Genomic DNA, 230686 nt, shown 5'->3' with positions numbered 1-230686 from the left:
CTAAGGCTTTTTTATATTGCTTTTTTTGATAAAACATAACAGACATAAACTCGTATCCTTTAGGTAAATTAGGAATTAATTCGGTACTCTTTTTATAACAAGCCAATGCTTTGTCATATTCATTATTATAATAATACGCCATTCCTAAAGACCAAATAGCCGCAGCGCTATCAGGATACATATCTACTACTTTTTTAAAGTACTTTTGAGCCTTAGGGTAATCTTCCTCTACCAAAAGAGCATATTCGGCCTGCATAATGTCTCTTTCAGATTTTAATGTAGTTTTTTTAGATAAATTATAGGCTTTAGTAACCAGTTTTTTATATTCCTCTGGATCTTGTACATAAAATCCACTCATTAAAATACCACTTGGATAATTAGGATCTAATTCAATAATTTTTTCAACTTTTTTTTCAAACTCTTTTTTATCTCCATAAAAATAAAAGTTGGCAGATACATCATTAAAAAGTTGATGCACTTCCGCTACTTTAGAGTCTACAGCTAAGGTAAAACCATGTGTTTTTAAATTTACTGGTGCATACTTTTTTACAAATTCATCTTCTAAGGCACGTTCTGATTTTTGAGCTTGACAAGTTAAAGCTACTAAGTGAATTACTATCATTAAAAGAATACTTAAACATTTTAACATAATTACTTTTTTAAGGTTATTTATGCTAAAAATAAACTCAATAGAAGCACCTTTTTAAAAAAGTATACCATGCCAAAGTTATCAATGCCAAAAAGGGCAAAAGTGTATAGGTTCTAATCTGAGTTCTATTAATATCTTATTGATAATTAGTTTCTTTTAAAACTAAAATGTCACTTCCGAGTGAAATTATTTGTAATGAAATGGAAAATAATTTTATATCGAGAAGTTTTCATTTTCGGAATTGTTTTCGATACATTTTTTATTCCGTTATCACTTCATAAAAAACACTCAAACTGACATTCACAGGAGTTTAAAAGCTCAATTTTTAGTAGTGGTAATAATCCAATTCAGGTGAAAATGAATATCACTTTGAGTGAAATTATTTGTAATACTATGAAAACTCATTTTTTATCGAGAAGTTTATGCTTGTAGAATAGTTCTCGATACGTCTTCCTTTGATTAACACTCGAACTGACGATTGGGATATAATTAACTGCCTAGATATAAGTATGCGGAGTATCGGGTCGAAAATAGTTTAACAAAACTATTAGAAGTAAGATATCTGGGGAATTAACCCCTAGGATATCAATTTTGCAATTAAATAAAAGTTACATTTATAATAATTGAACTCAGTTTCTATGAATTTGATAGTAAGGAAGTCACTTTGGTTAAATAACTTGAGCCAATAGGTATTTCAATAGTACCAATTTCTACATCTTTTTGGGTATAAGCAGTTATTTTATCTAGCGCTATAATATAAGAGCGATGCGTACGTAAAAACAGGTTTGAAGGAAGCAACCCTTCTATTTTACCAATATTACTTTTTACCACAATTTTTTTATCAGAAGTATGAATTCTAACATAATCCTTTAAACTTTCAATATATAGAATCTCCTTAAAAATTACCTTAATTTGCTTCTTATTTACATTTACATAGAAAAAAGTAGTAATACTATCATCATCCTTTGAAAAAGAAACATGCGTTCGTTCATAATACCGGTCAATAGCTTTAACAAATCGATTAAAAGAAATTGGTTTTAACAAATAATCTACAATATCTAAATCATAACCTTCTATGGCATATTCTCTATAAGCAGTTGTAATAATTACTTTTGGTGGTTTTTGTAATGCTTTTAAAAAATCTAAACCTTTTAAAACAGGCATTTCAATATCTAAAAAAAGCAAATCTATTTTTTCTTTTTTCAAAATTTCAAAAGCTTCTACAGCACTATAACAACTAGCAACAATTTCTAAGTTAGTTACTAATTGTATGTGGTTCTTTAATAAATCTATTGCAGGAGATTCATCATCAACAAGTAAACATCGTACCATTTTAATTTATTTTAAGCGTCAGTTTTAAATTAAAAGACAAATCAGATTCTTCAATATCTAATGTGTGTTTTTCAGGATAAATCAAATCTAATTGTCGTTGGATATTTATAAGACCAATACCATTTTTATACATATTCTCTTTAGTGTTGTATGTGTCCGTTATTTTTGTATTCCAAACAGTAAACGTTATATGCGTATCAAACTGCGTTAATACAATTTTAATTTTGGGTTTAACAACACTATCTCTAACCCCATGTTTAAAAGCATTTTCTACTATAGATAAAAGGAGTAGTGGAGCTATAGAAACGCCTTTTTTTAAAAGCTTTTTTTCAAACACTATTTGCAAACGATCTCCATATTTAATCTGCTCTAAAGCTATGTAATTTTCTATAGTATGTATTTCTTCTGTTAAAGGAACGGAGTTTTGCTGACTTCTATATAAAATATAATCTAATATTTCAGAAAGTTGCAATACCATATCTGGTGCCTTTGGAGATTTAGTAATTACATAAGAATATAAATTATTCAAGGTATTAAATAAAAAATGAGGATTTAATTGCCCTTTCAAGTATTTTAGCTCTGTTGCTATTTTTTCTTTTTCTAATTGAAGCACCTTTTCACGTTCCTTTTCTCGCTCTTTATTCGTATTAAAAAAATACATGATTAAAGCAGGAAAATGAAAAGAAAACATGTAAAAAGGAAAATCACCCAAACTAATGAGTGGATAAGGGCCTTCCGCACAATATTTATCTAAGTAATAATAGCCTACTAAACGAAATAAAAATACCAAAACCCCAATCATAAAAATCATGGAAACCCCAAAAGCTATATACTTTTTAGGTTTTAAATAAGAAGGCACTTGCCAGTTATTAAAAGCATACGTAGCTATTATTATTAAAGGGAATTTAAATAATGTATTTTCTAAGGATTGTTGAAACAGTTCAGAACTAGTGGAAGCAAAAACATAAAAAAGAAAAATTACAATCCAAAAGACAAGATGTTCTACAATTATTTTTTTATCAAAATTCATAACAGGAAATATAATGAAATTATAAGCTTATTACAGGTTTAATCGATATTTGATGTGTGTAGGTATACAAAGAATGAAAAAGAGTATAAAAACTTAAAAGTAGATGGTTACTTTTTATACGTATACAAGTACTGCTTATTTATCTATTAAAGGAGTTTAAGCATTAGTTATTATTTAGATTCGTGATTTTAATCGCAAGGGAAATAATTCCCGATGCTTTATATCGGGGCAGTTTAATATATAAATCACTCATATATGTTTTCAATACAAAAAACCATAATCATTACAATTTTAGTAGCCGTATTAGTTAATTGTTCTTCTATAAAAAGGTTACATAAAACACCTATAGGTTTAATAAATAATGTTTCATATAAAGATGCTAAGTTTAATAATTCTAATGTCTCAAATGGATTTTTAGTACGCTATAAAAAAAGAATGTATGCAATTACTGCAAAACACATTTTAATTATGACAAAAACAGATAAAATGAAGTTTGTTGATTTTGAGGGCGAATTAAAACAATGGAAAATGCATCCTAAAAACGATAGTACACAGTATGTTATTCTTGATAAACTTTTAAATACAAATAAAAAAGATTCACTTACTTGGAGCTATATGGGCACTAACTGGGAAACTTATAATGATTGGTTGGTATTTTCAATAAAAGAGCATAAAGCAAAGCATAAACCTTTACAATTTAGAGAAAAACCTCTTAAAAAAGGAGAAAAACTATACGTTTTAGGTTGGTCCTATAAAGATACCATGGGCTCGCAACGTATGTATGAATACATATTTGATGAAATAGACGGAAACTATTACAACCTAAAGCAACTTAAAGGCCCCAAAAGTTTAGGCGGATTAAGCGGAGCTCCTGTAGTTGATAAAAGAGGACAGGTGGTAGGCTTAGTTAGTTCTGGTTGGCAAGACGAAAAAACAAAAGAAGTATTTATACAAGCTACCAGTATGAAAAACGTATTGACGTTTCTTTCTAAACTAAATTAGCTTTATTTAATAATAACCTGAATTTGATTATTATTAAAGCCAATATCTAAACTCTTTATTGTCAGTTCGAGTGATTTTTAAGAAGTGACAACGGAGTAAAAATTGTATCGAGAACTATTCTACTAACGAAAACTTCTCGATACAAAATGAGTTTCCATTTCATTACAAATAATTTCACTCGAAGTGACGTGACATTTTAGTTTTAAAGAGGCATTATCAACTCGACGTTACTTTATCTTGAGAACCTTTGTAAATTAAGGATGTCATTGAGAAAAAAATGGAATTTAATGGAATTTTTTGTGGCAATCTGCTAATACCATTTTAACCTAAAAATAAATTTCCCCGATGCAAAACATCGGGGAATTAAAATCTTGGTTATTGTGTCCTTGTAATTAAAAATAGTATTGTTATTATTTATAGAGATATTTAGAAAGCTTATTATTCTAAATAATCTAACGGGTTTAGGTGTTTCCCATGTTGCTTTACTTCATAATGTAAATGTGGTCCAGTAGAAAAACCTGTATTTCCCACATAACCAATAACCTCTCCTTTTTTTACTTTTTGATTTTCACTTACATTAAAACCATCCAAATGCGCATACCAAGTTTCATAACCATCTGTATGCGTCATAACAATTAAATTTCCCCATTTATTTTCTAAAGAAACTTTTGAAATTACACCATCGGCTGTTGCAAATACAGGCGTTCCTATTTTTGCTTTAATATCAATACCCTGGTGTGTTTTCTCTTTTTTTATTTTTGGATGCCTTGCTTTTTTTCCAAAATGTGAGGTAATATCATTTTTGGTCGCATTTTTAACTGGAAATAGAAACGAAGGTGTACTAAAAGACTCTGAAGTAACTTCGCCGTTTAGGTAGCCATCATCTTCAATAGCTGGTGAGGTAAATGCAAAAATTAATAAAACACAAACAGGTAGTAATGCTATGTATGTAAGCTTATTAAGACTATTAGATTTGGGTTTTGTCATCATGGTAACTCGTTTTTTAAGAATAGATTGGTTAAAATAGTTATATAAATTATTGGGTTTTGAAATTTCAAGATTTTGCAACAGTACTTGCAGATAATCAGAAGTTTTAACTCCATTATTTAGCACGCCCTTATCAGCTTGAAACTCATGTACAGATTTTAAAGACTTTCTATAAAGGTAGAGTAGTGGGTTAAACCAAAAGAAAGCAATATAGATTTCGGTAAAAATAACATCCCAAGAATGTTTTAACTTAATATGCACTTTTTCATGGGCTATAATTTGATCGTCTAATTGCTCAATATTCCTTTTAGGAATAAAAATCCAGTTAAAGTAAGAAAAAGTTTCTGGCACATTAGCTATAACCAGTTTATAAGTACTCTTTTTAATGGTTTTAGCGTTACTTTTTAACATATATAGTTGTATGATTGCTCCTAAAATTCGTATCAATAAAATGGATAACACCAATACATATAGAAATAGTAAAGCTGAAGAATAATCAAGAAAAGAGGAAGTTATAGGCTGTTTAACAACTTGTAATTGTTCTGTAATGTTATTTAATTGAATATATTCAAATACAGGAACTTCAATAGCTTTAGAGGCAATTGATGGAAAAAAATTGTTTGAATAAGGAATTAATATAGAAACAGGAAGTATTAATACCAATACAATTCTGTTTAGATTATGAAATGTTAACCTTTCTAAAAATACCTTATATAAAACGTAGAGTACCGAAAAAGTTAAAGTAACTTGTAGTAGATACACTAAACTATTCATTAGTTGCTTTTAATTTTTCAATTTTACTTTCAAGCATTAGCTTCATATTTTCAAGTTCCGTAAGGTTTAAATCTTCATTATTAGTAAAAAATAAAGCAAACTTACTAGGAGAGCCACTAAAGAAGTTTTTAATTACTTCCTTCATATGTCTTTTAAAATAATTGTCTTTTGAAATGGTTGCTGAGTACTGACGGATTTTACCATAAGTATCATATTTCAAAAACTCTTTTTTAACTAAAACCCTTACTACTGTTGATATTGTAGTGTATGCAGGTTTAGGTTCTGGAAACTGCTCTACAATATCTTTAAGAAAGGCTTTTTCAAGTTTCCATACGTATTGCATTACTTGTTCTTCGGCTTTTGTTAATTCATTCATAGGGCAAATATATAATTTTTTCACAACTATAACTATAATTATAGTCATAAAACTATATTTATAGTTATATAGGTGCTGATTAATAAAAATTGGATTAAAAAATTAAGCGAAAAAATCTATATGTCATTACATATTTTGCAGTGATAGCAAGATTTTATATGGCACAAAATTATAGTCGAACTTATTTTTATATTTAACAGATAAAGAGTTTCTTTTAAAATTAAAATATCACTTGAAACTCATTTTGTATGGAGAAGTTTTCGTTTGTAGAATAGTTCTCGATACATCTTCCTTTGGTCAACACTCGAACTGACATTAAAGACAAAAATTAAAAATTGACCAACGTCATTGCGAGGTGTTAAAGCAATCTTTCCTTCAGACAAACAGATTATTATCTTAAAAAGTCTTCTTGAAAACTAGTAATAAAATCATGAATATAATTTTTATTCTTATTGGTTGTTTTTACTACTAAATAATGGTTACGTTTCAGTCCATTTTTACCAATTCTTTTAAAAACAAGATCTTCAGATAGCTTAAAAGGAGCTAGTTGCCATTTTGGAGCACACATAATTCCCATATTAGCTTCAATCATAGATAAGGTTATTTCTGTATAAGGAATCGCCGTTATTTTTTTAGGAGTAATTTTATTGGGTTTTAAAAATTGATCATAAACAGCTACGCTTTCTATTGGAAAACTATTAATAAGTAAATGGGCATCCAAAAAATGACTAGCCTCTAAATAGTTATATTGATTATAAAGACTTTCTTTATGTATTACTGCAAAAATTTCATCATCATATATTTTTATACTTGTTAATTCTTCAGATACAGGTTTAGAAACTACAATAGCTATGTCTATTTCATTAGATATTACTTGTGATATGGTTTGTTGTGTAGCTCCTAAAGTTAAATCTACCTCAATTTCTGGATAAAGCATTCCCATTTTTTGTATAAACCCAGGAATGGTATGAAAAAAAGATTGGCATTCTGCAGATAATTTAATAGTACCTCTTGCGCCTTCTTTTATATTTTTAATTTTACTAAAGCCATCATCAATAGCATTAAATAATGTATTGGCTAAATTATATAACTCAACACCTTCATTAGTAAGCTTCCATTTATTTCTGCTTCTATGAAATACTTTAAAACCTAAACGTTCTTCTAAATCTTTTAGCTGATGGCTTAATGCAGATTGTGTTAAAAATAACCGCTCAGAAGAATTAGCAATACTTCCTTCATCGGCTATTGTTTTAATAAGTCTAAAATATTTTAACTCCATATTTCAAAGATACAATTCAATAGAAAATAATGTAGTTGAATTTTTTTCAATGAATACTATTTAAATATTCAATTAACTTTCTATCATACTTGTGTTTACTGCTCTAATTTTGAGTCAAGAAAGATGTAGTTGTACATCGTACAGACCATCATTCAACTTTATTTGATACTGTATCAATAAACTCACTTAAAAAATTAGATATAAAAAATGAAAACGATAGGCTTAATAGGAGGAATGGGTTGGGAGTCTTCCAAACTTTATTATGAACAAATTAATAAAAGGACCAATATTATGTTAGGAGGTTCACACTCGGCAAAAATAATTATGGTGTCTGTTGATTTTGCTGAAATAGAAAAACTAACCTTTAATAACAATTGGGATGCCATTGGAACTATAGTAAGCAATAGCGCTAAGCAATTAGAAAGGGCAGGAGCAGACATGGTGGTATTATGTACCAACCTAATTCATATAGTAAGTGAACAAATAAAAAAAAGTATCTCCATTCCGTTTATACATATTGCTGATGCTACAGGAGAAGCAATTAAAAATAATAACCTTCAAAAAGTATTGCTTTTAGGAACTAAATATACTATGGAGAAAAATTTTTACACTAAAGTTTTACATGAATCGTATGGTTTAGAGGTTAGCATTCCTAATAAGGACGATAGAAATACCATTCATACTATTATTTATACCGAATTATTAAAAGGACTATTTACTGAGCAATCAAAAAACGTTCTTTTAAAAATTATAGAAAAAGCCCAGCACAATGGTACAGAAGGGGTAATATTAGGCTGTACTGAATTGCCAATACTTATGAATAATAGTAATGTGGCTATACCAACTTTTAATACTGGAAGTATTCACGTTAATAAAGCGGTTCATTTATCATTAAACTAAACTACTGTACTTAATCTTTAATCAAAATATAATGAAAACCATCAAAGTCCTAACGCTAGTATTATTAGCCAACATATTCTGTTCATTTTCACAAGAAAACCAATTAAAAAAGCACTTATTATTTTATAGTTCTTTTGACGGAACATCATCAGCAGATATATTTAAAGGAGACAAAAAAATTTATACTGCTAAAAATTATAAAGAAGCTGCCAATGCTAAAGCAGGTTTAAACGATGTTAATGTGGTTTTAGCTAAAGGAAAAGGAGTTGTTGGAGACGCTATTCACTTTAAAAAAGCAAAAACATCGGCTATTTTTTATAAGGCATATAAAAATGTAGGATACAATAGTACTTCATGGAGTGGTACTATATCTTTTTGGTTACGTTTAGATCCCAACAAAGAATTGGCGCCTCATTACTGTGATCCCATTTGCATAACAGATTCTAAATGGAGTGATGCTGGTTTATGGGTAGATTTTACCAACCATACACCAAGGAAGTTTAGGTTTGGAGCCATGGGAGATATTGCAGTTTGGGATCCTAAGGGCAATAGTAATGAAACAGCTTGGAATAAACGTACGGTTACTGTAAATCCATCTCCATTTCAGTCAAAAACTTGGACACATGTTGCCATGGTTTTCTCCAATGTAAATACAAATCAGCCTGTATTTAAACTGTATCTTAATGGTACCTATAAAGGCATCATAAAAAATATAAACGATCCGTTTACTTGGAAAGCAGAAAAAGGAAAAATTATGTTAGGACTTGGGTATATTGGTTTTATGGATGAGCTAGCTATTTTTAACAAGTCCTTAAACTCAAAAGAAATAGAAGCTGTTTTTAAGTTAAAAAATGGTATAAAATCTTTATAATAAGTTGCACCCATGTAAGCATACGGGATATTTAATCGAAAATATAAAAAAACAGGTTATTAGTAAAACAAAAAAAGCTGCATCAAGGGGATACAGCATATTTAAGGGAAATAATCAAATCTTATAGGATTCAATTACACGGCAAAACTATAAAGGATTAAAATACTGTATATTAAGTAAAAGTTAAACAATTATTAATAAATAGTTTTTAAGTGTAACTTTTTAACTAACTATTTTATAACCACTATACAATTAAAAGTAAAAGGGTATTGATGCTTTTTCTTATAATATAACTGTACAAACTTTTTTTTCTGAAAAATTTTCTTGTACAAAGGTGTACCAATCTGTCTTGTACAAACTTTTTTTTTGCATTTTTTTTCTTGTACAAAGCTGTACAAACTTTTTTTTCTGAAAAATTTTCTTGTACAAGGGTGTACCAATCTGTCTTGTACAAACTTTTTTTTTGTTTTTTTTTCTTGTACAAAGCTGTACAAACTTTTTTCTCTCAAAAAAAATCTTGTACAAATCTTTTCTATCTCAAAAGTACTCAAACTGACAATAAGAAGTTTAAATGTTATTTTTTATAATAATCGAACTTAGGTTAATAAGTAAGTGTAAATATGCATTAAATTGAATCTATACACGTAATTTTTGCTTTACCTGTTCTATGTACTTGTCAAGTAAGTATGTTGTAGTATCAAGTTCTTTTGCTTTTTTATAGTATTGTAAAGCTTTTTTATAGTCACCATTATCATAATGATAAATACCAAAATTAAGATGACAATATGAATTAGCATCATCTAATGTCATTGACTTTTCAAGGTCTTTAAAACCTTCTTCTTTTTTACCAAGTTTAATCTTTGCAAAACCTCTATTATTTAATGCATAAGCAAAATTTTCTTCTAGTGCTATTGCTTCTTCAAAATCCTTTAATGCATTTTCATAATCTTCTATTATATTATAAGTATAACCTCTATTATTAAGTGCAATACTATTTTTAGGATTAAGTTCAATAGCTTTTTGGTAGTCAGTCAATGCCTCATTATATGCACCAAAAAAAGATTTTATGAGTCCTGAGTTACTGTAATCATTTGAATCAAGTTTATTTTTAAATTCATTACAGTATATATTATTAACTCTTAACGCATTATCATAATCTTTAATCTGTAAATAAGCACTAATTAATAATTGGTAAATAACTCTTTCACGATAACCTTTTTCATAAATTTTTTCAAATTCTACAGCAGCAAGATCATATTCTTGGTTGTTATAATGTTCAACTCCAAGATTATATTCAATAGGTGTTTTTTTAAACTTCAATAAATTTAATATTTGTTTTCCATCATTAAAAACGGTAGTTCCATCATAAAGTTCTATAGCATTTTTACTAGGAACAATATTAATGAAGAAATCGTAATAAGTTGAAACATTGAAAAAAAACAAAATATACTTAACATAGTCATTTAACTCAGTAAAAAAAACTAAATAACTTAAAAATATAGATAGACCTAATGAAGCTATAGGTCCCATTAAATTAATGACTATTTGTTTATTAACAGAAAGTATTTCTTGCTCTAACACACAAAGCCCAATATTCCAGTTAAACGGTTTTTTATTAAAAAAAAGTTCTAATCTTCCAATAACTACTTTTACACTTTCTTTTGGATCTCCATAAGAACCTAAATATAATGTTACTTTCTTATTTGTTAGTAATAATGCAGGAATACCATGTCCTAATTCATGAATTAAAGTAGAAAAAGGTCTTAATATTATCGTAAAAAGAAATAAGAAAACTAAGTAGTAAAAAAATAGCATAGCATATATTTTATTTTTCTCAGATGCAAATATCAAAAAAAATCCTGTAATAAATGTTTTTGCATTACTTGATTATTTTTAACTGATAAGTAAAAAATAAAAGGGTTGTCTTATTTTTGCATTTTATTTTTATAAACCCTGAAACTTGTTAGAAAAAAGACAACAATTACCCCAAGAACAATTTACAAATACAGATTATTTTATATTCTGTTTAGAAGCTGTTCATGACATAGAAGTAGACAAGGTTACGCCAACACAAGAAAAACTAGAGGCCTTAACCATGCAATATGGAATTGCCAGTATTCATAAAACCTGCGATACTATTGAAGGTTTAGAAGCTAGTTTAAATACCTTGGTTTTAGATGATCATAATTTTAAAAACTATGAAATCATTTATTTGGTAATGACAGGAGAAGCCAATAGTATTTGTTTAAATGATTACTATTATAGTTTACAGGAAATTGCTGAGATTTTTGAAGGGAGATTAAATGATAAAGTATTACATTTTTCAAATGCGAAAGTGCTTGATTTAGACGAAGAGGAGGCACAGTATTTTTTAGATATTACAGGTGCTAAAGCCATTTCTGGCTATGGGAATGAATTTAATGGAATAACGAGTTCTAATTTAGATAAAGTGTTCTTTAATCTATTTAAAGAGGATGATAATATGTTTGAGGTGGTAGAACAACTTTACCAAAAACATTATAAACTGTGCAAACTACTGGATTTTAGGTTGTATTATTAAATTTAAGTTTTAAAAAGTAAAAGTAATACAAAGGTTACAATATCCCGAAGTAGTTTATTGTATAGATAAAACTGTAAATAGTTTTTATTAAGATAATTGACTTTTTTAACTTAAAGTACTAGACATTTTATATATTTTTTCCCTCATTACTTTTTCATTAACAGAAGAATAACCTAAAACAAGTCCATGTTTTTTTCTTTTAGTTATATAATAGTTACTTAAGGGATAAGCAACAACATTTTGAGCTAATAACTTTTTATGAACTAAATTATCATTTAGATCTTCTTTTTTTATTTTTCCTATTAAATGCAATCCATCAAAAGAAGAATTGATATCTAAAAAGTTTTTTGTCAATTCAGAAAACATCCTTTTTCGATTTTTAGAGGTAACAATAACATTTCTAATATGTTTATTTAAATAATCTCTAATTATAAACTCATTTAGGTTCTCTTGTAAATGAACCGAAATAAACCTACAAGACTGTTCGTAAATACTTTTAATTGGCGTAACTAAATATTTAGGAACTAACATATAGCCAATTCTTAAAGAGGGGTGAAGTAGTTTGTTAAAGGTACCAATATAAATTACTCTTTTTTCTGAATCTAAACTAAATAAAGATGATATTGGATTGTCCCAATTACTAAATTCATGGTCATAATCATCTTCAATAATTAGTGAATTATTTGTTGAAACCCAATTGAGTAATTCTTCTCTTCTATTTTTACTCATTTTAACTCCCAAAGGGTACTGGTTAGAAGGTGTGGTATACACAAATTTTACATTATTCTGTTTAATAGAATCAATGTTAATGCCTTCAGAATCTATTTCACAAGGAATAATGTTTGCTTTTAAACTTTTGAATAAATTATAGGCCCTTGGGAAAGTAGGATTTTCCATAACAATGGAATTCCCTTTGTTTAGTATACTATTACCAATTAAATATAAAGAATGTAAAGAACCAGAGGTGATAATAATTTGCTGATAATCACAATCTATATTTCTATAGATTCGAAGATAATTCATAATACTTATTCTTAAGGTATCCAGACCTTCAGCTGGAGCATATGATAAATTTGTAGGAGTAGCTTCTCTCCAATACTTGTTAGATATTTTTTTCCATTTATTAATTGGAAAAATATCAAGTGGAGGTAAACCAGGTCTGAATGCAATATTGTTTTTGGAAAAAGTATCAGTATTTAAATAAGTATTTTTTAAAAAGAGATTCGCTTTTTTAGAAATTTTAGGATAATCAAGAAAATCGTTATCTTTATTAGGCAAACTTTTTTTAGTCAAATTATAATTAACAAAAAAACCAGCTCCTTTTTTAGGTATTATGAATCTTTCAAAACTTAATAAATCAAAAGCTTTAACTACTGTACTTCTCGAAATTTCTAAATCTTTAGCTAATACTCTCGTGGGTGGTAATTGAGTATTATTTGGTATAACCTCATTTAAAATTAAATTTTTAAAAGAATTGTATATTCTCTTGTAGATAGGGGTTTCTAGATGGTTCCATTCTTTTGTTCCTTGTAATAAGTTTTTAAAATTAAAATACAAATTGGTATGTGTTAAAATAAAAAATTGGTATGCACAATATACATGTTTAACCTTATAATTTTATACTCGATATAGAAAAATTTTATATGAGATTCAGTTTTACCTTTAAAAATTTAGTTGTTCTACTTTTACTTTTTGTAGGATGTAATTCAGTAAAAGTTGTTAAATTTAAAAATCCAGTAGATACTACCAGCAAAGAAATTTATAAGCAAAAACACCAAGTATATTCTATTAAAGATATGCAAGTCTTTGCAACCAATAATTTTGATGCAGCGCGGTTAAATGGTTTTGAAAAAGTAAACGATAGTATTGTAAAAGCGGTAATTAAACCAGAAAATACTCCAATAAATAATAGTGCTTATTACTCTTTTAAAATATGGTCAAAAAAATCAAAATCAATTTATATTCAATTTGAGTATCCTAAAGAATTTAAACATCGATATGTTCCAAAAATAAAAACGAAGAGTTCAAGTTGGCGTGCTATTGATTCTTCTAAGGTATTTAAAAATAACGAATACTTTTATCTAAAATTAAACATTTCAAAAGATACAACATGGGTATCTGCACAAGAGATCGTTACTTCAAAAGATACAGAACGTTGGTATAAAAGTGTAATAAAAAATAAACCCTATGTACGTTTAAAAAGTGTAGGTAAAACTACTTTAAAACGAAATTTACCTGTATTAGACATTTACAAAGGAACAAAAAACAATAAGCCTATTGTTGTTTTATTAACAAGACAACATCCACCAGAAGTAACAGGTTTTTTTGCTTATCAAGAGTTTTTAAAAACTATTTTACATGATAATAGTTTAACTAATGAGTTTCTTAATAAATATAGAGTTTTAGCCTTTCCAATTGTAAATCCTGATGGAGTAGATTTAGGACACTGGCGTCATAATGCTGGAGGGGTAGATACCAATAGAGATTGGTCTAAATATCATCAACCAGAAATTAATCAGATTGTAAAATTCATAACACAACAAAGTAAAAAACATAATGGAAGAATTGTTTTAGGACTTGATTTTCATTCAACTTATGAAGATGTTTTTTATACAAATAAGATAAGGAAAACCACTGCACTTCCCAATTTTATTAATGAGTGGTTTTTAGCTTTAGAAAAAAATATCCCAAACTATAAAGTAAATGAAAAATCAGGAAACAGTACAAAACCTGTTTCTAAAGGTTGGTTTTTATATGGACATAATGCAGTAGGAATTACTTATGAAATTGGAGATGCTACGCCAAGAGATAAAATTAAAGTAGTAGGAAAAGTAACTGCAGAAGAGATGATGAAAATTTTAAATAAATCAAATATTAACTAAATCAATATATATGAATAAAAAACTCTATTTAAGTTTTTTAACATTACTAATTACATCAGTTGGTATGTTTGCACAAAAAACGGTAACAGGTATTGTTAAAGATTCTACAGGCCCTTTGCCAGGAGTATCAGTTGTAGAAAAAGGGACAACGAATGGTGTTGAAACAGATTTTGAAGGAAATTACAAATTAAAAGTAAAAGACAATAATTCAATTTTAGTATTTTCTTTTATAGGAATGAAAAACCAAGAAATTCTTGTTTCAGGAAAATCAAAAATAGATGTTCTGTTAAAAGAAGATAGTCAGCAATTAGATGAAATAGTAGTAAATGCATTAGGAATAAGAGTAGATAAAAGAACTTTAGGAGCAACAGTTTCTAAAGTTAAAGCGGAAGCTTTAGAAACTTCAGGTGAAACAAGTGTTATTAATTCATTACAAGCAAAAGCATCAGGAGTTAGAATTGCTCGCTCTAATGGTGACCCTGGTGCGGGTTCTAGTATTCAAATACGTGGAGCTAACACAATTTTTGGAAATACACAGCCTCTAATTATTATTGATGGCGTACCTGTTAGTAATGATTATATTAATGGAAGTAATGCTAGTGCTGGAGGTACTGTACAGCAATCTCGTTTAAACGATATAAATGATGATGATATAGAAAGCATCAATATTTTAAAAGGAGCGTCTGCTGCTGCTATATGGGGATCTGCTGCTGCAAATGGTGTATTGGTTATTACCACAAAAAGAGGTCGAGATACTGGAAAAGTTAATGTAGAATATAAAACAAGTTTATCAATAGATCAATTAGCAACATTTCATCCTTTACAAAGCGTGTATGGCCAAGGGTCTGGTGGTAACTGGAGAATTAACAATTCAAGGTCTTGGGGAGATAAAATAGATGACAGATCTGGAGCGGCTGATGAATTTTATACCAAAGTAGAAAGAGGGTATTTCGTTGGTGCTCAATCTGGAAATGAATATTTATTAATAAAAACTAAAAACTCGAAGGAAACTTTTAGGGATAAGAATAAAGAAGCTATTTTTCAAGATGCGTTTTCTACCAAACATAATTTGAGTATAAGTGGTGCAGGAGGAAAAGGAAATTATAGATTTAGTATTGGATATGTAGATCAAGAAGGGATTATAAGGACTAGTGACTATAAAAAACTTAATGTAGGATTTACTGGTAAATATGAATTTAATGATAAGTTTGATGTTACTACCTCTACTCAATATGCGAATACAACATCTAATAGAATTCAACAAAGTTCTAATACAGCAGGTGTCCTTTTAGGGCTATTAAGAGGTGCTCCAGATTTTGATAATACGGATTATATAGGTGATTATTATGATAGCAATGGAGTCTTAACCCCATTAGCACACAGAGCGTATAGATCGCATATTGGAGCAGGTATCCCGGCTTATAATAATCCATTGTGGACACTACACAGACAAAAAAGCCCCACTGAAGTGGATAGAATTATTTTGAGCACAGATTTTAATTATAAAACTAATGATTGGTTAAATTTAAAATTAAGATCAAGTTATGATACGTACTCAGATGAAAGAAGGTATTTCTTTCCTGTTTTTTCAGCAGGAACAGGCAGAACAACTGGGCAATTTAGATTGGATAATATTAATAACAGTATTTTTAATTTAGATTTAATAGCTACCACAAATAGTATAAAGTTATCAGAAAACATTAATTCAAGTTATATTTTAGGTTATAATTTTAATGATCAAAATAGAAAGAGTGTATATAACAGAGGTGAGAATTTTATTACCAATACTACTTTACAAAGCTTTTCTATTACAACAGAAATTTTACCATCAAGAAACTTAATTAGAAAATTAAGAAGCTTTAGATTTTTTGGAGCAGCTAATTTTGATTATAAAAATCAATTATACTTAAATTTATCTGCTGCTTTTGAAAAAGCATCTAGTATAAAAGGTGGATTCTTTTATCCTTCGGTTGATGCTTCTTGGCAATTTACACAATTACCAAGTTTGAAGGATAATAATGTTTTAACCAAAGGTAAATTGCGTTTTGGAGTAGGTCAAGTAGGAGTTAGACCTAGACCTCATTTAGCTCAGACTGTTTATGTGAATCCTAGTTTTTCAGATTATAGTGATCCATTAGATATTGAAGATTTTGGTGGAGGATTAGGTTTTAGTAATACATTAGGGAATCCTAATTTAAAGCCAGAAATAAAAACGGAATATGAAGTTGGATTTGATCTTGGTTTATTTAATAAACTTGATCTTGGTTTTACTTATTACTATAACAAAGTAAATGATGTTATATTACCAGTACCTATATCTCCAAGCTTTGGTGCTAGTAGACGTTGGGATAATGGAGCTTCTCTTCAAAATAAAGGAATTGAATTAGATGTTAATTATAATTTCTTAAAATCTCAAGATTTAAATATGAGCTTCTATGGTAATTTTAATAACAATAAAAATAAAGTTTTAAGTCTTAAAGGTGCAGAGTCTATAGCCTTAACAGACGGTTCGGTAAGTTCAAGAGCTGTTGTGGGACACGCTATGGGAGCATTATGGGGAACAAGAGCAAAAAGAAACCCAGACGGTTCTTTTGATTTAGATGCTAATGGATTTCCACAACAAGCTGTTTCACAAGGAGTAATTGGAGACCCTAATCCAGATTGGAGAGGAGGATTTGGATTGCGAGGAAATTATAAAAAATTCAACTTTAATATACTTTTTGAACACTCTCAAGGAGGCGATTTTTCTGAAAGAACTCGTTTTATCTTAGGAAATTTCGGTACACATGCCGATGTAGGTAATGAAGTAACTCCTAGTGTAGATGTAAAAGATGTGAACGGTAATGTATACCCAGCTGGTATGCCAGTAAGAGGAAATATTAGAGATTTTGGAGCAGGACCTGTTCTTTTGAATCAAGCCTGGTATACTACGAGAGGAGGAGGATTTGGATCTTCGCCAATTAATGAGTTTACGCTTTATAATAAGGCTACATGGACACGCTTAAGCGAAGTCACAGTTGGTTATACCTTAAACTCTGAATGGTTTAGAAAGAAAACAAAACTAGCTTCAGTAGATTTTACGTTAACAGGAAGAAACTTGGCTTTATGGACAGATATTTTAGGTGTAGATCCTCAAACCAATCAAACAGGAGTAGGTAACGGATTTGGAATAGACTATTTTACCAATCCAGCATCTAAAACCTATTTACTTACAATTAAAATAAAATATTAAATATCATGAGAACTAAAATTTCTTTTTTTATAATTTCAGTAATGTTGTTTCTTTCTTGTGATAGTTCATTTGAAGAAATCAACTTTAATAAAAATAATTTAACAACAGATGTAAATTTACCAGCAAACTTGTTGATAAAAGGAACAATGTTAGCTGATATTGCAATTAACGTTAGTCATTTACAGCGTATATCTGCAATGTGGTCAGGACAATATAAAGGAGAAATACTATTGTACGATGCACTTCACAATTATAGTATTTCAACGGAAGAATGCGATAGTGCTTGGGGGTACTTATACAACGGTATTTTAAAACAAAACGCATTAATAAATAGGTCACTTCCTACAGAACCAATATCTAGACAACTATTAATAGGTGGTATTAGTAAAATAATAGAGGCTCATGCTGTAGGAACTGCTGCTGCCATTTGGGGAGATATTCCTTATAGTGATGCGATCACAAATCAAGATAACCCACAATATGATCCAAAATTTGATAAACAGAGTGAAGTGTATGTTAGATTGCAATTAGTATTAGATAATGCCATTACCGAACTAACTACATCTGGTGTTGGTACAAGTCTTCCTGAAGACATATTTTTTCAAGGAGATCCAACAAAATGGGCGCAAGTTGCTTATACTTTAAAAGCAAGGTATTATTTACAAACTAAACAATACTCCCTTGCTTATAATGCAGCTTTAAATGGAATTTCTTCTAATGCTAATACAATGAAGTTTGTACCACCTTCTGGAGACACTGGTGCTGAGAATTTACTATATAGATTTATGCTAGGAAGAGCTGGTTATATGACAACTAATACAGATAACTATAGTGCTGGTTTGTTAGGTACTACAGCTAGTTATAATAGAAACAATGCAAAAACCAATGAGCAAGCAAGAAATAAATATTATACAGATACTAGACATAGAAGTAGTACTACAAAAAGAATAACAGGAGAATTAACCCATATGTATCTAGTTTCGTATCAAGAAAATTTATTAATTCTTGCAGAAACAGGCGCTAGAACTGTAGATTTTAATACAGGATTGAATAATTTAAATCAGGTAAGACAACTTACAGCTTCTGGAGTTTTATTTGATAAAGTTAACGCTTCAGATGTATTGCAGTATGATGATTATGTTGCTACTGATTTTGATAATGGTGGCATTGAGAATGCAGATAATATAAACTCAACCAGAGCTTTATTAAGAGAAATAATAGAAGAAAGGTATGTAACAGGTTTTGGTACATTTATTCCATTTAATGATGCTAGAAGGCTTCGTAAATCTGACTCAGATATAGCGGTTCCTTTTCCATTAAATAATAACTCAGTAACAAAATATCCAGAAAGGTTTCCTTATTCTCAGAATGCTATAAATGCAAATTCTAACACACCAAAAAACATTGATATTTATTCAACTACTGAAGTAAATCAATAAAATAAACTTTGTTTCAATAAAAAAGAGGTTGTTCAGTGTTTTTAATCAGCCTCTTTTTAAAGAATAATTAAAAAATATGATAACTATTTTACAAATAGGTTACGGACCATTAGGAGTACAAATAGGCAAATACATCGCTCAAAAAAGCACCGTTAAAACTATTGCTGCTGTAGATATAAACCCATTATTAAAAGGAAAATCATTATCTGAATTAGATAAAGAGTTACCAACTAATGTAATTATTTTTTCCTCTGTAGAGGAAGCGTTGAATAATTTAAAAACAAAACCAGATGTAGCTATTATTACTACCGTTTCAAGTTTAGAAAAATTAATTCCTCAAGTAAAAGAAGTTGCTAAATTTGGTATTCCAGTAATTTCTACATGTGAAGAATTATCATATCCATGGAAATTACAACCTAAATTAAGTAAACAACTAGATACTATTTGTAAAGAAAACAATATTACTTGTTTAGGTACAGGAGTAAACCCTGGGTTTTTAATGGATTACCTTCCTTCTGTATTTACCTCAATATCTAAGGATGTTTCACATATTTTAGTAGAAAGAGTACAAGATGCTACCTCAAGACGTATACCTTTTCAACAAAAAATAGGCGCAGGGCTTACTATTGATACTTTTAGAGAAAAAGAAGCTACAGGAAAATTACGTCATGTAGGCTTACAAGAATCTGTATATTTATTGGCCAATACTATAGGGATAGAATTAGACAAGGTTACGGAAAGTTTAGATCCTGTAATTGCTGAAGCTGATGTTGCCTCTAAAGCAATTAAAGTAAAAAAAGGAGAGGCTAGAGGTGTAGAGCAAATTGCTCACGGATATAAAAATGGAGAGTGTAAAATAAAAATGCATTTCAAAGCTGCTATTGGTGAACCTCGATCTTTTGACAAGGTTACTATCAAAGGGATTCCTAATTTTTCTTCAGAAATTGAAGGCGGAATTAATGGTGATATTGCCACTTGCGCAATTACTATTAATTGCATTAATAGTATTTTAAAAGCACCAGTAGGTTTACAAACAATGGCAACAGTTGCCGTACCTGGTTTTATAAATTAATTAGAAGTTATGAACTGTAAAACTTATATCTCAACACTTATTATTATCATGTTTTTTTCTTCGTGTTCAAAGAAGAAAATAGAAGCAGATATACTCATTAAAAATGGTACAGTTTATAATGGAATTGATACCAGTCCAAATCAAAATGATATCGCTATAAAAAATGATAGAATCATTTTTTTAGGAAATCCTAAAGATGCTAATATCAATGCAAAAAAAACAATAGATGCTAAAGGATTAATTGTTTGCCCTGGATTTATAGATCCGCATACACATGCAGATCGAGACCTTACGGTTGCCAAAAATTCACATAATAAGCCTTTTCTATTTCAAGGAATTACTACAGTTGTAGTTGGTAATGATGGAGATAGTTTTTACCCAACTTCAAAATATATTGATTTGTATGCTACTCAAGGAATTGGTACAAATGTGGTTCCTTTGGTAGGACATGGAACCATTAGAAACCAAGTAATGGGAAAAAGCGATAGAAAAGCTACTGCAAAAGAAATTACCAAAATGCAACAACTAGTAGCGGAAGAAATGAAAGCTGGCGCCTTTGGTATCTCAACAGGATTATTTTATTCTCCGGGAAGCTATTCAAATACAGATGAAGTTATTGCTTTGGCAAAAACGGTAGCGAAACACAACGGAATTTATGATACCCATTTACGTGATGAAAGCTCATATACTGTAGGTTTAATTCCTGCAATTGAAGAAGCCATAGAAATTGGTCGTAAAGCCCAATTACCTATCCATATTTCACATATAAAATGTTTAGGAGTAGATGTATGGCATCAAAGTAAAGAAATAGTAAAAGCTATTGAAAATGCACAAAAAGAAGGAATTGAGGTTACTGCAAATCAATACCCTTATGATGCTTCTGCAACAGGATTAAAATCAGCAGTAGCACCACGTTGGGCAGAAAGTGGAGGGAAAGATTCGTTAATGATTCGCTATAATAACCCTGTATTGCAACCAAAAATATTGGCTGATACAAAAAAGAACATTACACGTAGAGGAGGACCGGACAAACTATTAATAGTAAAATCAGAAGCTCCAAAATTTGATGGAAAAAATTTATTAGAAATTTCTAATTTATTAAACCAAACACCAGAAGAAGCCGTTTTCTCTATTTTAAAAACAGGATATGTACGTGTAGCTTCTTTTAATATGAACCCTCAAGATATTCACTATTTTATGCAGCAAAATTGGGTAGTTACAGGCTCAGATGGTAATACGGGGCATCCTAGAAAATATGGTTCATTTCCTAGAAAATACAACAAATATGTACTACAAGATAAGATTATAGATTTACCCACATTTATTAACAACAGTACAGCAAAAACCGCAGCTATTTTTAAAATTAAAAATAGGGGAAGTTTACAAACAGGAAATTTTGCAGACATTATTATTTTCAATCCAAAAACCTTTAAAGACCATGCTAATTTTACCGATGCTTTTCAACTATCAGAAGGATTAAAGTATAGTATTATCAATGGAAAATTAGCCATAGACGAAGGGCAGTTTACCAACTTACTAAGAGGGAGCGTCTTAACCAAATAAGCAGATTAACATATAGGTAGTTAGAACTATAATTTCTTATAGTTCAGGAAAACTACATCTAAAATACAGCTTGCAAATAATTTTTTGAATGTCAGTACAAGTGTTTTTTATGAAGTGCAAACGCAATAAAAAAAGTATCGAGAACAGTTAAAATTATACAAAACCATTATTCATTAATAATATAAGAATTAAGATAAAATGAAGAAAAAATATCTCTTAATCATTGCATTTTTAATAGTTACTTTTTCAAGTTGTAAAAAGAAAACAACTAAAAAAGCAGTTGTTAAAAATGACAATATAGTTAATACAATAATCAATGATAAAAGCAATTTTTATCATATTAATAAGGCCAATTATTTAAATGTAGATAAATCGTTACCAATAGGTGTATTTGATTCTGGAACAGGTGGTTTAACAGTATTAAAAGCCATTGTAAACTATGATAAAAATAAAAACGATTCTCATGAAAAAGGAAGTGACGGAAATTTTGATTTTGAAAAAGAGTCCTTTATTTATTTAGGAGATCAAGCAAATATGCCTTACGGGAATTATTCTAAAGAAAACAAGGTAGCATTACTTAAAGAACATATTATTAAAGACGCTCAGTTTTTAATGAATAATAAATACTATTTAGATGCTAATGATAAAACTCCTAAAACAGATAAAAAACCAGTTAAAGCTATTGTAATAGCCTGTAATACAGCCACAGCGTATGGTAAAGAATATATTGAAGCTTTCCTAAAGCAAGCCAATGCTAAGCTAAAAGTTATTGGAGTAATTGATGCAGGAGTTAGAGGAACTTTAGCTAGTATAAAAAAAGACGAAGATGCTGTTATAGGTGTATTAGCAACTGTAGGTACCATAGCATCAAAAGGCTATAAAAACACCATTTTAAAAATGAAAGAGGAGTTAGGTTATAAAGGAAAAATAGAAGTATTTTCTCAAGGAGGACTTGGAATTGCAGAAGCTGTTGATGAAGACCCAAATTACTTCAATAAAAACCTTAAAAAACCGCGAAAAGATTATAAAGGGCCTAGCTTAAATGGAGAGGTAAAAATTGATAAAACTCTTTTTGATGTCTATAATTTTGATTTTACTGATAGCAGAATATTATGTGATCGTGAAAAAACAGACGATTGCTCAGTTCTTCAAATTAATGATGCCAAAAATTATGTACGTTATCATTTGGTAACACTATTAGAGAAAATAAGACTATCTAAAACTAAAAATAAGTTAAAATCAATTATTTTGGGATGTACGCATTATCCATATATGACAAATGAGATTAACGAAATTTTAAAAGAACTGTATAATTACAAAGATAAAAGAGGAGAATATTTGTATCGAAATTTTATGGTAGATAAGATACAATTAATTGATCCGGCTGTAGATACTGCCAAAGAATTACACGATTATTTAAAACAAGAAAAATTATTCAATCCTAAAGGAACTATTAAAAATAGCGAGTTTTATATAAGTGTAGTTAATAAAGATAATCCTGATAACTTAATTGATATTGATGGGCGTTTTCCGTATGAATACAAATATGGTAGAAATGCCAATGAAATTCAAGAATACGTAAAAATTGTTCCGTTTAGTAGAAAAAATATTTCCTATGATATTTTAACACGTTTTCAAAAGCAAATACCATACGTATATCAATTAATGCATACGTTTAATCAACAAAGTAATAAAACAAAACATTTAACCGATACAGAAAAAATATAATTATACTATTGAACATAAATAGTTAATTTTCTTCTACAAATAACATTAGTACACTTTTTCTAATTGGCATTGTACAGTTTTCAATAATACGTAACTGTTGCTTCGAGCGAAATTATTTGCAATGTAATGGAAAATGATTTTTTATCGAGGAGTAACATCTTAATTGTAAAATAGTTTTCGACACACTTTTTCGTACCTAAAAAGCATTCAAAATGACATGTTTGTTGTTTTTCTAAGAAGTATAATCAAATATTTACCACATGTTAAAAATACTGAAACTATTGTACCTATAAATGAAATAAAGGATGAAAAATATATTAGGAAAAAAGAACCAATCAAGTAACTAATCCAGTCTTAAAAGCTCGATATGCTGGACTAGTATGGGATTTTACTTCTAAAGTTATATCTACAGAACCGTTACATCTTAATTGCAATTTTTTGTTCTTTAGATAGTCTTACATTCATAACGTAAATATACAAACATAGCGGTTATAATTGTGTTGCTAAATTAGAATATTAAAATTGATTATACATAACTCATTACGCATTTAGAAACTTTAATAAATATGTCAGTTATGAAAAATTATACCGTTTTTTAATTAAATAAGGTTCCCAATTATATAGAAAGGATAATATCCAAACGTTTAACTCCCCGATGTTTTGCATCGGGGTAGTTCATTATCAATTTATTAGTTTTCTGATGTTACTTTACTAATAGTAGTAGTAAAACCATTTTGGTTGAATGTTAAACGATCATTAGTTCCTTCAATTTTAGTTAAAGTGGCTCCAACTGAAGTATCATAAAGGGTTGTTTTATTTTTTTGAATTAATTCACTTTTTATTCCTTGAGCTTTGGCTATTAAAAATAACTTGTCTTTTTCTTGTGTAATTTCAAAAATTAAGTTTGCTTCTTTCAATAAATATTTACCCGTTATATCTTTAAAGTCAGCTATATTAATGCTATTAAATTTTTCAATAGCTTCATTGTTTAAATAGGAGAACAAATCATTTTTTAATGATTTTCCTAAAGGCATTCTATGAGAGTTTGTAAATGATAAAAATAAATTCTTAGTTTTTGGGTTGTATGCATTTATAAAAGAGTAGCCTATATTGTTTCCGCCATGTTCATATATTTTTTCTCCTTTGTAATTTTCTTTAAATATCCCTAAACCGTATATTTTATTACCAGATTCTAACATTAATTTTAGAGTCTCTTTTTTTAGAAGTATTTCCGTTTCAAAAAGAGAGCTAAAAAATACTTCCATATCAGCCAATGTAGAAGCAATACTACCTGCTGCATAAGCAATGTTTGCAAAGTAACGATAGTCTAAATAAGCTGTTACATCTTTATTATTATCATAAGGCGTCGCTAAGTTTGGTAAATTTCTATGCACATAAGGGTAAGTATTATTCATTTTTAAAGGAATGATAATGCGTTCTCTAAGCAAGTCAAAATAACTTTGATCGGTAACTTTTTCAATAATTTTACCTAACAGAAAATAATTAGTATTACAATAATCAAATTTACCAATCATATCTGGATTATTTTTTTCAATCTGATTTAATAAATTATCAGTGTATAAAGAATCCTTTTTCCCGTAAAAAATTTCTTGTAAATTTTTACCAATAACTTCATCTAAACCACTTTCATGCGTTAATAAGGCTTCAATAGTTATTGAGCTATCTACATTAGTAATAGGAGGTAGGTAGGCTCCTATACTATCGGTAAGTTTTAAATTTCCTTTTTCTAGTTCTTGAAGAAACAGAATAGCGGTAAAGGTTTTGGTGGCGCTACCAATATTAAAAACGTGATTTTCATTTAAATTAAAATTACCTAGACTTACTGTTTTTATTTGGTTATTTTTTTTAACAAGAACAGCAATCCCTTTATTTTGTTCTTTTAACAAAGGATCAAATTTTTGTTTAATAATATCTAGTTTGTTTTCTTGAGCAAATGACACACTTTGAATAAGTAATAAAATTGCGATTGCTAAATGTTGTATGGTTTTCATATTATATTGTTTTAAAGTTTAATTCAAAACTCTTACAATTATTCACCGCTTAAAAAAAAGAATGATAAACGTATGCTATAAAATGATAAAGGAAAAAGTGTCTTGTTATCATTAAAAAATAGCTGTTTATGTATTCATTAATACCTTTTATCATAAAAAAGGAAAGAATTTAGAGTATTTGAAATTAGCAAAATCAAAATATATTTTGATTGAAGGTAGCTAGCGAAGCTACAAAAAGCGTATCGAGAACTAATTCAGAACTAAAATTCTTATTCTCGATACAATTTTTCTCCATTTTATTTCGAAAAATTACTCGAATTGACATAATTTTACTCCAAGTGCACAACAGGTAATTTATTAACAAGCTTATACTGCTATAATAACCACAAGTATTATGAAACTACAAGCCTTTAAAAAAAGAAAATTCTGGTTACGATTTATAGCTTGTGTAATACTTTTACCATTATTTTTTCTCAGTGCTACAGTGTTATATATCAACACCAAACAAAACAGTATTATTAAAGATCAAATAGCTGAGCTTAATAAAAAACACAAAGGTTTTATTGATATAGGAGAGACTCATTTATCACTCTTCAGTAATTTTCCTAATATTTCTTTTAAAGTAGACGATCTAAAAATAAATGAAACTAAAAAGGATAATTCACCAGTTATTCTGGACGTTAAAGATATCTACGTAGGATTTAATTTGTGGGATATTTTAGAAGGAAATTACACCATTAAATCCTTAATTGTAGAAGAAGGTTTTTTTGATATTGTAATTCATGAAGATAAAAGTCTAAATCTTTTAAATGCATTAAAGCCATTTGATGAAACAGAAAGTGAAGAACCCATAGATTTTAAACTTCAAAAAATTAAATTACACAATTTAGATATTCATAAAAAAGATGAAGGTCAAAATACAGACTTAGAAACATTTATTTATGAGGCAGATGGTGGTTTCAATATTGATAATGAAGTAATTTCAGGACATATAGATACTAAGTTTGAAATGAATTTAATTAGTAATGGCGATACTACGTATGTAAAACACAAACACTTTGATGTTCATACGGATGTTAGTTTGAATAAAGATACTGGATTGCTTACTATTGAACCTTCTGGAGTTACTATGGAGCATGGTGATTTTGAGTTAGAAGGAAAAATAGATACCAAAAATGATTTTGATCTTGATCTTATAATAAAAGGAGCGAAGCCAAATTTTGATATGCTAATAGCCTTTGCTCCAGAGGATCTCATTCCTGTTTTAGAACGTTATAAAAATGCAGGGAAAATTTATTTTAATGCAGTAGTTCAAGGCCCTACATTGAATCAACAAGTACCTTTTTTTGATGTAAATTTTGGTGTAAGTGAAGCTTTTTTAGAAAATACCAACAAAGGTAAGCGAGTCAAAAATATTGGTTTTAAAGGGCATTTTACAAATGGTAAGGAACGAAGTTCTCGTACCACAACATTTTCGCTGGAAGATATGACTGCCAAACTTGGGAAAGGAAAAATTCTAGGAAATGTCGTGATCAATAATTTTGATCAACCAGAAATAGATATGCGATTAAATGCAGATTTTAATCTTGAATTTGTAACTGATTTTTTAAATTTAAGTGAAGTAGATATTGCATCAGGAAATGTTTCCTTAAAAATGAATTTTCATGATATTGTAGATATTGATAATCCAGAACAAGCACTCAGCAAATTGAATCAGGCGTATTATAGTGAGTTAAAAATTGATAGCCTCAGTTTATCTTCCAAAGATCTTCCTGCGCCATTAAAAAAACTGAATGCACATATAGAAATGAATGGGAAAAAAGCGACAATTAATCAATTTGATATGCTTTTAGGAAATTCTGATATTTCAATAACAGGGTATTTGTCAGATCTACCTGCTATTGTACATCATACAGATACACTCGTCGTTACGCATTTAGATATCAAATCGAACCTATTAGATATTGCCGAACTTACACAATTTTCTACGACTGATAGTATAAAAACAGGTATAGATGAGCAAATTAAAGATTTAACTGCTGGATTTTCATTTAAATCCTCAGCAAAGGCCTTTACCGAAAATAAATATTTGCCGAAAGGAGAGTTTTTTGTAGACAGTCTTAACGCGAAATTAAAGCATTATCCACATAAATTACACGATTTTCATGTAGATGTATTAATCGATGATGAAGATCTTAAAATCAAAGATTTTACAGGTTTTATTGATGATTCTGATTTTCATTTTAACGGATTGGTGCATAATTATGGTTTTTGGATGCAAAAAGAATTGAATGGTGATGTAGATTTAGATATTACCTTAACTTCAGACTTATTGCGTTTGGAAGACATTTTCTCGTATCAAGGTGAAAATTATGTTCCTGAAGAATATAGACATGAAGAATTTGAAAAACTGGAATTGCATGTGAATTCTAGTATGCATTATAAAGCATCAGCATTACACTCTATAGATTTAGAATTGGACAAGCTGAATACCAAAATGCATGTACATCCATTACGATTTGAACACTTTACAGGTGATTTTCATTATGAAGATGATCATCTTGTAGTGAAAGATTTTATAGGTAAAATAGGAAGAACTTCTTTTAATATTGGCTTGAACTATTATTTAGGAGATGATGAAGCGATTAAAAAACGAGACAATCACCTCAGTTTCAGAGCAAATTATATTGATTATGACCAACTATTTCCTCCTGATAAACCAACTGAAAAGGCAACCATAACGGTAAAATCAAAAACTGCGGATGTTCCAGCACACGCAGATGCTTTTAACTTGTATGAGCTACCATTTACGGATATGAAATTTGATGTAGATGTAGATTATTTTATGTATCAACGAATTCATTTACAAGATATAAAAGCAAAATTACGGACAACTCAGAATCATTATATTCATGTAGATACCTTACATATGAATGCCGCTGGTGGTAATTTTAATATGTCTGGTTATTTTAACGGTAGTAATCCGAAGAAAATTTACCTGAAACCTAATATAAAAACCACTAAAATTGATTTGGATAAGTTCTTATTTAAGTTTGAAAATTTTGGACAAGATCATTTGGTTTCTGATAATTTAAAAGGACATGTTTCTTCTAACATAACTGGAAAAATTAGAATTTATCCTGATTTAGTCCCAGATCTAGATCAATCAGAAGTTCACATGGATGTAAAAGTTTTTAACGGTAAATTACAGAATTATGAACCTATGAAATTGTTGTCTAGTTATATGGGAGATAAAAACTTGAACAATATCAAGTTTGATACCATTCAAAATCATATTGATATACATAACGGACGCATAACGATTCCTAATATGACGATTGAATCTACATTAGGACATATGGAATTATCTGGGACACAAGATTTGAATAATAATATTGAATATTACTTAAGAATTCCATGGAAAACCGTTAGAAAAGCTGTTTGGTATAAATTATTTAGTAGTAAAAAAAATAGTGGAAATAAAGAAGAAGAGGATGAAATTATAGAACTCGATCCTAATAAGAAAGTAAAATACTTAAATTTAAAATTACATGGAACTGTGGATGATTTTAAAGTTTCCATGAAGAAAGCAAAAAAGAAGAAAAAGGAATAAGTTTTTTACATGATTGATTTTTTTAAATTTCAAACGATGGATAATTGTGTTATAAATAAATTGCAATATGGCAAATTATAGCTACATTATAGCTACAAATGACTTTCCTTATAAATCTAAAATCTTAATCCGTGAGAATCGCGTATTTGAAAAATTATGAATCCTAGTACAGAATATTCAATTTAAACGAAAGCCAAAAACACTTAACATAATAGAGAATTATAGTTATCAAATAAACAAAGTAGTTAATGAGGCGTAATTTAGTTCACGCTATTCTAATTGTTTTTTAAAGGAATTCATGAATCTCCCTAAAGTCGATTTCTTTTAACATAATATCTGCCGATATAAGTCTAAAGACGTTATATCTGATATTATGCTAAATAGCCTGAAAAACGGTTATACAGAAATCACTGTATAATTGTACTATAATTAATATTATGTTAAATAGAGGAGATGTGATATATCATACTATCGTTAATTTTTTTTCTAGTTTACTATACTCAAGTGCCTCTTTAGGTTTAAATACTTATTCTCTTTACCATATAAGTTAATAGTTTAGCTCAATAAAAAGCTAAACTATTTGTTTTTTCGACTATTATTTCTACAAAGATTTTCTAATATTTTTTCGCATTATAGTTAACTTAAGTATTTATTAATTAACAACTATTACATTATCCACCTTATCTTTTTCCGGTCGATATCCATACGGATCTATGACTATGAATTTTGGCTTTTTAGATGTCTTTAGAATAATCTCAGTTTCATTCGAATTTATATGATGACTTTGTAGATATAATATCTCTTTTTTATTAGCCGATTGCACCTGTTTATCAAAAAATCCAATAGAAATAGGCTCATTTATCGTAGTTTCTTCCTCACTACTATCCGAAAATATTTCAAAACGTTTGACGCTAACATTTAACGTAGTTTGATAGGAAGTATCTGCTAGTTTTTCTGTTTTAGAAGAGCTAATCTTTAAATCATAACGGATGATTTTTTGAAACCAATCATCTATTAAATGATGGTACTCTTTCGGTGTGATTTGATAAAATTCATTTAACAAATCAATAGATAAGACTTGAGGCTCATCTAGATCTTTAAACCTATCTACTACATTTTTAATGGCTTGATTCATTTTTTCTTCTCCAACCAAGTCTTTTAAGGCCAATAAAGAAATCAACGATTTTCCATATAACAAATGCGATTGTCCTTGCTCTATATACAAGGGATTCTCAACTTGAGTAGCATAGGATCTTCCAGAGAAATAACGTTGATTGGCTGTTTTACTCAATTGCCATAAGGCTTTTTTACCATACATTTTTTCTAACACCACGGCTTCGGTATACTTGGCCAATCCTTCAGTAATCAATCCACCACCGTCTACATTTTTAGGCGTTAGTAAATGTCCCCAATATTGATGTGCTACTTCATGAATGGTTCGTTTGGCTACCAAATTAAAATCAGGATTTTCACTTACATCAATCAAATGCAAGTTATCTGCTACCATAGCAATGGTTCCGGGTAAGGCAATGCCTCCAAATCTCCAATGTCCTGGTACCTCAGCAATTCGAACATGATTGTACGGAAACTTTCCAAAGTATTGCTGACAATAGTCTATGGTTTGTCGTGTGCTCTCTGAAATCAGTTCTACATTATAATCATGGTTTTGATGATAATATTGTTCAATATCAATCCCTTTGTACTCTTCTTGAGTAGTTGTATAAGCTGCTGAGAAATACGCCAAAAACGGAATCGCATTACCTGCTATTTTATATTGATAATAGTTGCGTTCTCCTTCTTCCCATTGCTTTACCAAATCTCCCGGAGCAATGGCCGTTTGTTCTTTGGATGTTGAAATCACCGTTTCAATAGGTATTTTTATATAACCTTCATCTTCACTATGAAAATGATTATCGCTCTCTAATGCAGTTGCTCTTTTTGGTAAATTTCTTTGAGAACGCTCATAAGCACTTTGAACCTCATAAGAAGTGCTATAGCCTAAAATCGGATCGAAGTTATTTCGCATTAAAAAGGTTCCGTTTTTTACGAAATTGTTGTTTTGTTCAAATCCTTTTTTAGTGTATTGAATCTCATAACTATAGTTGATACGTTCCTTTGGTTGAATTGGTGTTTCAAATTCAAAAAGCTTTACTTCGTGTATAGTATCGTCCTTTTTCAACCTTCCTTTTTCTAGTTGCATATTTAAGGTAGGAATAACTTCCGTAATCAATAAATTTTCAACAGCTACCCCTCCTCTATTTTCTAATACATAGTTTACTTTTACTGTATACGCCTCTTCTTTTGGAAACAAATGAATCTCTGTTTTCATGTCTACCGGAATTAATTGTCTCGGTGTATCGTATTGTTTATACATACGCTCATAAGCTTCACGCTTGTCTAAGATAACTTCACTAGTTTCAAAATTGCCAATCACCTGTGAGTTATAATACACTGCCGAAGCACTTGATAAAAAAAGAATTCCTAAAAGACTTAAAGCAATCAATTGCCACTTTTTCCATGGTTTCTGTAAATTAATCCATTGATTTTTAAAGGAAAAAGAACTGTTTCGTTGCCATAATTTATAGGCTACTAAGGTGAGTATCACAGCCAAGCTTAACCAAGTAATGGCATAATAATGAAATTCTTTTACCGTATCGCTAAATCCGTTCATTAGTGTATGTTCTACTTTAGGCAATACTCCTATTCTAAATAAAGGATTTTCGATTCCTAAAATAGAAGTGTTAAAAAGTAAAATAAAGACGCCAACAGCTGTCATTCCGAAGTATTTATTCGGAAAAACACTTTGCATAAATACACTAAGTAAAATATAAAAAAGGATACCTACTCCACTAAAATAAAAAAGGGAAGCATAGGTGGTGAAATCTAAGAATTCGTATCCTAACTGTATTTGAAATCCTATAGCTATTAAAATACTAATACATATTAATAAGCATGGTAATAAGATCAATGCAACGGTTTTTGCCAAGAAAAATACTGAGGTTGGTGCGGGTGTACCATACAATATCCCGTCGAATTTTGTTTCTTTTTCTCTCCAAATAAGTTCTCCCCCATAAAAAACTACCGCTAGAATACTTATATATGGCAAAGGGTCTTTAATTAGCCATACCAACAAACTTGTAGTTGGATACAGACTTTCATTATAAGTTCCTCCTTGATTGATACGTGAATAAATTTCAATAAATACAATTACAATCCACATGCCTATAATGGCTAAAAAGGGAAGGTTCTTGCGTACCGCATTCAATTCCATTTTTAATTGAGATACAAAACTATTCCAACTATGTTTAAAAGAATATTGTGGTGCTTTTATGATTCGATATGGTACTAAGGCTGTTTCCTTTTCCGTTTTGATAGCTCTGCTTTTCTTTTTTCTTTCTGAAATTTTATAGGAAAAGAAACTATAAGAAACGAACAAAAGGATACTTGTAAAACCCAACCAAAAAAGTCGATTAGCTAAGAAGTATCCAGATAGCGCTAATTGTTGGGTATTCTTCTCGGCGGGTGTCCAAAATTGCGTTTGTTCTAGAAAGGCTGATAATCCAAAGGGATCTCCTATTGCTGCCATTTGCATGGTCTCTGCGGAAGCATTCACTTCTCCTGCCAATAAAGGTGAATTAAAAAATAAAGCTGTTAAAAAATAGAGTCCGTAAATACCTATAGCGCTTGCATAGGTTGCGATATTATTTTGAGTTAACAAAGCTACTGAACTTACAATAGCAGTTACGATAAAAAGATTAGGTGCCGCAAATAACAACCATGTATTTAGATAGGAAAACACATTGAAATCTAACAATCTACTGGCATCTAAAGCTGGATTTTGAGTTCCTAAATACCAGCCTATAAAACAGGCACTAAATGTGAGTAATGAAAATAGATATACGCCTAAAAATCGACTCACAAAAAACTGTATTTTCCTTAAAGAACTGGTAAATACCAATGCATCGGTTTTATGGTGTTTGTCTCTTAAAAATCCGCTAATAGCAAAAAACATCACAATAAACACACTTCCTAAGCTTAGTAAGCCTACGTCATAGTTGATTTCATAATTAGAATTAAAAGCTACTTTGTTAGAAAATCCTTGAGATCCTAGTGTATATCCTAAAAATGCAAACAGGATACTAAAAGCAATGAGTGCTCTTTGTTTTAATTGATATTGTATTTCAAATTTTAATAAGTGGAATAGCATATGAAGAGTTTTAAGAGGAAACTTGTTGTAATTTTTTAAAGTAAACACTTTCTAAATCTGGTGTATACAGTTTGAATTTACCATTTAAAGGTGTTTCTGAATACACTTGAATTTGTGTTTTTCCGGAGACCAATCGAGTACTAAGTACCTGAAATGAATCTTGGTATACTGCTAGTTCTTCTTTAGCAATGGTTTTAATCCATGTTTTTCCTTTTAAACTATAGGTTAGTTCCATTGGATTTCCTTGCGTTATAATTTTTCCTTGCTGAAGTATGGCCATGTTTTGACATAAATCGCGTACATCTTCTACAATATGAGTAGATAGAATCACAATCACGTTCTCCCCTATTTCACTTAACAAGTTTAAAAATCGATTGCGTTCTTCAGGATCTAATCCAGCTGTAGGCTCGTCAACAATAATCAACTGTGGATTTCCTAACAAAGCTTGTGCAATTCCAAAACGTTGTCGCATTCCTCCAGAAAAGGTATGTACCGATTTTTTTCTATGTTGATACAAGTTGGTTTGTTGCAACAAAGCGGTTACCTGCTCTTTTCTTTCTTGGGTATTCGTGATTCCTTTTAAAACAGCCAAGTGATTCAATAAATCTTGGGCGCTTATTTTTGGATACACTCCAAATTCTTGTGGTAAATAGCCTAATTGACTTCGTAAAAACTGCGGACTCTTCACAATGTCTACGTCATTAAAAAAAATACTTCCTGAAGTAGGTTCTTGTAAAGTAGCAATGGTTCGCATTAAAGATGATTTTCCAGCTCCATTAGGTCCTAGTAATCCGAATAATCCGTTTGTAATTGTTAAAGCTACTTGGTTCAACGCCTTTACCCCATTAGGATATTCTTTGCTGATATCTTGAATTTTTAAGGTGTTCATGTTCTATGTTTTCTAATTTTTCAACGAACTTAGAACCTATTTTAAAAGAGGGACGAATTTATTTGACCAACAGGAACATTCTTCATTTCAATACGGCTTTTAAAACCATAAATCTTACTCGGCATAAAAAAGTATTTGTTTGTACAGAAAAACATCCTATTCATCAAAATTGTTACATTACCTTTACACTTCTCTTTATTTTTGAACTTCTATTTAAGTACATATAAAACGTGCCACAATTCAACAAAATATTAAAAGCATTCAGTATAGGACTCGTTATTGTAGTTCCTTTGATATATATATTAGAACATATCGGGTTTATTATTCTACCTAAAGACCGTCCTATAGAAACTACCATTTTTGGAGGTGTTTGGTGGGGCATTATTTCTGTAATGGTCTATCATATTTCCTTTTTAAAGAAACATAAAATTATACTTTTAAAGCTTTTGGCTTTATTAATAAGTTTTATTGTTCTATTGATTATAGACGAAAGAATCAATTATCCAGATAATCCGTTAAGCTTAGTGATACTTTTATTCATTTGGTTGGGTATTGCGCATCTTTTATTACCAAAGTTTGTGCAGAAATACGGAAAAACCATTGTTGCATATTATATTTCTCTACTCTTATTATTTAGTTACTTTAGATTCTTTCAACACGAGACTGAACTTTATTCAAAACTAAAACATGAGTTATTTATTCCTTTACTAATTATTCCTATACCTATTTTGATTGGACTATGGTTGTATGAACAATACAAATGGATTAAAAGCTTGCAAAATGAAAAATCGAAAGCTGAATTAGCTTTATTAAAAGCACAAGTAAATCCACATTTCTTTTTTAACACACTTAACAACTTATATTCATTAACCGTTCAAAATTCTCATCAGGCTCCAGAGGTTATTTTAAAACTTTCTGACATGATGCGGTATACTATTTATGAAGGGAAGAAAGAATTGGTTTCTTTAAAAGAGGAAGTTGCTTATTTGCAAAACTATATTGATTTGCATAAAATAAGACATCATAAAAATGTGGTTATTAATTTTGCACACACCATAGAAAGTGATGTAAAAGTGGCTCCTTTGTTGTTTATTATTCTCTTAGAAAATGCCTTTAAGCACGGTGTAGAAACCTTAACAGAAGATGCTTATATACAGATTGATCTTCAAGGTAAAGACAAAGAAGTGTTGTTTAGTATTGATAATAATTTTGATGATACTGACAATAACACTAGCAAAGGTATTGGTTTAGAAAACCTACAGCATCGATTGGATTTATTATATCCAAACAAGCACCTGTTAACCATTCATAAAACAAATGCTACTTTTAAGGCTGTATTACAATTAAACTAACACTATGCGATATATTATTATTGATGACGAGCCGTTGGCACACCAACTTATTGAGGAGTTTTGCAGTATGCTACCTCATTTATCACTTCAAAAAAACTGTTATAATGCTATTGAAGCCATGCAGTTTTTAAATAATAATACGGTTGATTTTATGTTTTTAGACTTGAACATGCCCAAATTAAAAGGCTTTGATTTTTTAAGAACATTGCAGAATCCGCCTAAAGTAATTGTTACTACAGCTTATAAAGAACACGCCTTAGAGGGTTTTGAATTAAGTGTAGTTGATTATTTATTAAAGCCTTTTAGTTTTGAACGTATGCTTACGGCTATTAATAAAGTACTTTCTACAACTTCGGAAAGTGCTACTCCAGTTACAGCTACAAACACAACACAAACTTCCAGTAATTTCTTCGTAAAAGGAGATAAAAAATACCATCAAGTAGCTACAGAAAATATTATTTGTATTGAAGCCTATGGTAATTATTGTAAGCTACATTTAAAAGATGATACGGTAATTATTAGTCATGAAAAAATATCTCATTTCGAATCCTTCTTGGCACCACACAACTTTATACGCGTTCATAAATCCTACATTGTAAGTATTCCTAAAATATCTGTAATTGAAGGAAATCGAATTTTTATTAGAGACAAAATAATTCCGATAGGTCAAACCTATAAAACAAGTGTTACGAATTTACTTTAACAACCGCTATTTTTTAGATTTGATTTTCTTTTATTCTTTTAACTTAGATAATTCATTCTGATATTCTTTCAATTTGGAAGGATGGTATTTTGACACCAATTGTATTGTTCTCTCAACAGTTTCTATACTCTCTTTTTTATATCCTGCCTTTCTATAGACCTTTGCCAGTTTCATATGTAAATTTGCAGAATTAGGATAATATTGAAGTCCAAGCTTGATAAACGCTATAATTTTTTCATTATCCCACATCTTCCATTTGATCATATTTTCAGCTTGTGATACTATACCGTATTTTCCATGCGTATCTTCTAAAGGATATATGTCGAATCCATATTTTTTACTTAAACTATCATAATAGTCTTTTATTTGTTTTACAGGATCTTTCATTTTTTGTAACCTCTGAAATTTCCATTCTTCATTTGGATACATAAACTTAAAAGCATTTCTTAAACCTACTAAAGCCATTGAATAATGTTCTTCATTTTCTAAAAGTTCAACTTTGTATTTAACCTGACTCTTTGATTTTTGAAATTCATCTAATTTTTTTCTTGAAGTCAAGTATTCTTCGCCACTATATACCATATCATCATCTGCTGTTCCAATATAAATACTCGATTTAGGATAAGAGTGATTAGAAATTATTTTAATTATGTGATCTACCATTGTTACCTCATTATTTTCTGGATTCCAATCCCAATGCATTGTTAATGCTATATATGCATTAAAAACATCTGGTTGATTAAAAAAGGCTTCAAATAAAAAACCGTTTGTAGGAGACATTGCAATGATTGTTCTATGGGAATCCGCTCTATAATTACTTTCAATGAATGGAATTAATTCTTTTCTGAAAAAATTAAGGTATTCTTCTGGTTTTCCTTTCCATTTTTTAAATCCTAGTTCGTGTCTTTGCTCATGGAAATCATTCGGAATTCCAACTATGATTGCCTCAGGCATCTTACTTCTGGCAGCTAAAAACGAAGAAATCGCTTTTGTAGGCTCAAATAAAAACTCTGCCTCTAAAACAAAAACCACTGGATAGCATTGGATATGTTCCTCATACTTATGAGGCAATGATAGATATATTTCCTTTTCTTGATTTAATATTTTCGAATTAACTTTAATTTTTTTTCCAATAATAATCGATTCTTCAATCTGCTTTGTTTCTTTTTTTATCATTAAATGACGCTCTTGTGCTTTTCCGCATGAAATATTAAAAAGTACAGTACATATAAGTAATGTTCTAAGTTTAAATACTCTCATTTTAATTGTTTTATGAATTAGATATACTACAAAGAAGCTTAAAATAACAACCGTTTTTTCATTAAATAGAAGAATCATGATTTAAGAGATCTATTCTCTTTTTAAAAGTCTAAATATGGTTTTTTATACAGATAAACACTATTTAGCTATTTTTAAGAGCTATTTAACGATTAATTCGTGAACTAATTTTATATTTTTCTAATTTTAATGCAATGATTTTAACAGAAATCTTGAAAAAAAATAAGGTAATACAGCACCTACTATTTTGGATAGCTTTGTTAGCTATTTATGCGCTTTCTTTTAATGGAAATGGAGAATACTATCACTACTACTTAAAAAACACCTTACTGAAATTTCCTTTTTATATCATAGCTGTATACACCTTTAACTATTGGCAGGTGCCATTATACTTAAACAAAGGAAGGATAGCCGTATTTAGTCTAAGTGTTTTTTTTACTTCTTTTATAATCTATGTTCTTTTCAAATATTCTATTTACGTCAAGGATAATTACCCAATGTACTTATTTAATATTCCAGCTTATTTATCTAAGACATTAATGTTTTATACTCCTGCATTAATCGTATATGCCTATAAAGTATACATCAATCAGCAAGAAGAAACAAACCGTTTAATAAGAATTCAGCAGGAAAAATTAGATACCGAATTACAATTTTTAAAAGCACAATTGAATCCGCATTTTTTGTTCAATACTTTAAATAATTTGTATTCGTTTGTAATGACAAATTCTCCTAAAGCTGGCGATATGATTTTACAACTTTCTGAAATATTAGATTATTCCCTTTATAAAAGTCAGGCTCGTTTTATAGATATAAAAGAGGAATTAAAATGTATTGATAATTATATCAACTTAGAAAAAATACGATATGGTGAACGTTTACATGTAGAATTTGAAAGAAAAACCCCTTCATTAAAAGCGCAAATCTCTCCTTTATTACTATTGTCTATAGTTGAAAATGCGTTTAAACATGGAGCAAGTGGGAACTTAGAAAACCCTATTATTAGAATTTCAATAAAACAAATAGAAAACAAACTCTATTTTAGTGTTTGGAACACCAAAAACCACTATGTAAATGGTGCTATTGGAGATGCTTATAAAGAAGGAATTGGATTAAAAAATATTCAACGACAATTAAACTTGCTATACCCTAATAAACATGAACTAAATATAATCGACAAACTAGATCATTTTAGTTTACACTTACAAATCACAATAGACTAACTATGCCTATAAAATGTATACTTATTGATGATGAACCGCCTGCAATAACTTTATTAGAAAAGTATATTAGTGCTTTTTCTGATATAGAAATAATAGCGACTTGTAATAGTGCTATTTCGGCTTCAGAAATTTTAAAAAAAGAATCAGTAGATTTAATATTCTTAGATATCCAAATGCCAGTATTAACTGGACTCGACTTTTTAAAATCGAAAAGTAATTTACCTAAAGTTATACTTACAACAGCGCATAGAAAATATGCTCTAGAAAGTTATGACTTGGATGTTGTAGATTACCTTCTAAAGCCTATTTCCTTTGATCGTTTCTTTAAAGCCATTGAACGCTTTTATAGACAAATTCCGCAACACAAACATCAATTCATTTCCAAACTTCAAGTACAATCAGATTATATGTTTGTGAATATTAATAAAAAGCATCACAAAATAAATTTTGATAGCATTTTATATATCGAAAGTTTAAAAGATTACATACGTATACATTTATCTGATACTTCATATGTTGTAAAAAACAATATTGGTACTATTGAAAAAGAATTACCCAAAAATCAATTTATACGAGTGCATCGTTCTTATATCGTTGCACTTGATAAAATTACAGCATACACCTCTATGGATATCGAAATAAATCAAATAGAGATTCCTATAGGTCAAACATACAAACATGAAGTTATTAAGTTTATTAAGTAATGACCAAATTAAAAACTTTTATCATATTCATATTGTTTATATAAAAAGATAATTTTTACCTTTGATGTTCCAACAACCATTAAGAAATACCCTTTGCTATCTGTTGAAGTATCCTTCATAGAAATCATTTCTTTACTTGCTATTATACATTATTTTGTATTTAGCTTGATTATTCTATTTTCCAGGTTTTTTAAAAGTCTTACTAACAATTATTTAGGATGTACTTTATTTATCATTGCTTTGGTAGGTATGAACAATTGGTTTTGGGATCGTGAGAGTTATCCTATATTACTTCAATGGTTCGATTTAGCTCTTTGGCAATTCTTGTACCCAACCACCTTACTTATCTTTTTTTATAAATCTACTCAAAAGAAACTCAAAAAAACTTTAAATATTCAACTATTCTACCTTCCTTTTATCTTATTAAGTAGTTGCAATGTATATATTTCTTTAGCTACCGTTTTTAACTGGTATACACTTCCAGAACTTATTCAAAACAACGTTGCGTTATTTTATAGAGGAATCAGTTTACTTTCTATCTTATTTCCCATTTTTACCATAATCTTATCCTATCAATTTGTAAAAAGTTCAAAAGACATTCCAAGTAAAAATGGTTATTATATCTATGGTTATTTTTATCTATCTTGGAACTATTTGGTATCGTTTTAGAAGGGCATCGTTTTCTCTTTTCAGAAAAACTACCGCTTACTTATTTGTGGACCATCGGTTCGTTGTTTTTATATTGGTTTGTATACCAAGGCATGTATCAGTTTAAACTTTCCAATGATCGCTATGCCATTAAAACCATGGAAAGAAAAGTAGCTATTAAATCTGAAAAATCCATAGCTAATCAACATTCCTATTTTTCTAAATTGTTGTACTTACTGGAAGAAGAAAAAATTCACCACGATGCTAGCTTAAGTAGAGATCGTGTTGCCGAACAATCGGGTATTAGTAGTGGATATCTTTTGCAAGTAATTAAAGAAAATGCAGGTTTGAGTTTTTCTGAATTGATCAATTCCTATCGTATTAAAGATGTAAAGACCTTGTTAAAAGATCCAGATTTTGACAAGTATAGTTTGCTTTCTATTGGTTTGGAATGTGGATTCAATTCGAAAACTTCTTTTTATACCAACTTTAAAAAAGAAACAGGACTTACTCCAAAGGAATTTAAGCACAAATAAGTTCTATTTTAGGTTCTATTTCGTATTCCGAACTCCTGAACCCCTTATATAGTCTAGGTTTGCCAAAAATTAAAATCAAACATCATGCAAACACGAACAGGCTTTTTATGCTTCTTATTTTTATGTATCAGTAGCTTTGGATTTACCCAAACCAAGATCATTGCTTTTGAAAATGTGCATATTATTCCAATGGACAAAGACACTATTCTTCCCAACAAAAGAGTGATTATTCAAAATGGAAGAATACACACCATTGAATCGGCTTCCAAACCTGCAAGTATCCCTATAGATGAAATCATCCCAGCCTCAGGAAAATATTTAATGCCAGGATTGGCAGAAACACATTATCATTTACAAAACAACATTCAAAATGAATTCAAATTATTAATTGCAAACGGAATTACTTCCGCCAGAAATATGGCAGAATATCCAGGGCAAGATCAAATTACCATTCGAAATCAGGTGCAAAAAAATGCCTACTTAGCTCCTCATTATTATACTGCTGGTCCTTACTTAATGCGAAAGGATTTTCGAAATACCCATTCCTTAGATTCTATAATTAAACTTCATCTTGCCAAAGGATACGATTATTTAAAGTTAGCAGATAACCTTCCGAAGGAAACTTATTTAAAACTCTTAGCAGAAACTCAGAAAAACCATATTGATGTTATTGGACATGGTCAACGCAATTTACCATTAGAGTTTTCCTTGCGTATGAAATCTATAGCACATGTAGAGGAGTTTATGAATATTTTACCAAAAAAGGTATTGCTTTCGGACGCATTGTTAAATCAGGCGGCTCAACAGGTTAAAACTAGTGGAGTTTATGTATCTCCTACCCTTGGAATCTTTGAAATGATTGGTAAATATGCCAGTAAAGAGGGGGCAGAAGTTTTACATAAAAATCCGAATTTAAAATACCTCCCAAAATACTATGTGAATTATTGGACTTCAGACAAAATTAACTACAGAACCCACTCTTGGTTTACGACACCCGAATCTTTAGAACGATTAGCGAGAGAATTGAAATGGCAACAAAAATTCACCTTGATCTTGCATCAAAATGGTGTGCCTTTAATGGCCGGTAGTGATACCTATGGATTGTTTCTCCCAGGATTTTCATTACATCACGAACTTGAGCTAATTCATAGCGCTGGCCTTTCAACTTATGAAACTTTGAAAACGGCTACTGTTGTACCAGCAAGGTATTTTAATACATACTCTCAAAGTGGAACCATTACCGAAGGAAAGCTTGCCGATGTTGTGTTGTTAGAAAAGAATCCCTTAGAAAACATACAACATACTCGAAGTGTTTTAGGAGTAATGCTCAAAGGAAAGTGGATGAATAGAAAAAAGTTAGATGCTTATTTATTGGAAGTAGCACAATCGTATCAAACCAAAAAATAGGTTCATTAGAAAGTATCCTTGGTTTATCTGAAAATATCCTTGGCTTAAAAGTTTCCCATTTCTGAGACTCTTCTTCCATCCTACTTTTGATACCAGAAACAACAAATAAACAAGTATATATCATGAAAAATCAACAAAGAGAAATCGTATTTTTAAGAACCTTTGCAGTAACTGTAGCCTTAGGGTTATTTGCCTTTTTATCTTATTCTTTTAAAAACGGAAATCCGTTTAACCAAAAATTTGGAACCATTGATGTAGAGCGTATCAATGTGGTTGAAAAAGACGGAACTGTTAAAATGGTAATTACCAATGCAGCTCATTTTCCTACCAAAGGAGATGCTATCAACGGAAGAATATATCACAAACGTAAAAAAAGAGCAGGAATGTTATTCTTTACTGAGGACGGAAAAGAATGCGGTGGATTTATTTATGACGGTGAAAAAACAGAAGATGGACACGCTGCAGGCTTATCGTTAACCTATGATCAATATGATGGAGATCAAGTAATGCAATTATTATCTACGGATGTGAAGAAAAACGGAGTAAGAAAAAAGTATAACTATCTACTATTCAATGATCGAAACGATGATGAAAACAAAGAAAAAATGCTGCAAATGGCAGACGAGCTTCAAGCTATTAAAGACCCTAAAGAACGTTCATTAAAACGTAAAGAATACATAAAAAAGGGGTATTTAAGAGGTACACGAAGAGTTGCTTTAGGTCAGGTACCTGGAAAACAAAACGGATTGTTTTTATTTGACGATCAAGGAAAACCAAGAGCTAAATTCTGCATAGATCGTAACAATGAAGTGAAACTCGTTGCATACGATGACAAAGGAAATATTATGGGGTCTTGGCCTAGCAAATAATCATAATTTGCAATTGTAATATGCCTAAAAACATCATGCAATTGCTTATTTTTACTCATCTAAGAAAACTATGATAGCTTACGTTAATAAACACCGACATTTCTTTTTATTTTTATTTGCTTTTTGTTGGCTTTTAAGTCTTAAAAACAAAATAGCCATCGCTTTAGGATCTTGGGAAGATTTTTATTTTCACTTCGACGCCCCCTTTTGGATGTTCTTTGGAAGTGTAATTATTTTTTTCTTTGTCGACTTTATTAAAAGAAAAGTAGAAAAGAGAAATCCACATCAAACACCTCGTCTTAAAAACTATATAGGTTACTTCGGTATAGGTTTTATTGCTTATATGCTATATCAAAACATCTCTGGAATATTGATATCCTATGCATTTAACAACTTAGAAAGAAATTATGGTTCTTCTTACCTCATTATAAGCAATAATGTTGGTAGAGCACTAAACTTTTTAATGTTTGGCGGACTTTCTTTAGCATACTTGTATTTTCAGGATACTAAAAACTATAAAAAACAAATCAGTGAATTTCAAATTAGTAATGCCAAGAGTAAAATTCAACAGCTACAGAATCAATTAAATCCTCATTTTTTATTTAACAATCTAAATATCTTAGACCAATTGATTTTTGAAGATTCTGTAAAAGCATCTACTTTTTTAAGTCGATTTTCTGAAGTATATCGTTTTTCATTAGCGAATTCTTCCAAAGAATTGATTCTTTTACAAGAAGAGTTATCTTTTACAGAGAATTATTTTAAGCTCATGGAAGAAAAATACCAAGACTATTACCAATTGGTTATTGATGATCAAGTTAAAAAGAAACATGTCATTGTTCCTCCTTTTTGTTTACAAGTACTCGTAGAAAATGTAATTATGCACAACTTAGGTACTCAAAGTAATCCTGTCACCATTAGAATTTCATTTGATAATGGTATCGTCATTAGTAATAATAAAATTGCTCTGAACAGAAAGAAAAAAGGGAATGGCGTTGCCTTAAAAAATTTAAACGAACAATTTTTATTGATGAGTCAACAACCCATAGAAATTCTTGAAACCTCAGAAACCTTTACTGTACATCTACCGTTAATTAAAACCGTTGCCTAATGCTTAGAATTGTTATTATTGAAGATGAAGCTCCCGCGAGAAAAAAGTTAATTAGTTATTTAAACAACTTAAATATAGCCTATACACTTCTTGCCGAAATTGAAACAGTAGATGAGACTTTAGCCTTTTTAAAATCGAATACTGAGATTGATCTTATTTTTTCTGATATAGAACTTAGAGATGGAAACGTATTTGATGTATATAGTAGTTTAACCGTTACCACGCCCATTATATTCACTACCGCTTATAACAACTTTTGGATGAACGCCTTTGAAACTAATGGAATTGAATACCTTTTAAAACCGTATTCATTAGATCGTTTTGAAAAAGCATGGAATAAGTTTAATAATTTAAAAGGAAATATTCCGCAAAATCAATTGGCTATCTTTAAACAGCTAGATAATTATTTTCAGCAAAAAGCAATTCATACTGATACTTATAAAGAGTTTATTTCAGTAAAGTCAGCAAGTGGAATTTACTTTTTAAAAACAGCAGATATTAAATATATCAAAGCAGATCAAGGTGTATTGTTTGCCTTTGACAGTAAAAATAAAAAACATTTACTCAACCAAAATTCACTGGTTTCAATTCAAGAAATACTCAACCCAGCGTTGTTTTTTAAAATTAACCGAGGAGAATTGGTAAATAAACAGTATGTTGAGCGTATTAATCGCTATAATAAAAATACAGTAGCAATTCAGTTAAAGGAACAAGAAAACATATTAAAAACAAGTCAAACTACAACGGCTGCTTTTAATAACTGGATGGGAATTTAAATTATTGAACGATAAAAATGTCAAAACTAACTACATATAGAGAACAACAGCATTTAACACAAGAAGAATTGGCTAAAAAAGCTAATATTTCGGTAAGAACCATACAACGTATAGAAGCGGGTTCTACTCCTAAAGGCTATACCTTAAAAGCACTAGCTAAAGCTTTAGATATAGAAGAAAAAGAACTGTTAGAAGTTCCTGAAATCTCTAAAAATCATATCTCATCACTTATAACTATCATTAACCTTTCTCCTTTACTATTTGTATTTCTTCCACCTTTAAATGTTATAGTTCCTTTAATTATCCGATTGATAAAAAAAGAACATTCTCTCTTAAGTAAGCATATTACCACTATACAAACATTCTTTGCAATTGGAATGATTTTATTTTTCATTGTTAGTAGTATGATAAATTTCTTATTTGATATGGATTTTTGGTGGATTCAATTTTCTCAAGTTTTTATGCTTCTCATTATACTTAGTAATCTATTTATTATTCTAAGAAACACCGTTTCTCTTAATAAAAACCAACAATTATTCTTTAAGTTTAATTTCTATCTCTTTTAATTAAAACACCAATGTTTACGGGTAATTGTCGGCTTTTTGGCGTGTTCTGTCGTCCTTTTTTCTCTATAGATTATCAGAGTTTTGTCTCTGAAATTAATTAGAAAAAAAATGAGCAAAAATTTATTCTTAACAGTATTCTTATTTATAATCACAACAGTCCTTTTCGGACAAATAAGTAATCAACAACTATATAAAATTGATAGTTTATTTAATCAATGGAATGCTAAAAACCATCCTGGAGGAAGTATTGCTATTTCACAAAATAACAAACTTATTTTTTCAAAAGCTTACGGACTTGCTAGTATAGAATACAATCAACCTAATACTACACAAACTATTTTTAATGCTGGTTCTATTGCAAAACAATTTACCGCCATGGCAATAGTATTACTTCAAGAACAAAACAAACTTTCTGTAAAAGACAATATCAAAAAATATATTCCGGAACTTTCTAATTTTCCACATAATATTACCATAGAACAACTACTTCATCACACCAGTGGATTACGTGATATACATGGATTTTTAGCTTTAGCTGGTTGGAGAAATGATATTATAACAAATAAAGATCTAAACAATTTGTTACCAAAATTAAGAGATCTAAACTTTCCTCCAAATACGGAATTTTCATATTCTAATACGGGATATATGCTTTTGGTTAATATTATTGAAAATGTTACAAATGAACCTTTTGAAAATTGGATGCAACAACAGATTTTTAAGAGATTTAATATGAAACATTCTTATGTAAGTAAATCTTTAGATAGTATTATTTTTAACAAAGCTACTTCTTACAAAGGAGGAAGTACCATTAAAAAAGCACTTCCATATTGGGGATACTTAGGCTCTGGAAATTTATATACCACTGCTGAAGATTTGGTCGTTTGGTTACAAAACTTTAGTCGTTCAAAAAATACTTTTCAAAAACTATTAACCACTTCCCTATTAGAACCTTTATATGCATATGGATTAAGTGTTGAAACACATTTAAATAAAAAAATAATTCAACATGGTGGAGCTATCGGTGGATTTAGAAGTATCATTCGATCATACCCTAATGATTATTTACAAATAGTAATACTATCTAACTTTACCAAAGGTGATATTTTAAATAAAATAAATCAAATTGGCGAAATAGTTTTCAATAAAAAAGAAAAGGAAACATTACAAAAAACAGCATTAACTAAGACTACTAATAATGTTAATGTTCCAAATAATTTCCTACTGAGTTATGAAGATGTATATTGGAATGATATTGAAAAATATGGTAGAGTAATTAATTTAGATAACAATACATTACAATATGTGAGAACCAATTCACAAAAAAGTAATTTAACACCTATTAATAGGAACACTTTCAAAATGCAAGATGTAGTTGCCGATGTAATAGTTTCTTTTAAAGAAGATAAAATGTTTGTGAAGGTAAACGATGAACCTGCACAAGTTTTCCAGAAACACCTTTCCTCAAGAATTAAAAATATTAATCCAAAAATTTATGCTGGAATCTACTATAGTTCTGAAATAGAGACTAATTTTCAAATTAGTGTAGAAAAACAAATGCTATATCTGTATCACAAAAAACATGGTAAAATAAAACTAAATAAACTATACAACGATATTTATGAAGCGCATTGGCCATTTAGTTGTATTGAATTTAAAAGAAACAAAAATCAACTAATAAAAGGATTAAAAATTAGTAATGGTCGTGTAAGAAATATGAGTTTTAAAAAAATTAATTAGCTTACTATTCCTTGCTGAATGGCATATTTTACTAAGCCCACCATATTCTTTGTCCCTATTTTTCTCATTAAGTTTTTTCGGTGGGTTTCTACAGTATTTATTGAGATAAAAAGTGCTTTAGATATTTCTTGAGTACTTTTTTCTTTTGATATTAATGTTAACACTTCTGTTTCTCGCTTACTTAATTTTACTGCTTCTTCTTTCTTTTTTTTAGGATCAAACAAGCTATTACTTAAAGTTTCTTTTACCTCTAAAGGAAAATAATTTTCCCCCTTAAAAACAAGTTCTATGGTTTTAAACAGTTCTTTCTTTCCTGTATTTTTAAAAATATAACTATTAGCTCCTGCATTAATTGCATCGGTAATTGTTTTACTGTTCGCATGAGAGCTAACTACAATTACCTTAATTTCTTTATGTAATTTCTTAATCTTTTTTGTCAGATTTATGCCAGTCATTTCTGGCATTTCTATATCTGTTATCACAATATCTGGTTGATTTATTCCAATCAACTTTAAAGCATCTGATCCTGTTTTAGCTATTCCAGTAATAGAAACAACATTTAATTCTTTTAATATAGATTGTACTCCATCTAAAAACATTGCATGGTCGTCAACTAATAATACTTTTATCTTTGATTCTTTCATCAAACTAGTTTTAATTGGCGCTTGATAAAGCTGAGTTTACTTCTACACAATTCAACCATGATTCATGGCTTTGTACAACCACCCATTTATCCTTTATTTTTTGCAATACTCCTGACCAAACAAGCTGACCATTATACTCTGGAATTCCTTTTAATTTTATTTTTAAACGCACAGGTAATGTGAACAATACTACATCTTCAGATAACACCTTTGTATTCCAAGAATCAATTGAGTTTTCTAAAACTTCAACAGAAGGTGCAATATTTTCGTATGATTTTTTTAAATCACTTAGATTCAAAACCGTTCCATTATTTACATAATAGGCTTCTGTGTCATTTGCATAATAGTCTAACCCTTCAACAAACTTATGATTATTTGATAATTCAAAAATCTTTTGTACAATTGCTTTTGCCGAATCAACTATTTCTTGTTTATTTTCCAATACCATAGAACTATTACCTTTCTGCTGACATGAATTCATAAAAACGATTATCAAAATTAAATTTAAATACTTTATCATCTTTTCTTCTTTCTTTAAAATTACAAACTAACAGGGATATTAATGTTTATTGTTGTTCCTTTGTTTAAAACAGTATCTACTTCAATGGCTCCTTTTAATTTGAGTACCCTTGAATTAACATTCTCTAAACCAATACCCTTTTTATCTTTAGAAACATCAAAACCAACTCCTTCATCTTCAACTAGTACATTTAAATACGCATCATGCATGGTTAAACTTACAGAACATGAATTGGTTCTAGCATGCTTTCTTATATTTGTTACCAACTCTTGTACTATCATACTTATCTCCTTAGTTATATCCTTTGATATTTCATTAAGTCGTTCCTCTGGGTAAAATTCAATTTCTATTGAAAAATCTTTAGTTTGATATAGGCTTAATAGATTTTTAAAATACTTCGTAAACAATTGCTCTGAAAAGGCCTGTTTTATTAAATTATGCGATATGGTTCTTACTTCTCCATAGGTAATATCTAAATTATTTATAATAGCCTTCATCTCTTTTGAATGATTTTCACTAAGGCTTGTTAATTGCATTTTAATTGCTGCAATATTTCCGCTTACACTGTCATGTAAATCTTTAGCAATCCGATTGCGTTCTTGATGTTGTCCTTGAACTTGAGCTACAAAGGTTTTAAATTTTTGTTCTTCTATTAATTTTGCCATTTCTGCTTTATTCAAAGCATCTTTGTTGTTAATTGCTTCTTTCTGAGCTTTTATTTTTTGAAAGTAAAAGACACTTGCGCTTATCAATAATATTGTCAATACAATTAAACCTGAAACAAGGTATTCTTTTTGTTTTGATTGATTTTCAATCAATTCAACCTGACTTTCTATTTTTTGATCTTTTAATCTTGTCTCAAATGCAACCCTTAATTTTTCAGTTTCTTTTAAAGTTTTACTACTTAAAAGACTATCCTTGTATATTTCATAAAGTTTACTGTAATGCAATGCTTTTTTATAATTAAACAAATCTTCATAATTGTCTCTTAAACTCTTGTAAACTCCCTTTTTAAGTTCTAAAGATTCTGCATCGGGGAATAGAGATTCCGCTTTTTTCATATAGATTTCAGCTTTTTTGTGGTTCTTAAGACCAACAAAAGAAGTACTAATATTTATTAAACTCTCTGCCAATTGCTTAGTTGTTGCATTGGTCTTTACCTTTAAATCATACGACTTTAAACTATACTCTAATGAAGTTTTAGCCTCTCCCATATAATGATAAACAGCAGCTAAATTATTATAGTTATTTAATAATGATTTATAGTCGTCTTTTTTAAGAAGATCTCGTGCTTCAATTAAGTTCTTCTTTGCTTCTTTATATGCTTTTAAATGCACATTGATGTTTGCCAGATTGTTTAATATTTTATATTCCTTTTTTTTACTTTTAGCATATTTCTTTGCTTTAATTAAGTAATTTCTTGCTTCTTTTAAGTTTTTCTGCATTAAAAAAATTCTCGCCAAACCATTATAATTTCCAAAAATATAACTTGTTAAAATTCTACTCTTTGCCAACTCTAAAGACCTGTAGTAATAATCGGTTGCCACTATTAAATCTCCTTTATCTCTGCTCAATTTGGCAATAGCGTAATAATTCTCTACAATGATTTCATCTTTTATTAATGATGACTTGTAAGTATCGATTACAGCTGATTCTTCTTTTAAAAACTCAATTGCTTTATTATAATCTCCTTGTTTTTCATACCATAATGCCCATAGTTTTTTTGCTCTATATTGGTACAAAGTATCTTTTAATTGTATACTTCTTAAATACAGCTCATCTGATTTTATTTGTATTTCTTCCTTAGAAAAACTGTTAATCTGACTGGTTATGGAATCATAGACCTTTTTTAATTGATTGTCTTGAGCAATAGTTCTAGTTACACTAACTAATAACAGTAATAATATTGCTTTCTTCATGAGTATATTTATTAAGAAGGTAAAGATTCTTTAATTACTGCAAATAAAACTATTTATACTCAAACCTACATCACGGAATACCGTTAGTTTTAAAATCACTACAAACCGTTAAACATTCTAATTGAGAAAACTTCATTTTTGATAATCGTAAGAAAACCCTACTATCCATGAAAAAATTCTTCTGTAATATCATTTATTGTTTTGTCATAACTGTAACAGCACAAAACTCTTTAAAAAACAAAATAGATAGTATTGCCCTTAAAGAAATAAAGCAAACAGGAATACCATCAATACAAATTGCTATTGGTTATGATGATAAAATTATTTATTCAAATTCTTTTGGGTTTGCAAATATTGAAAATAATGTAAAAGCCAGCATTCAAAGTAAATATAGAACTGCTTCTGTTTCAAAATGGTTTACCGCCACTTTAGCAATGAAATTGGCAATTGAAAAAAAAATAGATCTTGATACTCCCATACAAAATTACTGTCCGCATTTTCCAACTAAACAATGGAATATTACAACCAGACATCTACTTACACATGTTTCTGGAATACGACATTATAAAAATTTTGAAAGAGAATTTCAAAAAGCTAAAACTGCTAAAGACTCTAATGCTATTGAATTCAATCGAATTAAAAGCCAATTAGGAAAATATACGCGATATACAAATAGCACCGAACCCTTAGAAAATTTTAAAAACGATTCTTTGCTTTATAAACCCAATACTAATTGGAATTACTCCTCTTTTGGTTATCGCTTGTTAGGTTGCATTCTGAGTGATGTTATGAATACATCCTACAAAAGTTTGTTGAAGTATTACATCTTTGATCCAGCGAAGATGAAACATACAACAAGTGACGATTCTTATTCAATCATTAATCATCGTGTTTCTGGATATAGGCTTTTAAAAAATGAAAAAATAAGAAGAGCTAATATGAGAGATGTTAGTGAAAACTTACCTGCGGGAGGGCATTTAAGTACAGCGGAAGACTTGATAAAATTTGCACAGGCTTTTCAGCAAGAAAAGTTCTTTTCAAATAAAGTAATAAATCAAATGCAAACTCCTTACCTCAATGATGATAAAACATATACTCCAAGTTGGCGTGATGCCATTCCTACAAAAGAAAAATATGGTTATGGTTTAATGATTTTTCATGATAAAAACGAAAAAAGATACGGACATACTGGAAGACAAGCCGGAGCATCCTCTATTGTAATAACAATTCCAAGTAAAAAAATCTATATAGCTGTTCTTACAAACATAAAAGGTTGGCGAGGATATATAAGTTTTACCAAAAAAATAGAAAAAATTTTATATGAACATTACCATTTTTAAAACAATTTTAAAATCACTGTAAACCGTTAGATTTTCCATCTATAAAAAACTCAATTTTGATTATATAAAATACGTTTATAAACAATGATAAAGACATTCTTACTATTCGCACTATTGACATCGTTCATTACAATTTCTCAAAATGAAAAATGTAAAGAAAAAGAAGTTTTCTCAATCCTTTCTAATTACAAAATTGATGAATGTTATTATCAACCTTATGATGTTTTGAAAATATACGTTGACGAAAATGCTGTTTCAAAAGCAGCTAAAAAAGGAGAATATACGAAAACAGTATATCGTTGGAAAGACAAAGGGGCTCATCCATCAAAAGTATTCGTTTTAGATAACTTCAAAGCTATCTTTAAAAAAGAAGACATCAAAATACTTTATGAAGGTCTCTCTAGTCTTTCTTTCTCATTTAAAAAGACTAATCAAATGTATTGGGGACATGTTGAATATTATCATGATACTTACACAGTACAAATTCTTAAGGAGAAAAAGCTCTCACTAAGTATAAAATTCAATGAAAAGCACTTAAAAAAAGAGCTAATCGAATATGGAAGATCAGAATTGAAAGGTGTGTTTTTTGATACCGATAAAAGTACTCTTAAACCTACTTCTACCAAAAGTTTGACCACTATAGCTAACTATTTAAATGCAAATCCTAACACCAAAGTTTTTATTGTTGGGCATACTGATAATGCAGGTGATTTTACACACAATCAACAACTTTCTAAGGCTAGAGCTAATGCTGTAGTCTCTGAACTTGTAGAGAAGCATCAGGTAAATGCATCGCAACTACGGGCTTTTGGTATTGCTAACCTTTCTCCTAAATCAATCGATAAAAATAAAAACCGTAGGGTGGAAATGGTTTTAGCAAACTAATGCAATCAAAATAAAAGGATTATAATAACTATATAACTAAAGAAATGAAATACATTAATTTAATACTTACAATTTGCCTAACTATTTCAATGGTTTCATGTAATGATAACAATCCTAACGAAATTCAACCACCTGCTTCTATTAATCAAATTTCCAAAAATGTAGTACTCCCTGGAGAAGAAATAACGATTACTGGTACCCAATTAGACAGTGATATAATAATTGAATTTAATAACATTATTATAGAACCAGTTTCTGTTGGTAAAACAGAAATTACAATAAAACTTCCTCTAGATGCTTACAGTGGAGATTTAAAAATATCATACAATGAAAACTCTTGCAAGAAATTCATAAAAATACTTGATAAGGGTTGGAATAAAATCGAAACTAACAAATCATTTTCTAAAATTTATTTTCTAGAAAACAACATCGCTTACGCTTCTATTGAAAGTGATAATGGTTGTCATTTATACAAATCAACTGATGAAGGAAATAATTGGGTTGAAATTTTAAAAAGTAATGAAATAAAATCACATTTTCTATTTACTATAGCTAGTAATGATGTCATATATGCACAAGAATCCAATCGCCTATTTAAAAAAAGTATAGATGGAGGAAATACATGGAGTAATTTAAATATTCTAAGTACTGGTTATCAATTTTTTGATATTTATTTTGTTAATGAAAACGAAGGATATCTTACTGCTTCTAAATATAATTCTATTACAAGCAATGTAGAATATTTCATTATGAAGACTCTAGACGGAGGTCATTCATGGAATATTTCTATTGTATATGATTCGCAAGAAAAACTTTTTAATTCAAAATTTATATATAATAAAGGAAATCACATTTATCTTTATAATAAGAGAACTGAGCTTATAACATTTACTGACAATGGTGGAGGTACATGGATTCAGAAAAAGCTAGAAATGAACATGCCTTTACTTGGAAAAACCCTTTCAATCCAAGATAAAAATAATATTTGGTTAGGAGGTAATGGCACTCAATCATTTAACATATTTAAAATAGATGATCAAAAAGAAAATTTTATTTATATAAATAAAATACCTCTTATTAATAATGAGAACATTGTTAGTTTTAAGATTATTGATGAACAAAAAATCTACGCCACTTCAAATAAAGGTGCTAATTATTACACAACAAACGGAGGTGATACATGGAAAACATTTTATTTGGATAAAGAAGTACAAATGAATAACGTTTTTTTTAACAAAAACATGGTTTTAGTATTTTCTAACGGTTATTTATACAAAAAAGAATTATCATTTTAACTCTAGTAACTAATGAAAAATCTAATTCTTCTTTGTTTCTTATTAGTAAATGGGGTATTATGCGCCCAAAAAGATGTTAGCTTGTATAACTATCAACAACATAAAATAAACTCAAAAGTTTTAAAAGAACAGGTTTTAGTTAACATATCTCTTCCTAAAGACTATAAATTATATAGTAAAGAAAAAGTATATCCTGTAATAGTAGTATTAGAGCCAGAGTTTTTTTCGCAAATAGTGAGCACAACAAGTCATTTAAGTACTCTAAGTGGTATTCCCGAATGTATTGTTATTAGTTTTCCTAATAGGTTTTCTAAAAGTTATGGCCCTCAATTATATACTAACGGAAGTAAATTTTGGCCTATAGAATGGAAGCAAATGCCATTTGATGGAGATCCAAACGAATTCAATACTTTCTTTAAAAACGAATTATTTCCTTATTTAGCCTCAAACTTACGTGTCGCTCCATATAATATTATTTTAGGCACATCTTCAACAACTCCACAAGTATTTCATACTTTTTTAAATGAACCCAAACTATTTCAAGGATATATAGCAATAGCAGCGGGTGATTTTTTAAGTATGGGATACTCTTCAAATTCTAATTTAATTTCAGCTATTGAAAACTCTATTAAAAAAAATCCTAGAACTCTAAATTTATATGTAGCTTCTGCTGATTCTGATATTCAAAACACACCACAAATTGGTATGAATTTAAATCAATTTCAAAATAAAGTTACCCCTTATTTATCGAATAGTATTAAAGTTAGTTCAGAAATTATTTCTAATGAAACACATTATGGTATTGTATTACCCGCATATATAAATGCTATGAAAATGATTTTCCCATTGAAAAAATGGGATGTCGATTATAGAGTTTTTTCAATACCAAACGAAAATACTCTCATGAATATCAATCAATATTACGAAGAATTATCTAAGGAATATGGCTACAAAATACTTCCTACAATATCAAGATGGAATAGTGGAAATAGTTTAGAACGTGTAGGGGAAAAACTTATTCGTAAAAAACAATATAACCAAGCTATTGAAATATTTAAACAAATTATTCAATATCAACCAAAATCACACAAAGCATTCTTTAATTTGGCTAAAACTCATAAAAGTTTTAGTGATCATAATAAAGCGGAACTTGCTATTGAACAAGCCATTATGCTTTTGGATGAGGGCAACATGATGTATTTAAAAAAATATCAAACCATTTTAAAAGAATTACAAAAAAACTAATAACAAATAAATCATATTGAAAACCTCCTCGATTATGAGAATCTTTTATAACTATTTACTTTTTTATATAATGCTCTTTTGTAATACTTCTTGGGCCTTTATTCAACAAAACACAATTACCATAACTGATCTAGAGGGAGTTACAACTACCAACTACCCTATTCAAATTGGTAGACCATTTATTAAAGGCGAAATTAAAAACTTCCCTCAAGTTTTAGTAAATGGAACTGCAATTTCAACTCAAGCTAATATTAAAAACAGGTACGAAGATGGTAGTGTAAAATTTGCTATCATTTCATTTTTAATACCAACATTAGAAGCTTATGGTACTAAAATTATAACATTTCAAAATCAGTTGAATGGCAACACTACCCCTCTTACTTCTTCTGAAATGCTACATAAAAACTATAACTTTGATGCTAATATTAAATTAACAAAAGCAAGCACAATTAATGCTTCAGCCCGTTCGATGCTCATCAATAACGATTATACCATTTGGAATTCAGGACAAATAGCCAATACCATTATTCTAGCAAACCATGAAAACTTATTAACCTCTGGGGGACATTCCATAAGCAAATATGATATCGGTTTTGACGAACACAAATCATTCAGACCCATTTTTCATGCTACCTTCTGGCCGACTATAAATAAGGTCTCTATTAGATTCATCGGTGAAATTGCAAATACAGAATCACTACAGGATATTGTTGTTGACAATGTTACTATGAGGATTGGGTTAACTGACCCCAAAATTGTGTATCAACTTCCACAAGACAAAGCTCCTTTAAAAATGTATGTTGCTTCCCGATTTTCACGTAAATATTGGGCTGAAACACCTTCCAAAATAAAAATTGATCATAATACTGCTTATTTAATAGCAACTCGATATGTTTCAAATTATGATTTAACCAAAACAATAGATCCAAACAACATTGATTCTACTTATAATGAATGGAAAAATAATAATGAACTCTATGAATATGGTTTATGGGCTCCATATATGCCACAAAGTGGTCAAAGACAAGACATAGGACCATACCCTAGAACAACTACAAATTGGTTATACACTTGGAATGACAAAGCTTCAGAAGTAGCTTTAAACCAAGCTGAATTGGCTGCTTCTTGGCCAATGCATTTTAGGGAGGGAAGTTCTCAAAGAAATGGAACAACACGATTTTATGACCGAAACAATATAATTGAAGCTATTGGAAAACCTATATCTGTAATAGGTAGGGAAACTTTAATGACTCATATGCCTTACATAAACAGTTCTACAGCAGCAACTTTAGATACTGACAAGGTTAATATTGTAGGGCCTTGGGCTACGAATCAATGGTCTTCTGCACCGCCAGATGAATACTTACCTTGGTACCCTGATGCTGCACATTGTCCTGACCCTTTTTCTTTACAATACATTGTTACTGGAGATTATTTTTACTTAGAAGAAATGCAATTTTGGGCTTCCTATCATAGTTTATATTACAATCCCGTTCAAGGTAGAGGTCCAGGTAAGTATGGAGGTATATACGGAGCTAGTGCTCAAATTAGAGGCTATGCTTGGGTATTTAGAAATAGAGTTAGAACCACTTTTTTATGTCCTGACGACACTCCTGAAAAACAACATTTTACAAACTTAACAAATGATGCTATAGCACTTTGGGAAGGACAAAGAAGCATTAGGGGAACTGTACATGAGAACACATTTTTATATAATTGGGGAAACGACAATAGCATATTTACTCCTTCTCCATTAAAACATTGGAATGTTGGATCTTTAGGACATTTACAAGATCCAATTAATCCAGAAACTACAAGTAGAGCACATTCACCTTGGGAATACAACTTTTTACATTTTGCATTAGGAACCGCCAAAGAACTAGGTTTTAAAGTAGATGGAATTCGTTCTTGGTTTGCTTCAAACCTAATTGAGCAAATTAATGACGTTGATTACAATCCTTACTTGATTACTACTCCGAGAATTCCAATTAAAAATAAAGAAGGAGCATACTTTGAAACTTGGAAAGAAACATTAATAGGATATAAGGAAAATTACAATGCTGAACTAGATTTTAATCAAAAACTAACATGGGGGCCAGGAAATTCATATCCTCATTTTGCTTTAGGTGCTATGTCATATTTAACAGATCAACCAAATTCAGAAACAGCATGGAACTGGGTTGAAGAAAAAGTATTACCCTCTACAAATGGTAATCCTAAATGGGCACTTTTACCAAGAGAATACAACTCTTTAGGAGTAGATAACATATCTTTATTAGAAAATGAAATATTCATATACCCAAATCCAACTACAAATTATATAAAAGTTTTATCTAAAAGACAACAGAATAATCTTAAATTAGAAATTAGTGATTTAAATGGTAAAATAATTATCTCAAGAACTCTAAATATTGATAGATTAAAAGCTGAGACAACACCCTTACAAGGTCTTAGGCCAGGAGTTTATGTTTTGAAATTAACCTCTGAATTAGGTATTTATACAAAAAAAATTATTATGCATTAAAAAATAAATTCAAATGAATAAAATATGCGTAAACTTTTTGAGTTACTTTTTAAACAAATAACAGTATGTATATGTTAAATATAAGGATGATGTTCTAAATAAAACATACCGAACTTAACTTGTAAACCTAAAAAAAATGATAGTTTAAACCTCTCTCCAAATAGAATATTCAGAGATTTATCTATTAAAATAAAAGGAATTTATTTCTAAAAAATAATTATAACAAAATAGTCCAAATTCGTACAAATACATATACGCTATGAATACTTTTTTTTTAGTTTTCACCAAGCCTTCAGCTTTATTTAGTTTTTTGAAGTTTATAAACAAATTACATTCAGCACTTGTTAAATAGAGTTTGTTAAATAAAATTGTGATACCTCAATTTTCTAATATCAGTATCACAATTCGATTTTTACTATTTATAAATTATACATTAAATCTAAAATGCATAACATCACCATCTAAAACAATGTATTCTTTTCCTTCAACACGCATTTTACCAGCTTCTTTAACTTTAGTTTCTGATCCATACGTTACATAATCATCATAACCAATAACTTCAGCTCTAATAAAACCTTTTTCAAAATCGGTATGAATAACTCCAGCAGCTTGTGGTGCTGTTGAACCTACATGAATGGTCCAAGCTCTAACTTCCTTAACACCAGCAGTAAAATACGTTTGTAAGTTTAATAATTGATACGCAGATCTAATTAAACGAGAAACGCCAGGTTCTTCTAAACCAATATCTGCTAAAAACATTTGACGCTCTTCATAATCCTCTAATTCAGTAATATCAGCTTCTGTAGCTACCGCTAAAATAATAATTTCAGCATCTTCATCTTTCACAGCTTCTCTTACTTTTTCTACATAAGCATTACCATCTTTGGCAGAAGATTCATCTACATTACATACATATAACACAGGTTTAGCGGTAATAAACTGCATAGTTTTTACCAATTCTTCCTCTTTTTCAGTAAATTCTATTGCTCTAACAGATTTTCCTGCTAATAAAGCTTCTTGAATTTTTTCTAAAACTTCTTGCTCTTTTTGCGCCTCTTTATTTCCAGTTTTAGCTGCACGTTTTACTTTATCCATGCGCTTTTCAACAGCCTCTAAATCCTTTAACTGAAGCTCAATGTCAATCGTTTCTTTATCTCTAATAGGATCTACAGAACCATCTACATGCACAATGTTGTCGTTATCAAAACAACGTAACACATGTAAAATAGCATCAGTTTCTCTAATGTTAGCTAAAAACTGGTTTCCTAAACCTTCTCCTTTACTAGCTCCTCTTACTAAACCAGCAATATCTACAATCTCAACTGTGGCAGGAATTACTTTTTCAGGATCAACTAACTCTTCTAATTTTTCCAATCTTGGATCAGGAACATTTACAACTCCTAAGTTTGGTTCAATTGTACAAAAAGGAAAATTTGCACTTTGTGCTTTGGCATTAGATAAACAGTTAAATAATGTTGATTTTCCAACGTTTGGTAATCCTACAATTCCAGCTTTCATTATAATATATTATTGAAAATTTTTGCAAGTGCAAATATAGCATTTTACTTGGTTTATTTTAACAGTTTTAGACCAGTGTTTTTTAACGAAATCAACCAACTATTTTAACAGTTTTTTAGGACTTTGATTTTTTTTTACTACATTTATGAAGCAATTACTACTATTTTAATGGGAAATTTATCTGACGAAATTTTATGGAAATCACTGAAAGAAGGCGATGTTAAAGCGTTTTCTGTACTGTTTAAAAAGTTTTATTCACCTTTATTCAGTTATGGTTTAAAAATTTCAAAAGATGTTGAATTTACAGAAGATAGCTTGCAAGATTTCTTTGTATACATTTATGAGCATAAAGAAAATTTAAGTGATTTAGATAAGATTGCCCCTTACCTATTCTCTTCTTTTAGAAGATTTATCATTAAAAGAATTAATAGAAGTAATAAATATGCAGTTGTAAGAGATATAGACCATAATATAGTAGATATTAATTTTACACCTGAAGAGTTTATTACAAACCAAGAAGCCACTACCTTTAGAAATAAAAACTTAGCCAATCTTATTAATAAACTGCCCAAAAGACAAAAAGAAGTTATTTATTTAAAATTTCATTGCAATTTAAAACCAAGAGAGATTGCAGAAACTATGAATATTAATTATCAAAGCGTAGTAAATACGCTACATAAGGCAGTAAAAAATTTAAGAGAAGAAATTGCTGTTTCACAATTATTAAATTTATAAATTTGTCCAGTTAAAAAGAGTATATTAAAAGTTTTTAGTACTTTATATTTATATATGCTCAATTGACTCAGATTAATGGCTAAAAAGACATACAATACTATAGAAGACTTTTTAAATGATGCTTCATTTAAAAACTGGGCTACCAATGGTCAGTTGTCCGATGTTTCTTTTTGGGATTTTTGGTTAAAAAACAATCCCGCAAAAAAACAGCTGGCTTATGAGGCGCGTGATATAGTATTGGGTATTGGTTTTAAGAAAACACCAGTTTCTGAGGAAAAAATAAATAGGGAATGGAATAAATTGGAATCCAAATTAAAAACCATTCAAAATTTAGAAGAAGAAAAAAAATCTAATAAAGTTTCTTTTTTTAAAAAAACACGTGTAAAATTTGCAATAGCTGCAGGTATTTTATTAGCCATTTCTTTTTCTGTTTATACTTATTTAACTCCTTCACTAATAACTCATAAAACGGGATATGGAGAAGTTTTAGAGTTAAAGTTAAAAGATGGAACTTCAGTTACCTTAAATGCCAACTCAAAAATTTCATACTACAAAAATGAGGTAAGAAAAGTATGGTTAGAAGGCGAGGCTTATTTTAAAGTACATAAAAAGAAAACTACAAATGCTAAATTTTGGGTGAATACCAATGATTTGGTAGTAGAAGTTTATGGAACTGAATTTAATGTAAACACTACGCCATTAAAAACAAATGTATACTTAGAAGAAGGTGATATTTGGTTAAATTTAAATAATGGAACTTCCAAAAAGATGGTTCCTGGAAATTATATAGAATACTCCTCTAAAAAAAATAAAATTATTGTTGAAAAAACAATCGTTTCAAAGGAAGATAAAACTTCATGGAAAAGTGGAAAGTTAATATTTAAAAATAATACCTTAGAAGAGGTTTTAAATAAAATAACAAAAACCTACGGAGTTAAGTTTACATATAATTCTGAAGATACTAAAGAGATTGTAATTACAGGTACTGTTCCAACTTCCAACCTTAATATTTGTTTAAAAGCTGTAAAAAAGTCTGCAAATATTACTATTAAAAAAGAAAATGCTAAATTAGTGGTGTACAAAAACGACTAATTAATTTTATGATTTTAAAAACTTCGACAACAAGATGCTTGTGGTTCCTGTGTTTCGTGTTTTTTCATCTTAAAATAATTGCTCAGCAAAAAAAAGAAATCCCTCTAGCCAAAGTTTTAGATATTGTAAGCTCTAAACACCAAATTTACTTTACGTACAATCCATTAATCCTTAAAAATAAAGTAACCAACCCTACTCCATTTTATAGCTTAAAATTAAAAGAAACACTTACATTACTTCAAAAAGTGACTAATTTTAAAATAGAATACTTAGGGAATAAGTATTATGTAATATATAGCAGTTTAAACAGAAATGGCAATACTTCTAAAAATAATAAACTAACGAATAGTTTAAAAGATAGCATTTATAACATACAATCAACTACTATATTAAAAGGAATTGTAGTAAATGAAAAGAATGAACCCATTAACAAAGCCAATATTATTGAAAGTTTAACTCTAAACGGAACTATTTCTAAAAATGATGGTACTTTTGAGTTCCCTTTAATAAAAAACAATCCAGTAACAATTACCCATATTGGTTACCAAAGCCAAACTGTTTTACCTTCTGCACAATTTGTAAAAGTCATACTCAAATCTGGTGTTAAATTGGATGAAGTTTTAATTGTTGGATCCAGAAATCAAAAAAGACAAAAAATAGATTCACCCGTAGCTACAGATGTTATAGAACTAAAAAACTTTTCTCAAAAAAGCCAATTGTTAGAAGTAAATCAGTTTATGCAAGCACAAGTTCCTTCATTTAATGCCACAAAACAATCTGGCTCAGATGGTGCAGATCATATAACTCCAGCTACTTATAGAGGTTTAGGTCCTGACCAAACACTTGTACTCATTAATGGAAAAAGGAGGCATCAAGCATCTTTAATTAATTTATATGGTACAAGAGGAAGAGGAAACTCTGGAACCGATTTAAATACCATACCTACAGCAGCTATTAAAAGAATAGAAATTTTAAAAGATGGTGCTTCTGCTCAATATGGATCAGATGCTATTGCTGGTGTAATTAATGTGGTTTTAAAAGATACTACTAATATATCTGGCATCACTTCTTCTGTAGGTTTTTATAATGCAAATAATAATACCAATGCCAAAAGAAAAGGTATTGATGGAGCTAACTATAAAGTAGGACTTAATTATGGTGCAAAGGTTTTAAAAAAAGGATTTGTAAATATCTCGGCTGAATTTCTTTCTAAAGACCATACATTTAGACAAGGAACCATGATTAGACAAAATTATGGTGATGCTGCTTTAACAAGTAGTAGTGTTTTTTTAAATACAGAAGTTCCTATTGATTACAAAACGAAGTTTTATGCTAACGGTGGTTTTAATTATAGAAATACTAGCGCATATGCTTTTACAAGAAAAAAAGAGAGTGAACGTAATATAACTAGCATATATCCAGAAGGATTCAATCCTTTAATCACTTCTAATATTGTAGATAAATCTGTTTCTATAGGTGTAAAAAGTGCTTATAGAGGTTGGAATATAGATGTAAGTAATACTTATGGTAAAAATTACTTTCATTATTTCATAAAACAAACATTAAATGCCACTTTATTAGATAAATCTCCTAAAGATTTTGATGCAGGAGGACATAGCTTACGTCAAAACACAACAAATATAGACATGTCTAAACACTTTTCTGACGTATTTAAAGGTGTAAATATTGCTTTTGGTTTGGAAAATAGAATAGAAAATTATGCAATATTTTCAGGAGAAGAAGCTTCATATGCATCCTATGATAGTAATGGTTTTCCTGTAACCAAAGATACGCCTTTAAGTGAAATACCGAATTTAAATGGTGTAATTAGACCAGGAGGTTCTCAAGGTTTTCCGGGTTATTCACCAGAAAATGAAGTAAACAGAAATAGAAGTAGTATTAGTATTTATTTTGATAGTGAATTTGATTTTACCAAAGAATGGTTATTAGCTACAGCCTTACGTTTTGAAAATTACAGTGATTTTGGAAGTACACTAAATACAAAATTAGCTTCTAGGTTAAAACTTACACCAAAAACAACCTTACGTACCTCGTTTAGTACTGGATTTAGAGCTCCTTCTCTAGCCCAAATCTATTATAATTTAAAGTTCACTAATTATATTGATAATAAAGCTACAGAGTCTTTTTTAATCGCTAATAACAACCCCATAACACAACAGTTTGGAATAAGTCAATTAAAAGAAGAAAAAGCTATAAATTATAGTTTTGGCTTCTTACATAAATGCAATAAAGCATTAAGTTTTGGAATTGATACTTACTATATTTTTATTAAAGATAGAATTATTTTAAGCGGAAACTTTGATGCTTCACCCATTAACACAAACGTACAGAATGTACAATTCTTTGCCAATGGTGTAAATACTGATACTTATGGATTTGATGTTAAACTAAATTGGTTAAAAAAGCTTAATAAGTCTCAAATCAATTTGAATTTTACAGGTAATTTTAATACAATGAAAATTTCAAAGATTAACAACAAAGGTTTAGATATTGAAACATTCTTTGGAAATAGAGAACAATACTTTTTATTGGCTTCAGCACCAAAACACAAATTAATCTTAAATGCTAATTACGCTACAGAAAAATTCTTGGTTAGTGGTACTTTAACTAGATTTAGTGCTTTACAACTAATTGATTGGCAGGTATACAAACCACTTGACTTATTTAATAATTCACCTGAAGAACGTCTTAATGCGGCTAAAGATTATTATTTGGCTAAATACACTTTAGATGTTCATACATCTTATAAATTATCTGAAAAAGTTACTTTTCAATTAGGAGCTAATAACCTATTCAACACCTATCCTACTCAACAAGGTATAAATACTGATAGTGGCGGTTTATGGGATGCGGTTCAAATGGGAACCAATGGAACTCAATATTATAGCAAAATTCAAGTTTTTTTCTAAAAAAAGATTTTAAAAAGAGTATAAAAAAATAAAATAAAGCTTGTTAATAACGTAAGGTATTCGTTAACAAAACAAAATACCTTCAAAGTATTAACTAATTTTTTATTTTATGAAAAAACTCACAATGCTACTATGTACCTTATTGTTTAGCACCATTATATGGTCACAAACACAAATAAGAGGTACGGTAAAAGACAACAATAATGAAGTCTTGCCAGGTGCCAATGTTCTTGAAAAAGGCACTAAAAATGGAACAAATACAGATTTTGATGGGAAATTTACATTAAATGTACAAGAAGGCGCTACTTTAGTAGTAAGCTTTTCAGGGTTTGAAACACAGGAAGTTGCTGTTAATGGAAGAACTAATATTACAATCACATTAAAAGAAGGACTTCAATTAGATGAAGTAGTTGTAACAGGTAGTAGAACACCAGCAAGAAGTAATACTTCAAGTCCACTACCAGTAGATATTGTAGGGGTTAAAGAATTACAAGCTACTGGACAAACAACTTTTGATAAAGCATTACAATATAAAATACCATCATTCAATACAGTAAATACACCTGTTAATGATGCTACTTCATTATTAGATCCTTATGAAATTAGAAACATGGGACCTAGTAGAACTTTAATTCTTATTAATGGAAAGCGTAAAAATTTAAGTGCGCTATTATATACACAAACATCACCTGGTAGAGGTGAAACTGGTGCTGATATTTCTGGAATTCCTACAGATGCGATTAAAACTATACAGATTCTTCGTGATGGAGCTTCAGCACAATATGGTTCTGATGCAATTGCTGGGGTTATGAATATTATTTTAAAAGATGATTATAAGAATGGTTCTGCAACCTTTAGAGCAGGTATTACAGGAGAAGGAGATGGAGAAATGTTAGGCGTAAGTGTTAATAATGGAACTAAAATAGGTGATGATAATGGTTTTATAAATTATACGGTAGATTTTTCTAAAACTGCTTTGGCAAATAGACCAGGTATAGTAGATGCTGAAGGTGAAGCTGATCCAGTAATAGGATTTGACGCTGACATTAATGAAGTAAGAGAATTTTTATCAAGAAGACCAGATGCAGGAAATGTAAATGGTTCTCCAGAAACTACAGCTTCAAAGTTTTTGATTAATGGAGAATATAAACTAACAGATAAAAGTAATCTATACTTTAATGCTGCCTATGTTTATAAGAAAGTAAACAGTTTTGCTAATTATAGAACTCCATACTGGAGAACACTTTCTAGCTTTCCTTATTTAGCAAACTTTTTCCCTGGTAATCACCCTACTAATGCTGGAGGTTATGATGGATATGTTCCTACTTTTGAAGGAGATTTAAATGATTATAACGGTACTTTGGGAGTTAGATCTAAATTAAATGAATGGAATGTTGATACTAGTGTAACTTTTGGAGGTAATAAGCAAACATATAATGTAAGTAATTCTCACAATGGTAATTATGTATATAGACCTGAATTAAATGATATAAATAATAATGGGATAGCTGATCCAGGTGAAGAATTTATTCCTGTAAATCAATATAGAGGTAATAGTCCTATTAGTTTTGATCCAGGAGGTACTGCTTTTAATCATATTGTAGGGAATATAGATATTTCACGCATTCTGTCTGACCAAATATCTGTAGCATTTGGTGCTGAGTTTAGAACTGAAAATTTTGAAGTAATAGAAGGAGATTTAGCTTCTTACGATGGTGGTGGTGCTGATTCATTTGCTGGTAATAGACCAGAAAATTCAGGGACATTTAATCGTTATAATTTAGGTGGTTATGCTAGTTTAGATTGGGATATTAATGAAGATTTTTTATTAAGTGGAACGGTAAGAGCTGAAAATTTCTCTGATTTTGGAAGTACTTTTGTTTGGAAAGCTAGTTCTCGTTACAAATTTGCCGATGATAAATATACACTAAGAGCATCTGTTTCTACTGGATTTAGAGCACCTACGCTTCATCAAATTTATACACAAAAAGCACAGTACAGTTTTGTACCGGGTTCAGGTATTCAAGTTGGTGGATTGGTAAATAATGTATCTCCACAAGCTCGTTTATTAGGTATTCCTAAGTTAAAAGCTGAAGAGTCAACAAACTTTACTGTTGGTATTGGAGGTAAACCTTTTAAGAATTTCTCATTCACAATTGATTATTACAATATTGCAGTAGACGATAGAATTATATTAAGTACAGAAATAGGAAGAACAACAGCTGGAAATACTGCTTTAGATCAGGTTTTAAATAGTAATAATTTAAATGACTTAAGTTTCTTTGTAAATGGTATTGATACCAAAACCTCAGGTTTAGATTTTGTTTTTGGTTATAAAAATATAGAGTTAGGCACAGGTAAATTAGGGTTTAACTTATCTGGAAACTATACCATTCAAAATGAGAGAGACGGAGCGGTTAAGAATCCAAAAATTGTAGCAGATGCAGGTCAATCTGTGGTAAATGCAACACAAGAAGCATTATTCTTTACGTCTAGACCAAGAACTAAATGGATTTTAGGAGCTACTTATGATATTGGTAAGTTTAATTTTTCTTTAAACAATACCTACTTTGGTAAAACTACTTTTAAACAACAAGGTATGGATACCAATCTAAGAACCGAATTCATTCCAAAAATTGTAACCGATTTAGGGATAAATTATAATGTAGATGATAATTGGACAATAGGTTTAAATGCTAATAACTTGTTAAACGTGTTACCAGAATGGGAATTTGTAGCTGAAAATGCAGCTGGACAAGCAATTTTAAATGATCCTGCTCAAGTAAAAACACAATCTAACTTAATTACATTTAACCAACGTTATTCACAAATGACGTATGATGGTTATCACTTTAGTCAATTAGGAAGTTTATTTAACCTTTCTGTTAACTACAAATTTTAATTTAATTGTTTTCATTATATCTGAGTTTATAGATGTTCAAAAACCTCGAGACTATTCCCCTTGTCTTGGGGTTTTTATATACTACTTCCCTCCTATTTCTTTTAACTTAAAAGTTAATCTCATTTAACTTTTAGTTAATACTCTTCAAGTTATTTTTAGATAATCAAACTTTAAATTATCTAGAATCAATGAAAAAACTAACTTTCAAAACGTTATTTTACCTTTTAATTATTATAAGTACGGGGTGTACTAATGAAGACCTTATTACTAATGAGCAAATTACTAATTCAAAAAGTGTTTCTTCTCAAAATTCAGAGGAAGAAAGCTTTAAAAATGATGTTTTTGTAAATGGTATAAATCAAACTTACCTTAAAGAAACAGGAATGACTGAATCTGAACTATTAACCCTCTTAGGTAAAGAGAATAGTTTAGAAGAGTTCAAAACAGATTTGAATGAAAAATCTGATAAAAAAGAAATATTAGGTAAACCTTCACCTATAAATAAGGCTCATCTTGCAGGTGCTATTGCACATCTTGTTATTGAAATTGCTAAAAATCCTTGCAGGTATTTTGAAGCAATCGCTTTTAGAAATGGATCAGGAAATTTTTTAAAAATAGGTTTAAGTCATCAAGTAATACAATTAGCTGTTGCTAACTTACCAAACTTTGATAAAGAAATAAAAACAGGAAAAAAAGGAGGTTTTAAACATATTGTAAACCTTTCCGGCTATAACTTTATTAAAACAGAAACAACTAATAATACAATAAAAGTTAAAATAAATACAGAAATTAGATATAGATTATATAGACGAGTTTTTGGTAAATACCGTAAAGTGATTGATAGATTAGGTTCTTTAGATTTACAAATACCATTTTTGTTTAATACTAAAAATAATAAAATTGAAATAAATTCAATTACTACGGATAATATAAAAATACAGCTTCCTCAAGCTTTTTTATTAGCTGGAGGACCTGTTAATAAATTATTGTACGAATACCTAATCTATAAATTCGTTTCGATAACGGTGGAAGATGACTTTGGAAAGGTTTCTTTTGATAAATTTTTACCTAAACAATATGTAGAATTTATAGGAGTATCTTCAGGAGGAAGTTATTCTACTAATTTTAATTTTAAAATAAATAACACCAATTTTTATGATTTCTTGTATGGATATCTTGACGATGAAGGTTGTTAATACAATAAAGTAAATACAGAAAAGCCTCAAGAAATTATTTTCTTGAGGCTTCATTTTTGGTATTTATACCAATTAGTTTCCAAATGGTATTATATTTTTAAAGCTTTTGTATAGTAGATTTCCCTATTACAATTCCTTTATTTACTTGTGGGTTTCCTTTATACATAACAGTAGCTTCACCATAAGAATTAACTTTTAATCTATTATTGGCGTAAACCTGAAAAACACCTTCTCCATAAGCGGTAATTCTAGTTTGATTGGTTTTTAAATTGGTAGCCATTACTTTACTTTCTCCATAAGCAGTAACTTTATGATCAGATACATTACCTTGGTTTAGCTCTAAATAACCATTGCCAAATAAGGTGGTTTTTAATTTTTTTACTTTTACTGAATTAATAGTAACATGAGATTTTCCATAAATTCTTAATACACATTTATCTTGTTGTATTTGACTGTTAAAGTTTATTTTTTCTTCCCCTCTTAAGGAAAAAACAGCTACATCTTTATAAGTTAAGATTACTTTTGCTACAGTATTTTTATATAAAGGAATTTTTCTTTTGTGTCCATTATACACTACTTTTTTATTTTTGGTAACAGTTTTAGCACCTTCTAAATATACCTGTAAAGTTTTATTTACTATTTCATATTTCAATTTTTCAGGAAATACGTTAATACTCTCAACTTCAATTTTAGGTTCAGTTCCTTGTTTAAGAACTACTTCTATATGTGGACTAATAATAACTTTATTAAAGTCTTTCTGAATTTGAATTACTTTTTGTTGAGAGAATAAACTACTACTAGTTAGCACTAATGATAGATAAATTAGTTTTAATATGTTCATTTTATTCAAATTTTAAATATTTTATTAAATCAATTTTAGCAGCTTTATAAGCTTTTATACCTACTACTCCAATAACTAAAACAATTAATACAATGGGAGCTATTATATATGGAGATATAGGCATATTTATGCGGTAAGCAAAGTTGTTTAACCATTGTTGCATGATGAAATAAGAAATTGGAATTAAAAATATAGATGCAACGATTACAATTTTCACAAAATTCTTAATTAAATCAGTTATAATTTCTTTAATAGAAGCTCCTAAAGCTTTTTTTATAGCTACTTCTTTTAATTTTTGCTGTATAGTAAGGGTCGCTAATGCAAATAAGCCTAGTAAAGCCACCATAATAACCACAATGGTAAGTATAAAAAACAAGGTTTGTTGCTGTTCATATTTTTCAATAGTTTTTTTAAATTGTTTATCTACAAAATGGTAAACAAAAGGGTATTTAGGTTCTAATTGTGTTTTCCAAAAACGTTCTATTTTTGCCAATGTGTTGGCTTCAGTTCCTTTTCTAAGTTTAAATTGTACTGAATTCATATTGTTTTTTAACCATCGTATACTTTTATAATGTAAATAAAAGATAGGTCTGATTTCTTTGTCAAAACCGTTTACATGATAATCTTTAACCACGCCAATAATGGTAAATTCCTTGCTGAAAACATGAACTTTTTTGTGTATTGGATTTGATATATTTAAACGTTTTACAGCAGTTTCATTTAAAATAATAGCATTGGTACTATCTGAAGCAAATTTTTTAGAAAAAGCTCTTCCTTCTTGCATTTTTGTTTTTAATATTTTAAAATAACCATAATCAACAGGAATAAACTTAGTATCAATAGAATTGTTTTTGTATTTAACTTCATTAGAGAAATCATTGTCATTTCCAGGTGTTTCTAATCCTGTAGAAATTTCTAATATGTCTGGTTCATTCTTAAAAACCTTTTTAGCCAATTGGTATTTATTCCACAGTTTTTCATTACTAGATAATTTTACAGCTACTATTTGCTTTCCAGAGAAACCTAAATCTTTACTATGCATGTATTTTACTTGACTGTAAACCACAATTCCACCGATTACAAAAAAGCCTGAAATTATAAATTGAGTCCCTAACATAAAGTTTCTTACTAGGATCATCTTTTTACTTTTTGAATAGTTTCCTTTTAAAACTTCTGTGGTTTTAAACTTTTGTAAGTAAGTTGCGTATAGAGTTCCTATCAATAGACAAATCATTATGGTTAGTATAGAAATCTTTATAAGTAAATACGCATTTCTTAGACTTAATTGGGTTTTAAAATAAGTGTTAAATGAAGGTAAAATTAATTCTACAGCTACCAAAGCTATGAATAAGGCTAGTAAACCTTGCAAACAAACTTCTATGACATACTGAATTTTAAAATTAAGTACTGAAGTTCCTAAAGTTTTCTTTATCCCCACTTCTTTACCTCTTAAGCTAGCAGATGCAAATGATAAGTTGATAAAATTTATACAAGAAATTATAATTATTAAAACTGATAAACCTAGCATTGTTACAATTAAAAAATAGTTACCTTTTCCTTCTAACGGACCACTATCTCCTTTAGATTTTAATCTAAAATCACTTAATTTTTCTAGAAAAGGTTGAGATCCATACTGTAACATATAGCTTTCCAGTGTCATTCCATTCTTTTGAGCCTCTTCTTTAAAGTTATTTTCAATAAATACATTTAGTATTTTTTTCTCGACTTTTTGAATATCACTTCCTTTTTTTATTTTATAGTAAGTATGATTGGAAAAAGAACCCCAATGATGAAGCATACTTTTATTGGTAGTTTCCCATACGATAGCTTCAGGTTCAAGAGTAGAAGGTTTCTGGAGTTTGTACACTCCAGAAACTATATAATTTTTCTTTCCAAATTTTATAGTTTTTCCCACAGCTTTTTGGCTGCCAAAAAGAAACGTTTTTACTTTATTAGAAATTACAATAGATTCTCTAGTTAATAACAACTTGTTTTTATCCCCTTCTAAAATTGGATGTGGAAAAAAATTGAAAAAATTTGGCGTACTATAAACTATTTTTTTTGAATAAAATGTTCTTTTATCAGTCTCTAGCAAGTCTTCTATATACCACGAAGGCATTGTAAAGTAATCCTCTATTTCTGGAATAACTTCTTTGCATTTAGGCCCTTCAGGGTGCGTACTATCATCAAATAATTGCCCATCAGGAAAAGCATGCCCTACTTTATAAATAATGTTTTTGTTTGAGTTCCAGGCATCATAAGCATTTTCTTCATTGTAATATAACAAGACAATAATTAATCCTATTAACCCCAAAGCTAAACCACAAATATTAATAATTGTATTTAACCAATTTTTCTTACTAGTTCTATAAAATATTTTAAACCATACTTTTAACATTTTATTCAAATTTTAAATATTTTATCAAGTCTACCTTAGTTGCATTGAATGCTTTTATACCTACTACTACAAAAACTAAAAAAACTAACAGTAAAGGAGTGGCAATGTAGGGCCACCAAGGCATTTCTATTCTATATACAAAATTGTTCAGCCAGTTTTGCATAAAATAATAGCCGAAAGGAATTAATATAATTGAAGCTATTAATGTAATTTTTACAAAATTGGTGATTAAAGGAAACATAATTTCATTAACAGAGGCTCCTAGTGTTTTACGTATAGCAACCTCTTTTAATCGTTGTTGTATTGTAAGTGTAGCTAACGCAAATAAACCTAATAAAGCTATGATAACTACAATAATAGACAGTATTAAAAACATAGTTTGTTGTTTTTTATACTTATCATAAGTTTTGGCAAACTTTTGATCTAAAAACTCATAAGAGAATGGATATTTAGTGTCTATATTGGTTCTCCAAAAATCCTCTATCGTAGCAATAGTAGTGTCTAAGTTTTCAGTGTTTAACTTAAATTGAATGGATGGTATCCAGTCTTTTGTAAAACTAAAAGTTTCCCAAGAAACCAAAAACATAGGAGATATTTCATTATCAAATCCATCAAAATGATAATCTTTAATCATTCCTATAATCTCTAAAGGCTTTTCATCATCACCCATCCAACCTAATCGTACTTTTTTTCCTATAGGATCATTATAAACTCCAATTTTTCTAGCAATAGTTTCATTTATAATAATACTATTAACAGTATCAGAAGTAAATCTTTCAGAAAAACCTCTACCTTTTAATATTTTCAACTTAGCAAAATCAATATAATTTAAATCTACTGTATTTGAAGCACTATTAAAGCTAATGTCTTTATAATGGAACCCTGTTCCGTTTACAAAACCTTCTCCAGGTACAAACATGGCAGTAGTAACATCAATTATATTTTCATTTTTTGAAAGAATTTTTTTAGCCAATTTATACTTTTCATATTGGTTTCCTTCTATGTTAAACATTTCTACATTCAATACTTGCTCTTTAGAAAAACCTAAATCTTTATCCATCATGTATTGAATTTGATTATTAATAATTAACATCCCAATAATGAAAAATCCTGAGATTAAAAATTGTAATGCTAGCATAATGTTACGAGCTAGATTTCCTTTTTTTGTTTTAGAAATATTTCCTTTTAATACTTCAACTGATTTAAAGTTAGATAAATAATAGGCAGGAAAACTTCCCATAAAAAAAGATATAAATAATGTAACTACTAATAATATCGTGATTGTTTTACCATTTAAAATTGATAAATCTTTTTGTATAAATTCGTTAAAAAATGGCAATGTAAGCTCGGTTATAATTAAAGCAAGTATAAAAGAAAGTATCCCTTGTAAAATTACTTCAATAATATACTGTAAACTAAGCTGCTTTTTTGATAAACCTAAGGTTTTCTTGACACCTACCTCTTTGGCTCTTTGACTGGCTGAAGCTATTGCCAAGTTAATAAAATTGACGCATGAAATAATTATGAGAAGTATAGATAGCCCTAATAAAATCATTAAAAGTTGGTAATTACCAGTACCACTTGGTCCTGCTCTCTTTGCCGTATTATGAAGATAAATTGTAGATAATTGGTCTAATAATACTTTTTTAAAACCATATTTTTCTTCATATTCCTCTAATGAAACTCCACCTTGTTCCGCTTGTTGCTTGTAAAATTTTTGAACAAGAATGTCTTCCATTTTTTTCTTTAAAAGAGTAACGTCTGTTCCTTTTTTAACTTTGCAGAATAATTCATAATTATGATTTCCCCAATGGATTTCTATTGGATTTCTAAACTGAATTATTAAGTCTGGTTCTTGGTGTGAATTTCCTGGTATTTTAAAGACACAGGTTACTACGAACTCTTCTGTTCCTATTTTTACAATATTCCCAACGGCTTTTTCATTTTTAAAAATACGTTGAGCGTAGGTTTTAGATAACGCAATATTTTTTCTACTCTCTATAAATTTTTTAGTAGACCCTTCAATAACTTCAAATGGGAAAAAATCAAAAAATTGAGGTTCGGTGTGGGTTACTTTTTCTGTAAATTCAGAAACATTTCCAAAGGAAACTACTCTACTTCTGTAAAAAGGAGACACCATTAAGGTTTCTTCAACTTCAGGAATTTCATTTTTATAAGTATGGTATTGTCCTGCATTTGCTACAAACCAAATTCCATTAACTCTGTGACTACTATTTACTCTATAAACAATGTCTTTAAAAGGATTCCACTGATTATAACTTTTCTCTTCATTAAGATACAGTAATACAATTAATAAGCCTGACAAACCTAAAGTAATACCTGAAATATTTATAATAGTATTTAACCAGTTCTTTTTTTGATTTCTGAAAAATATTTTAAACCATGTTTGTAACATAATGTTATGGATTTTTTCTATTCGTTTTGATTAATGATAATGGATAACTGGGCTTATTGTACCAATATATCTACTTTATGTTCGTTTGTTTTTTGAGAAATAATTTCTCCATCTTTTAAGGTTACAATTCGAGATGAAAATTGTGCATCATAAGAAGAGTGTGTTACCATTACAATGGTAGAACCTGTAGCGTGAAGTTCAGTTAGTAATTCCATAACATCATTACCACTTTTGCTATCTAAATTCCCAGTAGGCTCATCAGCTAAAATTAACTTAGGATTGGTAACTAAAGCTCTAGCTACTGCAACACGTTGTTGTTGTCCTCCAGATAATTGTAATGGAAAATGTTTAGCTCTGTGTGCAATTCCAATACGTTCTAAAATTTCTGTAACTCTCTTTTTACGTTCTGAAGCTTTAACTTTATTATAGATTAATGGTAGTTCTACATTTTCATAAACTGTTAATTCGTCTATCAAATTAAAGTTTTGAAATATAAAACCTACATTTTCCTTACGTAAACTTGCTCTTTGCTTTTCATTAAAATGGGCTACTTCTATAGTGTCAAAAGTGTAATTTCCTTCATCAGGAGCATCTAGCAAACCAATAATGTTTAATAAGGTAGATTTTCCACATCCCGAAGCTCCCATTATAGAAACAAATTCCCCTTCTTTTATTTCTATACTTAATTTATTTAAAGCCGTTGTTTCTACTTCTTCTGTTCTATAAACCTTCACTAAATTTTTAATTGTTATCATGTCAATTATATGTTAATATTTTTATTGTAAATTAATTTTCTCAATGCCTTTAAAATCTTCATAGCTAGATGTAATTACACGGTCTCCTTCTTTTAAACCATCTAATACTTCGTAATAAAAAGGATTTTCCCTTCCTATTTTAATAGTTCTTCTTTCTGCAATATTATTTGAACTTAAAACAAATATCCAACTTCCACTTGTATTTTGATAAAATTGCCCTTTTGGAATAAGTAATGATTCAGTACTGTTTGAAAGAAATACTTTACTTTTCAAGCTCATTCCTTGTTTTATATTTGTTTGTAAACTATCATTTTTAAATAGTAATTCTACTGTAAACCTACCATTACTAACTTCAGGATAAATTTTGTGTAACTCAATGCTGTAGTTTTTAGCATTAGAAGACACAGTTCCATTAATTCCTTTCTGTAATTTTGAAATGTAATACTCATCAATATTAGCGACAAGTTTGTATCCATTAAGAACATCTATTTTTCCTACAGATTCTCCTTGGTTATAATTCTGTCCAAGAATCGGATTAAAAGAAGATAATAAGCCATCGGCAGGCGCTTTCACTACAAAATTTTCTTTATTTTTTCTTAATAACTCTAAGCTTTTTTGCATGTTATTTATGGAAGTATTAATTCTAGATAATTGTACTTCTCTACTCTTCTTTTCTTCAGACACGCTCTTTTTTATAACATCATTTCTTGTTTTCTGAAAAGAAAATTCTTGTATTGATTTTTGATATTGATCTTTAGCAACTACACCTTTGCCATATAAAGTCGTATCAAGCTTGTATTGTCTTGCAGCATTTTTAAAATCATTATTTATGCTCAAAAGTTGTTGATCTAAAGTTAGTTGTTGATTAGTAATATTGACCCTTATATTTCTTAGATTATTGATTTGCTCAACAATAGCAGTTTCTTGGGTTAGATAATTAAGTTCAGCATTAGGGTTATAAACTTTTAAAATTGGAGTTCCTTTTTTTATCATTTGCCCATTCTCTACAAAAATTTCAGAAACAGAACCTCCTTGAATTATATTTACTAAAACAGATGTTTTAGGTTCTACTATACTATTAAACAATACAACATCTTCAAAATCTCCTTTTGAAACCTTTCTTATACTTAGAAATTCTTTTTTTATGTTTACTTGTTTTTTACGAGTAAGATTCATTAGCATTACGCCAATTAATAAAACTAAAGGTATTCCCCAGAGTAACATTTTTTTAGTGGTTTTGTGTTTAGGTTGTATTTGCTTGTCCATCCTTTTTAATTTGATTTGCTATAGTAAAGTCCATAAATGTGCCAATAAAAAACAAATAGCTAAAACATTATTTATCAGTGGTTTAATTTTTTTAGTATAAATTTAATGTGTTCATAAATGAACATTTTTTTGTTCGATATCAAACAAATAACTAACTATGTACTATGAGAAAAAAAGAAGCGACTATATTAATTGTTGATGATGATGATGATATTTTGTTTTCAGCTAGAATTAGTTTAAAAAAATACTTTACTGAAATTAAAACTGAAAACAACCCTAAAAAAATAGGCAATCATTTAACTACATCTACTATTGATGTTGTTTTATTGGATATGAATTATAGGATTGGTTTTGAAGATGGTAAAGAAGGTTTGTATTGGTTAAAGCATATTAAAAATCTTAGTCCAGAAACTACTGTTGTGTTAATGACTGCATTTGGCAGTGTTCATTTAGCAGTTGAGGCAATAAAACAAGGTGCTACTGATTTTATTTTAAAACCTTGGAATTCTGAAAAATTGTACGCCGTTGTAAATGCTGGAGTTGAATTATCAAGATCTAAAAGAAAAGCAACTCAGTTACAAATAGTACAGGAACAGCAAAACCAAGATTTTCATAAACAAACGGAACATATTATAGGGAATTCCCAGGCTATGCAATCGGCTATAAAATTAGTTCATAAAGTAGCACCAACTGATGCTAATATTTTAATATTAGGAGAAAACGGGACTGGTAAGTATGTATTTGCTAAAGAAATTCATTTACAATCTAACCGTAAAAATCATCCTTTTATACATGTAGATTTAGGTTCTTTAAATGAAAACCTTTTTGAAAGTGAATTGTTTGGCTATGTAAAAGGCGCCTTTACTGATGCTCATAAAGATACTATTGGTAGGTTTGAACTAGCTAAAGGAGGTACTATTTTTTTAGATGAAATAGGAAACTTACCGCTTCATTTACAATCTAAATTGCTAACTGTTATTCAAAATAAAAAAATAACACGTTTAGGAGAAGGCAAAGAGCGTGAAATTAATGCACGAATTATCTGTGCAACCAATGCTCCTATTCATGATATGGTTGAAGAGCAAACTTTTAGACAAGATTTGTTATTCAGAATTAATACTATTGAGTTAAACTTACCTCCTTTACGAGATCGAAAAGAAGATGTTCAATTACTTGCTTCTCATTTTTTACAAAAATTAAATAGTAAGTATAGAAAACATATAACTGGTTTTAGTAAAGAGGCTATTTCTGCACTAAATAAGTATCATTGGCCAGGAAATATACGTGAAATTGAACATATTATTGAACGAGCCGTAATTATTACTGAAGAAAATTTAATACAAATTGATGATTTACATTTTTCAACAAAAAAATTAGAAAATGTATTGAGTACTAGTTTAAATTTAGAAGAAACTGAAAAACTTTTAATACAGCAAGCATTACAAAAACACCAAGGTAATATTTCTAGAGCAGCTAAAGATTTAGGTTTAACTAGAGCTGCTTTATATAGAAGACTAGAAAAACACCAGCTTTAAGATGGGGAAAACTCAATACATTCAAATAATAAATAGAGTTATTCTTATAGCTACTACCTCCATTATTATTTTTTATTGTTACACTAATACTTATATAATAAGTACAATTGTTTTTACTTTATTTTTAGGATTTCAAATTTTTCTATTAATTGATTTTATACAAAAATTATTTGCTGATATTGAAAAGTCTATTGATTGTTTGTTGTACGATGATTATTCCAATACCATTTCTTTAAGTAAAAGAAAAAATCCACTGCATGATAAAACAGCTAGACTTATAGAAAAACACCGACAAAAAAGTTTGCTAAAATCTTCTGAGGATTTGATTTTTACCAATATTATAGAAAGCTTAAGTATTGGAGTTTTAATTTTAAGAAAAAATAAAAAAAGTAGCATTGAAGTTTTTCAGTTAAATAACGCTTTTGTTGAATTTTTAAAAATTCCAAAATTTTATAATTGGAACTTGTTACAAAGTAAGATAGGAGATTTAAATGGCTTTATTTCCAAATGGAAAGAAATAAAACATACCGTAGCTCTATCTATTAATGATAAAAAGGAAACATTTATTTTAAAAACCTCTGTAACACAAACCAATGAATTTGAATATTTAGTGATTTCTCTAGAAACCATTGAACAATTAATTAATAAAAAAGAAAAAGAAGCTTGGTATAAACTAATGAATGTTATGTCTCATGAAATTATTAACACTATTACACCTATTAGTAGTTTAGCAGAAAATTTAGATTCTTTATTATTGGAAGATTTTAATGATGAAGATATGATTGAAGAATTATCTCATGGTTTAAAAATTATAAAAAGAAGATCACATCATTTAACTTCCTTTGTTGATACCTATAGAAAATTAGCAGAGCTTCCTTTACCAAATAAAGAAAAATTTGATTTAAAGGAATTAGTTAATAATACACTTTCTCTACTTTCTCAAGAGTTTACTCAAAAAGGTATTATAGTGAAATTTAATCATACTAATGAACTTCATATTAATGCAGATAAAAAACAAATAGAACAGGTTATAATTAACTTATTATCTAATTGTATATATGCTTTAGAGGAAACCAAGAATCCAATGATTACTATAAAAATAGCTAACGAAAAAAATAGACTGCATTTAATTATTAAAGATAATGGTATTGGAATCTCAAAAGAAATACAAGACAATATTTTTATACCGTATTTTACAACTAGAAAAGATGGTTCTGGTATTGGGTTAACTTTAAGCAAAAGTATTATAGAAGCACATAATGGTTCTATTTATTTTACTTCTGAAAAAGGAATCACTAGCTTTAAAATAACTTTCATTAAATAGTTTACATTTGTTAATACTTCTTTTAAAAGATCCCTTTGATAAATGTAGTTTACTTATGTAAACAAAAGGTTTATTTAGAGCTGATACCTGATTTAATATTATAGAGTTCAAAGGCCACATGAAGTAAGTCTTAACCTAAAGTCTTTTAGAATTCGTATTGAGTAAGTTATTTATCCTATATAATACCATTTAAAGACTGTTTATAGCTACTATTTTTAATATAAAGTCATATTATATAGAGCTTTTACGTTTAAATAAAATAAGTGCATAATTAAGCCTTGGATATGCTTCTTATACTAAGAGTATTTATGAGTTATAAATCATATACCTTAATGGTTTTAAAGATGTTTACAACATATAAATAATAATATTCAAATCTTTCATTACATTTGTAAACTATTGTTTTAATTATAATTTACTTATGTTAATAATGTTTATACCTATTAGTTATGTAAACACTAAGGATTTTAATACCATTAACTAGCTAATCACTCCAAATACATCTTAAAAATAGTTATTTATGAGTTTTTAATACTCTTTTATGATTGTATATATAGATCATAAAAGCATATGTTTACTTTAATCTATAATATTTAGTTAATTAAAGAGTATTTATAGGATGCATTGTTATTCACTATAAGTGGGTATATCAATTAGTTTTTATTAAAGGATACTTTTGTTTCTTGTATTGACTATTAATATCTAAATTTCTATTACCATACCCTTTAACAAATGTAAATCTTATACATCGTGTTATAATATTTTAACAAGTACTCTATTATAGTTTTTGATTATGCAAAACAACTAATATTCTGTTTTTTAAATATTTATACATCATTACTTAAAGTTATTAATCAGTATTTAAGGGAGTTGTATATTCATTTAAACTGTTTTGATATCTAAAATCATTTATTTACATTTGTATACAAACAAATATTAGTTACAATTGTGAATCATGATCATTTTATAATACGTTTGAAGGAAGTTATTAAATTCAATAGTTTAACATTGTCAACTTTTGCAGATACTATTGAAGTTCCTCGCTCAAGCTTATCTCATCTTATGTCTGGAAGAAACAAACCTAGTCTAGATTTTGTATTAAAGATTATAGCTAAATTTCCTGAAGTAGATTTGTATTGGCTTTTGAACGGTGAAGGAAGTTTTCCTAAACAAAAAGAAAGTTTAGAGAAAATTGAAACTGTTACTGAAGAAAAAGAAGAAATTGAGACTCCTTCTCTATTTGCTCAAACGACTACTAAACAAGAAACAATTTCAAATACGCAATTCTCAGCGCCTACAGAAAAACAAGAAAATGTAGCTCGAAAAAAACTTGTAAAAGTTATATTACTATATAATGATGGTAGTTTTGACGAATACACTAAATAAACAACCTTTGCATTTATTAATTATTTATTGTTTGAAGCACGCCGCATTTTAAAATGTAATAAACTATTAATTATATATCTAGTTTACCCTTAATTACTTCATTATAACTCTGTACAACTTTGTACATTTTTTTTCTGAATTATTCTCTTGTATAACCTACAGTAAACACCTTCTGCACAAGAATTTTTTCTAAATTATTTTCTTGTACAAAAAACACAAAACTTGTAAACAAAAAAAGAGACTGCCTTAAAAAGACAGCCTCATTATTTATTTTAGTATTTTTTAAGGGAAATTATTCCACTTAAACTTGTAGTGCTAGTTTATTAACTAATCAACCTTAATAAACTTTCCTGTAAGCTTACCTTGTCCTAAATTTACATTATAAATATAAGTACCACTATTTAGTTTACTTACATCAAAACTTTGTTTGCGATCTTTAGATTTAACTTCAGCTCTATAAACTTCTGCTCCTTTTATATCGTAAATTTTCACCTCAGAAATAGTACCAGTTTTACCTGTGTTTCCAAGTTCAAAAGTAATAATATCTTTAACTACAGGATTAGGGTAAACAGATAAAGAACTACTGTCAATTGTGTTTTCTTCAGTGTTTAAAGTACCTCCGTTAGCAAATACTTCATTTATTTTATTTACTAAAGGAGATTTTACATCTGACCATCTCTTTAATTTATCTCCAAAAGAAGTTGGTGTTCCACTAATCTCTAAATCTCCAAACACAGTCCAAATAATAGTTCCACCTAATTCATTTTCATTAATAAATTGGGCTTTTATTTCTATCGACTTTTCATCATCATAACTTAAAAAGAAATTATCTTTTACCAAATATGGTACTTTAGCTTCATCATCCCATTTTTTAGTCCAACCGCTATTAGCTTTTAAAGCAGTTTGTTTTATGAAAAAGTGATTTGGAGTACCATCATAAATATCTAACTTCCAATTCGTATAATCTGCGGAAGTAGAAATTGGTCCATCAGGTTGAAGTGTAACTTGTTTTTTTACTGTTTTTGCATTTAATTCAGCTGTACCTTCAGTAATAACTCCTCTACCGTAAAACGGAGCCCCAAAACAAATCTTATTTTTAGGAGCACCTCCTTGAACAAGTCTATCTAAAGTAGCTTGCCAGTTAAAAAACGAAACTTCAGCACCTTCATAATTATACACAGGAGCGTTGTGTCCTGCTTTATTAGACCACCCTCCGTTATAATCATAGGCCATAATATTAAAGTAATCCATACTCTTAGCTAGTCTCCTCCAGTCAAAACCTTCTAACTTTCTAGGGTCTGGTGCAAAGGCAGCAGTAACTAATTTATCAGAACCAATAGCTGTTCTAATTTCTTCAATTAATGCTTCAAAATTGTCAAAATCAGCTTCACTTCCTGTAAAGTTCATACCAGAGTACGGACCAGGGAATTCCCAATCAATATCAATACCATCAAAACCAACAGCTATCAACTTTTTACAGTCTTCAATAAATTTAGCTCTTTTAACAGGGTCAGCTGCCATTTCAGGAAAATGCTTACTCATACTCCATCCTCCAATAGAGGCCATTACTTTAACACCTTTTTCATGAGCTAACTTTAATAAACCAGGCGCTCCACCTTCTTTATGCAAAGGAAGTGGTAATTTACCGCTAATCCCCCATGTTGGGTGGCTCCATGTATTGGCTTCAAGTTCCACCTCAAAACCTTGTGCTTCAGCTTTTTGTTTAGCATCTTCATTTACATAATTAATAGCATCAATTTCACCAAATAAAAGATACATATCCCAACTACTATAAATATTTGTAAAGAAAATGTCACTTGGTTCCTGTACAGCTCCATCTTGATAAATCTGCTTATTTCTATAGTCACCACTATGTAATGAACCATCTTTTGCTACTCCAAAAAAAGAATAATTAAGAATGGTATACTTAGAATAATCAATATTTAAATGTGTTAAAGCACCTTTAGCTGGTACTCCAGCGTTTGTTGATTTCCATGCGTCCCAATTTGTTACATAACCTATTATTTGTTTTTGATGGTTAGCTGTTGTAGCTGAGCCACCTGTGTTGACTTGTGCTAAGACAGCTGTAGATACAAAAAGAAATACGAGTTGTATTCCTCTTTTAATAAATGAATAAGGGGTATTTTTCATGATATATAAAAATTATTTTAGTTTCTGATTTGCTAAAAATATTTTTTATGATCAATCAATAAAGTAAGGATCTAGAATTATACTCTATTCTCGATAGCATCAAAAAATGATTATTAACAAATCAAATTGTTTGTCCTATAACAATTATATCTGCTTTTTATTTTGAAGAAATCTAGACGATTTAAACTACATAAAAGAATAGTTGTTAAAAAAAACAAAAGACAAAAACCGTTAACCAAATAACATTAAAGGGATTACATAAGTTTGATTGAGGTAATTTATATTCGTGTTTTTTAAATTTAATACTATAACTAGATAAAAAAGTATAAGTATAAATTAAAATCGTAAGTATGTTAAGGGATAAAAAGTACTGTTTTAATACAAAAAAAAGCCATCTTTATTAAAGATGACTTTGAGTAAAGTATTTTTTATAAACTTATTTTCCAAAAGTATAAGTGATACCAAAATTAATTCCAAAAGAAGAATATGGTACTTTTTGAGATAATTCTCTATTTCCTGGGTTTTGTAATTCTTCAGTACTTAAAGAGTCAACATATAAAGTTTCATCTTTAATTAAAGGTAGTAAACTTTCAAACTGACTCAACAACGCAGGAGTGTTTTGTACTAAATTTAATAAATCTGCTCTTTTAACATTTTGTCCCGCTAAAGTAGCTGTAAATTCTCCAATATTTGATCTATCTCTAGTTACACTAATCCCCATGTACTCAAGTTCAGCAAATAGTGCAATTTTCTTAGATAAATCATACTTGTAACCAATAGCTCCAATAAAGCCTAAAGGCAATCTTCCGTTATAATCTCTTGTAAACTCCATATTTAATGGAACAGTAGCTCCAATTGGTGCTGCTGGATTTACTAATTGAGCTGGCAAGTTAGCATTTACTTTTCCTACTGCCTCTGTTCTTCCTCCAACTTTAATTAAAGCTCCAAAACGACCGTATATATTGTTAGTAAACTTATAAACTAATGATAAAGAAGCACCATAAGCTCTACCTCTAGATTTTACATCTACAAAAGGTTGATTTGGTACGTCTACTAAAATAGATGTTTGATCTGCGCCATGTAAATAACCAAAAGCTCCTTCAATACCGAAAGTTTTATTAAAAAAATAACCTGCTCTTAACTGTGTATGAATTCCTTCACCATAGCTTCCATAAGTATTTTCTACTCCATTAGCTGTAGTTTCAGTACCAAATCTTACACCCGCACTAGGAATAGCATATCCTCCACTAGCTGAAACATAAAATTGAGCACTTACACTTAACGAAACTAACGCCATAGCAATCAATAAGATATTTGTTTTTGACATATATTATATAAATTTTGAATTAAAAAAGGCAACAAACGTACTAAATTCTAATCAATTTTTTAGTTAAAATATCGTATTTTTGAAACACATACAGATGTATGTTTAAGTGCTATTATACAACGTTTTTCTCATGATTAATAAAAATGTATTAAATACTGATTGTCAGTTTTTTATAAACAATAATCTAAACAAAGACATTAATAAATTATTATTAGGTAAAATTGACTTAAAAGGTGTTACAAAACAAGAAATTGCTAACCAAATTTTAGCTAAAAAGAAGTCAGAAAAAAAATTACCTACCTGGTTTACAAATAGTAATATTATTTATCCTTCAAAAATAAGTATTGAGCAAACCTCTTCTGAAATAGCTGCTAACTTTAAATCTGAATTGATAGGTGGTAAATCGTTAATCGACCTTACAGGTGGATTTGGTGTAGACGCTTTTTATTTTTCTAAAAAGTTTGATGAAGTATTTCATTGTGAAATTAATGAAAAATTATCACATATAGTATCACATAACTTTAAAGCACTAGATGTAAAAAATATTGAAACTATAATAGGAAATGGAATTTCCTATATACAGCAAACAGATAAAACATTTGATTGCATTTATATAGACCCTTCAAGACGGAATGAAAATAAAGGAAAAGTATTTCTACTTAAGGATTGCTTGCCTAATGTACCAGAAAATATTGATTTACTATTTTCTAAATCAGACACCATATTGATTAAAAACTCCCCTATTTTAGATATTTCATCTACAATTAAAGAATTAAAATATGTTAAAACTGTTTATATTGTAGCTATTAATAATGAAGTAAAAGAGTTACTATTCTTATTAAAAAAAGATTATAAAGAAGGCATAAAAATACATACATGTAATTTAAAAAATAAGAGTAGAGAACAGTTTAGTTTCGTATATCAAACATCAAATGAAGCTACATATCACCTCCCCATAAACTTTTTATATGAACCAAATGCTGCAATCTTAAAGTCTGGAGGTTTCAATGAAGTATCAAATCAATTAAAACTACTTAAATTACATAATAACACACATTTATACACTTCTAAAGAACTTGCAGATACATTTCCGGGAAGAACTTTTCAAATTGAAAAGTATTTTAAGTACAATAAAAAACAATTAAAAAAAGAAATTACAGAAACCAAAGCAAACATAACTACTAGAAACTTTCCTAAATCAGTAGCTGAATTAAGGAAAGAAACCAAGTTAAAAGACGGTGGAGATGTTTATCTTTTTTTTACTAAGGATTTAGACAATACTTTAATAGTGTTAAAATGTAAAAAGATTAATTCTAAATAAAATATAATAAACAATTACTCGTTATATAAATGATAAGTGTCTATATTAAACATGTTTTTATTATTTAGGGGAAAATACTAACATGTAAAAGAAAAAGCTACCAGAAATGGTAGCTTTTATTTTATAAAAAATATCTTACGAACTAGTAATTTATTTCTACTTTTGCTACCGAAAATTTGAGGTATGCAATTATTAAAAAGAATAGGTTATTATTTAATAGGTGTGGCTTTAGGCTCTGTGGCAGTGATGTATTTTTGGAAAAACAAAAATGTTTCTTTTGATTACGGTATGGATTCTAGAACTTTAAAAACTATACGTGTTAAAAAGCGTATTTTTTCTGAAGAAGCTATAAAAGTACTTAACAGTTCCTCTCTTGATACTTCTTACATTTCTACTATTTTAAAACGAGGGGATGTTGATTTTGGAAAGAGTAAACCCAGAAAAAAGCCTTGTTCAGAGTATTTTGTTACCGGTAAAGATTCTTTAAAAAATATTAACTTGTACATTATTCGTTGTGATTCAACTGCTACAATTTCTAAAATTATAATTAATTAGATTTTTTGTATTTATCGTTTAAACCTATTCCTTTGATTATCATAGGGATTATTTTATCTAGTCTTTTATGTTTAGTTTGTAAACGTTTGGCTTCAGAAATATATTCGGCAAACTCCCTCTGCTTGCCATTTGTTAATAAATTAAATTTTTGAGATAATAAATCATTGGAATCTAAAGTAACTTTAAGTTCTTCAGGCACAATAACGTTTTTATTTTTTCTTTCAGGCTTAATTTCTTTTCCTGCTATTGAATTATCTATTGCTTCCTTCACATATTCTTTTACAGTATTAATAGATATGTCATTTATAGAATAAAAACGCCATTGTCTCATAGCTTTGGTTTTTCCTTCTTGAGCATTTATCAACAATTTTAATTTGTCTTGCAAAAAGACACCTTGATGAAACCATATGGCACAATATTCTTTAAACGCACCTAAACCAATTATATTTTTTCCTTTACAAAGATAAGCTGGCATTCCCCATTTTATAGTTTCTTCTAATGGCAATTCTATTAAAATAGAACGCAAGAGTGTTAACTCTTGCGTCCATTTCTTTTTATCTTGAATATAAGTTGTTACTTCTAAATTCATTATGCATTGTGGTGGGTATTATCTGCTAAGGATAACATCCAATTTACATTATATTTATCCTTTAGCATACCAAATTTACCTCCCCAAAAGGTTTCAGCTAAGGGCATGGTAATACTTCCTTCTTCGGCTAAACCATTGAAAATAGCAACTGTTTGTTCTTCATCTTCAGTATTTAAGCTAATGGCAAAGTTATTACCTTTATTTAAAGGTTCAGAATTACTATAATAATCAGAAGCCATGATAATAAAATTATTTACTTCTAATGTACAGTGTAATATTAAATCTAATGTTTCCTCTGGAAAGTCATTACGAACTTCATCTGGTGCTTCTCTAAATAACATAGAAGTAGTTATAGTACCACCTAAAACATCGGCATAAAAGTTCATTGCTTCTTTACAATTTCCATTAAAATGCAAGTACGTGTTAGCTTTCATAAGTTATATTAGTTTAATTAGTTTGCTACTTCACTTGTAAATTTAATACGCATTAATCTTAATTCATCATCATCATAATCTCCATCAAATTCATCTAATGCATCTTGAATTTTATCTGTATCCGCTTCCATAAAGTACTCATAGATTTCTTCTTGCTGATCTTCGTCTAGCAAATCTTCAATAGCATAATCTATATTTAACTTCGTTCCGGAAAACACAATAGCTTCCATTTCTTTTATTAATTCAACCATTTCTAAACCTTTAGAACTAGCAATATCATCTAATGGAAGTTTTCTATCAGTATTTTGAATAATATATAGTTTTAAGCCAGAGTTTACACCAGTACTTTTTACTATTAAGTCATCTGGGCGCATAATATCATTTTCTTCTACATATGAAGAAATTACTTTAATAAACTCTTTTCCGTATTTTTTAGCTTTACCTTCACCTACTCCATGTACTTTTGAAAGTTCATCTAAAGTAATAGGATATTTTAATGCCATATCATTAATAGAAGGATCTTGAAAAACGGCAAAAGGAGGAACACCTAATTTTTTACCTACAGATTTTCGTAAATCTTTAAGTATGCCAACTAACTTACTATCAACTCCTGTATTAGACGCTTTAGTATTAGTTATAATAGTTCCATCATCATCTGTAGCGTATACATGGTTTTCAGTCATCATAAAAGAAGATGGATTCTCTATAAAAGCTCTACCTTCTTTAGTTAATTTTAAAACACCATATTGTTCAATTTCTTTTTTAATAAAATCGGCAACCAATATTTGGCGTATTAATGCCATCCAATAATGATTGTCTTTTTCCTTTCCTATACCAAAAAACTTTTGTTCCGTAGTTTTATGAGATTTTAACAATGCATTTTCTTTACCTATTATAGTATTCACTACTTCTTTAGGTTTATACATTTCATTGGTATCTCTAATAACAGTAAGTAAAGTAACTACTTCATTTTGAGCTTCATTTTTTTTCTTTGGGTTGCGCATATTATCATCCATATCCGCTCCTTCTCCATTTACTTCATCAAATTCTTCACCAAAATAATGCAATAAATATTTACGCCTATTCATTGAGGTTTCAGCATAACCTACTACTTCTTGTAATAATGCATGGCCTACCTCTTGTTCAGCAACAGGCTTATTAGCCATAAACTTTTCTAACTTTTCTATATCTTTATATGAATAGAAAGTTAAGCAATATCCTTCTCCACCATCTCTTCCCGCTCTACCAGTTTCTTGATAATAACTTTCTAAACTTTTAGGAATATCATGATGAATCACAAAACGGACGTCAGGCTTGTCAATCCCCATTCCAAAGGCTATAGTAGCTACCACAACATCACAATCTTCCATTAAGAACATATCTTGATGTTTTGCTCTTGTTTTAGCATCTAAACCAGCATGGTAGGGTACAGCATCTACTCCGTTTACTTGAAGTACTTGTGCTATTTCTTCTACTTTTTTTCTACTTAAACAGTAAACGATTCCTGATTTTCCTGAGTGTTGTTTTACAAAACGAATGATATCTTTCTCTATCTCCTTGGTTTTTGGACGTACTTCATAAAACAAATTAGCACGGTTGAAGGATGCTTTAAACACATTAGCATCACTCATACCCAAGGTTTTTAAAATATCCTCTTGTACCTTTTCCGTGGCAGTAGCCGTTAAACCAATTATAGGTACATTATCTATTTGCTTTATAATATTTCTAAGATTTCTGTATTCGGGCCTAAAATCATGACCCCATTCAGAAATACAGTGTGCTTCATCTATAGCTACAAATGAAATCTTCTGCGCTCTTAAAAATTCTACATATTCTTCTTTAATTAAGGATTCAGGTGCAACATACAGTAATTTAGTGATGCCACTTTCAATATCTGACTTCACTTTGGTAACTTCTGCTTTATTTAATGAGGAGTTTAAAACGTGTGCTATTCCATCATTGTCTGAAATTCCTCTAATTGCATCAACTTGGTTCTTCATCAAAGCGATTAGTGGAGAAACAACGATAGCTGTTCCTTCTTTCATTAAAGCTGGAAGTTGATAACATAATGACTTGCCGCCCCCCGTTGGCATAATCACAAAAGTATTGTGATTATTTAAAATGCTGTTAACAACATCTTCTTGTAAACCTTTGAATTTACTGAATCCAAAGATTTTTTTCAATGACTCATATAAATCCGACTGCTCTATATCCATCTTTTAACATAATAATTAAACCGAAAAACTAAGTTATAAAAAAATATAATTAATAAAGCTATAAACTTTATTTTTTATAAGTTTTTGTACCTAAAATATTTCTATTTTTACAATTTTAATTACGTTTTAAATATTTAAACTTGAAAAACGCAAGTACTATACTATCTACAGCTCGAGAAACAATACTTCTACAAAGCAATGCTATAGCTAATTTAGCAAAATTGTTAGATAACTCTTTTATAAATGCAGTTAACTTTATTTTAAATTCTAATGGAAGGGTAATTGTAACAGGAATTGGTAAAAGTGCTAATATTGCCACAAAAATTGTAGCAACGCTTAATTCTACTGGAACACCAGCTGTTTTTATGCATGCAGCTGATGCTATTCATGGAGATTTAGGGAATGTGCAGCAAAACGATGTAGTGATTTGTATTTCTAAAAGCGGTAATACACCTGAAATCAAAGTACTAGTTCCATTAATAAAAAATTCTAAAAATAAAATAATAGCTATTACTGGTAATCCTGATTCATTTTTAGGGAAAAATGCTGATTTTCTTCTTAATTCTTATGTAGAAAAAGAGGCTTGTCCTAATAATTTAGCTCCTACTACCAGTACAACTGCTCAACTAGTTTTAGGTGATGCGTTAGCTGTATGCCTATTAGAGTTAAAAGGATTTACAAGTAAGGATTTTGCTAAATACCACCCTGGTGGTGCTTTGGGTAAACGTTTATATCTAAGAGTTTCTGATTTAACAAAAAATAATGAGGCTCCTAAAGTATTAGCTAGTGATTCTATTAGTAAAGTAATTGTTGAGATTTCAGAAAAAAGATTAGGAGTTACTGCTGTTGTTGATAACAATAATACTATAATTGGTATTATTACAGATGGCGATATTAGACGTATGTTGAGTAAAACTACAGAGATTAATAAACTCACAGCTCTAGATATTATGACTAAAAGTCCAAAGTCTATTAATGTTGACGCAATGGCTATTGATGCTTTAGAAACCTTAGAGAATAATAGTATTACTCAAATTTTAGTTACCGATACTAAAAATAACTATGTGGGTGTTGTACATTTGCACGACTTAATTAAAGAAGGAATATTTTAACAATGAGTTCCAAAGAAATGTCTTTTTTAGACCATCTTGAAGAATTAAGATGGCATTTGGTTAGAAGTTTTTCATCCATATTTATTGTGGCTATTGTAATATTTGCCAATATTAAATTTGTTTTTAATGAGATTTTATTAGCCCATTTAAAACCCGATTTTGCTACCTACCAGTTTTTTTGTAAAACATTTTCTGCTATTGGTATTGATAGTAGTTTTTGTACTATAAATTTTAATCAAACATTACAGGCTTTAAATCCTACACAACAATTAATGACCGGAATTTGGTCTTCCTTAATTTTAGGGTTTGTAATTGCTTTCCCATACATACTCTGGGAAATGTGGCGATTTGTAGCTCCTGGATTACATGATACTGAACGTAAAAAATCTAGAGGGTTTATATTTACTTCTTCTCTCCTATTCTTTTTAGGAGTTTTATTTAGTTATTATGTTATTTTACCAATGTCTGTATATTTCTTTTATAATTTTGAGATTTCAGATGCTATTCAAAATAACTTTAAGCTAGAAGCTTATATTAGTCTAATAACAAATACATTATTAGGAGTTGCTATTTTTTTTGAATTACCTGTAGTTATTTATTTTTTAACTAAAATAGGTTTAATTACTCCTCAGTTTTTAAGAAGATATAGAAAACATGCTTTAGTCGTTGTATTAATATTATCAGCAATTATTACACCTCCAGATGTGGCTAGTCAGGTAATAGTTTCTGTGCCTATTATGATACTATATGAATTAAGTATTTATGTATCAAAGTTTATATTAAAAAAAGAACAAAAAAATGTCTCAAAAAGTCCAAGAGTTCAATGATTATCGTTCTAAAATGAACGAGAAAATATTAGCTTCAGATAATAAGGTTATTAAGCGTATTTTTAATTTAGATACCAATGCCTATGCTGAAGGACATTTACCTGTAAAAACCAAAGAATTATTAGGTTTAGTTGCCTCGGCAGTTTTACGTTGTGATGATTGTATTGCATATCATTTAGAAACAGCCTACAAAAATGGAGTTACTAAAGAAGAAATGATGGAGTCTATGTCTATAGCTACTTTAGTTGGAGGTACTATTGTAATTCCTCATTTAAGAAGAGCTGTAGAGTTTTGGGAAGCTTTAGAAAATAATAGCTAAATTATATACCTAACGTTTAAGAGTATTTTAAGATTAAAACTATTTATCGTTTTATACTTTTAAGCGTTTTTTAATTGCTAAGTAAAAAGAAATTATTAAATTTTATTATTACACAATCATTTCATGAAATTAAGAGCAAATAACATACAAAAGATATACGGAAGTAGAAAGGTTGTTAAAGGAATTTCGTTAGAGGTAGAACAAGGTGAAATCATTGGTTTATTAGGTCCCAATGGTGCTGGAAAAACAACTTCTTTTTATATGATTGTTGGAATGATTAAACCTAATGGTGGTACCATTTTTTTAGATGATGAAGAAATAACCGGAGATGCAATGTATAAACGTGCTCAAAAAGGAATTGGTTACTTAGCTCAAGAGGCGTCAGTTTTTAGGAAACTATCTGTTGAAGATAATATTATGTCTGTACTAGAATTTACTGATAGAACTAAAGCTGAAAGAAAACAACGATTGGAAGAACTAATTGATGAATTTAGCTTAGGACACGTTCGTAAAAACCGAGGCGACTTGCTTTCTGGTGGAGAACGTAGAAGAACTGAAATTGCTCGTTGTTTGGCTTCAGATCCAAAATTTATTTTATTAGATGAACCTTTTGCAGGTGTTGACCCTATTGCTGTTGAAGATATTCAAGGAATTGTTGCTAAACTTAAAAATAAAAATATAGGTATTTTGATTACCGACCATGATGTACAAGCTACCTTAGCTATTACTGATAGGACTTATTTAATGTACAATGGTGGGATTTTGAAAGAAGGAACTCCTGAAGAACTTGCCGAAGATGAAACCGTAAGAAGAGTATACCTAGGAAAGGACTTTGAGTTAAAAAAGAAGAAGTTTTAATAGTTTTTTATCCGTTAATTTTCTTTTTTTAGGAAATAAATGTAACACCTATTGAAAAACATAAAAAACGTTATCATATTACTTTTTTTATACTAATTATGGGTATTTGTTATAATGATACAGATGCTATTGATATAAATATTCACGATACTTATTTTGTAATCGCCAACTCTCATTTTTCTTTAATACTTGCTTTTTTATTAACCTTCTCGGGTATAGTTTATTGGAGTATATACAAATTACAACATATTCCTTTTAAATTTTAGCATACCTTCATATTTTCATTACTTATACTTCCTTAACTTCTTTATATTTTGGAATGTTTGTTATAGTAAATTCTAAATTACCAAAGAGTCATTTAGAAAGTAATCATCCTTTATTTTCGGATTTAATAGGTTTTAATATTGTACTAACTATTGCTTTTTTATTCTTTTTTATTCTCCAACCTGTACTTTCTGTATTACAACTACTTAACTTATTTCCAAAAAGAAAATAAATCAAATTTATTGTTAAATAATCAATATCTATTCAATAAAACTAGGGTAAAACCTAAATTATCTGTTTTAAATACAGATAAACATTAAAGAAAACAAAACATGAAAAAATTACTAAACGTAGCTAAATTACTTCTACTGACTATTACATTTTCATTAGTTAGTTGTAATGAGAACGACACTGAATTAGGTAACCCAAATAATGGGAATCCAAATTCTCAAAAAATAAATGTTGAATTTTTAAAAGACGATATTAATCAAACGTTAATATTACCTACTTCAATAACTACTATTGTAAGTTTTACAGATTCAAAAGAAACTCCAATTGTTATTGGTTTAGAATATAGTATTAATAAAGATTTTTCGGATGCTGAATTTAGAGGAGAAAACCAAGATGTTACAGATACTAAAGATGTTTTTCATATAAAAATGGACGGTTTACAATCTGGCAAAGAATATTATGTAAGAGCCGTTTTAAGATTTGTTGATGGAACTACTTTTAAAACAGATGCTAAAACAGTTCGAACAAGTAGTATTGTTTTTTAAACATACGGGGACTAACGTGGATTTTAAAGGCTGTTTATTAAATAAACGGCCTTTTTTAATTTTAAAATGCTACTGATTTTAACCCTAAAAAAGCTTTTAACACTTCTTTAACATCTTTTCTTCTAGGGTACTTTAATCGAGTATCGTTTTAAAGATATAACGCAAAGATTAAAACATGAATTATTTTTTAAACTCAAAACGTACTTTAACTTACTGTCTAATAATTTTATTTGGTTCACTAGTTATTACAAGTTGTTCTAACAATGATGAGGATATGATTCCTCCTAAAGATAACGATGCGACTGTAAAAGATAACAATGATGATGATACCAATAATGAAGATGTAGATCATGGAGAAAGTTTTAATTTAGAAACAGCCACAGACTTTTTTATCAACTATGATAGCAGTGTACATATTTTTGTAAAAGGAAAATATAATGAAGGAACTAATCCTAATATTATTTCAAGAGGTATTGTTTATAAAGAAGGGACAGAATTACCTAATCCTAAAAATGGAGATAAAACAGCTTATGTTTCAAAAGATACTAAAGATGTAAACGCTAAAATTCATAACCTACCTAAAGGAAAAACTTTTACTATCAGAGGTTATTTAGTAGATAATAAAGGAAATTATACATTTAGTAATCCAATTACAGCTTCTACAGATGTTAATGCTTCAACGACTAGAAAAATTAGTTTCGACTTTTTAAATGGGCAAACAACAATAGTAGCTAGTAATATGATTGTTACGCTAATAAAATTAACCAATGTAGAAAAGGAAGCTCCTAAAGAAGTAGGTGTTGAATATTCATTAAAACAAGACTTTTCTGATATAAAAACTTTAGCTACTAATGAGAATGAAACTAAAAGCTCAGAACTTTTTGGTATTACCATAGGTAATTTACAAACAAAAACTAAATACTATGTTAGACCTTTTGTTAAGTATGCAGACGGAATAATTGTTAGAGGGGATGTTAAAGAAATAGAGACTAAGTAATTATTCTAGTCTTTATTTAACAATTAGCTCCGTTAAACAACGGAGTTTTTTATTAAGACAATAAATAAATTTAACACTTTTTAACATAGGGTAAATAAAATTGACAACGTATTATATACATACAAAAACACAAATTATGAAAGAAGTACACTTACCAAGCAAAAAAAACTTTATAAAATATAGTTTTATTACTCTTATTAGTCTATCTGTTTTGACTGGTTGTTCAGATGATGAATCTATAGTGCCTCCAACCCAATTAGAAGAAATTTCTTCAGATGTGGGAGATAATTCAGCTAATGAAAATGTAGATCATGGGGAAAGTTTTACTTTGGAAACGGATACTGACTTCTTTATTAATAGAGATGAAACTATAAATATTTTAGTTAAAGGGAAATATAATGAAGGGACTAACCCTAACATTATTATAAGAGGACTTGTTTATGCTGAAGGAAGTACAATGCCAGATCCTAAAAAAGGTCATAAAACAGCTTTTGTTTCTAAAGATAATAAGGATGTAAATGCTAAAGTACCTAGTTTACCAAAAGGAAAAGTCTTTACTATTAGAGGATACTTAGTAGATAATAAAGGAAATTATACATTTAGTAATGCAATTACTGTTTCTACAAATGTTGATGCTTCAACTTCTAGAAGTCTAACATTTGAATTTAGTTCTAATAAATATTTTGCTATAAATCCAACTACATTTGAACCAACTAGTGTTATTTTTTCTAATGTAAAATTTGTTGAAATTATAAAAGAAAAACCGAAATATTTAGGGGTTGAATATAGTTTAAAAGAAGATTTTTCTGATGCAGAAGTACTTTACATTTCACAAAATAGAACTATTAATAATACAGGTTATGCTTTATTCATTAAAGGATTACAAACTGATACAAAATACTATTTAAGACCTATTGCCAAATATGCTGATGGTACTGTAGTTAAAGGAACTGTAGATATTATAGAAACTAAAAAATAACATATATGCTTAATAAACATTGAGAAACTGTTTATTAAATTTTTAACTAAAAACAATCTTGTTCATACTAAGCTCTGCATAACAGCAGAGCTTTTTAAATATTAAAAACTCTTTTAACACTTTTTAACATAGGGTAAAGAAAAACAGTAACGTATTATAGATATACATAAAAACACAAAATCATGAAAGGATTACACCTACCAAACAAAATGAATTTTATAAAATATAGTTTTATCGCTTTTATAGCATTATCTGTATTTAGCAGTTGTTCAAATGATGATAATTTAGTTCCTCCATCGGAACCTGAAGTTGTTTCTAATAATGATGATACAACAAATGAAAATGTAGATCATGGAGAAAGCTTTGTTTTAGAAACAAAAACAGACTTTTTTATTAATGCTGATGGCACTGTTAATATTTTGATTAAAGGAAAATATAATGAAGGGACTAATCCACAAATTATTTCTAGGGGAATTATATACAAAGAAGGTACTACAACTCCAGAAAACAGTGATAAAACAGTGTTAATTTTTAATAATGAGGAAGTAAACACTGCTATAAAAGAATTAAGTAAAGGAAAAACATATACTATCAGAGGTTTTTTAAAAGATTCAAAAGGAAAGTACACTTACAGTAATTCCATTACTGCTTCAACAGATGTTGATGCTACTACTTCTAGAAGTTTAAAATTAGAATTTGATTCAAATAAATTTAGTCCTATAAGCTTATCTACTTTTGAAGCTGAGCCTACTATTATTTCATGGATAAAAATATCAAAAGTTCTTAAAGAAGAACCACAAGAATATGGTGCTGAATATAGTATTCATGAAGATTTTTCAGATGCTAAAGTTATATACATTGATACTACCAAAAATTTTAACGGTACTAATTACATTGTAAACAATAGTGATAATATACAAACCAATACTAAATACTACGTGAGACCTATTGCTAAATACGCTGATGGTACTTTAGTTAAAGGAGCAGTGAGTACTGTAGAAACTAAATAATAGTTTCATGAGTTTAATCGTTAGGTTATACTAACGTTTAATAGCCGATTTTATCGGGATAGTTTAATTTTCGGGCTCTGCTATTCAATTAGCAGAGTTTTTATTTTTATTATATCAAGACCTTTATTTACAGCTCTTTTTTTAGAAAGATAAAAGATTGTCCTTTTTTAGGATAATCTTCAATTTTACCAAAACGTTGGTACCCATTTTTTAAGTAAAATGCTTCTGCTTGAAAAGAAAAAGTGTCTAAAATTGCAAGTTTAGCTCCTTTTTCTTTAGCCAATGTTTCAGCTTGCTGCAATAATTTAGATCCTAATCCTGATTTTCGTTCTTTTTCTGCTACCCATAAAACTTTAATCATATAGCCTGCATAATAGCCTATGCCTCCTAAAACCCCTCCAACAATAACTCCTTCAGGATTTTTAGCAATCAAATCAATAGGTGTCCAAACTTCAGGTAATATACGGTCAGTTTGACTATCATTATAATTATTAATTCCAGCTACAACCTTTTCTGCCTCTTCTCTACTCTGGCATACTTCTATAGTTATCATTTTACTTAGTTGTGAGGTTTTGAATTATTGAAACTATGATATATGATAAAATAATTATAGGAATGGCTACAAATTTAAACACAATTAGTAATGCTATAGATAGTATGATAAATAAATACTTAACAATATTATCTTTAAAAGAAAAGTTTTTAAATTTTAGAGAAAACAGTGGTAACTCAGCATTCATTACAAAGCTTAACACAATAGTTACTGCTATTAAAACATATTGATTGTTTACTAAGTCATAAAAAAATGAACTATTGGAATAATCCAATATCAATGGCAATGAAATTACAAACAAGCTCATAGCTGGTGTAGGCACCCCAATAAAACTATCGGTTTGTCTTTCATCAATATTAAATTTAGCCAATCGGTAACCTGCTGCTAGGGTTAATAAAAGTCCTAAATAAGGTAAGTTACTTCCTGTTTTTCCATATTCATCTATTCCAAAGTAGCCTACAGCATCTTTATCTATGGCATGTACTAATAATTGTAACATTACAATACCTGGTACTACTCCACTAGTAACCATATCTGCTAAAGAATCTAATTGTTTTCCAAGTTCTCCTTGTACTTTCAACATTCTAGCTGCTAAACCATCTAAAAAGTCGCAACCAATACCTATCACTACTAATATTGCCGTAGCTGTAAAGTCTCCTTTTATAGCAAAAATAGTTGCCATAGTACCACATAACAAATTTCCTAGAGTTATAAGGTTTGGAATATGTTGTTTTATGTTCATAGTTGTTCGATTTTAAAGCGAAAATAAGAAATCCTTTTATTCAAATTATTGTTTTGGTTATTGAAATGATGTAAACTTTTCCTATAGTCTAAAAAAGTTATTCCTTTTTACTTATTTTTTTAGGTTTAAACAGTCTTAACATTCTTCCTCATAAGGTTTCATACTACACTTTAACAACTTTTTACTATAAGTGTATTTTTATTTACTATGCTTGTAAAACTATTTACTATAAGTGTATTATTAATTACTACGCTTGTAGAATTATTTATTATAAGTATATTCTTAGTTACTATCCTTGTACTATTATTTACTATAAATGTATACTACATTACTATTTTAGATAATTTTCTTACTGTTTTTGATTCAATATGTACTCTAAAAGCATTACTTTTTATATATTTATACTCCATTTAAAATTAAAAATTGTTATGCGTAACTCACCACATATTGGAAAGTTATTGTCTTCTTATATAGAAAGACATGCTGTACAAAGTAAATCGATTGCTTCTTTTTTAAAGGTTTCTTCTACTCAGGTTTACCGTTATAAAAATAGTCCTAGAATTTTAACGGGTAGTCTTTGGAAAATTTGTTATGCTTTGAAACATATTTTTTTTTTGGATATTGCCTTAATGCTTCCAGAGTCTTACCATCCTAAAACGTCTTTTGGGAAAGATGATGAGATTAAACGACTTACTGAAGAGAATAAAAAATTATCTATTGAAATTAATGTACTGAAAGAGTTACTTAAAAAGTGATATAACACCTTTTTACAAGGTAAAATTACCTGAATAACCACGACTTCCCAAGGAATTAAACCTTTTTTTGGTGATTTTATACCATTTTCGATGTAAATTTACTCAATCCATTTTCTAAATTCACTTGTAGCTGAAGCGCTTGTAATTAAATGATTTTTATAGTTTTTTATTGAAATAGCTAATCTGTCTCCAAAATAAGGCTCTATTTTTTCGATAAAATTAATATTTACAATTTCACCACGATTAATTTGAAAAAACTCTTTTGGATTTAATTCTTTTATTAAGTCAGATAACTTATAACGAAATTCATTTTCTTTTCCTTTTTCATCAATCGCAATGCATTTTCCAGAGTTAGACAGAATTGCTCCCGTATTTTTTGTGCTTAAAATCTTTATTTCTGTTTTGGTTTTTATAATAATACGTTCTTTATAGTCATTATTTACTTCATGAATATTTTCTGATATTTTTTTCCAATCGACCTCTTTGTTTTGTAGATTTTCAAACTTTTCCATGGCTTTACTAAACTTGTTATAACTTATAGGTTTTAATAAATATGCTATTCCGTTTACATCAAAAGCATCTTGATAAAAAGTATTGTAAGCAGTTGTAAAAATAATGGGGGATTTTATAATGTTAGTTTTTAATAAAGAAAATACATTTCCATCTAACAACTCAATATCTGAAAATACTAAACCTACTTGTTCATTAGTTTGATACCATTTTTCAACTTCTTCTTTGCTTTGTAACGAAGCTACAATTTCAATTTTATTATTGTATCGAAGAATGTGATCGGTAATAATTTCAATGTTAATAGCCTCATCTTCTATTATTAATGCTTTCATTTATTTGTATTTATAATGGTCTAATAGAATTTGTAAATAATCATCTTTCTGAATCATTTTATACTTCGGGAAGTAATGGAATTTCAACGATAAATTCATTATTTGTTTCGGTAAAAACAACCTCTTTATTAAAGTTGAGTTGATATTGTCGTTTTAAATATTCATTTCCTGTGCCAGTTCCTAAGGTAAAATCTACTTTATTTAATTTGTTCTTTACATCAATCCTATTTTTATTTCTTGATAGTAAAATGATTAATGGATTTTCTTCACTTGCTTTATTATGTTTTATAGCATTCTCCAAACATAGTTGTAATGAACATGGAATGATAAATCCGTTTGCATCTTCAATTTTGTTTTCTATTTGATAAGCGTTTCCAAAGCGTTTATCTATTAAACTCATATAACTTTTCAGAAAAGAAAGCTCTTCTTTTAACTCCACTAATTGTTTTTTTCCATGTTTTAAATAGTATCGATACACATCTGAAAAATCATCAATGAAATCTTCTATTTGTTCTGGCTTTTTTCTTGCCAATCCAGATAAAACACTCAAATTATTAAATAAAAAATGAGGTTCTAAGTTCTTTTGTAACATTTGTGATTGTAAGGTAGCCTTTTCTTTTTCGGTTTGCTCTAATTCTAAAACAGCTTTTTGGGTTTGTTTAAAATATAAGAATGCAGAGGTAAGTGCAAAAATATCAACAAGTACAAATGCTACTGATATTGTATTAAAAAATCTACCTACCACATCATATTCTTGAATATTTGCTGATGTCAACAGAAGAAAATCGACAATAATACCTATTCCATTAAATATGATAAAAGACAAGGTATATACTTTTACAAATTTTAAAATTGTATTTGTATGATCTATTTTATTGACAATTTTCCATGAAATAAGTACCGATATTACGGCTACTATAGAGAATAAAAAGACAGATAAGTGATCGAAATAATCATAAAAGCTAATATCACTTTTTGTACGTACATTATGTAATAGATAGAGTTTTCCAACATTTCCTATTAACAAGAGTACAATTACAATGAAAACTTGTTTTAGATTTATTTTTTGATTGAAAAGTTTCACTTTTTTAGAATTTTAGATTTACAAAGTACATTTTTAGTTTACAACAAAGCCATTTAAAGTTCTTAATTCTTTAAACAGCTTTTATTGTACTGTATATATATTATTTTTTGGCTCTATTTTGTTCTTCTTCATTACCTGAATTACGTTGTTTAACTTTTATTTTTTTGTTGCCAAAACTATAGTTTAAGCTAATTTTTACACTTCGGGTATCAAAATAATTATAGTAGGTTTGGTTTATTCCATTAGTTTTAGTGTTTACATGTGTTGCCTTACGCTTTAATATATCATTTATAGCAACTGTACAGTTTAGCTTTTTATCAAGTAAAGAAAATTTTAAACCTAAATCAAGGCTAATCATTTCTGAGGTTGAAAAATACATTAGTTTTTGCGGAGAAGCATAAATAAACGTTGCTTCTGCTTGCATAGTTTTTGCTTTGTTTAAATGAAAGGTATTTCTATTATAAAATTGAAAATTCCATCCGCTTACTAATTCAGCATCTAAATTAAATCCATCTTTATAGCGAGTATCCATTTTTGATACGGTTGCTTGGGTTACTGTATTCCACCATTGTGTTGGGTTGTAGATAAAAGTTTCAGTTAATCCATAGTTGTATGCTGTATAAAAATTATCAAATGTTACTACTATTCTTTGTTGTGCTCCATCTTCAGCTTTAATAATATTAAAATATCCATCATCTACGTAACTTACAAATGCTTTACTAATAAACTTTCCTTTATAAATGTGTTTAAATTCTAAATTCTCAGAGATTTGTGGTTTTAAAAACGGATTTACTTCTTGATACGAAATTGAATTGATATAAAAACGAAACGGGTTTAAGCGTTCAAAGCTTGGACGTTGAATTCTTCTACTATAACTTAAGTTAAATATGTTTTTTCTACTTGGAGTATATGCAAAAAATACAGATGGAAATAATGTATTGTATGAGTTACTATCTGTTTGGTTACTTGTTTTAGAAATTCCTTTTGTTTGTGTATTTTCAAAACGAAGTCCAATTTTTGTTTGCCATTTTTTGCCTAATGGTTTAGACATATCAGCATACAAAGCGTTGATGTTTTCAGAATACATAAACTCATTACTTTGTGTAGGATCAAAAACAGGTGTTCCTGTACTCATATTGTAAAAAGATACATTACTGTCTGTTTTTGTAGCAGTGATTTTTGCTCCGTAAGAAAAATTTGCCCACTTAGTTGGATGCTCAATATCTATTTTTCCACTATAATTTTTAATATTTTGATAGGTACTGTTTTTTGCTTCAAAATAACTTTGATTTGTTATAAACTGTTGGCTACTAAAGTTTCTAGTAAAAGAATTATTAAAGTTAAAGTAATCAACATCAATCGATAATTTTCTACCTAGTGTATCTAATTTTTGTATGTAATGTGCATTTATTGAATGGTTTTTGTTAGTTGTATCTGCTTTACCTTTATTATCTGTATACGTTCCATTTCCGTCGTTTATCAATGTTCTTCCACCATCATTTACCCCTTTATTTTCAAATGAACCAGAATATAAAATTCCTACAGTGGCATTATCTGATACATTATAATCTAAACCAAATCTACCAGAAATCATATTTTCTTTATTTTTCATGTCGAGATTAGTTACGGTTGAAGCTGATGGATAAATAATGTCAAACTGATTAAATTGTGCTGTATTTCCTTGGCTTCCATTTAATGAAGCCATTAAACTTAGGTTGTTTTTATTGTAGTTAAAAGTGTTTCCATAATTAAATAATGAATAGGTTGCTTGTGTATAGGAAGTTCTTAGTTGATTGTTCCAGCTATTTTCTTTTGATTTTTTTAAAACAATATTAATCAAACCACTATTCCCTTCTGCATCATACTTAGATGGTGGTGTTGTAATAACTTCTATATTTTTAATATCGTCTGATGCAATAGTACTTAAATAAGCATTTAATTCGTTTCCTGATAATTGTACAATTCTATCATTTACCAATACACGTACATTTCCTTTTCCTACAATGGCAAGTTTATCGGTATCTACGTGCACACTTGGTGTTGCTTTTAGTGCATCAAGGGCTGTTCCTCCTGTTCCTGCTACCGTATTTTCTACATTAAAAACTAATCGATCTACTTTTTGTTGAATCAGTTTTTTACGTGCCGTAATTACTACCTCTTGTAATTGTTCTTTATCCTCTTCTAAAATGATTGTTCCAATAGTAGCTTTGATTGGTGTTACTTTTTTTGTGACAAATCCTACAAAGCTAATTTCTAGGTATATATTACTTTTTTGAGTATTGATGGTAAACTCACCGTTTTCATCTGAAATAACACCTGTAATTGTTGAATTATTAGTGTTATTTTTTGCTATAATGTTAGCAAATGAAATGGGTTTATTTTGTTGATCGATTATTTTTCCTGTAAAGTTTTGTCCGAAGCCAATTGAATAAGCAAAAATGATTAAAAGTGTTGTTATGGTTTTCATTGTATATGATATTTCAAGATTAATAACACTCCAAAAGTATTTTGAGACTGCTGTTTTTGAAATAGCTATGCAATGAATTAGGGAAAAAATGAAATGAATTAGGGAGCTAATACAATTTACGAATAAACATTTCGCATATTAACCGTTTCTTTTTCCTTTCTGCTTCGTTAAAAAAAGAAACCGTAGCTAAGACTATGCTCTATTTTTCATCTTGTTTAAAGAAAAAATAATTCAATTAATTTACACGAAATTTTTAATCATAATTCGTATAAAGGTATTATAAGTTTATATTTAGCCTCATTATTCAAAAACTAAAATTTTATAACATGAAAAATTTAAAAAAGTTAACTTCAAAAAACACTACAATTCTAACTAAAAAGCAATTAACTAAAATAGTAGGTGGTACTGATTCTGAACCACTAACCATTGGTAATGCAACTCATGACAATAGATGGCCAAAAGCCTAAATAAAAGATAGCTACTAAAAGCCAATGCTTATTAAACTCTGTTTTAAACATTGAAAATAAACGGCACAAACTTTAATAGAATTTACTAAGGTTTGTGTTGTTTATTCTGTTTAAAAATAACTTAATCGCAAGGACAATAACCTAAGGTTTAATTCCTCGGTGTCTTGCATCGTTTAGTTTTTTTATAATATATTTATTACCATTATAAACTCAAAATCAAATAAACATGAAGGTTACTACAGAAAAAAATGAAAAAGTTGCTAATATGATATTTGGATCTATTTATCCGCATTACTTAAATAGAATAGAGAAAAATGGAAGAACAAAAGAAGAGCTTAATCAAGTTATAGAATGGCTTACTGGTTACAATGAAGAAACTTTACAAACCCTTATTAAGGAAAAAGTAACTTTTAGAAGTTTTTTTGAAAAAGCTACCATACATCCTAATGCTTACTTGATTAAAGGCGTTGTTTGTGGCTATAGAATTGAAGAAATAGAAGATGAATTTCAACTATACAAGCAATCTAGGCAAATGGAAAAGCTAATTGATGAATTGGCAAAAGGTCGTAAAATGGAGAAAATATTGAGAAAGGAAAAGAAATAACCACTTCTTTTCCCTTTTAATATAGTTTATACATCTGCCTTGCCTTCTACAATCTGCTCGTATATAGTTCTTAATTGTGAGTTTTTGTATTGCTTATTATTTTCAAATTGATTGAAAAAACCTTCGTTTTCTAAAGATTGGCTCTCCTCTTCTATCAAGATCTTTAAACATTGCTCTACAGCAAACCATGCTTTGTTTTCGTTTTTAAAGTCCCTTATAGGTTTTGCTGTATACGGTAACCCATTGTATTGCCCTAGATTGTTGTGAGCTGTTTGCCAGTCACAAAAATCAAGAATTATAGGCACTATCTTTTTATTTTGTTCAAATGCTTTTGGTATTTCATACTTAAAAATATAGTCTGTTTTCATAAAGTTTGGGCTCACCATAAAACATACAATATCAGCCTCATTAAAATTGCGTTCTATTTCTTTATCCCATTCATCGGCTGGTTTTAGTTCGGTACAATACCAAGTACCTACTTTACCGTCTCTTTTTAAAGCGGATAAATGATCTAAAAAAGTATTTACCATACTTAGGTCTTTTTTAGAATAGGAAACAAATATTTTTTTCATCTTTTTTATATACGGATTAAATGTAAAGGGTTTGAATTGGACAATGTCAATGGCTTTGGGATTGTTAAAATTTAAAGCTGCTTTTTTATCTAAAGTATAGGAAATCATAGTACTTGACTTTATATGATGCAACTCTTTATACTTAATAAAGTTTGTACCGTTTAAAGAAAGGTACATATCTTCTATAGGTTTTGTTTCTATTAAACTTTTTATCCTGTTTCTTTTTATTTCTAATTTAAATTCTGGTGTTATTAATTCTTTATAAAAACGACTTGTATCAAGTGTTTTTTCATAATTCACTTTTCCTCGTAATAAACCTACATTTTTAGAAGAATACTTTGGTTTTATAGCTCCAATTTTTGAAGGATCATGAATAATTGTTTTGCTATTTAAATACTCTTTATCATCCCAATACAAAGCAATAATATCAAAGAACACTTTTGTTAATTCTTCTGTAACATTCTTAATTGTTTTAGTGGCTTTTATAGAAATGCTAATCGTTAGTTTTTCAAAATCTAATTGAATTAACACTTTAGCATTTTGATTTTGTGTAGTAAAAAGCAATTGGTCTTTCCAATATAATTTTTTCTCAGGGTTGCCTCCATAAAAACAAATTAATTGATTCATAAAACCCAATGGAATAAAATGCTTGAATTTTAAAACAACATCTGGTTTTTGTAAATCGTGAAATAAAAAGTGATGATAGGTGTCTGACTCTGCTAATGGTAAATACCCAGGTATAATATAAGTAGGCTCCTGCCCTGCTGTGGTATCTAGATATACTACTTTATTGGTAATTAAAACGTCTATTAGTTTTTTATAATCTTTTTCAAATAATTTTTCAAAAGCTTGTTTATTTACTTTTCCTTGTTGTTCTTGTACTTGCTGATTAGTAAGTATGTTTTTATAAATAAACTCTACCACCAATACTGGGTTTAACCATGCTATATTCTCTAAAGTAGGTTCATTAGGATAATACAATACTACGCCTTTTTTACAAAGCTGATTTAAACTTGTCCTTAAATAACTATCTCTGTCTTTTTCAGGGGCTGGGTAATGTGCTTTTAATTCTTCTAAAGTAATTGATTTAGGGGTTTTTCTTCTTCCATCATTTTTAAAAGAAGTTATAAAATTGATTAATTCTGCTTCATAGTGAGGAATATTTTTATCTTCTGTTTTTGCAACTATTAGCTCAATGAGTGCTGCTTTTGTATAAGCTAAACTAGCTTGTAGTTTTTCATTTTGTGCTACTACTTCTTTATTTAAGGATATAAAAAACTCATTTTTAATGTTTAAAGATTCCGTATTTTGATTGGTAGTTTCTCTTTTTTCTTCAGATACATCTGCTCTAGTTTGCACTAATAAAATAGGTTCTGACTCTTCTTCTTTTCTAGTATAAGTATAATAGTGTTGCAGTTGGTGCAACCAATAATTCGTATGAAAGTTTATAGTTCCCACATTATTAGTGTCTGGAGCATTTTTTTCATTTTTATTAGTGTTTTGATTCCATAGAATAACATTAATAGAATCATTGGTTAAAAAGGCTTTGTAAATACCATGGTAATAATCTTGCCCTCCAAAATCGTAAAAATTAGCGGTTATTTTCTCTTTTAAGGCACATTGTTTAATGTTTAAAATATGCGTAGAATTGCTATAATTAGCATCTGGTAGTGTTTTATGAACTATATAATGTAAAAAAGACGACTTCCCTGCTGCATGATTTCCTAATAATAAAACTTTAACGGGTAAGGTTGCCGTTGTTAATTTATCTTGTTTTAGTTTTTCTTCTGCTAAGATTTTTTGAATAATGGGTAAATAATTGTCTCCTGATTCTAATTTGATATTATACTTTGCTACTATAGGGTTATTTCCTATGTTTAATTTTTTTAAGTTTGACAATTGATTAAATTGTTTTATCTCGGTAATTTGATTATCACTTAAATCAAGAGTAGTTAAATTAATTAAGTTATCTATATTTTTTATCTCGAAAATTTGATTATCATTTAAATAAAGAGTATCTAAATTAATTAAGATATCTAAATTTTTTATCTCAGTAATCTGATTATAACTTAAAAAAAGAGTTGTCAACTTAATTAATGTACCTAGACCACTAACTTCAGTTATTTGATTTTCAGACAAAAAAATAATCCTTAAACTTGTTAATGCATCTAGGTTTTTTATTTTGGTAATTTGATTATGCCCCAAAAACAGAGTAGTTAACTTAGCTAATGTATCTAGATTTTTTATCTCAGAAATTTGATTAAAATTTAAAACAAGATCAGTTAAACTAGTTAATGCTTCAAGGTTTTTTATTTCGGTAATTTGATTACCACTTAGATAAAGAGCTGTTAAATAAATTAATTCATATAGATTTTTTATCTCTGTAATCTGATTAGCACTTAAATCAAGAGTAGTTAACTTAGTTAATGCATCTAAGTTCTTTATCTCGGTAATTTGATTACCACTTAAATCAAGAGTAGTTAAATTAGTTAATGTACCTAAATTCTTTATCTCAGCGATTTCATTGTTTCTTAAATTTAAATACTTTATCTTATTAAGACTTTCCAATATTGGTATATCTACTAGATTACAAGCTACTATTTTTAAACCTATTATTTCCTTTTGATTATTTAGAAGAAATATATTCTCTTTTCCATAGCCAGTAATCTCATTTTGAGTTTCTACTTCTTTTAGAATAATGTTATACTTCTTTTCTAACTCTTTTATTGCTTCTGGTTTGGTTTCGTTGTCTTTCATCTTCTTTTTATACCGTCATTTTAATATTTAATCTTTAAAAATAGTATTGTTTTTTAGTTTTTAAAGTGTAAGTGCTTATTTTTTTAGCTCTTTTTTGCTTTGATTGGTAGTAGTGGCGTTTATTTTGGTTTTAATAAACTCAATCTCTATAAATTCACTCGATGTTGGTATCCAAAATATTGAATACATTGATGGTTGTATGAATATTTTAATCTACCAGTATACTATTTCGTGATTAACACTACAGAACCTTCCTTCATGGGGAAACATCAAATTGTAAACTTGCAAAACCTTCCTGCACGGGGAAACATCAAATTGTAAACTTACAGAACCTTCCTGCACAGGGAAACATCAAATTGTAAACTTGCAGAACCTTCCTGCACGGGGAAACATCAAATTGTAAACTTACAGAACCGCCATGCACCAGTGTAACAAGCTTCTGTTTTTATTAAAAAAGGCTCTCCTTAATGAAGAACCTTTTTCTATTAATGTAAGCAAACTAAATCTCGATTGCGCTTGCTTTGACACTCTTGTTAATATAGCAAGATTTGATCTTTGACTTCGTTTTATTGACAAATAGGCCTAACCTTTAACTAAACTAGTATCGTAGTTCCTTTTGCAGTTTGGTTGTTTTGTTCATCAAAATAAAAATCTACTCTACCTAAATTAACACCATAAGCACCTACTTGATTTACCAGCATGTTTTTATCGGCTATATTTTTTACAATGGTTGGTTTTGGTAAAAAAGTATGCGTGTGTCCACCAATAATTAAATCTATGTTTTTAGTGGCTTTAGCTAGGTTTAAATCGCATATTTTTTGAGGATTACTTTTATAGTAATACCCTAAATGTGATAAACAGATTATTAAATCGCACTTTTGTACGTTTCTTAACTCTTCTGTGATATCTTGTGTTATTTCTATTGGATTTAAATACCCGGTTTCTTTATACATTTTTTTATCCACCAAGCCTTCTAACTCTATACCTAAACCAAATATTCCTATTTTAATCCCATTTTTTACGATTATTTTATAAGGCGCTACATGCGTATCTAATACCGTATTTTTAAAATCATAATTGGCAGAAACAAAATCAAACTTTGCATTGGGTAATTGTTTGTATAATCCGTCTATTGAATTGTCAAAATCATGATTTCCTATGGTAGCAACATCATATTTTAACATGCTCATTAGCTTAAACTCAAGCTCACCTCCATAATAATTAAAATAAGGTGTTCCTTGAAAAATATCTCCAGCATCTAATAATAATGTATTGGGGTTTTCTTTACGTATCTGCTCTATTAATATGGCTCTTCTAGCTACACCTCCTTTATTTGCGTAACGTCTATGATTACCTTCAAAAGGCTCTATATGACTATGCGTATCATTGGTATGTAAAATAGTAATGTGCTTTTTTGAATCGCTTACAAATGATGGTAATGTTAAACCTCCAACCATTGCTAATGTAGACATCCCTCCTACTTTCTTAATAAAGTTTCTTCTTTTCATTGATTATATTATTTAATGGTTATACGGTTGTCAATAGTGGTTTTTATGGTATCTACTTTCTTAAAATAACTGATGATTGCATCTCTTACTTTACAGTCTATTATGCTTAGCTTTTTAGGATTTTTAAAGAAAACCATATTACTTCCTCCATTTTGTAAATAATCAGACGTTAATACTTTGTAGGTTTTGTTTTTATCAAATTTTTTTCCGTTTATTTTTAAGTTAAAATCAGCTTGATTAATGGATAGCTCTATATTATTTGATAATGGATGTGCTCTTTTACTTTCTTTAAAATACTTGACTAACTCCATCATTTTTTCTCCTGTTATTTCTGCTACAACCAATTCGTTTTCAAAAGGCATTAACTTAAAAGCATCATTAACTCTAATGTCTCCTTTTGAGATTCTAGCTCGCATTCCTCCATGATTAAACATTGCAAAATCAATAAACTCATTTGTTTGTTTATTAAAAATAGGGTTCGCAATATCAAAACACAGGTCTGCTAATAAGTTTCCTAAGCTACTTTGCATTTCTCCATCCGTTTTCACTAAATCTTTAGGAGTATAACTTAATACTTGTTGCATTTGTGCTTCTAGCTTTTCTTTATAAGGGTTAATGACACTATCAATTGTAGATGATGCTTGTATTTTAGTATCTACAGCAATATTTTTTGCTGTTATTTTAGTTAGCTGTGTCTCCTTTTTTTTACAGGAAAACATGGCTAGAAATATAAAAATAAAATACAGTGATTTTGATTGAAACATAGTGTTTTCTTTTTTTATAATAGTTTTGGTTATAAATTCTATACTGTGAAAAAGAGTTAAAAAACCCTGACCATTAGATTTAATTACATTCATTAATCTTATCGAAAAATAATCAATTCCTTTATTTATTCTGATATATTTTGGATTAATTTATTCTTTGAATTTGTTCCCATTATCACCAAAAGCATTACTGAACTAAGTATTAATAGAATTATACCATTCTTCCAAATAGTATTGATTATTCTGTTTTTATAGGTGTATTTAGGTAATTCCTTGTAATTTTTACTGGTGAATTTTTGTCCTTTAAATAACATTGGGACTAAATAATTTCGCCATTCTTCTGAGAATTCAAAAACTTGTTTTTTATAATCGTTGTAATGTTTTTCAGAGGTTCCTGCTAAATTATTTAATGATTGTTGCATTAAAATAGCTGGAGATACGTATTTAAACATTCCTATTAATTGCTGTTGTTTTTGCAATTGCTGATTGTATTCTGCTAATAATGGTTTTGTTTTTTCTTCCATTACTTTTTCAGAGGCAAAATAGTTGTGCCAAAATCCAAATTTTTGATCTTTTTTAGCTTGTGCTAATTCTGGATGGTTACGTAAATACTCTTTTAAAATTTTATTTTGTTTTTCTTCATTCTCCTTTTTAATATCACGAATTTCATTAATCATTTTTAAACGTGATGGTGTAGGATATAATGAGTTTCCTAATTGATTAATCGTTGCTGGTAGAACCAAAACTATTAACAACCAAACACCTACTAAGGTCAAAGCATTTTTAGAGGAATTATTAATTTTAATATTAATGATAAAAGCAACTGCAAACCAAAATAATGTATAGCCAGCTACTATTAATAATAAGCCTAATAGGTTGGATACATTAGTAAACGCCTCAGGTGTAAAAATTCCAATGATAGTTACTAATACAAGTATTACAATAGAGGTAAGTACTATATACCTTATTGCCATTTTATGTAACAACCATTGTATTATTGATATGGGTTGTGTACCTAATAAACGTAGGGTTCCTAGTTCTTTTTCTTTTGATAAAATATTAAATGTAAATGCTATTATTAATAAAGGTAAAATGTAAATAATAACAAAAGCTAAATCAAAATTACCAAATAGCAATTGTATAGGATTCACCATTTCAGCATAATCTAACGCAAAATTATTTCCATATACTGTTGGACTTTTAAAATGCGTGTACATATCACTTTGTCCCGTAGCTATAAAGGATAAGTTATCTGGTTGCATGATTGCTAAACGTGGATAACGATACCCAACTGTCATTGGTTCTGATGGTAATTGCCAATAAGGAACGTCTACTTTTTCGCCTTTTTCTATTTTGGATAATAGTGCCAACATGGTACTATCTTTTTTCTGCAAGTCTTCTTGCATTTTAGCAATATCGTTAAATCTTTTTGATACGTTTTTCTTACCATTGAAAGCGGCAAAAGCAAAAAACAGTATACTACTAATAAGTAAAAAGGTTAACCAATTACTGCGTATTAGTAGCTTTATTTCGTAGGATAAATTATTGATAAACATTACTTATATTTTTTTTGATGAGCTAATTAAACCAATGAATGGTATTAAAAACCATAGTAATAAAAACAATAGGTTTTGCGTATTCTCTTTTATAATTTGAGATAAAGTAGGCGGAACAAACTCAAACGTTGGTAGTTCTTTAAATTTATCAGCACTCATTTTATAGCTCCAATCTCCTGTTTTTGAATTGTCTTTAAAGTCATAGTTCAAAAACTTTTGTGTTTCAATACGATATTTTTCAGCAGCTTTGGTGAATTTCCAATGCAAATTATCACTAGTATTGGCAATATCCATTGATAAAAACCTAGCAGGTATAAACGGCGAAATAAAGGATAACTTTTTATAGGTATTATTTTGTTTTAAAGCTATCGTATTTAAGATATTGTAATGTTTTTCATAAATTTTAGCTTCATGCTCCTCACCTTTTTGCATTCTATATCCATCATAATTAAATGGTAATTGGCTAATACTGTCAACTCCATATTCTTTTAAGGTTGCTTCTTTTAATTTTTTAGCAGCCTCATTCCAAGGGTTGTGTCCGTCTAATCCATTCTTTTTATCTTTTGCTATTAGTGAATTAAATTCTGATTTTGAAGGATATGGATGACTAGTATTTGCGAAATTTGTTGCTATTTTAGGTGTAATAAAGCTAAATACAATCCATACAATTAAACTGCTTACCAATGCCATTCCTGAAGATTTACTCCACATAGAAATTAGTACTGTAATAGTGGTTATAATTAGATAATACAATAGATAAATACCTAAAAGGACTAACAAACTATTCCAACTAAAAAAAGCTAAGTTTTCTATGTTGGATAATACAATACCTGTAATTAAAAAAACAATTAGCGTAAGAATAAAAACAGGAATATACATAGCTATCCATTTTCCTAAAGCTAGTTTTATAGGTGAAACTCCTTGACTTTTTAGTAAGGTAAAGGTTTTATGTTCAATTTCTTTGGTATACGCATTATATCCTATTAAAATAATAATTAAAGGGAATAAATAAATGAGTACAAAATTGATTGAAAGTGTTCCAAAACGTGCTAAACTTGTTTGATCACTGGCTTCATTAAAAGCAGCTTCGTTTCTTTTATGTGCTTCTAAAAAAACAGTATTCCCTGTATACTTCGTTACCCCATAATCAAAGAGTGATAACGCAAACTTAGGTTTAAATGCATACGTTCCGTAGTGAGCTGCTGAATGTGGGTTTTTCTCTCCTTGTGTTTCCCATATAGTTCGTTCTTTAGCTTTAGAGGCTACATACTGTTCGTTGTTTTTTTTGTATTGATTAATACTTGTAATTGTAGCAATTACCAAAAGAACTAATGAAATGGAAATGGCTATTTTAAACCTACCTTCTCTCGTTAATTCTTTTAGTTCTTTAAAAATTATAGTTTTCATATTAACTTACATTTTTAAAGTTCATAATATCTAAGTAAATATTTTCTAGCTCTTTTAATGATAAGTCAGAGGCATTAGAATAGCTTTGTAAGCTACCTTTTCTCATAATTCCAATATGTGTACTTACTTCTTTAGCTCTGAATAAATCATGAGTAGCCATTAAAATAGCCACATTGTTATTTTTCATTTTAGTTAACAATTCAATAAAATCATTGCTTGATTTTGGATCTAATCCAGAAGTAGGCTCATCTAGTAATAATACACTAGAATCTTTTGCTATTGCTAGAGCAATTCCTACTTTTTGACGCATTCCTTTAGAAAAAGTTTTTACTCGTTTATCATGCGCTTCTTCTTGTAAATCTGCTTCAGACAAGTATAGTTTTAATTCTGTTTTATCAAATTTTTTACCTGATAGTTTTGTAAAATAATCTAAATTTTCAACAGCGGTTAATGTTGGATATAACATTAAATTTTCCGGAATATACGTTAACGAGTTTTTAGTTTTTATAGGATTATTAGCTACATTTAATCCATTAATTTCAGCAGTTCCTGAGGTAGGTTGTGTGAAATTTAAAAGCATATTTATAGTAGTTGACTTCCCTGCTCCATTTGCTCCTAAAAGGCATAATATTTCGCTTTGATTTACCTTTAATGAAAGGTTATTTACAGCAGTAAAATCACCATATTTCTTGGTGATGTTTTTGGTAGTAATCATAGTGTTAAAGTTTGTTGGTATATAAATTGATACTGTTTTTGTAAACCTTGTATCAAAGTTTAATCTTAGTATTTTTTATAAAAGGTAAGTGTACTTCATAGGTGGAGGCCTTCCAAATAATGAATTGTATTTGTTGTTTATAATAACAATACAAACGTATTCTGATATTATATTTTTACTGAATATTTGCTTACTTATAAGCAGATTATAACTAAGCAAAATATCAGTTGTTAATAATACTTTATTGGTAGTAATCACAAACTCACAAACTTCACAATCATCATTATGGTCATTCAAATCATGAGTTAATATATGGATATTCAAAAACTTACTACTTATAAAAAGTAATAGGCAAATTATTGTAATATGTTTTTTATAGTTTTTCAATAGTACAATATTAACAAAAAAACTACTAAGACTAAATTAAAATAAAGACTTTAACGTTTATTAAAATAGGGATTGAAAAGCATCACAACAATTTTAATCAATACGCATTACACTATCCAATAAAGGTGGTAGTCCACTGGGGTTCATAACATCATTATCCCAGTGACTTAATACACAACTAATAAAATTCTCTCTAACTTTTGCTGATACATAATAAACCGTTAAACTTTTTCCACCAGATAAAGTAGATGCTAATAATTTATTTAATCCTTTTAATTTGAAGACTACTTTTTTAACTTTTGTAGGAGCACCTTCAAAATAATGGTTTGCTCCTCTTCTGAAATTAATTTAACTCCCTTTTTAGATTTCGTCATTTCAAACTGATTTTTAACTGCAATATCTGCACTTTCTTTTCTTTTATGAAGCGACCAATTCATTTGTCCATAATAAGGACATTGAACATTTATTTATTCCCATCCACCTACAAGAAACACCTAGTTTTAATTCTCTCCCTACAAAGTTGACTTTACTTAAATCTAAAGAATTATAACATGTTTTTGGTACTTTATTGGCACGAATGAGTTTTATCATTTTATATTCAAAATTCTTTCCTTTTATTTTATTTAAATAATTAAAAGCATAAATTTCTATAATATTCTCTTTATTTTCAGTGATGTAAATATTTCTAATAATTGTACCTCCTCCTCTTAATTTCTCTTTTTTGGTAACTTTATAATTTTTAAAATTAAGAGTAGTATCTGTAGTTTTAGAAACTTTTCTTTTTTAATAACTCTTAATCTTTTAAATAAATCTTCATTTTGACTGAAAGTGTGTTGACTATATAAAATTATCAACACTATGAATTGTATTTTCTTCATTCCTAACTTTAATTTTGGCTACACTTTCAAAATTAAACTGCAAACAAAAAGTAAAAGTCCAGAAACATCTAAATTGCAAGTTTCTGGACATATTTTAAGTTTACCGTTCAACCAAAACAACACCTAAACCATTAATAAAAAAAAGATTTAATGATTTATAACAGAAATGTGTTTTATAAAGTTTATTATGCTTTTTTGCAGTTTTTAGGACTGTTTTGGAGTTTTTTTTAGATGCTAAAGTTTATACATTCAATTTAACTGGTTGTTTATTTTCCTTTAAAATCCATTTTTTCCATTTTTTTTCAAATCCTTCCATTCCATTTATATAATTTTCTTCTATAATTTTCTCATAACCTTTTCTTTTATTAGGTTGTTTTTTATAATCCTTAACAATTAAGTTCAATAAGTTTGGATTATAGATTAATAAAAAATATATTAATGAATTTGATTGAGGATAACTTATTTTATTATTTTTTTGCCAATCTAAGTTTGAGATACTGAAAAATGTTTTTAAATCAAACAACTCTTTATTTCTTATTATATCTTTAAGTGATTTTTCCTGTTTTTGATTTATACCAACATAAAAATCATTATTGTCCTTATAGATAGTTTGAAATAGCGTAGCCATTCCTTCATTTAAAAGAATAGCTTCCCCCATAATTTCTGAATTAAAAATCCGATGAATTGATTCATGCAAAAATATATTCTTAGCTATTGGAGAGTTATTATTTTTATTTATCATGTAAAAACTTCCTTTTTGAGGAGAATAAAAACCTGTTCTACTGATTCTTTTTCTTTTAAGATTTTGAAGTTGATATTTTTCAAAGGATTTTTGATTGGTAAAATAAAATATATTTATTTCTAGCTTATTAGGTTTGTAATCAAAATTTTTGATAAAGTATTTATAAATTTGTTCAACTCCTTCTTCCCATTCTTGTTTACTCTCATTGGAAATCTTATTTTGCATTATATTCCAATTGAATTTCAAATCAATTTTATTTTGTGAAAATGAAAAGCTGCAAAAGGAAAAGATTAATATTATTAATAAAGTATTTTTCATTTTTTACTAGTTTATAATTTTTCCTCTTTTAATTACCATTTTTATTTTTTTTGTGTTTGTAATATTGTCAAGAGGGTTAGCATTAAGTATAACTAAATTAGCTTGTTTACCTTTTTCTATAGATCCTATATTTTTTTCTTCTCCCAATACTTCTGCATTTATAATAGTCGCTGCTTTTAAAGCATCTATATTAGTTAATCCAGCATTAACTAATAATTCTAATTCTTTATGAATATTTATAAATGGTATATTATCTTCTTTAATTGATAAGATATGATCTGAACCAGCACTAATCTTAACCCCCATATCATAAGCTATTTTCGTGTTTTTTACGGCTTTTTTATATCGTAATGAATCTGTAGGCTTAGAAGTATAATAATTTACAAACAAAGTAGCATCTAAAATGCTATTATTCTTCTTCATGGCTTTAAATAATTGCTTTACTTCATATGTGTTTTTATCCCATGAATAACTATTTAGTTTTTTTGCATATGCTCTTGCTTCTTCTCTAGAAGAAAACTCATGACGTTGTTTCACTCCTTCTTGTAAAAATTCATATTGAATCAAATCAGAAGCATGTGACATAACATCAGCTCCTCCATTAGTTACATCTATAGCTTTTGCTGGTCGTATAACTGCATGAGCCCACACCTTTAAACCTTGCTTATGAGCCTCGTTAGCGACTTTTTTAAACACATGTTTATCTACATCTTGGTAAACTTTAATTGCTGTAGCACCAAGACCTTTAACCTGAGAAATAATATCCCTAAAATCTGATTGATTAGTAATTGACATTTGCCAAGATACTTTACCTGCTATAGCTCCTTTTGCAACTGATTGAGGCCTATTATCGTGTTTAAAAAAATTAGGGCCGGCAAGAATAGTTGAAAAAAACACATCTGCCCCTTTATATTCTTCAATTTTCATATTTCTCTTTAATAAAGCTAACATTCTACCATCTCCCCCCATATCTCTAACTCCAGTTACACCTTGCTTTAATGCTAGTTCTAATTTTTTCTGTCCTTCTTTTAAAGTTCCATGAGTAATATGTACATGACCATCAATCAAACCTGGTATAATATACTTTCCTTCTAAGTTATATACTTCTGTATTTTCTGGAGTTTTAATAGTGTTATTATAACTTATTGCTACGATTTTATCGTTCATAATAAGAATATCTCCCTTTTTACCTATATCACTAACGGCATCAATTACTATTGCTCCTTTCAATAAAGTATATGAATCTTCTTTTTTAGGTGGTATTTTTTGAGTATTATTTCTTATAACTTTTTTATTTTTTAATAATTCTTTTAAAACCTTTTTTACTAAATCTGAATTACTCTTTTCAAGCATAAGTTTTAAAGCTTCGTATTTTACTTTTTCATTGGGAGCATTGCTACTAAATTTTGCAACTTTGCTTTTAATGCTTTCTGAGTTGTTAAGCTTATCTGTTTTTTTTATAAATTGTAGTATTGATTGTTTTATTCTATTTGGTATTTGGGCTTTTACGTTTCCTATAGAAAAAAAAATAGTTATTAAGATTATTATATTTGTTCTCATTTATTTTAATTTTTATTACTCTGTTATAATTCAAAAACATCATTAATATTAGCTACTCTAAATCCTAAATTGATAAGTTTTTTAGTTTCATCACTATTATCATTAATTAAAGGATTTGTATGGTTGAAATGAATAAAAACTATTTTGCTTTTATCTTCTTTACTAATTTTTTCAAATTTTTTAAGACTTTCAATAACAAAAGGGTGAGGAATTTGAGAAATGTCTCTATTATTAATCTCTTTACCACTATAAAATGTAGCATCTAAAAAAGCATAATCTACATTTTTGATTTCATCTACAATATCCTTTTCCCATTTTTCCCATTTATCTATATCTGGTATAAATAATGCACTCTTATTAGGCCCTATAATTTTGTAACCAACAGTTTCAGAATATTCATCTCTATGAGGAACTAAAAATGGAATTACTTCAACCTCATTTGATAGTTTAACTATATTATTATTCGTTAATTCTTTGAGAGTTATATTATTTAGCCTAACCAACTGATTCCATGGCCCATTACTTTTAATATATTCCTTCATTCTTGGCATTGTGAAAACTGGAACCTTATTAGCATTCATCGCTTCTTTACCCAAAAACATCAAGCCTGTGTAATGTCCAATATGAGCATGAGTTAAAAAAATACCGTCTACCATTTTGTTGATATTTATATTTTTATACTGTAATAATAAATCTATTTGTTTAGCTATATCTGGACTTGCATCAAATAGGTAAGATTTATTATTTATATTATCTATTACACCTATTGAACTTACCATTCTATCATTCTTAGGTGACTTAAAAAGTGTATCACAGCATTTTTTTTTACAGCCAATTTGAGGAGAACCTGCATCTTGAATAGTTCCTAGTATGACTATGGATATAGAGTTATCTCCTAGATTTTTAGTGCTATTTTTTTCTGGTTTAGAAGAAGAATTTTTCCTTATACAAGAGGAAGCAAAAATTATAAAAAGGAGGAAAATATATTTTTTCATTTAATTCTTGATTTAATCTAATGCTTAAAAATTTCTATTAATACACGTTTAAAGTTATTTCCTAACACCATTTTTACATGTTCATCCGTATATCCCTTTTTTATAAGTCCTTCTGCTATGTCATATATTCTATAAGGATGATTAAGCTTTTCAATAGTTAAAAGGAAGTCTTTATTTGTATGTGTTTGGTATTTTGATGGAGCGTTTTCTAAACGTAGCTTTCTCCAACTTTTCTCTCCATAATCCTCTGTATATAAACCCTGATCGCTTCCAATACCTACATGTTCAACACCTACCATTTGTATTATATGGTCTATATGATTAAAAAAATGATCAATAGTCACTGGTTCATTATTACTAATCATAAAACGTAAAATAGGAATACCTATAACTCCACCAGATTTAGCTAATGCTTTGATGGCTTCATTAGTTTTAGCTCGAGTTACACCTTTAGCTAATGCTCTACATGCACCATGGGTAATCAGTACAGGCTTGGAACTAGATCCTATTGCATCTAAAGTGGTTTTATCTCCACAATGAGATACATCTACAGCCATTCCTACTTCGTTCATTCGTTGAACAACTTGTTTCCCATAATTAGTAATACCTGTATCTTTTTCAACAAAAGCTCCACAACCTAACCTGTTTTTATCATTATAAGTAAGTTGAGAAACTCTTTGACCTAATCCATAAAACATCTTAATATCGTCTAGTGTACGGAAATGATTAGAGTTTTGATTGGTGATTAGCATTCCTATCTTTCCTGATTTATTTACACTTTCGAGTCTCTTTTTTGTATCAATTCTCAAAAAATAATCTGGATTAGAAGCTATAATACTATTTTGATCTGCTATAAATTGTAACATACTCTCATAAGTGGGCTTCATACTCCCCCAACCAAAAACGTTAACACCACAATTCATTACAAAACTGTGATCTTCTCTAGTAAATGAATTTGGGATAGAACTCCAATGATTACTTAGAGGAATATTATTTCTTTTATGAAAAAAATCTTTATAACTACTTAACATATCAATACAACTAGCTTCTTTTACTAGTTGTACAGTTTTTTTTGAATAGTCTGTTAATTTAATAATGTTTCCTAGAGAATCATTTACCTCCATATCATCAATAGTTAAATAACTTTTTTTAGACTTGTTATTCTGACAGCTTGTAAGGTTAGATGATAATGTTAAACCAATAGTTGTTAACCCCATTGTTTTTATAAATGTTCTTCGTTTCGATCTTTTCATTTTACTATTCATTTTCAATTAGTTTTAAATTAAAAATTGGTTGCTTAATACAACTATATATATAAAGCTCTATATTTTAAAAAATTATACTAAATAAGAAAGAACCTTATAGGATGAAATTTATTCAAGATTTTTCATTATTTTGTTTATTGTATCTTTAAGAATTTTTATATGTTCACTAGGTATGTTTTGTTCTGCTTTCATAGTAATAGAATGTGCTATTTCAAGAGCCTGATGTTTTATTTTGATCCCCTTTTCGGTTAAAAAGATTAGTTTATTTCTTTTATCTTCAAGTAAACTTTTCCGAACAATTAACCCTTTTTTTTCTATAGCATTAATTTTGCGAGTAATTGTACTTTTTTCTTTTTTAGCTCTACGAGCAAGTTCTTGCTGGTTTATACCATCTTTTTGCCATAAATAAAATAAAATTCGCCATTGTTCAACTGTAATATCAATATTATTTTCTATTAATTTTTTTTGCAATTTGCTTGAAAAAACTCTCTCAGCAACACTTATCAACCTTGGAGTTGAGTTATAGACATTATTTTTTTTACTCATCATAATTAGTTGCAATATACAACTTTTATTTAAATATGAATACTTAAAAAATGAAATTAATGAATAGAAGACTTATATCATCCTCAAAACATCAAATTTATATTGTATTATTATTTCTTTAAAAAGTACAAAGGATAATCAAATTGATTTGTTTTTTTGAAAATTGAAAATCCAAAGTGTTCGTATAACTTAATATTTTCTAGTGTAGTAGTTTCAATGATTATGGGTAGTTTATTACTTTGATATTTTTCTAATACTTGTTTAATTAACCGATAACCACTACCCTTTCCTTTATTATTATATTTTGTAGCCATTATAATAGGATGAATATGTGGTTCTTTTATATGGCATTTATTAAGTACTATTTCTCTTTTTAAAACTTTAAATATTCTAAATATTCCTATACATTTAAAAGCTAATCGTATATCAAAAAGTATTGTTTTTAAAGTAGTCTTTTTTAAATGTGGATATTGAATTAATAAACAGGTATTTTTAGAAGCTGATAAATAGATATCTCCAAACAGAAAAGTAGTATCTACCAAATACTCCATTAACACTTTTAAGCGTTTTTTTCTGTATTGATCCTGTTTTACTACAAAATTTATGGAATTAGGAATCGTTATTTCTTCAAAAGCATCGCATAAAATTGTAACTATTTGATTTTTGTCTGATACTGTCGCTTTTAACATTTTTAAAGATTCAAATTCTTATTTATTGTAAAAGTAAATCTTTCTTCAAAAAGCATTCATTCTTACTTTACTTTTTGTTTATTTTTTATCATATTTGTGTATACCTGCATTTTGTTATGTAGAGAATCAAAGAATTAACCAATTATTTCCAATACTAAGTTTCCACATTATAAAAAGTTAGAAGTATTGACTTTTGGTTGTTCAATAATTAAAAAACAGCTGCCAAACGTTTAATTTATGCCAATATTAACTACTGATTTCATACCTAACCTACCTTTTAGAAACCCACACTTCAGTACCATATACAGACCTTTATTTAAAAATGATACTATTAATTATCAACGAAAGCGAGTAACTACATGGGATAATGATTTTATTGATTTGGATTTTTCTATGGTTGGATCAAAATCAATAGTGCTTTTAATTCACGGTTTAGAAGGAAGTGCAAATTCTAATTATATGATTACTACTTCTAATGAGCTAAATAAAAATGGATTTGATACCGTTTGTATGAATTTGCGAGGTTGCAGTGGTGAAGATAATTTACTATTAGAAACGTATCATAGCGGTAAAACTGATGATGTAGATTTTATTGTACAATATTTATGTAATAAATATTCTTACAACAATATTTTACTTATTGGTTTTAGTTTAGGAGGAAACTTAACTTTAAAATATTTAGGAGAGTATAATACAATACCTGCTAAAGTTAAAGGAGCTGTGGCTGTTTCTGTACCTGTAGATTTGACTTCTTCTCAAGCTGAATTACAAAAAATTAAGAATAAATTGTACCTAACAGAGTTTTTACGTTCTATGAAATTAAAATTGCTGGAGAAAGCAGAGAAGCATCCGCATTTTAAACTAGATAAAAAGTTACTTTTTAAGGCTACTAAGTTTAGACATATAGAAAAACAATATACGGTACCTGTTTTTGGGTTTAAAAGTTCTGAAGATTATTGGCTAAAGGCTAGCTCTAAACCTTATTTACCTAAAATAAAACATCCTGCTTTATTGATAAATTCTTTAGATGATAGTTTTCTTTCTGAAGAATGTTATCCATATGATGAAGCTAGGAATTCTACTAATTTTCATTTATTAACACCACATTATGGTGGACACGTTGGCTTTTTGTCTTCTTTTTCAGTTGAAAATAACAATTGGTTAGAACAGCAAATTATTCATTTTATTAATGATAAAGTTGATTTGAGTTAATGGCTTAGAATGTTATTGGCATTGTTAAAAAAGCAATATCTATTAAAAAACATAGTTATGTTGTTAGTATTTTTAGATATTTGTACATCATAGAAATTAGACTATTGAAAACACGTTTTTTATTTTTTGCAGTTTTTTTTGTTACTTCTGCCCAAGCTCAGTTTAGAAATTATTCTAATGAATTCTTAAATATTGGTGTAGATGCTGCTGCTTTAGGAATGAGTAAATCAGTTGTAGCAACAAGTAATAATGTTAATTCTGTTTATTGGAACCCTGCTGGATTAGTTGCCGTTGAAGATTATCAAGGATCGTTAATGCATGCTTCTTATTTTGCAGGTATTGCTAGTTATAATTTTGCTTCTTTTGCAATGCCTGTTGACCAAAAAAGTGCTTTAGGATTGGCTATTATCCGTTTTGGAGTAGATGATATTTTAAACACTACTGAGTTAATAGACAGTCAAGGAAATATTGATTATAATAGAATTAGCCTCTTTTCTGCTGCTGATTATGCATTTAATGTAGCTTATGCTAGAAAAATGATATTGGATGGTTTTCAATTTGGAGTAAATGCTAAAATTGTTCGTAGAATTATTGGTGATTTTGCTACTTCTTGGGGATTTGGCTTTGATGCTGGAGTTCAGTTTAAAAGAAATGGTTGGGAATTTGGTTTAATGGTACGTGATATTACCACTACTTTTAATACTTGGGCTATTAACGAAACCGAGTTTGAAAAAGTTAAAAATGCTATTCCTGGAAAGAATCAAGAATTACCTGAAACTACTGAAATTACCAAGCCTAAATTGCAAGTAGGAGCGGCTAAACGTTTTTCTTTTAATAGAGACTTTACTTTGTTAGCTGAAGTTGATTTAACCATGCGTTTTGCTAAAACTAATGATATTATTGCTACCAATTTTGTGAGTATTGAACCTTCTTTAGGATTACAATTAGATTATGAAAAAATGGCTTTTTTACGTTTAGGAGTAGGAAATATCCAAAAAACTTTAGAACTTGACGGAAGCTCTTCAACTGCTATTCAACCTAATTTTGGTGTTGGATTCAAATATAGAGGTGTTCAAATTGATTATGCTTTAACGAATATTGGTAGTGTAGGAAATGCTTTATATTCTAATATTTTTTCTATTACCTTTGATTATAGTTTTTTTAGAAAATGATTATAAAAAAATACCTTACCTTACTTTTCTTTTTTTCTTTTTTTGGTTTTTCAATAGCACAACAAATTCAGCTTTCTAAATTTTCTCAGGTAAGTATAATCACATACGGTCCAGGAGATGCTTTGTATGAAAAATTTGGGCATACCGCTATCCGAATTAAAGATCCTATGTTTCAATTTGATTTGGTATATAACTATGGTATTTTTGATTTAGATGAAGCTAATTTTTATGTGAATTTTACCAAAGGATTTATGAGATATAAATTGGCTAGATATTCATTTCCGAGGTCTTTAAAATTATATGGACAAGATGAACGTTGGGTTAAAGAGCAGGTTTTAAACTTAACTAGATCGCAAAAAAATGCTGTTTTTAAGTATTTAGAAGAAAATGCTCAACCAGAAAAAGCAAGCTATTTTTATGATCCTTTTTTTAACAACTGTTCTACCAAACCAAGAGATGTTATAAAAGAAGCGTTAGGAAAAGCTATTATTTATAATGATGATTTTGTAAAAGAAGATGCTTCCTTTAGACAATTAATGAATAAAGAAATACATACTAACACATGGGGAAGTTTAGGAATTAATATTGCTCTAGGTAGTAAATTAGATAATATTGCTAGTGCTTATGAATATTTATACTTACCCGATTATGTTTTTAATGCTTTAGAAGTTGCTAAGGTTATAAAAGATGGTAAAGAAGAGAATTTAGTATTACAAACAAATACGCTTTTAGATTTTAAAGAAAAAGAGTTGCATGGAGATACTGTGAATCCGTTTCTTATATTTCTACTCCTACTCTTTTTAGGTACTTTTATTACTTATAAAGATTACAAAAATAATACACGTTCAACCTGGTTTGATTTTAGTTTGTTTTTAATTACTGGGCTTTTTGGTATTCTAATAGTTTTTCTATGGTTTTTTACCAATCATTCTACAGCTCCGAATAATTTTAACTTTTTATGGGCTTTTGCCCCAAACTTTATTGTGGCCTTTTTTATCCGTAAAAAAAATCCACCAAAGTGGATTTCTAAATATGTTTCAGGATTATTAATTTTACTATGTTGTATTCCTATTGTTTGGATTACTAAATTTCAATTATTTCCTATTCCTTTTGCTAGTTTTTTTGTTCTTTTAGCTATTCGATATTTCTATACTTTGAAGTCTATAAAAAACTTTGAATAGCTAATTCGTAACTTAATAAACCAAAACCAGTAATTATTCCTTTCGTATTTGGAGCTAAATAGCTTTTATGCCTGAATTGTTCTCTTGCATATACATTAGATATGTGAACTTCAACTACTGGAGTAGTTATCGCTTTAACAGCATCTGCAATAGCTACGGATGTATGTGTATATGCAGCCGCATTTAATACAATCCCATCAAAATCAAACCCAACTTCGTGTAACTTATTTACTAATTCTCCTTCTATATTTGATTGGAAATATTCTAAGTTACAATTACTGTATTTCTTTTGTAAATCTTTATAATATTCTTCAAAAGAGTTATTTCCATATATAGTAGGTTCTCTTTTTCCTAAAAGGTTCAAGTTAGGACCGTTTATTATTATTATTTTCTTCATGTGTTGTTATTCTGTTGGTAAATGTAATAATTGTAATGCAATTAGATTGTTTAGCTTATAAACAATTTTTAAGCATAAAAAAACCCACTCAAAAAATTGAGCGGGAAAATTGCTATGAAAAAGAAAAGAATCTAGGACGTCTCCTAAATCTGTTACAAATATATAATAGTTTAGAAGTATTTTATGTTAAAAAAACATGTTTTTATATACCTAAAACCCCTTAATCAATACTTAGGGTTTTTGCGTACTCAAAAGAATATATGGTTTTTTAAAAAACTAATAATCAAACAATAAACACATTAAAGACTAAGGGTTATCCCTTAGTTTAAAATATTTAACTATAATTTATTTGGAAATTTATTAATAGCTTCAGCGGAAAACCCTTCTAATTAACTAAAATATATGTTGCTTTTGTAAACTTTAGATATAAAAAAAACCCACTCAAAAAATTGAGCGGGAAAATTGCTATGAAAAAGAAAAGAATTTAGGACGTCTCCTAAATCTGTTACAAATGTATAATAGTTTAGGAATATATTATGTTAAAAAACGTATATTTTTAGATACCCAATACCCCTGAAAAAAAACTAAGGGCTTATAGGTATAATTACTACAACGCCAAAATGTAACTTTTTATTTTTTTATACATTTACATAAAAACAGACTAAGGGTTAACCCTTAGTCTGTTTTTTAATATTTAAAACTTTATAAATATAAATTACCTCCTACTATAGTTTGGAGCCTCTTTTGTAATGGCTACATCATGTGGATGGCTTTCATTAATACCTGAAGATGTAATTCTAACAAACTTTCCTGTATTTTTTAAAGTATCTATATCTTTTGCTCCACAATATCCCATTCCAGCACGTAATCCTCCTACAAATTGATGAATACTTTCATATAACTCGCCTTTATAAGGTACTCTACCTACAATTCCTTCAGGAACTAGTTTTTTAATATCATCTTCTACATCTTGAAAGTATCTATCTTTAGAACCTTTTTTCATAGCTTCTACTGATCCCATTCCTCGGTATGACTTAAACTTCCTACCTTCATATATAATAGTTTCACCAGGTGATTCCTTTGTACCAGCTAGTAAAGACCCTAACATTACACAATCGGCACCAGCAGCAATAGCTTTTGGAATATCCCCTGTATAACGAATTCCTCCATCTGCTATTACAGGTACACCTGTTCCTTTAACTGCTGCAGCTACTTCTAATACTGCTGAAAACTGTGGAAATCCTACTCCAGCTACCACTCTTGTTGTACAAATTGAACCAGGACCGATACCAACTTTTATAGCATCTGCACCAGCTTCAACTAAAAATTTAGCTGCTTCTGGCGTGGCAATATTTCCTACAACTACTTCTAATTCTGGAAATTTATTTTTTACTTCTTTTAAAACTGTAACTACTCCTTGAGTATGTCCATGTGCAGTATCTATAATAACAGCATCTACACCTGCATTTACTAACGCCTCTGCTCTATCTACAGCATCGGCAGTAACACCTAAAGCAGCAGCGACTCTTAGCCTACCGTATTGATCTTTATTTGCCGTAGGTTTTAATGTAAGTTTAGTAATATCTCTAAAGGTTATTAAACCTACTAATTTGTAATCTTCAGTAACAACAGGTAATTTTTCAATTTTATTCTTTTGTAAGATAACTTCAGCATCTTTCAATGAAGTTCCTTCAGCTACAGTGATTAGTTTTTCAGAAGTCATTACTTCTATAATAGGACGTTGATTATCTTTTTCAAAACGTAAATCTCTATTGGTTACAATTCCTACTAACGTATCATTCTCATCAACCACAGGAATTCCTCCAATTTTATGCTCTTTCATGGCTGCTTTTGCATCATATACAATTGCAGTAAGTGGTAACGTAATTGGATCTATTATCATACCACTTTCGGCTCTTTTAACCTTTCTAACTTCTTGAGCTTGTTGCTCAATAGTCATATTTTTATGTAAAACCCCAATACCTCCTTCTCTAGCAATAGCAATAGCCATTGCAGATTCAGTTACAGTATCCATTGCAGCTGATACTATTGGCACATTTATCGTAATATTTCTAGTAAATTTTGTTTGAATACTTACTTCTCTTGGCAGTACTTCTGAATAGGCTGGAACTAACAGTACATCATCATATGTTAATCCTTCTCCTACAAATTTTGATTGGTGGGCGTTCATATATGTAATCAATTTTGCTCTTTTAAGAGAGCTGTGTGTTGTTAAAAATTAATTACGTGCAAATATACTATAATTATTTTTATAACATAGTTTAAGCTTATGTTAAGGAATTATAGTTTTAGAGAAAAGATAGAGTTATGAAATTTTATCGTATTTACTATTCCAGGCGTACTTACTAAAGTTTTTACCTGATGAAATTCCGTAAAACAATGCCCAACCTATTGCTCCTTTTAAGTAAAACATAAAAAGTAATAGAATATAAACAAAGGTTGCTTTATCTCTAAAAAAAATAGGATAGGTAATTAACGTTAATATGCTACTAATTATAAATAGTGTTAATGCTAAATTTTCAATATTTTTAACTGACCAGTATTTTAACTTTCTCAATGGATGTAAGTCTTTTCCCCATTGATGTATTAAGTAATAATAGTCATTTCTTATAGGTACAAATAATAATGGATCATCTGCTTTTTTTAATTTAAATAATTTAGAAGGAGCAATTATTTTAAATCCTTTTAATGTTATTTGATGGTCTTTTTCCAGCTGTCTTATTTTTGTAATTGCTTCAATAGGAAATTCGCCTTTAAATAAATGAGTATCTAAAAATCGTAAACGATAATCAATACAGATTTTTTGTATTTGATTAATATGAAAAATGGAGTCAACTTCTAATTTTTGTTTTAGAAGCTCATTATTGATTACTTGTGAATTTTTCTCTAATCTATTTTTTATATTTTGATACTGATTATCTAAATCATTAAAAACTTCTTCTACCCAATTTAAAACATTAGTATTGGTAAACTCTCTACCTCTAATTTTTACTAATTCATCTTTTAAATTGATAGGTTTTAACATACCGATTTTGTTTGGTATAAAGATACTTATAAAATCAGTAAGCTAAAAACTGTATTTAAAATAGCTTTTATTTAAAACTCTTCTAAATTTTAAACTGCAATGTAAAATAATAACTTCTAGGTGATGAAGGTATGATTCCTGGACCTGGGTATCCTGTTGCTCTTCTAGTAAAATAACTTTCATTTAATAAATTATTTACACCTGTTTCAAATTTCCATTTTTTATAAGAATATGAAAAAGAAGCGTCCATAATTGAATAAGCTGGAATTGGTCCTATAGTACCATAACTTGGATGTGAAGCATCAACTTCTGCATGTGTAGCATCTGTATATTGTTTTGATAAATAAGTATACTGAAGGCTTCCTAAAAAGTTTTTATATCCAAATTTAAGCCCTGTTTTTAAGTTAATTTGAGGAATAAACTCTACTTGATTTCCTAACGCTGACTTTTCTTTAGATTTAGTATACTCAGATTCTGTTACAGCCAAATTAATAAAAGAATTTAGAATGTAGTTTTTAGAAGGTACATTAAAAACATTAGCCAAATTTACATCTACAAAACTTTCCAACCCGTAAATAAAAGCATCTCCTGTATTGGTTCTTAATCGGTCTCCTTTATTAGGACCTTCTGTTACCCAAAAAACTCCAATTCGTTGGTTGTAGAATAAAGCAAAACCACTTACATCATAAATTATATAATCTTTTAATTTTCCTCTAATTCCAATATCTGCTGTTCCTCCTTTTTCATCATCAATATTTTCATCTACTACAAATGTTGGACTTACAGTACGAATATCATTAAAAGTAACTGAACGATAGTTTTGAGAAGCATTAGCATACAGTTCAACTTCTTTTATTGGTTTATAACTCATTCCTACTCCTAATAAAACAAATTTTCTTTCTTTTTGTCTATTATCTTCATAATTGAAAATTCCACCTGGTAATGGATTTCCTGCTCCATCTCTTAAAATAGTTCTGTAGGTACCACTACCTTCAGTTTTAATATATTCAAATCTAAACCCTGGTGTTATAGAAAAATGATCTGTAATATTAAATATCTGCTCTCCAAATAAAGCTAAATTCAAATTAGGGAACTTAAAATTTGATTTATTATCATAAGTTGGATACTCATTATCTTTAAATGTAAAGTCTGCTTCTACTCCATCTGCTCCAGCTCCTTGTTGTTCTGAATTATTAGCTTGATAATATTTGAATCCTATTAAAAATGGATTTGACTGATTTCCAATATCATATTTTGATAAAAATCGTGCTTCAGCTCCCCAATTTTTATAAGTTCCAGAAATTAGATCTCTATTATATACATATTGCCCATTTTCAAAAACATCCGGACTCGTAATTGGCACTGTTCTATAGCCTAATGCTTTTCTTGAAGCATCTAATCCAAACAGATTAATACTCATTTTAGAATCTTCTGTAAAACTATGTTTAAATTTTAAAGCCCATAAATTCCAGTTTACTCTAAACCAGTTTCTATCTCTATTACTTTGTAAAGGATCTTCTTTAAACATAGTATCTGTTAAACCTCCCGCTTGTTTTGCTAAATAATTTAAATAAGTAGCCTCTACTGTTAAAGAGGTTTTGTTTGTAAAATGATGTTCAGCATGCGCGTAGATATTAATTGATTCAAAGTTTGAATTGGGTCTAAATCCGTCTCCTCTTTTATAATTTGCGTACCCATAATACCCCGTTTTATCAACAGTACCACTTACACTATTGAATGAATTAAATAATCCATAAGAACCAATAGATTGCCTTGTAATTAACTCGAACTCCTTATCTTTATTAGGTTTATTAAACTTAAAATTTAATAAACCTCCAAACTGAGTTCCATATTGTAATGATGCAGCTCCTCTAATTACCTGAATTTCTTCAAGAGCATCTGCAGGAGGTGTATAATAACTTTCTGGATACCCTAATACATCTGCGCTAATATCATAACCGTTTTGCCTTGTATTAAAATTTGATGTCCTATTTGGATCTAATCCTCTTCCTCCAATATTTAATTGTAACCCCGCATCATCATTTTCATAAATATTCAAACCAACTACTTGACTATATATTTGGCGTGCATTATTTGCTGCTCTATTTCCTACTGTTTCTCCTATAAGGACTACTTCTGTCTTTTTACCTGCATAAATAGCTGTTCCTTCAACTGGTTTTAAACTTTTCATGCTAAATATTTTTCTTTTACGTTGGTTTATTAAAACCTCAGACAACTGTTCATCTAACCTCTCTAAAGTTATATTTAACTTTGTATTTGCTTTACTTAGATCAATTACTTTCTCTGAAATTTCATAATTAAATGAAAAGAAAAGTAATTCATGTTTCCCTTTTGAAAGATTAGTTATTTCGTATTCTCCTAATTTATCTGAAATAGTTGTTTTTCCATTTCCGTCAACGTAAACTTCTACATTACTAATAGCTTTTCCTTCATTATCAGTTATTTTACCAAAAATTTTGTATTGACTATAGCTCGAACTAGCTATAGTGAAAAGTAAAATGAAAATAATACTATAATCCTTTAATTTTAATTTCATGATTAAAAGGTATAATCCAATTTTTATGTTTAAAACTATCTTTTTGTTGATATAAATCTATGGTAGGCTCTATAAAACGAGTACTTAACCTTCCATTTAATGTTACATGACTATCTACAAAAACTTGTGGCGATTTCATTCCCTTTTTTTTAAAAGTATCCCCCAAATAGTGAGCATATTCTAATATAAAATCAGGTTGAAAACTCATTTGCTTCTCTTGTATTTTGGTCAAATAATCTTGATTATCTATATATATATGTTGCTTTGTTTCTTTATCAATCACTTTAAATTCGGCATATCCGGCTTTTTCAATTAACATTACTCTCCAAGAAAAACGATAACCTTCTTCAGTCCAAAAAAGTTCTCCTGGATATAGTAAATATCGAAAAGGAAAAAGTAATTGAATCGTAAAAAATATTGCGAGTGCAATAATAGTTATTTTTTGAGTTCTGGAACTTATATATGCCTTATTAGTATCAAAACATTCTTTTGATATTTTAAATAACGAAGAAATTACCTCTAAAATTTTATGATGTACTTTCTTATCAAAAAAGATAATTGTTGCTACAATCATTATATAAGGGAACATTCCTATAGAAAATAATATTCTTGTAAATATGTGAAATACTACTACTAAAATGAATCCAATTTTTCGTGTTCGCTTAAAAATCAAAAGAAAAGGGATAGTCAAGTCATATATAGCTCCTGACCAACTCATGGCAAAGTGAAACCATGTTTTAGGCATGAATTCTCCTATTATTGGAATTGTATTTCTTATTGGTAACCATATATTAAGCGGTGAAGCTCTCAATAACCAATCTGAATTTAATTTAGCTAAACCTGCATAAAAATAAACAATACATAGCATTAATTTAATACTATCAATAGTCCATCGTGGTATTTCTTGAAAAGCTTTTTTTTTATCTAATTTGGCATCTAAAGAAAAATACGCATTGGCTGGCAACAGTGTTAAAAGAAAACTAATGATACATACAAAGTAGTAATGATTTAGATAGTGTGTTTTATCCATTAATTCTATATAGGTAAAACACAAAAAAAATGAAATAATAGCTAAGCGATACTTATACCCTATGGTTATACAAATAGAAGCTATTATACATATTATAAATAGCAAGTATGTATATTCTCCTATAGGTTTAACCCATTCAAAACCATAAAAAGAAAAGAAAAATTTTGGTTTAATGTATAAATCTTCAATCCAACCTTTGCTCCAAAACCGCAATAAACTTATAAACATTAATAAACCAAAAAAAATACGGAATACAGCTAATGGAGCTGAATCCGTATTTTTTTGTAAGTATTTTTGAATACTAATTTTAGTCATTATCAGTATCCGTAGAAGTGTTCATCACACTCATAGCACTCATCATATCTGGCTTAAAGCTTTTTAATATTGCTTGTATTGCATCATAAGTATTTAAAAACACCACTTTTTCTGTTTGAATTTGGCCATGAAAATTATCTTTTAGTTTATCTGACATTTGTTCTAACGCATTGAACTTAGTGTTTATAACATCAGCTAAATCTTTACGTTTTAAAAACTCTAAATATTGTTGTAAACTAGTTCCTTTACTACCAGAATATGAAACTCCTTGGAAGAAATTTTTAATAGCAGTTAAACTAGTTGTATATAATAACTTAGAAATATCTTTTTTATAGAAAGCTTCTACTTTTTCTGGTACAGCTATCCCTGTTTTGGTACCTGCTGGTATACCTATTTTAGGGTCTCTAAATTGTTTTTCATAAAAATCTACTACATAGAAGTTTACTAACTTATCTACACTACTAGTAATTGTATACCCGTCATTATTTACAAACTCATTTCTATAAGCACCTTTCCAGTCATCATAAACCATTTTAGTTAACTTATTTAACCTTTCAGTAATGTCTTTTAAATAATTTTTAAACTTTGCTGCATCTGTAGCTGTAGTATAAAAATCAATAGTTTCTTGATCAGTACCTAATCCATTTAGTAAATAATCTAAGGCAGGTAAACCTTGTACTGCTGTTAAGTTAGGAGATTCTAAATTGTACGATTCAGATTCAGCATAAGATTTAATCTTATCTACATCAGTTGGAATCGTATTTATATTACCAACCATATTTAACTGCTGCGCTTTACCTACTTGAAATAAAGCTACTTTTTGCCAAGAAACATAAGCAGCTTGCCATGCACTTCTTGTATTTGTTAAGTTACTTTGAGTTGGAGTTTTCGTAAAATCTTGTACTGAGTTATTTAACTCATTTGTTTTACTATTAAAATCAGTATACGCAGGAATAATTATTTGATCTGCCCAAAAGGCTAACATTTCCTTTCTGTTAAAACTATCAGGATTCCCTTCTCCTGTCTCTCCTCCTCCATTTGAGTCAGAGCCACCACAGCTCAATAACACAAAAAGAAAACTAAAAAAGAATATTTTTTTCATAATTAATTGCTTTTCTTTTGAAAACGTTGACAAAAGTAAAAAATAGCTATGTAAAGACATAGCTATTTTTAATTTATTCTAAATAATATTAACAAAATTGTTTGTCAACATCTAAAAATTGATTTTATAAACTAAGTGCATCAGCGGCTGTGAAACCAAAATATCTAGCTAACCTATCAGCTATTTCTTGTAGCTTATCATCAGTTACAGACCATAATCCATTATCAGCTTCTAAAGCTTCTATTGATGCTTTAATTTGATTTTCTTCTACTTGTTTTCCATTAATATGAACAAAACGTAATGACTTTACAAAACCATATCCTTCCGATAAAGAATGTAATTTATTAGCGTCTCTAGTACCTTTACCTTTTTGTAAATAATAAACAGCCATTACCCCAACAACTTTAGAAATTTCTGTTCTAATTATCTCAGCTTGTTTATTAACTAACTCATAATCTTTAGCATCTATTGCTGCTCTACCTAATTTAAAAGCATTGTATACTTCATCAAAAATACCTTTAAACTTTTTACCTCCTTCTACTTTCTTTAAATATTTATTTAATAAAGAACCTCCTTCTCTAGAAGGTGATTTAGTATCAGTTTCTAATCCAAAAACATATCCATAAGCTTCATCCCAACCATGTTGTAAAGCGGTATAATTTTTAGTATCATCATTTTTATACGGTGTCCCTGCTTCATGTCCAGCTTTGTTATCCTCAAGATATTTTTGTGATACATATTTATTAACTACCTGATCTACAATCACAGACCCTATTAATGTTTTAGCAAAAGCTTGGTTATATTCAACACCTTTAGCATTTACATAGGCAGTTCTTGAACCTGTAACTACTTTTCCTGCAATACCAGCAGAAGCATCTTTATCCCAGTTAGCATATAAAGTTGTAGCATGATCTTTTAACCATCCATCAATTTTTACTCTTAAAGCGTCTTCTTCAACAGAAGAAGTATTAGAGTTTGTAGCTGCTGCAACTGTTTCTCTTAATTTTTTACCTGAATCGTTAACTCCTAATTCATCTGGAAAACCAGTTCCATTTGTAAACATTTCAACTAATTGAGCTTCAGTTTTAGTATTTTTCCCTAAAACAGATTTTAACTCGTTAATCATTTTTAAACGAGCTACTTGCCCTGAAAAACTCACATTAGAATTTCCTTTAACGTCACTAAAGTCGTACGTTGCTGGTGCTACAACTTCTTGTTTTGTTGGTCCTGGATCGTTATTATCATCAGAACATGATGTAAATACCATTGCGGATACTGCTAACATCGATAATATAACCTTCTTCATTTTATTTAGATTTAATTTTAATAAAATTCAATGGCAAAATTATACAAGTAATTGTAATCTCCAAATTTTATTTGGATTTATTTTAAATAAATATTATTTTATATTAATATCTAAGTTTACACTCATACTTAAATCACTAACGTTCAAGGATAATAATATAAAAAGTTATAGAATAAAAAATATATTTGAGTAAGAAATTCATGAATCATTACGTAGCTACACTATGATTTTTAATGGTGATATCCGAAAAACCAACTTAAAAGAGTAGGAATATTTTAAAAACTTTAAAATTATGAGTACTGTAAACGAAACTTCTTCTGCAACTAAAGCTTTAGCTGATGCTTATTTAGCTAAAGGAACTATTGGAAATGTTGGGCTACCCGGAGCTCCTGTAGCACATTTTTCATTAGTTGTATCTCCATCAAGAAACACTGTTTCTGGTATTGTTGAAATCACTCAAGCAATTGATAGACCTAGCATTAAAGTAAATGTAGCTGGTACTATCAGAGCTACAGGTTACGGTAAAGTTACTAAAATAGTAAACTTATCTGGTGAATATGTAGTATCTGTGCCACCACCAGCAATTGGAAGCTACTTAGAAAAATTCACAGCTTATATGGATATTGATAATAGTTGGAATGGAATTGGTGGGTTTACATATGGAAGTCATGAAGTAAATGATGTTCCTGTAAAATCTGCAGAATAATTCATTCAATTAATTAAACGACGGGAAAATCGCTCTTTAAAAGAGTGATTTTCTATTAATTATTAATGTAAAAGTCTTATATATTTAGTGTAAATAAGTTAATTTTAATAAAACTTAACAATTATGACTACAGCTACCAAACCAACTTCAGATTTAGTTAAAGGAATTTCACCTCAAATTGTTAATGAATTAAGTAAAGAAATTAACAATATGCTTTCTTATGCTATTTACAACGGTATTATTATCAATACAGAAGTGAATAGCTTGATTCAGAATAGTAGTGTTGATGATTTAATTAATGCACATAATTTATTAGCAAAAAACATCTCTCCTGCTACACCAAAATCTATAGAATTTACTAAAAGATTACGCTCTTCTGAAACTAAAAAATCTATTTTTAATAAGCTTCCGTTAGTTAGAAATTTAATCTTATTAGCGTTAACCTTTCTTCTACTTTTCATAATTACAGGGTTATCTCCACAAGTAAACAATCATTCTTTAGATGAAGGAATTATGAATAATAATGGCATTTCACTACTACTAAATTTAGCTTTTTTATCTTCTGTTGCTGGTTTAGGTGTTTTGTTTTTTTTATTAAAAAAAGTTAGTGACTCATTAAAGAGTTGCACATTGGTTCCTGAAGAATCTATATCATATATAGCTCAAATTATTTTAGGCATTATTGCCGGATTAATTTTATCTGAAATTATTTCTTTTTATTCTTCAGATCCTAAAAGTATTAATTTATTTAGTAAGAGTATACTCGCTTTAATAGGTGGTTTCTCTTCGGATGCAATTTTTACTGTTTTACAAGGAATTATAGATAGAATCAAAACAATTTTTACATCACCAATTATAAGATAAGTAAAGTTATATCAAAATATTTAATTTAGGGGAAACGGGGTAGATACCTATCTAAGCACTTTTAACTTTAGAGTTTTTTATAGAAAAGTATCTACCCTTATTATTTTTATCCCGTAAAAAAAGCATCTTTTCAGATGCCTTTAAATATTTTATTTACTACGTCTTCTTCTTCCGAAGCCAGAATGTGCTTTAGGAGCTCCATTATCTGATGATCTTCGTCTTCCAAACTTTTTATTATTTGAAGAAGATCCATTTCTAGACTTATTAAACCCTCCATTGTTTCTTTTTCTTCGTCTTCCTCCTCCTCTATCACTCTTGGTTATTTCAATGTTTACATTCCTACCATTAAAATCAGGTTCGTTATCTCCAAAAGCCTCAAGGGTTTTCGACTCAAAATTTTTATCTATTTCAAAAAATGAAAAAGTATCTAAAATATCAATTGCTCCAATTTCAACTTTATCTCCAATACCTTGCTCATTAATTAAACCTATTAATTTTGCAGGATTTAATTTATCTTTTCTTCCTAAATTAATAAAGAAACGAGTCATATTTTCATTAGTTGACCTTCCTCTACTGTTTTCTCTTGAATTTAAATCATTTAAATCTGGAGCATTTTCATAATAAGATAGAAAGCTATTAAATTCAATAGAAACAAACTTTTGTATTAATTCTTCTCTAGTTAAGTTTTCTAATTTTTCATAAATACTTGGTAAAAAGGTATCAATTTGACTCTCATTTACCTCTGTATTTTCTACTCTATCAATTAAATGAAATAATTGTTTTTTACAAATTTCTTTACCAGATGGTACTGGCGTATGAATGAACTGTTTCTTTAAAATACGTTCTATTGGACGTAATCTTCCTTTTTCTTTCTTTGTTACTAAAACCGTAGATATTCCTTTATTCCCAGCTCTACCTGTTCTTCCACTTCTATGGTTATAGTTTTCAATTTGATCTGGTAACTTATGGTTAATTACATGGGTCAAGTTATCAACATCCAATCCTCTAGCTGCAACATCTGTAGCCACAAGCATCTGAATGTTTTTCTTTCTAAATTTTTCCATGACGCTATCACGCTGAGCTTGGGAAAGATCTCCATGCAAAGCATCTGCACTATAACCATCACGTATCAAATAATCGGCTATTTCTTGAGTTTCTCTTCTTGTTCTACAAAAAACAATAGCATATATATTAGGATTTATATCTGCAATTCTTTTTAAAGCTGGATAACGTGTTTTTTCAGTTACTAAATAATATTCATGAGTAACATTATCAGATCCTTGATTTTTTTGTCCTGAAGAAATTTCAGCAGGGTTATTCATGTAGTTACTTGCAATAGCTTCTACTTCTCTTGGAAATGTAGCTGAGAATAACAAGGTTTGCTTAGTTTCTGGTGTTGCTTCTAAAACTTTATCTAGTTCATCTTTAAACCCCATATTAAGCATTTCATCAGCTTCATCCAATACTAACCATTTAACATCTCCTAATTTTAATGATCTTCTTTTAATTAAATCAACTGTTCTACCAGGAGTACCTATTACTATATGAGCTCCTTTTTTTAATTGTTTTATTTGTTGCTCTATGTTAGTACCTCCATATACCGTTACAGTTTTTAATTCAGGAATATATTTCGCAAAATCTTCAATATTTTTTCCTATTTGAACTGCCAACTCTCTTGTTGGAGATAAGATAATAGCTTGGGTAACTTTTTCTTCAGTATTTATTAACTCAACAATAGGTAAACTAAAAGCTGCTGTTTTACCTGTACCAGTTTGTGCAAATGCTTTTAAATCTTGCTTAGAATCAATGATTTGTGGAATTGCTTTTTGCTGGATTACTGTTGGAGTTTCATAACCTAAATCCAATAAAGCTTTATTAATAGACTCTTTTAGGCCTAATTCTAAAAATGTTGACATGTTGTGAATTTTAATGAATCCACAGATGCCCATCTATGAATTCGTAATTAACTAATAACTATCTCTATACGAGATTTGGACGGCGCAAAAGTACACTATTTTATCTAAACAAAAGCTGTGTTCTTAATTTTTTTGTAATTCTTTTAACTGCTCTTCAATATCGTAAGCTGATAAATTAGAGTAACCATTTTGAACAACATTATCTTTATCTACAATAATTAACCTAGAAAACTTACTAGTTAAAAAATTATAAGCCAAACTATTTTCAGGAAGTTTATATTGATATTTAATCGGAATTTTCTTAGTAAAGCAACTCCCTTTAGTTTTAGGATTTACATATACAAAGTTTATGTCTGGATATTTTTTAACTAAATAGTTAAAGCGAGAGGCAATCCAATCACTTGATTTTGCTTTTGGATCTTTAAAATAAATAATAGATTTTTTATTTCTAATAATTTTAGAAGCATCTACCCAATTACCTGTAGGTGCCTCTAACTTAAAATCCATCATTTTCTTATTATTCTCTACTTGTTTAATATCATTTATTAATCGTTGAATATTCTTTTTATCTTCTATACTTGTATTTAATTTAAAGAAGGTAAAAAAGGCTTTATTACTTAAATTTCCTTTTACTCTTTTATTAAAGTGATGTCTAATAGTTCTGTATAAAACTTTATTTTTAGTAGTCTCATCCTCTATCTCCTCATCAATATTATGCAATAACTGAACAACAAAGTCTTCAGATTCTTCTGAATACCCTTTTAAAAAAGCATCATTATATATTTTCTCAAGAACATACCTATAATATGAGCCATAAAATATTAATGAGTCTCTTTTTAGTTTTAATTTTTTTCTATAATCAAAATAAGAATCACTTAAATTTAATGAATCGTTTTTTATTATATTCTTTATAGAAAACCTTTCAAGCTTTGTATATACAGGGTATTTTAATGCAATATCAAGAATAGATAAAAATTCTTTAGAATTATCAGCGTATTTATTTACATAATTCTTTAATACTTCCTCTTTAACTAATAGAAGTGAGTCTATTTTAGCTACAAAAACACTTTCTGATGAATAGTAACTTTTTGAAAATACTTTGTCGTCTTGTTCATGTTCTAAAAAGGCTTCAATTAGAAGATTATTTCTTTCTGCATTTTTACCTGTATAAACTAAAGACTCATCAAAATCCCATGTATTTAGACGTAATAACAAACTATCATTAGGTTCTAGGTAAATGAATTGATATTCCGGACCATGTTCAAAGTAATACAAACCTTTTTTTATAGATTTATATTTAGCAAAAAAAGTATTATCATTCTTTAAATAAATAGTATCCGTAAAATCTTTATTGTTTGATAGCGTAACATACTTTCCTTTAGGGTTTATAATCTTACCTCCAAAACAAGTAGGTTTTATTTTGGTAGCATTATCACCACACCCTATGAGGGTTATCGATACCATTAATATAAAAGCGGCTAAAATTCTATTCATACTTGTATCCAGTGCATATTAAAGCAACAGTCAAAAATAAATATCTATTATATACTTACCTGTTAATTCGTTGTTAAAAGAATTTAAAAATCTGCCAAATTTATGATCTTAAATATTTCTATCCAAATTCTTTTAGCATCTATATATTTTATACTTTTGCAGCGAATTTTAAAAAATTATACATGTTATCAGTTTCTAATTTATCAGTTCAATTTGGTAAACGTGTTTTGTTTGACGAGGTAAACACCAAATTTACTCAAGGTAATTGTTATGGGGTTATTGGAGCAAATGGTGCAGGAAAATCTACATTTTTGAAGATTTTATCAGGACAAATGGAACCAACTTCGGGTCAAGTTCATATGGAACCAGGTAAAAGAATGTCTGTTCTTTCTCAAGATCACTATGCTTTTGATGAATTTCCTGTATTAGAAACTGTGGTTATGGGAAATAAAGAGTTATTTGCTATAAAAAAGGAAATTGACGCTTTATATGCTGATTATACAGATGAAAATGCAGAAAAAATTGGAGAGCTTCAAGTAAAATTTGAAGAAATGAATGGTTGGAATGCCGACTCTGAAGCAGCTGCATTACTATCAAACTTAGGTATTAAGGAAGATTTTCACTATTCGCAAGTAAAAGAGTTAGATGGAAAGCAAAAAGTACGTGTGTTATTAGCGCAAGCTTTATTTGGAAGCCCTGATGTATTAATTATGGATGAGCCTACCAACGACCTTGATTTTGAAACTATTTCTTGGTTAGAGAATTTCTTAGCCAATTATGATAATACGGTTATTGTTGTTTCTCACGATCGTCACTTTTTAGATGCTGTTTGTACTCATATTTCTGATATTGATTTTAGTAAAATCAACCATTATTCTGGTAATTATACTTTTTGGTACGAATCTAGCCAGTTAGCTGCTAAACAGCGTGCACAGCAAAACAAAAAAGCAGAAGACAAGAAAAAAGAGCTAGAGGAATTTATTAGACGTTTTTCTGCTAACGTAGCTAAGTCTAAACAAGCTACTTCTCGTAAAAAGATGATTGAGAAATTAAATGTAGAAGAAATTAAGCCCTCAAGTCGTCGTTATCCAGCAATTATATTTGATAGAGATCGTGAAGCAGGAGATCAAATTTTAAATGTAGAAGGTTTATCTAAGACTGATGCTGAAGGTGAATTGTTATTCTCAAACATAGATATTAACTTAAACAAAGGTGATAAAGTAGCTATTATTTCTAAAAACTCTAAAGCTACTACTGCTTTTTACCAAGCTATTACTGATAACATCAAAGCTGATAGTGGAAAATATAGTTGGGGAGTTACAACTACCCAATCTTATTTACCTTCTGATAATTCTGAGTTTTTCCAAAACGGGGAATTAAATTTGGTAGATTGGTTACGTCAATATGCCAAGACAGAAGAAGAACGTGAAGAGGTATTTTTAAGAGGTTTCTTAGGTAAAATGATTTTTTCTGGTGAAGAAGCCTTAAAAAAGAGTAATGTCCTTTCTGGAGGAGAGAAAGTCCGTTGTATGTTGTCTAGAATGATGATGACTAGAGCTAACATTTTATTATTAGATGAGCCTACGAATCACTTAGATTTAGAATCTATTCAGTCTTTGAACAACTCTTTGATTAATTTTAAAGGTACTGTTTTATTTACTACTCATGATCATGAGTTTGCACAAACTGTAGCCAATAGAATTATTGAAATTACCCCAAAAGGAGTTATTGATAAATATGCTACTTTTGATGATTATTTAGACGATCCAAAAGTTAAAGAGTTACGAGATAAAATGTACTCGTAATTCAATACTATAAAATTTATAAATAGATACTTTAAGGGAAATTCTTTACTAGAACTTCCCTTTTTCTTTATACAATTCATAATGGTTTTAATTGAAGATTTAGTTGGCACTTTTAACTTAATTGGTAGTAATCAAAACGCAGATAACAACACCTATAAAGGAACTTTAACCTTGGCTTTAGACGAGAATAAGAGAATTAATGCTCATTGGTTGATTAATGGAAATCAGGAACAACATGGAACTGGTTTTTATAAAGATGCTATTCTTGTTATTAATTTCAATTATTTAGGAGATGATAATGAAACTTATAAAGGTGTGGTAGTTTATAAATGCCTTACTAAAGACATCTTGGATGGTTTTTGGTCTGAAAAACATGGAAATCCTATGTTCTTAGGTGAAGAAAAATGTTTTCGAGTAAAATCAAATTCGGAAATTAATTAAAACTACTTTAAATTCTCAAGAATAAAATCTAATTTAGTATTAGAGTTTAAGTTTTTAGCATATGAATCCGTTATGTATTTTGAAGGGACTGCGTAATTACTTTTCAATAAATGTTTGATTTCTTCTAAGTATTCTAAAGAAACTTTACCTGTTAATAATAAACTTAAATCTTGCCCTGATTTATAGAAATCATACACTTTTTTCAGTCCTGTTAGATAAAGGTAATCTTTAGTAAAACCTCCACCTCTATGCACTCTTGTTGTTATGTAAAAAGCTTGTTCCTTTCCTAAATCGTAAAAATTATGTAACAATCTAAACGTTCTAGAAAACGAATATCCTTTAGCCAAACTATCTACTGCAATTACCCTATAAGCTAATTCTTTTAAACGTTTAATTGTTAAGTTTCCTGACATATATTCGCTAAAAACAGCTAAGCCTTCTTGGGTTTCAACATTATTTGGGAAACCATGGGAAAATATTTTTAACTTATGTAGTAAACCATTCATAGTGGTCACCATATGTACTCCTATTTCATGATTAGTTAAAATTCCCATTTCATTTTTAGAAAAAGTATGATTGCTATTTAGTACTAATGTTTGGATATTATTAAGTACCATAGCGATGGCTCCCATTGCTGAAGATTCTTTTATGTGAAAAGAAAAATCATATCGTTTACCATAATCTTCAAAAAAAGTTTCTGCTTGTTTAGCTGTATAAGCTGGTTTAAAAATTTCATCGTTACTATCTTCTTCTTCAAAATGTAAAATGAATTTAGCATTTTCAACATCTTGTTCTGTTGGTGTACCAAATGAATGTAAACTATTATAGTAAAATTTTTTTCCTTTTCCTATGGTTTCTATACATTGAACTACGCCTGAGTAATAGTAAATTACATCTTCGTATAAATTCCTAATAATCTCGTCTTCTATATTTTCAATGGGTTGTGTAAAAAATTTTTGATGAATTTTAAACTTATCAAAATCTGTTTCTGGGTATATAAAAACTGGATCAGTAAGATACTTTGATCTAAAGAATTGCTCTTTTTGTTCTTCTATATTTATTGGGTTTATATAACTTAAAAGCTCAATTTTCTTAACTAATTTGTCAACTTGTTTATCAATCTTAAGTAATTCTTTATTTACCTTACTTACTTCCATATTGTTAAATGTATTTAGAGCTTATGTTGTTTATAGAAAGATTTTGCGTTTTCTTTTATTGCTATTTTTAAAGACTTTTCTACCGAATTTATTACTTCTGGGTACATAATCTGAGTTAACTCATCACAATAGACTTTAGCTATTTCAGTTGCTAATACCAAGGTATTTTTAAAGTTTTGCGTTATGAACTTTAAAAAATATCCATTTCCTTGAAAAGTATCATTGATTTTAGCTGATGATTCAATTTTATTTGGAAGGTGAAAACTATTTAACGTAGCTCTCCATTTTTCAATAACATCCTCGTATTTTTTATTATCTATATTTACGGTGCCTATATTCCATGTTGGCACCGTTCTTTCCCAACGTTTCCAGTTATAAGAATGCATATCAAAGACTAAACATGTTGTAAACTTACTTTCTATTTTTTTTATCAAAGCTTCTACAACTCTATAAAACCCCATATGCTTTTGTAAGCTTTTATTTTTTTCCTCTTTTGTTAAGGGAATATGCCATAATTGTTTACCCCAAGCATCATTATATATAGCTGTTTCTGGGCTTCTATTTAAATCATATTCAAATCTAGAATCTAACCCTGTAATAACAATTGGATGTGAGTGAATCATATATTTTGTTGCTGGATCTTCTTCATACCATCGTTCATATTCAGTATGAGTACATTTATGCCACAACTCTTTTCTAAATTGGTGCCCATCATGGATTGCTGCGCAAACATAAGGTACATACTCCTCTATCTTTAGCATAAAAGAATAATCGGATGTCACTGCTTCAAAAGCTTGTTCTTTTTCTATTTTCTCAATTATTTGTATAATTGAAAGCTTTTCCATTATGCTAAAATCTTTTTCAAGAAGTTAAATACCTTTTTCTCTAAAGCATCAACAGTTCCATCTGCAAAGATTACATTTTTAACATCTTGAATTAACTCTTTTTTGTCTTCTTCTGAGTATTTATTTTCTAGAAGATAATCTTTAATCTTCTCAAGCTTCACATTTTCATCTTCATCCATTACAATTTCTGTATGGATTTTATTATACTGTTCTTCATTTATTTTAGAAATTATATAATCACTTTCCTCTTTAGCTTCTATATAATTACAATGCGCTACAAATAAAAGCACATAGGTTCTAAATTCTTCTTTTGTCCAAGTATTCATTTGTTATTTTTCAATAGGTAAGTTTGGTGTACTGGCCCATTCGGTCCAAGAACCGTCATAGACTGCGTAATTTTTTATATCTATTATTTCTGATGCCAATGCTAAAATGCAAGCTGTAATTCCAGATCCACAAGTAAAAATAATTGGTTTATTTATTACATCTTTTTCTTGGAATAAAGCTTTTAGCTCTTCTTTTGACTTCATATTCCCTTCATTTTGAAGGTTTGTATAGGCTAAACTTTTTGATGTAGGGATATGTCCGCCCTTTAAACCTTTTCTCGGTTCAGGTTCTATAGCTTTAAATCTATTATAAGATCTTGCATCAAGAATGGTTGTATTCTCTTCATTTATAGCTTTTTGGATATCATTTATAAACTTAACTTTTTCAGTTGAGTATCTTGCTTGAAAATTACCTTTTGTTGAGATAGTACTTTCACTATTTTTAACAACAGTATAACCTTTTTGTTCCCAATTAGGTAAACCTCCATTTAATACTGTTATATTATTAAATCCGAACACCTTAAAAAGCCACCAAACTCTAGGTGATGAATAAGTTCCTATTTCATCATACACAACAATACAACTATCATTATTTACCCCTAATTTTTGAACTTCATTTTGAAAATGCTCTTCAGTTGGTATTGTATTAGGATAAGCTGCATCTATATCTAGGAACACATTTCTTAAATCAAAAAAAATGGTGTTAGGTATTTGTTTTGCTTTCTTATTATTTTTCTCTGTAGTTCCTACCTTTTTTATTGTAGCATTAAGAATGATTAAATTTTTTGCTTCTATATTTTTATTAAGCCATTGAGCTTCTACAATTGGAGTATTTACTTTAAGCTTCATCAACTCTGCGTTTTAAATCCGTCATTCTTCTAAATGCAGCATTTTTTTCTAACACTTTGCTCTCTAAAAAGTCTATGACTTTTTCTTGAAGTTTAACTTTAGAAACTTTATTTATATATGTAATCCCTCCAGGGCTCATTACATTTACTTCTACTAATTTACCTCCTATTACATCAATACCAACAAAATACAGTCCATCTTTTACTAGTTTAGGACCTATCTTTTTACAAAGTTTTTTCTCGGCTGGAGTTAATCTGTGTTTTTCTACTCTACCTCCTGCTGTTATATTAGATCTATGATCTTTATCTCCTGGTATTCTTTTCATTGCACCTATAGGAATACCATTTAATAATAAGATACGAACATCTCCTTTATCTGCTCCTTCTATATATTCTTGAAGAATTACATAATCTGAAGCTCCATCACTCTTGTTAATATAGAAGTCTAATAAAGAGTTTATATTACTCATTGCTGACTTTTCTATTAATATTACTCCTGAACCACCGTATCCATTTAATGGTTTCAATATCATTTTATCCGCCTCAGATTCTTCAATTGTTTTTATTAAATAACTTTTGTTTTTTGATACATGAGTAACAGGAATTACCTCATTATCTGGATCTTCAAATACAGCTGTATATAATTTATTATTTGCTTCACGCATTCCTTCTACAGAATTGATAACAAATACATCATCCTTAACAGAATCTAAAAAATTTAACATTAGTGGATCTAAAGGAGGATTTCCTCTCATAAAAATGGCGTCAAACCCAGCCAGAGGAAGCATTTCTTCTCTTAAAACGGCTTTTTTGTAAAATGATTTTATACTTGAAGGTACTTTATCCATCCTTCCAATTATGGAACAAAAAGCATTAGTTACACTATTACGAATTGTTAAATTTGAAGGTGTACAAATAGCTACTCCATGACCTCGTTTGGCACATTCATGGATAAGTGTTAATGTAGAATCTTTTTCTGGGTTTATTTCCTCCCAAGGATACATTAAAAAACATATATTCATCTGACTAAAATGGTAGAGTTTAAATGTAAAATTTCTTCTTTAAATTTAATATTTTAATTCTAAAACTTGAAGTTTATTTGACTTCATCATAGTTATCATCCCAATTTTTAGGATTTGGCTTTCCAAGTTTCCCTACAGATTTTGCAACTAATGTTGATACTGTAGCATCTCCAGTTACATTAATTACAGTTCTACACATATCTAAAGGTCTATCAACCGCAAAAATTAAGGCCAAACCAATAGCTAATTTGTCTGAAGGAAAACCTACAGCTTCTAAAACAATAACTAACATTACCATCCCTGCTCCTGGTACAGCAGCAGACCCAATTGATGCTAATAAAGCAGTTAATATAATTGTCAATTGATCTCCAAAAGTTAAATCAAAACTCAATGCTTGTGCAATAAATACTGCTGCAACTGCTTGATATAAACTAGTCCCATCCATATTAATAGTAGCTCCAACAGGCAAAACAAAACTAGATACTTCTTTATCAACCCCAACATGCTCTTCAACTCTTTCCATTGTTACTGGTAGTGTTGCTGCACTTGAACTCGTTGAGAATGCTAATAATTGAGCTGGACTAATTTGTTTTAAAAACCACAATGGGTTCTTTTTAGTAAATACACTTACTAAAATCATATAAAAGGCAACCATTAATAATAATCCTACTACAACTGTTAATGCATATTTTAACAGTGCTAATAATAAATCGGGATCATTAGAAGACACTACTACATTGGCTAATAATGCAAAAACAGCATATGGTGCTGACAACATTATTAAATCTACCATCTTTAAAACAGCTTCGTTTAAAGAGTCAAAAAAGTTTTTTAGAGGACTAGCTTTCTCCTCTCCTATTAATAACATAGAAATACCTAAAAATATAGTAAAGAAGATTACTTGTAACATAGACTTGTTACTTCCCATTGCCTTTATAGCATTATCAGGGACCATATCAACCAAAAACTGTAATGGACCACTAGACTTTTGTTTAGTTGCCTCAGCTATTTTTGCTTTTACACTTCCACTACTTGCATAGGTTTCTGTTAATTTTGTGATTGTTTCTTCAGAAATTCCATCTCCTGGTTTTACAATGTTTACTAATAGTAACCCAATTGTAATAGCTATTACTGTTGTACCTACATAAGTAACAATTGTTCGCAAACCTATATTTCTGAATTTTGAAATATCTTTTAAATCAGATATTCCTTTTATTAAAGAAGCTATAATTAAAGGTACCGCTATTAATTTAAGTAATTTTACAAATACTGTACCTAGTGGTTTTATCCAATTACCAACAAAAGTTGAACCTCCTTCAATAAATGTCATTCCTAAACCGAACAAAATTCCTAAAAGCATTCCTATTAAGATTTGCCAGTGTAGTGCTAATTTTTTCATAAATATAGGTTAATGTTTAAAAGGCTAAAAGTATAAATAATTATTTAAAAAAATGTGACTTAAAATTTGTAACTTGTGTCTGAACTTAATGAGAACATATTTTTACTAATCTTAATAACAATAAATCAAAAACATGGCAGGAATTTTAGACATTTTAGGAAGCGACTTAGGTAAAACAATAATATCTGGTGTTGCAGGTTCAACAGGACAAGATACTAGTAAAACTAGTAATGTTTTAACTATGGCGTTACCCGTTTTAATGAAAGCAATGCAACGTAATGCTGCAACACCTGAAGGAGCTGAAGGGTTAATGGGAGCTTTATCAAACAAACATGATGGAAGTATTTTAGATAATCTTGGAGATTTATTTAATGGAGGTGTTAATGCTGATGTTATTCAGGATGGAGGAAAAATTTTAGGTCATGTTTTAGGAAACAAACAACAAGGAGTTGAGCAAGTAATTGGTCAAAAAGCAGGAATAGACGCTGGAGCTGTTGCTAATATTTTAAAAACTGCTGCACCAATTTTAATGGGTGTATTAGGAAAACAAAGTAGGCAAAACGGAATAAGTAACTCTGGTGATCTTGGAGGTCTTTTAGGTGGTTTATTAGGTGGTAGTTCTACACAAAAAGAGCAAAGCTTTTTAGAGCAAATTTTAGATGCAGATGGTGATGGTAGTGTTATTGATGATGTAGCTGGAATGGTTTTAGGTGGTGGTAATCAACAAAAATCTGGCGGTGGGTTATTAGGTGGACTACTAGGTGGTTTATTTGGAAAAAAGTAATCTTAGCCTATATAAAATAAAAAGAGGAAGTAAAATTACTTCCTCTTTTTATTATTTTTAAATATAATGTTTTGTCTCGTCCTGAAATAGCGTTACACAATTATGTAACATTATGAATGACAATATTTACCGCAAACGTACACAGAAAGATTATACTATGAGTTTTAAACTTTCGGTTGTATCGGAAGTAGAAAAAGGCGAACTAACTTACAAACAGGCTCAACTTAAATATGGGATTCAAGGTCGTAGCACTGTTTTAGTATGGTTAAGAAAATATGGTAACTTTGATTGGGATCATCAAACACCATCTACTATGCCAAAATCACCAGAACAAAAACTATTAGAGTTAGAACAAAAATTACGTCAATTAGAAAAGCAAAATAATCGTTTAAAAGCTCAAGCAGCAGCAGTAGAGAAGAAAGCGATACTATTTGATATGATGATTGATTTAGCTGAGAAAGAGTATAAGATTCCTATCAGAAAAAACTCCAAAACCGAGTAATTGATATGTTTGTTTTACAAAAGAAAGAAAGTATTTCTTCCACCTGTAAATTACTCGGGTTTAGTAGGCAGGTGTATTATCGAGCTAATTATAGAGTTACCAAAGCTCACACCATAGCCAATAAGGTTGTTGAGTTGGTTAAGGATGTAAGAATGGAACAGCCAAGAATTGGAACAAGAAAACTGTATTATATTCTTTCAGAAGAATTAGGCAGTTTAGGTGTAGGAAGGGATCGATTATTTGATATTTTACGAGCTAATAAACTATTGATAAAACGACAAAAAAGTTACCATATTACAACCAACTCACATCATCGTTTTAGAAAACATGTTAATCTTATTGAAACTTTGGAAGTAAATCGACCAGAACAAGTATGGGTAGCAGATATTACTTATTTAGGGAGCCGTAAAAAACCTATGTATTTATCATTAATTACAGATGCATATTCTAAGAAAATTGTGGGATACCATTTGGATAAAACTTTAGCGGTGAACTCAACTGTAAAAGCCTTGGTCATGGCTATAAAAAACAGAGTATATCCAGAGAAGGAACTTATCCATCATTCAGATAGAGGGATACAGTACTGTAGTAACATCTATCAAGATATTTTGTCAAAACAAAAGCTTAAATGCAGTATAACAGAATCATATGATCCATATCAAAATGCCATAGCTGAAAGGGTTAATGGAATCTTGAAACAAGAGTTCTTTACCAATACTACAAATCTAGATATTAAGATAATGGAGAAAATAGTAAAACAATCAATAACTATTTATAACTCTAAAAGACCGCATTGGTCATGTCATTTTAAAACTCCTGACCAAGCACATCAACAAAACATTATGAAAATAAAATCATATCGAAAAAAAACATCATCTAAAGCTATAACTTTAGATGATGTTTAATATATTTAATCAATAAATAACTGTAACGGTTATTTAGGACTAGTCATTTAATTATTATAAGTGTACTGCGAAACCTACATTAAACTGGAAAGTATTTACGTCTTCTGCATCACCAATTCCTAAGTTATACCTTACACCAGGTTCAATACTTACATTATCTCCTAAGAAAATAGCATAACCTCCTTGTAACCCTAACCACATTGGACTAACTCCTTCAGGTGTAGTTCCTGATAAATCTAATTGCACAGGAATCATACTATTAATATAGTATTTAGCTCCTACTTTATACGAAAAAGTTCCATCGGCATTATTAATTCCTGAATCTCTATAACCTAAACCTACTTTAACAGCTAAATCATCCATTACAAAATAACCTCCTTCAGCTCCCAAACTCCAACTTGTTACTGAACCACCAGGAGTATCAAGTGTATTTAAACTAAACCCTGTATTTGCTGCATGTCCTCCACCAAAATTAGTGTTTGCTTCAATTAACCATTTTCCTTTTTCAGTTTGCCCATTAGCCTCTTGTGCATTTACGGCTAATCCAAAAGCCATCATTCCTAATAGTAATAATTTTTTCATAATTTTAATCTTAACTTTAAATAATTGTTATTTTTTGAGCGAGCAAAACTACTTATATTTTCGAATAAAAAAGGCATGGAAATATTCTAAATAAACTCAAAAAGCACAACAAACCTTATTAACAAATAGTTACAGATTAAATTTTAACATTTAATCAAATTTCTTTTCTCCAAAATCGTTTTTCTAACTTTCTAAAGTTCTTTTCTCTATGTATTTTTATTAAGTAACTTAACAAAAGTTCTAATTCATTATCCTGTTGATTTCCCAAAAATTCTTTTGGATAAATGGCATTCCCATAATTATGTTTACACTTCATAGGTGTATCATCTATAATTAATATTTCTTCTAAATTTCCATAACCTTTATTTTTTACCTTTTTTAATTTTTTAGTATAGTTAAGATGATCATCATAATCTAGATAGCCAAACTCGTTAATACTAGTGTAATTTAATTCTAAAGTACATTTTGATCTACCCCATACAAACTCTAAAGGATAATTTTCAGGAAAAATTTTAGAAACTATTTGATGTACATAATCATCTGAAGCGGATGACCAAACAGCTATTCTATAATATTTAATTAATTCTTTTAAAAAAGTAATTAGAAAAGGTCTTTTATAAACTTTATAACTAAATAGCTCAAAGTTCCAATTATTATCTATTGGTTTTTCTGTAGCATGTATAAGTGTTTCATCTAAATCTAGGATTATTAACTTTTTTTTATTCATAATAACAATTTTATACCTCTTAGCAAATGCAAAGAAACAATAAAATTATGAATAGTATGAAAGTAAAATCAATCTTCCTTTAGAAGTATTACCCTAAAATTAAAAAAGTGAAGTTATAATGTCTTTTATAGTAACTCCTTCTGCTTCTGCTTTGTAATTTTTCACAATTCTATGAGATAAAATAGGTACAGCAACAGCTTGTACGTCTTCAATATCTGGAGAATATTTTCCTGAAACTGCAGCATGAGCTTTTGCTGCTAATATTAAGTTTTGAGAGGCACGTGGTCCTGCACCCCAATCAATATAGTTTCTCACATATTCACTTGCACTCTCTGATTTTGGTCTAGTTTGACCAACCAATCTTACAGCATACTCCACTACATTATCTGCTACAGGAATTTTACGAATTAATTTTTGAATTTCTATTATTTCAGAAGCTGAAAATATAGATTGTACCTTTTGACTTACCTCTGAAGTTGTGTTTTTTACCACTTGTACCTCTTCCTCAAAGGTTGGATACTCCAAATTAATTGAAAACATAAACCTATCTAATTGCGCTTCAGGAAGTGGATATGTACCTTCCTGCTCAATTGGGTTTTGAGTAGCTAAAACAAAAAAAGGTAAATCTAGCTTGTAATGATGACCTGCAACTGTAACTGACCTTTCTTGCATGGCTTCTAGAAGTGCTGCTTGTGTTTTAGGTGGTGTACGGTTAATTTCATCCGCTAAGATAATGTTTGAGAAAATAGGACCTTTAATAAACTTAAACTGTCTATTTTCATCTAAAATTTCACTACCTAATATATCAGACGGCATTAAATCTGGTGTAAATTGAATTCTTTTAAAATTCAAGCCCAAAGCACTAGATACTGTATTTACTAATAATGTTTTTGCCAATCCAGGAACCCCTATTAACAGAGAATGTCCTCCACAAAAAACAGATAACAATGTAAAGTTAACGGCTTCTTGTTGTCCTATAATAACTTTACCTATTTCTTGTTGTAATTGAGTGTATTTTTTTACTAGTGCATCTACTGCTATAACGTCAGACATATTAAATTTTATTTTATAAAAAAGTATCCACTCAAAAATAAGATTTAAGAATCATTAATTTAAGTGGATCTATATTTATTTTTCAATTATTAACTACTTATTTTCCTTTTTCCAATCTTTTTTAAACTCACATTTTTTATAGTCAGCACCTAATTTAATATAAGTTTCTTGAATCTTTTCTTTAGACCATTTAGTTATTGACTCTTCTTTTTTCTTAGCTAAAGCAAATTGCTGCATTCTCACGTAATCATCTACAATATCAGCTTTATGTGTGTCTGTTCTTTTTCTCATATAAATAACTTTATACATTTTCTCTCCTCCTCTTTCTTCATCATAAAAAACGTCAGATAATTCACCTTGCTTTAATTCACTAATACGACCAAATAAATCTGGAGGCATTCTTGTTAACTCAAAAGTTGTTTCTTGTGTATAAGGGTTTACTAGTATACCTCCACTATTTTTAGTTTCCTTATCTTCTGAGTATTTATTTACTGCTTCTTCAAAAGTTATTTTCTTATCCTTTAGGTCAGTTACTATTTTTTCTAATTTTTCTTTCGTTTCTTTTAACTTTTCATCCGATATTTCAGGTTGCATTAAAATATGTGATGCAACTCTTTGATTTCCTTTTATCTTATGTAATTGAATAATATGATAACCGAAAGCAGATTTGAATGGCTCAGATACCTGATTTACATCTAATGAAAACACAACTTCTTTAAATTCTTTAATAAAAGGGCTGTCTTTAGTTATAGTATATTTTCCTCCGTTTTGAGATACTCCAGGATCATCTGAGTTTATAATTGCTTTTAGTTTAATACTAGCTCCTTCTTCTATCTCCTTCTTTAATTTTTTAAGTTTTTCTAAAACTCTTTCATTTTCTTCCTTTGTAGCTTTTGCGTATAATATTATCTGAGCTAATTCTACTTCAGCTGGTATTTCTGGTAATTCATTTTTCTCTTTTAATCCATTAAAATAAACTCTTACCTCTTCTGGTGTTACGTCAATAGTTTCCGTAATTTTTTGTTGTTCTTTTTCTATAAGAACGTTTTCTCTTTGAACTCTAGACAATTCTTTTTTAAGGTCTTCAATATCATTAAATCCATAAGCTTCTACTACTTTTTTTTCACTTCCATATTCATTAGTAAAAAAAGCAATACTTCTTTGAACTCGACTATCTATTTCATTTTGACTTACTGTGACACTATCAATTATTGCGTGATGAGCTAATAATTTTTGTTGCATCAATTCTTCTAACATTTCACAATTAGAAATATCTACCTTTCCTTCACTTCTTAGCTTTACTTCTTGTTTAAACTTATCAATATCTGAATCTAATACAATATTTTTTCCTACTACTACTGCCACTCCATCTACTTTAGTTTGAGCGTTTACAGTAAGCTGGGTTAATAAACATACTAATATTAGGCTAGTATTCTTTAAAATTTTTGTTCTTAATAGCATCATTAATCAGCGTTTTTTCAATCTCTCTTATTAATTCTAGTTTCCGTTTATGTAAAATAATTTGCTTAATTCTATTACTAACATGACTCAATGGAGCTGTTTTGTTTTTTCGCAAAATATTTTTTACAGCGACCAAATATACTCCTAAACTGTCTTCTTTTTGTATGAATTTGGATTTTTTTAACAATTTTTGTTTAGAATACCTACGAAATGGTGGAATTTTTTCTTTTAAATAATCTAATGTTACCCATGTTGTGTCTTGTAACCTATAAGATTTAAAACTTAACAAGTAGTTTTCTAATTCTTCGTTATCTTTCTCTTTATCAGACTTAAACTTTTTTATAACATCTTTTGTATCTAAAAAATCTTTACCGTAAATAATATAATCAAACTGAACTAATTCATTATTTAACTTAAAATTATTTTTATGGTGGTTATAATAATCTGCAATTTCTCTTTCTAAAACAATCGTATCTAACTGTTGTTTTATTAATTTTTCTTTGTAACCATTTATATACAACCCTGATTTATAACTGTTAACTAACTTTTCTATTTCAATACTATTAACTTCCGATATATTTTCTTCCGCTTTTTTAAGAAAAAGTTGTTGTTTTGCCCATGAGTTTATCAAACCTTTTACAGCAACTAAACTATCTTGTTTTGACAAATTTTTAGGCAATAAGCTTTCTACATCTTTTTTATAAAGATGCACATTATAAACGGTAGCTATAGGTCTCTCTGCTTTAGTTCTTTGCTTTTTTAACTTAATTAAATCACAAGAAACAAATACAAATAAACAAGATAATATATAAATGGTTTTCAATATGATTATTAGTTATTTATTGATTATATACTTTTTTAAGCTTCTTTAATGCTTTCTTTTTAACCTTAATTACATTATTTTTTCTAAGTTCACTTATCCAATTATCTTCTAATTGCTTTTGATAATCACTTATTACTTCTCCTTTTATTTCTTCCAGTTCTTTACTGTATTTAGGTTTATTACTAGCATAAAACTTTTTTAATCCAATTGAATCATTTGATGATTTTTTCCAAATTTTTTGTTGCATTAACTCAAACAATAATAAACCTTCTTTGTATTCTAACAAAGTATATTTATATTCTGGCTCCTTATTAACTAAATCATCTTTAAAATAATCAATAATTTCTTTGTTTTTAAAGTCCTTAAAAAGCTTATCTACATTTTTATAACTTCTATATTTGATAAAATCATAAAATTTCTTTTGAGTTATTTGTTTTTTATTTATTGATAATAGAATTTTATCAAGTTTTTGAGTTGCTAAACCTTCTTTTGAGTTATTTTTAAAATCTACTAATGCTTTTTTATTAACCTTAACGTTATACTCTTGCCTTAGTTTGCTGATTACTGCATCTTTTGATAACCCCATTCTTGCTGACTTTTTCACTTTTTTTTCTAACTCTTGTTTCATTTCATCAAAAGAAGCAATAGGGTAATTTTTAAGAAGTTTTACTATATGCCAACCATATTTAGTTTTAAACGGTTTACTATATTCTCCTTCTTTTTTAAGTTCTAGTACTGCTTTTTCAAAACTCTCTACCATACTTCCTGTTCCAAATTTAGGTAACTTTCCTCCTAGTTGAGCTGTTCCTACATCTTCAGAATATTCTTTCACTACACTTTCAAAAGCCACACCCTTTTGTAATTTTTGATAGGCAGAGTCTATTTTTACTTTCCCAACAATAGACTGGTCTCTTCGTAAAATATGAGCAACTTCAAATTGTCCTTTTGACTCTCTTTTTCCTGTAACTTTTAAAATATGGTACCCAAAACGCGTTCTAAATGGTTCAGAAACTTCACCTATTTTAGTTGTATAAGCATTTTCTTCAAACGGAAACACCATTCTAAAAGCTGAAAAATACCCTAAGTCTCCAGCATTAAACTTTGCTGAAGGATCTTCAGAAACTTCTCTAGCTACTTTTTTAAAATCTTCTCCATTTACCACTCTTTTTCTTACTTCTTTTATTTTATTAAAAGCTGCTACTGTATCTTGTTCTTTTCCTTTTTGAGTAAAACGTATTAGGATATGGCTAGCTCTAACTTCATTTTTTGTTCTGTAGTAAGCATCATTTACTAATTTTTTTATAGACTCTTTATCTTGTAAGTATGGGGCTATTAACTGCTTTTTATAACCTTCTAACTCCCTTTTATATGTACTAATAGTATCCAATCCTAAAGCGTAAGCTTCACCTACTTTTAGTTTATAATTGATATATAAATCTAAATATTTATCAATATCCTTGGAGTCTTTATCAACCACAAGTGATAAATTTTTCTCATAAACTCTTTTGAATTCTGCTACTGAGATTGATTTGTTATTAATACTAAATAACTCATTTTTGCTCTGACCTGTTATTAGAAAGGCATTGAACAATAGAGCTGCACCTAAAATTTGTTTTTTCATAAAGTTTAGTTTTATAAAGAAATAATTCCTTTAATTGATTCTGCTTGTTTATAATATGTTATAACTTCGTCTGAGCTATTAACTTTTATATGAATCGAAATACTTATATATTTTCCTGTTCTTGATTTTTTGGTATCTATAACTGCACCACCTTTATCAAATAAGCTTTTAACTTCTTCCACTTGATTACCATCAGTAGGAACAATAAATTTATATAAATATTTTGTAGGAAAACTACTTGTTTCTTCTAATTGTGATTTTAACTTTTTATAAAACGCTTCTCTATCCGACATAATTATACTGTTTAGTATATTTTTTTAAAATTCTTAAAAATTAGATCAAACACAAAATTACACTATTTATTAAATTTATTAATTGAAACTTCTATTTTTGCCCAATGCAACAAAAAATAGTTCTTATAGGAGGTCCTGGCACAGGGAAATCATCTGTGCTAAATGAATTTATTAAGAGAGGGTATTTATGTATGCCTGAAATTTCTAGAGAGGTAACATTAAAAGCTCAAAAAGAAGGTATTGACCAATTATTTTTAGAGCAACCGCTACTTTTTAGTCAAATGCTTTTAGAAGGTAGAGAAGAACAATTTACAAATGCCTGTAAAGAGAGTAATAAAATTATTTTTTTTGACAGAGGAATTCCTGATGTTCATGCGTATATGAATTATTTAAAAACTGATTATCCTACTATTTATAAAGAAAAAAGTAATAAATATTTATACGATAAAGTTTTTATGCTAGCTCCTTGGAAAGAAATATATGTTTCTGATAATGAGCGTTACGAGTCATTTGAACAAGCTGTAGAGATAGATAAATACCTTAGAGAAGCTTACCAAGAAGTTGGTTATAAAATAGTTGATGTTCCTTTTGGGACTGTAGAAGAACGTTGTAACTTTATATTGAATTCATTATAAGAAAAGAATGCTCAAAAATGAGGCGCTACAAATTTTAAGAAATTATTGGGGATATGATAATTTTAGAAAGCCTCAAAATGAGATAATCACCAGTGTTTTAGAAGGTAAAGACACTATTGCTTTATTACCTACTGGTGGAGGAAAATCTATTTGTTTCCAAGTTCCTGCCATATTAAAAAAAGGAACCTGTATTGTAGTATCTCCTCTTATAGCACTAATGCAAGATCAAGTTGAAGCTTTATTGCAAAAAAATATAAAAGCTGTAACTATTAAATCGGGTAGTTCACAAGATGAGATTATTACGTTGTTTGATAATATACGATTTGGAAACTATAAATTTTTGTATTTATCTCCTGAACGGTTACAATCAAAGTTTATTCAAGATAAGATAAAGCAGTTAAATGTTAATTTAGTAGCCATTGATGAAGCCCATTGTATTTCTGAATGGGGTCATGATTTTAGACCCTCATATTTAGATATAAAACTGATACGAGAAATACAACCTAATGTACCTTTTATAGCTTTAACAGCTACAGCTAACAATAAGGTTCTCTCTGACATAACAAACCATTTACAATTAGAAACTCCTGTTACTTTTAAAAAGTCGTTTTTTAGAGAGAATTTGGCATATCAAGTATTTTTTACTGATGATAAACTATATAAACTGCAACAAATCTTTAAAAAAATAAAATCCCCTAGTATTGTTTATGTCAGCTCTAGAAATAAAACAAGAGAAATTAGTAATTATTTAAATGCTCAAGGCTATAAATCTAGTTTTTATCATGGTGGATTATCTTTGGATGAAAAACAAATAGCTTTTGAAAAATGGATGCAAAATAAAACACCTATTATGGTTGCTACTAATGCTTTTGGAATGGGAATTGATAAAGCAAATGTTAGAGTTGTTATTCACTTAAACCTCCCTTCTTCTATAGAAAATTATGTTCAAGAAGCTGGTAGAGCTGGTAGAGATCAAAAAAAAGCGTTTTCAGTAATTTTAACTAATAAAACAGATATTGATTCTTTTGAAGAGTATCAACAAACTAACTATCCAACTATAAAAGAGATAAAAACTATTCATCAAAAATTATATCAACACTTTCAAATAGCTAAAGGTGAACATAATTTAGATTCTTTTGATTTTGATTTTTCAGCTTTTTGTTCAAAATATAATTTTGTACCCAATAAAGTTTCTACAACAATACAAGTTTTAATAGCTAACGGTATCATAGAACTAGAAAATTTTTACACCAAAAACTCAACCATTCAATTTTTAACGTCAAGTCAACAAATCATTAACTATTGTAATAACAATCAAAAAACTAAAAAAATAATCCAACCTTTATTAAGAATGTATGGTGGTGTTTTTGAACAACCAATTAAAATCAATGAGTTTTATATTGCTAAAAAAACAGGAGTTACTTCCTCAATGGTTATCAATCAATTAGAAAGCTTAGAAACTAAAGAATACATAACTTACAACAGAGCCTCTAAAAATGTTAACCTTCATTTTTTAATTCCAAGAGAAGATGATTTAACTATTAACAGAATTTCTAAAAATGTAAAAGCGTATTTTAATCAGAAAAAGAAGAAAACTACTGATTTAATTCATTTTGTAAAAAACGATACTATTTGTAGAAGTATTCAGTTATTAAGTTATTTTGATGAAAAGAATAATGGTAAATGTGGTATTTGTGATGTTTGTTTACAACAAAAAAATAGCACAATTAAAGACTTAAAAAATGATTTATTAAAATGCATAAAGAAACATACTGAACTTTCATCCAAAGAAATCTGTACTATTATTCCTGAAAAAGAAGAAGACATTTTAATAAATTTGCGAAAATTACTAGCCGATGAAATTATCGGTATCACTGACTACAATAAATTTTATATAAAATAATAATGAGAGATTTACGTATCGTTTTTATGGGAACACCTGATTTTGCTGTAACCATTTTAAAACACTTAGTAGAAAACAACTATAATGTTGTTGGAGTTATTACTGCTACCGATAAGCCCGCAGGAAGAGGTAGAAAATTGAATCAATCTGCAGTAAAAAAATATGCTTTATCTCAAAATTTACCTTTGCTTCAGCCTAAAAATTTAAAAAGCGAAGATTTTCAAAATGAATTAAAAAAATGGAATGCTAATCTTCAAATAGTTGTAGCTTTTAGAATGCTACCTAAATCTGTTTGGGATATGCCTCAATATGGTACTTTTAATTTACATGCATCTTTATTACCTGAATATAGAGGCGCTGCTCCTATCAATTGGGCTATTATAAACGGAGAAAAGAAAACTGGTGTTACTACCTTTTTTATTGATGATAAAATTGATACAGGAGAAATAATTCTTCAAAAAGAAGTTGGTATTAGAGAAGATGAAACCGTAGGAGAATTACACGACACTCTTATGTATTTGGGTGCTGATTTAGTTAAAGAAACTGTTGATTTAATAGCTAAAGGAAATGTAACAACTACTAAACAGCCAGATTTGGAAGAGAAAACAGCTTATAAACTATTTCCTCATAACTGTAAAATAGATTGGTCAAAATCTTTAAATGATATATACAATCACATAAGAGGTTTAAATCCTTATCCTGCTGCTTGGACCTCAATATACAATAATGAGAAAGAAATTACAGCCAAAATTTATAAGGTTTCTAAAGAGTTGGGGAATCATAAATATAAAATAGGTAAAATAATAACCACTAAATCTGATATAAAAATAGCCGTATCTGATGGTTTTTTAATCATAGATGAAATTAAACTTTCTGGTAAAAAATTAATGGACTCAAGAAGTTTGTTAAACGGTTATCAATTTTCATCAGATGCAATAGCGCTCTAGCCCTTTATTTATAAGGAATTACACTTTTAAACAAATAAACAAGTAGGGTTATTAACAATTCAGTGGTTTTTATTAACAAAACTATGTTTTTTTAACCTTAAATCTTGCACAATCCCGCATTCCGTCTATATTTGTTGAGCTATTTAGCAAAAAATATAAATTAATTTTTAAAATCCATTAAAATTATGAACAAATCAGATTTAATCGATGCTATGGCTGCTGACGCAGGAATTTCAAAAGCTGCTGCTAAAGCTGCATTAGAATCATTAACTAACAACGTTACTAATACATTAAAAGATGGTGGTAAAGTTGCTTTAGTTGGATGGGGAACTTGGTCTGTATCTGAAAGAGCTGCTAGAACAGGAAGAAACCCACAAACTGGTAAGGAAATTAAAATCGCTGCAAAGAATGTTGTTAAGTTTAAAGCTGGTGCTGGTTTAAGTGATTCAGTAAACTAAGATTTTAAATCATATTCATACTAAAACAGTATTTAGGTTAGCTAAATACTGTTTTTTTTATTCAAGAGTGTCACAAAACAAAAAGTTATTGTGTCTTTCAAATAGATATTAAAACATTACTTATCATGAAAAATATATTTACTCTTCTAGTTTTTACTCTTTGCACAGTTACTGTTTTTTCTCAGAAAACAATTAATGCTTCTGAGATCATGAAAAAACTAGAGGCCAAAGAAGCTATAGAATATTCTAACGTTACCATTGAAGGAACTATTGACTTTACATTTATAGACAAAAAGCTACCTAAATTACCAAAACGTAAAAAATGGTGGAATAATGGTGGTTCTAATACTGTTGAAAACCAAATTACAAATAAAGTGGTTTTTAAAAACTGTACTTTCAAAGACGATGTTTTAGCTTATATACCACATGAAAATAGTGGTTATACTTTTGTAGCTAACTTTGAAGATCTTGCTATTTTTGAAAACTGTACTTTCTCTCAAAAAGCCATGTTTAAATATTCTGATTTTGAAAAAGATGCTAATTTTGCTAATTGTGATTTTAAAAATGATACTACTTTTAAATATGCTAAATTTGAAAGAAAAATATCTTTTAAAAACACAAACTTTGAAGAGCCTGCAACATTCAAATACACTGACTTTAAAGAATTTGTAAGTTTTGAAGATGCTATTTTTAATGAAAGCGCTACTTTTAAATATACCGAGTTTAATGATGGAGTTTCTTTTAGAAATGTAAAATTTAAAGAAGACCTAAATATTAAATATACTAAAGTACATGGTACATTTGACATTACCAATATGGATGTTGGTTTTGACATTGATGCTAAATATACTAGTATAAATGGCAATAGCTTTAACAAATATCTTTTAAAAAATAAATAATAAAATAAAGACCACTTAGCTAAGTGGTCTTTATTTTTATAACTCTTTATCTATCTTCTTTTACTTTTTTACTTCCTTCATACAATTCATATTTTACAAAACGACAATCTAAATCAGCATTTTTTAAAGGAATTCTTTTAGAAGTTCTTAATCCAACATATTTTAAAGCCTGAATATCTGATGTTATTAACCATGCTGTTGAATTACTATAATTATTTTTTAAAGTGTTTCCTATTTTTCTATAAAACTCTTCTACATCTATATTTAAACGCTCTCCATATGGTGGATTAAACAGAATAGTTGTTTTACCAAAAACTTCTTTTTTTGAGTTAAAAAAGTTTACATGATGTACTCCTATAAACTCTTCTAAATTTGCATTAATAATATTCTGCTGAGCTTTCCTAACCGCTGACGGAGCTTTATCAAACCCCATAATTTTAAAATGTGAACTTGATATTTTCTTTAATAAAGAATCTTGAATAACAAAATATAAATCTTCATCATAATCTTTCCAATTTTCAAAACCAAAATGTTTTCTGTTAATATTAGCAGGAATATGATTTGCTATCATTGCTGCTTCTATTAAAATTGTACCAGAACCACACATTGGATCTATAAAATTTTCTTCACCTTTATATCCTGATAAAAGTAACAAACCTGCTGCTAAAACTTCATTTATAGGTGCAATATTAGTGGCACTTCTGTACCCTCTTTTATGTAATGAATCTCCAGAGGAATCTAATGATATTGTTAACCATTCTTTATGAATATGAATGTGAATTTTAACATCAGGATATTTCAAATCTACATTCGGGCGCTTTTTATATTTGTGAACAAAATAATCTGCAATAGCATCTTTAGACTTTAAACTAATGTAATGAGAATTAGATGTAAAATTTCTTGAGTTTACAACAGCACCTATAGCAAACGTTCCTTCTACATCAATAAAACGCTCCCATTTTATACGCTGAATAGCTTCATACAAATCTTCTTCATCAAAAATTTTACTTCTTTTTATTGGTTTTAAAATTCTAATAGCAGTTCTTAAAGCTATATTTGCCTTATACATAAACCCTTTATCACCTCTAAAAGCAACGTTTCTAATTCCTTCTTTTACTTCTCTCGCCCCTAATGCTCTTAATTCATCGGCTAATACGCCTTCAAGTCCTGCCATAGTAATAGCAGTCATTTTAAAATCTTTCTCCATAAATTGTTGTAAAATTTCAATGCAAAAGTACTGCTTATTTATGTAGTTATGAATTTTTATTCTTTCCTCTTTTAAAACGTAAGATTTGCTTATTTTTGCAGACTCTTTAATTATGGATACAAAAAAGGATTGGTTTACTTCTTGGTTTAACACACCATACTATCATATTTTATATAAACATAGAAATGATGATGATGCGCAATTTTTTATGCGAAATATTACTTCTTTTCTAAATTTGAAAAAAAATAGCTTTATAGCTGATGTTCCTTGTGGTAAAGGTAGACACTCAGTATATCTCAATTCTCTGGGATTTAATGTAAGAGGTGGTGACTTAAGCAGTAATAGTATTTTTCATGCAAAAAAATTTGAAAATGAATCATTAAAATTTGAAGAATGGGACATGAGAAAACCTATAGAGAATAAATATGATGCTATTTTCAACTTATTTACAAGTTTTGGTTATTTTGACGATGACAAGGATGACATCCTTGTATTATCTAATTTTAAAAATGGTTTAAAGTCTAACGGTGTTTTAGTCTTAGACTTTTTAAATGTTGAAAAAGTTAAATCCTCTCTAGTACCACAAGAAACAAAATTAATAGATGGAATAGAGTTTTCTATTAAAAAAGAAATTATAGATGGTTTTATATTAAAACATATTTCTTTTCATGCCAATGGACAAAACCATACTTATACCGAAAAGGTTAAGTTTTTAAGTCTAGAAAAAATGCAAGATTACTTTAACAAGGCAGACTTGAAAATAAGACATGTTTTTGGAAACTATAACTTAGATAATTTTAATGTTAACACTTCTGATAGACTTATACTAATTGCCGAATGAGTTCATTGTTATTAATTATATCTGTATTAATCGGTTCTATTTTTGTACTATTTCTTAAACCTTCTAATAAATTTGTACGTTTATTATTAGCTTTTAGTGGAGCTTATTTACTATCTGTTACCGTTTTACACTTATTACCTGAAGTTTATAATCACACTAACAATGTTAAACAAATTGGTATTTTAATTTTAATAGGAATTTTAATACAATCAGTTTTAGAATCTTTTTCAAAAGGCGCAGAACATGGACATGTTCATGTAAATGAAAATCAAAATAAATTTCCTTGGTTGTTATTTGTTAGTTTATGTATTCATGCCTTTACAGAAGGATTACCTATACATGACCATGGTGATCATGAACATAATTTACTATGGGCTATTTTTATACATAAAATACCTATCGCAATTGTTTTAACTACCTTTTTAGTAAAAGCTAAATATTCTATAAAAACAATGATTGCCTTTATTGGTGTCTTTTCTTTAATGAGTCCTTTAGGTATTTTAATTTCAGAAAAAGTAGATTTCTTTCATAACTTCCATTCTCAAATAATGGCTTTTACAATAGGAATTTTCTTACATATTTCTACAGTTATTTTATTTGAAAGTTCAGAAAACCATAAGTTTAATTTTCAGAAATTTGCAGTGATACTATTAGGTATTTTATTAACTATCTTTACTCTATAACAGGTCACTCTTCTTCCCTATTTACCAAGTCTAGAGAAAAAGCTGGCAAGCAAATAGCCAAATACTCACATGGTTCACTAAACGGGTTTGAATATTGAACTCTAACGTTTTTTTCTATTTTTATAGACTGCCCTGCCTCTAAAGTTACAATTTCACCATCAATATTAAATTGTTTTTTTCCTTTAATAATGAATGTGTATTCATCAAATTTTGGTGTTTGAAAAGGTTCACTCCAACCAGCTGGGGCTTTCATGTGTGCAATACTAATTTTTGACTCTTTAGTAGTTGCATTACCAAAGTGTTCAGCAATTAGTTTACCATCCGTTGTAGGAACGATAAATGGACTTGTTTGAATTGTATATTTTTTTCTCATAAAAAAGAAAAACCGAAAAACTTAATTTTCGGCTTTTATATTATTTAGTTAGTTAAACCAAATTGTAAAGGATTTGATTTTTGCTAAATCTGGAATTTGTTCTATACTTACTTTTTGTGTACTAAAATCTTTTAATCCTAGTTCTTCTTTATCAATTGCCATAGTAGCATTTAACTCATCAATAAACAATGTTGCAGAAGAAAATGTAGACTCAACCTTACTAATTTTATTATTAGCATTTATCTCTTGAAAGGTTGAATTTATATTTAATCCTGATTTTGTTTGGTATCTATCATCAAAAATTTCAATACTTTTAATTGTTGATGTTGAGTCTAATTGTTCTTTTGGGATGATAGTTAACAAATGCTTACCTCCTTTTTCATAAATGAAATATTTATCATCTTCTTGAAAAAAGTTTTCTCCTTTAGCCCCTTCACTCAGTACTTTAACCACAGAATCATTTGCAAACATTTTTTCTAGTTCTGTAATTGTTGTTTTAGTTGTTAATGCGCCTACTTTACCTTTTGTAATGTCATATTTATTTTTACTACATTGCACAAAAGCTATAGACACTAGTAGTATGGCTATTATTCTATATAGTTTAATCATGAAATTTATTTTAATTATAACGTTTTTCCTAATTTAAAAGTATATTATTAAAGTACTTTTTTTAATATCCCAAAGACACTTCTAATAAAAGTAGCACTAGTTAAAACTTTAACTACAGGATTCATTCTTGTGCTTCTACTTCTTGTTGAAGAAGATTTTTTTCTTGTTTTTTCTCTTTCTTTTCTTTCATCTTCTTCCGACTTTTCTTTATTTATTCTTTTTATTTTATCATTCAATAATTCATAAGCACTTTCTCTATCAACTAGTTTGTTATACTTTGAAATTAACTTAGAATTATCTAATACTTCTTGTAATTCTTTTTCTGTTAACACATCCATTCTACTCATAGGAGCTCTTAACATGGTTCTAGCCAATGGCGTTGGAATTCCTTTTTCATTAAGTACAGACACTAATGCTTCACCAATCCCTAGTTGTGTCAATACTTCTTTTGTATCGTAATATTCAGAATCTGGGTAATTCTCAGCTGCTAATTTAATGGCTTTTCTATCCTTGGCTGTAAAAGCTCTTAATGCATGCTGAATTTTCATCCCTAATTGCGCTAAGACATCTTCTGGCACATCTTTAGGGTTTTGAGTTACAAAATAAAGTCCTATTCCTTTAGACCTGATTAATTTTACAATACTTTCAATTTGGCTTAACAATGCTTTAGAAGCTTCATCAAAAACTAAATGAGCTTCATCAATAAAAATTATCAATTCTGGTCTTCCACTATCTCCTTGTTCTGGAAAAGTCTCATATACTTCTGCTAACAACTGTAGCATAAAAGTTGAAAACAGCTTTGGTTTATCTTGAATATCTGTCAATCTCAATACAGATATCACTCCTCTTCCATTTTCATCAATACGAGTTAAATCATCAACCTCAAAAGATTTTTCCCCAAAAAACAAATCACCTCCTTGTTGTTCTATCTCTACTAACTTTCGTAAAATAGCGCCCGTACTTGCTGTGGAAATTCTCCCGTATTCTTCTTGAATTTCCTCTTTCCCTTCGTTAGTTATAAATTGAAGCATTTTTTTAAAATCCTTTAAATCTAACAATGGCAAATGATTATCATCACAGTACTTAAAAATAATAGCTACAATACCAGATTGTGTCTCAGTTAAATCCAAAATTCTGGATAATAGTACAGGCCCGAATTCAGAAACAGTTGCTCTTAATCGAACCCCATCTTGTTCTGAAATAGTTAAAACTTCAATAGGAAACTCTTTAGCATTAAATGGAATTCCTATTTTTTCATGACGTTCATCTATTTTAGGATGTCCTTGACTAGCCTGTGCTAAACCACTTAAATCTCCTTTTACGTCCATTAACAAAACTGGAATCCCCTTTTCCGACATATTTTCAGCTAAAACTTGTAATGTCTTTGTTTTTCCAGTACCAGTAGCTCCAGCTATTAATCCATGCCGATTCAACGTTTTTAAAGGAATATTTACTAGCGCATTTGTAATTGTATCCTCCCCTAGCATTCCTGCTCCTAACGTAATAAAATCTCCTTTGCAACTATATCCTTGATTTATATAGTTTAAAAATTTAGTTGAATCACTCATAGTAACCGTAATAATTTATTTCAAAAAAAAGCAAATATCATTAAATAAAAAAGGATTTTGCATGATAAAAAAAACACACTTTTTTTTCTGATGAAAAACAAGGTACATATTTATTTGGTTTTCAACAATTTTTAAAATATAAAATACAATTTTATATCGGTTTAAGTAATTCGATGTAGTAAAAATACTACCCATACAGATAGGGTAAACTAATTTTTGTTTGTTTTACTTGTTACAATTAATTCAAATCAATTATTAACATGAAAAAACTATTACTATGTGGTGCCTTAATAGGTGCCTTGACAGGGTATTCCCAACAAAGTTTTAAAACTATATGGGAAGAAAACTTTAATAACTATCAAATTCCTTCTGGAATTGAAGGAGAAAGTGACGATGGCGCCACAGGAACTACCAACAAATGGCTTTATATGGGAGATTATAAGGAGTCATTTACTAAATGGACTATTGATGCTTCTAATGCTTCTCTACAAAACTTCTCAGATTATGCTGCTGTTTTTAGAACTAGAGATTACTTAGATCCTCATTTCAGAGTTCAAGACACACATGGTTCTGAAATAAAAACCCCCGAAGGTGGTCATATTAACTGGATTACCGAAACCATTGATATTAGTGGTTTTACCAACGTTAGTGTTAGTATGTCAATCGATGAAACAGGAGACCATGAAACTTCTGACTATATAAATGTAAGTTATAGTACTGATAATGGCATGAATTATACTTTAATTAAAAATTGGAAAGGCTTTGGGAGTGATATTCATACTTTACAAGGAGATACTATAAACGATGAATTTTGTAATACAAGCGACAAAGATGGAGATTTTAAATTTCAAAAGGTCTATTTCAGTATTCCTAACAGTTCAAATTCTTTAAAGATTAAAGTGACTTTTAAAAATGGCGCTAGTAGTGAAAATTTCATTCTAGATGATGTAAAAGTTTTTGGAAAACAATCAACTTTAAAAGTTGATGAAGATTCTTTAGATGTAGTTTCCATTTATCCAAATCCAATAACTGGTAATCAACAATTGACTATCAATACTCAAGAAATAATTAAAAGTATTAGTATTTATGATGTAAGAGGTCAATTAGTTATTGAAAAAAGAAAAGTTGGTACTCCAAACAACCAGGTATCACTTTCAAATATAAGTAAAGGAATTTATTTAATTAAAGTAAAAACCAGTACTTCAGAACAAGTAAACAAACTAGTTATTCAATAAAGACTCTAATCAAAATGAAAAAAATAATATATTTTATTGCTATCATAATTACAACAAATTTAACAGCTCAAACAACAGATTTTTTTAAACCATCTAAACAAATTTGGGTTGAAAATTTCTCTACATATTCTAACGGAACTGGTATTGATATTACCAACGGCTCTATAGAGAAAAAAGGAGACTATACTGATTCTTTTACTAAATGGACTATTGATGCTACAGCTATAAACACATCAAACACCTTACTATCAGCTGTTAATAACTTTACAGATGAAACCATTTTTAATCCTAGCTTTAATGTAGCAAATACTGAAGGAGAATTAGCTTGGACTTCAGAAGAAATTGATGTATCTGCCTTTCCACAAACACATCTTTCTGTTGTTATAGAAACTGAAGGAAATCTTGAAAATGATGAATATATTGACGTTTATTGGAAAGTGGTAAATCTTGGAAACTTTATACTAATTAATAGAAATGATTCGGGTCATACACTTGTAGGCAACACAAATAAAGATTGTCACAAGGCTATTAAAATTCATAAAGACCTTACAGTTACAACTCCTGGAAAAATACAAGTAAAAGTTGTACTTAAATCAAAAAATATAAATCATATTTTAAAAATAAAAAAAATAGAAGTTTTAGGAAAAGAATTAGATAACTAGTTTGTAATTTTATTTATGATTTAAAAAGACCTTTTAAAAAGGTCTTTTTTTACTTTTTTTGAAAAAACAACTCAAATTAATATTCCAACAAGTACCTTTGCAAAAATTATTTTAGAATCGTATTATTTTAATTAATGTAACGCAGTTGATGGATTTACAGACGAAAGAATTAATTAATAAAGGAGAAATGCTTCCTTTAATGGAAGAGTTTTATACCATACAAGGTGAAGGTTCCCATACAGGCACTGCCGCTTATTTTATTAGAATTGGTGGTTGTGATGTAGGTTGTCATTGGTGTGATGTTAAAGAGAGCTGGGATGCAAAATTACATCCACCAACACAAACCGATATTATTGTAAACAATGCTAAAAAGCATGCTGAAACTGTAGTAATTACTGGTGGAGAGCCGCTTATGTGGAGCTTAGATTATATTACTAGTGAATTACAAAAAAATAATATTAAAACTCACATAGAGACTTCTGGAGCTTATGACTTTTCAGGTACATGGGATTGGTTTTGTCTGTCACCTAAAAAGACTAAACTTCCATTACAACGATCTTATGAAGAAGCTGATGAGTTAAAGATGATTATTCATAATAAAAATGACTTTAAATTTGCTGAAGAACAAGCAGAAAAAGTTAATGCTAACTGTAAATTATTTTTACAACCTGAGTGGAGTAAAAAGGAAAAAATGACACCTTTAATCATTGATTATGTGATGAAAAACCCAAAATGGCGAATTTCTTTACAAACGCATAAATATCTGAATATCCCTTAATCACTCGGGTTTCGCTATACATTTTATAAAAAGAAGGTACTATTTTAACAATTATACCTTCTTTTTTATTTTATCTAAGGTAAAAATTAATACTTTCGCTCCTTAATTTATTTAAACCTACATACATATGAAAAAGCATTATGTTTTTCTCCTTTTTTTATTTGCTTCATATTTAATGAATGCACAAATTGTTAACATTCCGGATGCTAGTTTTAAAAGTGCTTTAATAAATCATCATGATACAATAGATACTAATGGTGATGGCGAAATTCAAGTTTCTGAAGCTGAAAACTTCACAGGTAATTTAGGGGTTGGTGAAGGTGATATAGAAGATTTAACTGGTTTAGAAGCCTTCATTAACATCACCTCTTTATCTATTACAAAGAATAAGATTACAAATTTAGATTTATCTAAAAACACCAAATTAAAAACAGTACATGCCTATGATAATTTATTAGAAACGGTAAACTTTTCTAATAATACAGCCCTTATTAGAATAAACCTTAATAATAATAAAATAACTAATATTGATCTGAGTAATAATACTCTTTTAGAGGAAGTATTTTTAAGTAAAAATTTATTAACTGCAATAACTGTAATCCCCTCAAATGTAAAGCAATTATTTTTAAATGAAAATAAAATTACTTCTTTTGATGCTTCTCAACTTAGTTCCTTAACACATTTGTCCCTAGAAAATAATACTCTGTCAAATAGCATTAATGTTGCCAACGGGAATAATACTAATCTACATACATTGTTTTTAAAAAATAACCCTAACCTGTTTTGTATTCAATTAGACAATGGTTTTGTAGCCCCAACAAGTTTCTACTGGCAAAAGGATTATAAAACAGCATACAGTGACAATTGTTCTAACGATAATATTGTAAACATTCCGGACGCTAATTTTAAAACTTATCTTGTAAATAATACTTCTATAAATATTAATGGAGATTCAGAAATTCAAGTTTATGAAGCCAATAACTATAGAAGCTCAATAAGTATCGAAGACAAAAACATAACTGACCTAACTGGTATTGAAGCTTTTATTAATTTAAAAGATCTGTTTTGCTCTAAGAATAAGCTTACCAGTTTAGATCTCTCTCAAAATATAAATTTAAGTCGTCTGCATTGTATTAATAATCAACTCAATGAACTTGACATTATTAATAATACAAAATTAAAAGAACTATTCTGTTATGGTAATAAATATACCTCTATAGACATTAGTAATAATTCATTATTACAGAAATTAATTTGTGGTAGTAGTGAGCTATTTACATCTATTGACATTTCGAATAACACCGCTTTAAAAGAATTTTCATGTCAAAACTCTAACGTAAGTGCCTTAGATTTATCTAAAAATGTTAATCTAACTAGAGTTGCTATTTCTAATAATCCAATTACTTCTATTGATGTAACTAGTAATACCGTTTTAAAAGAATTATCTTTCTCTAATACTAACATCGCTAACTTAAATTTATCAAACAATAAAGAGTTAACCGAGTTATATTGTCAACAAACTAAATTGACTTCATTAGACTTAAGTGCTAATACCAAACTGGAGAAGGTATGGTGTAGTTATAATGCGCTAAACAATTTAAATATAAATGGATTAGTAAACTTAAATGAGCTATTTTGTCATGTAAATAAATTAACGAGTATAGATATTTCTTCAAATATTAATTTATCTAAGTTAGATTGCTCTTCAAACTTACTTTCTAGTTTAAATATAACTAGTAACGCACTATTAACTTCTATAGATGTTAGAGGTAATTCACTAACTGAGCTAAATTTAGCTAACGGAAACAATACTAACTTAACACCTTTGACCAATTTAAATTCAAACTTAACATGTATTACTGTTGATGATGTAAATTATAGTAAAACTAATTGGACACATATTGACACTCATACCAGTTTTAGTTTAGATTGTTCTAATGTTTATACCTTAACTATTAATAATGATAATGGAGATGTGACAATGACTCCAACTCCAGAAAACTCAAATAATACAAATTATGATAATGGTACAAAAGTTACATTAACTGCAACTCCTAAAACTGGATATCAATTTGATGGATGGACAGGTGATGCTACTGGAAATACCAATCCGTTAATCATTACAATGGATGCTGATAAAAACATTACTGCTAATTATAGTAAAATTCAGCATGCTTTGACTACCTCTGCTACAAATGGAACAATTATTACTAATCCAAATGCTACTAATGGAACTTATGATTATGGAACAAATGTAGAACTAACTGCAACTCCTGAAACTGGATATCAATTTGATGGATGGTCTGGTGATGCTACAGGAAACTCTAATCCGTTAACTATCACAATAAATACTGATAAAAATATTACAGCTAATTTTAGCAAAATACAAACCACTTTAAGTAGTGTTATAAATAATGAAAATGGTTCCCTTACTATAAGCCCTGAACCTGTTAATGGGTATTATGAATACGGTACAGAAGTTACCATTACTGCTGTTCCAAAAAGTGGTTATGAATTTGATAGCTGGTCTGGTGATGCTACTGGAAATTCAAATCCCATAGTTATAATTATGAATACATCTAAAGTAATTGGAGTAAGCTTTAGTAAAATAAAGCATACATTAGTAACCAATGCTATAAATGGAACAATTACTACTGACCCAAACCCTACTAATGGAAAATATGAATACGGTACTGTTGTAACATTAACGGCTACTCCTGAAACTGGATATCAGTTTGATGGATGGTCTGGTGATGCTACAGGGAATTCTAGTCCAGTTTCTATTACTATAAATGGAGATAAGAATATTACCGCTAATTTTAGTAAAATACAAACTACTTTAAGTGTTACTAATATTGAAAACGGTTCCCTTACTATAAGTCCTGATCCTGTTAATGGAAACTATGAGTATGGTACAGAAGTTACTATTACTGCGGTTCCTAATAATGGATATGAGTTTGATAGTTGGTCTGGTGATGCTTCAGGTAACACAAACCCTATAGTTATTACTATGGATGCTTCTAAAGTTATTGGCGTGAACTTTACTAAGACTGTTACACCGATCACTATTACAGAATTTGCTACTGGGTTTACTTCTTTAGAAGGTATTGGTATTAACTCAAATAATGAAGTGTATGTTTCTGAACATGATTCTGGAAAAATATACAAAATAGCTTCTAATGGTACAAAAACTCAATTTGCAAGTACTGGTTTTAGAGCTAATGATATTGTTTTTGATACTAATAATAAACTTTTTATTGCAGAACCTTATAGGGGTAAAATTTTAGAAGCTAACGCTACAGGAACTCTAAGTGAATATGTAGATGCTTTTGGAGATTCTCCATACGGGGTTACTTTTAATAATGGCTCTCTATATTACGTGTCAGAAAATAATCAAAAAGTAATTAAAATAAATTCTGATAAGACTAAAACAGATGTAATTGATGGTTTCTTTACTCCTGAAAGTGCTGCTTTTGACAAAGATGGCAATATGTATGTTACTGATAGAAATGACCGTAAACTATTTAAAGTTACTCCAAGTGGTACAAAAACAACACTAGCTAGTGGATATGCTGCTATAAGAGGAGTTACTGTTGTTAATGATGCTGTTTATTTTACTACTTATGCTTGGAATTACAACAAAATAGTTAAATACGACCTTAAAACTGCTGAAACTTCTGATTATGTAACTACAAATTTAGATGAGCCTAGAAACTTAGAAGTTGATAAATTAGGTAATATGTATATTACTAATGGAGGAAATGGTACGGTAACTAAAGTTTATGATGAAAACTTAAAGCCAAGTGACGCTACTAATAATATTATCGACGTTCTTTTTAATAAAGAAGTTCATATTTATCCTAACCCAGTAAGTAATATGATATCAATAACATCAAAAGATATTGATATTTCTAATAATACTATATACAATGCTTTGGGAAAAGTAGTTTTAACTTCTAATTTATCTAAAATTGATGTAACAAAGTTACCTAGTGGTATTTATACATTAAAAATAAAAGGAACAAACAATCAAATTGCTGTTAAAAAGTTTATCAAAAACTAATAAACTTCAAACATTAATTTATATACCCTCTTTGAATATTCAAAGAGGGTATTTTTTATCTTAAAAAAATTAAATACTCTTAATTTTACTCTCTAAATACTAATATGAGGTTTTACTGAGTTGAATTTAATTATTACTACTAAAACAATAATAAATTATAAGGTCATATAAAAACTAGTATAGGAAGTTTTCATTCGGTATTTCTATGCCAAAATATTAGATATGAAATCATACTAGACAAAACAATTAATTAATCTAACTTAACTTGTTACTAAATACCCCAAAACCTCAAATGTTTTTCATATTTATTTAGTCTTTAACATGAACTCGATATAAGGAATTGAACTAAGGTTTAATTAAATGTTCTAAATATTAGCTTTCTTAATTTTTGATAAATCTCCATGTGTGCTTTTTGTTAAAACAACCAAACTCTCAAAAAAAACAATTCTATTTAAGGTGAATACGAATTATTTTTCAATAAAAAAACCTCTTCTGAAAGAGGTTTTAAAAAGCTTTTATTAATAACTGATATTTTAACTTGTACTAAAATTCTATTAGTTTTTATTAAAAGAAAATTATTTTATAATTATTTTTTTCACCAAGCGTTCTTTTTTTGTCTCTACTAAAACAACATAAACACCAGATACTAAGCTTAAATTATAGTTCAATGTGTATTCCTTTTTTCCATTAGCTTTCTTCATGTCAATAAAATTATTTCCTTGCATTGCAAAAATTCGTACACTAATATTATGTTCTTCTTTTAGTTTAATATCTAATTTAAATTCACCAGAAGATGGATTAGGGTAAATAACAAATTCTTCAATCATTGGTTGATTACTATTATCTTGACTAACTGAATTATCAACTTCTTTTTCAACCACAAATACCTTCTTGGTTATCACCTCTTCACAGTCCCCTACTGTTGTTATTAAAGTTACCTCATATTCACCTACTTCTTCAAATAACAACTCAATATAATTAGTTCCTTCCTCTATTACTTTTGCCTCAATTGGAGGCAACCAAGCTGATTGATCTGGTGATGGAGAACTAACATTTGCTGCAATAAAACTTTCATTGACGAATACTTGTGTTGATACAATAAAGTTAGCATCAATATCATTATTTAATGTATTAATAACAATTGTATCTGAAGCCTCACAACCTTGATTTGTAATTATATTCACTGTATAGGTTCCTGCATCAGCTACTTCAATTATTGGTTCTGAACTTATAAACCCATTATCAGAAGTCCAAGAATAAGTCTTTCCGTCATCTATAGTTCCATCAATTATAGTAGACTGATCTTTACACAATGTAATATCATCACCTAAATCAACTGTTATTAGATCTGGCTCTTCTATTATATATGTTTTTGATATTTTACAACCTTTAATATCTGTAACTGTAACAGAATACTCTCCTGCTTGTAAATTAGATATTATTGCTGTTGTTTCTTCATTATTCCATTTATAACTATATGGTGGTAACCCTCCCTTGACATCAATGTTTATTTTACCATCATTACCTCTATAACACGTTACATTTTTTAATTCATCATTACTTATTACCAATTTTTCAGGTAACTCTATTAGAATATCTTTATTTGCCCTACACCCGTTTGCATCGACTACAGTTAACTCATAAGTAGCAGCTTTAACATTTGTTAATTTTGAAGTAGTATTTCCAGTGTTCCATAAGTAATTATAAGGAGGTGTTCCTCCCTCTATTTTACTTATAATACTCCAATCATTTGCTGTACCACAATTTGTATAATCAGCATTTAATTCCATAGTTAATGTTTCAGGTTCAGAAACATTATATTTTATACTCTCAACTTTATTATTATTAGCATCAATAATATTTACATAATAAGTTCCATATGAAATATCTTTCAAAATATTTTCTTTGCTTATTATACTTGTATCTCCATCTCTATACCATTGGTAGGTATATGGTGATACTCCTCCTAAAACATTTGCTTGTAACCTTGCTGTGTTGTCACCTTTACAACGTACAATAGCTATTTGAGTTAATTTTACCTCTAGTTTATCTGGCTCTTCTAATACATAACTTACTGAAGTTTTACATCCTTTACTATCCTCTACATTAAACAAGTATTCTCCTGCTGAAACTTCTTCTATATTTAATGTATTTGGTATAACGTTACCTGTTGGTGTTTCCCAACTATAATTATAGGGAGAAGTACCTCCTTTTATACCTACTTTAATGTTTCCATTAGATAAACCAAAGCCAGTTGGATGGATTAAATTATCTAGATTTATTTCTAATTCATCAGGAGCTTTTAATTCAATTTCTTTAGTTAGTTTACATCCATTAATATCAACTACCGTTAACTCATACTTTTCTGCTTTAACATTTTCTAAATTCTGAGAATTTTCTCCAGTATTCCATAAATAATTATAAGGTGGAGTTCCACCAGTTACTTTACTACTTATTGTCCAATCTTCGGCTCTTCCACATTCAACATAATCAGCACTTAATTCCAATGTTAAAATGTTTGGTTCTGTTACTTTATATGTATTACTTTTTATCTCGTTTCTATTAATATCATTAATAACAACATAATAATTACCTGCAGACACATTATTCAAGGTTGATCTAGATGATAATACAGAAGTTTCCCCTTCTCTATACCATAAATAAATATAACCTGGTACACCTCCTGTTACCTTAGCCTGTAACATTCCATTATTCTCTCCTTCACAACTAATAATTGCAGTCTGAGAAATAGTAACGGTTAATTGTTCAGGTTCTATTAACTCAAATATCTTAGAAACAGCACATCCTTTATTATCTTCAACATTTAATATATACCTACCTGCTGGTAAATTTTTTAAACTTAAGCTCTCAGGTAATACTAAACCGGTGTTGGTTTCCCAATTATAATTATAAGGTGTAGTTCCACCTGTTAAATATACTTCAATACTACCATTAGTTAGTCCAAAACCAGAAGGGTTATTAATTGTTCTAGTGTTTATTCGGAGTACATCAGGAGCTGTTAATTGTATATCTTTAACTACCCTACATCCGTTTTTATCAACTACAGTTAATTCATATTTATCTGCTACAACATTTTTTAAAGTCTTAGTCTTTTCTCCTGTATTCCACAAATAATTATAAGGAGGAGTTCCTCCTTTAACTAAACTATTTACATCCCAATCTTTTGCTCTACCGCACCCAACATAATCTGCATTTAGCTCTAGTGTTAGAGTATTTGGTTCTGTTATAGTATATTTTTCACTCTGTAACTTATTGTTATTTTTATCTATTATAATCACATAGTAAGTTTCAGCAATCACGTTTTTCAAAGTTTCATTTGCTGAAATAATTGTAGAGCTTCCATCTTTATACCATTGATATGAATAAGGTTTAACTCCACCAATTACATTAACTTTTAATGTAGCATCAGCTTCTCCTTTACAACTAATTATTGCTGTTTGATTAAGAGTAAGTTTTAATTCATCGGGTTGTGTAAGTTTAAAATCCTTTTTTATTTTACAACCTTTACTATCTTCTACATCTAATCTATAGTTACCAGCTGGCAAATTCTCTATTTTTAGGCTTGTAGGCAACGTTACTCCTGTATTAGTAGTCCAAATATAAGTGTAAGGTTTTGTTCCGCCTTCAATTGAAACTTCTATACTTCCGTTTTTTAATTTATAACCAGAAGGGTTAAGTAATAAATCTGTATTTGTTTTTAAAAGCTCTGGCTGAGTAATTTGGATTTCAAAAATATCATTTCCACTATCATTTAAAGCAAAACAATTATTACTATCCTTTAATTGTATTTTATAATTTCCAGGTTTTAAGTTTTCAACCTCAACGTTATTACTGGAAGGTACAGACTGCCAACCTGAAAAAACTCCTCCTTCAAAAGCATATCTATATGTATAAGACATACTCCCACCTTCAACATTAAAAGTAAAACTACCATTTGCTTCATCAAAACAAGTAACATTAGTTGTTGTAAAATCTAGTACAATTTTTGTAGGCTCTTTTACTTCAAAAATAGCACTTTTCTCTTTTATTCCTTCAGCATTATCTACAATAACATAATAACTTCCAGCATAAATACTTGTTAATTGTTTTTTAGTTCCAACAATAGTGTCATTTAATGCATTATACCATGTGTACTTATTTCCTCCTGCTCCTCCAATTGTAATAACATCTAAAACAGCACTATTGTTATTAAAACAAGTTATTTCTTGAAGTTGTTCTACTGATACTAATAACTCACCTGGGTTAGCCAAATTATATGTTTCTTCTGTAATACACCCTTTATTATCCGTAATACGTATGGTGTAGGTACCTTCATCCAAATTAGTTATTTCACTACTTTTCTGTGATGTGTTTTCATCTTTTATTGTTGTTCCGTCTTGATTTTTCCATAAATAGTTGTAAGGAGCTTCTCCTCCAACTATTTTAATATTAATCTCACCATCATTGACTAAATCAGAAGAAGGTCTTACTAGATTTGTCTCTGAAACTTCATACAAATCAGGTTCAGATACTTCTATAAAATTATCACTTATAAAACATCCATTTTTATCAGTTACTCTAAGCTGATATACACCTTTAGCCAAGTTTGTTAATTGATTACTATTTATAGTTGTATGACTCCAAGTATATACATAGGGTTCAATACCTCCTGATACACTAACCAATATACTTCCTGTAGCTTCTCCATAACATAAAACGTCAACTGTATCAATAGATACAAAACTTAATGCCTCTGGCTCTTTTAATTCTATTGACGATATAAGTACTTTATTTTTGTTTGCATCTTCTACCTCTAAAGAATAAATTCCTGAAATAACTTCTATAAAAGATGAATTAGATATAGATGCTCCCGAATTATCTTTCCATTGATATGAATATGGAGGGACACCTCCTTTTACAGATGCTGTTAACTTTCCTTGTTCTCCATTACATAAAATACTTACTTCAGTTACATCAACCTCTAACTTTGCAGGTTCTTCAATTACATAAGTTGAACTTATTATACAGTTTCCTTTATCTATTACTGTTAATTCATAGGTTCCTGCGCTGATATTTGAAAGTTCATTTGTAATGCTTGTTAATATTTGCTCAGATTCATCTTTCCATTGATATACATAATCTGGCGTTCCTCCTGATACTTTTATTTTTATATACCCGTTTGACAATCCAAAACCTGTTGCGTCCCTTTTTTCTTCTGTTGCTATAGATAAACCAACCAAAGGCTGCTTAACTTCAACTGTAGTTTTTATCTCACACAAGTTTTTATCTATTACTGTAACGGTATAATCGCCTGCTACTAAATCTTGAATTGAAGCTCCTACTTTACCATTACTCCAATTATAAGTATAAGGCTTTATACCTCCTGATACATTAACCGATATACTTCCTGTTGCTTTCCCAAAACATAAAACATCTACCGTATCAATAGCTCCAAAACTTAATACCTCTGGCTCTTTTAATTCTATTGACGATATAAATACTTTATTTTTGTTTGTATCTTCTACTTCTAAAGAATAAATTCCTGAAATAACTTCTATAAAAGATGAATTAGATATAGATACTCCCGAATTATCTTTCCATTGATATGAATATGGAGGGACACCTCCTTTTACAGATGCTGTTAACTTTCCTTGTTCTCCATTACATAAAATACTTACTTCAGTTACATCAACCTCTAACTTTGCAGGTTCTTCAATTACATAAGTTGAACTTATTATACAGTTTCCTTTATCTATTACTGTTAATTCATAGGTTCCTGCGCTGATATTTGAAAGTTCATTTGTAATGCTTGTTAATATTTGCTCAGATTCATCTTTCCATTGATATACATAATCTGGCGTTCCTCCTGATACTTTTACTTTTATATACCCATTTGACAATCCAAAACCTGTTGCGTCCCTTTTTTCTTCTGTTGCTATAGATAAACCAACCAAAGGCTGCTTAACTTCAACTGTAGTTTTTATCTCACACAAGTTTTTATCTATTACTGTAACGGTATAATCGCCTGCTACTAAATCTTGAATTGAAGCTCCTACTTTACCATTACTCCAACTATAAGTATAAGGCTTTATACCTCCTGATACATCAACCGATATACTTCCTGTTGCTTTTCCAAAACATAAAACATCTACCGTATCAATAGCTCCAAAACTTAATGCCTCTGGTTCTTTTAATTCTATTGACGATATAAGTACTTTATTTTTGTTTGCATCTTCTACTTCTAAAGAATAAATTCCTGAAATAACTTCTATAAAAGATGAATTAGATATAGATACTCCCGAATTATCTTTCCATTGATATGAATATGGAGGGACACCTCCTTTTACAGATGCTGTTAACTTTCCTTGTTCTCCATTACATAAAATACTTACTTCAGTTACATCAACCTCTAACTTTGCAGGTTCTTCAATTACATAAGTTGAACTTATTATACAGTTTCCTTTATCTATTACTGTTAATTCATAGGTTCCTGCGCTGATATTTGAAAGTTCATTTGTAATGCTTGTTAATATTTGCTCAGATTCATCTTTCCATTGATATACATAATCTGGCGTTCCTCCTGATACTTTTACTTTTATATACCCGTTTGACAATCCAAAACCTGTTGCGTCCCTTTTTTCTTCTGTTGCTATAGATAAACCAACCAAAGGCTGCTTAACTTCAACTGTAGTTTTTATCTCACACAAGTTTTTATCTATTACTGTAACGGTATAATCGCCTGCTACTAAATCTTGAATTGAAGCTCCTACTTTACCATTACTCCAACTATAAGTATAAGGCTTTATACCTCCTAATACATCAACCGATATACTTCCTGTTGCTTTTCCAAAACATAAAACATCTACCGTATCAATAGCTCCAAAACTTAACGCCTCTGGTTGATTAACTGTTACCTCTTTAGTTGTTTTTATTAAATTGCCATCAATTATTTCTATAATATAAGTCCCTCCTCCTATTGCTTTTAAGCTAGATTTTATAGAAAGTTCTTTGTCTTCTCCTTTTCGTATCCACTTATATGTATAAGGCAATGTACCTCCTTCTACATTTACTAATAAATCAACTGTTGCATCTCCAAAACATATTATTTCTCCAGTTTGCTCAATACTTGTTATCACCAATTTGGGAGGTTGTTTTACTTCAAACTCTTTTATTATAGTACAATCATTTTTATCTTTAGCTGTAAGCACATATGTAGCTGCTTTTAATCCATCAATACTATTTTTAATACCTAAACTAGTAGTTGTACCTTTTTCTTTCCAACTGTAAGTATAATCTTTAGTACCACCAGCAATATTCACCTCTATACTACCGTCGTTTGTTTCAAATCCTTTCAGATTAACTATTTTAAAGTCTTGAATTACCAATTCAGCACTAGGTTGTTCAATTTCTATGTTTCTTAAAATTGTTTTACATTCATTATCATCTGTAACCTCAACTGTGTATAGACCTGATTTTATATCAACTAAATCTTTATCTAAAGAAGAAAAGTTAGTATCATTTTCCTTAGTCCATTTATAAGAATAATTAGGTGTACCTCCTTTTATATTTATTTCTATCTGTCCATCATTTCCTTTAAAACAGTTTACATTAGTTTTAGTTTTTAATAATACTTCTAATTTAGTTGGTTCAGTAATAGTTATCTCTGCAAAACTAGCTTCTCCTTTCACATCATTAACTTCTACTCTATATTTTCCTTTTTCTAAACTATGAATAGCATCTAATTTTAAATCTGAATTTATACTAGTTTTTATACCAGCTTCAAGTTTAAACCACTTGTAGGTAAAATCTGAAGATGTTGAATTTAAAGGAAAACCTCCAGTAACAGTAGCAACTAATGCCCCTGTACTATCTCCAAAACAAGTTATTTCTTTGGTTTGATTAATAGTTACGGCAATTGGCTTTGGTTCCTTAACTTCAAAAGTTGCTATTTGTAAACAGTTATTAGCATCTAAAACCTCAACCTGATATACACCAGCTAATAACCCTGAAATATCTCTATTTTTATTACTAAAAGACGAATCTCCTTGTTTAGTCCATACATAACTATAACTTTCTTTTCCTCCAAAAACATTTATTGAGATACTCCCAATACTACCTCCTATAATTGAATTATTAGTTATATTTCTTTTAGTAATTTCTATTTGGGATGGTTCTATAATTGAAGTACTGATTCCTGAAACTATTTCACATCCTTCCTTATCTTTTAACCAAATAGTGTAATTTCCTTTACTTAAATTAGAAAGGGTATTATTTGTTAAATTTTTTACACTTTTATATGTTTTCTTATTATCTAAAGAATATTTATAATCACCTGCTCCTCCCTGAGGTAATAATTGTATTAATCCGTCAGTTTCTCCATAACAAGAAATATCTTTTTTAACAATGTTTAATTTTACTTGTGTTGGATCTGATAATGTAATTGAAGAACTTGTTATTGTATGTCCATCATTAACTTCAACTTTATAATCTCCTTTAAAAGCATCTGAAAATATACTAGTTGTATTAGATTGTACTATCCCATTTTTCAACCACTTATATGAATAGTTCCCAGACCCTCCTATTGGTTTAGCTAGAATTGTCCCGCTCCCTTCATAACATTTTATAGGAGTTGAAATATCTAACGATACTAATAGCTGAGGTTTTTCTTTTACTTCAACATCAGTAACTTTAAGTAATTCGGCTGAATTAAGCTGACAGCCTTCATTATCTCTTACAAATGCAGAATAAAACCCTGCTTTTAGTTCCTTTATATTAGTTCCTGTCTTAGTAAATGTTGGCTCTCCTTTTTTACTCCAAACAACCTTATAATTAGGTATTCCTCCATCTAATTTTAAATTAATCTCACCTTGCTCTGCTCCATAAATATCATTGTGCTTTACTTTTACATTTAATACCTCTATAGGATCACGCCCTTTAATTGGAATAGGGTTAGATACTGCTGACAAGCACCCTGTAACTTCTTTATGTCTTACTCTAAACACATAATCTCTACTACTTGGAGCTAAATCAAATGTATTTGTATTTTTCCAAACTGTACTAGCTCCTTTCCATATAGCATATTGGTAATTAGATGATTTTCCTCCTGAAGCAGAAACAACTACCGTTGCTTTTTCTCCAAAACACTTAATTGGTGAGGTTATATCAACCTTGTCTATTGTAATTTTTGACTGTGGAAGTACTTTAATTATTTTTTCTAATTTACCTTGTCTAGTGTCTTTTATTAAAATTGAATACTCTCCTGCTATAACGCTTACAGATGTTGTACTTTCAATATTTGTTAAATTACTAACTGTAATACCTCCTTTCTTGATAATTACAGAGTATTTAGCATAACCTCCACTTATTGAATTAATCAATATATTCCCTTTATTTCCAATACAATCTGGTTTAGTAGAAGTTATTGTTGCGGATATAGGTAATGGATCATTTATTTTAGAAAGTGGGTAAGTTACCCTACAACCATTAGCATCTATGTATACAATTTTATGAATCCCACTAGGTAAACCTGAAATAGTTCCTCCTGAAGCTAATATAATTCCTGACTTAAGTTTTACATTTGCTGAACTTAGAACTTCATAGTTGTAACTAGTTCCATTAATTGGGCTACCTCCCCAAACATTATTTATTTTTACAGAACCACTGCTTGCGCCAGGAAATCCAGTATCTATGACTGTCCCTTTATTATGTTTTATTTCTGTTGCAAAATTTATTGTTACATTTTTTATAATATCTTTTCCACTAGAATCTTTTGCAAAACAACCTTTATCATCTTTTACTTTTATAGTATACTTACCAGGATTTAAAGGCTTGATTATTTTTGTTCCTGAAAAAGTGTCAGCACTCTCCACTCCATTCAAGACATATTTCAAATTACCTGAACCTCCAGATGCTGTAATTTTTATTTCACCATCTTTTACGCCAAAACAAGCTTGGTGTTTTTGTACAGAAGCTGTATTAAAAATTACTGGTGCTGGTGTGCTAATTGAGTAAGTTCCTGATTTTGGAAACTCTAATTCTACACAATTTTTGATTAGCGCTCCATTAGATGCACGTCTATTCCCAGTAACAAAAATTTTATATTTTCCATCGATTATCCCTAAAGCTCCAGGCTCTTTAGTAAAATTATATTTATATAAATTATCATTTACTCTCTGTAAACTATTAATTCCAACATTCTTACCTCTTGAAATAAATAAATTCGCGTTTAAATCATCTTGTCTTTTTAAGTTAATATTTAAAACTTCTCCTGTATAGAGTTGCCTGTCAAAATATATAGTAAACCCAGTAACTTCATCATAAGAACAAGTTGGAGCATTAAAACTAGGTGCTTTAGAAACTTTGGGGGGCTCTGGTAAAAATTGAATACTAACACTATTATTTTTATCCTTAGGAATTTTAGATTCCTCTAAACAAGATGGCTTGACCCTTATAGGTATAGTCACTCCTTCTAATGCTTTCTTTTGATCAGATGTACTAGTATAAATATCTGATAATTTTACATCTATCACCCTTTGTCCTTCCTTATTTCTAAGAGGTTTCCATTTAGCAACTTTTACAAATTTAGGTGAATAATTTCGTGCTTCTTCAGCAGCTTCTTTTACTCTTTCAAACCAATAATTACATCTTCCTCCTGGAGGCCTATTTTTATCTTTATTATTTTTTAAGAATGGTTGATCAATTCCACCTCCTCCGTCATTATCTAAACACTCTCTAAATCTTTCATTTAATCTATCAATTTCATCTAGTAAAATTTGATATCCAGGTGTTGCTTGATTAACTTTATTTACTACATCTTTATATTCCCACTTGTAAATTTTTCTTTTATTAGTTGAACTTAAACTATTTCCATAATTATCAGCTTGGATTTTAATACTCTCTGTTTGACAAACTATTTTTGTTTTTTTTACATCAAACCCATCAGGGTATCGTACTTCAGGAGTTGGATATATATCTATTTTAGCATATCCAGAATCTACTGCTCCATCATAAACTTGGCTTTTTGTATAACGTTCTGAATGACAAGGAGTATAAACATTTATTGGCTTTTCTACATGCCTACTTTTACAATCACCCCAATGACGGTATCTTCTTGAGTAATGAAACCTAACTTTCACAACCTTATCAGAAGCATCAAATTCTCTAGAATAAGAATAGTATTGGTCTCTATAGTATTTGTATGGATGTAAATTTACTTCTTTTCCACTTCTATATACAAGGTAGATACCTGTTATACCATTAATTGTTCCACAGCTAGAACCTCCACTTTTTACATATCCAGAAATTTCTATTTGATATTTTTGAGAATAGATATTATTACCTAAAAATAATAATATAAAAACAATTAATATTCTTCTCATAACTTTAATAATTTAATTCTATTTTTTTAAGAGGTGATTTTGCTCCAGTATTAAACACAGCCTGTAGTAAGTATATATACTTTGTATTCACTGTAAGATTTTTATCTATAAACTTATTCGTTTTCGATTTAAAAATCTTGTACATAGTTGGTGTTTTTCCTTCTGTAGCTTTATATAAAATGAACTCTACTACATTAGATTCTTCATAATTCCAACGTAAATCAATTTTCTTTTCTGTTCTATTTACTTCTCCATAAAACCTCTTAATCATTGGTTTAGGCGAGTTATTGAACACTTTTATTTTCAGAGGTGTAATTGGATCAGATTCTAAGCCAGATTCATCTACTGTTATTGCTGTATATAAATATGTTTTACCTTCAATTCCTGATTCATCTGTAAATTTATTTAATGGTAATTCAAGTACTTTTATTAATTCCCAAGGTAACTTACCTCCTTTTTCTTTTCTATACAAAACCGTACTTTGAGCATCTGAACTTGAACTGGTAATCCACTCTAAATCAACTTTTCCTTCTTTAACATTGAAAGCAGTAAAAACAGGTGGTGTAGGAGGTACAATATCTGGTCTTTTTAACTCTAAAACTTCTGAAAATTCAGAAGGATTATATCTTTTATCAAAAGCTTGTATTTTATAATAAATGTGTTTATTTAAAGTTTTTATATTTATAGTATCTATAATTTTACTATTAGGAATTGGTCTGAATGTTACTTGCGTAAATTCGTCATTTTTTAAATTTGCTCTAAAAACTCTATACCCATGAAAATCTATTTCTTTATTTTGTTTCCACTCTAATCTTACCACTCCTAAACTATCAATTGTTCCTTTCAAAAGACTTGGTGTTTCTGGTGGAGTAACATCATCTGGCTGTACCATTTTTGGAAAAGATTCTCTTGAACTTCCATCTGTTCCTACCGCAATTACTTTATAGTAGTTAATTGCTTGTAAATTCTCAACTTTAAAGCTTCTACTATTCTTTGAAATTGTATTACTTACTATTGTATAATTCCCTTTTACTTGGTTTGCTCTTACTAATTTAAAAGACTTTAATGCCTGCATTCCTTCAGAAGGAAACTCCCATTGCAACATTGCGTTTCCATCTTCTAATAATTTTATTTCTGTGATAAAAGGGTTATGGATTAATGGTATCTTACCTTTACCAGAAATAATATCAGAATATGGTCCTTGAATACCAAAAGGTGAGACCCCTTTTATTCGATATTTATACTCTTTATTATTTTGAAAAAGACTATCAACATACATCATTCTGTTTGATGTACTTTTCTCTTTCTCACTCATGTTTACAATTGGGGTTTTAGATAAACTTTTAAATTGCTTACCTCCATCTTCTGATTTTTCAATTATATAGTTTGTGTAATATTTTTTAAGAATAGCAAAATTCCAACTTAATATAGCTGTTTTATCTTTAAAAACACCTACAAACTCCTGAGGCTTAGGCAAAGGTTTATAATCTTCTAGTCCAATATAAACCCCTCCATGCTTAACCTTAATCTTCTTTTCTTTTGGCAAAGCTACTTTTACAGAATATAAATAGCGTTCATTAGGTTTTACTGTATTATCAATATACGCCAATCCTGAAAATTTAGCAACTTCAAAATCCTGATCAGCAGCATATAAAGCAAATGTAAATCGTTGTTCTAATACTTGAGCTTGATTTATAATACTTAAAATTCCATTTCCTCCTTCGTTCATGTTTACTTCAAATTGATCTCCATACAATGCTTGTGCAGCTATTGCTGCATTCATATTTTTTTCAGTAAATTCTTTCCATTCCATCATAGGTTTAGGTTTCAATGGAGTAGATACTATCTGTTTTATTTCAGGAGTTGATAAAACAACTTGGTTCCTAACAATTGTTTTACGTTCTATAGTATATCCATATTTATTAGCATACTTCCATGCTGTAGGTGTAGTGACTCCCCAACGCAACATTATTTTATTTTTTGTTGCAGTTCCAATCACCTTTACTTCAGGTAATTTATTTCCTAACTCTTTTTGTGCTAGTAATGAATTACAATAGCTTACAATTAATACTAAAAATAAAATCCTCTTCATTTTAAACTTCTTAATCATTAACAGGGTTTATATATTTAACTGATTTCATTTTCCCTTCTTTAACTTGACCTGGTAAAATGTATTTAAATGTAGTTTTGTATTTACCTTTCCTCATATATGGGAAAGCCTTGAGTATTAAACTCTCATATCTAGCATTGGTTTCCCAAGCTATATTAGAGTTCAGTAATTGATATCTTAAATCTTCAAAATCTTGTAAATAATAATGCGTTAAATTATATTTATATGGACTATATTCTACAACTCTATCATTAAAATCATTCTCTAAATGTGTTAAATACCAAGTCATAGGTTCTACTCCTTCAATTGGAGGGACCCCAACTTTATCAGTTTCTCTTGTTACAGTTATCTCCCCTTCAATAGGATAATCCTTATATATTAATGGATAAATTTTATTTTTATAATAGGAATCATCTAATACGGCTTTGGCTACCACAAGAGGTAAGCTACCTGAAAAATCATTTCCTCTTAATTCAACCAAATCAAACGGTTCATTTTTATTAATTGAAGAGAATAATGTTAATCCATAAGGGTAATCTACATAATCATATAAGTCATTATTCTTCTTTATAGCATTCATCTTATCACTAAAAGTATCATAAGAACTTGTTCTAAAATCATATACTAAAATCTCTCTTTCTCCATCTTTAGTAATTTCTCCATCTGCTTCTTTAGACCTTTTAACCAATTCATTACTATAGCTTTTTTGCTTGTTTTTACCATCAAAAGAGTTTGTGTATTCAGATCCTTCACCTTGATACTCTTTTTTCTTACTTGTTTCCTTAACATTTGCACCAATATCACTTCCTTTTGAAATTAGTTTTATCCTTGTTGTATAATGTTCTTGATGATTCATTTCATCTGGTAAAGAATAAACTAATTGTTTTTTTGCTGAATTATATGTATACTTCTTAGTTAACAATTGTCCTGTTTCTGAAGACATAATCATAGTTTTATCCCAATCAGGAACAGCTTCAAATAGATAGGTTTGCCCTCTTTTCAAATTTATATACGCAGTTCCATATTCTTCTATAAAGAAATTTTTCTGCCCTAGAACAGGGTACATGTATTCTATATTACTAAGTGGAATAGTTTTAGGAGCATCACCCGTTGTAAACTTCACTTCCTTAGTCTCTATAGCTGGTTTTCCTTCTGTTTTAATTACTTCCCAATTACCATTTTTATATTCTTCAAAATGCAATTGTACATACGCTTTTAACTGAGAATGCGGTGGTAAAATTTCATGAGAATAAAACGCAGCTGCATCATTTCTATCACTCCATTTTACTTCTCCTTCAATTTTTTGCCCATTATTAGTTACTGAGAATTCATCTAATAATATCTTATACTTTCTATCACCCGTTTCATCTGGTAATTCAAATATTTTATTTACTTGTAAGTTGAATACCGCCTGTGGAGCCGCAAATACATCAACTTCACCACTACCATCTTTAGGATTTAAATCACTGATAACGACAATTCCATCTAATGGACTTCCTCCTACAATTTCACATTGTTCTCCTAACTCAACTTTAAATCTAAAACTTCCTTTTATCAAACCTCCTAGCAAATTAAACTTACCCCCTAAATATCCTCTAAACCAAGAAGGGTTTGGCAATTTAGCTTGCAATAATACTGCTCCTCCTCCACTTATAATTGGTATTTTAGTTTTGGAACCAAACAAACGGAAGGTCAATCCAAGTTCCCCTTGTAAATAAGCATATGCTTGACCATTAGCATACCAACCATTCATTCCTATTGGTTCAGAAGATCCTTTACAGTGCGCTTCTCCGTAATCTTTTAACATAATATCAAAACCTACACCAGCATCAAAACGCGCATAAAATATTAAAAAAGTTAAATCACCTGTACTTACTTTCAAGCTAGCTCCAAAAGCCAATCCTTTTCCAGATTCAAGCATATTTAAATCTCGCATATAGTCTAACTCTGCTAAATCTAAACCTAAAATATCTGCTACTATTGGATCTGGTGGTGGACTTCCTGGTAAATTATCTCCAGTCATAAAATAGGCATCCATGCTAACCATTAAAATTCCTAAATCTATTTTTATACCTACTCTATCTTCTGGAGTACCTATTAATAAATGCCATTCATCAGGCGAAGCATAAAAATCTAACCATCCAGCTCTACCATAAGGTCCTACTCCTTTAATAATACCTAAGTTTATATAAACTTCAGCTGTTGTTTGAAAAATATCATTAACAAAATCAAAACCAATGTATAAACTCGCTGCAATTGCAGCAGATGTTTGTTGTGCTGGTAAATAAGGGTTTTCTACATCATTCGCTACTTTTTGTAAGTTACTAGCTACTTTATCATAAAAATCATTCGGTAATGGAGATACTAACTCTCCAAATCCTTTAAAGTAAATTTCTTGCAGCCCTCCAGATTTTCTAAATGCCATCCCAAACTCTACTGTAGCATGAAATAAATCTTCTGAACTTTGAGTTACAATCCCTACTGATGCTTTCATTCCAAAAGAATTATCTTCATAAGGCTCGTAGATTACTCCAGAGATTGATGCACCAATCTGTTCATAGGCGGCATTTTCACTATTAGAATTCCCTGCCATCTTCATCCTATTATAAAAACCGCCTCCAAAAGTATTCATAGCAAAACCAGTAAATACTGGAATTCCAGAAGGAATTGTTACTTGTGCATCTGCAAACCAATACCTAAAAGTTGGTTTCCTTCCAAATAATGCTTTAGCTTCCACTTCCAACTTCATTCCTTTGGTAAATTTTGCTCCAACAGCTCCAGCAAAACCTGTTCCGTAAGTAGGGTCGTTTTCAAAAATAAAAATGGCTCCTTTTAGTTCCATTCCTGCTACTTCCATTTCTATGAATAAACGCTCTAAACGAACCCCATCAAATTTCCATTTATTTCCTGTGTCCTCTAATTTTCCTTTAATTGCTAATTTTGATGAACCTCCATTACCTCCATCTGATTCAGATGTTAAATTAACCGCAAAATCAAATATAAGTTCAGCTTTATTTCCTGTCGGGGTTCTTAAGCCTATTTCATTTACACTTATGGGAAAGTTTGCTACTTGTAACTTTCCTTTTATACCAAAATAATCTACAGAAAAATTGGGCGATTCTGTTTGAAGAACCATTTTTTCAAACACTATTCCATCAAAATCAATAACACTTTTTGACGATGAAGAGTTACTATTATTTTGGTTTCCTGAACCTCCTCCTAAACCAGAAGCAATATTCATGGAACCATTTAAACTTGCTTTCGGTCTAAACTTACCATCTTTTACCTTCATTTCAATGTATGAATCTTTAGTAAGGTGAACATTGGCTTTCCATACATTAAACTTAATATCTTTTTCCGTTTTTACAGCTAACTTATACTCACCTGGTTGAAAAACGGCATTATAACTTAAACTATCTAACTGGGAAACAGGTAGTACAAGTTTCCCATTAAATTTCCCTCCTTTTAAACTATTAGTTTCAATATCTAAAAGAAAATAATCTAATGAAAAGTTCCACCCTGATGCCGAGCCTTCTTTTAAACCAATAATATTTTCTCCGATAAATTTACCTGTTACGCCTTGCCCATCAATAATTAAATCTGTTGCTCCAAATGCTACTCGTTTATCACTATTCCTTTTACTAAATTCTGGTGGTAGTATTACTTTTAATGATTTTACATATACACCTCTCCATAAAGTTGGAGCATCTGTATAATATTTATTTAAGTATGCTTTAGGCGTTGCTTCATCATTTCTTAAATCACTAAAATCAAAAACGGCTGTATTTAACTGAAATGTAGTACCTTCTAATCCTTTGATTCCAAACTCTGGTAAGGATATATTTACAACCATATCATTCCAATCTGAAATAGAAGTTTTAAAATCTGCTTCTACATATCCTATTTTCTTTTTTCCTTTTTCATCAACTGGATGTAATAAACCATTTGCAAATTTTACATTTGCATCTAACCCCATTTCTTTAAATCCAGAACAATCAATGATTGCATAGGTTCCGGGTTTCTCAAAACTCCCTTTTAAGGTTAGTAAAATAGAACCTTTGTTTAGGTTTACTGTAAACTGAGAAATTAAATTAAGTTTAGCTTGTCCTACAATTCCTCCTTCATGTGATAATTTGACATCAGATGCTCCAAGTATTAATACTTGATCACCTCTATCTGGGTTGGTATTAGGTAATTCAACTTTTAGAAACACTGTTAATTCAGTATAAGCAGGTTTAAACACTGCTTTGGCTATTCCAACAGTATACTTTACATTACTAATACTAACTGGCTTAATGGCTACAGGTAACTCACTTAAACCATCTCTAGTTAATACGTCTATAAAATTACCACTCTCTTCAATAGAATTAAAAGTGTTAGTAGCCATATCTAACCACTTTTTATTTACTAATGAATCTGATGTATTAAATTGAAATCCCTGTTCTGAAAATCGTTTCTTTACTTCTGCTACTTCAACTTTTTCAAACTTTTCTAATGAAGAAAAATTACGGAATAACTTTTTCTTAACTATTCTTTTAGGAGTAGTAGATTCTTTTACAAGTGCTAAACTATCTTTTCTTGGTTTTTCTTTTACTTTATCCGAATTGTTTGAGAAAATCGCTACTGTAAAAAATACAAAAGCGAAAAAACTTAAGGGTAACTTTTTCTTCATATTATTATTTGCTAGTTAGTTTACTTTTTCTTTCAGTGTAAATTATTTATGAAGTAGCATCTACATCATATATAAAAAGATCAATTCGTTCTTTTAATATAACTCCATTTAAAGTACTTAAATCGTTCAAAAAACTTTCTTTAACTAATATAGAGTTAAGAGAACTTGGAATTAAATCATAAATAGTAGTTAAACATCTATTAGCTATCTTAATCTTAACTCCATCATTATCATATGATTTATCATAACCTTCATTAAATTCATCATAAGTATTGAAGTCTCCTACACTTCTTTTTATTTCAATTCTTCTTTTTGTATAAACATATTCGCTTTTTTTAAATAAAGTAAAATCTACTATTCCCTTTTTTATATAAAATAAATAATAATTATTATTTATTTCTCCTGTTATTGAGTTAATGATATCTATTGGATAAAAATAAGAAGGAGGTAAAACGTAATTTGATAATTTTTTTTTGAGTTTTTCACTTATTACAATACCTTTATAAGGTGAATATGCATTCAAAGTTATATCATCAACCCAATAGATAATATCTACATTAAAAGGAATTTCCTTTCTGTTTTCTTTACTTTCTATATTTATTAAATGCATTTTTATTCTTTCATCCTTCTTCAACGAAAGTTCTAAATCATTTTCTATATTTGAAATAACATTAAAGCGATTATCTTCATTTTTTCCTAAAATGATTTTCCATTCCTTGTTAGATTTAAAATCTACACTAAGCTCATAAACTTTCATTTTATTTATTTTTTAATTGTTCAAAATCTATATTATCCCAGTAAGTAGGTAATTCTACATCACCTCTTACAGAATTTTCTAATAATGACTGTTTTAAGTTTTCTGAAAAACTTACAATATCATCATCTATCTCTCTTGCTATTTTTAAATCATCCCAGTCTTTATTTGCTGATTTAGCATCTTTCCAAAGGTTGTCTATGTAAGCACCAATTCTCTCAGTATATTGAGGATGATTTGTATGCACACCACCTAAGAAGTTGGGATTCCCTTTATCAGTTATAGGATTTCTTCTTATGGCTTCTAACATTATTAGATTTTCCAGTGAATTATCCCCATTTATATCATAATGTTTATGTCCAAAATTTTCAAACCATTTTCTAAATGACTCTCTTTTAAATAAATCTACAGGAAATATATGATGTGACTCAAACTGATTAAAGTGTTTAACATCTTTACCATTTTCTTTAATAATCTTATTTAAACGAGTAAAATATGCTTTCCATTTTTCATTAGGTCCTGCAGGTGGTGTACCTATTTCATAGGTAACTCCGTTACGTGTAAATCTATAATCTGTTTTTGCATTAGGTATTTGTGAATCACCAGAGTCTAACCATTTTTTATTATTCTTACTTACATTTCCTGCTCCTTTCACAGCATCAGCACTTTTAGGATAACCTGCAGCCCTTAGTGCATCTGCTAAAGTACCATCACTTCTTTTTCCTATTCTTATTGCTTCTAATAACGGATCGTCTAATTTTTCTCCTAAAATAATGTAATTATCAGTTGCATCTAAGTTATATTTTTTCGGTCTATAGTCTTCTATCTTACCTCCAGGCTTTGCTATAAACCAACTACCTGTTTCTATTAATCCGTTATCATACAACTTCATTTCTCCACTTGAAGTTATAATATCTCTATTTAGTACTGAAGCTATTTCTTTTGCACTATCTGTATTATTACAGCTAAGTAATCTGATTGTCTTATTTGTTGGAACATCACTTAATGTTCTCGCAAAGTCTTTTGCTGACAGTACAACTTCATCTACTTTACCATTAACCTCTATAATAATTGAAAACTTATCTCCGACTTTATTAGAATGAACTATTACATCTATGTAATCATCGGATTTATTCAAGTAATTTTTAACTAAACTTATTTCACTTCCTGTTAAATTTAATACACTTTTTAAATCATTTGGATTAATTTTTAACAACTCCTTTATTGATAAAATTTTAGCTTTGGCTGTTTTAGCTTTTACTGCTAAGTCCATTGAACCACTAGCTTTTCCTTCTAGAATAATATTATCTAACCACTTTTCTGCTTCTTTTAATTTATTGGTTCCGATTTTTGCAAGCTCTTCAGGTGATACCTTATCATTGAGTATACTATTTATAAAACTTTCTACTTCACTTTTTGAAGGCAAATCTTTTGTATTACTCTTAGCTTTTGTAAAAAATGTTTTTAAACTTTTAACTCCGTCTGCTAATTCTCCTACAGCTATTATTGCTGTTAAAACATTTAATGCTTGTAAAACCTTTTTTACTTCAGGATTTAAATTTTCAGATGATGAAGCTAGTGTTATATTTACTCCTGAACCTATCATGTCTGCTATAATAAATGCTTTTCTTAAATGTGTAGGAGCTTTAGCTAGAGCTCCTGCTCCTGAAAACAAACTAATAACATCAACAGTTGCTTCAACCCCATCAATTATATTTTTGGTGTTTCCTACATCATTTGCATAATAAGCCAAAATTGCTGGTGCTAATACTGGATTATTTTTATTATAATCACTTAGCATACTCAATGAAGACTTATTTACAAACCAAATAGGAGTTATAGGATCTACTTCTAAAGGAGTGTCAGATGTAGGGTATTCTATTAAATTACATGAAACCGTATTCTGAATTTTTATTTTAACATCATCTTTAGATACCCAGTTAACATTTGTATCTGGAGTACACTTTACATAAGGTACTGTTGGGTTTGTTCCTAGGCTTTCTTTTACACCATCCCAAAAACTCCTATGATAAAAATCAATTATTCGTTTTAAAAACTCTTCATCTGAGTATTCTAAAACAGATTTTTTAAACTTTTCTGATTTTGATGCAAGTAACGATAAGGTTTTTACTAATTCTAAATAATTATCATCTGTAAAATAAGTGTGGTCATTATCAACTTTATAAACTAACCTTTTAAGAATAAAATCATCACTGTTCTCATAAGCTGTTTTACCTTTTAATTTATCTAACAATTTATCAACATCTTTCTTTTGAGTAAACTTCAGTAATCTAATTATCTCAATTTCTGTACTATTTGTTGTTACTACACTCCAGTTAGTTAAAATACTTAATGCTGTTATTTTTGAATCAACTGGTAACTTTTCTATTTCTTTATCTGACAAATTATCAATACAAGCTTTTACATTCCTAAATGAAGCGTTAATATTAATATTTGAAAGCATTTCATAACAATTTGAAACTTTTCCTCGAACACCATTTACTAACTTAATATATACATCTATTAACTTTTCTATTGATAAACCTTTTAATCCAACATAAGCTTTATCAGACGGAAGATGGGATTGTGTATCGCTTTTTAAAGCTAATCTAGGAAATATTTCTTCTATAATATCCGGATAAGTATTATTTAAAAAAGCTAACTTAGACGCTATAAAGTAATGTTCTTTCCAGTTGATACCTTCTCCTAAAAATTGCTGTACTAATTCTTGATTTAATACATATGAGCCATCATAAGGTGTTGTTTCTCCATATTTATATCTTTTTTCTACTATTTTATTTTCACTAATTAATACTTTTTGAAACTTATCGTAAGTATTTTTCTTTAAAATATTAACTTTTTCATTTTCCTGAAATGTTAAGTCTTTTACCCTTACTCTTAATAACCTTCTTGAACTTCCATCAGGAACAACAGTTATTACAGATCCATGGTACTTATCTCTCTCTTCTACGGAATAATTTTTAAAACCATTATACGTAAAATCAAAATTTTCAATTGTATAATCATCAGTTGGTTCTATAATCCCATCTATTTTTGCAGAATACTTCTTTCCTTCAATAACAAAAGATTGAAGAGCTCCTGTAGGGTAATGGATATATGGATTCAACTTATCTATTCCAGTTACAAAACTTAAATTTTTAACATTTTTAGGCAATGTAATGTAACTTCCATTCATCGTCAAGAATGTATAAGTTTTATCATTATTTGCAAATTGCTTAGGAATACTTGATACAATTGTATTTTGTCCATCTTCATCACCTTGGAACCAATAAATTTGGATACCAGGTGCATGCATTTTTTTCCAATCTAAATGACTCAGAACTATACCATCACCATTATCCATTAATAAGTTAGTTGCACTTTCTGCAAAATTATATTCATCCCATGGATGTTTTAAACCAAAAATTCCATGACCTAATTCGTGAGCTAATGTTTTTACTTGTTTTTTAGGAGTATTTGCATTTCGGGTAAATACAAACCCAAATTGCCTTTTTAAAGGCATAAAACCATTTACCTCATTGTTACTCACCCGTACATTAGTCACAAAAACATAGTAGGTGTTTTTACTGTAAAAACTTTGTTGTTTTATATAACTATTGAAAACTTGTTCCTCATCAGTATAATGAGCTAACATGGCACTATCTCCCACCTTTAGTTTTCCATTACCATCTATATCCCATTTATAAACTTCTTCAGGTGATATTTCATTTACTTCTTGAATATTTAAACGGACTCCAGCTTTTTTATAAATTTCTTCTACTTCTTTCTTTATACTACTATCAATCTTACCTACTCCTATAGGCACAAGTGTTACATTTATAGCCTCTAGTTCTTGTGAAGCTAAATGGGTAGTTATTAAACTTCCAGCTACATCATACTTTGTTGAATCTTGTTTAGATTTTACAACTGCATAAATTTCCTCATCTGCATAATGAAATTTTCTTATTAACTTTAGTTTAGCTCTATCCCCGTCCCATTCTTCAACTGTTACCTTTCCTCCTTCTTTAGTTTTAAAAACAACATCACTACGTTTAATATCTGGATCATTAATGGTAACTTTAGCATAAATAAAATCTTCTCCATTTGTATCAGAAATTGCTTTATATGGTACTTTATATTTCCCACCTTCTTGCTCTAAAAACTTATACTCTTTTTCAAAATCACTTGATGTTCCGCTAGGTAATTGATCAAAATGATAATAACCTGAAGCCTCAAAAATAATCTTTACACCTGAAGCCGTAACACCATCTACATTTCCTTCTGTATCTAATCCACTTGTATTTGAATCTGTAATAGCCCCTCCATCTGCTTCTTCTTGTTTAGTTATCGTTCCGTCTTCTCCAACTGACCAAACTTCTCCGTTATCACTTTTTATCTTTATATCATCATCTCCTGGTATTATGGCTGTTTCTCCATTTGTACCTGTTACAACAAAAGCTCCGTTTGCATCAACTTCTATAGACTCAATGACAAAATCTACAGTTACAGTTTCTTCTACAACACCGTCATCTCCGTCTATAGTTTCTGCTATATTTATATTTACATCTACTGTCATTGAGGCTCCTTCTCCAAATTCAGGATCATATAATGTTACAATCTCTCCTTCTGCAAGTTGATTTGAAGAATTCACTAAAATCCCATTAAAAGTAACACCAAACTTAGCCATATTTAAATATGGAATTCCTACATATCCTTTTCCAGAAATAATCCCATTAGCTTGATTTTGAAGTTCTGTAATTGTAACCTTAAAATCACCTGCAGTTATTTGATCTCCGATATTTAATCCTGGATGCGGTTCTCTATTACTAATAGCTATAGCATCTGGAACTATTCCACAATTATAATTAGCGTCTTCATTTTGAATAATCTCTGTAGTTACCCTTTGTGTTTCAGAGTACTCACTATATTGATATTTACATTTTCCTTTTACTTTGTACTCATATGTTGTGCCTGCCTTTAAATCCCATATAGTTGCCCATCCACTATTTGTTTTTTTTGTAAACCAATGCGCATCTGGATTATCAGCTTCTCTATAAGCAATTATGAATTCAGAGTAAATAATGGGTTCTTGATTCCAAAAAATATTAATTTTTGAAATACCTTTGGGCTCTGCACTAATATCTTCTGGAATCATACAGGGAGCTGTTCTAGAAAACCAAAATATCTCACTGTATCCTTGATTTTTAAATAACCCAACTTCTTCTATTCCTTGTAATGCTTTTGCCCTAACCCGCCAAGCATAACGTTTTCCTGGAAGTAATAATGGTTTATCTGGACCATATACTAGACTAGTTGTTCTAGTCGTTGTTTCAAATATTGGAGTCTGTGATAAAAAAGCTGTTTGTGGGTTTATATAATCATCCCAAATTTCAACCATACTAAACTCATACTCTACATTACTAACGTTAATATGCCTTGGTGTCCATTGAAAAATAATATTCTCAAAATCTTTGGGTTCTATGTTTGTTTTATTAAATGGTAAGTTTAAAATTGGAGGTTCATTCTTAAATATAAATACTGTAGCACATTTTTTAGTAGAAAGTTTGGTTCCCGATAAGTAATCATATACTTCAAAGCAAAAGCTATAACTACCTTCTGGAATTGTTTGTGAGTATGTTATATTATTAATTCCTTCTATATTTTCAAACCTATAATAAGGTGCTAACTCTGCATTTCTTAAAGTTAAGGGAATACCTCCTTCTATAAATAAATCATCAGCTCCAACCACAAAATCTTTACTTCTAAACCTAATATTATTACCTTCAAAATACGTTTTCAATCGAATTTGTCGGTTACTAACAGTAATATCATTAAGAAATATTTGAACTGTTATAGGACTATTTAATCCAGAATCATCTGCATAATTAAAGAAATTTACTGGAGCAGGCGCTGCTACTCTTGGTACAATGGTAACTGGATATTGTTGTGCATAAACATTTCCAATTATCATCAATAGAACGAAAATCAAGGGTACTATTCTTTTCATTACAATTAAAGCTAGTTAGTTTTATAAATATATTTTAATTCATATTGACTTTCATCAATATACTTTTCCGATTCCTTTGCTAAAAACTCTATGAGATTAGTTAACAAATATAATTTTATTTTTGATTTATCTACATCATTATCAATCATTTCAAAAATATCGTTCCCTCTTTTTATAAAAAACACTCTTAAGAAACCATCATCTTTTCTAATATCATCAAGGACTTTGTAATTTTTTATCGTAGAAACAATCCATCTATGGATTAATAATTTTTTCTCTGATTTTTTATATTTCTTATTCATTATTTCAAACTCCTTTTGAAGTTTTTTAGAAAAATCTTTTCTCAAACTTACAGGTTTATTCCATAAAACATGTTTTATAATTTCTTTTCTGTTTTTCAAATACTCAAGCTCCATATTATAATCCAAACGATTTGCGTCTGACCATAAGTCATCTAAAACTTGTTTTAGCATACTATAATAAGTTTTCATGCTTTTTTCAGAATCATATAATTCTTTCAAAAACTGAATTGCTTTTATTTTGTATATTCTTTTATTAGTTTCTTCTGCAATTATTTTTCTTTCTTTATTAAATTTTTCTTTTCTTTCTTTGGGTATATCTTTAAAAACTGATGAATTTAATAAAATTTCTATTTTAGTATCTACCTCTCTAATAGAGCCTTTATAAATTGAATCTTTATAAACAAACTTTATTTGTTCTTTATTTTTTTTCTTTTTATTCTTTCTTTTTCTTTTTTTAAACTTAATGTTCTTGGAATCAAACAAACCAAAATTATAAGTATAACCAAATGTCAATGTAAAATCTTGTTTGACTGTATTAACTGAATTTCTTAATTGCATTAAGCCATTAAGACTAAAATTATGTTGTTTCTTATACACATATCGTCCGCTAGCTCTAAAATTAGTTATATCTCCTTGTTTTTTCCCATTATTTCTACTTTGATTATAACCTAAAGAGCTATTTACTTTTAACTTTTTATCAAAAAAACTTTTACTTGCTGACAATGTGGGACCAAAAATTACACTATTATTATCTATTAATTGGTTATAACTAGCATTTAAAGCTCCCGATATATTTAAATTTAATTGTGGATACCCTATTGTATATGCTATATTACCATTATATAAAGTAGATTTATCTAGATCTTTTTCCTCATTTTCAACTTTATTTGTTGCATCCTGAAATGTAAGACCTACATTTAAATTTTGCCTTATATCCTCAGTCTCTAAAAGGATATAATTAACATTAAGATTTGCATTTTGAGATATTTGTGAAACATTAGAACGATCTAAATCTTGTTCTATCTGTGAAACTCCATTAATAAAATCAAATTGATTTTTAATATTTGTGAAGGATTGAAAATTAGAATATGCCAAAGTCATATTCATTTTTTTACTTGCGTCAAAATTCAAATTTACCGAACTAACTAAACGTTTTAATTGAGACGCTTTACTGCCATCAAGATCATCCCTTTGTAAACCTGCATTTACAGTAATCCCTAATTTATCTTTAAAAATTCTTTGAGTTGCATTTATTGTAATATTCTCTAAATCATTATTAAAAAAATAACCTCCTAATGTTTTATAATTAGGATCTATAAATTCATACCCTAAACCAATACTACCTTTACCTACTTGATATAAAAAATTCAAATTATATGCTTTGTAGTATTGAGTAGACACATTTGATTTTAATAAGAAAGACATAAACCCAGAATCAATACCTCCTGCTCGTACATCTTCTGTTAATGCAGACACAGCTACTTCTCCTCTTATTTTTAAATCTTTAATTATTGAAAATTCACCATCAAAACTTATTACGGTATTATCCTTAGGCTGAATATTACTTTCTACTGGAATTTTTTCTTTTAGAGAAGACAAGTCATCAGTTGCTCTGAAGAAAATTCCTCCAACAGAAAATTTATCAAACTTATACGATGCTTTTAAACCATATCCTATTCGCTTATAATTAGCATCTCCTGTATTTTCCGGATCAAATTCTCTAGCTTTCAACAACTCTCCGTACATTACACTTATTTTCAATTTATCTTTAGGTGTAAGATCTAAACCTAACCCAGTAAATTGATGACCACTTAAAGTATAAGGTGAAAAAGTCATACTAACATCTCCTATATGTGCAGTGCCCCACTTATAACTAGGGTGTAGGCTTAATCTATTAAAAGAAAATGGGTTATTAGTTTGAAATTTACTGTTGGAATACGAAAAAGAAAATGGAATATTATAAACATCACTGATATTTAAATTTACATTACCTGACAGAAAATAAGTAAATGGCTCTCTATTAGATTCACCATTATAAAATACAGCATTAACACCTACTCCACCTGACAGCTTAAACAAAGAAGACTTTCCTATCTTCTCTAAGTTTTGGCTAAAAGTAACGAAGGGGTATATCATAGCTATAAATAGCGTGATTTTTTTAAACTTTAACTTCAACTTTAACAATAAATTATGATGCAAATAAAAGACTTTTTATTATTCTATTCAAAATAATTATTTAAAACTTTTATTATTTGTCAACTTAAAGCAACTTTTTTGTATCTTATTCAGTAACATTTTTTCCTTCTAAAGCTTATTTTTTGGTTTATTCATAATTTTAATTTTATACTATTTTTCTAAAAAAACTATAAAATATCTTCAAAACCAATGATTCCCTCATTGTAAAATAGCGTTCACTCATTTATTATTTCCTATAGCATATTGATGTACTAAGTTTGAATCAAATTCAACTAAAAACACAATATGAAAAACAAATTTAATTTATCTATTCAAAATCCTTGTACGGAGAACTATAACAACTTCTCTCCTACTAAAACTGGTGGTTTTTGCAGTTCTTGTCAAAAAGAAGTTATAAATTTTACTGATATGACTTCAAAAGAAATCATTAAATATTTCAAAAATAACAATGCTCAAAAAACCTGCGGAAGATTCCATAACTATCAACTAACTACCTATAACGAAACTAAAGAAAATCATAAAACTCAGAGTTTTTTAAGTGGCATTGGTTTGGCTTTTATTTCTTTATTTATGCCGAATCAAACCAATGCTCAAAACTGCAAACCTTCAGTTGAGAAATTGGCTTCAACCTCTAAAAACAGTAGAATAAAAATATTACAACAAGAAAATATTATTAAAGGTTATGTTTATGATAATTCTGGTTCTTTACCTGGTGTTTCCGTTATTTTGGAAAATACAACTATAGGGACTGAAACTGATTTTGATGGCCATTTTGAATTTCCTCAACCCTTACAGAATGGTGATGTACTTGTATTTAGTTTTATTGGGATGAAATCAGAAAAAATTACTATTTCTAATGTTAATCAAACACTAAGTATCTTAATGAAAGAAGATGAAGTACTATTAGGAGAACTTGTATTTGTGGGGGAAGTTGCTGTGAAAAAATTATTTACTTCTAAAAAGAAAAGGTAAACCACCTTGGAAAATCCACCCTTTGGTAGTACCAATAAAAAATGTATTATGAAAAAATTCACCTTCATTATTTTTCTGCTTGGGACACTAAAAATTAATTCTCAAATTTCAGATTTTAAACACATTAATTTTACTAGAGCTGATAATATTGCTGTACTTAATGAAGGCGAATCTTTAAATAATTTACCTAAACTAGTATACCAACTTACATATCAACTACCTAGTTCTGTAGAAAAATTTAGAGCTATATACACTTGGGTATGTATGAACATACGAAACGATTACTCCTTAGCTCAAAAAATAATTAGAAATAGAAAAAAACTACAAAATACCCCTGAAGTTTTACATAAATGGAACTCCTCTATTGCAAAGAAAGTTTTAAAAAAGTTATATAAACAAAAGAAAACTATGTGTACAGGATATGCCTATTTAATTTCTAAAATGACAGAATTGGTGAATATAGAATCTAGAATTATTAATGGATACGGTAGAACTATTGTTTCAAACATAGATACATTAGAGCAGGTAAACCACTCATGGAATGCAATAAAATTAAATAACAAATGGTACTTGTGTGATGCTACTTGGTCTAGCGGTTATGTAAACGAGAATTACTCTTTCATAAAAGATTATAACGACGGTTATTTTTTGACAGCTCCAGAATTATTTGCAAAAAACCATTTCCCTTCGTCAAAAAAATGGTTGCTTAATGCTTCACAAAGTAATACAAACTTTACTAAAGAGCCTCTAGTTTATGGCACTGCTTTTAAACATAAAATAATCCCCATAAAACCATTAATGCATTCAAAAGTCATAAAAGGAAGCATAATCCATTTTAAACTTAAATACTTAGACAAAACAAAACCTGAGTCTATTTCATTAATAACTATAAAAAATAATAATCAATATAAATTAACATTAAAAAACTTAACGATTAAAAATGGCTACATATCCTTTAATTATAAATTTAACAAAAAAGGCGCTTATGATATTCATTTAAAAATTGATAGTGACTATATAGCTAGTTACGTTATTTCATCTATTGAATAACACCTACTCTTCTATGATAAAAACTATAAAACACCACCTTAACAAAAAAATTAAAAATTAAAACCTAAAAACATTTTTTAGTTAAAAAATAAAACTACAAAACACATATTACACACATTATAAAACCAAATTAAATTTTAAGTTATATTTTAAAACAAAAACACACTAAAAATTAAATAGTTAAAACAAAAAACAATATTTAGTTATAAAAAACAACTAAAAAAAAGTAGGGTATAATAATTTAAAACTGTTTGTTTAATGTTTAATAACAATAACAATTTAAAATTATGAAAAACTTAAATTTTTATTCAGCACTTTTAATTGGAGGTGCTTTGACATTAACATCATGTCAACAAAGTTCTTTAGAAGAAGTTAACTCGTTAGATGGCTTAGGTATTGAAACCACCCAACAAAAAGAAAACTCTATGCTAAATAGAAATCGTTCTACGAATATCAACTCCTTTTCAGAAATTGAAGGAACTTGGTTGCTTCAGCAAATTTCAGAAGATGGAACTTGGAAAAACATCAAAAGGATACCTTATGGTTTTTTTGGGAGCACTTTTAGTTATGGCGGAGTCAATCTAATTTTTTCCAACAATGAAGTAAAAACAGAGTCAAAAGATGGTAGTGGTAGGTTACTAGGAAAATATCCTGTAGAAATGATTCCTTCTGGTAGTTTCGCTGGCGCTCCTTGGAGTTGGCTACAAATTAATGACGAATGGAAGTACAGACCTTTTTTATCTGATGATAAACTGGAATTAACTATTACCGTTTTTGAAACTGGAGTTGATCAAATTAAAAGAAAAACTTTAAAATTCAGAAAAAAAACATTTGTAGATAACCCTAGTGATAAACTACTAAATAATTCACCAAGTTTTGAGCAAATAGAAGGTGACTGGCTATTAAAAGAAGTATCAAAAGATAATGGAACTACATGGAGGTCAAGTAGAGGTGTTCCTATAGGTTTTTATGGAGACACTTTTAACTATGGTACAAATATCTTAACACTATCTAGTGGGCAAGCTACAGCTAAATACAAAAGAGGTGAATTCATTAGAAAAGGGCAAACATTTAATTCTAGTGTAATAAAATCACCTAATAGCAATTTCCCTGGATCTCCTTTCGCTCCTTATAATATTTTAAAAATAGGTGATTGGAAATACAGAGTACAATTAAGTCCTGATAACGAATTATTATTGACCCCCATTTCAACAAATAAAAACCTAGGTACATTTAAGTTTGTTGTTTTATAAAACAACAATCAAAGTTTTTAATAAAAAATTTAAGCCATCTATGAAGATAGATGGCTTTTCTTTATAATCTTAACTAAACCAATTCTTCTATCGGACCAAAAAACTCATAATGAATATTTTCTGTAGCTACTTCTAACTTACTTAAAATGCTAAGCATATGTTTCATAAATGGTGTTGGACCACAAAAGTAGAAATCCGCATTTTTAGTAATATTTAAATTTTGTAGTATTTCTAAATTCAAGAAACCTTCATAATCGTAATCTACTCCTAACTTATCTTTTCCCAATGGATTACTATAAACTACTGCCGTAGTAGACTTTTCATTTACTATTTCTTTTCTAAAAGAATGAGTTTCACTATTTAATGCACATTGAATAAATATTATTTGTCTATTTGATTTTAACTGAGTTTCTTTATACATACTCATTAATGGCGTAATTCCAATACCTGCTCCAATTAACACCAAAGGTTTTTCACTTTTATTTAAAACAAATTCTCCTGAAGGCATTCCTAATTCAAGAACATCTCCTACTTCTATATAATTGTGTAAAAAATTAGACACAATTCCATCTGGGTTCCCTTCTTCTTTTTTAACACTAATTCGTAAATAATCTTTTCCTGTTATATCTGACAAACTATAATTTCTGGTATGTCTATGTGTTGAATCAGGTATTTCAACTGTTAAAGCAATGTACTGACCTGCTTTAAAACTAGGAACAGGCAAACCATCTTTCCTTTTTAAATAAAAAGAAGTTACCACCGTATTTTCTACCTCTTTTTTAATTACTATATATTCTTTTTTACCTCTATAACCACCTACTTTTTGTTCCCTAGATTTGTAAATACTTTCCTCCTTGTTTATAAGTATAGTAGCTAATACTCCATAAGCTTTTTCCCATGCCATCATTATTTCATCCGTAGCAGCATCACCTAATACTTCTTTAATTGCTTTTAATAAGTTCTCTCCAACTATAGGATACATTTCTTTAGTAATAGATAAACTTGTGTGTTTTTCAACTATAGCCTCAACTAATGAGCCTAACATTTCTGGCTTATCAATAAAGCTAGCATACTTAAAAACAGCATTTGCTAACACTTTTTGCTGTGTTCCTTTCTTCTGGTGCGTCATATTAAAAATACTTCTCAACTCAGGATTATATTTAAATAGTCGCTTATAAAAAACTTTGGTTATTTCTTCTCCATGAACCTCCAAAACTGGAACTGTCGATTTTATTATTTCTACGGTTTTAGAATCTATCATTATATATAAAATTTAATTTCTTTTTAATTATTGAAAAAGCATAAATGATTGAAACTCCTGTTAAAGTTGGATATAGTACATACCAAAATCCTAAACCTTCTATTTCTTTATTAAATAGTAATGGAATAATAGCAATGGCTCCAGCTGGTGGATAGCTTATTTTTAAAGTATGCATCAAAAAAATAACAACTCCAATACATAAAGGAACAGCCACCCCTAAAGCTAAGCCTAGACTATTAAAAAACACTCCTATAAATGCTGCGACTGCAGAACTAACAGAAATTTGCATAAAAGAAAAAGGAGATGTTTTATAGGAAAAACCTAATACTGCTGATGCTCCAAAAGCAGCTATAAAAACGATACTAGAATTAGTACTTATGAAGTAATGTAATACATAAATACATATAAAACAGCTAAAAGCCAATAGGCTATTTAATAAACCAATCATTATACATTTTATTTAGGCTGTAAAACTAATTGACAACCTATGTCTGTTTTTATGATTAGAATCATAAGGATTTATGACATTATCTTTATTTCATTCCTATTTGTTAAATGCTAAGTGTTAGGATAACTGCTATTTAGTTTTTGATATATTTGTGCATATTCAAAAACAAAACCATGAAAAAAATTTTTGTATCAGTAATAGCTACTGCCCTACTATTTTTAGCCTGTAAACCTGAAAAAAAAGAAGCTCCTACTGTTAAATCTGTACAAGAAAACGCGGTTTTTAACCAACTGCTTAAAGATTATAATGAAGGTAAACTTAAATTAAATCCTTTAAACGCTACGTTTGCGGGAGATAATCGTTTTAATGATCAGTTTCCTAATTTTTTATCTGACACTTATGCTCAGAAAAAAAATGCATTTTATACCACATACAAGAATAGATTAACTGAGTTTGATAATACTAGTTTAACGGAAAGTCAACAAATGAGTAAAGCTGTTTTAAATTGGGATTGTGAGATAGAATTAGCACAAGCTAGCTACAAAAACGATATCCTGATGCCAGTAAATCAAATGTGGACAGTAAATTTAACCATGGGACAACTTGCTAGCGGAAGTAGTGCACAACCTTTTAAAACAGTAAAAGACTATGAAAACTGGTTAAGCAGATTAGAACAGTATAATGTATGGTTACAATCTGTAAAAGAACGTATGCAACAAGGTATTAAAGAAGGTTACGTACTTCCAAAATCACTAATTAAAAAAGTAATTCCTCAATTTAAAGTATTAGCAGAAACAACATTAACCAACCATTTATTCTACTCGCCTGTTAAAAATTTTCCTAAAGCCTTTTCTAATGATGAGCAAAAAAAGTTAGCTGTTGCTTATAAGACGGTACTTACGGGGCAATTAATTCCTTCTTTTAAAACTATAAGTGATTTTTTACAGAATGATTATTTAAAAGCTGGAAGAGACGACAGCGGTATCAATGGGATTCCTCAAGGAAAAGAATATTATCAACATGCTATAAAAAATTATACTACTACTAATATGACTGCTGATGAAATTCACGAATTAGGCTTAAAAGAAGTAGCTAGAATTTTATCGGAAATGGAAAAAGTTAAACAACAAGTTAACTTTAAAGGAAGTTTAAAAGAATTCTTTGATTATGTACGTAATAACAAAGAATTAATGCCTTATAGTGAGCCTAAACAGATTATTGATAATTTTAATGCGATTCATGAAAAAATGAAACCGCAACTAGAAAAACTTTTTGGTAATAAGCCTAAAACTCCATTTATAGTAAAACAAACAGAAAAATTTAGAGAAGCTTCGGCTAGTGCTGAATACAATCCAGGTTCATTAGATGGTACTCGTCCAGGTGTTTTTTATACACCTATTCCTGATGCTTCAAAATACAATGTATTTTCTGATGAAGCTCTGTTTTTACACGAAGCTATTCCAGGACATCATTATCAAATTTCATTAACACAAGAAAATCAAGATCTACCTGATTTTAGAAAAACACTTTGGTATAGCGCATATGGAGAAGGATGGGCTTTATATACTGAAAACTTAGGTAAAGAACTAGGTTTATATACAGATCCTTATCAGTATTTTGGAATGTTAGGTATGGAAATGCATAGAGCTATTCGTTTGGTTGTTGATACAGGAATGCATGCTAAAGGTTGGAGCCGTGAAAAAGCTATTCAATATTCATTAGACAATGAAGCTGAAAGTGAGGCTAGCATTATTTCTGAAATTGAGCGTTATATGGCAAACCCTGGACAAGCTTTATCTTATAAAATAGGGCAACTAAAAATTAGAGAACTTCGTAATAAAGCGTCAAAAGCACTAGGGGATAAATTTGATATTCGCGAGTTTCATAACCAAGTTTTAGAAACTGGATGTATTCCTTTAGCTTTATTAGAAGACAAAATTGACACCTGGGTTGCTTCTAAAAAGTAATTCTATAAATTTGTTAAATAGCAAACGTATTTTTAATCCACTTTATATTTGAAGTGGATTTTTTATATAGTTTTATTTCTAAATTTTAGACAAGATTAAAAAGGTACTCGTATCTCCAAATTGCATCAACTCATCAATAAGCTGTTGTAAATGTATTTGATTTTTTAAAAGAACTTTTAAGTGTACATTTTGATTCCCTGTTATTCTATGAGCTTCAGTTATTTCTATTTTAGTGGAAATGTAACTAAATAATCGCTTCAAATTTCCGTGAAATACTTTTACTAAAATAAACGCCTCCATATCATGTCCTAATAATTTATTATCTAACTCTACGCTATACTTTTTAATCACACCTCTCTCTTCTAATTTATGGATTCTTTCTCTTGTAGCTGAAGGTGATAATTTTATCTTTCTTCCTATTTCAGCAAAACTAGCTCTAGCATTTTCTTTTAAACATGTAATTATGTTTAAATCTACTTCTTCTAAAATAAAATCATTAGTCATAAAACGTAAAATAAATTAAATAAATGGTAAAAATACAATTTAACAAACGAATCAATTTTAAATAATATTATTAAAAAGTTAGTTTTGTACTAAACTTTTATAGTATGAGTATTGCCATAATTTTCAATCAAATGAATCCATATCCATGGAAAGAAAGCTTAGTAGAAAAATTGAAAAATACTTCTGTAGAAATATATCCAAATATTGAAAATAAGAATAACATAGATTTTATTATCTGTTGGAAACCGAATATTAATATTACAAAGGAATTTCCAAATATTAAAGTTATTCACTCAGCAGGAGCTGGTGTTGATCATATTTTACAAACTCAAAAATTAAATACATCTGTTGCTATTGCCCGTATTGTAGACGAAAGTTTACCCAAAGATATGTTTGAATTTGTCTTAACTAGTATTTTATATAAAATGAAAAACTTTGAAACCTATACTACCAATAAATATAAACAAACATGGAAACAGTTTAGATATACACCTACTCAAGAAACCACAGTAACAGTTTTGGGGCTCGGCAATATTGGTAAGTATGTTGCCGAAAAACTTGCTGACTTTGGATTTATTGTTAAAGGATGGTCTAATTCCACTAAAAAAATAACCTGTGTAGAAACTTCTTATGGTAAATCAGGCATGGAAAACTCAATAAAAGGTGCTGATTTTTTAGTTAATTTATTGCCCTTAACTACCAAAACTACAGGTATACTAAATAAACAAACCTTGAGGTTATTAAACAAAAAAGGAGTTTTAATTAATGCAGGTAGAGGACATCATTTAATTGAAAATGACTTAATAGATTTATTAGATACTAATCATCTATCAGGAGCTATATTAGATGTTTTTAGAAAAGAACCTCTACCTAAAGAACATCCTTTTTGGAAACACCCAAAAATTACTATTACCCCACATATTGCTTCTTTAACAACTAAAGAATCAGCTATCAATTTAGTTTTAGATAATTATAACCGTTTTCAAAATAACCAACCATTATTACACACTATTTCACACACTAAAGGATATTAATTATGACTGCATTTCATTACGCTTTTAAAGTTAAAGACATAGAAAGTACTATCTATTTTTATCATAATATTTTACAATGTAAAATTGGAAGGCAAACAGAAAATTGGGTAGATTTTGATTTTTTTGGTCACCAATTATCTGCACATGTTTCTAAAAGAATAATAGATTTAGATTATTGTGGTTTAGTTGATGGTATTCAAGTTCCCATACCTCATTTTGGTTGTATTTTAAACTCCACAAACTTTAACTTTATAAAAAAACAATTAGAAAAATACGATGTTGAGTTTTTAGTAAAACCTCAAATAAGATATAAAAACTTAAAAGGAGAACAACAAACTATGTTTGTTTTAGATTACAGTAATAACCCTATTGAATTTAAATGCTTTACAAATGACAATGAAGTATTTTAATTTTTGGATTATGACTTTATTGCTCAATATTTATTGCTGAAAAACTAGTTAGCTCTCCGTCTATAAAAGAAAACTCAACTTCTATTGGATTACAACATGTTTCACAATCTTCAATATACTTTTGATAAGATATACTATTGTCAAGTAGCATGGAAATTTGCTCCCAACAATACGGACATTGAAAATAATGTTCTAACATTTATTAAATTTTCCCATAATATTTACGTAAAAACCACTCTATAGCTAATAAAGCAACCACTACCATTAAAATCCATTTCCAATCAATTAAATTCTTTTGTTTTGTTATTGATTTTTGGGTGATAAAATAACTTGAATCATTTAACAATTCAGACATCAAGGATTCAATTTGATTTGAATAATACAATTTACCTTGAGTATTATCAGCTAATCGTTGTAATTTACCCTTGTTAGCATTAATAAATTGCTCTTCTACCTGATATGCTGTTATTTTAAATCGTCCAAACTTTTTTATAGCCTGATTTTTAACAGATACTTGATATGAATATTCTCCTGCGACTAAACCTTCTACCGCTATCTGATATGCGTTACCTATTAAGGAGAAAGGCACTCTTTTTACTTCTTTAGTTACTGTATTGGTTATTTTTAATTCTAAATCAGCTCTATTATCAAACTTGTAATTTTTATCCACATAAAAAGCAGCAATATCTATGGGGGAATTAGCAGGATATATACTTTTTATTTTTACTTCTAAACGCTTTCTCTTTTTAGATGAAGCTAAGTATTGTGTTAAATTTCCTATGAAAGCATCAAAGTTTTCAAAAGATTGATTTTTTAAATAACTAGCTGCTCTCCATTTCCATAAACCTTCACCAAACAAAAATGCATATTTTGTATCATTTTGTTCTATAGTAGCCAATAGAGGTTGTTCAGAGGCAACACCTCCAATTTTTTGATGCAACAATATTTGAGTTTCTTTGGTTAAGTTTATCTTCCCAAACTTATCTTCCAACGGTGGAAAATCCTCAAAATCAATGTTTTTTTGTAAAAATGTTAAAAATTGATCATTGTATATAGCTCCATAGCTTTCAGATTGATTTATTGCGTTTTTTGTAAGTCCTAAATTTAAAGAGTTTAAGAAGCTCCAGTCTGTTTTTGTACCAGAAATAATTAAACAATCCCCTTTTATTTGCTCAATTATGTTTCTAAAATACGCTGTAGGCTGATAGAAAACAAACATTTGATACTCTTCATAATTCACCTGTTTATTATTGATTAAACGTATATCAACCTTACGTTGTTTATTACTTTCTATTGACTTTTTTAGTACTCCTAAATCTGGATGCATAATAGAACTTAGCACTAAAACTTTTGTTTGTTCATCTATAACTTCTACAGAAAAATTCTTGTAATTGTTCTTTGTATTTTTTTCATTTGATAATTTAGCTATAGAAGCACTGTAATACTGTACCCCTTTCGCTTTTGAAGTTAAATTAACTTTTATAGTTTGCGTTGGATTATCAGGTGAAAAAGAAAGTTTTTGAGAATACACTTTCTTTCCTTTGTGTGTTAAGGTAAAATTAGATGTTATTGGTTCATCGCCTTCATATAATAACATGGCTTCAACAGGAAAGTTATTTTTTATATAACTATATTTATTTACATTTAATTGAGTTATCTGCAGATCTTGATACTTTGTTGTATCACCTATAACTATAGGATAAATTTTATTTTTAGAAGTAGAAAACTCATAATCATTTCCTTTTGTTTGATTTCCGTCAGTAAGTATAACTGTAGCAACCTTTTTCCCTTTATAAAGTTCCTTTACTGATTTTATAGCTTGATCTATATCTGTATTTTTTCCTTCAAATGACAAACTATCCAAAAGTTTCGTATCATCACTAAAAGAAAGCATAGAGACTTCAAATTTCTTCTCAATTTCTTTATTATTTTTTACTGAATTTAAAAAGTTGAATACGGTTTGCTCTTCTTGAAAATATTTAGTTGATAATGAATTATCTACTAAAACAGCTAGTTGAGGCTTTATATTTTCTGTACTTACAATATCAATGGTAGGGTTAATTAACAATAACCCTAATAAAAAAAAACTTAATGCCCTTAGAGCAAATAACAAAATAGTAACCTTAGGTTGCTTTTTAATATTATAGAAGTATTGAAAGAATGCGACTAAAACACTAGCTAAAACAGCTAAAACGATATATATAACGGTTGTGGATTGCACTTAAAATATTTTAAACCGTGAATATAAAAATATCTTACCACATTTATAGATACAATTATTGCTTTATTAATTTTATGTTTTATGACTAAAGTCATAAAATACTTGTGTTTTGCTATTTAATTTTGCTATAAATAACTCACATTATGAACAGTACAAACACAATAACTCAAATAAAAGATTACAGAACAGCTAATAGTGGAATTATTAGTTTCATAAATGAAAAAATACAAGCAGAAGAAAAAAATGCCATCGGAATAGCTGTTATACTAATCATAGCTGGAACCATGATTGCTTCAATTTCAGCTGCATTAGCAGTCCATGGAGAAATAGCAATACTTCCTTTAATTTTTTCATGTGTGTCAGCAATGGGAGCCAATGCTATTGCTATTAGTCAAAGACCTTTTAAAATGATTGTTTGGGCTTTTGCCATAAATATATTGGGGAATAGTTTATTAATTATTTATCAAATTTTTAATTTGATGATTTAGGTTTAGCCTCAAACATTCTAAAAAAGAGCATGGAAGCTATATTTCGTGCTCTTTCTTTAGCCTCATTTGCTTTTTGTCCTAAAAATAATTCATCAACTGTAGTAAACCATAACTGTAACCACCTACCAAAATGCTCCTGAGATATTTTATAGTTAAAATTCATATCAACATCTTTATGAGCTTTCATTGGATTCCCTTTAAACTTTCTCACAAAAAACAAATTAGTTTCCCAAAAATCTGTAAGTTTTTCTAGATGATCATTCCATTCATTAGCAGGAATTGTACTTATAAAAATGGGACCTATAAAATCATCTAATTTTATTTTGTTATAAAATGTTGATACCAATAAATAAACATCATCTCTATTAATAATTTCCCTTTTATCCATAAATCTTTAATTAATAACAATCAAAAGTATAACTTTATACTTTTAATATTTATGACCTAAATCATAATGATTCCACAAGATATTTTACTTTCATTTAATGCTATTGTAAAGAATTTTAGCAAAGATGAAAAAATCTTTTCTGAAAATGAAAATGCACGTAATTATTACCAAATAAAAGAAGGTGCGGTAAAAATGAATAACTTTAATGACGAAGGAAAAGAATTTATTCAAGGTATTTTTTATAAAAACCAAAGTTTTGGAGAACCACCACTTTTTATAGATGTCAAATATCCAGCGAATGCTATGACCTTAACAGAAACTAGTATTTATATTTTATCCAAAAATGACTTGTTAAGGTTATTAGAACTACATCCTGAAATACATTTACATATTACTAAAAGCTTAGCTAAAAGACTTTATTATAAAGCAATTATTGCTTCAGAAATTTCAAGTCAAGAACCTATGCACAGAGTACTAAGGTATTTTGATTATTTAAAAAATGACGTTTATAAATTAGATGGTAATTTTACTTTTAAGGTTACAAATACAAGACAACAAATAGCCGATATTTTAGGCCTAAGAGTTGAAACAGTTATACGTGCTATTAAAAGTTTAGAAAAACAAGGAAAAGTAAAAATTATAAACAGAAAAGTTTTTCGTTAAAATTTCCGTTTTATTATCAAGTAATTCAAGTTTAGAATTTATACTTTTGTTGCTTCAACACAACAATTAAACATGAATTTAACAACACTTAACGCTATATCTCCTATTGATGGTAGGTACCGTAACAAAGTTGATGATTTAGCTAATTATTTTTCAGAAGAAGCATTAATAAAATATCGTGTAAAAGTAGAAATTGAATATTTCATTGCTTTATGTGAAATCCCTTTACCTCAATTAGCCGATTTCAACAAAGAATTGTATGCTGATTTGCGTAAAATTTATGAGGCCTTTTCTACTGAAGATGCTTTAAAAATAAAAGATATTGAAAGTGTAACGAATCATGATGTAAAAGCAGTTGAGTACTTTATCAAGGAAAAATTTGATGCATTAGAGTTACAAACTTATAAAGAGTTTATCCATTTTGGATTAACTTCTCAAGATATTAACAATACAGCAATTCCATTATCTATAAAAGATGCTGTAGAAGAAGTATACTATCCTACTTTAGATACATTAGTATGTAAACTTGCTGATTTAGCTGAAGAATGGGAAAATATTCCAATGCTAGCACGTACTCACGGACAACCTGCCTCACCTACTCGATTAGGTAAAGAGTTTTTTGTTTTTGTAGAGCGTATTAACAATCAAGTTTTTCATATACAAAATACTCCGCATGCTGCAAAATTTGGTGGAGCTACAGGAAATTACAATGCGCATAAAGTAGCATATCCAGATATTGATTGGAAAAATTTTGGAACTCATTTTGTAGAAGAAGTTTTAGGATTACACCACTCATTCCCTACCACACAAATAGAACATTACGATCATATGGCTGCTTTGTATGATGGGTTAAAACGTGTAAACACTATTTTAATAGATTTAGATCGTGATATATGGACGTATATCTCTAATGATTATTTTAAACAAAAAATAAAAAAAGGAGAAGTTGGTTCATCAGCAATGCCGCATAAGGTAAACCCTATTGATTTTGAGAACTCAGAAGGAAACTTAGGTATTGCCAATGCCATTTTTGAGCATTTATCAATAAAACTTCCTGTTTCTCGTTTACAACGTGATTTAACTGATAGTACCGTTTTAAGAAATGTAGGTGTACCATTTGGACATACGTTAATTGGTTTTAAAGCTACTTTAAAAGGATTAAATAAACTATTATTAAACCAAGCTAAATTTGAAGAGGATTTAGAAAATAATTGGGCAGTAGTTGCAGAAGCTATACAAACCATTTTACGTCGTGAAGCCTATCCTAATCCTTACGAAGCTTTAAAAGGCTTAACGCGTACAAACACTAAAATAACTCAAAATTCAATTGCTGAATTTATTGAAACGTTAAAGGTTTCTACTGAGATTAAAAATGAATTAAAGGCTATTACGCCATCTAATTATACAGGGATTTAATTTTACTATTTTAATGAAAACATATATTTTTCTTTTAGCTTCTTTTATATTTATTGTAAGTTGTTCTCCTGAAAAAAAAGGGGATCCAGATCGCTTTAAAAAAGGTGTTTTCGAATTTCCTTCAATTGGAAATATTAGTAAAATAAAAATTACAAGAGTTGATAGTTTACAAATTGAAGAGTATACTGAAAAAATTAGTACTTTTAAAAATAGTATTAGTACTGAAAAAATAATTAAACACATTGATACTTTTTATATCAAATGGAAAAATAATTTCAATTATACTTGTATCATGAAAAATCCTAGAACAAATTTAGATAAAGATCCTATATTTGTTCAAATTACCAAGGTTAAAGATAATTCTTATGATTTTTCTTTGAGAGTTGGTTATTCAAACTTTAAACAAAAAGGAACCGTACATAAAGTAAAATAGAACTATGGAAATATTTTTACAACCTGACACTTGGGGGGCATTGGTCACCTTAACTTTTTTAGAAATCGTATTAGGTATAGATAACATTATATTTATATCTATAGCAGCCAATAAATTACCTGAAAACGAACAAAAGAAAGCTACAAATATTGGATTGTTTTTAGCTATGATTTTGCGTGTTGTTTTGTTATTTGGGATTTCATTCTTAATTGCTATGAACTCTCCGTTATTCCATATAGATTTTTCTTGGTTTAAAGCTGGAGTTACTGGGCAGAGTTTAATTTTATTTGCTGGAGGTTTGTTTCTGCTTTATAAAAGTACCAAGGAAATTCATCACAAAGTAGAAGGAGATGATGGTCATGATGATGATGGAGGTACAAAGAAAAAATATACGTTAAGTCAAGCTATTATTCAAATTACATTAATAAACATTGTATTTTCTTTTGACTCAATCTTAACCGCTGTTGGTATGACTAATGGTGTTGAAGGAGCTATGATAATAATGGTTACTTCTGTAATACTTTCAATGGTTATTATGATGTTATTTGCTAATCCAGTAGGTAAGTTTGTTAATAAACATCCAAGTATTCAAATGTTAGGATTATCTTTCTTAATATTAATTGGTTTTATGTTAATAGCTGAAGCTGCTCATCTATCTCATGCAGAATTATTCAAAGATAAAATAGGAACTATACCTAAAGGGTATCTATATTTTGCTATTACCTTCTCTTTAGTTGTAGAAATGTTAAATATGCGAATGAGAGGTAATAAAAAAAATAAATAATATACATTTATTTATAATGATATTAACAAAACCTGATAGAATCTATCAGGTTTTTTTATTTTTTTATACATTTGTCGTCCATATGTTTAAACTTAAGAAACATTTAGCCTTTCTAGGTATTATTGTATTGCTGATTCCTTCAGCTGTGCAATTTTTACATGCTCATGATAATCATGAACATACAGTGTGTGTTTCTAAAAAAGATAAGCATTTTCATGAAAAGGATTTTGATTGTTCTAAATTGCATTATCCCTTAAAGGTTTATTCATATGATACTAATTTAGTGTATTCAGTTACACTTGAACATCAATACAAATCAATATTTAACCAACATGAACTGTTAACAGTTCATGCCGTTGTAAAAAAATCTCCTAGGGCACCTCCTTTTGTAATGTAATTCAAGAACACTTTCTTATATAATTATAATTACATATAAAATCTTAAATGAAATCAAAAGGTATTATTTTGATGCTTATTTTTTTCTGTTTATTTAATATAACAGGAAAAGCACAAAATTGTAAGCATACATTTTCTGGTTTAGTAGAAGACTTTCATGACAAATCACCTATTGTTGGTGCTACTGTTTTTATAAAAACACAAAACAAGTACACAACAACTAATTTTGATGGAAAGTTTACTATTGAAAATGTTTGCTCTGGTAAAGTTATTGTTGAAGTATCTCATGCTGCATGTGATCCTCAAGTTATAGAACTAAATATTACTAATGATGTATATAAAGTTGTTGACTTGGAACACCATGTAGAGGAATTAAATGAAGTAAATGTAAAAGCTGCAGTTGGTTTAAAAACTAAAACAGCTCAAGAGACATTATTAAAAACTCAAACATTAGAAAAGTTTAGCAATGCTAGTTTGGGTGATGTTATTAAAAATGTTTCTGGTGTGTCTTCAATTAATACAGGAAATACTATTGTAAAACCAGTCATTAATGGTTTACATAGTAGTAGAGTACTTGTTTCTTTTAATAATGTTAGATTGCAGGATCAAGAATGGGGTATTGAACATGCACCAAATATTGATATTAATGCAGCGGAATCTATTTCTGTTATTAAAGGTGCTAATGCTTTACAATATGGTGGAGATGCAATTGGCGGAGTAGTGATTGTGAACCCTCCAAAAAGTATTAATAAAGATACTATTTATGGTAAGAGCATTATTTCTCAGCAATCAAATGGACGTTTATTTTCTGCCACCACAAGTTTTATCAAAAATTATGAAGCTGGTTGGTATTTTGACGGACAAGCTTCCTATAAAAGAGGTGGTGATTTTGAAGCTGCGGCATATAATCTTACCAATTCAGGAGTAAATTCTAAAGCTTTTACTTTTGCTACTGGTTATCGAAAATTTGACAAAGGGTTTGAGCTTTTTTATAGTCATTTATCTAATGAAATTGCCATTTTAAGTGCTTCACATAATGGAAATGTCACAGATTTAGTAAATGCTATAAACAGTGATACTCCTTTGATTATAAATGATTTCAGCTACCGCATAGATAATCCTAAACAGGATGTTACACATCAACTATTAAAAGTAAATCTATATAAACGTTTTAAAGGCTTTGGAAAACTTTCACTTCAGTACGATTTTCAAAACAATCATAGATTAGAATTTGATAAAAGAAGAGGGGAAAGAAAATTTCTACAAGCTGTAGATTTAACCTTAAAAACGCATAGTATAAGAATTGACTTTAATGCGGACGCTAACTCTGAAAGACTTTATAAATTTGGAATTAGCGGAAACATGCAAAATAATTTTCCAGACCCTAAGACAGAAGTTAGAAGGTTAATTCCTGATTATGACAAGTATGCTTTTGGCACCTATTTTATTAGTACTTATAAATTTGACGACCTTACCTTAGACGCAGGTATACGTTATGATTTAGAATACTTAAACGCTCAAAAGTACTATTTAAAATCAAGATGGAATTCTTTAAATTATCAACAAGATTTTAGTTCAATTATTACTGATAATGACGTAAGAGGTTCTCAGTTATTAACCAACCCTAAATTCACTTATCATAATTTTTCTGCAAGCTTAGGAGCTTCTTATAACATTGATAGCAAAAATAAACTTATATTAAACTATGGTTTATCAAACAGAGCTCCCAATGCAGCTGAATTATTTAGTGATGGCTTACATCATTCCGCAGCTAGAATTGAACTAGGTGATTTACGTTTACAACCAGAAACTTCTAATAGAGTTTCTACTACTTATAAATTAAGTAGTAATAAACTTAATATTACGTTAGAAAGTTTTTATAATTATATATCAGACTTTATTTATATTGAACCTGCTGGTATAGAAACCACTTTAAGAGGCTCATTCCCTGTTTGGGCATACAAACAGGTTAATGCACAATTATTTGGTTTAGATACTAATGTTGAATTCACTGTAAATAAAAACATTTCATTAAGCAATAAAATGTCGTTCATAAAAGGACGTGATTTATCTACTAACAGACCATTAATAGATATTCCTCCTTTTAAAACAATTACAACGCTTTTATTTAAAAAAGAAAAATGGAACAACTTTTTTGCTTCTCTTGAAAGTGAATTTAATGCACAACAAAACGAGTACCCTAATAACAATTTTGAGGCATATATTGCACCAATACAACGTTATGAATTAGTTGACATTAGCACGCCTCCATCTGCATTTCATCTTTTAAATTTTTCTTCTGGTATTGAATTTAGTATGTCTCAAACAAAATTTAATATAAATTTTTCAGTAGATAATATACTCAATACTTCTTACAGAAATTATTTAAACAGATTGCGTTTTTTTGCAGATGATATAGGTAGAAACTTTAAAATTCAACTTAAAATTAATTATTAAAAAACAAATGTATTATGAAACAAATTAAATTATTATCCTTTTTATTCATCGCAGCATTATCATTTACTTCTTGTTCTGATGACGATAACCCAGTACCTCCTGCTCCAACACATGAAGAAGAGGTGATTACAACCATGAGAATAGTTTTGACTAAAGATGGAACCACTGAAACAGTAACTATAGAAAGTAAAGATGCTGATGGTGATGGACCAAATCCACCAGTAATTACAGATGGAACACTTAGTGCCAATACTAAATATAACGCTGTTATTACATTATGGAACGAGTTAGAAGATCCTGCTGACGATATTACTAAAGAAATAAAGGAAGAGGCTGACGAACACCAATTCTTTTACAGTGCACAAAAACTAAGTAGTACTTTTGCTTATGCTGGAGACAATGATTCTAAAGGAAACCCTGTTGGTCTTGAATTTACTGTTAATACAGGAACTGCTGGTGTAGGGACTTACACTGTAATTTTAAGACATGAACCAAATAAAACAGCGGCAGGTGTAAAAGATGGTGATATTACCAATGCTGATGGAGAAACTGATATTGAAGTTGTTTTCCCAATAACTATTCAATAAATAACTTTTCTTTTTATATAATAAAAAAATAGCCTTGTAACTTTTACAGGGCTATTTTATATTTTACCATAAAACATATAGACTATATTTTTACGCTTTTACTTACTTTTGCAAAATGCGAATTGATATTATTACAGTAGAACCAGATTTATTAAGAAGCCCATTTGAGAATTCAATGATGAAAAGGGCTATTGAGAAAAATATTGCAGAAGTGCATTTACATAATTTGAGAGAATATGGTTCTGGTAATTATCGTCAAATAGATGATTATCAGTTTGGTGGTGGTGCTGGTATGGTATTGATGATTGAACCTATAGCTAAATGCATTGAAAAGTTACAATCTGAACGTACTTATGACGAAATAGTATATATGACTCCAGATGCTAAAACTTTAAATCAATCTACAGCGAATACTTTATCATTAAAAGAAAATATTCTTATAATAACTGGACATTATAAAGGAATAGATCAACGTATTAGAGACAAATATGTTACCAAAGAAGTTTCTATTGGTGATTATGTTTTAACTGGAGGTGAATTGGCTGCTGCTGTTCTTTGCGATGCTGTCATTAGATTAATTCCTGGTGTTTTAGGAGATGAAACTTCAGCTTTAACAGATTCTTTTCAAGATAATTTATTATCTCCTCCTGTTTATACTAGACCTTCAGAATATGAAGGCATGAAGGTACCAGATATTTTACTATCAGGTAATTTTCCTAAAATTGAAGAATGGAGATCTGAAAAAGCTTATGAGCGTACCAAAGAAATACGCCCAGATTTATTAGACAATCTTTAATATTTTATACTATAATTTAGTTAACCTATAAACAAACACAAATTTTACTGTTTTTTCATTTCTTGTAATAGGAAATGTTTGTAATAGATTATATTTATCAAAATTATCCTTATAAACACTACTAGGCTCTCTATAATTTCTGCCATCAGTTATATATAAAAACTCTTTTTTATTTTCTATAGATGGTCTTAATGAGTTAATCCAATAATATTTATGAATGCTAGGTAGCTCTCCTACTCCATATACATGCATGTTATTTGGACGCGCTATGTAATAATCAATATGTGAAGCTGGAAACCACTTATCAGAAATTATAGGTAACTCCGTTAACTTATTATCTCTTAAATAATGACTTACTTTCTGAGATGCTTGCTCCCAGCCATATAAATCCATTATGGCATCCTTTTTACCTACTTTAGTCTTTTCTTGTTGATTATTATTTACCGGCAAAAACCATCCTTTATTTATTTCAATTGATACTAGAATGAGTAATACACTAAAAAAAGCAAACCCTTTCATTAACTTTTGATGAATATTTTTTTTATCGCTTATAAAAACAGCTAAAAAGGGTAATAAAGTAACATAAGCTATTCCTGACCAATGAGGCAATGTATCTCTAAATAGAGAAAGATAAATTGTTGTAAAGATTAATGGAAAAGAAAAGAACAAGAACATCCATAGCAACTTCTTTTCAAACTGAAATTTCTTCTTAATTAAAGCTACTATCATAATAATAATCATAACAAATATGTACGGATTATTATAAATAAACTGACCTAGTACTTCTCGTAAAAATGAATCTTTATTAAATGATAAACTAAATAACGAAACCCTATTATTATGAAACTTATAACTTATAAAGTCATTACTATAGTTCCAATAATATATTAATGATAATGCTAGTATAGGAAACAAAAAAACTAAATAAAAACTCCATTCTTTTAGCCATTTTCTATTTACCAATAACACATACAAACCAATACCAAACAATAAGTAAACTCCTTGGTATTTTGAATAAATAGCACATCCAATACACGCAAAAGCAACTAACATGTATTTTTTTGTTTTACTTGAAGCAGTATACGGTAAAGACTGTAATAAAAAATAAAATGATAGTAACCAGAAAAACAATAAAGGAGCATCGGGTAGAATAAATGTACCCGAAATAATTAATGCATATATATTTATATTATAAAGTAAAACCGTTATAAGTCCAGTAAGCTCATTTTTAATCAATTTACCTATTAAAAACAATACATACATATTAATACTTGCAGGTATAATAGCAGCTAATCTAATCGCTAATTCACTGTCAAAAAATAAATCTAATGTAAAAAATTGTATAAAAAAACCAACAAAAGGAGGATGATCAAAATGGCTTATATCTGGATACTTAGCATATAACCAGTAATAAACTTCATCATTTCCAAATTCCAATTGACCGCCTAAGAATAACCTTAAAACTGTACTTAAAATAATTACTATGTATACAGTTGTCCTATAAGAATACTTCATTTAATACTTTTATTTTTTTAACGAGCTATAAAATAAGCTCATACTAATAAATCCTATTATTATTCCTAAAAAAGATCCTACTAAAATATCTATTAAGAAATGTTGAGATAGATATACTCTAGAGAAACCTGCTAATATTGCCAAAAATATCCATGCATATTGCAATTTATTTTTAGAATGGTATAAACACAATATCGTAAATATAGCAAATGCTGTAGTGGTATGCCCAGAAGGAAAAGAATTCATTAACGCCATTTTAACCCCTTCAATCAAATGTAAAGCTTCTTCACCTAATGCACCAACAGGTCTTGGTATTCCTTTAAAAATTATTTTTTTAAATAAATGTGTTACTAAAAGAGTTAATATACCACTAACTAAAAAAACTAAGGCCATTTTTCTTTTTATAAAGAAGAAAGCAATAACTAAAACCCCAAACATAACTCCATCACCTACATGAGTAATGTACTTAAAAAAAGTATCAAAAAAGCTATTATGATATTGATTCATTATTTGATGAAGAGAAAGTTTATCATATATAAATATAAGAACTAATGATACCATAAAAAACAATCCATAAATTATGAAAGTTTCTTTTTTGATTGACGATAATAAGCTAGCTACTACCTTTTTTATTATGCTTAACTTTTTAACTTTGTGCTCTCCTTCTATTAAAGTTTTATCTCCATTCATAAGTTTATACATTTTAGCTATTTACTTGTTTTTAAAACAAATACATGTTGATATATATTTAAAAGTCTACTTTTTAATATTCTTCCAAAAGTATGTAATAAAAAAGGAAAATAATTTAATGACAACTAAAAAATTAACTTTATTGTTTTTACATTTTTTCAGTAAAAATTCATAAATTTGCAGTCACAAAAATCAACCTCTGACGAAAATCGTGAATGTTGTTTTTAGTAAACCATAAAAATATATAATAAAATGGAGTCTTTAATAAAATTTGTACAAGACGAATTTGTAACAAGAAATGAATTACCAGAATTTGCTGCTGGTGATACAATTACTGTTTATTACGAAATTAAGGAAGGTAACAAAACTCGTACACAGTTCTTTAGAGGGGTTGTTATTCAAAGAAGAGGAAGCGGTAGTTCAGAAACATTTACTATTAGAAAAATGTCGGGAACTATCGGTGTAGAGCGTATTTTCCCAGTTAACTTACCATCTATTCAAAAGATTGAAGTTAATAAAAGAGGTAAAGTTCGTAGAGCTCGTATCTTTTACTTTAGAGGTCTTACTGGTAAAAAAGCAAGAATCAAGGAAAGAAGAAAGTAAGAATTTATATTCTACAATGTATAAAAAAGAGCTTTACAATATTGTAAAGCTCTTTTTTTTTTAATACTTAAGGGGAAATTCTTTTAATATATTTATATCTAACTTAAGAATACACACCCAAAATCTTTAACCATGAATACCTGATTAAATAGCGCTTCGTTGGAAACTAAAGGAATATCTATAAAGATAAACTCATTTGTAGTTTCACTACCTTCTTTGTTTACTAATTTAATTTTTACAGTTTCAGTCTTCATCATTTTGAATACTTATTTAACGATTATTTTATTGCAATTTAACATACATTACTCTATAAGACGATTCAACTTAGTTTAAACTTACATAACCTTCTGCGAAACGACAATAAGTGTAGATGAACTGTTTTTTTAATTCCATAAAAAAACCCACTCAAAAAATTGAGTGGGAAAATTGCTATGAAAAAGAAAAAGTCTAAGGACGTCTCCAAAGACATTTCAAATATACATACTTTTTTTTAATTCTATGCATATTTTAACATCTTTTTAATAATTATCTACATCAATATTAAATCGTATAGGTCTAAAATCTTTAATAGATTCAAATGACACCTTACACTTAAGTATCTCATTTTTAGTTTTAACCAATGAGTTTTCTGATGGTATTTTAACCACTAAATTTTTTATATATTGGTTTCGAATACGAGAGATAGATGGCTCTGAAGGTCCCAAAATATGCTCTCCAAAAGTATTTTTTAACGCTTTAGCCAACCATTGTATCCCTAAATTAACCTTATTAAAGTCTTTATGCTTCAATGTTATCTTGATTAACCTATAATATGGAGGATAATGAAACTGCCAACGATCTTGTAACTGCTCTTTATACATATCTCCATAACTATTAGTAGAAACTTGCTGTAAAATTTGATGATAAGGATTATAAGTCTGTATAGCTACATGTCCTTGTTTTTTTGACCTTCCTGCCCTACCAGATACCTGTACCATTAATTGATAAGCCCTTTCATGTGCTCTAAAATCTGGAAAATTAAGCATTGCATCAGCATTTAAGATTCCAACCAATGACACATTATCAAAATCAAGCCCTTTAGATAACATTTGTGTTCCTACTAAAATATCAATTTCTCTAGCTTCAAAAGCGCCTATTATTTTTTGATAACCGTTTTTACCTCTTGTAGTATCTAAATCCATTCTTCCAATAGTATGCTCAGGAAACAATTCCTTCAACTCCAATTCTATTTGCTCAGTTCCAAAACCTTTTGTGTCTAGTGTATTACTTCCACATGCTCCACATGAATTAGGCATAGCTCTATAATAATGGCAATAATGACATTTTAATTCATTTTTAAATTTATGGTAAGTTAAACTAACATCACAATTAGGACATTGTGGTGAAACTCCACAAGTAGTACATTCTATTACCGGAGAATAGCCTCTTCTATTCTGAAATAAAATTACTTGTTCTTTTATCTCCAAAGCCTCCTTCATCATTTTTAGTAAACGATCTGAAAAATGACCCGTCATTTGTTTTTTTCGATGTTTTTCTTTGATATCTATCAATTCAATCTTTGGAAGCTGTATATTACCAAAACGTCTTGTTAACGAAACTATACCATATTTTCCATTAATTGCATTAAAATAACTTTCTATAGAAGGAGTTGCAGAACCTAAAACTATTTTTGCTTTATGTTGATAAGCTAAAACAATTGCTGAATCTCTAGCATTATATCTTGGTGAAGGATCAAATTGCTTATAGGAACTTTCATGTTCTTCATCTACAATAATTAATCCTAAGTTAGAAAACGGAAGAAATACGGAAGATCTAGCTCCTAAAATTATTTGAGCCTTAGATTTATTTTCTAATACATTATTCCACACCTCTACTCTTTCGTTCATTGAATATTTTGAATGGAAAACAGAAACTTGATTGCCAAAATACCGTTGCAACCTAGTAATAATTTGTGTAGTCAACGCTATTTCTGGTAATAAAAAAAGAACTTGTTTACCTTTTTCTATTACCTCTTTCATTAGTTTTACATAGATTTCTGTTTTTCCTGAACCAGTAACACCATGTAATAATGTAACCTCATTATTTTCAAAAGAAGACTTTATTTCTTTAAAGGCTTGCTCTTGAAATTCATTCAATTGCTTTACTTTATTAGTTTCACCTTCAAAATTTATACGATCCGTTTTTATATGATAAAACTCAAAAATGTTTTTTTCTACTAATGCTTTAAGAATTGTTGAAGAAACACCTGCTCTATTTTCTAAATCTTTTGCCTTTATCGGTTTTTTACTTCCTGCCAATTGAAAATAATGCAAAACGGCTTCTCTTTGTTTTTTAGCTCTTGATAGTTGTTCTAGTAAATCTTGAAGCCCATTCTCTGATGAATAATCAGAATGCAATCGAACATATTTAACTAGTTTAGGCTTATAAGTTTCATATATTTCTTCTCTAATGCTTACGGCATTCTTTTTTAATAATTCATTTATTGTTGGTAAAATTGTCTTTTTCCCAAGGATATCAGTAATCTGATGAACTGTTAAATGTGAATGGTGATGTAAAGCTTCATATATTAAAAAAGCATCATCACTTAAATTAGCATCATCTGTAAACGAAGAAGTTTTACTAATTAATGTTTCGCTTTCTAATAAAAATGCAGATGGTAATGAAGCCCTATAAACATCTCCCATTGAACACATATAATATTTTGAAATCCATTGCCAGTGATTCAGTTGATGCTCATTAATAATAGGAATTTCATCTAAAATTTGATGAATGTCTTTCGCTTCATATAATTCTGGAGCATTTTGGTGAATGCTAAAAACAATTGCCGTGTAAATCTTAGATCTACCAAAGGAAACAGCTACCCTCATTCCTTTTTTCAAAAAATTTGCTTCTATTTCAGAAACTGAATAGGTAAATGTTTTTTGTAACGGTATTGGTAATATTACATCTATAAAGTAATTTGACATCTCTTTGTAAAGTGACTTCAAAACTACATAAATTTCACTACATTGTAAACAGAATATTACTGGATTTATGAATGCAGAAACTTGGAAATCTAAAGGACAACTTATTAGAGTTCAAAATCAATCAATCTTTGTTATTGATACTGGAGGCGATAAAGAGGTCTTAACCATATTACATGGTTATCCAACTTCTACATACGACTATTATAAAGTTTTAGCTACCCTTTCAGAAAAATATCGTGTAATCCTTCATGACCATTTGGGGTTTGGCTTTTCAGACAAGCCACTTAACTATTCATATTCATTAATTGAACAAGCCGACATTGCACTTTCAGTATGGAAAAAATTAAATATTAAAGAATGTATTTTACTTGCACATGATTATGGAACTAGTATTGCTACTGAAATTATAGCTAGAAAAAATCGTTCACAAATTAATATTTCAATAAAAAAACTTATTCTATGTAATGGAAGTATGCATATTGAACTTGCGAAACTTAGACCTATACAAAATTTATTACGTAATAAATTAACTGGGAAAATAGTTGCCAAAATTGCTAACCAAAGTATTTTTAATCGGAATATTAAAAAAATTTACTTTGATAACTCTAAGATTTCAAAAACAGAGTTAGATACCATGTGGTTTCAACTTGAATATAATGATGGAAGAAATGTTATTCATTTACTTAGTAATTATATTAATGAACGGTATTTATTTTGGCACAGATGGATTGGTGCATTGACAGAAACTAAAGTTCCTACTAAAATTATTTGGGCTACTCATGACCCTATTGCTGTTAAAGCTATTGCTATTCAACTTTCTAAAGAAATTAAAAACAACAAACTCATGTGGTTAGAAAACACTGGACACTTTCCAATGCTTGAAAGTTACAAAGAATGGTCACACTTGGTTATCAATGCCTAAATTATTTGTTAAAATAATAGAGCACTTTCTTTAACACTTCTTTTTATTCTTCATAAAAACTGTTAAATCCTGTTAAGTTTATACTAAACTCCGCCCTTTACTGAAACAGATAGCTCCTTCTATTAGTCTTATAGGTGAACTTTTAATCTATAAAACTTTTTATTATGAAGACAATAAAAAATACATTAATGATATTAGGTATTAGCCTTTTAACTACTTTTACCACAATGGCAACAACAAATCCTCTAAAAGCCAAAAAGCATTTACGTGGACAAATTGTAAACTTAATTGGTGAAAAAATTCCTCTTAAAGCAAATGAAGTACTAAGTGCAGAAGTTTCTTTTATGGTGAATAGCAAAAATGAAATTGTTGTTTTAGATGTAGAGTCTAAAGACGAAGCACTAATTGCTTTTATTAAAAGAAAATTAAATTATAAAAAAATTGAGGTAACTTCTAAAATAAGCAAAAAAGAAGTTTATACCTTGCCTTTAAAAGTAGACCAACCTTAGTATAAACTACTATATACTAATTCAACAAAAGCATCCTCTTATTAATTAATTGGGTGCTTTTTTATTTCTCTATCCAATAAGTTTCTTATAACTGAAGAATTCCAATCTGCTGCTCCATTTTTATTTACAAGTATTTCTCCATTCTTACTTATTATATAAGTTTTAGGAATTGAATTTGTATTAAATACATCAGGAAGCTTAGTGATTATCCTATATGTAGGCAATTTATAATTATTTTTACTATAAAAAGCTTCTACTTTATCTTTATCTTCACTCGTTACAAATATAAAAGTTATTTTATCCTTGTAATCATCATAAAGTAATTGGATACTTGGTAACTCAGCAATACATGGCGGGCACCAAGTAGCCCAAAAATTGATAAAAATAACTTTATCCTTTAATTTATTTACTTCAATATTTTCAGTATTTAAACCCTTTATAGACCAATTATAATCAGTTAAAACTTCTCTCTTTTTTTGAGTTATTACAGATGGTGAAAATGATATTAGCCTTATAAAATAGATTCTAGTAGGTTTATATATCAATAAAACTATGAAGACTATAAATACAAAGTTTGAGATTGAATTTTTATTTATTTTCATTTAAATTAGATAAAACGAAACTAGTTAAAACACTTTTTATAAAAATAGAATTATTTACATAACTTTTGATAAAAAATCATCATAATATTAAACAACTTCTATCTTTTTGTTTATGTTTTTTTATATACTTTAGCATTTATATTTTACAAAAACAAACAATTCTAAAAAATGAAAAATACAGCATTAACTCACATTCATGAAGCTCTTGGAGCTAAGCTAGTTCCATTTGCTGGCTATAATATGCCTGTACAATATGAAGGTGTTAATATTGAGCACGAAACCGTAAGAAAAGGCGTTGGTGTATTTGATGTAAGCCATATGGGAGAATTTTTTTTAAAAGGAGAAAATGCCTTAGCTTTAATTCAAAAAATAACTTCTAACGATGCTTCTAAATTAACTCCAGGTAAAGCTCAATATAGTTGTATGCCTAATGCTGATGGAGGTATTATCGATGATTTAATTATTTACATGATTGCTGAAAATGAATACATGTTAGTTGTTAATGCATCTAATATTGAAAAGGATTGGAACTGGATATCTCAACATAATGACCTGAATGTTATAATGGAAGATCGTTCAGATGATTGGTCATTATTAGCTATTCAGGGACCTAAAGCTGCTGAAGCAATGCAATCTTTAACATCTGTAGATTTATCTTCTATTAAATTTTACACATTTGAAATAACTGATTTTGCTGGATTACCTAATGTTGTAGTTTCAGCAACTGGATATACTGGTTCTGGTGGTTTTGAAATTTACGTAAAAAATGAAGACGTAGAAGCTGTTTGGAACAAAGTTTTCGAAGCTGGAGCTGACTGGGGAATTAAACCTATTGGATTAGCTGCTCGTGATACTCTTCGTTTAGAAATGGGATACTGCTTGTATGGAAATGATATAGACGATACCACTTCTCCATTGGAAGCAGGCTTAGGATGGATTACAAAATTCACTAAAGATTTTGTAAATGCTGAAGCTTTGAAAAAACAAAAAGAAGAAGGCGTTACTAGAAAATTAGTTGCTTTTGAATTGACTGAACGTGGTATCCCTCGTCAGGGTTATGACTTAGTTGATTCAGAAGGTACTAAAATAGGTTATGTTACATCTGGAACAATGAGTCCATCTTTAAATAAAGGAATTGGATTAGGATATGTAACAAAAATTAATTCTAAAGTAGATTCTGAAATTTTTGTTCAAATACGTAAAAAACAAATAGCTGCAAAAGTTGTAAAACTTCCTTTTTACAAAGGATAGTAAAAAATACCTTATTTAACTAACAAACCTTTAAAATAATTTTAGCTGTTTGTTTTTCTTTGAGAAACAAGTCTTTTAAATAAAACTAAATATTATATTATAAATCTCGAGCGAAAAAGTTCGAGATTTTTTATTCCATAAATTAAGAACATAAACAGCAATACAAAACATTAAAACCTTTTACACAAATAGTAAATACCTTTACAATTGAGTAAATTATGCATACAAAAAAGTAAGATTCATTTACAATAATAGTAAACACTATTACAATTATGTAAAAGTTCTACACAAAAATGATAACAAAGCAAGCAGCAGATTGATAAGTAACCACCAAATAGTATAAAACTATAATTTCTAACCATTAAAACGGCTCTAAAAGCTTTTAAAGAGACACAAACAAATCTCTAAGGTAATTCTATAATAAGACACTATATTCTTCCTTTAAAAACTACTAAACAAAACACATATTCCTTATTATGATTTTAAGTAGCTTTAACAATATTTTTTAGAGTTTATTAAACTGTAGTAAGAATATAATAAACTTTAATTCATAAAAAAAGCTCTTAGTTTTTCAACTAAGAGCTTTTTAAAAAGAAAGGCAACGACCTACTCTCCCACCATTGGCAGTACCATCGGCGCTAATGGGCTTAACTTCTCTGTTCGGAATGGTAAGAGGTGAGCCCCATTGCAATAATCACCTTAAATCGTTTCAGTTTATTTCAACTGTATAAGTTAACATATGGTAAAATGATTGATTCGTTTTATAGAATTAGATATTGTTTAGTAAAGAGTTTGCTTCCCCTCACAAGGAGGGGAAGTACGTACATAAGCCTATGGGTTATTAGTACTACTCGGCTACATACATTACTGCACTTACACCTATAGCCTATCAACGTGGTGATCTTCCACGACCCTTTAAAGAAATCTCATCTTGTGGTGGGTTTCGCGCTTATATGCTTTCAGCGCTTATCCCTTCCCGACGTAGCTACTCTGCAGTGCCCCTGGCGAGACAACAGATACACTAGAGGTCAGTCCAACTCATTCCTCTCGTACTAAAGTCAGATCCACTCAAATTTCTAACGCCCACAGCAGATAGAGACCGAACTGTCTCACGACGTTCTGAACCCAGCTCGCGTGCCACTTTAATGGGCGAACAGCCCAACCCTTGGGGCCTTCTCCAGCCCCAGGATGTGACGAGCCGACATCGAGGTGCCAAACCCCCCCGTCGATGTGAGCTCTTGGGGGAGATCAGCCTGTTATCCCCGGAGTACCTTTTATCCTTTGAGCGATGGCCCTTCCATGCGGAACCACCGGATCACTATGCTCTACTTTCGTACCTGATCGACCTGTATGTCTCTCAGTCAAGCTCCCTTATGCCATTGCACTCTACGCACGGTTACCAAGCGTGCTGAGGGAACCTTTAGAAGCCTCCGTTACTCTTTTGGAGGCGACCACCCCAGTCAAACTACCCACCACGCACTGTTCTCATCGCTGAGTTAGGCTCTAGATAAGCAAAGGGTGGTATTTCAAGGATGACTCCACAACGCCTAGCGACGCCGCTTCAATGTCTCCCACCTATCCTACACATTACTTATCCAAAGTCAATACGAAGCTATAGTAAAGGTTCACGGGGTCTTTTCGTCCCGCTGCGGGTAATCGGCATCTTCACCGATACTACAATTTCACCGAGCTCATGGCTGAGACAGTATCCAGATCGTTGCACCATTCGTGCAGGTCGGAACTTACCCGACAAGGAATTTCGCTACCTTAGGACCGTTATAGTTACGGCCGCCGTTTACTGGGGCTTCATTTGAGATCTTCGCCGAAGCTAAACCCTCCACTTAACCTTCCAGCACCGGGCAGGTGTCAGGCCTTATACATCATCTTTCAATTTAGCAAAGCCCTGTGTTTTTGATAAACAGTCGCCTGGATCTTTTCACTGCGGCCAGCATTACTGCTGGCGACCTTTCTCCCGAAGTTACAGGTCTATTTTGCCTAGTTCCTTAGCCATGAATCTCTCGAGCACCTTAGAATTCTCATCCCAACTACCTGTGTCGGTTTACGGTACGGGTTCTTATAATCTGAAGCTTAGAGGTTTTTCTTGGAAGCCCTTAGCCGCACTATCCACGCGTCCGAAGAGTTGTGGTACTATCACAGTTCAGCTAGGTCTGCGGATTTGCCTACAGTCCTAATACCTACATGTTTCAACGAGCTATTCCGTCAGCTCGCGGCGGGTTCATTACTCCGTCACCCCATCGCAATTATAAGAAGTACAGGAATATTAACCTGTTGTCCATCGACTACTCCCTTCGGATTCGCCTTAGGTCCCGACTAACCCTCAGCTGATTAGCATCGCTGAGGAAACCTTAGTCTTTCGGTGAGGGGGTTTCTCGCCCCCTTTATCGTTACTTATGCCTACATTTTCTTTTCTATCCGCTCCAGCAAACCTCACAGTTCACCTTCAGCGCAAATAGAATGCTCCCCTACCACTTTTAAAGTCCATAGCTTCGGTAATATGTTTATGCCCGATTATTATCCATGCAAAACCGCTCGACTAGTGAGCTGTTACGCACTCTTTAAATGAATGGCTGCTTCCAAGCCAACATCCTAGCTGTCTAAGCAGTTTCACCTCGTTTTTTCAACTTAACATATATTTGGGGACCTTAGCTGATGGTCTGGGTTCTTTCCCTCTCGGACATGGACCTTAGCACCCATGCCCTCACTGCTGAAAAACATTTTATAGCATTCGGAGTTTGTCAGGAATTGGTAGGCGGTGAAGCCCCCGCATCCAATCAGTAGCTCTACCTCTATAAAACTTTTATTCAACGCTGCACCTAAATGCATTTCGGGGAGTACGAGCTATTTCCGAGTTTGATTGGCCTTTCACCCCTACCCACAGGTCATCCAAAGACTTTTCAACGTCAACTGGTTCGGTCCTCCACTGTGTGTTACCACAGCTTCAACCTGCCCATGGGTAGATCACTCGGTTTCGCGTCTACTACTACTAACTATATGCGCCCTATTCAGACTCGCTTTCGCTTCGG

At 29.2% G+C, this 230686-nt stretch carries 174 protein-coding genes, 2 rRNA genes and 1 pseudogene (2 of these 177 cut by a window edge); 88 read left to right on the top strand and 89 right to left on the bottom strand.

The window, feature by feature from the left end; translation table 11 throughout:
* The 3 genes from ABNT65_RS04745 to ABNT65_RS04735 all read right to left on the bottom strand — a co-directional run.
* Positions 1-649: the 5' portion of a tetratricopeptide repeat protein gene (locus ABNT65_RS04745; protein WP_348747318.1), read on the bottom strand. Its footprint begins 227 nt before the window's first position; the window shows 649 of its 876 coding nt (coding positions 1-649); its start codon is at positions 647-649; its stop codon lies off the left edge, out of view.
* 636 nt (positions 650-1285) lie between these two features.
* Positions 1286-1981 carry a LytTR family DNA-binding domain-containing protein gene (locus ABNT65_RS04740; protein ID WP_348747317.1) on the bottom strand — a complete coding sequence of 232 codons (696 nt, stop codon included), beginning with the start codon at positions 1979-1981 and terminating at the stop codon, positions 1286-1288.
* Position 1982: 1 nt separating this feature from the next.
* Positions 1983-3011, bottom strand: coding sequence for a sensor histidine kinase (locus tag ABNT65_RS04735; RefSeq protein ID WP_348740002.1), 1029 nt, complete (start codon positions 3009-3011; stop codon positions 1983-1985).
* 255 nt (positions 3012-3266) lie between these two features.
* Here ABNT65_RS04735 and ABNT65_RS04730 point away from each other — a divergent pair, with 255 nt between their 5' ends.
* Entirely contained in the window at positions 3267-4013 is a 747-nt protein-coding gene (locus ABNT65_RS04730) for a trypsin-like peptidase domain-containing protein (protein WP_348747316.1), read from the top strand.
* 438 nt (positions 4014-4451) lie between these two features.
* Here ABNT65_RS04730 and ABNT65_RS04725 read toward each other — a convergent pair whose 3' ends face one another.
* From ABNT65_RS04725 to ABNT65_RS04715, 3 genes are all read right to left on the bottom strand, one after another.
* Positions 4452-5774: a M23/M56 family metallopeptidase gene (locus ABNT65_RS04725; protein ID WP_348747315.1), complete on the bottom strand. Its 1323-nt coding sequence runs from the start codon at positions 5772-5774 to the stop codon at positions 4452-4454.
* Complete coding sequence (locus ABNT65_RS04720) at positions 5767-6198, bottom strand: BlaI/MecI/CopY family transcriptional regulator (RefSeq protein WP_348747314.1); 432 nt, start codon at positions 6196-6198, stop codon at positions 5767-5769. The genes ABNT65_RS04725 and ABNT65_RS04720 overlap by 8 nt, the downstream gene beginning before the upstream one ends.
* A 343-nt stretch (positions 6199-6541) precedes the next feature.
* Positions 6542-7429, bottom strand: coding sequence for a LysR family transcriptional regulator (locus ABNT65_RS04715; protein ID WP_348739995.1), 888 nt, complete (start codon positions 7427-7429; stop codon positions 6542-6544).
* A gap of 207 nt (positions 7430-7636) precedes the next feature.
* On the opposite strand from ABNT65_RS04715, the gene ABNT65_RS04710 reads away from it, so the two are divergent.
* Entirely contained in the window at positions 7637-8329 is a 693-nt protein-coding gene (locus tag ABNT65_RS04710) for an aspartate/glutamate racemase family protein (protein ID WP_348747313.1), read from the top strand.
* Between the two features lie 31 nt (positions 8330-8360).
* Positions 8361-9200, top strand: a complete 840-nt coding sequence (locus tag ABNT65_RS04705) for a LamG-like jellyroll fold domain-containing protein (RefSeq protein ID WP_348747312.1) — start codon at positions 8361-8363, stop codon at positions 9198-9200.
* 636 nt (positions 9201-9836) lie between these two features.
* Here ABNT65_RS04705 and ABNT65_RS04700 read toward each other — a convergent pair.
* A complete protein-coding gene (locus ABNT65_RS04700; RefSeq protein WP_348747311.1) occupies positions 9837-11015 on the bottom strand; it encodes a tetratricopeptide repeat protein in 1179 nt (392 codons plus the stop codon).
* Between the two features lie 145 nt (positions 11016-11160).
* Here ABNT65_RS04700 and ABNT65_RS04695 point away from each other — a divergent pair, with 145 nt between their 5' ends.
* Positions 11161-11760, top strand: coding sequence for a DUF6642 family protein (locus ABNT65_RS04695; RefSeq protein ID WP_348747310.1), 600 nt, complete (start codon positions 11161-11163; stop codon positions 11758-11760).
* 105 nt (positions 11761-11865) lie between these two features.
* Here the strand turns inward: ABNT65_RS04695 and ABNT65_RS04690 are convergent, their stop codons facing one another.
* The gene (locus tag ABNT65_RS04690; RefSeq protein WP_348706600.1) at positions 11866-13317 is read right to left on the bottom strand and encodes a PLP-dependent aminotransferase family protein; all 1452 of its coding nucleotides are present in this window, start codon (positions 13315-13317) and stop codon (positions 11866-11868) included.
* Positions 13318-13403: 86 nt separating this feature from the next.
* Here ABNT65_RS04690 and ABNT65_RS04685 point away from each other — a divergent pair, with 86 nt between their 5' ends.
* The 6 genes from ABNT65_RS04685 to ABNT65_RS04660 all read left to right on the top strand — a co-directional run bounded on the left by ABNT65_RS04685 (position 13404) and on the right by ABNT65_RS04660 (position 23676).
* Positions 13404-14642, top strand: coding sequence for a M14 family metallopeptidase (locus ABNT65_RS04685; protein WP_348747309.1), 1239 nt, complete (start codon positions 13404-13406; stop codon positions 14640-14642).
* Between the two features lie 10 nt (positions 14643-14652).
* On the top strand, positions 14653-17874 hold the full coding sequence (locus tag ABNT65_RS04680) for a SusC/RagA family TonB-linked outer membrane protein (protein WP_348747308.1): 3222 nt from the start codon (positions 14653-14655) through the stop codon (positions 17872-17874).
* Positions 17875-17879: 5 nt separating this feature from the next.
* On the top strand, positions 17880-19313 hold the full coding sequence (locus ABNT65_RS04675; protein ID WP_348747307.1) for a SusD/RagB family nutrient-binding outer membrane lipoprotein: 1434 nt from the start codon (positions 17880-17882) through the stop codon (positions 19311-19313).
* Positions 19314-19389: 76 nt separating this feature from the next.
* Positions 19390-20385 carry a hypothetical protein gene (locus tag ABNT65_RS04670; protein ID WP_348739984.1) on the top strand — a complete coding sequence of 332 codons (996 nt, stop codon included), beginning with the start codon at positions 19390-19392 and terminating at the stop codon, positions 20383-20385.
* A gap of 9 nt (positions 20386-20394) precedes the next feature.
* Positions 20395-21948: an N-acyl-D-amino-acid deacylase family protein gene (locus tag ABNT65_RS04665; protein WP_348747306.1), complete on the top strand. Its 1554-nt coding sequence runs from the start codon at positions 20395-20397 to the stop codon at positions 21946-21948.
* A gap of 198 nt (positions 21949-22146) precedes the next feature.
* Positions 22147-23676 carry a hypothetical protein gene (locus ABNT65_RS04660; protein WP_348739981.1) on the top strand — a complete coding sequence of 510 codons (1530 nt, stop codon included), beginning with the start codon at positions 22147-22149 and terminating at the stop codon, positions 23674-23676.
* Between the two features lie 689 nt (positions 23677-24365).
* Here the strand turns inward: ABNT65_RS04660 and ABNT65_RS04655 are convergent.
* Positions 24366-25688: a serine hydrolase gene (locus tag ABNT65_RS04655; protein WP_348747305.1), complete on the bottom strand. Its 1323-nt coding sequence runs from the start codon at positions 25686-25688 to the stop codon at positions 24366-24368.
* Between the two features lie 394 nt (positions 25689-26082).
* Here ABNT65_RS04655 and ABNT65_RS04650 point away from each other — a divergent pair, with 394 nt between their 5' ends.
* A complete protein-coding gene (locus ABNT65_RS04650) occupies positions 26083-29301 on the top strand; it encodes an AsmA-like C-terminal region-containing protein (RefSeq protein WP_348747304.1) in 3219 nt (1072 codons plus the stop codon).
* Positions 29302-29953: 652 nt separating this feature from the next.
* On the opposite strand, the gene ABNT65_RS04645 is transcribed toward ABNT65_RS04650, so the two are convergent.
* On the bottom strand, positions 29954-33508 hold the full coding sequence (locus ABNT65_RS04645) for an ABC transporter permease/M1 family aminopeptidase (RefSeq protein WP_348747303.1): 3555 nt from the start codon (positions 33506-33508) through the stop codon (positions 29954-29956).
* A 10-nt stretch (positions 33509-33518) separates the two neighbouring features.
* Positions 33519-34397, bottom strand: a complete 879-nt coding sequence (locus ABNT65_RS04640) for an ABC transporter ATP-binding protein (RefSeq protein WP_348706624.1) — start codon at positions 34395-34397, stop codon at positions 33519-33521.
* Between the two features lie 230 nt (positions 34398-34627).
* Between ABNT65_RS04640 and ABNT65_RS04635 the strand changes: the two genes are divergently transcribed.
* Both ABNT65_RS04635 and ABNT65_RS04630 read left to right on the top strand, forming a co-directional pair.
* A complete protein-coding gene (locus ABNT65_RS04635; RefSeq protein ID WP_348747302.1) occupies positions 34628-35749 on the top strand; it encodes a sensor histidine kinase in 1122 nt (373 codons plus the stop codon).
* Positions 35750-35753: 4 nt separating this feature from the next.
* Positions 35754-36452 (top strand): response regulator transcription factor, encoded by a 699-nt coding sequence (locus ABNT65_RS04630; RefSeq protein WP_348706629.1) that lies wholly within the window; start codon positions 35754-35756, stop codon positions 36450-36452.
* A gap of 30 nt (positions 36453-36482) precedes the next feature.
* Here ABNT65_RS04630 and ABNT65_RS04625 read toward each other — a convergent pair whose 3' ends face one another.
* Positions 36483-37712, bottom strand: a complete 1230-nt coding sequence (locus tag ABNT65_RS04625) for an alpha/beta hydrolase (protein WP_348747301.1) — start codon at positions 37710-37712, stop codon at positions 36483-36485.
* Positions 37713-37924: 212 nt separating this feature from the next.
* Between ABNT65_RS04625 and ABNT65_RS04620 the strand changes: the two genes are divergently transcribed.
* The 10 genes from ABNT65_RS04620 (at position 37925) to ABNT65_RS04575 (ending at position 47310) form a co-directional block, all read left to right on the top strand.
* Positions 37925-38953, top strand: coding sequence for a sensor histidine kinase (locus ABNT65_RS04620; protein ID WP_348739970.1), 1029 nt, complete (start codon positions 37925-37927; stop codon positions 38951-38953).
* A 2-nt stretch (positions 38954-38955) separates the two neighbouring features.
* The gene (locus ABNT65_RS04615) at positions 38956-39657 is read left to right on the top strand and encodes a LytTR family DNA-binding domain-containing protein (RefSeq protein WP_348706637.1); all 702 of its coding nucleotides are present in this window, start codon (positions 38956-38958) and stop codon (positions 39655-39657) included.
* Between the two features lie 249 nt (positions 39658-39906).
* Complete coding sequence (locus ABNT65_RS04610) at positions 39907-40326, top strand: hypothetical protein (protein WP_348747300.1); 420 nt, start codon at positions 39907-39909, stop codon at positions 40324-40326.
* A gap of 137 nt (positions 40327-40463) precedes the next feature.
* A complete protein-coding gene (locus ABNT65_RS04605) occupies positions 40464-40841 on the top strand; it encodes an AraC family transcriptional regulator (protein WP_348747299.1) in 378 nt (125 codons plus the stop codon).
* 189 nt (positions 40842-41030) lie between these two features.
* Positions 41031-42248: an amidohydrolase family protein gene (locus ABNT65_RS04600; protein ID WP_348747298.1), complete on the top strand. Its 1218-nt coding sequence runs from the start codon at positions 41031-41033 to the stop codon at positions 42246-42248.
* Positions 42249-42370: 122 nt separating this feature from the next.
* Complete coding sequence (locus ABNT65_RS04595; RefSeq protein ID WP_348706644.1) at positions 42371-43117, top strand: hypothetical protein; 747 nt, start codon at positions 42371-42373, stop codon at positions 43115-43117.
* Between the two features lie 70 nt (positions 43118-43187).
* Positions 43188-44228, top strand: coding sequence for a sensor histidine kinase (locus tag ABNT65_RS04590; protein ID WP_348747297.1), 1041 nt, complete (start codon positions 43188-43190; stop codon positions 44226-44228).
* Complete coding sequence (locus tag ABNT65_RS04585; RefSeq protein ID WP_348747296.1) at positions 44228-45004, top strand: LytTR family DNA-binding domain-containing protein; 777 nt, start codon at positions 44228-44230, stop codon at positions 45002-45004. The genes ABNT65_RS04590 and ABNT65_RS04585 overlap by 1 nt, the downstream gene beginning before the upstream one ends.
* A gap of 17 nt (positions 45005-45021) precedes the next feature.
* On the top strand, positions 45022-45570 hold the full coding sequence (locus tag ABNT65_RS04580) for a helix-turn-helix transcriptional regulator (protein WP_348706653.1): 549 nt from the start codon (positions 45022-45024) through the stop codon (positions 45568-45570).
* A gap of 108 nt (positions 45571-45678) precedes the next feature.
* On the top strand, positions 45679-47310 hold the full coding sequence (locus ABNT65_RS04575; protein WP_348747295.1) for a serine hydrolase: 1632 nt from the start codon (positions 45679-45681) through the stop codon (positions 47308-47310).
* On the opposite strand, the gene ABNT65_RS04570 is transcribed toward ABNT65_RS04575, so the two are convergent.
* Genes ABNT65_RS04570 through ABNT65_RS04560 form a run of 3 tightly spaced genes read right to left on the bottom strand, consistent with a single transcriptional unit; the run spans position 47307 to position 50393 of the window.
* Positions 47307-47954 (bottom strand): response regulator transcription factor, encoded by a 648-nt coding sequence (locus ABNT65_RS04570; RefSeq protein ID WP_348747294.1) that lies wholly within the window; start codon positions 47952-47954, stop codon positions 47307-47309. The genes ABNT65_RS04575 and ABNT65_RS04570 overlap by 4 nt on opposite strands.
* A 10-nt stretch (positions 47955-47964) precedes the next feature.
* Complete coding sequence (locus ABNT65_RS04565; RefSeq protein WP_348747293.1) at positions 47965-48435, bottom strand: nuclear transport factor 2 family protein; 471 nt, start codon at positions 48433-48435, stop codon at positions 47965-47967.
* A gap of 59 nt (positions 48436-48494) precedes the next feature.
* Complete coding sequence (locus tag ABNT65_RS04560; RefSeq protein WP_348739956.1) at positions 48495-50393, bottom strand: tetratricopeptide repeat protein; 1899 nt, start codon at positions 50391-50393, stop codon at positions 48495-48497.
* Between the two features lie 167 nt (positions 50394-50560).
* Between ABNT65_RS04560 and ABNT65_RS04555 the strand changes: the two genes are divergently transcribed.
* The 5 genes from ABNT65_RS04555 to ABNT65_RS04535 all read left to right on the top strand — a co-directional run bounded on the left by ABNT65_RS04555 (position 50561) and on the right by ABNT65_RS04535 (position 57682).
* Positions 50561-51733 carry a serine hydrolase domain-containing protein gene (locus tag ABNT65_RS04555; RefSeq protein ID WP_348747292.1) on the top strand — a complete coding sequence of 391 codons (1173 nt, stop codon included), beginning with the start codon at positions 50561-50563 and terminating at the stop codon, positions 51731-51733.
* Between the two features lie 84 nt (positions 51734-51817).
* A complete protein-coding gene (locus ABNT65_RS04550; protein WP_348739955.1) occupies positions 51818-52618 on the top strand; it encodes an OmpA family protein in 801 nt (266 codons plus the stop codon).
* Positions 52619-52662: 44 nt separating this feature from the next.
* A complete protein-coding gene (locus ABNT65_RS04545) occupies positions 52663-53913 on the top strand; it encodes a WD40/YVTN/BNR-like repeat-containing protein (protein ID WP_348739954.1) in 1251 nt (416 codons plus the stop codon).
* Between the two features lie 12 nt (positions 53914-53925).
* Positions 53926-55158, top strand: coding sequence for an alpha/beta hydrolase (locus tag ABNT65_RS04540; RefSeq protein ID WP_348747291.1), 1233 nt, complete (start codon positions 53926-53928; stop codon positions 55156-55158).
* 34 nt (positions 55159-55192) lie between these two features.
* Positions 55193-57682 carry a T9SS type A sorting domain-containing protein gene (locus tag ABNT65_RS04535; protein WP_348747290.1) on the top strand — a complete coding sequence of 830 codons (2490 nt, stop codon included), beginning with the start codon at positions 55193-55195 and terminating at the stop codon, positions 57680-57682.
* A gap of 426 nt (positions 57683-58108) precedes the next feature.
* Here ABNT65_RS04535 and ychF read toward each other — a convergent pair whose 3' ends face one another.
* Positions 58109-59200 (bottom strand): redox-regulated ATPase YchF, encoded by a 1092-nt coding sequence (gene ychF, locus ABNT65_RS04530; protein ID WP_348706677.1) that lies wholly within the window; start codon positions 59198-59200, stop codon positions 58109-58111.
* Positions 59201-59368: 168 nt separating this feature from the next.
* Here ychF and ABNT65_RS04525 point away from each other — a divergent pair, with 168 nt between their 5' ends.
* The 5 genes from ABNT65_RS04525 (at position 59369) to ABNT65_RS04505 (ending at position 68055) form a co-directional block, all read left to right on the top strand.
* Positions 59369-59935, top strand: coding sequence for a sigma-70 family RNA polymerase sigma factor (locus ABNT65_RS04525; RefSeq protein ID WP_348706680.1), 567 nt, complete (start codon positions 59369-59371; stop codon positions 59933-59935).
* 75 nt (positions 59936-60010) lie between these two features.
* Positions 60011-61027: a FecR family protein gene (locus tag ABNT65_RS04520; RefSeq protein WP_348706683.1), complete on the top strand. Its 1017-nt coding sequence runs from the start codon at positions 60011-60013 to the stop codon at positions 61025-61027.
* 56 nt (positions 61028-61083) lie between these two features.
* Positions 61084-63957, top strand: coding sequence for a TonB-dependent receptor domain-containing protein (locus ABNT65_RS04515; protein ID WP_348747289.1), 2874 nt, complete (start codon positions 61084-61086; stop codon positions 63955-63957).
* A 109-nt stretch (positions 63958-64066) separates the two neighbouring features.
* On the top strand, positions 64067-66859 hold the full coding sequence (locus ABNT65_RS04510) for a TonB-dependent receptor (RefSeq protein ID WP_348706687.1): 2793 nt from the start codon (positions 64067-64069) through the stop codon (positions 66857-66859).
* A gap of 188 nt (positions 66860-67047) precedes the next feature.
* Positions 67048-68055, top strand: a complete 1008-nt coding sequence (locus ABNT65_RS04505; RefSeq protein ID WP_348747288.1) for a hypothetical protein — start codon at positions 67048-67050, stop codon at positions 68053-68055.
* 97 nt (positions 68056-68152) lie between these two features.
* On the opposite strand, the gene ABNT65_RS04500 is transcribed toward ABNT65_RS04505, so the two are convergent.
* Genes ABNT65_RS04500 through ABNT65_RS04480 form a run of 5 tightly spaced genes read right to left on the bottom strand, consistent with a single transcriptional unit; the run spans position 68153 to position 75731 of the window.
* Positions 68153-68896 (bottom strand): head GIN domain-containing protein, encoded by a 744-nt coding sequence (locus ABNT65_RS04500; RefSeq protein WP_348747287.1) that lies wholly within the window; start codon positions 68894-68896, stop codon positions 68153-68155.
* Position 68897: 1 nt separating this feature from the next.
* Complete coding sequence (locus ABNT65_RS04495) at positions 68898-71294, bottom strand: ABC transporter permease (RefSeq protein ID WP_348747286.1); 2397 nt, start codon at positions 71292-71294, stop codon at positions 68898-68900.
* 1 nt (position 71295) lies between these two features.
* Entirely contained in the window at positions 71296-73710 is a 2415-nt protein-coding gene (locus tag ABNT65_RS04490; protein ID WP_348747285.1) for an ABC transporter permease, read from the bottom strand.
* Positions 73711-73763: 53 nt separating this feature from the next.
* A complete protein-coding gene (locus tag ABNT65_RS04485; protein ID WP_348706698.1) occupies positions 73764-74465 on the bottom strand; it encodes an ABC transporter ATP-binding protein in 702 nt (233 codons plus the stop codon).
* A 21-nt stretch (positions 74466-74486) separates the two neighbouring features.
* On the bottom strand, positions 74487-75731 hold the full coding sequence (locus ABNT65_RS04480; protein WP_348747284.1) for an efflux RND transporter periplasmic adaptor subunit: 1245 nt from the start codon (positions 75729-75731) through the stop codon (positions 74487-74489).
* A 164-nt stretch (positions 75732-75895) separates the two neighbouring features.
* On the opposite strand from ABNT65_RS04480, the gene ABNT65_RS04475 reads away from it, so the two are divergent.
* The 3 genes from ABNT65_RS04475 to ABNT65_RS04465 all read left to right on the top strand — a co-directional run bounded on the left by ABNT65_RS04475 (position 75896) and on the right by ABNT65_RS04465 (position 79976).
* Positions 75896-77266, top strand: coding sequence for a sigma-54 dependent transcriptional regulator (locus tag ABNT65_RS04475; protein WP_348739935.1), 1371 nt, complete (start codon positions 75896-75898; stop codon positions 77264-77266).
* Position 77267: 1 nt separating this feature from the next.
* Entirely contained in the window at positions 77268-78590 is a 1323-nt protein-coding gene (locus ABNT65_RS04470) for a HAMP domain-containing sensor histidine kinase (protein ID WP_348747283.1), read from the top strand.
* Positions 78591-79565: 975 nt separating this feature from the next.
* Positions 79566-79976, top strand: a complete 411-nt coding sequence (locus ABNT65_RS04465; RefSeq protein ID WP_348706707.1) for a helix-turn-helix domain-containing protein — start codon at positions 79566-79568, stop codon at positions 79974-79976.
* 327 nt (positions 79977-80303) lie between these two features.
* Here ABNT65_RS04465 and ABNT65_RS04460 read toward each other — a convergent pair whose 3' ends face one another.
* Positions 80304-82127, bottom strand: a complete 1824-nt coding sequence (locus ABNT65_RS04460) for a glycosyl hydrolase family 18 protein (RefSeq protein WP_348747282.1) — start codon at positions 82125-82127, stop codon at positions 80304-80306.
* 436 nt (positions 82128-82563) lie between these two features.
* Positions 82564-83454, bottom strand: coding sequence for an outer membrane beta-barrel protein (locus ABNT65_RS04455; protein WP_348739929.1), 891 nt, complete (start codon positions 83452-83454; stop codon positions 82564-82566).
* A 130-nt stretch (positions 83455-83584) separates the two neighbouring features.
* On the opposite strand from ABNT65_RS04455, the gene ABNT65_RS04450 reads away from it, so the two are divergent.
* Together ABNT65_RS04450 and ABNT65_RS04445 are read left to right on the top strand one after the other, a co-directional pair.
* A complete protein-coding gene (locus ABNT65_RS04450; RefSeq protein WP_348739927.1) occupies positions 83585-84775 on the top strand; it encodes a THUMP-like domain-containing protein in 1191 nt (396 codons plus the stop codon).
* Between the two features lie 183 nt (positions 84776-84958).
* On the top strand, positions 84959-85330 hold the full coding sequence (locus ABNT65_RS04445) for a DUF4258 domain-containing protein (RefSeq protein WP_348706716.1): 372 nt from the start codon (positions 84959-84961) through the stop codon (positions 85328-85330).
* On the opposite strand, the gene ABNT65_RS04440 is transcribed toward ABNT65_RS04445, so the two are convergent.
* Genes ABNT65_RS04440 through ABNT65_RS04430 form a run of 3 tightly spaced genes read right to left on the bottom strand, consistent with a single transcriptional unit; the run spans position 85323 to position 88569 of the window.
* Entirely contained in the window at positions 85323-85919 is a 597-nt protein-coding gene (locus ABNT65_RS04440; protein ID WP_348706718.1) for a YdeI/OmpD-associated family protein, read from the bottom strand. The two genes, ABNT65_RS04445 and ABNT65_RS04440, sit on opposite strands and share 8 nt — an antisense overlap.
* Positions 85919-86353, bottom strand: coding sequence for a VOC family protein (locus ABNT65_RS04435; RefSeq protein ID WP_348747281.1), 435 nt, complete (start codon positions 86351-86353; stop codon positions 85919-85921). Before ABNT65_RS04435 ends, ABNT65_RS04440 begins: the two co-directional genes overlap by 1 nt.
* A gap of 17 nt (positions 86354-86370) precedes the next feature.
* A complete protein-coding gene (locus ABNT65_RS04430; protein WP_348706722.1) occupies positions 86371-88569 on the bottom strand; it encodes an ATP-dependent DNA helicase RecQ in 2199 nt (732 codons plus the stop codon).
* A gap of 140 nt (positions 88570-88709) precedes the next feature.
* Between ABNT65_RS04430 and ABNT65_RS04425 the strand changes: the two genes are divergently transcribed.
* The 8 genes from ABNT65_RS04425 to ABNT65_RS04390 all read left to right on the top strand — a co-directional run bounded on the left by ABNT65_RS04425 (position 88710) and on the right by ABNT65_RS04390 (position 95711).
* A complete protein-coding gene (locus tag ABNT65_RS04425) occupies positions 88710-89681 on the top strand; it encodes a KpsF/GutQ family sugar-phosphate isomerase (RefSeq protein ID WP_348706725.1) in 972 nt (323 codons plus the stop codon).
* A gap of 2 nt (positions 89682-89683) precedes the next feature.
* Complete coding sequence (gene tatC, locus ABNT65_RS04420; RefSeq protein ID WP_348706727.1) at positions 89684-90508, top strand: twin-arginine translocase subunit TatC; 825 nt, start codon at positions 89684-89686, stop codon at positions 90506-90508.
* Complete coding sequence (locus tag ABNT65_RS04415) at positions 90480-90827, top strand: carboxymuconolactone decarboxylase family protein (protein ID WP_348706730.1); 348 nt, start codon at positions 90480-90482, stop codon at positions 90825-90827. The genes tatC and ABNT65_RS04415 overlap by 29 nt, the downstream gene beginning before the upstream one ends.
* 123 nt (positions 90828-90950) lie before the next feature.
* Positions 90951-91685: an LPS export ABC transporter ATP-binding protein gene (gene lptB / locus ABNT65_RS04410; protein ID WP_348706733.1), complete on the top strand. Its 735-nt coding sequence runs from the start codon at positions 90951-90953 to the stop codon at positions 91683-91685.
* Between the two features lie 596 nt (positions 91686-92281).
* On the top strand, positions 92282-92725 hold the full coding sequence (locus ABNT65_RS04405; protein WP_348747280.1) for a hypothetical protein: 444 nt from the start codon (positions 92282-92284) through the stop codon (positions 92723-92725).
* Between the two features lie 175 nt (positions 92726-92900).
* Entirely contained in the window at positions 92901-93722 is an 822-nt protein-coding gene (locus ABNT65_RS04400) for a hypothetical protein (protein WP_348739917.1), read from the top strand.
* A gap of 136 nt (positions 93723-93858) precedes the next feature.
* Positions 93859-94701, top strand: a complete 843-nt coding sequence (locus ABNT65_RS04395; RefSeq protein ID WP_348747279.1) for a hypothetical protein — start codon at positions 93859-93861, stop codon at positions 94699-94701.
* A 182-nt stretch (positions 94702-94883) separates the two neighbouring features.
* Positions 94884-95711 (top strand): hypothetical protein, encoded by an 828-nt coding sequence (locus ABNT65_RS04390; protein WP_348706741.1) that lies wholly within the window; start codon positions 94884-94886, stop codon positions 95709-95711.
* Between the two features lie 127 nt (positions 95712-95838).
* Here the strand turns inward: ABNT65_RS04390 and ABNT65_RS04385 are convergent, their stop codons facing one another.
* Complete coding sequence (locus ABNT65_RS04385) at positions 95839-96264, bottom strand: GNAT family N-acetyltransferase (RefSeq protein WP_348747278.1); 426 nt, start codon at positions 96262-96264, stop codon at positions 95839-95841.
* A gap of 1 nt (position 96265) precedes the next feature.
* Positions 96266-97006 carry a CDP-alcohol phosphatidyltransferase family protein gene (locus ABNT65_RS04380; protein ID WP_348747277.1) on the bottom strand — a complete coding sequence of 247 codons (741 nt, stop codon included), beginning with the start codon at positions 97004-97006 and terminating at the stop codon, positions 96266-96268.
* Positions 97007-97434: 428 nt separating this feature from the next.
* Here ABNT65_RS04380 and ABNT65_RS04375 point away from each other — a divergent pair, with 428 nt between their 5' ends.
* Complete coding sequence (locus ABNT65_RS04375) at positions 97435-97761, top strand: hypothetical protein (protein WP_348747276.1); 327 nt, start codon at positions 97435-97437, stop codon at positions 97759-97761.
* Positions 97762-97859: 98 nt separating this feature from the next.
* Here the strand turns inward: ABNT65_RS04375 and ABNT65_RS04370 are convergent, their stop codons facing one another.
* The 3 genes from ABNT65_RS04370 to ABNT65_RS04360 all read right to left on the bottom strand — a co-directional run bounded on the left by ABNT65_RS04370 (position 97860) and on the right by ABNT65_RS04360 (position 102154).
* Positions 97860-98603 carry a LytTR family DNA-binding domain-containing protein gene (locus tag ABNT65_RS04370; RefSeq protein WP_348747275.1) on the bottom strand — a complete coding sequence of 248 codons (744 nt, stop codon included), beginning with the start codon at positions 98601-98603 and terminating at the stop codon, positions 97860-97862.
* A gap of 58 nt (positions 98604-98661) precedes the next feature.
* Positions 98662-99687: a histidine kinase gene (locus ABNT65_RS04365; protein WP_348747274.1), complete on the bottom strand. Its 1026-nt coding sequence runs from the start codon at positions 99685-99687 to the stop codon at positions 98662-98664.
* Positions 99688-99787: 100 nt separating this feature from the next.
* Positions 99788-102154 carry an outer membrane beta-barrel family protein gene (locus ABNT65_RS04360; RefSeq protein ID WP_348747273.1) on the bottom strand — a complete coding sequence of 789 codons (2367 nt, stop codon included), beginning with the start codon at positions 102152-102154 and terminating at the stop codon, positions 99788-99790.
* Positions 102155-102480: 326 nt separating this feature from the next.
* Here ABNT65_RS04360 and ABNT65_RS04355 point away from each other — a divergent pair, with 326 nt between their 5' ends.
* Together ABNT65_RS04355 and ABNT65_RS04350 are read left to right on the top strand one after the other, a co-directional pair.
* A complete protein-coding gene (locus ABNT65_RS04355) occupies positions 102481-102621 on the top strand; it encodes a hypothetical protein (protein WP_348739909.1) in 141 nt (46 codons plus the stop codon).
* A 226-nt stretch (positions 102622-102847) separates the two neighbouring features.
* Positions 102848-103225 (top strand): DUF2200 domain-containing protein, encoded by a 378-nt coding sequence (locus ABNT65_RS04350; RefSeq protein ID WP_348747272.1) that lies wholly within the window; start codon positions 102848-102850, stop codon positions 103223-103225.
* 26 nt (positions 103226-103251) lie between these two features.
* On the opposite strand, the gene ABNT65_RS04345 is transcribed toward ABNT65_RS04350, so the two are convergent.
* From ABNT65_RS04345 to ABNT65_RS04285, 13 genes are all read right to left on the bottom strand, one after another.
* Positions 103252-106554: a leucine-rich repeat protein gene (locus ABNT65_RS04345; protein WP_348747271.1), complete on the bottom strand. Its 3303-nt coding sequence runs from the start codon at positions 106552-106554 to the stop codon at positions 103252-103254.
* A gap of 593 nt (positions 106555-107147) precedes the next feature.
* Complete coding sequence (locus tag ABNT65_RS04340; RefSeq protein ID WP_348747270.1) at positions 107148-108062, bottom strand: metallophosphatase; 915 nt, start codon at positions 108060-108062, stop codon at positions 107148-107150.
* Positions 108063-108070: 8 nt separating this feature from the next.
* Positions 108071-108781: a 5'-nucleotidase gene (locus ABNT65_RS04335; protein WP_348747269.1), complete on the bottom strand. Its 711-nt coding sequence runs from the start codon at positions 108779-108781 to the stop codon at positions 108071-108073.
* A 170-nt stretch (positions 108782-108951) separates the two neighbouring features.
* A complete protein-coding gene (locus tag ABNT65_RS04330; RefSeq protein WP_348747268.1) occupies positions 108952-110382 on the bottom strand; it encodes a DUF3526 domain-containing protein in 1431 nt (476 codons plus the stop codon).
* A gap of 3 nt (positions 110383-110385) precedes the next feature.
* Entirely contained in the window at positions 110386-111789 is a 1404-nt protein-coding gene (locus tag ABNT65_RS04325) for an ABC transporter permease (protein WP_348747267.1), read from the bottom strand.
* A 1-nt stretch (position 111790) separates the two neighbouring features.
* Positions 111791-112504 carry an ABC transporter ATP-binding protein gene (locus ABNT65_RS04320; protein ID WP_348747266.1) on the bottom strand — a complete coding sequence of 238 codons (714 nt, stop codon included), beginning with the start codon at positions 112502-112504 and terminating at the stop codon, positions 111791-111793.
* Positions 112505-113308: 804 nt separating this feature from the next.
* Positions 113309-113482: a hypothetical protein gene (locus tag ABNT65_RS04315; RefSeq protein WP_348747265.1), complete on the bottom strand. Its 174-nt coding sequence runs from the start codon at positions 113480-113482 to the stop codon at positions 113309-113311.
* 528 nt (positions 113483-114010) lie between these two features.
* A complete protein-coding gene (locus ABNT65_RS04310) occupies positions 114011-114736 on the bottom strand; it encodes a hypothetical protein (protein ID WP_348747264.1) in 726 nt (241 codons plus the stop codon).
* A 99-nt stretch (positions 114737-114835) separates the two neighbouring features.
* Positions 114836-116389, bottom strand: coding sequence for an amidohydrolase family protein (locus ABNT65_RS04305; protein WP_348747263.1), 1554 nt, complete (start codon positions 116387-116389; stop codon positions 114836-114838).
* 23 nt (positions 116390-116412) lie between these two features.
* Positions 116413-117384, bottom strand: a complete 972-nt coding sequence (locus ABNT65_RS04300) for an MBL fold metallo-hydrolase (protein ID WP_348747262.1) — start codon at positions 117382-117384, stop codon at positions 116413-116415.
* Between the two features lie 17 nt (positions 117385-117401).
* Entirely contained in the window at positions 117402-118637 is a 1236-nt protein-coding gene (locus ABNT65_RS04295; protein ID WP_348747261.1) for a dipeptidase, read from the bottom strand.
* Between the two features lie 120 nt (positions 118638-118757).
* Positions 118758-119198, bottom strand: coding sequence for a MarR family transcriptional regulator (locus ABNT65_RS04290; RefSeq protein ID WP_348747260.1), 441 nt, complete (start codon positions 119196-119198; stop codon positions 118758-118760).
* A gap of 107 nt (positions 119199-119305) precedes the next feature.
* The gene (locus ABNT65_RS04285; protein WP_348747259.1) at positions 119306-119884 is read right to left on the bottom strand and encodes a GNAT family N-acetyltransferase; all 579 of its coding nucleotides are present in this window, start codon (positions 119882-119884) and stop codon (positions 119306-119308) included.
* 237 nt (positions 119885-120121) lie between these two features.
* On the opposite strand from ABNT65_RS04285, the gene ABNT65_RS04280 reads away from it, so the two are divergent.
* The 3 genes from ABNT65_RS04280 (at position 120122) to ABNT65_RS04270 (ending at position 123449) form a co-directional block, all read left to right on the top strand.
* Positions 120122-121096: a YheT family hydrolase gene (locus ABNT65_RS04280; protein ID WP_348747258.1), complete on the top strand. Its 975-nt coding sequence runs from the start codon at positions 120122-120124 to the stop codon at positions 121094-121096.
* Positions 121097-121200: 104 nt separating this feature from the next.
* A complete protein-coding gene (locus tag ABNT65_RS04275; protein ID WP_348747257.1) occupies positions 121201-122268 on the top strand; it encodes a PorV/PorQ family protein in 1068 nt (355 codons plus the stop codon).
* Positions 122265-123449, top strand: a complete 1185-nt coding sequence (locus tag ABNT65_RS04270) for a DUF4105 domain-containing protein (RefSeq protein WP_348747256.1) — start codon at positions 122265-122267, stop codon at positions 123447-123449. Before ABNT65_RS04275 ends, ABNT65_RS04270 begins: the two co-directional genes overlap by 4 nt.
* On the opposite strand, the gene aroQ is transcribed toward ABNT65_RS04270, so the two are convergent.
* The 7 genes from aroQ to ABNT65_RS04235 all read right to left on the bottom strand — a co-directional run bounded on the left by aroQ (position 123430) and on the right by ABNT65_RS04235 (position 133202).
* Complete coding sequence (gene aroQ, locus ABNT65_RS04265) at positions 123430-123846, bottom strand: type II 3-dehydroquinate dehydratase (protein ID WP_348739890.1); 417 nt, start codon at positions 123844-123846, stop codon at positions 123430-123432. The two genes, ABNT65_RS04270 and aroQ, sit on opposite strands and share 20 nt — an antisense overlap.
* A gap of 715 nt (positions 123847-124561) precedes the next feature.
* The gene (gene guaB, locus ABNT65_RS04260; RefSeq protein ID WP_348747255.1) at positions 124562-126037 is read right to left on the bottom strand and encodes an IMP dehydrogenase; all 1476 of its coding nucleotides are present in this window, start codon (positions 126035-126037) and stop codon (positions 124562-124564) included.
* Between the two features lie 135 nt (positions 126038-126172).
* Positions 126173-126892, bottom strand: coding sequence for a hypothetical protein (locus ABNT65_RS04255; protein ID WP_348706780.1), 720 nt, complete (start codon positions 126890-126892; stop codon positions 126173-126175).
* A gap of 82 nt (positions 126893-126974) precedes the next feature.
* Positions 126975-129449, bottom strand: a complete 2475-nt coding sequence (locus ABNT65_RS04250; protein ID WP_348747254.1) for a TonB-dependent receptor domain-containing protein — start codon at positions 129447-129449, stop codon at positions 126975-126977.
* Positions 129424-130794 carry an HTTM domain-containing protein gene (locus tag ABNT65_RS04245; protein WP_348747253.1) on the bottom strand — a complete coding sequence of 457 codons (1371 nt, stop codon included), beginning with the start codon at positions 130792-130794 and terminating at the stop codon, positions 129424-129426. The genes ABNT65_RS04250 and ABNT65_RS04245 overlap by 26 nt, the downstream gene beginning before the upstream one ends.
* Complete coding sequence (locus ABNT65_RS04240) at positions 130787-131896, bottom strand: imelysin family protein (protein WP_348747252.1); 1110 nt, start codon at positions 131894-131896, stop codon at positions 130787-130789. Before ABNT65_RS04240 ends, ABNT65_RS04245 begins: the two co-directional genes overlap by 8 nt.
* A 124-nt stretch (positions 131897-132020) precedes the next feature.
* Entirely contained in the window at positions 132021-133202 is a 1182-nt protein-coding gene (locus ABNT65_RS04235) for a DUF4856 domain-containing protein (RefSeq protein WP_348706786.1), read from the bottom strand.
* Between the two features lie 292 nt (positions 133203-133494).
* Here ABNT65_RS04235 and ABNT65_RS04230 point away from each other — a divergent pair, with 292 nt between their 5' ends.
* Both ABNT65_RS04230 and ABNT65_RS04225 read left to right on the top strand, forming a co-directional pair.
* Complete coding sequence (locus tag ABNT65_RS04230; RefSeq protein ID WP_348739883.1) at positions 133495-133908, top strand: DUF1842 domain-containing protein; 414 nt, start codon at positions 133495-133497, stop codon at positions 133906-133908.
* 123 nt (positions 133909-134031) lie between these two features.
* Positions 134032-134772, top strand: coding sequence for a hypothetical protein (locus ABNT65_RS04225; RefSeq protein ID WP_348747251.1), 741 nt, complete (start codon positions 134032-134034; stop codon positions 134770-134772).
* A 149-nt stretch (positions 134773-134921) separates the two neighbouring features.
* Here ABNT65_RS04225 and ABNT65_RS04220 read toward each other — a convergent pair whose 3' ends face one another.
* Together ABNT65_RS04220 and ABNT65_RS04215 are read right to left on the bottom strand one after the other, a co-directional pair.
* Entirely contained in the window at positions 134922-136688 is a 1767-nt protein-coding gene (locus ABNT65_RS04220) for a DEAD/DEAH box helicase (RefSeq protein ID WP_348747250.1), read from the bottom strand.
* 123 nt (positions 136689-136811) lie between these two features.
* Positions 136812-138182: a hypothetical protein gene (locus ABNT65_RS04215; RefSeq protein ID WP_348747249.1), complete on the bottom strand. Its 1371-nt coding sequence runs from the start codon at positions 138180-138182 to the stop codon at positions 136812-136814.
* A gap of 182 nt (positions 138183-138364) precedes the next feature.
* Between ABNT65_RS04215 and ABNT65_RS04210 the strand changes: the two genes are divergently transcribed.
* Positions 138365-139987 carry an ABC-F family ATP-binding cassette domain-containing protein gene (locus tag ABNT65_RS04210; RefSeq protein ID WP_348706795.1) on the top strand — a complete coding sequence of 541 codons (1623 nt, stop codon included), beginning with the start codon at positions 138365-138367 and terminating at the stop codon, positions 139985-139987.
* 81 nt (positions 139988-140068) lie between these two features.
* Complete coding sequence (locus ABNT65_RS04205) at positions 140069-140428, top strand: hypothetical protein (RefSeq protein ID WP_348706796.1); 360 nt, start codon at positions 140069-140071, stop codon at positions 140426-140428.
* Between the two features lie 2 nt (positions 140429-140430).
* Here ABNT65_RS04205 and ABNT65_RS04200 read toward each other — a convergent pair whose 3' ends face one another.
* The 6 genes from ABNT65_RS04200 to ABNT65_RS04175 all read right to left on the bottom strand — a co-directional run bounded on the left by ABNT65_RS04200 (position 140431) and on the right by ABNT65_RS04175 (position 146025).
* Entirely contained in the window at positions 140431-141585 is a 1155-nt protein-coding gene (locus ABNT65_RS04200) for a flavohemoglobin expression-modulating QEGLA motif protein (RefSeq protein ID WP_348747248.1), read from the bottom strand.
* 14 nt (positions 141586-141599) lie between these two features.
* Complete coding sequence (locus ABNT65_RS04195; RefSeq protein ID WP_348747247.1) at positions 141600-142430, bottom strand: N-formylglutamate amidohydrolase; 831 nt, start codon at positions 142428-142430, stop codon at positions 141600-141602.
* The gene (locus ABNT65_RS04190) at positions 142430-142756 is read right to left on the bottom strand and encodes a hypothetical protein (RefSeq protein ID WP_348706802.1); all 327 of its coding nucleotides are present in this window, start codon (positions 142754-142756) and stop codon (positions 142430-142432) included. The genes ABNT65_RS04195 and ABNT65_RS04190 overlap by 1 nt, the downstream gene beginning before the upstream one ends.
* A 3-nt stretch (positions 142757-142759) precedes the next feature.
* Positions 142760-143605, bottom strand: a complete 846-nt coding sequence (locus tag ABNT65_RS04185) for a sulfurtransferase (RefSeq protein ID WP_348747246.1) — start codon at positions 143603-143605, stop codon at positions 142760-142762.
* Positions 143595-144626, bottom strand: a complete 1032-nt coding sequence (gene gshB, locus ABNT65_RS04180) for a glutathione synthase (protein ID WP_348706806.1) — start codon at positions 144624-144626, stop codon at positions 143595-143597. Before gshB ends, ABNT65_RS04185 begins: the two co-directional genes overlap by 11 nt.
* 73 nt (positions 144627-144699) lie before the next feature.
* Positions 144700-146025, bottom strand: coding sequence for a dicarboxylate/amino acid:cation symporter (locus tag ABNT65_RS04175; protein WP_348739874.1), 1326 nt, complete (start codon positions 146023-146025; stop codon positions 144700-144702).
* A 133-nt stretch (positions 146026-146158) separates the two neighbouring features.
* On the opposite strand from ABNT65_RS04175, the gene ABNT65_RS04170 reads away from it, so the two are divergent.
* Together ABNT65_RS04170 and ABNT65_RS04165 are read left to right on the top strand one after the other, a co-directional pair.
* On the top strand, positions 146159-146809 hold the full coding sequence (locus ABNT65_RS04170) for a DUF937 domain-containing protein (protein WP_348739873.1): 651 nt from the start codon (positions 146159-146161) through the stop codon (positions 146807-146809).
* Between the two features lie 112 nt (positions 146810-146921).
* Positions 146922-148144: pseudogene (locus ABNT65_RS04165) on the top strand (IS3 family transposase); the annotation flags it as partial.
* Between the two features lie 126 nt (positions 148145-148270).
* Here ABNT65_RS04165 and ABNT65_RS04160 read toward each other — a convergent pair.
* The 7 genes from ABNT65_RS04160 to ABNT65_RS04130 form a co-directional block, all read right to left on the bottom strand.
* A complete protein-coding gene (locus tag ABNT65_RS04160; protein WP_348747245.1) occupies positions 148271-148798 on the bottom strand; it encodes a hypothetical protein in 528 nt (175 codons plus the stop codon).
* Positions 148799-148952: 154 nt separating this feature from the next.
* Positions 148953-149525 (bottom strand): HAD family hydrolase, encoded by a 573-nt coding sequence (locus tag ABNT65_RS04155; RefSeq protein ID WP_348747244.1) that lies wholly within the window; start codon positions 149523-149525, stop codon positions 148953-148955.
* Positions 149526-149624: 99 nt separating this feature from the next.
* Positions 149625-150578, bottom strand: coding sequence for a MoxR family ATPase (locus ABNT65_RS04150; RefSeq protein ID WP_348706816.1), 954 nt, complete (start codon positions 150576-150578; stop codon positions 149625-149627).
* A gap of 93 nt (positions 150579-150671) precedes the next feature.
* A complete protein-coding gene (locus ABNT65_RS04145; protein ID WP_348706818.1) occupies positions 150672-152042 on the bottom strand; it encodes a peptidylprolyl isomerase in 1371 nt (456 codons plus the stop codon).
* Positions 152005-152862 carry a hypothetical protein gene (locus tag ABNT65_RS04140; RefSeq protein ID WP_348706820.1) on the bottom strand — a complete coding sequence of 286 codons (858 nt, stop codon included), beginning with the start codon at positions 152860-152862 and terminating at the stop codon, positions 152005-152007. Before ABNT65_RS04140 ends, ABNT65_RS04145 begins: the two co-directional genes overlap by 38 nt.
* A 16-nt stretch (positions 152863-152878) precedes the next feature.
* Positions 152879-154483: a peptidylprolyl isomerase gene (locus ABNT65_RS04135; protein ID WP_348747243.1), complete on the bottom strand. Its 1605-nt coding sequence runs from the start codon at positions 154481-154483 to the stop codon at positions 152879-152881.
* Between the two features lie 11 nt (positions 154484-154494).
* Entirely contained in the window at positions 154495-154776 is a 282-nt protein-coding gene (locus ABNT65_RS04130; protein ID WP_348706823.1) for a DUF493 family protein, read from the bottom strand.
* Between the two features lie 104 nt (positions 154777-154880).
* On the opposite strand from ABNT65_RS04130, the gene ABNT65_RS04125 reads away from it, so the two are divergent.
* The 5 genes from ABNT65_RS04125 (at position 154881) to ABNT65_RS04105 (ending at position 159618) form a co-directional block, all read left to right on the top strand.
* Positions 154881-155411 carry an ATP-binding protein gene (locus ABNT65_RS04125; protein WP_348706825.1) on the top strand — a complete coding sequence of 177 codons (531 nt, stop codon included), beginning with the start codon at positions 154881-154883 and terminating at the stop codon, positions 155409-155411.
* Between the two features lie 7 nt (positions 155412-155418).
* On the top strand, positions 155419-157314 hold the full coding sequence (locus tag ABNT65_RS04120) for an ATP-dependent DNA helicase RecQ (RefSeq protein WP_348706827.1): 1896 nt from the start codon (positions 155419-155421) through the stop codon (positions 157312-157314).
* Between the two features lie 2 nt (positions 157315-157316).
* Positions 157317-158261 (top strand): methionyl-tRNA formyltransferase, encoded by a 945-nt coding sequence (gene fmt, locus ABNT65_RS04115; RefSeq protein ID WP_348706828.1) that lies wholly within the window; start codon positions 157317-157319, stop codon positions 158259-158261.
* A gap of 185 nt (positions 158262-158446) precedes the next feature.
* Positions 158447-158719, top strand: a complete 273-nt coding sequence (locus tag ABNT65_RS04110) for an HU family DNA-binding protein (protein ID WP_348706829.1) — start codon at positions 158447-158449, stop codon at positions 158717-158719.
* Between the two features lie 125 nt (positions 158720-158844).
* Complete coding sequence (locus ABNT65_RS04105) at positions 158845-159618, top strand: pentapeptide repeat-containing protein (protein ID WP_348706830.1); 774 nt, start codon at positions 158845-158847, stop codon at positions 159616-159618.
* Between the two features lie 46 nt (positions 159619-159664).
* On the opposite strand, the gene ABNT65_RS04100 is transcribed toward ABNT65_RS04105, so the two are convergent.
* A complete protein-coding gene (locus ABNT65_RS04100) occupies positions 159665-160825 on the bottom strand; it encodes a THUMP domain-containing class I SAM-dependent RNA methyltransferase (protein WP_348747242.1) in 1161 nt (386 codons plus the stop codon).
* Between the two features lie 112 nt (positions 160826-160937).
* On the opposite strand from ABNT65_RS04100, the gene ABNT65_RS04095 reads away from it, so the two are divergent.
* A complete protein-coding gene (locus ABNT65_RS04095) occupies positions 160938-161666 on the top strand; it encodes a class I SAM-dependent methyltransferase (RefSeq protein ID WP_348747241.1) in 729 nt (242 codons plus the stop codon).
* Entirely contained in the window at positions 161663-162349 is a 687-nt protein-coding gene (locus ABNT65_RS04090) for a ZIP family metal transporter (RefSeq protein WP_348747240.1), read from the top strand. Before ABNT65_RS04095 ends, ABNT65_RS04090 begins: the two co-directional genes overlap by 4 nt.
* Positions 162350-162353: 4 nt before the next feature.
* Here the strand turns inward: ABNT65_RS04090 and ABNT65_RS04085 are convergent, their stop codons facing one another.
* From ABNT65_RS04085 to ABNT65_RS04075, 3 genes are read right to left on the bottom strand one after another with little or no spacing between them, the layout of a single operon-like run.
* Positions 162354-162722 (bottom strand): cupin domain-containing protein, encoded by a 369-nt coding sequence (locus ABNT65_RS04085; protein WP_348747239.1) that lies wholly within the window; start codon positions 162720-162722, stop codon positions 162354-162356.
* Positions 162723-162770: 48 nt separating this feature from the next.
* Positions 162771-163331 (bottom strand): hypothetical protein, encoded by a 561-nt coding sequence (locus ABNT65_RS04080; protein ID WP_348706835.1) that lies wholly within the window; start codon positions 163329-163331, stop codon positions 162771-162773.
* Positions 163332-163378: 47 nt separating this feature from the next.
* Complete coding sequence (locus tag ABNT65_RS04075) at positions 163379-164899, bottom strand: helicase HerA-like domain-containing protein (protein ID WP_348747238.1); 1521 nt, start codon at positions 164897-164899, stop codon at positions 163379-163381.
* A 260-nt stretch (positions 164900-165159) separates the two neighbouring features.
* On the opposite strand from ABNT65_RS04075, the gene ABNT65_RS04070 reads away from it, so the two are divergent.
* From ABNT65_RS04070 to ABNT65_RS04055, 4 genes are all read left to right on the top strand, one after another.
* Positions 165160-166134: a T9SS type A sorting domain-containing protein gene (locus ABNT65_RS04070; protein ID WP_348747237.1), complete on the top strand. Its 975-nt coding sequence runs from the start codon at positions 165160-165162 to the stop codon at positions 166132-166134.
* A 14-nt stretch (positions 166135-166148) separates the two neighbouring features.
* Positions 166149-166796 carry a hypothetical protein gene (locus ABNT65_RS04065; RefSeq protein WP_348747236.1) on the top strand — a complete coding sequence of 216 codons (648 nt, stop codon included), beginning with the start codon at positions 166149-166151 and terminating at the stop codon, positions 166794-166796.
* A 148-nt stretch (positions 166797-166944) separates the two neighbouring features.
* Positions 166945-167574, top strand: coding sequence for a 7-carboxy-7-deazaguanine synthase QueE (locus ABNT65_RS04060; RefSeq protein WP_348747235.1), 630 nt, complete (start codon positions 166945-166947; stop codon positions 167572-167574).
* A 127-nt stretch (positions 167575-167701) separates the two neighbouring features.
* Positions 167702-171637, top strand: coding sequence for an InlB B-repeat-containing protein (locus tag ABNT65_RS04055; protein WP_348747234.1), 3936 nt, complete (start codon positions 167702-167704; stop codon positions 171635-171637).
* Positions 171638-172212: 575 nt separating this feature from the next.
* Here ABNT65_RS04055 and ABNT65_RS04050 read toward each other — a convergent pair.
* Genes ABNT65_RS04050 through ABNT65_RS04025 form a run of 6 tightly spaced genes read right to left on the bottom strand, consistent with a single transcriptional unit; the run spans position 172213 to position 198996 of the window.
* Positions 172213-183015, bottom strand: a complete 10803-nt coding sequence (locus tag ABNT65_RS04050; RefSeq protein WP_348747233.1) for a T9SS type A sorting domain-containing protein — start codon at positions 183013-183015, stop codon at positions 172213-172215.
* Positions 183016-183019: 4 nt separating this feature from the next.
* A complete protein-coding gene (locus ABNT65_RS04045) occupies positions 183020-185107 on the bottom strand; it encodes a hypothetical protein (RefSeq protein WP_348747232.1) in 2088 nt (695 codons plus the stop codon).
* A gap of 10 nt (positions 185108-185117) precedes the next feature.
* Entirely contained in the window at positions 185118-189797 is a 4680-nt protein-coding gene (locus ABNT65_RS04040) for a hypothetical protein (RefSeq protein WP_348739853.1), read from the bottom strand.
* Between the two features lie 46 nt (positions 189798-189843).
* The gene (locus ABNT65_RS04035) at positions 189844-190554 is read right to left on the bottom strand and encodes a hypothetical protein (RefSeq protein ID WP_348747231.1); all 711 of its coding nucleotides are present in this window, start codon (positions 190552-190554) and stop codon (positions 189844-189846) included.
* A 1-nt stretch (position 190555) separates the two neighbouring features.
* Positions 190556-196558 (bottom strand): fibronectin type III domain-containing protein, encoded by a 6003-nt coding sequence (locus tag ABNT65_RS04030; protein WP_348747230.1) that lies wholly within the window; start codon positions 196556-196558, stop codon positions 190556-190558.
* Between the two features lie 11 nt (positions 196559-196569).
* On the bottom strand, positions 196570-198996 hold the full coding sequence (locus tag ABNT65_RS04025; protein WP_348747229.1) for a hypothetical protein: 2427 nt from the start codon (positions 198994-198996) through the stop codon (positions 196570-196572).
* Between the two features lie 345 nt (positions 198997-199341).
* Here ABNT65_RS04025 and ABNT65_RS04020 point away from each other — a divergent pair, with 345 nt between their 5' ends.
* The 3 genes from ABNT65_RS04020 (at position 199342) to ABNT65_RS04010 (ending at position 202331) form a co-directional block, all read left to right on the top strand.
* Positions 199342-200028, top strand: coding sequence for a carboxypeptidase-like regulatory domain-containing protein (locus ABNT65_RS04020; RefSeq protein ID WP_348747228.1), 687 nt, complete (start codon positions 199342-199344; stop codon positions 200026-200028).
* A gap of 48 nt (positions 200029-200076) precedes the next feature.
* On the top strand, positions 200077-201078 hold the full coding sequence (locus tag ABNT65_RS04015) for a transglutaminase domain-containing protein (protein WP_348747227.1): 1002 nt from the start codon (positions 200077-200079) through the stop codon (positions 201076-201078).
* A gap of 287 nt (positions 201079-201365) precedes the next feature.
* A complete protein-coding gene (locus ABNT65_RS04010; protein ID WP_348739847.1) occupies positions 201366-202331 on the top strand; it encodes a hypothetical protein in 966 nt (321 codons plus the stop codon).
* Positions 202332-202404: 73 nt separating this feature from the next.
* On the opposite strand, the gene hmpA is transcribed toward ABNT65_RS04010, so the two are convergent.
* Positions 202405-203592 carry an NO-inducible flavohemoprotein gene (gene hmpA, locus ABNT65_RS04005; protein ID WP_348739845.1) on the bottom strand — a complete coding sequence of 396 codons (1188 nt, stop codon included), beginning with the start codon at positions 203590-203592 and terminating at the stop codon, positions 202405-202407.
* Entirely contained in the window at positions 203579-204040 is a 462-nt protein-coding gene (locus tag ABNT65_RS04000) for an HPP family protein (protein WP_348739843.1), read from the bottom strand. Before ABNT65_RS04000 ends, hmpA begins: the two co-directional genes overlap by 14 nt.
* A gap of 173 nt (positions 204041-204213) precedes the next feature.
* Here ABNT65_RS04000 and ABNT65_RS03995 point away from each other — a divergent pair, with 173 nt between their 5' ends.
* Positions 204214-206007: a DUF885 domain-containing protein gene (locus ABNT65_RS03995; protein ID WP_348747226.1), complete on the top strand. Its 1794-nt coding sequence runs from the start codon at positions 204214-204216 to the stop codon at positions 206005-206007.
* Between the two features lie 78 nt (positions 206008-206085).
* On the opposite strand, the gene ABNT65_RS03990 is transcribed toward ABNT65_RS03995, so the two are convergent.
* Positions 206086-206511, bottom strand: coding sequence for an Lrp/AsnC family transcriptional regulator (locus ABNT65_RS03990; RefSeq protein WP_348706853.1), 426 nt, complete (start codon positions 206509-206511; stop codon positions 206086-206088).
* A gap of 104 nt (positions 206512-206615) precedes the next feature.
* Here ABNT65_RS03990 and ABNT65_RS03985 point away from each other — a divergent pair, with 104 nt between their 5' ends.
* Positions 206616-207545 (top strand): glyoxylate/hydroxypyruvate reductase A, encoded by a 930-nt coding sequence (locus tag ABNT65_RS03985; RefSeq protein WP_348706854.1) that lies wholly within the window; start codon positions 206616-206618, stop codon positions 207543-207545.
* 2 nt (positions 207546-207547) lie between these two features.
* Positions 207548-207955, top strand: coding sequence for a dioxygenase (locus ABNT65_RS03980; RefSeq protein WP_348739838.1), 408 nt, complete (start codon positions 207548-207550; stop codon positions 207953-207955).
* A 16-nt stretch (positions 207956-207971) separates the two neighbouring features.
* Here ABNT65_RS03980 and ABNT65_RS03975 read toward each other — a convergent pair whose 3' ends face one another.
* Both ABNT65_RS03975 and ABNT65_RS03970 read right to left on the bottom strand, forming a co-directional pair.
* Positions 207972-208154: a CPXCG motif-containing cysteine-rich protein gene (locus ABNT65_RS03975; protein WP_348739836.1), complete on the bottom strand. Its 183-nt coding sequence runs from the start codon at positions 208152-208154 to the stop codon at positions 207972-207974.
* Positions 208155-208157: 3 nt separating this feature from the next.
* Positions 208158-210176 carry a vWA domain-containing protein gene (locus tag ABNT65_RS03970; protein WP_348747225.1) on the bottom strand — a complete coding sequence of 673 codons (2019 nt, stop codon included), beginning with the start codon at positions 210174-210176 and terminating at the stop codon, positions 208158-208160.
* Between the two features lie 143 nt (positions 210177-210319).
* On the opposite strand from ABNT65_RS03970, the gene ABNT65_RS03965 reads away from it, so the two are divergent.
* Entirely contained in the window at positions 210320-210664 is a 345-nt protein-coding gene (locus tag ABNT65_RS03965; protein ID WP_348706857.1) for a hypothetical protein, read from the top strand.
* Here ABNT65_RS03965 and ABNT65_RS03960 read toward each other — a convergent pair.
* The gene (locus tag ABNT65_RS03960) at positions 210648-211052 is read right to left on the bottom strand and encodes a group III truncated hemoglobin (protein WP_348747224.1); all 405 of its coding nucleotides are present in this window, start codon (positions 211050-211052) and stop codon (positions 210648-210650) included. The two genes, ABNT65_RS03965 and ABNT65_RS03960, sit on opposite strands and share 17 nt — an antisense overlap.
* A 66-nt stretch (positions 211053-211118) precedes the next feature.
* Between ABNT65_RS03960 and ABNT65_RS03955 the strand changes: the two genes are divergently transcribed.
* The 8 genes from ABNT65_RS03955 to trmD all read left to right on the top strand — a co-directional run bounded on the left by ABNT65_RS03955 (position 211119) and on the right by trmD (position 218584).
* The gene (locus ABNT65_RS03955; protein WP_348706859.1) at positions 211119-211715 is read left to right on the top strand and encodes a Crp/Fnr family transcriptional regulator; all 597 of its coding nucleotides are present in this window, start codon (positions 211119-211121) and stop codon (positions 211713-211715) included.
* Positions 211716-211787: 72 nt separating this feature from the next.
* Positions 211788-213131: an adenylosuccinate lyase gene (gene purB, locus ABNT65_RS03950; protein ID WP_348739829.1), complete on the top strand. Its 1344-nt coding sequence runs from the start codon at positions 211788-211790 to the stop codon at positions 213129-213131.
* Between the two features lie 13 nt (positions 213132-213144).
* Complete coding sequence (locus ABNT65_RS03945; RefSeq protein WP_348739827.1) at positions 213145-213564, top strand: hypothetical protein; 420 nt, start codon at positions 213145-213147, stop codon at positions 213562-213564.
* 4 nt (positions 213565-213568) lie between these two features.
* Positions 213569-214348: a TerC family protein gene (locus ABNT65_RS03940; RefSeq protein ID WP_348706862.1), complete on the top strand. Its 780-nt coding sequence runs from the start codon at positions 213569-213571 to the stop codon at positions 214346-214348.
* 82 nt (positions 214349-214430) lie between these two features.
* Entirely contained in the window at positions 214431-214745 is a 315-nt protein-coding gene (locus ABNT65_RS03935) for a hypothetical protein (protein ID WP_348739825.1), read from the top strand.
* 47 nt (positions 214746-214792) lie between these two features.
* Positions 214793-217201 (top strand): TonB-dependent receptor, encoded by a 2409-nt coding sequence (locus ABNT65_RS03930; RefSeq protein ID WP_348747223.1) that lies wholly within the window; start codon positions 214793-214795, stop codon positions 217199-217201.
* A gap of 14 nt (positions 217202-217215) precedes the next feature.
* On the top strand, positions 217216-217788 hold the full coding sequence (locus tag ABNT65_RS03925; protein ID WP_348747222.1) for a type 1 periplasmic binding fold superfamily protein: 573 nt from the start codon (positions 217216-217218) through the stop codon (positions 217786-217788).
* 115 nt (positions 217789-217903) lie between these two features.
* Positions 217904-218584: a tRNA (guanosine(37)-N1)-methyltransferase TrmD gene (gene trmD / locus ABNT65_RS03920; RefSeq protein WP_348747221.1), complete on the top strand. Its 681-nt coding sequence runs from the start codon at positions 217904-217906 to the stop codon at positions 218582-218584.
* 9 nt (positions 218585-218593) lie between these two features.
* On the opposite strand, the gene ABNT65_RS03915 is transcribed toward trmD, so the two are convergent.
* Positions 218594-220099: a glycosyltransferase family 39 protein gene (locus tag ABNT65_RS03915; protein WP_348747220.1), complete on the bottom strand. Its 1506-nt coding sequence runs from the start codon at positions 220097-220099 to the stop codon at positions 218594-218596.
* A 9-nt stretch (positions 220100-220108) separates the two neighbouring features.
* Positions 220109-220789, bottom strand: a complete 681-nt coding sequence (locus ABNT65_RS03910) for a phosphatase PAP2 family protein (protein WP_348739821.1) — start codon at positions 220787-220789, stop codon at positions 220109-220111.
* Between the two features lie 252 nt (positions 220790-221041).
* On the opposite strand from ABNT65_RS03910, the gene rplS reads away from it, so the two are divergent.
* On the top strand, positions 221042-221392 hold the full coding sequence (rplS, locus tag ABNT65_RS03905) for a 50S ribosomal protein L19 (RefSeq protein WP_348706869.1): 351 nt from the start codon (positions 221042-221044) through the stop codon (positions 221390-221392).
* A 98-nt stretch (positions 221393-221490) separates the two neighbouring features.
* Here the strand turns inward: rplS and ABNT65_RS03900 are convergent, their stop codons facing one another.
* Both ABNT65_RS03900 and priA read right to left on the bottom strand, forming a co-directional pair.
* Complete coding sequence (locus ABNT65_RS03900) at positions 221491-221649, bottom strand: hypothetical protein (protein ID WP_348706870.1); 159 nt, start codon at positions 221647-221649, stop codon at positions 221491-221493.
* Positions 221650-221910: 261 nt separating this feature from the next.
* Positions 221911-224358, bottom strand: coding sequence for a primosomal protein N' (gene priA / locus ABNT65_RS03895; RefSeq protein WP_348747819.1), 2448 nt, complete (start codon positions 224356-224358; stop codon positions 221911-221913).
* 67 nt (positions 224359-224425) lie between these two features.
* Here priA and ABNT65_RS03890 point away from each other — a divergent pair, with 67 nt between their 5' ends.
* Both ABNT65_RS03890 and ABNT65_RS03885 read left to right on the top strand, forming a co-directional pair.
* Positions 224426-225280, top strand: a complete 855-nt coding sequence (locus ABNT65_RS03890) for an alpha/beta hydrolase (RefSeq protein ID WP_348747219.1) — start codon at positions 224426-224428, stop codon at positions 225278-225280.
* Between the two features lie 164 nt (positions 225281-225444).
* A complete protein-coding gene (locus tag ABNT65_RS03885; RefSeq protein WP_348739818.1) occupies positions 225445-225789 on the top strand; it encodes a hypothetical protein in 345 nt (114 codons plus the stop codon).
* Positions 225790-225830: 41 nt separating this feature from the next.
* Here the strand turns inward: ABNT65_RS03885 and ABNT65_RS03880 are convergent, their stop codons facing one another.
* Positions 225831-226391, bottom strand: a complete 561-nt coding sequence (locus ABNT65_RS03880) for a TlpA disulfide reductase family protein (protein WP_348706873.1) — start codon at positions 226389-226391, stop codon at positions 225831-225833.
* Between the two features lie 168 nt (positions 226392-226559).
* On the opposite strand from ABNT65_RS03880, the gene gcvT reads away from it, so the two are divergent.
* The gene (gene gcvT, locus ABNT65_RS03875; RefSeq protein ID WP_348706874.1) at positions 226560-227642 is read left to right on the top strand and encodes a glycine cleavage system aminomethyltransferase GcvT; all 1083 of its coding nucleotides are present in this window, start codon (positions 226560-226562) and stop codon (positions 227640-227642) included.
* A 593-nt stretch (positions 227643-228235) separates the two neighbouring features.
* Here the strand turns inward: gcvT and rrf are convergent.
* Together rrf and ABNT65_RS03865 are read right to left on the bottom strand one after the other, a co-directional pair.
* Positions 228236-228344 (bottom strand): 5S ribosomal RNA (gene rrf / locus ABNT65_RS03870).
* 119 nt (positions 228345-228463) lie between these two features.
* Positions 228464-230686: ribosomal RNA gene (locus ABNT65_RS03865) — 23S ribosomal RNA — on the bottom strand (it continues 645 nt past the right edge of the window).

The sequence above is a fragment of the Tenacibaculum sp. 190524A02b genome, from assembly GCF_964036645.1.
Classification (GTDB): Bacteria; Bacteroidota; Bacteroidia; order Flavobacteriales; family Flavobacteriaceae; genus Polaribacter; species Polaribacter vairaonense.
This window is presented reverse-complemented; position numbering and strand designations above follow the sequence as displayed.

Coding starts and splice junctions, on each gene's coding strand:
- ABNT65_RS04210 (WP_348706795.1), top strand. CDS start 138,365: ATGTTATCAGTTTCTAATTTATCAGTTCAATTTGGTAAACGTGTTTTG.
- ABNT65_RS04680 (WP_348747308.1), top strand. CDS start 14,653: ATGAATAAAAAACTCTATTTAAGTTTTTTAACATTACTAATTACATCA.
- ABNT65_RS04230 (WP_348739883.1), top strand. CDS start 133,495: ATGAGTACTGTAAACGAAACTTCTTCTGCAACTAAAGCTTTAGCTGAT.
- ABNT65_RS04525 (WP_348706680.1), top strand. CDS start 59,369: ATGGGAAATTTATCTGACGAAATTTTATGGAAATCACTGAAAGAAGGC.
- ABNT65_RS04375 (WP_348747276.1), top strand. CDS start 97,435: ATGCGTAACTCACCACATATTGGAAAGTTATTGTCTTCTTATATAGAA.
- ABNT65_RS04310 (WP_348747264.1), bottom strand. CDS start 114,736: ATGCAAAATAAGATTTCCAATGAGAGTAAACAAGAATGGGAAGAAGGA.
- ABNT65_RS04075 (WP_348747238.1), bottom strand. CDS start 164,899: ATGAGTGATTCAACTAAATTTTTAAACTATATAAATCAAGGATATAGT.
- ABNT65_RS04285 (WP_348747259.1), bottom strand. CDS start 119,884: ATGTTAAAAGCGACAGTATCAGACAAAAATCAAATAGTTACAATTTTA.
- rplS (WP_348706869.1), top strand. CDS start 221,042: ATGGAGTCTTTAATAAAATTTGTACAAGACGAATTTGTAACAAGAAAT.
- ABNT65_RS04315 (WP_348747265.1), bottom strand. CDS start 113,482: ATGATAAAACTCATTCGTGCCAATAAAGTACCAAAAACATGTTATAAT.
- ABNT65_RS04545 (WP_348739954.1), top strand. CDS start 52,663: ATGAAATACATTAATTTAATACTTACAATTTGCCTAACTATTTCAATG.
- ABNT65_RS04610 (WP_348747300.1), top strand. CDS start 39,907: ATGAACAATTGGTTTTGGGATCGTGAGAGTTATCCTATATTACTTCAA.
- ABNT65_RS04130 (WP_348706823.1), bottom strand. CDS start 154,776: ATGTCGGATAGAGAAGCGTTTTATAAAAAGTTAAAATCACAATTAGAA.
- ABNT65_RS04540 (WP_348747291.1), top strand. CDS start 53,926: ATGAAAAATCTAATTCTTCTTTGTTTCTTATTAGTAAATGGGGTATTA.
- ABNT65_RS04035 (WP_348747231.1), bottom strand. CDS start 190,554: ATGAAAGTTTATGAGCTTAGTGTAGATTTTAAATCTAACAAGGAATGG.
- ABNT65_RS03985 (WP_348706854.1), top strand. CDS start 206,616: ATGAGTATTGCCATAATTTTCAATCAAATGAATCCATATCCATGGAAA.
- ABNT65_RS04490 (WP_348747285.1), bottom strand. CDS start 73,710: ATGTTACAAACATGGTTTAAAATATTTTTCAGAAATCAAAAAAAGAAC.
- ABNT65_RS04575 (WP_348747295.1), top strand. CDS start 45,679: ATGAGCAAAAATTTATTCTTAACAGTATTCTTATTTATAATCACAACA.
- ABNT65_RS03910 (WP_348739821.1), bottom strand. CDS start 220,789: ATGAATGGAGATAAAACTTTAATAGAAGGAGAGCACAAAGTTAAAAAG.
- ABNT65_RS04670 (WP_348739984.1), top strand. CDS start 19,390: ATGATAACTATTTTACAAATAGGTTACGGACCATTAGGAGTACAAATA.
- trmD (WP_348747221.1), top strand. CDS start 217,904: ATGCGAATTGATATTATTACAGTAGAACCAGATTTATTAAGAAGCCCA.
- ABNT65_RS04735 (WP_348740002.1), bottom strand. CDS start 3,011: ATGAATTTTGATAAAAAAATAATTGTAGAACATCTTGTCTTTTGGATT.
- tatC (WP_348706727.1), top strand. CDS start 89,684: ATGAGTTCCAAAGAAATGTCTTTTTTAGACCATCTTGAAGAATTAAGA.
- ABNT65_RS04225 (WP_348747251.1), top strand. CDS start 134,032: ATGACTACAGCTACCAAACCAACTTCAGATTTAGTTAAAGGAATTTCA.
- ABNT65_RS04450 (WP_348739927.1), top strand. CDS start 83,585: ATGATTAATAAAAATGTATTAAATACTGATTGTCAGTTTTTTATAAAC.
- ABNT65_RS04415 (WP_348706730.1), top strand. CDS start 90,480: ATGTCTCAAAAAGTCCAAGAGTTCAATGATTATCGTTCTAAAATGAAC.
- gcvT (WP_348706874.1), top strand. CDS start 226,560: ATGAAAAATACAGCATTAACTCACATTCATGAAGCTCTTGGAGCTAAG.
- ABNT65_RS04020 (WP_348747228.1), top strand. CDS start 199,342: ATGAAAAACAAATTTAATTTATCTATTCAAAATCCTTGTACGGAGAAC.
- ABNT65_RS04455 (WP_348739929.1), bottom strand. CDS start 83,454: ATGTCAAAAACAAATATCTTATTGATTGCTATGGCGTTAGTTTCGTTA.
- ABNT65_RS04510 (WP_348706687.1), top strand. CDS start 64,067: ATGAAAAAACTCACAATGCTACTATGTACCTTATTGTTTAGCACCATT.
- purB (WP_348739829.1), top strand. CDS start 211,788: ATGAATTTAACAACACTTAACGCTATATCTCCTATTGATGGTAGGTAC.
- ABNT65_RS04350 (WP_348747272.1), top strand. CDS start 102,848: ATGAAGGTTACTACAGAAAAAAATGAAAAAGTTGCTAATATGATATTT.
- ABNT65_RS04135 (WP_348747243.1), bottom strand. CDS start 154,483: ATGAAAAAACAAATTTTAGGTGCAGCTCTATTGTTCAATGCCTTTCTA.
- ABNT65_RS04250 (WP_348747254.1), bottom strand. CDS start 129,449: ATGAAATTAAAATTAAAGGATTATAGTATTATTTTCATTTTACTTTTC.
- ABNT65_RS03880 (WP_348706873.1), bottom strand. CDS start 226,391: ATGAAAATAAATAAAAATTCAATCTCAAACTTTGTATTTATAGTCTTC.
- ABNT65_RS04615 (WP_348706637.1), top strand. CDS start 38,956: ATGCCTATAAAATGTATACTTATTGATGATGAACCGCCTGCAATAACT.
- ABNT65_RS04100 (WP_348747242.1), bottom strand. CDS start 160,825: ATGGAGAAAGATTTTAAAATGACTGCTATTACTATGGCAGGACTTGAA.
- ABNT65_RS04270 (WP_348747256.1), top strand. CDS start 122,265: ATGATTATAAAAAAATACCTTACCTTACTTTTCTTTTTTTCTTTTTTT.
- ABNT65_RS04725 (WP_348747315.1), bottom strand. CDS start 5,774: ATGAATAGTTTAGTGTATCTACTACAAGTTACTTTAACTTTTTCGGTA.
- ABNT65_RS04220 (WP_348747250.1), bottom strand. CDS start 136,688: ATGTCAACATTTTTAGAATTAGGCCTAAAAGAGTCTATTAATAAAGCT.
- ABNT65_RS04665 (WP_348747306.1), top strand. CDS start 20,395: ATGAACTGTAAAACTTATATCTCAACACTTATTATTATCATGTTTTTT.
- ABNT65_RS04535 (WP_348747290.1), top strand. CDS start 55,193: ATGAGAATCTTTTATAACTATTTACTTTTTTATATAATGCTCTTTTGT.
- ABNT65_RS04605 (WP_348747299.1), top strand. CDS start 40,464: ATGGAAAGAAAAGTAGCTATTAAATCTGAAAAATCCATAGCTAATCAA.
- ABNT65_RS03890 (WP_348747219.1), top strand. CDS start 224,426: ATGAATGCAGAAACTTGGAAATCTAAAGGACAACTTATTAGAGTTCAA.
- ABNT65_RS04235 (WP_348706786.1), bottom strand. CDS start 133,202: ATGAAGAAGGTTATATTATCGATGTTAGCAGTATCCGCAATGGTATTT.
- ABNT65_RS04475 (WP_348739935.1), top strand. CDS start 75,896: ATGAGAAAAAAAGAAGCGACTATATTAATTGTTGATGATGATGATGAT.
- ABNT65_RS04555 (WP_348747292.1), top strand. CDS start 50,561: ATGAAAAAATTCTTCTGTAATATCATTTATTGTTTTGTCATAACTGTA.
- ABNT65_RS04400 (WP_348739917.1), top strand. CDS start 92,901: ATGAATTATTTTTTAAACTCAAAACGTACTTTAACTTACTGTCTAATA.
- priA (WP_348747819.1), bottom strand. CDS start 224,358: ATGTCAAATTACTTTATAGATGTAATATTACCAATACCGTTACAAAAA.
- ABNT65_RS03925 (WP_348747222.1), top strand. CDS start 217,216: ATGAAACAAATTAAATTATTATCCTTTTTATTCATCGCAGCATTATCA.
- ABNT65_RS04215 (WP_348747249.1), bottom strand. CDS start 138,182: ATGAATAGAATTTTAGCCGCTTTTATATTAATGGTATCGATAACCCTC.
- ABNT65_RS04395 (WP_348747279.1), top strand. CDS start 93,859: ATGAAAGAAGTACACTTACCAAGCAAAAAAAACTTTATAAAATATAGT.
- ABNT65_RS04080 (WP_348706835.1), bottom strand. CDS start 163,331: ATGATTAAACTATATAGAATAATAGCCATACTACTAGTGTCTATAGCT.
- ABNT65_RS04620 (WP_348739970.1), top strand. CDS start 37,925: ATGATTTTAACAGAAATCTTGAAAAAAAATAAGGTAATACAGCACCTA.
- ABNT65_RS04625 (WP_348747301.1), bottom strand. CDS start 37,712: ATGAGAGTATTTAAACTTAGAACATTACTTATATGTACTGTACTTTTT.
- ABNT65_RS04440 (WP_348706718.1), bottom strand. CDS start 85,919: ATGAATTTAGAAGTAACAACTTATATTCAAGATAAAAAGAAATGGACG.
- ABNT65_RS04360 (WP_348747273.1), bottom strand. CDS start 102,154: ATGAAAACCATAACAACACTTTTAATCATTTTTGCTTATTCAATTGGC.
- ABNT65_RS04600 (WP_348747298.1), top strand. CDS start 41,031: ATGGACAAAGACACTATTCTTCCCAACAAAAGAGTGATTATTCAAAAT.
- ABNT65_RS04025 (WP_348747229.1), bottom strand. CDS start 198,996: ATGATATACCCCTTCGTTACTTTTAGCCAAAACTTAGAGAAGATAGGA.
- ABNT65_RS04070 (WP_348747237.1), top strand. CDS start 165,160: ATGAAAAAACTATTACTATGTGGTGCCTTAATAGGTGCCTTGACAGGG.
- ABNT65_RS04300 (WP_348747262.1), bottom strand. CDS start 117,384: ATGAAAAAATATATTTTCCTCCTTTTTATAATTTTTGCTTCCTCTTGT.
- ABNT65_RS03885 (WP_348739818.1), top strand. CDS start 225,445: ATGAAGACAATAAAAAATACATTAATGATATTAGGTATTAGCCTTTTA.
- ABNT65_RS04710 (WP_348747313.1), top strand. CDS start 7,637: ATGAAAACGATAGGCTTAATAGGAGGAATGGGTTGGGAGTCTTCCAAA.
- gshB (WP_348706806.1), bottom strand. CDS start 144,626: ATGAATATATGTTTTTTAATGTATCCTTGGGAGGAAATAAACCCAGAA.
- ABNT65_RS04715 (WP_348739995.1), bottom strand. CDS start 7,429: ATGGAGTTAAAATATTTTAGACTTATTAAAACAATAGCCGATGAAGGA.
- ABNT65_RS03900 (WP_348706870.1), bottom strand. CDS start 221,649: ATGATGAAGACTGAAACTGTAAAAATTAAATTAGTAAACAAAGAAGGT.
- ABNT65_RS03990 (WP_348706853.1), bottom strand. CDS start 206,511: ATGACTAATGATTTTATTTTAGAAGAAGTAGATTTAAACATAATTACA.
- ABNT65_RS03995 (WP_348747226.1), top strand. CDS start 204,214: ATGAAAAAAATTTTTGTATCAGTAATAGCTACTGCCCTACTATTTTTA.
- ABNT65_RS04120 (WP_348706827.1), top strand. CDS start 155,419: ATGCTCAAAAATGAGGCGCTACAAATTTTAAGAAATTATTGGGGATAT.
- ABNT65_RS03930 (WP_348747223.1), top strand. CDS start 214,793: ATGAAATCAAAAGGTATTATTTTGATGCTTATTTTTTTCTGTTTATTT.
- ABNT65_RS04090 (WP_348747240.1), top strand. CDS start 161,663: ATGAGTTCATTGTTATTAATTATATCTGTATTAATCGGTTCTATTTTT.
- ABNT65_RS04045 (WP_348747232.1), bottom strand. CDS start 185,107: ATGAAGAGGATTTTATTTTTAGTATTAATTGTAAGCTATTGTAATTCA.
- ABNT65_RS04175 (WP_348739874.1), bottom strand. CDS start 146,025: ATGAAAAAATTAGCACTACACTGGCAAATCTTAATAGGAATGCTTTTA.
- ABNT65_RS04685 (WP_348747309.1), top strand. CDS start 13,404: ATGAGATTCAGTTTTACCTTTAAAAATTTAGTTGTTCTACTTTTACTT.
- ABNT65_RS04495 (WP_348747286.1), bottom strand. CDS start 71,294: ATGTTAAAAGTATGGTTTAAAATATTTTATAGAACTAGTAAGAAAAAT.
- ABNT65_RS04565 (WP_348747293.1), bottom strand. CDS start 48,435: ATGAATTCATGTCAGCAGAAAGGTAATAGTTCTATGGTATTGGAAAAT.
- ABNT65_RS03955 (WP_348706859.1), top strand. CDS start 211,119: ATGATTCCACAAGATATTTTACTTTCATTTAATGCTATTGTAAAGAAT.
- ABNT65_RS04500 (WP_348747287.1), bottom strand. CDS start 68,896: ATGAACATATTAAAACTAATTTATCTATCATTAGTGCTAACTAGTAGT.
- ABNT65_RS04390 (WP_348706741.1), top strand. CDS start 94,884: ATGAAAGGATTACACCTACCAAACAAAATGAATTTTATAAAATATAGT.
- ABNT65_RS04520 (WP_348706683.1), top strand. CDS start 60,011: ATGGCTAAAAAGACATACAATACTATAGAAGACTTTTTAAATGATGCT.
- ABNT65_RS04320 (WP_348747266.1), bottom strand. CDS start 112,504: ATGATTACTACCAAAAACATCACCAAGAAATATGGTGATTTTACTGCT.
- ABNT65_RS04485 (WP_348706698.1), bottom strand. CDS start 74,465: ATGATAACAATTAAAAATTTAGTGAAGGTTTATAGAACAGAAGAAGTA.
- ABNT65_RS04055 (WP_348747234.1), top strand. CDS start 167,702: ATGAAAAAGCATTATGTTTTTCTCCTTTTTTTATTTGCTTCATATTTA.
- ABNT65_RS04720 (WP_348747314.1), bottom strand. CDS start 6,198: ATGACTATAATTATAGTTATAGTTGTGAAAAAATTATATATTTGCCCT.
- ABNT65_RS04660 (WP_348739981.1), top strand. CDS start 22,147: ATGAAGAAAAAATATCTCTTAATCATTGCATTTTTAATAGTTACTTTT.
- ABNT65_RS04065 (WP_348747236.1), top strand. CDS start 166,149: ATGAAAAAAATAATATATTTTATTGCTATCATAATTACAACAAATTTA.
- aroQ (WP_348739890.1), bottom strand. CDS start 123,846: ATGAAGAAAATAATAATAATAAACGGTCCTAACTTGAACCTTTTAGGA.
- ABNT65_RS04580 (WP_348706653.1), top strand. CDS start 45,022: ATGTCAAAACTAACTACATATAGAGAACAACAGCATTTAACACAAGAA.
- ABNT65_RS04340 (WP_348747270.1), bottom strand. CDS start 108,062: ATGAAAAGAAGAAACTTTATTAAGAAAGTAGGAGGGATGTCTACATTA.
- ABNT65_RS04010 (WP_348739847.1), top strand. CDS start 201,366: ATGAAAAACTTAAATTTTTATTCAGCACTTTTAATTGGAGGTGCTTTG.
- fmt (WP_348706828.1), top strand. CDS start 157,317: ATGAGAGATTTACGTATCGTTTTTATGGGAACACCTGATTTTGCTGTA.
- ABNT65_RS04170 (WP_348739873.1), top strand. CDS start 146,159: ATGGCAGGAATTTTAGACATTTTAGGAAGCGACTTAGGTAAAACAATA.
- ABNT65_RS04585 (WP_348747296.1), top strand. CDS start 44,228: ATGCTTAGAATTGTTATTATTGAAGATGAAGCTCCCGCGAGAAAAAAG.
- ABNT65_RS04700 (WP_348747311.1), bottom strand. CDS start 11,015: ATGCTATTTTTTTACTACTTAGTTTTCTTATTTCTTTTTACGATAATA.
- ABNT65_RS04160 (WP_348747245.1), bottom strand. CDS start 148,798: ATGAAAAAATTATTACTATTAGGAATGATGGCTTTTGGATTAGCCGTA.
- ABNT65_RS04590 (WP_348747297.1), top strand. CDS start 43,188: ATGATAGCTTACGTTAATAAACACCGACATTTCTTTTTATTTTTATTT.
- ABNT65_RS04155 (WP_348747244.1), bottom strand. CDS start 149,525: ATGAATAAAAAAAAGTTAATAATCCTAGATTTAGATGAAACACTTATA.
- ABNT65_RS04110 (WP_348706829.1), top strand. CDS start 158,447: ATGAACAAATCAGATTTAATCGATGCTATGGCTGCTGACGCAGGAATT.
- ABNT65_RS04015 (WP_348747227.1), top strand. CDS start 200,077: ATGAAAAAATTCACCTTCATTATTTTTCTGCTTGGGACACTAAAAATT.
- ABNT65_RS04480 (WP_348747284.1), bottom strand. CDS start 75,731: ATGGACAAGCAAATACAACCTAAACACAAAACCACTAAAAAAATGTTA.
- ABNT65_RS04195 (WP_348747247.1), bottom strand. CDS start 142,430: ATGGAAAAGCTTTCAATTATACAAATAATTGAGAAAATAGAAAAAGAA.
- ABNT65_RS04470 (WP_348747283.1), top strand. CDS start 77,268: ATGGGGAAAACTCAATACATTCAAATAATAAATAGAGTTATTCTTATA.
- ABNT65_RS04705 (WP_348747312.1), top strand. CDS start 8,361: ATGAAAACCATCAAAGTCCTAACGCTAGTATTATTAGCCAACATATTC.
- ABNT65_RS04330 (WP_348747268.1), bottom strand. CDS start 110,382: ATGTTTATCAATAATTTATCCTACGAAATAAAGCTACTAATACGCAGT.
- ABNT65_RS04550 (WP_348739955.1), top strand. CDS start 51,818: ATGATAAAGACATTCTTACTATTCGCACTATTGACATCGTTCATTACA.
- ABNT65_RS04290 (WP_348747260.1), bottom strand. CDS start 119,198: ATGATGAGTAAAAAAAATAATGTCTATAACTCAACTCCAAGGTTGATA.
- ABNT65_RS04435 (WP_348747281.1), bottom strand. CDS start 86,353: ATGAAAGCTAACACGTACTTGCATTTTAATGGAAATTGTAAAGAAGCA.
- ABNT65_RS04000 (WP_348739843.1), bottom strand. CDS start 204,040: ATGATTGGTTTATTAAATAGCCTATTGGCTTTTAGCTGTTTTATATGT.
- ABNT65_RS03965 (WP_348706857.1), top strand. CDS start 210,320: ATGAACAGTACAAACACAATAACTCAAATAAAAGATTACAGAACAGCT.
- ABNT65_RS04200 (WP_348747248.1), bottom strand. CDS start 141,585: ATGGAAGTAAGTAAGGTAAATAAAGAATTACTTAAGATTGATAAACAA.
- ABNT65_RS03915 (WP_348747220.1), bottom strand. CDS start 220,099: ATGAAGTATTCTTATAGGACAACTGTATACATAGTAATTATTTTAAGT.
- ABNT65_RS04240 (WP_348747252.1), bottom strand. CDS start 131,896: ATGAAAAAAATATTCTTTTTTAGTTTTCTTTTTGTGTTATTGAGCTGT.
- ABNT65_RS04505 (WP_348747288.1), top strand. CDS start 67,048: ATGAAAAAACTAACTTTCAAAACGTTATTTTACCTTTTAATTATTATA.
- ychF (WP_348706677.1), bottom strand. CDS start 59,200: ATGAAAGCTGGAATTGTAGGATTACCAAACGTTGGAAAATCAACATTA.
- ABNT65_RS03935 (WP_348739825.1), top strand. CDS start 214,431: ATGTTTAAACTTAAGAAACATTTAGCCTTTCTAGGTATTATTGTATTG.
- ABNT65_RS04740 (WP_348747317.1), bottom strand. CDS start 1,981: ATGGTACGATGTTTACTTGTTGATGATGAATCTCCTGCAATAGATTTA.
- ABNT65_RS04645 (WP_348747303.1), bottom strand. CDS start 33,508: ATGCTATTCCACTTATTAAAATTTGAAATACAATATCAATTAAAACAA.
- ABNT65_RS04640 (WP_348706624.1), bottom strand. CDS start 34,397: ATGAACACCTTAAAAATTCAAGATATCAGCAAAGAATATCCTAATGGG.
- ABNT65_RS03975 (WP_348739836.1), bottom strand. CDS start 208,154: ATGTTAGAACATTATTTTCAATGTCCGTATTGTTGGGAGCAAATTTCC.
- ABNT65_RS04185 (WP_348747246.1), bottom strand. CDS start 143,605: ATGAAGCTTAAAGTAAATACTCCAATTGTAGAAGCTCAATGGCTTAAT.
- ABNT65_RS04650 (WP_348747304.1), top strand. CDS start 26,083: ATGAAACTACAAGCCTTTAAAAAAAGAAAATTCTGGTTACGATTTATA.
- ABNT65_RS04105 (WP_348706830.1), top strand. CDS start 158,845: ATGAAAAATATATTTACTCTTCTAGTTTTTACTCTTTGCACAGTTACT.
- ABNT65_RS04305 (WP_348747263.1), bottom strand. CDS start 116,389: ATGAGAACAAATATAATAATCTTAATAACTATTTTTTTTTCTATAGGA.
- ABNT65_RS04295 (WP_348747261.1), bottom strand. CDS start 118,637: ATGAAAAGATCGAAACGAAGAACATTTATAAAAACAATGGGGTTAACA.
- ABNT65_RS04040 (WP_348739853.1), bottom strand. CDS start 189,797: ATGAAGAAAAAGTTACCCTTAAGTTTTTTCGCTTTTGTATTTTTTACA.
- ABNT65_RS04245 (WP_348747253.1), bottom strand. CDS start 130,794: ATGACTAAAATTAGTATTCAAAAATACTTACAAAAAAATACGGATTCA.
- ABNT65_RS04655 (WP_348747305.1), bottom strand. CDS start 25,688: ATGAAAACCATACAACATTTAGCAATCGCAATTTTATTACTTATTCAA.
- ABNT65_RS04150 (WP_348706816.1), bottom strand. CDS start 150,578: ATGTCTGACGTTATAGCAGTAGATGCACTAGTAAAAAAATACACTCAA.
- ABNT65_RS03940 (WP_348706862.1), top strand. CDS start 213,569: ATGGAAATATTTTTACAACCTGACACTTGGGGGGCATTGGTCACCTTA.
- lptB (WP_348706733.1), top strand. CDS start 90,951: ATGAAATTAAGAGCAAATAACATACAAAAGATATACGGAAGTAGAAAG.
- ABNT65_RS04190 (WP_348706802.1), bottom strand. CDS start 142,756: ATGAATACTTGGACAAAAGAAGAATTTAGAACCTATGTGCTTTTATTT.
- ABNT65_RS04730 (WP_348747316.1), top strand. CDS start 3,267: ATGTTTTCAATACAAAAAACCATAATCATTACAATTTTAGTAGCCGTA.
- ABNT65_RS04325 (WP_348747267.1), bottom strand. CDS start 111,789: ATGAAAACTATAATTTTTAAAGAACTAAAAGAATTAACGAGAGAAGGT.
- ABNT65_RS04355 (WP_348739909.1), top strand. CDS start 102,481: ATGAAAAATTTAAAAAAGTTAACTTCAAAAAACACTACAATTCTAACT.
- guaB (WP_348747255.1), bottom strand. CDS start 126,037: ATGAACGCCCACCAATCAAAATTTGTAGGAGAAGGATTAACATATGAT.
- ABNT65_RS04280 (WP_348747258.1), top strand. CDS start 120,122: ATGCCAATATTAACTACTGATTTCATACCTAACCTACCTTTTAGAAAC.
- ABNT65_RS04430 (WP_348706722.1), bottom strand. CDS start 88,569: ATGGATATAGAGCAGTCGGATTTATATGAGTCATTGAAAAAAATCTTT.
- ABNT65_RS04370 (WP_348747275.1), bottom strand. CDS start 98,603: ATGAAAGCATTAATAATAGAAGATGAGGCTATTAACATTGAAATTATT.
- ABNT65_RS04385 (WP_348747278.1), bottom strand. CDS start 96,264: ATGATAACTATAGAAGTATGCCAGAGTAGAGAAGAGGCAGAAAAGGTT.
- ABNT65_RS04380 (WP_348747277.1), bottom strand. CDS start 97,006: ATGAACATAAAACAACATATTCCAAACCTTATAACTCTAGGAAATTTG.
- ABNT65_RS03945 (WP_348739827.1), top strand. CDS start 213,145: ATGAAAACATATATTTTTCTTTTAGCTTCTTTTATATTTATTGTAAGT.
- ABNT65_RS04345 (WP_348747271.1), bottom strand. CDS start 106,554: ATGAAAGACAACGAAACCAAACCAGAAGCAATAAAAGAGTTAGAAAAG.
- ABNT65_RS04030 (WP_348747230.1), bottom strand. CDS start 196,558: ATGAAAAGAATAGTACCCTTGATTTTCGTTCTATTGATGATAATTGGA.
- ABNT65_RS04630 (WP_348706629.1), top strand. CDS start 35,754: ATGCGATATATTATTATTGATGACGAGCCGTTGGCACACCAACTTATT.
- ABNT65_RS03960 (WP_348747224.1), bottom strand. CDS start 211,052: ATGGATAAAAGGGAAATTATTAATAGAGATGATGTTTATTTATTGGTA.
- ABNT65_RS03980 (WP_348739838.1), top strand. CDS start 207,548: ATGACTGCATTTCATTACGCTTTTAAAGTTAAAGACATAGAAAGTACT.
- ABNT65_RS04560 (WP_348739956.1), bottom strand. CDS start 50,393: ATGAAGAAAGCAATATTATTACTGTTATTAGTTAGTGTAACTAGAACT.
- ABNT65_RS04335 (WP_348747269.1), bottom strand. CDS start 108,781: ATGTTTTCCTGTAAAAAAAAGGAGACACAGCTAACTAAAATAACAGCA.
- ABNT65_RS04125 (WP_348706825.1), top strand. CDS start 154,881: ATGCAACAAAAAATAGTTCTTATAGGAGGTCCTGGCACAGGGAAATCA.
- ABNT65_RS04445 (WP_348706716.1), top strand. CDS start 84,959: ATGCAATTATTAAAAAGAATAGGTTATTATTTAATAGGTGTGGCTTTA.
- ABNT65_RS04205 (WP_348706796.1), top strand. CDS start 140,069: ATGGTTTTAATTGAAGATTTAGTTGGCACTTTTAACTTAATTGGTAGT.
- ABNT65_RS04095 (WP_348747241.1), top strand. CDS start 160,938: ATGGATACAAAAAAGGATTGGTTTACTTCTTGGTTTAACACACCATAC.
- ABNT65_RS04675 (WP_348747307.1), top strand. CDS start 17,880: ATGAGAACTAAAATTTCTTTTTTTATAATTTCAGTAATGTTGTTTCTT.
- ABNT65_RS04050 (WP_348747233.1), bottom strand. CDS start 183,015: ATGAGAAGAATATTAATTGTTTTTATATTATTATTTTTAGGTAATAAT.
- hmpA (WP_348739845.1), bottom strand. CDS start 203,592: ATGATAGATTCTAAAACCGTAGAAATAATAAAATCGACAGTTCCAGTT.
- ABNT65_RS04405 (WP_348747280.1), top strand. CDS start 92,282: ATGAAAAAATTACTAAACGTAGCTAAATTACTTCTACTGACTATTACA.
- ABNT65_RS04145 (WP_348706818.1), bottom strand. CDS start 152,042: ATGATGCTATTAAGAACAAAAATTTTAAAGAATACTAGCCTAATATTA.
- ABNT65_RS04570 (WP_348747294.1), bottom strand. CDS start 47,954: ATGAAAGAATCAAAGATAAAAGTATTATTAGTTGACGACCATGCAATG.
- ABNT65_RS04060 (WP_348747235.1), top strand. CDS start 166,945: ATGGATTTACAGACGAAAGAATTAATTAATAAAGGAGAAATGCTTCCT.
- ABNT65_RS04595 (WP_348706644.1), top strand. CDS start 42,371: ATGAAAAATCAACAAAGAGAAATCGTATTTTTAAGAACCTTTGCAGTA.
- ABNT65_RS04085 (WP_348747239.1), bottom strand. CDS start 162,722: ATGAGAAAAAAATATACAATTCAAACAAGTCCATTTATCGTTCCTACA.
- ABNT65_RS04460 (WP_348747282.1), bottom strand. CDS start 82,127: ATGAAAAATACCCCTTATTCATTTATTAAAAGAGGAATACAACTCGTA.
- ABNT65_RS04255 (WP_348706780.1), bottom strand. CDS start 126,892: ATGTTAAAACCTATCAATTTAAAAGATGAATTAGTAAAAATTAGAGGT.